General features: G+C 57.6%; 230 protein-coding genes, 1 tRNA gene and 9 pseudogenes (2 of these 240 only partly in view). 120 read left to right on the top strand and 120 right to left on the bottom strand.

Annotation, left to right across the window (positions count from 1 at the left end; translation table 11 throughout):
• A protein-coding gene (locus tag ACRQ1B_RS17955; protein WP_432295202.1) for a hydrolase crosses the window boundary here: on the bottom strand, positions 1 to 375 show its 5' portion. Its footprint begins 135 nt before the window's first position; 375 of the gene's 510 nt are visible here — the first part of the coding sequence; it begins with the start codon at positions 373 to 375; its stop codon lies off the left edge, out of view.
• A 5-nt stretch (positions 376 to 380) separates the two neighbouring features.
• Positions 381 to 782 carry a DUF2177 family protein gene (locus ACRQ1B_RS17950; RefSeq protein WP_432295201.1) on the bottom strand — a complete coding sequence of 134 codons (402 nt, stop codon included), beginning with the start codon at positions 780 to 782 and terminating at the stop codon, positions 381 to 383.
• A 256-nt stretch (positions 783 to 1,038) separates the two neighbouring features.
• Between ACRQ1B_RS17950 and ACRQ1B_RS17945 the strand changes: the two genes are divergently transcribed.
• The 3 genes from ACRQ1B_RS17945 (at position 1,039) to ACRQ1B_RS17935 (ending at position 2,374) form a co-directional block, all read left to right on the top strand.
• The gene (locus ACRQ1B_RS17945; protein ID WP_432295200.1) at positions 1,039 to 1,356 is read left to right on the top strand and encodes a PepSY domain-containing protein; all 318 of its coding nucleotides are present in this window, start codon (positions 1,039 to 1,041) and stop codon (positions 1,354 to 1,356) included.
• A gap of 42 nt (positions 1,357 to 1,398) precedes the next feature.
• Positions 1,399 to 2,010 carry a general stress protein gene (locus ACRQ1B_RS17940; protein WP_432295199.1) on the top strand — a complete coding sequence of 204 codons (612 nt, stop codon included), beginning with the start codon at positions 1,399 to 1,401 and terminating at the stop codon, positions 2,008 to 2,010.
• 163 nt (positions 2,011 to 2,173) lie between these two features.
• Positions 2,174 to 2,374, top strand: coding sequence for a hypothetical protein (locus tag ACRQ1B_RS17935; protein WP_432295198.1), 201 nt, complete (start codon positions 2,174 to 2,176; stop codon positions 2,372 to 2,374).
• Between the two features lie 596 nt (positions 2,375 to 2,970).
• Here the strand turns inward: ACRQ1B_RS17935 and ACRQ1B_RS17930 are convergent.
• A complete protein-coding gene (locus tag ACRQ1B_RS17930) occupies positions 2,971 to 3,159 on the bottom strand; it encodes a RodZ family helix-turn-helix domain-containing protein (RefSeq protein WP_432295197.1) in 189 nt (62 codons plus the stop codon).
• Positions 3,160 to 3,317: 158 nt separating this feature from the next.
• Positions 3,318 to 3,482 (bottom strand): hypothetical protein, encoded by a 165-nt coding sequence (locus ACRQ1B_RS17925; RefSeq protein WP_432295196.1) that lies wholly within the window; start codon positions 3,480 to 3,482, stop codon positions 3,318 to 3,320.
• 190 nt (positions 3,483 to 3,672) lie between these two features.
• Between ACRQ1B_RS17925 and ACRQ1B_RS17920 the strand changes: the two genes are divergently transcribed.
• The 3 genes from ACRQ1B_RS17920 to ACRQ1B_RS17910 all read left to right on the top strand — a co-directional run bounded on the left by ACRQ1B_RS17920 (position 3,673) and on the right by ACRQ1B_RS17910 (position 5,862).
• Positions 3,673 to 4,269, top strand: a complete 597-nt coding sequence (locus ACRQ1B_RS17920) for an alpha/beta hydrolase (RefSeq protein WP_432295195.1) — start codon at positions 3,673 to 3,675, stop codon at positions 4,267 to 4,269.
• A 35-nt stretch (positions 4,270 to 4,304) separates the two neighbouring features.
• Entirely contained in the window at positions 4,305 to 5,174 is an 870-nt protein-coding gene (locus ACRQ1B_RS17915) for a hypothetical protein (protein WP_432295310.1), read from the top strand.
• A 364-nt stretch (positions 5,175 to 5,538) separates the two neighbouring features.
• Positions 5,539 to 5,862: a hypothetical protein gene (locus tag ACRQ1B_RS17910; protein ID WP_432295193.1), complete on the top strand. Its 324-nt coding sequence runs from the start codon at positions 5,539 to 5,541 to the stop codon at positions 5,860 to 5,862.
• A gap of 1,005 nt (positions 5,863 to 6,867) precedes the next feature.
• On the opposite strand, the gene ACRQ1B_RS17905 is transcribed toward ACRQ1B_RS17910, so the two are convergent.
• Positions 6,868 to 7,212: a DUF2934 domain-containing protein gene (locus ACRQ1B_RS17905; RefSeq protein WP_432295191.1), complete on the bottom strand. Its 345-nt coding sequence runs from the start codon at positions 7,210 to 7,212 to the stop codon at positions 6,868 to 6,870.
• Positions 7,213 to 7,413: 201 nt separating this feature from the next.
• Between ACRQ1B_RS17905 and ACRQ1B_RS17900 the strand changes: the two genes are divergently transcribed.
• The 3 genes from ACRQ1B_RS17900 to ACRQ1B_RS17890 all read left to right on the top strand — a co-directional run bounded on the left by ACRQ1B_RS17900 (position 7,414) and on the right by ACRQ1B_RS17890 (position 9,556).
• The gene (locus ACRQ1B_RS17900) at positions 7,414 to 8,112 is read left to right on the top strand and encodes a TetR/AcrR family transcriptional regulator (RefSeq protein WP_432295190.1); all 699 of its coding nucleotides are present in this window, start codon (positions 7,414 to 7,416) and stop codon (positions 8,110 to 8,112) included.
• Positions 8,113 to 8,354: 242 nt separating this feature from the next.
• Complete coding sequence (locus ACRQ1B_RS17895; protein ID WP_432295188.1) at positions 8,355 to 9,101, top strand: outer membrane protein; 747 nt, start codon at positions 8,355 to 8,357, stop codon at positions 9,099 to 9,101.
• 230 nt (positions 9,102 to 9,331) lie between these two features.
• Positions 9,332 to 9,556: an RT0821/Lpp0805 family surface protein gene (locus ACRQ1B_RS17890; RefSeq protein WP_489753108.1), complete on the top strand. Its 225-nt coding sequence runs from the start codon at positions 9,332 to 9,334 to the stop codon at positions 9,554 to 9,556.
• A 29-nt stretch (positions 9,557 to 9,585) separates the two neighbouring features.
• Here the strand turns inward: ACRQ1B_RS17890 and ACRQ1B_RS17885 are convergent, their stop codons facing one another.
• Both ACRQ1B_RS17885 and ACRQ1B_RS17880 read right to left on the bottom strand, forming a co-directional pair.
• The gene (locus tag ACRQ1B_RS17885) at positions 9,586 to 10,311 is read right to left on the bottom strand and encodes a haloacid dehalogenase type II (RefSeq protein WP_432295186.1); all 726 of its coding nucleotides are present in this window, start codon (positions 10,309 to 10,311) and stop codon (positions 9,586 to 9,588) included.
• Between the two features lie 171 nt (positions 10,312 to 10,482).
• Entirely contained in the window at positions 10,483 to 10,680 is a 198-nt protein-coding gene (locus ACRQ1B_RS17880) for a hypothetical protein (RefSeq protein WP_432295184.1), read from the bottom strand.
• A 285-nt stretch (positions 10,681 to 10,965) separates the two neighbouring features.
• Between ACRQ1B_RS17880 and ACRQ1B_RS17875 the strand changes: the two genes are divergently transcribed.
• On the top strand, positions 10,966 to 11,151 hold the full coding sequence (locus ACRQ1B_RS17875) for a hypothetical protein (RefSeq protein ID WP_432295182.1): 186 nt from the start codon (positions 10,966 to 10,968) through the stop codon (positions 11,149 to 11,151).
• Positions 11,152 to 11,165: 14 nt separating this feature from the next.
• Here the strand turns inward: ACRQ1B_RS17875 and ACRQ1B_RS17870 are convergent, their stop codons facing one another.
• Positions 11,166 to 11,468, bottom strand: coding sequence for a hypothetical protein (locus ACRQ1B_RS17870; protein WP_432295180.1), 303 nt, complete (start codon positions 11,466 to 11,468; stop codon positions 11,166 to 11,168).
• Between ACRQ1B_RS17870 and ACRQ1B_RS17865 the strand changes: the two genes are divergently transcribed.
• Together ACRQ1B_RS17865 and ACRQ1B_RS17860 are read left to right on the top strand one after the other, a co-directional pair.
• On the top strand, positions 11,376 to 11,621 hold the full coding sequence (locus tag ACRQ1B_RS17865) for a PAS domain-containing protein (protein WP_432295308.1): 246 nt from the start codon (positions 11,376 to 11,378) through the stop codon (positions 11,619 to 11,621). The genes ACRQ1B_RS17870 and ACRQ1B_RS17865 overlap by 93 nt on opposite strands.
• A 78-nt stretch (positions 11,622 to 11,699) precedes the next feature.
• A complete protein-coding gene (locus ACRQ1B_RS17860; RefSeq protein WP_432295179.1) occupies positions 11,700 to 11,939 on the top strand; it encodes a DUF6894 family protein in 240 nt (79 codons plus the stop codon).
• Positions 11,940 to 12,441: 502 nt separating this feature from the next.
• On the opposite strand, the gene ACRQ1B_RS17855 is transcribed toward ACRQ1B_RS17860, so the two are convergent.
• Entirely contained in the window at positions 12,442 to 13,584 is a 1,143-nt protein-coding gene (locus ACRQ1B_RS17855) for a GGDEF domain-containing protein (protein WP_432295177.1), read from the bottom strand.
• 244 nt (positions 13,585 to 13,828) lie between these two features.
• On the bottom strand, positions 13,829 to 17,119 hold the full coding sequence (locus ACRQ1B_RS17850) for a DEAD/DEAH box helicase (RefSeq protein WP_432295175.1): 3,291 nt from the start codon (positions 17,117 to 17,119) through the stop codon (positions 13,829 to 13,831).
• A 201-nt stretch (positions 17,120 to 17,320) separates the two neighbouring features.
• On the opposite strand from ACRQ1B_RS17850, the gene ACRQ1B_RS17845 reads away from it, so the two are divergent.
• Positions 17,321 to 18,076: an EAL domain-containing protein gene (locus ACRQ1B_RS17845; RefSeq protein WP_432295174.1), complete on the top strand. Its 756-nt coding sequence runs from the start codon at positions 17,321 to 17,323 to the stop codon at positions 18,074 to 18,076.
• Between the two features lie 734 nt (positions 18,077 to 18,810).
• On the opposite strand, the gene ACRQ1B_RS17840 is transcribed toward ACRQ1B_RS17845, so the two are convergent.
• Complete coding sequence (locus tag ACRQ1B_RS17840; protein ID WP_432295173.1) at positions 18,811 to 19,020, bottom strand: hypothetical protein; 210 nt, start codon at positions 19,018 to 19,020, stop codon at positions 18,811 to 18,813.
• On the bottom strand, positions 19,013 to 19,222 hold the full coding sequence (locus ACRQ1B_RS17835; RefSeq protein WP_432295172.1) for a hypothetical protein: 210 nt from the start codon (positions 19,220 to 19,222) through the stop codon (positions 19,013 to 19,015). Before ACRQ1B_RS17835 ends, ACRQ1B_RS17840 begins: the two co-directional genes overlap by 8 nt.
• A 190-nt stretch (positions 19,223 to 19,412) precedes the next feature.
• Between ACRQ1B_RS17835 and ACRQ1B_RS17830 the strand changes: the two genes are divergently transcribed.
• Together ACRQ1B_RS17830 and ligD (ACRQ1B_RS17825) are read left to right on the top strand one after the other, a co-directional pair.
• Complete coding sequence (locus ACRQ1B_RS17830; RefSeq protein ID WP_432295171.1) at positions 19,413 to 19,724, top strand: hypothetical protein; 312 nt, start codon at positions 19,413 to 19,415, stop codon at positions 19,722 to 19,724.
• Between the two features lie 70 nt (positions 19,725 to 19,794).
• Positions 19,795 to 22,485 (top strand): DNA ligase D, encoded by a 2,691-nt coding sequence (gene ligD / locus ACRQ1B_RS17825; RefSeq protein ID WP_432295170.1) that lies wholly within the window; start codon positions 19,795 to 19,797, stop codon positions 22,483 to 22,485.
• A 27-nt stretch (positions 22,486 to 22,512) separates the two neighbouring features.
• On the opposite strand, the gene ACRQ1B_RS17820 is transcribed toward ligD (ACRQ1B_RS17825), so the two are convergent.
• The 4 genes from ACRQ1B_RS17820 to ku (ACRQ1B_RS17805) form a co-directional block, all read right to left on the bottom strand.
• Positions 22,513 to 23,091: a cyclodeaminase/cyclohydrolase family protein gene (locus ACRQ1B_RS17820; protein WP_432295169.1), complete on the bottom strand. Its 579-nt coding sequence runs from the start codon at positions 23,089 to 23,091 to the stop codon at positions 22,513 to 22,515.
• A 321-nt stretch (positions 23,092 to 23,412) separates the two neighbouring features.
• Complete coding sequence (locus ACRQ1B_RS17815; protein WP_432295168.1) at positions 23,413 to 23,748, bottom strand: hypothetical protein; 336 nt, start codon at positions 23,746 to 23,748, stop codon at positions 23,413 to 23,415.
• Complete coding sequence (ku, locus tag ACRQ1B_RS17810) at positions 23,745 to 24,557, bottom strand: non-homologous end joining protein Ku (RefSeq protein WP_432295307.1); 813 nt, start codon at positions 24,555 to 24,557, stop codon at positions 23,745 to 23,747. The genes ACRQ1B_RS17815 and ku (ACRQ1B_RS17810) overlap by 4 nt, the downstream gene beginning before the upstream one ends.
• An 11-nt stretch (positions 24,558 to 24,568) precedes the next feature.
• Positions 24,569 to 25,474: a non-homologous end joining protein Ku gene (gene ku, locus ACRQ1B_RS17805; RefSeq protein ID WP_432295167.1), complete on the bottom strand. Its 906-nt coding sequence runs from the start codon at positions 25,472 to 25,474 to the stop codon at positions 24,569 to 24,571.
• A 203-nt stretch (positions 25,475 to 25,677) separates the two neighbouring features.
• Between ku (ACRQ1B_RS17805) and ACRQ1B_RS17800 the strand changes: the two genes are divergently transcribed.
• The 5 genes from ACRQ1B_RS17800 (at position 25,678) to ACRQ1B_RS17780 (ending at position 27,734) form a co-directional block, all read left to right on the top strand.
• Positions 25,678 to 25,857 (top strand): hypothetical protein, encoded by a 180-nt coding sequence (locus ACRQ1B_RS17800; RefSeq protein ID WP_432295166.1) that lies wholly within the window; start codon positions 25,678 to 25,680, stop codon positions 25,855 to 25,857.
• Complete coding sequence (gene xth, locus ACRQ1B_RS17795; RefSeq protein WP_432295165.1) at positions 25,854 to 26,651, top strand: exodeoxyribonuclease III; 798 nt, start codon at positions 25,854 to 25,856, stop codon at positions 26,649 to 26,651. Before ACRQ1B_RS17800 ends, xth begins: the two co-directional genes overlap by 4 nt.
• Positions 26,648 to 26,857, top strand: a complete 210-nt coding sequence (locus ACRQ1B_RS17790) for a hypothetical protein (protein ID WP_432295164.1) — start codon at positions 26,648 to 26,650, stop codon at positions 26,855 to 26,857. Before xth ends, ACRQ1B_RS17790 begins: the two co-directional genes overlap by 4 nt.
• Positions 26,858 to 26,959: 102 nt before the next feature.
• Positions 26,960 to 27,355, top strand: coding sequence for a response regulator (locus ACRQ1B_RS17785; RefSeq protein WP_432295163.1), 396 nt, complete (start codon positions 26,960 to 26,962; stop codon positions 27,353 to 27,355).
• Between the two features lie 37 nt (positions 27,356 to 27,392).
• Entirely contained in the window at positions 27,393 to 27,734 is a 342-nt protein-coding gene (locus ACRQ1B_RS17780; RefSeq protein WP_432295162.1) for a hypothetical protein, read from the top strand.
• 359 nt (positions 27,735 to 28,093) lie between these two features.
• On the opposite strand, the gene ACRQ1B_RS17775 is transcribed toward ACRQ1B_RS17780, so the two are convergent.
• The 4 genes from ACRQ1B_RS17775 to ACRQ1B_RS17760 form a co-directional block, all read right to left on the bottom strand.
• Positions 28,094 to 28,726: a hypothetical protein gene (locus ACRQ1B_RS17775; RefSeq protein WP_432295161.1), complete on the bottom strand. Its 633-nt coding sequence runs from the start codon at positions 28,724 to 28,726 to the stop codon at positions 28,094 to 28,096.
• A 342-nt stretch (positions 28,727 to 29,068) separates the two neighbouring features.
• Entirely contained in the window at positions 29,069 to 29,518 is a 450-nt protein-coding gene (locus ACRQ1B_RS17770; RefSeq protein WP_432295160.1) for a ferritin-like domain-containing protein, read from the bottom strand.
• A gap of 241 nt (positions 29,519 to 29,759) precedes the next feature.
• Positions 29,760 to 30,137 carry a response regulator gene (locus ACRQ1B_RS17765; RefSeq protein ID WP_432295159.1) on the bottom strand — a complete coding sequence of 126 codons (378 nt, stop codon included), beginning with the start codon at positions 30,135 to 30,137 and terminating at the stop codon, positions 29,760 to 29,762.
• Between the two features lie 2 nt (positions 30,138 to 30,139).
• Positions 30,140 to 31,183, bottom strand: a complete 1,044-nt coding sequence (locus ACRQ1B_RS17760; protein WP_432295158.1) for an HWE histidine kinase domain-containing protein — start codon at positions 31,181 to 31,183, stop codon at positions 30,140 to 30,142.
• Between the two features lie 300 nt (positions 31,184 to 31,483).
• Between ACRQ1B_RS17760 and ACRQ1B_RS17755 the strand changes: the two genes are divergently transcribed.
• Entirely contained in the window at positions 31,484 to 31,678 is a 195-nt protein-coding gene (locus tag ACRQ1B_RS17755) for a hypothetical protein (RefSeq protein ID WP_432295157.1), read from the top strand.
• A 66-nt stretch (positions 31,679 to 31,744) separates the two neighbouring features.
• Positions 31,745 to 32,149 carry a PAS domain-containing protein gene (locus tag ACRQ1B_RS17750; protein WP_432295155.1) on the top strand — a complete coding sequence of 135 codons (405 nt, stop codon included), beginning with the start codon at positions 31,745 to 31,747 and terminating at the stop codon, positions 32,147 to 32,149.
• Between the two features lie 804 nt (positions 32,150 to 32,953).
• On the opposite strand, the gene ACRQ1B_RS17745 is transcribed toward ACRQ1B_RS17750, so the two are convergent.
• Positions 32,954 to 33,181, bottom strand: a complete 228-nt coding sequence (locus ACRQ1B_RS17745; protein WP_432295154.1) for a hypothetical protein — start codon at positions 33,179 to 33,181, stop codon at positions 32,954 to 32,956.
• 73 nt (positions 33,182 to 33,254) lie between these two features.
• Between ACRQ1B_RS17745 and ACRQ1B_RS17740 the strand changes: the two genes are divergently transcribed.
• The 3 genes from ACRQ1B_RS17740 (at position 33,255) to ku (ACRQ1B_RS17730) (ending at position 35,533) form a co-directional block, all read left to right on the top strand.
• Complete coding sequence (locus ACRQ1B_RS17740; protein ID WP_432295152.1) at positions 33,255 to 33,731, top strand: hypothetical protein; 477 nt, start codon at positions 33,255 to 33,257, stop codon at positions 33,729 to 33,731.
• Between the two features lie 98 nt (positions 33,732 to 33,829).
• Entirely contained in the window at positions 33,830 to 34,702 is an 873-nt protein-coding gene (gene ku / locus ACRQ1B_RS17735; RefSeq protein ID WP_432295151.1) for a non-homologous end joining protein Ku, read from the top strand.
• 15 nt (positions 34,703 to 34,717) lie between these two features.
• Positions 34,718 to 35,533 (top strand): non-homologous end joining protein Ku, encoded by an 816-nt coding sequence (gene ku / locus ACRQ1B_RS17730; RefSeq protein ID WP_432295150.1) that lies wholly within the window; start codon positions 34,718 to 34,720, stop codon positions 35,531 to 35,533.
• 20 nt (positions 35,534 to 35,553) lie between these two features.
• Here the strand turns inward: ku (ACRQ1B_RS17730) and ligD (ACRQ1B_RS17725) are convergent.
• The 5 genes and pseudogenes from ligD (ACRQ1B_RS17725) to ACRQ1B_RS17705 form a co-directional block, all read right to left on the bottom strand.
• Positions 35,554 to 37,137 (bottom strand): annotated as a pseudogene (ligD, locus tag ACRQ1B_RS17725) (DNA ligase D); the annotation flags it as partial.
• Between the two features lie 198 nt (positions 37,138 to 37,335).
• Positions 37,336 to 37,788 (bottom strand): PRC-barrel domain-containing protein, encoded by a 453-nt coding sequence (locus tag ACRQ1B_RS17720; protein ID WP_432295149.1) that lies wholly within the window; start codon positions 37,786 to 37,788, stop codon positions 37,336 to 37,338.
• Positions 37,789 to 37,916: 128 nt separating this feature from the next.
• Positions 37,917 to 38,165, bottom strand: coding sequence for a DUF982 domain-containing protein (locus ACRQ1B_RS17715; protein WP_432295148.1), 249 nt, complete (start codon positions 38,163 to 38,165; stop codon positions 37,917 to 37,919).
• A 101-nt stretch (positions 38,166 to 38,266) separates the two neighbouring features.
• Positions 38,267 to 38,470 carry a CsbD family protein gene (locus tag ACRQ1B_RS17710; protein WP_432295147.1) on the bottom strand — a complete coding sequence of 68 codons (204 nt, stop codon included), beginning with the start codon at positions 38,468 to 38,470 and terminating at the stop codon, positions 38,267 to 38,269.
• 39 nt (positions 38,471 to 38,509) lie between these two features.
• Positions 38,510 to 38,698, bottom strand: coding sequence for a hypothetical protein (locus ACRQ1B_RS17705; RefSeq protein ID WP_432295146.1), 189 nt, complete (start codon positions 38,696 to 38,698; stop codon positions 38,510 to 38,512).
• A gap of 94 nt (positions 38,699 to 38,792) precedes the next feature.
• On the opposite strand from ACRQ1B_RS17705, the gene ACRQ1B_RS17700 reads away from it, so the two are divergent.
• Complete coding sequence (locus ACRQ1B_RS17700; RefSeq protein WP_432295145.1) at positions 38,793 to 39,140, top strand: hypothetical protein; 348 nt, start codon at positions 38,793 to 38,795, stop codon at positions 39,138 to 39,140.
• 128 nt (positions 39,141 to 39,268) lie between these two features.
• Positions 39,269 to 39,460 (top strand): hypothetical protein, encoded by a 192-nt coding sequence (locus tag ACRQ1B_RS17695; RefSeq protein ID WP_432295144.1) that lies wholly within the window; start codon positions 39,269 to 39,271, stop codon positions 39,458 to 39,460.
• Positions 39,461 to 39,594: 134 nt separating this feature from the next.
• On the opposite strand, the gene ACRQ1B_RS17690 is transcribed toward ACRQ1B_RS17695, so the two are convergent.
• Together ACRQ1B_RS17690 and ACRQ1B_RS17685 are read right to left on the bottom strand one after the other, a co-directional pair.
• The gene (locus ACRQ1B_RS17690; protein ID WP_432295143.1) at positions 39,595 to 40,077 is read right to left on the bottom strand and encodes a pyridoxamine 5'-phosphate oxidase family protein; all 483 of its coding nucleotides are present in this window, start codon (positions 40,075 to 40,077) and stop codon (positions 39,595 to 39,597) included.
• Positions 40,078 to 40,169: 92 nt separating this feature from the next.
• Complete coding sequence (locus ACRQ1B_RS17685; protein ID WP_432295142.1) at positions 40,170 to 40,586, bottom strand: NUDIX hydrolase; 417 nt, start codon at positions 40,584 to 40,586, stop codon at positions 40,170 to 40,172.
• Between the two features lie 185 nt (positions 40,587 to 40,771).
• Between ACRQ1B_RS17685 and ACRQ1B_RS17680 the strand changes: the two genes are divergently transcribed.
• Positions 40,772 to 42,454, top strand: coding sequence for an FAD/NAD(P)-binding protein (locus ACRQ1B_RS17680; RefSeq protein WP_432295141.1), 1,683 nt, complete (start codon positions 40,772 to 40,774; stop codon positions 42,452 to 42,454).
• 43 nt (positions 42,455 to 42,497) lie between these two features.
• Positions 42,498 to 43,265 (top strand): MOSC domain-containing protein, encoded by a 768-nt coding sequence (locus ACRQ1B_RS17675; protein WP_432295140.1) that lies wholly within the window; start codon positions 42,498 to 42,500, stop codon positions 43,263 to 43,265.
• A gap of 357 nt (positions 43,266 to 43,622) precedes the next feature.
• On the opposite strand, the gene ACRQ1B_RS17670 is transcribed toward ACRQ1B_RS17675, so the two are convergent.
• The 3 genes from ACRQ1B_RS17670 to ACRQ1B_RS17660 all read right to left on the bottom strand — a co-directional run bounded on the left by ACRQ1B_RS17670 (position 43,623) and on the right by ACRQ1B_RS17660 (position 47,051).
• On the bottom strand, positions 43,623 to 44,048 hold the full coding sequence (locus ACRQ1B_RS17670; RefSeq protein WP_432295139.1) for a response regulator: 426 nt from the start codon (positions 44,046 to 44,048) through the stop codon (positions 43,623 to 43,625).
• Positions 44,045 to 45,172 carry a PAS domain-containing protein gene (locus ACRQ1B_RS17665; protein WP_432295305.1) on the bottom strand — a complete coding sequence of 376 codons (1,128 nt, stop codon included), beginning with the start codon at positions 45,170 to 45,172 and terminating at the stop codon, positions 44,045 to 44,047. The genes ACRQ1B_RS17670 and ACRQ1B_RS17665 overlap by 4 nt, the downstream gene beginning before the upstream one ends.
• 61 nt (positions 45,173 to 45,233) lie before the next feature.
• Complete coding sequence (locus ACRQ1B_RS17660) at positions 45,234 to 47,051, bottom strand: PAS domain S-box protein (RefSeq protein ID WP_432295138.1); 1,818 nt, start codon at positions 47,049 to 47,051, stop codon at positions 45,234 to 45,236.
• A 36-nt stretch (positions 47,052 to 47,087) separates the two neighbouring features.
• Here ACRQ1B_RS17660 and ACRQ1B_RS17655 point away from each other — a divergent pair, with 36 nt between their 5' ends.
• Complete coding sequence (locus tag ACRQ1B_RS17655) at positions 47,088 to 47,501, top strand: hypothetical protein (RefSeq protein ID WP_432295137.1); 414 nt, start codon at positions 47,088 to 47,090, stop codon at positions 47,499 to 47,501.
• A 576-nt stretch (positions 47,502 to 48,077) separates the two neighbouring features.
• On the opposite strand, the gene ACRQ1B_RS17650 is transcribed toward ACRQ1B_RS17655, so the two are convergent.
• Positions 48,078 to 48,374: a BON domain-containing protein gene (locus ACRQ1B_RS17650; protein WP_432295136.1), complete on the bottom strand. Its 297-nt coding sequence runs from the start codon at positions 48,372 to 48,374 to the stop codon at positions 48,078 to 48,080.
• A gap of 171 nt (positions 48,375 to 48,545) precedes the next feature.
• On the opposite strand from ACRQ1B_RS17650, the gene ACRQ1B_RS17645 reads away from it, so the two are divergent.
• Positions 48,546 to 48,749 carry a hypothetical protein gene (locus ACRQ1B_RS17645; protein WP_432295135.1) on the top strand — a complete coding sequence of 68 codons (204 nt, stop codon included), beginning with the start codon at positions 48,546 to 48,548 and terminating at the stop codon, positions 48,747 to 48,749.
• A gap of 611 nt (positions 48,750 to 49,360) precedes the next feature.
• Here ACRQ1B_RS17645 and ACRQ1B_RS17640 read toward each other — a convergent pair.
• Positions 49,361 to 50,422: an SDR family oxidoreductase gene (locus ACRQ1B_RS17640; RefSeq protein WP_432295134.1), complete on the bottom strand. Its 1,062-nt coding sequence runs from the start codon at positions 50,420 to 50,422 to the stop codon at positions 49,361 to 49,363.
• A 95-nt stretch (positions 50,423 to 50,517) separates the two neighbouring features.
• Here ACRQ1B_RS17640 and ACRQ1B_RS17635 point away from each other — a divergent pair, with 95 nt between their 5' ends.
• The 5 genes from ACRQ1B_RS17635 (at position 50,518) to ACRQ1B_RS17615 (ending at position 57,693) form a co-directional block, all read left to right on the top strand.
• Positions 50,518 to 50,898: a winged helix-turn-helix transcriptional regulator gene (locus tag ACRQ1B_RS17635; protein WP_432295133.1), complete on the top strand. Its 381-nt coding sequence runs from the start codon at positions 50,518 to 50,520 to the stop codon at positions 50,896 to 50,898.
• A 418-nt stretch (positions 50,899 to 51,316) separates the two neighbouring features.
• Positions 51,317 to 54,754: a response regulator gene (locus ACRQ1B_RS17630; protein ID WP_432295132.1), complete on the top strand. Its 3,438-nt coding sequence runs from the start codon at positions 51,317 to 51,319 to the stop codon at positions 54,752 to 54,754.
• Positions 54,751 to 55,584 (top strand): CheR family methyltransferase, encoded by an 834-nt coding sequence (locus ACRQ1B_RS17625; RefSeq protein ID WP_432295131.1) that lies wholly within the window; start codon positions 54,751 to 54,753, stop codon positions 55,582 to 55,584. The genes ACRQ1B_RS17630 and ACRQ1B_RS17625 overlap by 4 nt, the downstream gene beginning before the upstream one ends.
• Positions 55,581 to 56,150, top strand: a complete 570-nt coding sequence (locus tag ACRQ1B_RS17620; RefSeq protein WP_432295130.1) for a chemotaxis protein CheB — start codon at positions 55,581 to 55,583, stop codon at positions 56,148 to 56,150. Before ACRQ1B_RS17625 ends, ACRQ1B_RS17620 begins: the two co-directional genes overlap by 4 nt.
• A 1-nt stretch (position 56,151) precedes the next feature.
• Positions 56,152 to 57,693: a response regulator gene (locus ACRQ1B_RS17615; RefSeq protein ID WP_432295129.1), complete on the top strand. Its 1,542-nt coding sequence runs from the start codon at positions 56,152 to 56,154 to the stop codon at positions 57,691 to 57,693.
• Between the two features lie 223 nt (positions 57,694 to 57,916).
• On the opposite strand, the gene ACRQ1B_RS17610 is transcribed toward ACRQ1B_RS17615, so the two are convergent.
• Entirely contained in the window at positions 57,917 to 58,174 is a 258-nt protein-coding gene (locus ACRQ1B_RS17610; RefSeq protein ID WP_432295128.1) for a DUF6894 family protein, read from the bottom strand.
• Between the two features lie 132 nt (positions 58,175 to 58,306).
• Between ACRQ1B_RS17610 and ACRQ1B_RS17605 the strand changes: the two genes are divergently transcribed.
• Together ACRQ1B_RS17605 and ACRQ1B_RS17600 are read left to right on the top strand one after the other, a co-directional pair.
• The gene (locus ACRQ1B_RS17605; RefSeq protein ID WP_432295127.1) at positions 58,307 to 59,284 is read left to right on the top strand and encodes a L,D-transpeptidase family protein; all 978 of its coding nucleotides are present in this window, start codon (positions 58,307 to 58,309) and stop codon (positions 59,282 to 59,284) included.
• An 87-nt stretch (positions 59,285 to 59,371) separates the two neighbouring features.
• Positions 59,372 to 60,007 carry a glutathione S-transferase family protein gene (locus ACRQ1B_RS17600; protein ID WP_432295126.1) on the top strand — a complete coding sequence of 212 codons (636 nt, stop codon included), beginning with the start codon at positions 59,372 to 59,374 and terminating at the stop codon, positions 60,005 to 60,007.
• Positions 60,008 to 60,319: 312 nt separating this feature from the next.
• On the opposite strand, the pseudogene ACRQ1B_RS17595 reads toward ACRQ1B_RS17600, so the two are convergent.
• A pseudogene (locus tag ACRQ1B_RS17595) lies at positions 60,320 to 60,724 on the bottom strand (response regulator); the annotation flags it as partial.
• Between the two features lie 172 nt (positions 60,725 to 60,896).
• Positions 60,897 to 61,400 (bottom strand): SDR family NAD(P)-dependent oxidoreductase, encoded by a 504-nt coding sequence (locus ACRQ1B_RS17590; protein ID WP_432295125.1) that lies wholly within the window; start codon positions 61,398 to 61,400, stop codon positions 60,897 to 60,899.
• Between ACRQ1B_RS17590 and ACRQ1B_RS17585 the strand changes: the two genes are divergently transcribed.
• From ACRQ1B_RS17585 to ACRQ1B_RS17570, 4 genes and pseudogenes are all read left to right on the top strand, one after another.
• On the top strand, positions 61,384 to 61,599 hold the full coding sequence (locus tag ACRQ1B_RS17585) for a LysR substrate-binding domain-containing protein (protein ID WP_432295124.1): 216 nt from the start codon (positions 61,384 to 61,386) through the stop codon (positions 61,597 to 61,599). The genes ACRQ1B_RS17590 and ACRQ1B_RS17585 overlap by 17 nt on opposite strands.
• A gap of 60 nt (positions 61,600 to 61,659) precedes the next feature.
• A complete protein-coding gene (locus ACRQ1B_RS17580; protein WP_432295123.1) occupies positions 61,660 to 62,703 on the top strand; it encodes an SDR family oxidoreductase in 1,044 nt (347 codons plus the stop codon).
• Positions 62,704 to 62,938: 235 nt separating this feature from the next.
• Positions 62,939 to 63,237 (top strand): annotated as a pseudogene (locus ACRQ1B_RS17575) (hypothetical protein).
• Positions 63,237 to 63,668 (top strand): type II toxin-antitoxin system VapC family toxin, encoded by a 432-nt coding sequence (locus ACRQ1B_RS17570; RefSeq protein WP_432295122.1) that lies wholly within the window; start codon positions 63,237 to 63,239, stop codon positions 63,666 to 63,668. Before ACRQ1B_RS17575 ends, ACRQ1B_RS17570 begins: the two are co-directional and overlap by 1 nt.
• Before the next feature lie 156 nt (positions 63,669 to 63,824).
• On the opposite strand, the gene ACRQ1B_RS17565 is transcribed toward ACRQ1B_RS17570, so the two are convergent.
• Together ACRQ1B_RS17565 and ACRQ1B_RS17560 are read right to left on the bottom strand one after the other, a co-directional pair.
• Positions 63,825 to 66,911, bottom strand: coding sequence for a GAF domain-containing protein (locus tag ACRQ1B_RS17565; protein ID WP_432295121.1), 3,087 nt, complete (start codon positions 66,909 to 66,911; stop codon positions 63,825 to 63,827).
• A 778-nt stretch (positions 66,912 to 67,689) separates the two neighbouring features.
• Entirely contained in the window at positions 67,690 to 67,818 is a 129-nt protein-coding gene (locus ACRQ1B_RS17560) for an entericidin domain-containing protein (protein ID WP_432295303.1), read from the bottom strand.
• A 517-nt stretch (positions 67,819 to 68,335) separates the two neighbouring features.
• Here ACRQ1B_RS17560 and amyA point away from each other — a divergent pair.
• The 6 genes and pseudogenes from amyA to ACRQ1B_RS17530 all read left to right on the top strand — a co-directional run bounded on the left by amyA (position 68,336) and on the right by ACRQ1B_RS17530 (position 74,285).
• Positions 68,336 to 69,820: an alpha-amylase gene (gene amyA / locus ACRQ1B_RS17555; RefSeq protein WP_432295119.1), complete on the top strand. Its 1,485-nt coding sequence runs from the start codon at positions 68,336 to 68,338 to the stop codon at positions 69,818 to 69,820.
• A gap of 114 nt (positions 69,821 to 69,934) precedes the next feature.
• Complete coding sequence (gene malQ, locus ACRQ1B_RS17550) at positions 69,935 to 72,193, top strand: 4-alpha-glucanotransferase (RefSeq protein ID WP_432295118.1); 2,259 nt, start codon at positions 69,935 to 69,937, stop codon at positions 72,191 to 72,193.
• A gap of 195 nt (positions 72,194 to 72,388) precedes the next feature.
• Positions 72,389 to 73,081, top strand: coding sequence for an SDR family oxidoreductase (locus tag ACRQ1B_RS17545; RefSeq protein ID WP_432295302.1), 693 nt, complete (start codon positions 72,389 to 72,391; stop codon positions 73,079 to 73,081).
• A 19-nt stretch (positions 73,082 to 73,100) separates the two neighbouring features.
• Positions 73,101 to 73,400: a hypothetical protein gene (locus tag ACRQ1B_RS17540; RefSeq protein WP_432295117.1), complete on the top strand. Its 300-nt coding sequence runs from the start codon at positions 73,101 to 73,103 to the stop codon at positions 73,398 to 73,400.
• A gap of 259 nt (positions 73,401 to 73,659) precedes the next feature.
• Positions 73,660 to 73,875 carry a type II toxin-antitoxin system prevent-host-death family antitoxin gene (locus tag ACRQ1B_RS17535; RefSeq protein ID WP_432295301.1) on the top strand — a complete coding sequence of 72 codons (216 nt, stop codon included), beginning with the start codon at positions 73,660 to 73,662 and terminating at the stop codon, positions 73,873 to 73,875.
• Positions 73,850 to 74,285: pseudogene (locus ACRQ1B_RS17530) on the top strand (hypothetical protein). The gene ACRQ1B_RS17535 and the pseudogene ACRQ1B_RS17530 overlap by 26 nt, the downstream one beginning before the upstream one ends.
• A gap of 253 nt (positions 74,286 to 74,538) precedes the next feature.
• On the opposite strand, the gene ACRQ1B_RS17525 reads toward ACRQ1B_RS17530, so the two are convergent.
• From ACRQ1B_RS17525 to ACRQ1B_RS17460, 14 genes are all read right to left on the bottom strand, one after another.
• On the bottom strand, positions 74,539 to 75,162 hold the full coding sequence (locus tag ACRQ1B_RS17525) for a DUF1684 domain-containing protein (protein WP_432295116.1): 624 nt from the start codon (positions 75,160 to 75,162) through the stop codon (positions 74,539 to 74,541).
• A 61-nt stretch (positions 75,163 to 75,223) separates the two neighbouring features.
• Positions 75,224 to 76,726, bottom strand: coding sequence for an HAL/PAL/TAL family ammonia-lyase (locus tag ACRQ1B_RS17520; protein WP_432295115.1), 1,503 nt, complete (start codon positions 76,724 to 76,726; stop codon positions 75,224 to 75,226).
• Positions 76,723 to 77,724 (bottom strand): ornithine cyclodeaminase family protein, encoded by a 1,002-nt coding sequence (locus ACRQ1B_RS17515; protein WP_432295114.1) that lies wholly within the window; start codon positions 77,722 to 77,724, stop codon positions 76,723 to 76,725. The genes ACRQ1B_RS17520 and ACRQ1B_RS17515 overlap by 4 nt, the downstream gene beginning before the upstream one ends.
• Positions 77,725 to 77,736: 12 nt before the next feature.
• Positions 77,737 to 79,053, bottom strand: a complete 1,317-nt coding sequence (locus ACRQ1B_RS17510) for an LLM class flavin-dependent oxidoreductase (RefSeq protein WP_432295113.1) — start codon at positions 79,051 to 79,053, stop codon at positions 77,737 to 77,739.
• A complete protein-coding gene (locus ACRQ1B_RS17505; protein WP_432295111.1) occupies positions 79,050 to 80,132 on the bottom strand; it encodes an LLM class flavin-dependent oxidoreductase in 1,083 nt (360 codons plus the stop codon). The genes ACRQ1B_RS17510 and ACRQ1B_RS17505 overlap by 4 nt, the downstream gene beginning before the upstream one ends.
• Positions 80,132 to 80,875: a DUF427 domain-containing protein gene (locus ACRQ1B_RS17500; protein WP_432295110.1), complete on the bottom strand. Its 744-nt coding sequence runs from the start codon at positions 80,873 to 80,875 to the stop codon at positions 80,132 to 80,134. The genes ACRQ1B_RS17505 and ACRQ1B_RS17500 overlap by 1 nt, the downstream gene beginning before the upstream one ends.
• 13 nt (positions 80,876 to 80,888) lie before the next feature.
• Positions 80,889 to 81,821 carry an ABC transporter ATP-binding protein gene (locus ACRQ1B_RS17495; protein WP_432295109.1) on the bottom strand — a complete coding sequence of 311 codons (933 nt, stop codon included), beginning with the start codon at positions 81,819 to 81,821 and terminating at the stop codon, positions 80,889 to 80,891.
• Positions 81,818 to 82,459, bottom strand: coding sequence for an ABC transporter permease (locus ACRQ1B_RS17490; RefSeq protein ID WP_432295108.1), 642 nt, complete (start codon positions 82,457 to 82,459; stop codon positions 81,818 to 81,820). The genes ACRQ1B_RS17495 and ACRQ1B_RS17490 overlap by 4 nt, the downstream gene beginning before the upstream one ends.
• Positions 82,460 to 82,469: 10 nt before the next feature.
• Positions 82,470 to 83,087 (bottom strand): ABC transporter permease, encoded by a 618-nt coding sequence (locus ACRQ1B_RS17485; protein ID WP_183995190.1) that lies wholly within the window; start codon positions 83,085 to 83,087, stop codon positions 82,470 to 82,472.
• 115 nt (positions 83,088 to 83,202) lie between these two features.
• Entirely contained in the window at positions 83,203 to 84,075 is an 873-nt protein-coding gene (locus tag ACRQ1B_RS17480) for a glycine betaine ABC transporter substrate-binding protein (protein ID WP_432295107.1), read from the bottom strand.
• Positions 84,076 to 84,988: 913 nt separating this feature from the next.
• Positions 84,989 to 85,480: a CYTH domain-containing protein gene (locus tag ACRQ1B_RS17475; protein ID WP_432295106.1), complete on the bottom strand. Its 492-nt coding sequence runs from the start codon at positions 85,478 to 85,480 to the stop codon at positions 84,989 to 84,991.
• 16 nt (positions 85,481 to 85,496) lie between these two features.
• Positions 85,497 to 85,877, bottom strand: coding sequence for a hypothetical protein (locus ACRQ1B_RS17470; RefSeq protein ID WP_432295105.1), 381 nt, complete (start codon positions 85,875 to 85,877; stop codon positions 85,497 to 85,499).
• A gap of 69 nt (positions 85,878 to 85,946) precedes the next feature.
• Positions 85,947 to 86,852, bottom strand: coding sequence for an alpha/beta fold hydrolase (locus tag ACRQ1B_RS17465; RefSeq protein WP_432295104.1), 906 nt, complete (start codon positions 86,850 to 86,852; stop codon positions 85,947 to 85,949).
• Positions 86,853 to 87,118: 266 nt separating this feature from the next.
• On the bottom strand, positions 87,119 to 87,511 hold the full coding sequence (locus tag ACRQ1B_RS17460) for a GFA family protein (RefSeq protein ID WP_489753107.1): 393 nt from the start codon (positions 87,509 to 87,511) through the stop codon (positions 87,119 to 87,121).
• 295 nt (positions 87,512 to 87,806) lie between these two features.
• Between ACRQ1B_RS17460 and ACRQ1B_RS17455 the strand changes: the two genes are divergently transcribed.
• Positions 87,807 to 88,061 (top strand): hypothetical protein, encoded by a 255-nt coding sequence (locus ACRQ1B_RS17455; protein WP_432295103.1) that lies wholly within the window; start codon positions 87,807 to 87,809, stop codon positions 88,059 to 88,061.
• 535 nt (positions 88,062 to 88,596) lie between these two features.
• On the opposite strand, the gene ACRQ1B_RS17450 is transcribed toward ACRQ1B_RS17455, so the two are convergent.
• Both ACRQ1B_RS17450 and ACRQ1B_RS17445 read right to left on the bottom strand, forming a co-directional pair.
• Positions 88,597 to 88,995: a DoxX family protein gene (locus tag ACRQ1B_RS17450; RefSeq protein WP_432295102.1), complete on the bottom strand. Its 399-nt coding sequence runs from the start codon at positions 88,993 to 88,995 to the stop codon at positions 88,597 to 88,599.
• The gene (locus tag ACRQ1B_RS17445; protein WP_432295101.1) at positions 88,979 to 89,980 is read right to left on the bottom strand and encodes an alpha/beta fold hydrolase; all 1,002 of its coding nucleotides are present in this window, start codon (positions 89,978 to 89,980) and stop codon (positions 88,979 to 88,981) included. The genes ACRQ1B_RS17450 and ACRQ1B_RS17445 overlap by 17 nt, the downstream gene beginning before the upstream one ends.
• 224 nt (positions 89,981 to 90,204) lie before the next feature.
• Here ACRQ1B_RS17445 and ACRQ1B_RS17440 point away from each other — a divergent pair, with 224 nt between their 5' ends.
• The 10 genes from ACRQ1B_RS17440 to ACRQ1B_RS17395 all read left to right on the top strand — a co-directional run bounded on the left by ACRQ1B_RS17440 (position 90,205) and on the right by ACRQ1B_RS17395 (position 101,827).
• Positions 90,205 to 90,699 carry a response regulator gene (locus ACRQ1B_RS17440; RefSeq protein WP_432295100.1) on the top strand — a complete coding sequence of 165 codons (495 nt, stop codon included), beginning with the start codon at positions 90,205 to 90,207 and terminating at the stop codon, positions 90,697 to 90,699.
• Positions 90,700 to 90,784: 85 nt separating this feature from the next.
• A complete protein-coding gene (locus ACRQ1B_RS17435; protein ID WP_432295099.1) occupies positions 90,785 to 92,722 on the top strand; it encodes a methyl-accepting chemotaxis protein in 1,938 nt (645 codons plus the stop codon).
• A 4-nt stretch (positions 92,723 to 92,726) separates the two neighbouring features.
• On the top strand, positions 92,727 to 94,166 hold the full coding sequence (locus ACRQ1B_RS17430; RefSeq protein WP_432295098.1) for a chemotaxis protein CheW: 1,440 nt from the start codon (positions 92,727 to 92,729) through the stop codon (positions 94,164 to 94,166).
• Positions 94,163 to 95,248 (top strand): protein-glutamate methylesterase/protein-glutamine glutaminase, encoded by a 1,086-nt coding sequence (locus ACRQ1B_RS17425; RefSeq protein ID WP_432295097.1) that lies wholly within the window; start codon positions 94,163 to 94,165, stop codon positions 95,246 to 95,248. The genes ACRQ1B_RS17430 and ACRQ1B_RS17425 overlap by 4 nt, the downstream gene beginning before the upstream one ends.
• Positions 95,248 to 96,114 (top strand): CheR family methyltransferase, encoded by an 867-nt coding sequence (locus tag ACRQ1B_RS17420; RefSeq protein WP_432295096.1) that lies wholly within the window; start codon positions 95,248 to 95,250, stop codon positions 96,112 to 96,114. Before ACRQ1B_RS17425 ends, ACRQ1B_RS17420 begins: the two co-directional genes overlap by 1 nt.
• Positions 96,115 to 98,073, top strand: a complete 1,959-nt coding sequence (locus ACRQ1B_RS17415) for a chemotaxis protein CheA (protein WP_432295095.1) — start codon at positions 96,115 to 96,117, stop codon at positions 98,071 to 98,073.
• Entirely contained in the window at positions 98,070 to 98,330 is a 261-nt protein-coding gene (locus tag ACRQ1B_RS17410; RefSeq protein WP_432295094.1) for a hypothetical protein, read from the top strand. Before ACRQ1B_RS17415 ends, ACRQ1B_RS17410 begins: the two co-directional genes overlap by 4 nt.
• An 89-nt stretch (positions 98,331 to 98,419) precedes the next feature.
• Entirely contained in the window at positions 98,420 to 98,803 is a 384-nt protein-coding gene (locus ACRQ1B_RS17405; RefSeq protein ID WP_432295093.1) for a response regulator transcription factor, read from the top strand.
• Positions 98,800 to 99,438 (top strand): chemotaxis protein CheX, encoded by a 639-nt coding sequence (locus ACRQ1B_RS17400; RefSeq protein ID WP_432295092.1) that lies wholly within the window; start codon positions 98,800 to 98,802, stop codon positions 99,436 to 99,438. Before ACRQ1B_RS17405 ends, ACRQ1B_RS17400 begins: the two co-directional genes overlap by 4 nt.
• Positions 99,439 to 99,466: 28 nt before the next feature.
• Entirely contained in the window at positions 99,467 to 101,827 is a 2,361-nt protein-coding gene (locus tag ACRQ1B_RS17395; RefSeq protein ID WP_432295091.1) for a hybrid sensor histidine kinase/response regulator, read from the top strand.
• Positions 101,828 to 102,064: 237 nt separating this feature from the next.
• Here the strand turns inward: ACRQ1B_RS17395 and ACRQ1B_RS17390 are convergent, their stop codons facing one another.
• The 3 genes from ACRQ1B_RS17390 to ACRQ1B_RS17380 all read right to left on the bottom strand — a co-directional run bounded on the left by ACRQ1B_RS17390 (position 102,065) and on the right by ACRQ1B_RS17380 (position 104,210).
• Positions 102,065 to 102,310, bottom strand: coding sequence for a hypothetical protein (locus tag ACRQ1B_RS17390; protein ID WP_432295089.1), 246 nt, complete (start codon positions 102,308 to 102,310; stop codon positions 102,065 to 102,067).
• A gap of 225 nt (positions 102,311 to 102,535) precedes the next feature.
• Entirely contained in the window at positions 102,536 to 103,030 is a 495-nt protein-coding gene (locus tag ACRQ1B_RS17385; protein ID WP_432295088.1) for a GyrI-like domain-containing protein, read from the bottom strand.
• 280 nt (positions 103,031 to 103,310) lie between these two features.
• On the bottom strand, positions 103,311 to 104,210 hold the full coding sequence (locus ACRQ1B_RS17380; RefSeq protein ID WP_432295087.1) for an alpha/beta fold hydrolase: 900 nt from the start codon (positions 104,208 to 104,210) through the stop codon (positions 103,311 to 103,313).
• A gap of 157 nt (positions 104,211 to 104,367) precedes the next feature.
• On the opposite strand from ACRQ1B_RS17380, the gene ACRQ1B_RS17375 reads away from it, so the two are divergent.
• Positions 104,368 to 104,976: a TetR/AcrR family transcriptional regulator gene (locus ACRQ1B_RS17375; RefSeq protein WP_432295086.1), complete on the top strand. Its 609-nt coding sequence runs from the start codon at positions 104,368 to 104,370 to the stop codon at positions 104,974 to 104,976.
• A gap of 266 nt (positions 104,977 to 105,242) precedes the next feature.
• Here the strand turns inward: ACRQ1B_RS17375 and ACRQ1B_RS17370 are convergent, their stop codons facing one another.
• The gene (locus tag ACRQ1B_RS17370; RefSeq protein ID WP_432295085.1) at positions 105,243 to 106,358 is read right to left on the bottom strand and encodes an NADH:flavin oxidoreductase; all 1,116 of its coding nucleotides are present in this window, start codon (positions 106,356 to 106,358) and stop codon (positions 105,243 to 105,245) included.
• Between the two features lie 97 nt (positions 106,359 to 106,455).
• Here ACRQ1B_RS17370 and ACRQ1B_RS17365 point away from each other — a divergent pair, with 97 nt between their 5' ends.
• A complete protein-coding gene (locus tag ACRQ1B_RS17365) occupies positions 106,456 to 106,836 on the top strand; it encodes a winged helix-turn-helix transcriptional regulator (protein WP_432295084.1) in 381 nt (126 codons plus the stop codon).
• A gap of 121 nt (positions 106,837 to 106,957) precedes the next feature.
• Here ACRQ1B_RS17365 and ACRQ1B_RS17360 read toward each other — a convergent pair whose 3' ends face one another.
• Positions 106,958 to 107,425, bottom strand: a complete 468-nt coding sequence (locus ACRQ1B_RS17360; protein WP_432295083.1) for a DUF3597 domain-containing protein — start codon at positions 107,423 to 107,425, stop codon at positions 106,958 to 106,960.
• Between the two features lie 682 nt (positions 107,426 to 108,107).
• Here ACRQ1B_RS17360 and ACRQ1B_RS17355 point away from each other — a divergent pair.
• The 4 genes from ACRQ1B_RS17355 (at position 108,108) to ACRQ1B_RS17340 (ending at position 109,762) form a co-directional block, all read left to right on the top strand.
• A complete protein-coding gene (locus tag ACRQ1B_RS17355; protein ID WP_432295082.1) occupies positions 108,108 to 108,491 on the top strand; it encodes a hypothetical protein in 384 nt (127 codons plus the stop codon).
• Positions 108,492 to 108,932: 441 nt separating this feature from the next.
• Positions 108,933 to 109,175: a hypothetical protein gene (locus ACRQ1B_RS17350; RefSeq protein WP_432295080.1), complete on the top strand. Its 243-nt coding sequence runs from the start codon at positions 108,933 to 108,935 to the stop codon at positions 109,173 to 109,175.
• An 11-nt stretch (positions 109,176 to 109,186) separates the two neighbouring features.
• The gene (locus ACRQ1B_RS17345) at positions 109,187 to 109,354 is read left to right on the top strand and encodes a hypothetical protein (RefSeq protein WP_432295079.1); all 168 of its coding nucleotides are present in this window, start codon (positions 109,187 to 109,189) and stop codon (positions 109,352 to 109,354) included.
• Positions 109,355 to 109,414: 60 nt separating this feature from the next.
• Positions 109,415 to 109,762, top strand: coding sequence for a hypothetical protein (locus tag ACRQ1B_RS17340; protein ID WP_432295078.1), 348 nt, complete (start codon positions 109,415 to 109,417; stop codon positions 109,760 to 109,762).
• A gap of 436 nt (positions 109,763 to 110,198) precedes the next feature.
• On the opposite strand, the gene ACRQ1B_RS17335 is transcribed toward ACRQ1B_RS17340, so the two are convergent.
• Positions 110,199 to 110,534 (bottom strand): oxidoreductase, encoded by a 336-nt coding sequence (locus ACRQ1B_RS17335; RefSeq protein WP_432295077.1) that lies wholly within the window; start codon positions 110,532 to 110,534, stop codon positions 110,199 to 110,201.
• Positions 110,535 to 110,956: 422 nt separating this feature from the next.
• Positions 110,957 to 111,032, bottom strand: a tRNA-OTHER gene (locus ACRQ1B_RS17330).
• Positions 111,033 to 111,130: 98 nt separating this feature from the next.
• On the opposite strand from ACRQ1B_RS17330, the gene ACRQ1B_RS17325 reads away from it, so the two are divergent.
• Together ACRQ1B_RS17325 and ACRQ1B_RS17320 are read left to right on the top strand one after the other, a co-directional pair.
• On the top strand, positions 111,131 to 111,292 hold the full coding sequence (locus ACRQ1B_RS17325) for a hypothetical protein (RefSeq protein ID WP_432295075.1): 162 nt from the start codon (positions 111,131 to 111,133) through the stop codon (positions 111,290 to 111,292).
• A gap of 1,766 nt (positions 111,293 to 113,058) precedes the next feature.
• Entirely contained in the window at positions 113,059 to 113,241 is a 183-nt protein-coding gene (locus ACRQ1B_RS17320) for a hypothetical protein (protein ID WP_432295074.1), read from the top strand.
• On the opposite strand, the gene ACRQ1B_RS17315 is transcribed toward ACRQ1B_RS17320, so the two are convergent.
• Entirely contained in the window at positions 113,238 to 113,393 is a 156-nt protein-coding gene (locus ACRQ1B_RS17315; RefSeq protein ID WP_432295073.1) for a hypothetical protein, read from the bottom strand. The two genes, ACRQ1B_RS17320 and ACRQ1B_RS17315, sit on opposite strands and share 4 nt — an antisense overlap.
• Positions 113,394 to 113,593: 200 nt before the next feature.
• Between ACRQ1B_RS17315 and ACRQ1B_RS17310 the strand changes: the two genes are divergently transcribed.
• Positions 113,594 to 113,977: a response regulator gene (locus ACRQ1B_RS17310; RefSeq protein WP_432295072.1), complete on the top strand. Its 384-nt coding sequence runs from the start codon at positions 113,594 to 113,596 to the stop codon at positions 113,975 to 113,977.
• Here the strand turns inward: ACRQ1B_RS17310 and ACRQ1B_RS17305 are convergent.
• The 4 genes from ACRQ1B_RS17305 to ACRQ1B_RS17290 all read right to left on the bottom strand — a co-directional run bounded on the left by ACRQ1B_RS17305 (position 113,953) and on the right by ACRQ1B_RS17290 (position 116,106).
• Positions 113,953 to 114,189 carry a DUF6894 family protein gene (locus ACRQ1B_RS17305; RefSeq protein ID WP_432295071.1) on the bottom strand — a complete coding sequence of 79 codons (237 nt, stop codon included), beginning with the start codon at positions 114,187 to 114,189 and terminating at the stop codon, positions 113,953 to 113,955. The two genes, ACRQ1B_RS17310 and ACRQ1B_RS17305, sit on opposite strands and share 25 nt — an antisense overlap.
• 136 nt (positions 114,190 to 114,325) lie before the next feature.
• Positions 114,326 to 114,802, bottom strand: coding sequence for a PRC-barrel domain-containing protein (locus tag ACRQ1B_RS17300; protein ID WP_432295069.1), 477 nt, complete (start codon positions 114,800 to 114,802; stop codon positions 114,326 to 114,328).
• Positions 114,803 to 114,919: 117 nt separating this feature from the next.
• A complete protein-coding gene (locus tag ACRQ1B_RS17295) occupies positions 114,920 to 115,123 on the bottom strand; it encodes a DUF982 domain-containing protein (RefSeq protein ID WP_432295067.1) in 204 nt (67 codons plus the stop codon).
• 377 nt (positions 115,124 to 115,500) lie between these two features.
• Positions 115,501 to 116,106 (bottom strand): exopolysaccharide biosynthesis protein, encoded by a 606-nt coding sequence (locus ACRQ1B_RS17290; RefSeq protein ID WP_432295066.1) that lies wholly within the window; start codon positions 116,104 to 116,106, stop codon positions 115,501 to 115,503.
• Between the two features lie 222 nt (positions 116,107 to 116,328).
• On the opposite strand from ACRQ1B_RS17290, the gene ACRQ1B_RS17285 reads away from it, so the two are divergent.
• Complete coding sequence (locus tag ACRQ1B_RS17285; protein ID WP_432295065.1) at positions 116,329 to 116,796, top strand: CopD family protein; 468 nt, start codon at positions 116,329 to 116,331, stop codon at positions 116,794 to 116,796.
• Here the strand turns inward: ACRQ1B_RS17285 and ACRQ1B_RS17280 are convergent.
• The gene (locus ACRQ1B_RS17280; protein WP_432295063.1) at positions 116,774 to 117,274 is read right to left on the bottom strand and encodes a DUF2231 domain-containing protein; all 501 of its coding nucleotides are present in this window, start codon (positions 117,272 to 117,274) and stop codon (positions 116,774 to 116,776) included. The genes ACRQ1B_RS17285 and ACRQ1B_RS17280 overlap by 23 nt on opposite strands.
• On the opposite strand from ACRQ1B_RS17280, the gene coxB reads away from it, so the two are divergent.
• The 5 genes from coxB to ACRQ1B_RS17255 all read left to right on the top strand — a co-directional run bounded on the left by coxB (position 117,164) and on the right by ACRQ1B_RS17255 (position 124,183).
• Positions 117,164 to 118,003, top strand: coding sequence for a cytochrome c oxidase subunit II (gene coxB / locus ACRQ1B_RS17275; RefSeq protein ID WP_432295062.1), 840 nt, complete (start codon positions 117,164 to 117,166; stop codon positions 118,001 to 118,003). The genes ACRQ1B_RS17280 and coxB overlap by 111 nt on opposite strands.
• Positions 118,000 to 120,510 carry a cytochrome c oxidase subunit I gene (gene ctaD, locus ACRQ1B_RS17270; RefSeq protein ID WP_432295060.1) on the top strand — a complete coding sequence of 837 codons (2,511 nt, stop codon included), beginning with the start codon at positions 118,000 to 118,002 and terminating at the stop codon, positions 120,508 to 120,510. Before coxB ends, ctaD begins: the two co-directional genes overlap by 4 nt.
• Positions 120,507 to 120,854 carry a hypothetical protein gene (locus ACRQ1B_RS17265; RefSeq protein ID WP_432295059.1) on the top strand — a complete coding sequence of 116 codons (348 nt, stop codon included), beginning with the start codon at positions 120,507 to 120,509 and terminating at the stop codon, positions 120,852 to 120,854. The genes ctaD and ACRQ1B_RS17265 overlap by 4 nt, the downstream gene beginning before the upstream one ends.
• Before the next feature lie 174 nt (positions 120,855 to 121,028).
• Positions 121,029 to 121,838 (top strand): formate/nitrite transporter family protein, encoded by an 810-nt coding sequence (locus ACRQ1B_RS17260; protein ID WP_432295058.1) that lies wholly within the window; start codon positions 121,029 to 121,031, stop codon positions 121,836 to 121,838.
• Positions 121,839 to 121,909: 71 nt separating this feature from the next.
• Positions 121,910 to 124,183, top strand: coding sequence for an FdhF/YdeP family oxidoreductase (locus ACRQ1B_RS17255; protein ID WP_432295056.1), 2,274 nt, complete (start codon positions 121,910 to 121,912; stop codon positions 124,181 to 124,183).
• Between the two features lie 356 nt (positions 124,184 to 124,539).
• Here ACRQ1B_RS17255 and ACRQ1B_RS17250 read toward each other — a convergent pair.
• From ACRQ1B_RS17250 to ACRQ1B_RS17240, 3 genes and pseudogenes are all read right to left on the bottom strand, one after another.
• Positions 124,540 to 124,642, bottom strand: a pseudogene (locus tag ACRQ1B_RS17250) (LysR family transcriptional regulator); the annotation flags it as partial.
• Positions 124,643 to 124,784: 142 nt separating this feature from the next.
• Positions 124,785 to 125,159, bottom strand: a complete 375-nt coding sequence (locus tag ACRQ1B_RS17245) for a response regulator (protein ID WP_432295054.1) — start codon at positions 125,157 to 125,159, stop codon at positions 124,785 to 124,787.
• On the bottom strand, positions 125,159 to 126,544 hold the full coding sequence (locus ACRQ1B_RS17240) for a sensor histidine kinase (protein WP_432295052.1): 1,386 nt from the start codon (positions 126,542 to 126,544) through the stop codon (positions 125,159 to 125,161). The genes ACRQ1B_RS17245 and ACRQ1B_RS17240 overlap by 1 nt, the downstream gene beginning before the upstream one ends.
• A gap of 343 nt (positions 126,545 to 126,887) precedes the next feature.
• Between ACRQ1B_RS17240 and ACRQ1B_RS17235 the strand changes: the two genes are divergently transcribed.
• Complete coding sequence (locus ACRQ1B_RS17235; protein WP_432295051.1) at positions 126,888 to 129,437, top strand: HWE histidine kinase domain-containing protein; 2,550 nt, start codon at positions 126,888 to 126,890, stop codon at positions 129,435 to 129,437.
• A 146-nt stretch (positions 129,438 to 129,583) separates the two neighbouring features.
• Here ACRQ1B_RS17235 and ACRQ1B_RS17230 read toward each other — a convergent pair.
• Positions 129,584 to 130,224 (bottom strand): annotated as a pseudogene (locus ACRQ1B_RS17230) (DUF47 domain-containing protein).
• Positions 130,225 to 130,333: 109 nt separating this feature from the next.
• Here ACRQ1B_RS17230 and ACRQ1B_RS17225 point away from each other — a divergent pair.
• On the top strand, positions 130,334 to 130,870 hold the full coding sequence (locus ACRQ1B_RS17225; protein ID WP_432295299.1) for an NUDIX hydrolase: 537 nt from the start codon (positions 130,334 to 130,336) through the stop codon (positions 130,868 to 130,870).
• Between the two features lie 133 nt (positions 130,871 to 131,003).
• Here the strand turns inward: ACRQ1B_RS17225 and ACRQ1B_RS17220 are convergent, their stop codons facing one another.
• The gene (locus tag ACRQ1B_RS17220; protein WP_432295049.1) at positions 131,004 to 131,240 is read right to left on the bottom strand and encodes a hypothetical protein; all 237 of its coding nucleotides are present in this window, start codon (positions 131,238 to 131,240) and stop codon (positions 131,004 to 131,006) included.
• A gap of 330 nt (positions 131,241 to 131,570) precedes the next feature.
• On the opposite strand from ACRQ1B_RS17220, the gene ACRQ1B_RS17215 reads away from it, so the two are divergent.
• Positions 131,571 to 132,500, top strand: coding sequence for a nucleotidyltransferase and HEPN domain-containing protein (locus ACRQ1B_RS17215; protein ID WP_432295048.1), 930 nt, complete (start codon positions 131,571 to 131,573; stop codon positions 132,498 to 132,500).
• Between the two features lie 158 nt (positions 132,501 to 132,658).
• Here ACRQ1B_RS17215 and ACRQ1B_RS17210 read toward each other — a convergent pair whose 3' ends face one another.
• A complete protein-coding gene (locus tag ACRQ1B_RS17210) occupies positions 132,659 to 133,315 on the bottom strand; it encodes a hypothetical protein (RefSeq protein ID WP_432295046.1) in 657 nt (218 codons plus the stop codon).
• 145 nt (positions 133,316 to 133,460) lie between these two features.
• On the opposite strand from ACRQ1B_RS17210, the gene ACRQ1B_RS17205 reads away from it, so the two are divergent.
• Positions 133,461 to 133,877, top strand: coding sequence for a BA14K family protein (locus ACRQ1B_RS17205; RefSeq protein WP_432295045.1), 417 nt, complete (start codon positions 133,461 to 133,463; stop codon positions 133,875 to 133,877).
• A gap of 149 nt (positions 133,878 to 134,026) precedes the next feature.
• On the opposite strand, the gene ACRQ1B_RS17200 is transcribed toward ACRQ1B_RS17205, so the two are convergent.
• Positions 134,027 to 134,476, bottom strand: coding sequence for an RNase H family protein (locus tag ACRQ1B_RS17200; RefSeq protein ID WP_432295044.1), 450 nt, complete (start codon positions 134,474 to 134,476; stop codon positions 134,027 to 134,029).
• Positions 134,477 to 134,495: 19 nt separating this feature from the next.
• The gene (locus ACRQ1B_RS17195; protein WP_432295298.1) at positions 134,496 to 135,509 is read right to left on the bottom strand and encodes an alpha/beta hydrolase; all 1,014 of its coding nucleotides are present in this window, start codon (positions 135,507 to 135,509) and stop codon (positions 134,496 to 134,498) included.
• Between the two features lie 427 nt (positions 135,510 to 135,936).
• Between ACRQ1B_RS17195 and ACRQ1B_RS17190 the strand changes: the two genes are divergently transcribed.
• The gene (locus ACRQ1B_RS17190; RefSeq protein WP_432295043.1) at positions 135,937 to 136,644 is read left to right on the top strand and encodes a Crp/Fnr family transcriptional regulator; all 708 of its coding nucleotides are present in this window, start codon (positions 135,937 to 135,939) and stop codon (positions 136,642 to 136,644) included.
• Between the two features lie 9 nt (positions 136,645 to 136,653).
• Here ACRQ1B_RS17190 and ACRQ1B_RS17185 read toward each other — a convergent pair whose 3' ends face one another.
• A complete protein-coding gene (locus ACRQ1B_RS17185) occupies positions 136,654 to 136,890 on the bottom strand; it encodes a DUF6894 family protein (RefSeq protein WP_306833326.1) in 237 nt (78 codons plus the stop codon).
• 38 nt (positions 136,891 to 136,928) lie between these two features.
• The gene (locus ACRQ1B_RS17180; RefSeq protein WP_432295041.1) at positions 136,929 to 137,381 is read right to left on the bottom strand and encodes a hypothetical protein; all 453 of its coding nucleotides are present in this window, start codon (positions 137,379 to 137,381) and stop codon (positions 136,929 to 136,931) included.
• A 167-nt stretch (positions 137,382 to 137,548) separates the two neighbouring features.
• Here ACRQ1B_RS17180 and ACRQ1B_RS17175 point away from each other — a divergent pair, with 167 nt between their 5' ends.
• The 4 genes and pseudogenes from ACRQ1B_RS17175 (at position 137,549) to ACRQ1B_RS17160 (ending at position 140,260) form a co-directional block, all read left to right on the top strand.
• Entirely contained in the window at positions 137,549 to 137,794 is a 246-nt protein-coding gene (locus ACRQ1B_RS17175; RefSeq protein ID WP_432295296.1) for a DUF2188 domain-containing protein, read from the top strand.
• Between the two features lie 129 nt (positions 137,795 to 137,923).
• Positions 137,924 to 138,637 carry an SDR family NAD(P)-dependent oxidoreductase gene (locus ACRQ1B_RS17170; RefSeq protein ID WP_432295040.1) on the top strand — a complete coding sequence of 238 codons (714 nt, stop codon included), beginning with the start codon at positions 137,924 to 137,926 and terminating at the stop codon, positions 138,635 to 138,637.
• A 9-nt stretch (positions 138,638 to 138,646) separates the two neighbouring features.
• The gene (locus tag ACRQ1B_RS17165) at positions 138,647 to 138,865 is read left to right on the top strand and encodes a hypothetical protein (RefSeq protein ID WP_432295038.1); all 219 of its coding nucleotides are present in this window, start codon (positions 138,647 to 138,649) and stop codon (positions 138,863 to 138,865) included.
• A 47-nt stretch (positions 138,866 to 138,912) separates the two neighbouring features.
• Positions 138,913 to 140,260 (top strand): annotated as a pseudogene (locus ACRQ1B_RS17160) (IS3 family transposase).
• Positions 140,261 to 140,363: 103 nt separating this feature from the next.
• Here the strand turns inward: ACRQ1B_RS17160 and ACRQ1B_RS17155 are convergent.
• A pseudogene (locus ACRQ1B_RS17155) lies at positions 140,364 to 140,480 on the bottom strand (damage-inducible mutagenesis protein); the annotation flags it as partial.
• A 41-nt stretch (positions 140,481 to 140,521) separates the two neighbouring features.
• Between ACRQ1B_RS17155 and ACRQ1B_RS17150 the strand changes: the two are divergent.
• Complete coding sequence (locus ACRQ1B_RS17150; RefSeq protein ID WP_432295037.1) at positions 140,522 to 140,761, top strand: hypothetical protein; 240 nt, start codon at positions 140,522 to 140,524, stop codon at positions 140,759 to 140,761.
• Between the two features lie 29 nt (positions 140,762 to 140,790).
• Positions 140,791 to 141,090 (top strand): hypothetical protein, encoded by a 300-nt coding sequence (locus tag ACRQ1B_RS17145; protein ID WP_432295035.1) that lies wholly within the window; start codon positions 140,791 to 140,793, stop codon positions 141,088 to 141,090.
• Between the two features lie 99 nt (positions 141,091 to 141,189).
• Here the strand turns inward: ACRQ1B_RS17145 and ACRQ1B_RS17140 are convergent, their stop codons facing one another.
• The 3 genes from ACRQ1B_RS17140 to ACRQ1B_RS17130 all read right to left on the bottom strand — a co-directional run bounded on the left by ACRQ1B_RS17140 (position 141,190) and on the right by ACRQ1B_RS17130 (position 142,718).
• Positions 141,190 to 141,483 carry a DUF982 domain-containing protein gene (locus tag ACRQ1B_RS17140; protein ID WP_432295033.1) on the bottom strand — a complete coding sequence of 98 codons (294 nt, stop codon included), beginning with the start codon at positions 141,481 to 141,483 and terminating at the stop codon, positions 141,190 to 141,192.
• A gap of 130 nt (positions 141,484 to 141,613) precedes the next feature.
• Positions 141,614 to 142,084 (bottom strand): Hsp20 family protein, encoded by a 471-nt coding sequence (locus tag ACRQ1B_RS17135; RefSeq protein WP_432295031.1) that lies wholly within the window; start codon positions 142,082 to 142,084, stop codon positions 141,614 to 141,616.
• Positions 142,085 to 142,481: 397 nt separating this feature from the next.
• A complete protein-coding gene (locus ACRQ1B_RS17130) occupies positions 142,482 to 142,718 on the bottom strand; it encodes a hypothetical protein (RefSeq protein ID WP_432295029.1) in 237 nt (78 codons plus the stop codon).
• Positions 142,719 to 143,032: 314 nt separating this feature from the next.
• Between ACRQ1B_RS17130 and ACRQ1B_RS17125 the strand changes: the two genes are divergently transcribed.
• Positions 143,033 to 143,584, top strand: a complete 552-nt coding sequence (locus ACRQ1B_RS17125) for an NUDIX hydrolase (protein WP_432295027.1) — start codon at positions 143,033 to 143,035, stop codon at positions 143,582 to 143,584.
• Positions 143,585 to 143,865: 281 nt separating this feature from the next.
• The gene (locus ACRQ1B_RS17120) at positions 143,866 to 144,765 is read left to right on the top strand and encodes a LysR family transcriptional regulator (protein WP_432295025.1); all 900 of its coding nucleotides are present in this window, start codon (positions 143,866 to 143,868) and stop codon (positions 144,763 to 144,765) included.
• Between the two features lie 33 nt (positions 144,766 to 144,798).
• Here the strand turns inward: ACRQ1B_RS17120 and ACRQ1B_RS17115 are convergent, their stop codons facing one another.
• The 5 genes from ACRQ1B_RS17115 to ACRQ1B_RS17095 form a co-directional block, all read right to left on the bottom strand.
• On the bottom strand, positions 144,799 to 145,521 hold the full coding sequence (locus ACRQ1B_RS17115; RefSeq protein ID WP_432295023.1) for a gamma-glutamylcyclotransferase: 723 nt from the start codon (positions 145,519 to 145,521) through the stop codon (positions 144,799 to 144,801).
• Positions 145,522 to 145,601: 80 nt separating this feature from the next.
• Positions 145,602 to 146,051 (bottom strand): Rid family hydrolase, encoded by a 450-nt coding sequence (locus tag ACRQ1B_RS17110; RefSeq protein WP_432295021.1) that lies wholly within the window; start codon positions 146,049 to 146,051, stop codon positions 145,602 to 145,604.
• Positions 146,052 to 146,143: 92 nt separating this feature from the next.
• Positions 146,144 to 146,980, bottom strand: coding sequence for an alpha/beta fold hydrolase (locus tag ACRQ1B_RS17105; RefSeq protein WP_432295294.1), 837 nt, complete (start codon positions 146,978 to 146,980; stop codon positions 146,144 to 146,146).
• Between the two features lie 570 nt (positions 146,981 to 147,550).
• On the bottom strand, positions 147,551 to 148,078 hold the full coding sequence (locus tag ACRQ1B_RS17100) for a carboxymuconolactone decarboxylase family protein (protein ID WP_432295019.1): 528 nt from the start codon (positions 148,076 to 148,078) through the stop codon (positions 147,551 to 147,553).
• A 66-nt stretch (positions 148,079 to 148,144) separates the two neighbouring features.
• Positions 148,145 to 148,939, bottom strand: a complete 795-nt coding sequence (locus ACRQ1B_RS17095) for an SDR family NAD(P)-dependent oxidoreductase (RefSeq protein ID WP_432295017.1) — start codon at positions 148,937 to 148,939, stop codon at positions 148,145 to 148,147.
• 124 nt (positions 148,940 to 149,063) lie between these two features.
• On the opposite strand from ACRQ1B_RS17095, the gene ACRQ1B_RS17090 reads away from it, so the two are divergent.
• Positions 149,064 to 150,005, top strand: a complete 942-nt coding sequence (locus ACRQ1B_RS17090) for a GlxA family transcriptional regulator (protein ID WP_432295015.1) — start codon at positions 149,064 to 149,066, stop codon at positions 150,003 to 150,005.
• A gap of 173 nt (positions 150,006 to 150,178) precedes the next feature.
• Here the strand turns inward: ACRQ1B_RS17090 and ftrA are convergent, their stop codons facing one another.
• The gene (gene ftrA, locus ACRQ1B_RS17085; protein WP_432295013.1) at positions 150,179 to 151,159 is read right to left on the bottom strand and encodes a transcriptional regulator FtrA; all 981 of its coding nucleotides are present in this window, start codon (positions 151,157 to 151,159) and stop codon (positions 150,179 to 150,181) included.
• Positions 151,160 to 151,244: 85 nt separating this feature from the next.
• On the opposite strand from ftrA, the gene ACRQ1B_RS17080 reads away from it, so the two are divergent.
• Positions 151,245 to 151,646 (top strand): rhodanese-like domain-containing protein, encoded by a 402-nt coding sequence (locus ACRQ1B_RS17080; protein WP_432295011.1) that lies wholly within the window; start codon positions 151,245 to 151,247, stop codon positions 151,644 to 151,646.
• A complete protein-coding gene (locus ACRQ1B_RS17075) occupies positions 151,643 to 152,086 on the top strand; it encodes a GNAT family N-acetyltransferase (RefSeq protein ID WP_432295009.1) in 444 nt (147 codons plus the stop codon). The genes ACRQ1B_RS17080 and ACRQ1B_RS17075 overlap by 4 nt, the downstream gene beginning before the upstream one ends.
• A gap of 133 nt (positions 152,087 to 152,219) precedes the next feature.
• On the opposite strand, the gene ACRQ1B_RS17070 is transcribed toward ACRQ1B_RS17075, so the two are convergent.
• From ACRQ1B_RS17070 to ACRQ1B_RS17045, 6 genes are all read right to left on the bottom strand, one after another.
• Positions 152,220 to 153,167 (bottom strand): D-2-hydroxyacid dehydrogenase family protein, encoded by a 948-nt coding sequence (locus ACRQ1B_RS17070; protein WP_432295007.1) that lies wholly within the window; start codon positions 153,165 to 153,167, stop codon positions 152,220 to 152,222.
• A 27-nt stretch (positions 153,168 to 153,194) separates the two neighbouring features.
• Positions 153,195 to 154,211 (bottom strand): NADP-dependent oxidoreductase, encoded by a 1,017-nt coding sequence (locus ACRQ1B_RS17065; protein ID WP_432295005.1) that lies wholly within the window; start codon positions 154,209 to 154,211, stop codon positions 153,195 to 153,197.
• Positions 154,212 to 154,350: 139 nt separating this feature from the next.
• Positions 154,351 to 155,145 carry an ABC transporter ATP-binding protein gene (locus ACRQ1B_RS17060; RefSeq protein WP_432295003.1) on the bottom strand — a complete coding sequence of 265 codons (795 nt, stop codon included), beginning with the start codon at positions 155,143 to 155,145 and terminating at the stop codon, positions 154,351 to 154,353.
• Between the two features lie 12 nt (positions 155,146 to 155,157).
• Complete coding sequence (locus tag ACRQ1B_RS17055; RefSeq protein ID WP_432295001.1) at positions 155,158 to 155,901, bottom strand: ABC transporter permease; 744 nt, start codon at positions 155,899 to 155,901, stop codon at positions 155,158 to 155,160.
• Positions 155,902 to 155,920: 19 nt separating this feature from the next.
• Positions 155,921 to 156,946 (bottom strand): ABC transporter substrate-binding protein, encoded by a 1,026-nt coding sequence (locus ACRQ1B_RS17050; RefSeq protein ID WP_432294999.1) that lies wholly within the window; start codon positions 156,944 to 156,946, stop codon positions 155,921 to 155,923.
• A complete protein-coding gene (locus tag ACRQ1B_RS17045; protein ID WP_432294997.1) occupies positions 156,946 to 157,803 on the bottom strand; it encodes an ABC transporter substrate-binding protein in 858 nt (285 codons plus the stop codon). The genes ACRQ1B_RS17050 and ACRQ1B_RS17045 overlap by 1 nt, the downstream gene beginning before the upstream one ends.
• Before the next feature lie 278 nt (positions 157,804 to 158,081).
• Between ACRQ1B_RS17045 and ACRQ1B_RS17040 the strand changes: the two genes are divergently transcribed.
• The 5 genes from ACRQ1B_RS17040 to ACRQ1B_RS17020 all read left to right on the top strand — a co-directional run bounded on the left by ACRQ1B_RS17040 (position 158,082) and on the right by ACRQ1B_RS17020 (position 162,991).
• Positions 158,082 to 158,854, top strand: a protein-coding gene (locus ACRQ1B_RS17040) for an IS5 family transposase (protein WP_432292971.1) whose coding sequence is annotated in 2 segments (ribosomal slippage) — positions 158,082 to 158,402 and positions 158,405 to 158,854 — 771 coding nt in all. Because the reading frame shifts where the segments join, the coding sequence is not laid out codon by codon here.
• Between the two features lie 164 nt (positions 158,855 to 159,018).
• Complete coding sequence (locus tag ACRQ1B_RS17035; protein ID WP_432294995.1) at positions 159,019 to 160,365, top strand: LLM class flavin-dependent oxidoreductase; 1,347 nt, start codon at positions 159,019 to 159,021, stop codon at positions 160,363 to 160,365.
• Between the two features lie 12 nt (positions 160,366 to 160,377).
• The gene (locus ACRQ1B_RS17030; protein ID WP_432294993.1) at positions 160,378 to 161,223 is read left to right on the top strand and encodes an ABC transporter permease; all 846 of its coding nucleotides are present in this window, start codon (positions 160,378 to 160,380) and stop codon (positions 161,221 to 161,223) included.
• Positions 161,199 to 161,939: an ABC transporter ATP-binding protein gene (locus ACRQ1B_RS17025; RefSeq protein WP_432294991.1), complete on the top strand. Its 741-nt coding sequence runs from the start codon at positions 161,199 to 161,201 to the stop codon at positions 161,937 to 161,939. Before ACRQ1B_RS17030 ends, ACRQ1B_RS17025 begins: the two co-directional genes overlap by 25 nt.
• 8 nt (positions 161,940 to 161,947) lie before the next feature.
• Positions 161,948 to 162,991 carry an ABC transporter substrate-binding protein gene (locus tag ACRQ1B_RS17020; protein WP_432294989.1) on the top strand — a complete coding sequence of 348 codons (1,044 nt, stop codon included), beginning with the start codon at positions 161,948 to 161,950 and terminating at the stop codon, positions 162,989 to 162,991.
• Positions 162,992 to 163,134: 143 nt separating this feature from the next.
• Here ACRQ1B_RS17020 and ACRQ1B_RS17015 read toward each other — a convergent pair whose 3' ends face one another.
• The 6 genes from ACRQ1B_RS17015 to ACRQ1B_RS16990 are packed head-to-tail and all read right to left on the bottom strand — an operon-like array spanning position 163,135 to position 168,033.
• The gene (locus ACRQ1B_RS17015) at positions 163,135 to 163,653 is read right to left on the bottom strand and encodes a carboxymuconolactone decarboxylase family protein (protein ID WP_432294987.1); all 519 of its coding nucleotides are present in this window, start codon (positions 163,651 to 163,653) and stop codon (positions 163,135 to 163,137) included.
• The gene (locus tag ACRQ1B_RS17010) at positions 163,653 to 164,573 is read right to left on the bottom strand and encodes a branched-chain amino acid ABC transporter permease (RefSeq protein WP_432294985.1); all 921 of its coding nucleotides are present in this window, start codon (positions 164,571 to 164,573) and stop codon (positions 163,653 to 163,655) included. Before ACRQ1B_RS17010 ends, ACRQ1B_RS17015 begins: the two co-directional genes overlap by 1 nt.
• On the bottom strand, positions 164,570 to 165,430 hold the full coding sequence (locus tag ACRQ1B_RS17005) for a branched-chain amino acid ABC transporter permease (RefSeq protein WP_432294984.1): 861 nt from the start codon (positions 165,428 to 165,430) through the stop codon (positions 164,570 to 164,572). Before ACRQ1B_RS17005 ends, ACRQ1B_RS17010 begins: the two co-directional genes overlap by 4 nt.
• Entirely contained in the window at positions 165,430 to 166,161 is a 732-nt protein-coding gene (locus ACRQ1B_RS17000) for an ABC transporter ATP-binding protein (protein WP_432294983.1), read from the bottom strand. Before ACRQ1B_RS17000 ends, ACRQ1B_RS17005 begins: the two co-directional genes overlap by 1 nt.
• Positions 166,158 to 166,913, bottom strand: a complete 756-nt coding sequence (locus ACRQ1B_RS16995; protein ID WP_432294981.1) for an ABC transporter ATP-binding protein — start codon at positions 166,911 to 166,913, stop codon at positions 166,158 to 166,160. The genes ACRQ1B_RS17000 and ACRQ1B_RS16995 overlap by 4 nt, the downstream gene beginning before the upstream one ends.
• 1 nt (position 166,914) lies before the next feature.
• A complete protein-coding gene (locus ACRQ1B_RS16990) occupies positions 166,915 to 168,033 on the bottom strand; it encodes an ABC transporter substrate-binding protein (protein ID WP_432294980.1) in 1,119 nt (372 codons plus the stop codon).
• Positions 168,034 to 168,356: 323 nt separating this feature from the next.
• On the opposite strand from ACRQ1B_RS16990, the gene ACRQ1B_RS16985 reads away from it, so the two are divergent.
• The 3 genes from ACRQ1B_RS16985 to ACRQ1B_RS16975 all read left to right on the top strand — a co-directional run bounded on the left by ACRQ1B_RS16985 (position 168,357) and on the right by ACRQ1B_RS16975 (position 174,533).
• Entirely contained in the window at positions 168,357 to 169,718 is a 1,362-nt protein-coding gene (locus tag ACRQ1B_RS16985; protein ID WP_432294979.1) for an LLM class flavin-dependent oxidoreductase, read from the top strand.
• 949 nt (positions 169,719 to 170,667) lie between these two features.
• A complete protein-coding gene (locus ACRQ1B_RS16980) occupies positions 170,668 to 171,741 on the top strand; it encodes a FecR domain-containing protein (RefSeq protein WP_432294977.1) in 1,074 nt (357 codons plus the stop codon).
• A gap of 29 nt (positions 171,742 to 171,770) precedes the next feature.
• Positions 171,771 to 174,533, top strand: a complete 2,763-nt coding sequence (locus tag ACRQ1B_RS16975) for an EAL domain-containing protein (protein ID WP_432294975.1) — start codon at positions 171,771 to 171,773, stop codon at positions 174,531 to 174,533.
• Between the two features lie 20 nt (positions 174,534 to 174,553).
• Here the strand turns inward: ACRQ1B_RS16975 and ACRQ1B_RS16970 are convergent, their stop codons facing one another.
• The 3 genes from ACRQ1B_RS16970 to ACRQ1B_RS16960 form a co-directional block, all read right to left on the bottom strand.
• A complete protein-coding gene (locus tag ACRQ1B_RS16970) occupies positions 174,554 to 174,763 on the bottom strand; it encodes a hypothetical protein (protein WP_432294974.1) in 210 nt (69 codons plus the stop codon).
• 430 nt (positions 174,764 to 175,193) lie between these two features.
• Entirely contained in the window at positions 175,194 to 175,469 is a 276-nt protein-coding gene (locus ACRQ1B_RS16965; protein WP_432294973.1) for a DUF982 domain-containing protein, read from the bottom strand.
• A 165-nt stretch (positions 175,470 to 175,634) separates the two neighbouring features.
• On the bottom strand, positions 175,635 to 175,781 hold the full coding sequence (locus tag ACRQ1B_RS16960) for a hypothetical protein (protein ID WP_432294972.1): 147 nt from the start codon (positions 175,779 to 175,781) through the stop codon (positions 175,635 to 175,637).
• A gap of 279 nt (positions 175,782 to 176,060) precedes the next feature.
• Here ACRQ1B_RS16960 and ACRQ1B_RS16955 point away from each other — a divergent pair, with 279 nt between their 5' ends.
• Positions 176,061 to 176,276 carry a hypothetical protein gene (locus ACRQ1B_RS16955; protein WP_432294970.1) on the top strand — a complete coding sequence of 72 codons (216 nt, stop codon included), beginning with the start codon at positions 176,061 to 176,063 and terminating at the stop codon, positions 176,274 to 176,276.
• A gap of 66 nt (positions 176,277 to 176,342) precedes the next feature.
• Here ACRQ1B_RS16955 and ACRQ1B_RS16950 read toward each other — a convergent pair whose 3' ends face one another.
• The 9 genes from ACRQ1B_RS16950 to mog form a co-directional block, all read right to left on the bottom strand.
• The gene (locus ACRQ1B_RS16950) at positions 176,343 to 176,885 is read right to left on the bottom strand and encodes an NUDIX hydrolase (RefSeq protein WP_432294969.1); all 543 of its coding nucleotides are present in this window, start codon (positions 176,883 to 176,885) and stop codon (positions 176,343 to 176,345) included.
• A gap of 71 nt (positions 176,886 to 176,956) precedes the next feature.
• On the bottom strand, positions 176,957 to 177,193 hold the full coding sequence (locus tag ACRQ1B_RS16945; RefSeq protein WP_432294968.1) for a hypothetical protein: 237 nt from the start codon (positions 177,191 to 177,193) through the stop codon (positions 176,957 to 176,959).
• Positions 177,194 to 177,706: 513 nt separating this feature from the next.
• Positions 177,707 to 178,402, bottom strand: a complete 696-nt coding sequence (locus ACRQ1B_RS16940; protein ID WP_432294966.1) for a TetR/AcrR family transcriptional regulator — start codon at positions 178,400 to 178,402, stop codon at positions 177,707 to 177,709.
• Positions 178,403 to 178,650: 248 nt separating this feature from the next.
• Positions 178,651 to 179,361, bottom strand: a complete 711-nt coding sequence (gene arsH / locus ACRQ1B_RS16935; protein ID WP_432294964.1) for an arsenical resistance protein ArsH — start codon at positions 179,359 to 179,361, stop codon at positions 178,651 to 178,653.
• Positions 179,354 to 179,779: an arsenate reductase (glutaredoxin) gene (arsC, locus tag ACRQ1B_RS16930; RefSeq protein ID WP_432294962.1), complete on the bottom strand. Its 426-nt coding sequence runs from the start codon at positions 179,777 to 179,779 to the stop codon at positions 179,354 to 179,356. Before arsC ends, arsH begins: the two co-directional genes overlap by 8 nt.
• A 2-nt stretch (positions 179,780 to 179,781) precedes the next feature.
• Positions 179,782 to 180,840, bottom strand: a complete 1,059-nt coding sequence (gene arsB / locus ACRQ1B_RS16925; RefSeq protein WP_432294960.1) for an ACR3 family arsenite efflux transporter — start codon at positions 180,838 to 180,840, stop codon at positions 179,782 to 179,784.
• A 105-nt stretch (positions 180,841 to 180,945) separates the two neighbouring features.
• Entirely contained in the window at positions 180,946 to 181,410 is a 465-nt protein-coding gene (arsN2, locus tag ACRQ1B_RS16920; RefSeq protein ID WP_432294959.1) for an arsenic resistance N-acetyltransferase ArsN2, read from the bottom strand.
• Positions 181,380 to 181,733, bottom strand: a complete 354-nt coding sequence (locus tag ACRQ1B_RS16915; protein WP_432294957.1) for an ArsR/SmtB family transcription factor — start codon at positions 181,731 to 181,733, stop codon at positions 181,380 to 181,382. Before ACRQ1B_RS16915 ends, arsN2 begins: the two co-directional genes overlap by 31 nt.
• A gap of 218 nt (positions 181,734 to 181,951) precedes the next feature.
• Positions 181,952 to 182,482: a molybdopterin adenylyltransferase gene (gene mog / locus ACRQ1B_RS16910; RefSeq protein ID WP_432294956.1), complete on the bottom strand. Its 531-nt coding sequence runs from the start codon at positions 182,480 to 182,482 to the stop codon at positions 181,952 to 181,954.
• Positions 182,483 to 182,683: 201 nt separating this feature from the next.
• Here mog and napE point away from each other — a divergent pair, with 201 nt between their 5' ends.
• The 17 genes and pseudogenes from napE (at position 182,684) to ACRQ1B_RS16825 (ending at position 202,098) form a co-directional block, all read left to right on the top strand.
• On the top strand, positions 182,684 to 182,899 hold the full coding sequence (napE, locus tag ACRQ1B_RS16905) for a periplasmic nitrate reductase, NapE protein (RefSeq protein WP_432294955.1): 216 nt from the start codon (positions 182,684 to 182,686) through the stop codon (positions 182,897 to 182,899).
• A gap of 5 nt (positions 182,900 to 182,904) precedes the next feature.
• Entirely contained in the window at positions 182,905 to 183,405 is a 501-nt protein-coding gene (gene napF, locus ACRQ1B_RS16900) for a ferredoxin-type protein NapF (protein WP_432294954.1), read from the top strand.
• Entirely contained in the window at positions 183,398 to 183,679 is a 282-nt protein-coding gene (locus ACRQ1B_RS16895; protein ID WP_432294953.1) for a chaperone NapD, read from the top strand. The genes napF and ACRQ1B_RS16895 overlap by 8 nt, the downstream gene beginning before the upstream one ends.
• Positions 183,654 to 186,158 (top strand): annotated as a pseudogene (napA, locus tag ACRQ1B_RS16890) (periplasmic nitrate reductase subunit alpha). Before ACRQ1B_RS16895 ends, napA begins: the two are co-directional and overlap by 26 nt.
• On the top strand, positions 186,128 to 186,619 hold the full coding sequence (locus tag ACRQ1B_RS16885; RefSeq protein ID WP_432294951.1) for a nitrate reductase cytochrome c-type subunit: 492 nt from the start codon (positions 186,128 to 186,130) through the stop codon (positions 186,617 to 186,619). Before napA ends, ACRQ1B_RS16885 begins: the two are co-directional and overlap by 31 nt.
• On the top strand, positions 186,616 to 187,308 hold the full coding sequence (locus ACRQ1B_RS16880; protein ID WP_306832381.1) for a cytochrome c3 family protein: 693 nt from the start codon (positions 186,616 to 186,618) through the stop codon (positions 187,306 to 187,308). The genes ACRQ1B_RS16885 and ACRQ1B_RS16880 overlap by 4 nt, the downstream gene beginning before the upstream one ends.
• Positions 187,309 to 187,372: 64 nt before the next feature.
• A complete protein-coding gene (moaA, locus tag ACRQ1B_RS16875) occupies positions 187,373 to 188,359 on the top strand; it encodes a GTP 3',8-cyclase MoaA (protein WP_432294950.1) in 987 nt (328 codons plus the stop codon).
• A gap of 578 nt (positions 188,360 to 188,937) precedes the next feature.
• Positions 188,938 to 189,528, top strand: coding sequence for an ANTAR domain-containing response regulator (locus ACRQ1B_RS16870; protein WP_432295293.1), 591 nt, complete (start codon positions 188,938 to 188,940; stop codon positions 189,526 to 189,528).
• Positions 189,529 to 189,554: 26 nt separating this feature from the next.
• Positions 189,555 to 190,826 (top strand): CmpA/NrtA family ABC transporter substrate-binding protein, encoded by a 1,272-nt coding sequence (locus tag ACRQ1B_RS16865; RefSeq protein ID WP_432294948.1) that lies wholly within the window; start codon positions 189,555 to 189,557, stop codon positions 190,824 to 190,826.
• A gap of 349 nt (positions 190,827 to 191,175) precedes the next feature.
• A complete protein-coding gene (locus tag ACRQ1B_RS16860) occupies positions 191,176 to 192,474 on the top strand; it encodes a CmpA/NrtA family ABC transporter substrate-binding protein (protein WP_432294947.1) in 1,299 nt (432 codons plus the stop codon).
• Between the two features lie 74 nt (positions 192,475 to 192,548).
• Positions 192,549 to 193,460, top strand: a complete 912-nt coding sequence (gene ntrB / locus ACRQ1B_RS16855) for a nitrate ABC transporter permease (RefSeq protein WP_432294946.1) — start codon at positions 192,549 to 192,551, stop codon at positions 193,458 to 193,460.
• A gap of 12 nt (positions 193,461 to 193,472) precedes the next feature.
• Positions 193,473 to 194,270 (top strand): ABC transporter ATP-binding protein, encoded by a 798-nt coding sequence (locus ACRQ1B_RS16850; RefSeq protein WP_432294945.1) that lies wholly within the window; start codon positions 193,473 to 193,475, stop codon positions 194,268 to 194,270.
• Between the two features lie 6 nt (positions 194,271 to 194,276).
• Entirely contained in the window at positions 194,277 to 196,727 is a 2,451-nt protein-coding gene (gene nirB, locus ACRQ1B_RS16845) for a nitrite reductase large subunit NirB (protein ID WP_432294944.1), read from the top strand.
• Between the two features lie 10 nt (positions 196,728 to 196,737).
• Positions 196,738 to 197,070 carry a nitrite reductase small subunit NirD gene (nirD, locus tag ACRQ1B_RS16840; protein ID WP_432295291.1) on the top strand — a complete coding sequence of 111 codons (333 nt, stop codon included), beginning with the start codon at positions 196,738 to 196,740 and terminating at the stop codon, positions 197,068 to 197,070.
• A 232-nt stretch (positions 197,071 to 197,302) separates the two neighbouring features.
• On the top strand, positions 197,303 to 199,957 hold the full coding sequence (locus ACRQ1B_RS16835) for a nitrate reductase (RefSeq protein WP_432294943.1): 2,655 nt from the start codon (positions 197,303 to 197,305) through the stop codon (positions 199,955 to 199,957).
• Positions 199,929 to 201,425: a siroheme synthase CysG gene (cysG, locus tag ACRQ1B_RS16830; RefSeq protein ID WP_432294941.1), complete on the top strand. Its 1,497-nt coding sequence runs from the start codon at positions 199,929 to 199,931 to the stop codon at positions 201,423 to 201,425. Before ACRQ1B_RS16835 ends, cysG begins: the two co-directional genes overlap by 29 nt.
• A gap of 277 nt (positions 201,426 to 201,702) precedes the next feature.
• On the top strand, positions 201,703 to 202,098 hold the full coding sequence (locus ACRQ1B_RS16825) for a DUF1236 domain-containing protein (protein WP_432294939.1): 396 nt from the start codon (positions 201,703 to 201,705) through the stop codon (positions 202,096 to 202,098).
• A 391-nt stretch (positions 202,099 to 202,489) separates the two neighbouring features.
• On the opposite strand, the gene ACRQ1B_RS16820 is transcribed toward ACRQ1B_RS16825, so the two are convergent.
• The gene (locus ACRQ1B_RS16820; protein ID WP_432294937.1) at positions 202,490 to 202,702 is read right to left on the bottom strand and encodes a hypothetical protein; all 213 of its coding nucleotides are present in this window, start codon (positions 202,700 to 202,702) and stop codon (positions 202,490 to 202,492) included.
• 171 nt (positions 202,703 to 202,873) lie between these two features.
• Between ACRQ1B_RS16820 and ACRQ1B_RS16815 the strand changes: the two genes are divergently transcribed.
• The 3 genes from ACRQ1B_RS16815 to ACRQ1B_RS16805 all read left to right on the top strand — a co-directional run bounded on the left by ACRQ1B_RS16815 (position 202,874) and on the right by ACRQ1B_RS16805 (position 208,057).
• Positions 202,874 to 205,051 (top strand): putative bifunctional diguanylate cyclase/phosphodiesterase, encoded by a 2,178-nt coding sequence (locus ACRQ1B_RS16815; RefSeq protein WP_432294936.1) that lies wholly within the window; start codon positions 202,874 to 202,876, stop codon positions 205,049 to 205,051.
• A 226-nt stretch (positions 205,052 to 205,277) separates the two neighbouring features.
• Complete coding sequence (locus ACRQ1B_RS16810; protein WP_432294934.1) at positions 205,278 to 207,539, top strand: methyl-accepting chemotaxis protein; 2,262 nt, start codon at positions 205,278 to 205,280, stop codon at positions 207,537 to 207,539.
• A gap of 203 nt (positions 207,540 to 207,742) precedes the next feature.
• Positions 207,743 to 208,057, top strand: coding sequence for an ArsR/SmtB family transcription factor (locus tag ACRQ1B_RS16805; RefSeq protein ID WP_432294932.1), 315 nt, complete (start codon positions 207,743 to 207,745; stop codon positions 208,055 to 208,057).
• A 651-nt stretch (positions 208,058 to 208,708) separates the two neighbouring features.
• Here ACRQ1B_RS16805 and ACRQ1B_RS16800 read toward each other — a convergent pair.
• Together ACRQ1B_RS16800 and ACRQ1B_RS16795 are read right to left on the bottom strand one after the other, a co-directional pair.
• The gene (locus ACRQ1B_RS16800; RefSeq protein WP_432294930.1) at positions 208,709 to 210,067 is read right to left on the bottom strand and encodes a GGDEF domain-containing protein; all 1,359 of its coding nucleotides are present in this window, start codon (positions 210,065 to 210,067) and stop codon (positions 208,709 to 208,711) included.
• 8 nt (positions 210,068 to 210,075) lie between these two features.
• Entirely contained in the window at positions 210,076 to 210,840 is a 765-nt protein-coding gene (locus ACRQ1B_RS16795; protein ID WP_432294929.1) for a transporter substrate-binding domain-containing protein, read from the bottom strand.
• A gap of 565 nt (positions 210,841 to 211,405) precedes the next feature.
• Between ACRQ1B_RS16795 and ACRQ1B_RS16790 the strand changes: the two genes are divergently transcribed.
• Positions 211,406 to 213,400 (top strand): putative bifunctional diguanylate cyclase/phosphodiesterase, encoded by a 1,995-nt coding sequence (locus tag ACRQ1B_RS16790; RefSeq protein ID WP_432294927.1) that lies wholly within the window; start codon positions 211,406 to 211,408, stop codon positions 213,398 to 213,400.
• 138 nt (positions 213,401 to 213,538) lie between these two features.
• Here the strand turns inward: ACRQ1B_RS16790 and ACRQ1B_RS16785 are convergent, their stop codons facing one another.
• The 6 genes in view from ACRQ1B_RS16785 to ACRQ1B_RS16760 are tightly spaced (at most 40 nt apart) and all read right to left on the bottom strand, a layout consistent with a single transcriptional unit that may run on beyond the window.
• Positions 213,539 to 214,801 (bottom strand): glycerate kinase type-2 family protein, encoded by a 1,263-nt coding sequence (locus ACRQ1B_RS16785; RefSeq protein ID WP_432294926.1) that lies wholly within the window; start codon positions 214,799 to 214,801, stop codon positions 213,539 to 213,541.
• 40 nt (positions 214,802 to 214,841) lie between these two features.
• Positions 214,842 to 215,693, bottom strand: coding sequence for a 2-hydroxy-3-oxopropionate reductase (locus ACRQ1B_RS16780; RefSeq protein ID WP_432294925.1), 852 nt, complete (start codon positions 215,691 to 215,693; stop codon positions 214,842 to 214,844).
• Positions 215,694 to 215,696: 3 nt separating this feature from the next.
• Positions 215,697 to 216,482, bottom strand: a complete 786-nt coding sequence (gene otnI, locus ACRQ1B_RS16775; RefSeq protein WP_432294924.1) for a 2-oxo-tetronate isomerase — start codon at positions 216,480 to 216,482, stop codon at positions 215,697 to 215,699.
• A 10-nt stretch (positions 216,483 to 216,492) separates the two neighbouring features.
• Positions 216,493 to 218,202, bottom strand: coding sequence for an ABC transporter ATP-binding protein (locus ACRQ1B_RS16770; RefSeq protein ID WP_432294923.1), 1,710 nt, complete (start codon positions 218,200 to 218,202; stop codon positions 216,493 to 216,495).
• 14 nt (positions 218,203 to 218,216) lie between these two features.
• Positions 218,217 to 219,392 carry an ABC transporter permease gene (locus tag ACRQ1B_RS16765; RefSeq protein WP_432294922.1) on the bottom strand — a complete coding sequence of 392 codons (1,176 nt, stop codon included), beginning with the start codon at positions 219,390 to 219,392 and terminating at the stop codon, positions 218,217 to 218,219.
• A 9-nt stretch (positions 219,393 to 219,401) separates the two neighbouring features.
• Positions 219,402 to 219,785: the end of an ABC transporter permease gene (locus tag ACRQ1B_RS16760; RefSeq protein ID WP_432294921.1), read on the bottom strand. Its footprint extends 603 nt past the window's final position; only the last 384 of its 987 coding nucleotides appear in the window; the start codon falls outside the window, past its right edge; its stop codon occupies positions 219,402 to 219,404.

Below are 219,785 nucleotides of genomic sequence, written 5' to 3'. Positions count from 1 at the left end.
GTTGATCGACCCTTTGCCCATCTGGTTCCAAGTCCGGAATGCGTAATGACAAAGGATAAGATGGTGACCTTCGTCATGAAGTTCTGCGTAGTGCTGGACGCTGGCCCATCCGCTTGCGCAAGTGGTCGTTTGCGGATCGTTATTGCCGATGACAAGGTGTTTGCGGCCGTTGAGCTTACCCAGTAGTTCTTCACAGTCTCCCGCTCTGGCCGACCTGAAGTCGCCCAGGTGCCATACGTCATCATCGTGATCGACCGCCGCGTTCCAGTTCGCGATGAGTGCAGCATCGTGCTCGGATACGGTTCCAAAGGGTCGGCGGTCGATCCGAAGGACACGGGGATCTCCGAAATGTGTGTCGGCAGTATAGAAATTCATGCCGATTAGCCGAATTGACGCACCGCTGCATAACCGCAAGCACCCGCAGTGGCGGTGAGGACAGTCCCCCACACCATGTCAACAATGCTGAGGCCTGCTGGCCAGCCTTTGAGGGTCGACAAATTCGTCATGTCATACGTTCCGTAGGCGGCAAGTCCGAGAAGCGCGCCATATCCTACGGTCGTCCAGAGCGATTCCGCTCCCAGGCCTGGGCGCACCGCGAGAACAACGATTGCGGCTGCGAAGAACAGGTAGAATATAGCGGCGACCGCGAAATTTGGAGAAGGTAACATCAGGTCACCAAGTTGGTCTCGGTAGAAGCTCTTGGCGATCAAACCTAGCCAGATTGCGTCGATCAATAGAAATGAGAGCAGCGTTCCAGCGTAGGCGATACCAAATGTTTTCATAGGGGGAGCGATCCTCGTTGGGCTTTTGTCTGATGTCCGACTGAACACCGGAGTGTCTGCGTTGTTCCCAATTGCGGAGAATCGAGATTCTAAAGTGGCGCCGCGTTCTCAGTAGTAGGGGCGAAATAAACGGCGGCCCAATCAGTGGCCAGCTCGGTGGCGACGACCCCAAATGCATCTCGGGAGCGGAACAAAATCAATCATAGGAGGTTCTCCCTCCGCATTCGAACCGGGTGCAGGAATTTGGAGTAAGACCATGAAAAAGATTGCTTTTGGCGTTGCGGCCGCACTTCTTTCCGCAACTGCCGCCTTCGCTCAGAGCGAAGCCCCGAAGACCTCGCAGACGACACCTGCGGTATCGACTTCAGGCGAACAGAACCCGGGCGCACCCGTGGCTGGCAAGAACAGCTTCACCGAAGCCCAGGCGAAATCCCGCATCGAAGAAGCCGGCTACACCGATGTATCGGGTCTCAAGCTCGACGATCAGGGTGTCTGGCGCGGGATGGGCAGCAAGGATGGAAAGCACGGCAACGTCGCGCTCGACTTCCAGGGCAACATCACGATGGCTCAGTAAGCCAGCTTCGAACAACAAAAACAAAACGACGAGGAAATCCCCATGCGTACGATTACAGGTCTCTACGATTCCTACGACGATGCCCGTGATGCCGTGAAGGCTCTCGAAGATGCGGGCGTTCCGTCCGATCACATCAGCATCATCTCGAACAAGGATGGTAAGGAAGATATCGAAGGGCAGGGTAACGACGCTGCCGAAGGCGCCGGCACTGGCGCTGGTATCGGCGCGGTCGCTGGCGGCGCGGGCGGTCTCCTGACAGGCCTTGGCATCATGGCGATCCCCGGCGTAGGCCCTGTCGTGGCCGCAGGCTGGCTTGCCGCCACCGCTGTTGGCGCGGTTGCCGGCGCCGTTGCTGGCGGAGCTGTCGGCGGCATTGTCGGTGCGATGATCGAATCCGGTGTGAAGGAAGAAGACGCTCACGTTTATGCTGAAGGTGTTCGCCGCGGCGGCGCGGTTGTTGCCGCCAAGGTGGAGGAAGACAAGATTGCTGCTTCCGAGGCTATCCTTCGCAGCACCCGCTCGGTCGACCTGACTGCTCGTCGCCAGGCCTACACCACAGAAGGCTGGTCGCGTTTCGACGATGCCGCTGATCCTTACACAGCCGATCAGATCGCAGCCGAGCGTGGCCGCTACCGTAACGACCCGCGCGTTTAACACGGGCTGACGTCGCGAAGCTTGAGGGCCACTCGAAAGAGTGGCCTTTTTGCATCTAAGGTCTATGGAATTCATCGGCACGGCAGTTGATTGCTCGAAGAACCGGAACATTGTGAGTCCCGTTCTGTTTGCTTTTCAGTCGTCCCAGAAAGAGGAGTACCTGATGAAGCGCGCTATCGTCGAAGTTTTGGTCACCAGCGCCGACGGAGATCGTATTCCTGTTGGCCTCATGAACACTGAGCAGGCCCTGTCCCTTCCACCTGAAATCGACATCGAAGTCTCCCATCCCGCTCATCAGGCTGGCAGCACCGATATCTTCATGGACAGGGCAGCGCTTCAGGATCATGTCGACATCACACCTTGAAGGACGATCAGTCTAGGACCAGCCAACTCCGATTGAGACCGAGATCTGAAGAACAATGATCGGCCCCTTCGCCGCTGGGAAGTGCGCCCAGCGAATGCTCTTTCGACGGTTGGGCCTATGAACCAATTTCGACGTCGGCTGACCAAATCGATTAGCCCACATGCACCCATCGAGGGAACGTAGAGAATTGTCGCCAGATATCCCTTGAACATCCACGAGTTCTCGAACTCCTGCAAGGGTGGCGTTGCCAAAAATTCTAGTCGCCCAGGGTACCGATCTTGCGCTTACGCGGATGCTCACCATCTGAAGTGCATCCTCCATTGGAGCCCGAGATGGACGACCTGACCGACACGACCTATCCAGACGACTTGATCGAAATTCTTCCGCCTGAGCCGCGCGCCGACCGACTGGATCTGCGTGCCTGCCTCTGTTGCTGCCTACCGTGCAATGCTTCCGCCATAGATGAGGACGGATGCGGCATCTGCGACGAGTGCCTGGCGCCGTAGAACGGCATCACCTCTGAGACGGGCGCCACACACCGATTGCCTTTGATAGCGCGTCCCGGTCGCGGCACCAGCTTGTGCGGACCAGCCGGATTATTTGAGAACGCCCTCGATGCGCCCGACGTGATTTGCCGAGCCACGGCCTTCCTCGGTCGCAGTGATCTCTTCCACTGTCAGGCCTGTCGCGATCGCAAGGTCGTCGAGGCTGTAGCCCTTGGCGAGGCGGCGGGAGGTGATGCTGCCATGAGCGTCTGTATGTTTGGGATTGGAAATGTGATCCATATTGGAATCCTTGGTTGGTGGTCGTGAACTCGCAAGGAAAGGGCTGGTTCCGTACGATGCTGGACTAATCTGGCGAGCCCCGTGCCGGCTGCGAGCCGGAGTGCCCAAAGCTTGGCACTTTTCTCTTCGCGGTGACGGCGTCCCTCCTCGGCCGCCTCCTAGGCCACCTTGTTCGTATGCTCGAATGCTGCCGCGCGTTCTTCCACGGTCAGAGTCCTGCGGATCCTGCTTACCATGAGGCCATCTTCGTCGTTGTTGAGGGTTTTTTCATAAGTGGTTGGCGAGACGGTCGCTTTCAACGGCGACACCGCGATGGCAGACATCCTGCCCGTGCATGGCTACGCCCTTGTGTCCAGCGTATGCAAGCACCATCTAATCCATGCCGCCCCGCAATCAGCGCAGCCTCCGTAGCGACCTCTCCGTCGCGCGTCGATGTTCGTGCGCGGGGTTTGAGGGCGCTCCCGCAAACGGTCGAGCGCCCTCGGCTTGTCTTCCGTCAACCGCAGGATCGGCATGTCAGCTCGGGATAGTCTAATCATCTTCTTCCACGGAATAGGTGCTTCCGGGGCGCAGTTGATGCCGCTCGCCACTTCCTGGCGTACAGCACTCCCGAATAGTCGCTTTTCTGCCCCGGATGCTCCATTCACGCATTGGCGGGGACATCAGTGGTTCCGTATCGACGGCAATCCCCTCGCGACCGAGAACATCCAATCGGCGCGCCAGGGGTTCGACCGAACCGTCTCCGACATCATTCGTCGCGAAGGGTTCAGGGCCAGGCTTGATCGTGTGGCATTCGTTGGGGTCTCACAGGGTGCCATTGTCTCGCTCGATGGCGTCGCTTCCGGTCGCTGGCAGGTTGGCGCGCTCGTCTCGTTCGCGGGCCTTCTTCCGCCGATGGAAGTTTCATCGAAGAGCATCGAGACGCCTGTCCTTCTGGTGCATGGGAAGGACGATCGGACGATACCTTCCATGGCATCGACAATGGCCGCAAGCCAGCTAGAAGCGGCAGGCTTTAATGTCGAAATCGATATCCTCCCAGCAGTCGGGCACACGATCTCATCGGGCGGTGCGCAGAGAGCGCTTCACTTCCTGCAAAAGTCACTCTCATGATGGAAACCGCCGTGACTGCCGGGCGTTTCCTATTAATGCAGAAAGAAGCCGCCAAAGACGAGCGTTCCCGAGGGGAACCAGAAACGGTCTCATTCCAGTTCGACCGGATGACCGTGGCTCGTTTCCGCGAGACGTTTCCCCGCGCGCGCTGGAGCGATGCCCTTCAGGCTTGGACCGTGCCTGGAACCACTGCCCGTCGCCGCATTGATCGATGGCTGGAGACCGAAGCCGCGCGGAGGCGTCCCTTCGAGGAGGAGCGAGGTCGCGATGCCTACGAGTTCGAGCCCATTCTCAGCCCATATTTATCCGTCTACGACCGGGGTTTCAGGATCAGCACGCCTTATTCGAGGACTGTCGTTGACGAGTTGAGGCAGATCCCATTCGCGCGATGGAATGGCGATGAGAAGGTTTGGGAGGTTCCGTATGCTTCCTATGACGAGCTGCAGCAGCGATGGGAGACTATCGAAGAAGCCGCGAAACGAAACGAGCCGGAAGAGCGGCGCAAGCGCGCTGAGGCGCGGAAGGGGACTGCGGAGGAAGCGCAAGCGAAGCGTCGATCCCTGGAACGCCGCAAGAAACGGCTTCCCGTGCCGAGCAAGGACCTTCCGCCGCCTGATCGTCCTGTCGCAACCATTCAGTACGGGATCGTTGTCTTCTCCGAAGTGACGGGCGAACTCGTGGATATCGAGGAGATCGGCGAGTTTTATCGCCACGCGGACGAAGAGCATGTCTGGGCAAGCTGGCGTGCGCCAACCGTCGATGAGCTCATCCACACGTGGCCTGCTCGGGAGGAGCCGGGTGATCGCGAACTCGGCCGGGGCTGGTGGCGGCCAAGTCTTGAAGAACTTCGGGCGGCTCGACGAATAGCGAAAGGCCGTCGACGTGGTGTTGTCCGTGTCGAGTAAATCTCTGGCTCCAAGAGCGTTATGGGGGCAGCGTCGATTGCCTTGCGAAAGTGTAGCAGGATCCGCTGATTGTCACCCATCGTTTATATACGGTAGACGGCTTCGCTTCGACGTCAGATCAAATTTCCGGCGATGCCAAAAAGCTGCCATGAAAGGTTAAGCAATGTATCGGCGATGGCAGCATAAAGTACACGGTGCCGCGCAGGAAGCGACAGGTAACGTAAGGCAGCCAAGGGTGACCGCCTAAGGTGGACGAAGCTCGTGCCTCAAAAGTCAGGAATTGTTTCAATCTTAGCGTGAGCTGGCTATGGAACCAAGCCGCTAGCCGCTCGTTCAGGCGGCATGGGTCCAGAGGAAGATCTTCATGCGTATAAAATTTGTGGTGACTCTTATTACGGGTGTCGTAGCCGCAGCATCAGGGGCTGATGCCAAAACGACTTGGCATCTCTACGGGGCGGTACCAGTGAATGGCGACCGGGCCCTCGAGCTCGCCTACAGCGACGCGCTCGCATCCTGTAGGCTTGAAGGTTATCGTGACATGGAAGAGAGCCGGGTCTTTGCGATGGATTATGACGCGCCGGAAATGGCCAGCTGCTTGTCGCGAAAAGGATTCATCCGTCAAGGTGGCCAGCCGCACGCATACCCAATCCCAAAAGAGACGTACAAAGTCCGCGTCCAGGGAAGGTGATTGTGTACCGGTCGCGCGCACGAGAAGCAATGACTTGTGTCGAATGCCTTCATGGAACCCATCGAGATTGATGAGCGCGCTTTTGTAACTCTCGTGGACCAGGTCATCGACATTACCATCCTGTCTACAAAAACGGCGTGCGAAATTGCGCAGTGCAGGTATCGCCGTTCGGACACGGACGGTTTTGGCGTGCGTTATCTCGCGGGATCTCCATAGGCAAAATCGATCAATCATTTGATGCACACATCGTTGCGGCCGATCCGGTTTCAGGCGAGGGTACGCTTGCGGACGAACGTGGAGACAGGTTTCGCTCACGGCCCTTTTGCTCCTGAAAGGGTGGTCGGAGCCGCCCCCTCTGGAGCGGGTCGGAGTCGAAGGGAGTGATCAGAAGCCATGAGAGAAACAGCGTCAGGGTGACTGCCGTCAGCCCAACCGCCATCTTTGTCTTGGAAGATCCTGACTTCCCTCCCGGCTTTCCCTCGCGTTCGTACTCCGTGGTTACGTCGGTCGACCCGAAAGGGTCTTGCTCCTGATGTCGCACGTTCTTGGCTCCCCGTCAGACTGTTTTCTATTTCGTCTCGACTGTAGCCGCGCACAGCGCCAGCCTCCGCTGTCGGGCGCTGAGCATCGATCGAAGCCTCCGAAGTCTTCGGGCCGGGATCGCTCTCCTTGGCGAAAGCATCTTGCCGGTAACCCGAGTGGTAAGGTGCCGCGGATCGAAGCAGGCACGTCAATCGCGACCTTGTCCCATCGCCTTTAATTACGCTCAGAAACTCCGAATAGGCTGCGCCCAGGGCCGCATGATAAGCCGAATAAAGTGCTTCCGGCTGAATTTTTCACGTCATCTCCGTGCTGGACGAAGGGGTTGTACACTTTGCGTTGTCGACAAACCGGTTGGCGATGACGTCAAAGCTGCCGGGTTCCTCCAGTCTGTGCAGTGCCTCAATCAAGTCGTTCATCCGAGCCGCGGTGTTCCCTCAAATGAGCGTTCCTCAAAAGTGGCAATTACGATCGATCGGTATCGCCGTTGCCGAAAGTCCTTCGGTCAGCGTCTGGCGGATCGAACTTGTCTACGAGAGACGGGGCCGAATTTTCTTCCTCCGAAGGGGAAGAGGCGACGGGCCAGTCGTTAGAGGGCTCCTGCACCTGCTCATCTTCCGCCGAACCTGCGCTGGTTGGGGGAGAAACGCCACCGTGATGATCGCCTGACCAAGTCTGGGCATCACCAGTCGCATAACCGCCAATGTCCTTTTCGGCTTCGCTCCAGTGCCGATCGTGCTGCCCGTTCGGCCGGCCCTCCGCCTCCCATTTCGAGTAGGCCGCGTTGCGAATTGCGTCTTCGTTGCTCATGTCAACCTCCTGTGCTCTGCCGGACCGAACAAATGACGGTGACGCGAGTTCCAAAGAGAACGACAATGGGCCGGCAAGGTTGAGTGTCCATGAGAGCGACGCTGCTGAACCTTGATCACACACCGTTGCCTTGACTCTACCGCTGCACGGCCGAATAGGTCATTGGATATAGGCATCGCAACCGTCTACGTGGGATCCAGCATGAGCAGTCCTCGCCACCCTGGCAAGCCGCCGAAAACCGTCCTTCGACGCATACCGAAACAAGAGCGTAGCAAGGATCGGGTGTCAGACATTCTCAGGGTGTCAGCGGATCTCATCGGTGAAAAAGGCATCGACGCTGTCACGATGAAGGAGATCGGGTCACGAAGTGGCGGACCGATTGCGTCAGTGTATCAATATTTCCCGGACAAGGAGGCGATTGTCGCATCCCTCTACGAGCAGTATGTCGCCGAAACACGTTTCATTTTGAAAGGCGCTATAGGGAACATCCAGACTGCTGACGAAGCAGTGACGGCAGCCGAGCTTTTGGTCGACGCCTATTACGAAGTCATGCGGCAGGAAACGTCAGCCATCGACATCATGAACGCCATCAAAGCCAGCAAGGTACTGGGGCAGCAGGATGTTCTTGAGACGCGCCTTCAAGTCGGTGACTTTTACGAAGCGACCGCACGTTTCGTGCACGAGGGAAGGCGCGATCAATACAAGACCACCCTCATATTGCTTTTCAACATGGCGGACGCGAGCGTTCGCCTGGCTCTAATGCAGCCGCAACGGGCGGCGGGCAGCATCCTTGCGCAATTCAAGGAAATCGTCAGAGTTCAGGCAGCATATTTTCTTCTGGGGAGATTTCCAGAGAAGCTGTCCAGTTCCGTTGGCGAAGTTCACGGTCGCGCCCAGTAGAACTGGTAGTGCGACCGTCGATATGAACTGTCGCGCTTTGGATGAGTGTAGCCAGACAGGCTCGGAAACTTCCGCACATCGGTGGATTGATACCCGCGAGAACCATGGTGTAACCAATCTGTCACAAGTGACAGAGAAGCAGGTTACCGGAGCCATCTCGTTTGTATCGCGATGATGAAATCGAGGAGGTGTCACCTAATTCCGATTGAGGCGTATGTGGCCTCTCAACCAGGATACCTGACATGAATATTCTCAAAAGCGTTCTTTTGACCTGCGCGTTCTCGACCGCGATCGTCGGTGCGGTCAACGCCGCCGACATGGCCGTCGAACAGGCTCCGGTCGTGGTGCCCTCCGCGTCCGGATTTTATGTCGGCTCTCTGAGCTCCGTCAGTTTCCTGGACGATACGTCCTTTTCTGCTCTCGGGAACTCTATCTCCACGGATTATGACACGGGTTTCTACAGCTCGGTCCGCGCTGGTTACAATTTTGGCTCAATAGCGTTTGTATCCCCGCGCGTCGAACTGGAACTTGGTTACGGCAGCGCGTCGGTTGACGCTCACTCCGTCAATGGCGCTGGTGTTGCGGGGATCGATTCCTTCGGCGACGCGCGCTCGTTCCAGGGTTACATCAATGGTTACATCGACATTCCCCTTACGAACGATGGCTTCTTCAGCGCCGTTACGCCATTCGTCGGCGGCGGTGTCGGCTTCATGAACCTGGAACTGCGCAAGCAGGGTGTCGCGGGAACCGCGACCTACATCGACGATAGCGATACCCAGTTCGCGTACCACTTGGACGCGGGCGTCGGCATCAATCTGCAGGGTATCGGCCTTTTTTCCGACATGTCATTGTTCGATAACACCACTCTCGACATAGGCTACCGCTTCACCGCAGCGGATGACTTCGATTTCGTGGCACGCGATGGATCCGCATCGAGCACCGATTTCAGAAGCCATGCAGTAACTTTCGGCCTGCGCAAACAGTTTTGATGACTTGAGCGGGAGGGGCGATCTCGCAACCTCCCGCATCCACGCAGACAAGGAACATCCGGTTGCACAAATATCTGCGGCGAAACTGGCAAGTCGCACCGATCGTCATTTCTACACTGGTGCTCGCGTCCTGCGGCCACGACGACGATGTGCGCCAAGCAGCGGTACCTCCGCACGCGACACCGGGCGTCGGTGCGGTCGCCACGGACGCAGTTGCTATCGAGCGGGCGATGGCCTCGGCCCTGCAACCTCAAGCAAACAGTGTGGCATGGGCGAGCCCAACGACGGGGAGTGCAGGCGTTTTGAGCTATAGCGAAACCCGCGACACTAGCGGGAAAACATGCCGTGCCTTCATCAGCACCCGTCAATCATTGAGCGGGGGCGGCACCGTGAATGGTCAGGCTTGCACTGAAGGCGAAGGGCGTTGGCGGGTCAATTCGTTGAACGAACAATAGGCTTCGAGACGCACGCGCTGCAGTAGAATTCAAGTGGTGCGCGCAACAGACATCAAAAGCTCTGCAGCACCGCTCATGTCCCGGACTTCTGAATAAGGTTGCCACGCCGGGTTGCCGTGTTCGCTCCTGCGGTTTACCCATATGGCACGCAATCCAAGCTCATGGCATGCCTTCATGTCGGTGTACATGCCCATCGCGACGTGGACTGTTTCGTCCGGCATGACATTCATCTGGCTGTATGCGTAATCGAAGATTTCCCGCGAGGGTTTGTAGGATCGGGCCTGCTGCGCCGTGATGACGTGATCGAATGGCACGCCAATACGCTCCACTGTTGGTGCGATCAGGTCGTCATCCGAGTTCGTGAAGATCGCCAGCTTGTATCGAGTTTTAAGTAAGCGAAGAGCTTCAGGGACATCTCGGTGAGGCCCCATGTTTGCCGGTGCCTTCGCCATTCCATCGAGCTCGTTTGAATTTGCGGCTATCCCGATTTCGCCGAAAGCCTGCTCGAAACTGATCCGCAGGATCTCCTTGAACGCCCGGTAATGTCTCCCTGCGGTCAATTGCCTGCTGTGAAGCGAAAAACGCTCCACGACAGCGGCGGCAGATACGTCGTCTGCGCCGTGCGCTTCAAGGACCAGAGCCGCCGCACGCGTGAGTTCCTCGTACCATTCTACGAGTGTCCCGTAACAATCGAATGTAATGACCTTGGTCTGCAAACCAAAATCGATGGATGACGTTTGTAGTCGTTGTGACATTACGGCTTCCTGGCATTGCTGGCCCGTGCGGAACGGATGATATCCTTAATTTCCGAATGGTTGTCATCCGATCCTGCGATAAGCGCGACCGGAAGCGAACCGTACGGATTCATCATTCGACTTGTTGCGCTTCGCACACGGCGAAACCACCAGTCCAGCTTGCATGGCGGTTTACAGTGTCTGAGCGCCGTGATGAGGCGTCCATCCAAGTCCTCGGCATTGCTCTTCGGCGTCAGCGCGGGCCGCGTCGATATCGTCGTAGATGCCTGGTAGCGTGTAGGTCTGTTCGCGATAGACGTAGCTGGCAGTCCCGTCCTCGATGTTGAACTGCACGCTTGGCGCATCGGTTATCTGGTTGGGATCTTGCATGATCTGGCTCCTCGTTCCACTACCCTAGAAGCAGGTAGCGCTGGTTTTGTTCCTGCGCGTTAAATTTTCGCTAGCAGCCCCTATCTTGGTGCCATCATTGCATTGGTGAAGAGGGCAGACATGATCGTAAGACCACACGCAGCTTAGCTGGAAGCAAGCAAAGCATATGCACGTCCTGGTTCCGATGTTTTTCCCGGCTCCACGCTCATGTAAGCATGTTTCACAATTATCGAATATACATCCTACGTCGGAAGCGATAATTGTCGGTGAGGGACGGAGTTCATCATGCCAAAACCGATCGGTTTGAGAAATCTTGATGGTCAAAAGCGCGCGCAGCTCGTCGCGCATTTGAAGCACGTTAGCATCAGTCGCGAAAACTCGATGGCGAGGGACTCATTGGACGGACCGGCGATGAACGAAAACGTCCAAGCCGTGCTCAAAGTGCTCGACGATATTTATCTGAAGAAGTGACCATTGACGGCAAATTACGGCATCCTAATTTGTCCCTTAGGGTAGAATTGGGAGGTACCATGCGTTCGGTCGATGAGGTTTTGTTCTCGAGCCAGTGGTCCGCCGGCGATACGCCTGACGCTGGCTTCTTCACCTGGGATATCCCGGAAAATATCCTTTAAGCCGATGGCGCTCTTGCAGACCTTTTCGGCGTCGATCCGGAAGAAGCGGAGCGCGGTCTCCCAATCGAGACGTATCTGGATCGCGTCCATCCGGATGATCGGTCGCAACTTGCCAAGGCAATCAGTGACAGCATTATCACGCATATGAATCAGCACGAGACCTACCGAGCTCTTAATGCTCAAGGACGCTATGTGACGGTCGCATCGTTCGGCCGCGGCTTCCGCGACCGCGATGGCCTTCCGCGACGTTATGTCGGGATTGTGGTTCCCGTCGGTGAAGTTGATGCGCTGCCGGTTCGATTATCCTGAAGTCTCAATCCCAAGCCGCGTGTCCGGTGGAACCCAATCCGTGCTCTCGAATTGTCTTGCACAATCATAGGAGCTGCGATGCCCAGGTATTTCTTTAACTATCGGATCAACGGGGTTCTTGAGAAAGATCCGGAAGGCTCTGAGTTACCCTCCGATGAAGCAGCGCTCGAAGAAGCGCACAGTGCTGCCAGAGAACTGTTGGCGGCCAAGGTTCGTGCCGGTGAGCTCGTCGATGGCGACGAGTTCGAGGTCTCGACTGGTGACGGGATTGTCGTGCATACTCTGCCGCTGCGATCCGTATTGAAACTTGACGAGTAAAATGCCTTAAACCGCCGGGCGTCGGCGCCATCGAAAAGCTGTGGTCGCCATTCTCGTCTTTTGTGCTCTGCTTTGTGCCATTGTGTACATGGGTCAGTGGTGGATGACCGAGCCCTCAGGTGATGTCGATGCACAGTCAAGTATCACGGCCCCCCGCAATAGGTTCACATCTGTTGTCCGCGCCTGATGACCGGGCTGCTTGAGAGATATGCCGTGAGATTTGAGGCGTGGGCGAACTGATCTCCCATTCCGACCGGTAACCACGGATCGACAACCCCAGGCAGGCTTTGGACGACGCATGGATTCCAAGCGCCTCTGGTCTAGATCCTGATCGAGGAAATTTTTCAAGACGCCGGGTACACAACCTGCAGGAGACGCGTTACCGCGGGCACGGCATCTCTGCAAGCGAGCCGCAAGCTCCTGCCGGCAGGCCCTGCGAAGTCCGCTTGCTTCGCCAGCCTCATGTCGACATTGGCGGCACCACATCCTCGTTGCTCGGTTCCTACGCACGACCAGTTGCAAGTTTAACTCGGTCTCGACCTGCATTCTTGGCTTCATATAGTGCCATATCCGCACGTCGGAAAGCATCTTGCAAATCGGGGCCGGAAGCAAACGACGCAACTCCGAAGCTTGCAGTTGTTCTCACGGGAAGATCCTCCATGAGTGTTGCCGCCTGCCGAAAAGCCTGTGCAAGAGAAAGCGCGACATCCACGGGTGTGTTCGGCAGGAAGACAGCGAATTCCTCACCTCCGATGCGGCCGATGGCTGAGATAGCCGGCGCATATTTGCGAAGCACCATTCCAAACCCCTGGATGACCAAATCGCCGACGTGATGGCCATAGGTGTCGTTGACACTTTTGAAGTGGTCGAGGTCGCAAACAATCACGGCATGCGGTCCTTCCGGCAACCCGGCCATCAGGGTTTGGACACGCCGTTCAAAACCGCGTCGATTGGGGAGATCAGATAGTGCGTCCTGCTCGGATTCGTGTTGCTGATCCGCCATGATCTCCAGCACTAGAACGGCGAGAAGCGTCAGTCCGACCGCCACCATCAGGATAGCCGTAGAGCTCTGGGATATAAGCGCATAGTTCGTGCTGATATAGTCTTCTGCCGTGGATCCGGTCCCGACCAGCACTGTCAGCCCGGCTTTTGCAAAAAATTGGAGGCCAGTTACCAGCATGAGGCCGCCGAGGAACTTGTCGACTGCAAGTCGCCTGCGCGACGACAGGACGACAGATGCGCTCGAAAGGACGGCAATGGCAAAAGGTGTCTGATATAATATGGCGTGAAGTGCCGAGCTTCGCGGCAGATCATAGATGAGGTCGCTTCCGATCGCCGTAAAGAGAACGAATGCGATCCCGACCCTCTTGTCGAGCGGTTTTCCGTAGAGTTCACCCACACCGGCACGAAGCAGGGCCATCCCAGCAACCACTGACGCAAACGCTCCGAGCGCGGAAACTCTCGGGAAGTCCGTGTAAGCGATCAACAGTTCGAAAATGGCCGATAGCGATGCGATACCGAAGCCTGACGCTAGCCAAAGCGCGGCCTTGCGTGAACGTGAGCGGGTGGAAACGACTGCAAACAACGCACTGAAGCACAACCCAACAACACAATTCACCGCAAGGAAAAATAAGACGCCGTTCATCGAAAAGACCTGATATTTCTAGTTGTAATAATTATGGATTTGTTATCATTCGTTATTGAAGAAATGCTGAAAGCGGACGCATGAAGCGATGACGCAATGCATCTCGTTTCCGAAGACGAATTGATGTAATTCGGGCGGAATCGCCAGGACGCCGCACCGGGCAATCAGATTGAACTGACACGCTCTAAGACCAGCGCCTACGCGTCAGATAAGCCGTTGCTGGAACCCAACCAGGGCGCAACCATCACCGTCTCTTAGTTTTCCGGCTAAGGCTGGCAAAAATCCGCTCGAAAAACGATAGCTGCTCATCACCAGTCCGTGCCGTGACTTCAAAGATGATCCTGTCGTCGCGGCGAAAGCCTCCGCTGCTCTTGATCAACGTAGCGATCACACGTGCGGGTGTCGCGCTCGTGACCGTAATCGCAACTGCTTTCGGTCCTGCTTCAACTTTCGTGATACCGAGTTTACCTGCAGCCAGCTGCAAACGTTGCCGCCGCAGGAGACGCGTAACATCTTGCGGTGGATTGCCGAACCGATCTTCGAATTCTTCTTCCAGATCATTAATTTCCCGCAAAGCAGATGATCTTAACAGCTTGGCGTAAAGGTTGAGCCGTACAGAAGGGTCTGCGACATAATCTGCGGGTATCACGCCCGCTATACCAAGGTGCAAAACGGGACGATGGAAGGCCGTGGGAGACTGTTTGCGCATTTTTGCGACCGCGCGCGCAAGCATTGTCTGATATAATCCAGTGCCTATGACCCTCATATGACCAGCCTGGTCATCGCCAGTGAGGTCGCCTCCACCTCGCAAGTCGAAATCTCGAAGGCTAATGGCGAAACCGGCGCCTAGACGGTCGTTGTCAACGAGCGTCGCCAGCCGCCGCTGGGTGTCCTCAGCCTGTTCCTTGCTTTCTTCCGTAAGCAGATAAGCCATGCCCTGTGCGGCCGCGCGCCCGACCCGTCCGCGCAACTGGTGGAGCTGTGCCAGGCCGAACTGTTCCGCGTGCAATATGAATATCGAATTTGCACGCGGAACGTCGATGCCGGTCTCGATGATGTTCGTCGCCAGCAGAATGTCACCCTGGCCCTCCGCAAAGTCCACGATCGTTTCATCGATGACCGCGGACTGCATCTTGCCATGGGCTACCTTGATCGAGAGTTCCGGGACAATCTCGCGCAACATCGCCTCGATACTCTCGATATCTTCAATCCGAGGTACAACGACGAAGCTTTGTCCTCCACGTCGGTATTCGCGCATCAAGCCGGTGCGCATGGATACGTGGTCAACCATGGAAAGAGAGGTTCGAACGGGCCGGCGCTTGCGAGGCGGAGTGGCTAGAAGACTGACTTCTTGAATACCTACCATGGCCGACTGCAACGTTCTTGGGATAGGTGTCGCCGACATTGCCAGGGTATGAAGCGAGGGCGCGAGACTGGCCATTGCGCGTTTTTCCTTCAGGCCGAAGCGGTGCTCTTCGTCAACGACCAATAGTGAGAGACGGGAAAAGCGAACGTCCTTTGAGAGGATTGCCTGAGTAGCGATGATGATATTTATCTCACCCTCGGCCAACTTCGCCTTGACGCGTTTCGCCTCGCTCGGTTTGAGCAGGCGGGACAGCATTGCGACCTTGATACCCGTTCCTGCAAATCGACGCTCGAAGGTCGCAAAATGCTGCCGTGCCAGGACAGTCGTAGGGGCAACGACGGCGACCTGTCCGCCGGAGAGTGATACTGCCGCTGCGGCACGCAGCGCGATCTCGGTCTTCCCGAAGCCGACATCGCCGCAGATGAGCCGGTTCATGACCTTTCCCGACGCCAGATCGGCCAACACAGACACTATTGCTTCTGACTGATCAGCTGTTTCTGCGTATGGAAAGCGCCGAACGAATGCGGAGAAGTCGGCACGTGGGGGTATAAATTTCTCGGCTTGAGAGCTCTGCCTTTGCCGGGCAATTTTCAAAAGGTGACGCGCTGTCGAATGGATGTCTGAAGCGATCTGTTCACGCTTTTTTTGCCAGGCGTCGGTGTGTAGACGATCGAGTGTTACAGCCTCCGGTTCAGAGCCATAACGCCATAATTTAGCGAATTCTTCCATTGGTACGAGTACGGAGCTGTCATCGCGATACATCAAACGGGCCGCGTCATTGGGTATGCCGTCGACGACTATGGTCTCCAGATCTTTGAGAACGCCCACGCCGTAGTTCTCGTGGACAACGACATCGCCGATCCGGAGCTCCGGTTCGGCCAGGGGATTAATGGGCTCGCTACTTGCTCCCGTTCCGTCCGAGACAGCGATTAACGCGACCTTTGCCGGGTCATCGATAAAGCTTTCCTCCAGCTCGCAATGCAACCTCAGCAGAGATCCAGGGGCGAACTCCTTTCCCGCTTCCCACTTTTCGATCAAAACAGGCGTGATGCCGCTTGCCTTCACAACTCGCCGCGTTAGCGCTTCAGCTCTCTTACCGTCCCCGGATATGACCACCGTCAGGCCTTGCTGCAGTTCGTTGTGGATCACATCCACCAAAGCGTCTTGTCGGCGAACCTCCGTTATTTCAGACGGTAGATGACGACTACCTCGAAGATCGAGCGCATCGGCTGAACGTTTTCCGATGTATTGCTGCCACTCTTCGAGAGAGAGATAAAGTGACCGGGCGGACATGGAGTTGGTTTCGCTGTGTCCTTGGCGGAATTGGCGAGCATCATCCACGATTTCCAGATACCGCGTGACCCGCTCTTGCGCCCCAGCAGCCAGATGGAGGGCGGTATCGCCGGCAAAGTCGAACACGGTGGGCATGTCTGAATAAAGATTCTGAAGCAAGCGCTCCATGGTATCCGCTCCTGGCGCGGTATTCTCCGTCGCGACTTGCGTTGATACCGCTTCGGATGCCGGACCGAAAATCACGCGGTTGAGATAACTCTCCGTTCGCTGCGAAACCCGGTCAAAGCCTCTCAATTCTTCGATCAAACCCTCTTCCGAGATAACAATCCGCATCGGACCGGGTGCACCGGCCGGATAGATGTCTATAACGCCTTCGCGAATCGCAACCTCGCCTGGATCGTCAGCGACGGATTCCTCGAGATAACCAGTTCGCCGAACGAACTCGAAAAAAGCGGGTTGATCAAATTGCGTGCCTACCGCAAGTTCGAGCTGGCATTTCATGATGACCGACGGGGGTGGGATACGCTGCAGAGTAGCTTCGACTGAGGTCAGCAGCAGTTTTGCCGGGTTCCGGGTCGTGCACCAGATCCGCAATGCGTCCATTCGCCGGCCCATGCAGTGCGCAGAAGGTGGTACGCGATCATAGGGCAGACAATCCCAAGGCGGCAGAATGACGACTTCTATCTCTGGGAAAAGGGCAGGCATGGCCCCGGCAAGTTCATCCAGACGCCGTTCGCTAAGAGCAACATAGCAAAGCGGCTTGTTGGTTTTTTGCAGCTCGGCAACGAGCCTAGTTGCCACAAACCCAGCGGGTAAATCGATCTCTTCAGCGTTGCCATAGGACTTGAGAGGTTTGGCTTTTACGTCGATCCCCATGAGGCTTGTCTGCTCCTGTCGTCTCTCGTCCTATGACGATGGCATTGTGCCAGCGTCGAAACACATGAGGACAAAGCTCAGTTGCACCGCTGAGCCCTCAGTACGATAGCGGACGGACCTCTCTCATGGTCGAATTTTTCGTTTTCCTTAGCACTCCATTAGCTGAGCTTCCCACAGTTTGTGCAAAAGCGAGGTGTCGATATGCGTAATGGTTGTGAAGGTTGTCGGCAGGGCGAAGCGTTCAAACTGCCGTTTTCGATGGCATTTCAACCGATCGTCGATATTCGCAAGGGTCATGTCTTTGCCTTCGAGGCTTTGGTGCGAGGCGTTAACGGCGAGGGCGCCGCAAGCGTCCTGACCAAAGTTGATCCCGTGAACCGCTACGCGTTCGATCAGCAGTGCCGCGTCAGAGCAATCGAACTGGCAGCCTCGTTGCTCGAGCACGATGACACCGCGAAACTATCAATTAATTTTATGCCAAACGCAGTGTACGAGCCGCGAGCCTGTATCAGGCTCACTTTGGCCACGGCGGAACGCGTGGGCTTTCCCCTCGATCGCATCATTTTCGAGTTCACCGAGGACGAACAACTCGATACAAGGCATGTCTTGAAAATCCTTGAGACGTACCGGCAAATCGGTTTCAAGACAGCCATCGACGATTTTGGCGCGGGCCATGCCGGCTTGGGCCTGCTGACCAAGTTTCAGCCTGATCTGGTGAAGCTGGACATGGATCTTATCCGGCATATTGACACCGACCGGGTAAAGCGTGTGGTCGTGGAGCACACCCTGCGAATGCTCGCCGATCTTGATATAACGCCTCTGTGCGAAGGAGTTGAGACGGATGGGGAGCTTGCAGTGTTGAGGGATCTGGGCGTCGCACTTGTTCAGGGTTATCGCATTGCAAAACCAAGCTTCGAGGCTGCGACCACTCCCGAGGGGTACCGAAGAGCAGCATAATCATACGCAAGGTTTCACCCCTGGCAGCGTTAGAATACCCAATTGTAGGTTTTTCATCTAGCGAATTTCTGGGTTGTGCGGTCTTATGCGAGCTCCAAATTCACCTACAATCCGGCAAAGCCAAAGTCTGCGGTCTGCGATAATATCGGTAATGCGCTGATAAACCGCCGATCTCTGCACCACTTCAAAGAAGGTGTGTTCGAGGTTATGCCGATCATGTGCTTCCGTTGCGCGATATCGCTCAATCCTACGAATGCAATGTCCGTGACCGCCACTACTTTCCGGCCCCCAATTTCCGAGGATCTCGCTTCGATACCGATCCTCACGACCTCTGCGTCGATGCAGCCTCGCGTCTCGACTTCCTCCAGGATGTCTGTCGCGACTGTACGCTCACCCGAGTATGTCGAAATGCACGCGTTGGTGTGAAAGCCGAGCGCGACTGAGACGCAGTCACCAAAAGGAGTGTTCGAAGCTTGACAGTCAACTCGATCGTAAACATGACCAACGCCGGAGCCCTCGCCGCTTCGTATCATGCCGTAAAAATGGTACCAGTCCGTTCGACTAAGATACTCGAGCTTCCACACGACTTGGCTGAAATGCTCCGGCTTAGCCAACACTTCCGATAATCCTTGCACAGTTTCTTGAAAGTCGTCGCGATTACAAAATTGCATGGTCATCCTCGATCCAAGCGGCCTATGCGAGGCATGGCAAAGTCTTTCAGCAAGCGCATCGATTTAACCTCTGAATTTTTCTTCGTCCTGGTCCGAGGGATCGTAGTTAACGTCCCAGTCCTTGCCCGCTTTCTTACCAGGAGGATCACGGTTCACCGTCGCATCTTCGGAGCCCGTGATGACAGTTGGCTTCGCACTGTGAACCCCTGAGGCTTTGCGATCTGCCTGCGAAGGGGCGTATTGGCCTTTTGCGTCATCTTCAGGCTTAGACATCTCGGACCTCTTTGGTTTTCAAAGCGTCAGACAGGTTCTTCTTCTGTGGATTGGCGTTCGTTTCGCCAACCGCATCTTCGTCGCGGTCCGGATCATCTTTGGCTTTGAGATAACCGCGAGGCGTATTTTCCTGAGGCCCTTCCCATCTCGGGGATTGGTCAGTCGTGCCGGGAGCGCCAGCACTCGGAGCAGTGTTTCTCATTTCCATCATCCTCCATTGTCAAGGCCGTAACCCTGTGCGCGTGGTTCTGTTCCTCAAGTCGGTGCCCGGTTGCCATCGCCTTTTGGAACAATGGGTCGGCTGAGGATGTTGAGGGCAGAAGAAACGGGCACCAAAACTGCTCTGCTTTAGCAGCAGCGGTCCGTTGCCCACCACACGCGAAGGAGTTGTAATGTCCGATATGAGCACGAAGACCGTCACCGCAAAGTTTGCGACACGGGAGGCTGCGGACCTCGCTGTCGAACATCTCGTTCAAAAGCTCAATATCCATCGGACGGATATCTTTGTGCAGACAAGCGGTTCTGAGAACTCGTCCGGCGTGGATATCAGCGGTGGTGACGCAGCAACGGTCGATGAAGTTTCGCGAGGCGATGCGCCACTTGGATCGGAAATCGAGGTTTCTGCCGACATCGCCTCGGGTCATGAGGACGCTGTTCGCGCCGCATTCGGTGATCTCGGCGCCACCGATCTGTCCTCTCGCTGAAACCGACCATCCGAGGACCAGGGGGGTCGCTGTCGGCATATGGTCTCTCGAAAACAGTTGAGGTTCTGTCATGGCGGACAACCTGAGCAAATACCGCGCCAAACGCGACTTCAAAAAAACCGTAGAGCCGAGCGGAGAGATGGCCATAAAGTCATCGAACCGCCGTCGTTTCGTCATCCAGAAGCACGATGCGACCCGTCTCCATTATGACCTGCGTATCGAGATAGGCGGCGTGTTCAGATCGTGGGCCGTCACCAAGGGGCCATCGCTCGATCCCAAGGACAAACGTTTAGCGGTCGAAGTCGAGGATCATCCGTTGGATTACGGTGATTTCGAAGGCACGATTCCAAAGGGACAGTACGGCGGCGGCACGGTCATGCTGTGGGATCGTGGCTACTGGGAGCCTGAGGGAAACAGGACACCAGAGCAGGCACTGGAGAAGGGGGATTTCAAGTTCTCGCTCGATGGTGATCGCTTAAAGGGAAGCTTCGTGCTGGTGCGTATGCGCAACCGCGAGGGCGAAAAACGCACGAACTGGTTGTTGATCAAACACGACGATGATTATTCGGTCGAAGAGAACGGTGCAGCAGTCCTCGAAGCGAACGACACCTCCGTCGCGTCCGGCCGAACGATGGAAGCGATCGCTTTAGGGAAGGGCAGGAAGCCTAAGCCGTTCATGACAACCGGAGATCCGATTCAAGCCGATGCGGTTTGGAATAGCAGCGAAGGTCTGGCGGCGGAGGAACGCGCAGCAGAAAGCAAAAATCCCGGCGGCCAGAAGAAAAGAGGTGCTTCTGCCAAATCGAAACCATCTGGATCGACATCGTCGATGCCGGACTTCATCGCGCCCCAGCTATGCGAGACTTTGCAGCGGCCACCTTCAGCGAAAGGCTGGATCCACGAGATCAAGTTCGATGGTTATCGCATCCAGATGCGGGTCGAAGGCGGAAAAGTGACACTGAAGACGCGAAAGGGGTTGGACTGGACGGCAAAATATCCCGCGATCGCTGAGGCTGCATCAGGACTGCCGGACGTTATTGTCGACGGCGAAATATGCGCATTGGATGAGAACGGCGCCCCTGATTTTGCGGCTCTTCAGGCCGCATTGTCGGAAGGTAAAACCGATGATCTTGTGTTCTTTGCATTCGATTTGCTCTTTGAAGGCGAGGCGGATTTCAGGCATTTGCCCCTGACGGAACGCAAGGAACGGCTAGCGAGACTGCTGTCCGACTCCGAAGATGATGCTCGCTTGCGCTTCGTCGAGCATTTCGAAACGGGCGGCGATGCCGTCCTTAAATCGGCGTGTCGGTTGTCTCTGGAAGGTATCGTGTCAAAAAAGGGCGACGCCCCGTACCAGTCTGGCCGGAGTGATACCTGGGCGAAGTCGAAGTGCCGGGCAGGGCATGAAGTCGTGATAGGTGCATATGCGCTGACCAACGGTGCCTTTCGCTCGCTCCTGGTGGGGGTCTATCGCGGCAACCACTTTGTCTACGTGGGCAGAGTTGGAACCGGCTACGGGGCGAAGATCGTCAGTCAAATCCTGCCGAAGCTCAAGGCCCTGAAGTCTTCAGACTCGCCTTTCACTGGAATCGGAGCCCCAAAGAAGTCCGCCGATATTGTTTGGCTGAAGCCGGAACTCGTCGCCGAGATCGAATTCGCCGGATGGACTGCCGACGGTCAGGTGCGACAGGCAGCGTTCAAAGGTCTGCGTGAGGACAAGCCTGCAAAAGAGGTTGAGGCCGAAAAACCTGCAGAACCGGATGAAGTCGATATTCCAGAGCCTGAAAAGAGCGCGAAACCTGCCCCTGCTCGTAAAACGACCTCCCGTCTGCGAAAGGGCGCGAAGGTAGATGTTATGGGCGTACTGATCTCCAGCCCGGACAAGGAGCTCTGGCCTGGCGCGCTCGATGACAAGCCCGTTACCAAGGTGGACCTTGCTCGCTATTATGGAGCAGTCGGGTCTTGGCTGATCGATCACATCAAAGGGCGACCCTGCTCGATCATCCGGACACCTGACGGCATCGGCAGCGAGCAGTTCTTCCAACGCCATGCGATGCAGGGAACCTCTAACCTGATTGAACAAGTCAAGGTCTCCGGGGATAAGCAACCTTACCTGCAGATCGACCGCGTCGAGGGACTTGCAGCCGTTGCGCAGATCGGTGGAACCGAACTCCACCCCTGGAACTGCGAACCGTACCATCCAGAAGTCCCAGGCCGTCTTGTCTTCGATCTGGACCCGGGGCCAAATGTCGATTTCGACACAGTGATCGAAGGTGCACGCGAGATCCGAGACCGTCTGGAAGAACTCGGTCTGGTGAGCTTCTGCAAGACCACCGGTGGCAAGGGGCTCCATGTGGTTACGCCGCTTGCAATACCGAAGGGCAAGAAGCTGAACTGGGATCAAGGAAAGGCGTTCGCCCACGACGTTTGCCAGGCGATGGCGCGTGATAACCCGGACCTCTATCTCATCAAGATGTCCAAGGCGCAGCGGGATGGCCGCATATTCCTGGATTACCTGCGCAATGATCGCACGTCGACAGCGGTTGCTCCGCTTTCGCCTCGAGCACGACCGGGTGCGACCGTTTCGATGCCCCTTAGCTGGACACAGGTGAAAAAAGGCCTTGATCCGAAGCGATTTACGATCCGGACTGTGCCAGATCTCATGAAAGATAGCACAGTATGGCAGGATTATTGCGACAGCCAGCGTTCATTGGAGCAAGCGATAAAGAGGCTGGAAAAAATATCAAAGCAAGCGGCGTGAGAGCGGGGGCGGCCTCCTCGTATTGGTCTACTCTCTTGATAAGAGGCCCAGCTTCTCGGTTGCACGCTCGAATCTAGCCTGCAGTTCCGAGCGCGCGTGAGACGTCCGCTGTTTTATCTCTGCGAGCGAAGTCACCTCGAGATTCGCATTGGTCGCCATTACGACAGCTCGAAATGAAGCTGCTATCATAGCTGCCCCGCCGTAATAATCGCTGGTGACGGACTGATCCACTTTCCCACGAGCCGATACCAGGACCTCCATAGCATCGATCAGCAGGTGGGACGCGGCCAGCGGCTGGCGTGTTGCTTCGATCAGAGCCGAGCGTTTCACCTGTGGGGCAGCATCGTCCTTCAGTGAATTGATGAGTTGCTTGACACTCTTCTGATCCCTCTCAAGCGCCGAAGCGATGTCCATAGCAACAGCGTCCAGGCGAGCCACGATTAGATCGTTGTCGAAATGTTTCTTGACGGACGTCAAAAGCGCCATCTTAGACATTGCAATACCCAGCAACGAAGAGAGCAGCGCGGCAGTGCTACCGCCGAGCTCGGGCGGCGTTTTGGCGGTCATTGCCACCAGATCTTTGAAGGAACGATCTACCAAATGCATCTGGGCACTCCGGCTCAGTCAAAATTATTGAAAAACGGCGCAGCGAGGTCAGGTGGACGCGACGGTTCCCCTATTCCGTGCTGCGCATTGGCAATAGCTAGACGAGCGCACCTATTTGTCTATGGCCACGTGCGCGCTCAGATGCCGGATATGAACGATGATCGTGATCAATGGATCAGCGGACCGCGACATCTAAGCTTCTTGCTTTTCCGACAAAAGCTCGTGTTGTGGTATCCCGAGCAAGAGTCGCACCCGAGCGGTCGCCCTCATACGCACCAGGGCGCGTGCCATGAATGACGCGACTATCAGACCGCGCCAGATTCACGAGCGTAGTTGGGTATGATTTTCCTCCGAGCTTGCTTTTGAGGTTAGACCGGGCGGGGGAGACGACAGCACGTCAGCTTCGGTTATCCATACCTTCCCGTCGATGTCATCGCCTTTGCGCATAGAGGCCGCTGCCAGGTCGCGATAGTATTCCGCATACCGGACAAGGCGGCGTAGTGAGTTCTCTGGCGGATTTGCTGTTGCCTTCAATGCCTCGGATGTCACGATGACCAGCCAGACGGAAGTGCCATCCGTGACCGCGATCTGGCCGTTTTCGTAATAGAGAAACGGGACGGGTTCACAGAGTTCAAGTTCTCCATCACTTGTGATCATCCGGCTCTCCTCGTCTTGAGCTCGTTGGCAACCGACTTGCGGAGAGCATCCATGATGTTCACGACATTGGATGCCGGGGCGGCCACGTCTTTTAACTTGCCAGTCTTTTTCCGAGGCTTGAGCGTTTTCTTCTTCTCGGCGATCAGCGCCAGCAGACTTTCCTGGATCGGATCGCTAACCATGTCCGGCGACCACCGCTTGGTCTTGGCCTTGATCAGCTTCTGGACGAGCGGAATGAGATCCGGATCGGCTTTGTCATCGATTTCCTCGAAGTAGTTTTCCTCCGGACGGACCTCGTCACCGAACCGCAATGACCACAGGACGATTCCGTCGTCGCGCGGCTCGAGCACCACGGCCTTCTCGCGGCGGCCGATGACGAGCTTTGATATCCCAACCACCTTGTCCGCCTTCATCGCATCGCGGATGACGGCGAAGGCCTCGTGCCCGACAGCATTGTCCGGCATCAGGTAGTGCGGCTTCTCCAGGTAGACCCATTCGATGCTGTCAGCCGGAGCGAACTTCTCGATGTCGATCGTCTTCACGGTGTCAAGCGCCACGTTGTCGAGATCGTCGTCGGTCAGGATAACATAGTCGTTCTCGCCGCGAGCATATCCCTTGGCCTCGTTTTCATCACGGATGGGCTTCCGCGTCACGGAGTCGATGTACTGGGAAACGACCCGGTTGCCCGTCTCCTTGTTGAGGGTGTGGAAGCGGACCTTTTCAGATTCCGAGGTCGCCGGGGTCATGTTCACCGGACAGGTGACCAGCGACAGTTTGAGATATCCCTTCCAGTATGGACGAAGCGCCATCATTCATCTCCTCAAGCTGACTTGCGCTGCGGGGCAGCCTTCGAAGCGGCGGACCTCGATGCCGCCCCGCGCGCAGCGCCCTGCCTGCCTTTGCCAGCGTTGGCATTGGCTGCAGTGCGTTTCGGCTTGTCGTCCTTTTCAGTTGCCATTCCGGCGCTATCCCGAAGAGCAGCAAGCAGATCATTGGGCGTCGATACCTCGACCTTCTTCCGCTTCGGCACCGACTTGCCTTCAATCTTCGCCTTCACGAGTTCCTCGAGGGCTGCTTCGTATCGGTCGTCGAACGATGCCGGATCGAAGTCGCCCTTCTTGGTGCCAATAATGTGCTTCGCGAGATCAAGCATCTCGCCCTCGATCTTGATCTTCGGCATCTCCTCGAAGGCCTTCTTCGACGAACGCACCTCGTAGTCGTAGTTCAGGGTGGTCGCGATAAGACCCTTGCCGTGAGGGCGTATGAGGACTGTCCGCATGCGGCGGAACAAGACCGTGCGGGCGATGGCGGCAACCTTGGATTTGCGCATGCCGTCACGCAGAGCAGCAAAGGCATCCGATCCCATCTTGTCCGGGGTCAGGTAATAGGGTTTGTCGAAATAGACGTCGTCCACGTCGGAGCAGGGGATGAACGCTTCGACCTCGAGGGTTTTGTTGCTCTCCGGGATCGCCGCCGCAACCTCTTCAGGGTCGATGATAATGTAATGGCCGTTCTCGATCTCGAAGCCCTTGGTCTGATGTTCCTTCTCGACGAGCTCTTCAGTCTCGCTGTCGATGAATACGCGATTGACCCGGTGTCCCGTTGCCTTGTTGATTGTGTTGAACGCGATGCGATCGGAGGTCGATGCTGCCGTATAGAGCGCGACACCCGCTGTCACCTCACCGAATTTGATGAACCCTTTCCACTGTGCACGCTGTCCTGCCATCGAAACTCTCCACGCAACTAACGCAACTTTGGCGATTCAACCGAATCAGGAGGCAAATCGTTCCGGTACGAAAAGAGAGTCTTTTTCAATGGCTTGCTCTAGTTCGCCACTGCAACCTGAGGATTGGGATCAAGATGCTGGAATCGATGCATCTTTTCGCCAGCTCGTGAGTTGTGCCTTTGCTACAACCGAAAGAGAGCATTATGAGCAAGCGCGAACTGATCGATACTGGAACTGACAAGCGATACGTGCGCCGCGACGAGCAGGGCCAGTTCAAGGAGTCTGTCGATGTCGGCCGATCGCTGTCTGCCGACAAGCGTCATCAGGCCAAGCACGAGGCAAAGCCTGGTGAGGGCGACAAGGGCGACCACAAGCGCAAGTGAAGGTTGCTACCTACAACGTCAACGGCGTGAACGGTCGGCTCGCGGTGCTGCTCCGGTGGCTGGACGAGGCGCGGCCGGATATCGTCGTGCTTCAGGAACTGAAGGCTCCCGATCCCAGGTTTCCAATCGAAGAGGTCGAGAAGGCTGGGTACGGAGCAGTCTGGCACGGCCAGAAATCCTGGAATGGGGTGGCAATACTCGCTCGTGGCAAGGAGCCGCTTCTAACGCGGAAAGGCCTCCCCGGCGAGCTGGAGGATGAGCAGAGCCGCTACATCGAGGCGATCGTTGATGGCATCGTGGTCGGAGGGCTCTATCTCCCGAACGGAAATCCATATCCCAGCCCTAAGTTCGACTACAAGTTGCGGTGGTTGCACCGTCTGCAGGACTATGCCGCTGAGCTGATGGAGCTTGACGTGCCCGTGATACTCGCCGGCGACTATAACGTCGTGCCGACGGAACTCGACGTCTACAAACCGGAGCGATGGAAGGACGACGCACTGTTCCGCGTGGAGGTGCGAGACGCATACCGCGCCTTGGTCGAGCAAGGGTGGACCGATGCCGTTCGAGAGATTCATCCAGGCGAACCCATTTATACCTTCTGGGATTATTTCCGGAATGCCTACGGCCGCGATGCCGGGCTCAGGCTCGACCACTTTCTCCTCAGTCCCGATCTGGCCGAGCGGCTTGCCAAGGCTGAGGTCGACAAGCACGTCCGTGGTTGGGAGCACACGAGCGACCATGCCCCTGTATGGATCGAACTTTCTGAGAGAACAATCAAACGGAGGAAAAGATGACCAGTGAATGGCAAGCAGAACTCAAGCTCAAGGTGGAGGACCTCGTGGACAAATTCGTTGTCCAAGGTGTGGCGCACGAAGAGGTGCTTAAGGCTGTTAGGGAGCAGGTGGACCATCTTCGGACCGCGCGTGAGAAGGATCCCGACCCCGCGGATGATGCTGCTGTCATCGACGAGCCCGCAAATGACTGGCCCGCGACCAACTGATCATTCGCATTTTATTAAACTTGTTCGCAAAGAATGTCGGCGAGGGGACGATCTTGTTCTGGACAGCCGAGTTGTACTCGTGCTTGCAGCTAGGAGACGGCCATGTACCAGCGTACCGTACTTATCGTCGAAGACGAGCCATTGATCCGGATGATACTTGCCGACAGCCTTGAAGAAGAGGGCTATACGGTTGTCGAGGCCGCGACCGCGCTTGAAGCGATCGGGCTTCTGGGAACGCGCACCATCGATGTGGTGATAACCGATATAGACATGCCCGGTGGGCTTAACGGCCTCGATGTTGCTCGCTATGTCGCGTCGTGCAAAAAGGAAGTTCCCGTCATCGTGACATCCGGCGGACATGCGATCGATGATGGCGAACTGGTAGGGAACGCTCGTTTCATAGCGAAGCCGTATGATCTGAGAGGCGTTCTGAACATGATGGTTGAGATGGGATCCTATAGCCACCAAAACCCGCTGCGTGAAATTAGGGTGGCATAGTTCCAAACGCGCGAAATGATAAATTTTCAGGGATTCCATGCCTGCAAAGACCACCCCGGCCGACCTGATACTTGCAGCCAACTGGGTGAGCCGTCTCAGCGGCGGTGAGGTACGGGATCATCTTTACTCAAGCATCACCACTATCAGCGACATGCGCACCGCAGTCGGAATACCAGGCAGTGGCACCAAGAGCGACGCGATCATCGATCTCCTCAAAACGGCAAACAATGCGGAAAGCCTTTCGGAGGACGAAATTCGATCGGCTCTTCTTGAGGCTGCGGAGATGATAAGGACACTGCGCATCGTCGCAGATAGCGGGATCAAACTGCGGCTCCTCGATGCAGAGGCAATCAACCGGGCCGATCCGCTAAGTCTTTAAGGGACAGGGTCTTCACGACTATTTCGGATCTACTGGTATGTGACACAAGCACCATTAACGGCCTTGCTGAAGGTGGACGCAGAGGATCGACGACATTGGCGGATCATACTTAAAACTGTCGCCTGAACCCGCATATGTTTGGCGCTGGCGGCGTTCGGTCCTATTACATGTCACTTCCCGTTGTCTGCCGAGGTGAGCCTAATTAAAACTCGCTATGTCGTTGCTCTTGATGCAGCATAGTTCCATAATCGAGCTTATCCGATTTTATATAGCCGGCTAACTAAATATGTGCTGGTGTCCCGGGCCGGGTAGCGCTTCCAACCATACTTCGTTGCCACCCTCTCGTTGTTGAGACCAGCTTACAGTTGCTCGTTCAACTCCCTCAAGAGCTTTTTGCGTTCGTGCCTTCGGGTTATCTGGCGCGTCAATGCTTCCGAAGCCTTGATACTGCCGCCAGCTTCGGAGGTCGTCAGATGGAAGGTTCGCGCGGCGCCAATCAATAGATCCTCGGAACCGTAGATGCCAAGAATTGTGATCTCGATTGTGTCTGGCATCATGTCACCCCTGGGAACCGGATGCTCGTCGAAACCGAGCGCGGTCGCCTTCGCATACTCGATAATACAATCGAACGTGCCCATGTCGACCATTGTTCCAGGTTGTAAAGGGCCCTGGCGCGTCATGCGCTGCCAGCCAGTATCAATACCGGAGCGCCGAATGTCTTCGGCGTCGGTAATATAGGCCGTATAGGTTTGCGCTTCCGTTGTGACGCTCGCAACGACGCTTTGAATATGCACGGGATCCTTGCTCATGTTCGTCACAAGGCAATGAGCGTTGAGCGTGCGTCCCTCACCGTGATTGATGACGAGCATCGGCTTGATTTGCCTTCGATGCCCTCCGACAAAAATTTGCAGGTAGACTGCCCAGATACAGAGCGTTCCAAGGCTGGCCGCAGCAGAGATTATCGGTGCGTTAGCCTGTAGAAGCTCCAGCATCTATGTTCCTTGTGAGAAATTCGGGCTGGTGTGAATTCTGGAAACGCAAACCAAGTCGTGCCCCCATTGAGGTTATGTGAGTGCCATCTGGTTCAATGAGGTCCTACTTGCCTCCGGCTGCCTGCCGATGGGATGCCCTGTCAAAACTTGACTCCCGCGGTGCAGGTCGCTCTAAAGATCCATCAGATCCCCAATCTCCGTGGTGCCCAAAGTAACAATGCCTTGGAATGGGTTGATAGGAGCGCACTCGGTGCCTCGCAGGCTCCGCGGACGGATGGCAACCTGAAGGGCGCTTAACATCATGTAAGCGCCCACAGCACTTGGCCGGTTTCAGTCCGGGAATTATAGCTGATCAGCAGTGGTCTCAAACCACGCTCTGTGCCGAACTTCGTCCTGATGAGCTTTCATGAAGAATGTTTTAGACTCGGGAAGAGCGTCCTCGTGACGTGACGCTCGTTCATAGGCTGTCACCGTATCGTCTTCGTTGGTTTTCATCGCTTTAAGAATTGTCTTGTCGCCAAACAGATCGGCTAAAGCGATTTTCCCGGTTGTCAGCATCTGCTTCATATCGCCTTTGGTTGGGGCCTCAATACCAGCCTCGACGGCAATTTCGTTAAGGGTAGAAAGGTGCTGCAGGTGATCCTGGTGGAACTCGGCTACCTTCGCGCTAAGTGCCTTGTCGTCAAGACGCTCGATCGTGGATTCGTATGCCGCGATGGCATCGTGCTCCAGATAAATCAGGTCTCTGATCAGTTTGCCAAACTCACTCTCGTTGCCGACCATGGTAACCATTGAGATCTCCCTTTTATTTTCCAGTGGGAGTAAGGTATGGCATCGGCACTCGTTCCAACCTTCACGCGATCGGTACGTTACCGTACGATGCGCTGCCGTGAAGTAACCTTACATACCCTTTCGCTTGATCCCCGCCGGCGCCATTCTTGTCGGAGTCTGCAGATCCCATGCTGCGGCGTGGTGCAGCGGCTGCGGCAAGTGTATCAAGGTCTTTGTGGATCGGCGTGTCACCAACCGCGTGCTATCGCGTCATCTGTCGGATCTGCTGGAGTATTCGAGCTGGATCGAAGGGCTTGGCAATAAAGCTGGTGTTCAGCGGGAGTTGCTCTGGTCCCAGATGCGCCGTCCCTGATGTGACGATCAGGACTGTCGGAGGATACCTGTCTCGGACGTAATGAGCGAGTTTCAGGCCATCCATCGTGCCGGGGAGCTGGATATCGGTCAACACCACGCGGATCGAGGCTTCACGTTCCAGTATTGCGATTGCCTCATCCGCATCGCCCGCTTCGAAGACCTCGTAGCCTGCGTCGGAAAAAAAATCCGCAAGTTCGAAGCGAATAATCGCCTCGTCCTCAACGAGCAGGATGGTGTGTGTATTGATTGGTTTGCTCTGCCCCATGATCAGCCTTCCGCCATACCTGCTGCTTCAAGCTCGCAGTCGACCTCGAACCTTAGTCCTTCCAAACGGTATTCCAGTTTTGCCTCTCCTCGGAAATAGGATTTGAGGGACCGCTCGATCATCGTTGATCCAAAACCGCGCCGAGTCGGGGGTGTCACAGGGGGGCCGCCGATTTCCTCCCAGAGCAATCGCAGCCGTGGCTCGCTACCCTGGCGGTCAATATTCCATGTCAGCTCTACATGACCGGTCTCATTTGCCAGCGCGCCATACTTGGCCGCGTTCGTGGCGAGTTCATGAAGAGCCAGTGCAAAAGCTAGTGCCACCCGTGGATTGAGTGTCAATGGCGGACCACTGACTTTGATCCGGCTTCCGATTTCCGCATGCGGAGCGAGGACCTTGGTGATCATCGCCGTGATATCCGCCGATGCCCAGGAATTTGCCGTCAGAACGGTGGTGGCGTTGCCGAGAGCAACGAGGCGCGCGGACAGCGCCGTGTTCGCTGACGGCAGATCGTCCGCCTGCCTGAGCGTCTGCGAGACTACAGACTGAACAACCGCGAGGACATTCTTAAGACGGTGGCTGAGTTCCTCGTTCAACAGCAGCTGCTGGCCCTCGGCGGCCTTCAGTTCATCGTTCGTTCGGGCGTGCTGGGCGACAAGTTTGCGGTAGCGAGCGAAAGCCGATCGCAATTCCGCCGAGAGCCAGGCCAGACCAAGCGTGACGACAAGAAAGAGGAGACTACCGGCCCATTGAGGTCCCGATAACCAAAACGGTTCGGCGCGGCTCGATATCGTGAAGGCGGCGACGACCGTCGAGGCAAGACTGGCGTAAAGTCCCGCCCCCCGCCCGAAAACAAGAGCGACGAAAACGATCAACGGAATGAAGAACAGCCACGGCAGCAGTGAAGTGACGAACAAGGTCCTAAATATGCCGACAAGGATAACGGAAACCGTGACGAGGACGAAGCGATAGAGGGGTGGCACCGTATGCTCAAGCGACCACTCAAGGAAGCGGTCCATTGAAAGCGTCGATTTGCGATGCGGCATGTGGCTGGCAGCCTGGTTGATATTCATCCAAGCTGAACTAGGGTGGTCAGCGCTAACAGCAACACCCTTGAGAGACAACCCAACCAATCTGGTTCCGCAGGCCTCTCCTTGCCAGCGACATGCCGAGCGAAACATTTATTGCGGCAAAGATAATTGACCGATCAACACTCGTGCTTCCTGAATGGTCGAGGCCTGCTACCGTTCATGGGCAATATACAGTGTCGCTAAAATAGCTTATGGGTACCCATGCTGGCGCCGTCTCTCGGGGCCACAAACCCTCTTTCGCCGGACACCGCCACTATGGATAAGCCCCTCGTTGTCATCGAGACAAAACCGTTCGACCCCCAACTCGAGGATCTCTCGACGTATCTGGCCCGCATCCGGTCGGCAGCCATCCGCCCACCGCTGACGACTCGCGACTGCAACGAATTAGGCATAGGCGTGATGGCCGTCCTGCGAAAACTTGAGGAAATGTACGCCCCCGGACCTGTCTGACAGCCACGGCGCTTGAAAGTACATTCGTGAGCGCTAAAGTAGCAATAAAGTGCTACGGGAGTGGAAATGCGGACTGCAATCGACCTAACATTTGAATTGGCATTGATGTCCGATAGCGTTCCTGATGCGGGGTTTTACAGCTGGGATATCCCGGAAAACATTCTCTACGCTGACAACGCATTGGCGGAGCTCTTCGGCCTGGACCAGACCTTGGCGGAAACAGGACTCCCCATCGATATCTATTTGGAACGGGTGCATGCCGAAGATCGGCCGCGTTTGGCGAAGACCATTCGAGACAGTATTGTAGGACATCATCCCCAGCAAGAAGCCTACCGCGTTATGAGCGCCTCGGGCAGTTATGTGGCCGTCGCGTCATACGGTCGAGTGTTTCGGGATGCGACAGGCAACCCGGTCCGCTATGTCGGCATCGTTATTCCGGCAGAAAAGGGCGAGGCGGAAAAGCCGCACTAAGGCCTTGCGAATGGTCCTTGTAGCCGCAAGATTTCACTGACGCCGTGTCAGCCTCCCAAGACAGCAGTGCGGCTTTGCTCTGTGTCGCACTCGTCCCCTTCGCCGCCTTGGCACATATACGAGTTCGCCAGAGAGCAGGTGCTATCCTGTCAGCAAGAAAGGCCGCCAAAACCTCCTCCGATCATTACCATACGTTACGGCACAGGCCCCTCATCATTGTCCTCTATGAGCCGCGCTAATCTGAGCTGGGGTCATTAGTTCCACTCCGAAGGGAACTTTACCCTCCTGTGTCGGTTCGCTGGGCATTATCAGGGAGTGTCTCAGTGACGAAAGACAAAAGCACGCATACACCGACGGGTCTCACACCCTCGAATGATACACCGCAGGAGAAGAGACGGAAGGTCCTTCTGGGACGCGGCGCAATCGGCTTCTTGGCCGTGTTCGCGATCGCAGCCTTTGCTCTTTACATATTCATCGCCGTCTACGGCCTGATCGCCGGGACGTGACGCCATGCATCACTGGCAACCAGTCCCTCCTAGAGCACCTCCCGGCAGAACGGCTGGTGTGGCGGCGATAAGGGAAATCGTCAAGCCAAAGCGCAGGCACCCGACACGATGAGCATCAGCAGCCAACCTGCGATCTCGGGCTTCATGCCAAGTGAGGTCTCGGCCAGCCACATGATTTCAGATCACTCGTACGCTCATCACTTGACATCAAAGGGCTGCCTCCAACAACTCCCGTGCCTCGTCGCGACAGGCTCGGCCATCCTATATGATGCGATAGCGCAGTGCCACAGACCACCCGCTACTCCGCCGCCATCGGTGTGTCCGCACCTCGCGTCACCTGCATCAGGTAGGAGCAGATATCGCCGCCGCAGGCCTTGGCGAGGGCGTTCGGGTGATAGCCAGCCGCTTGCGCCTCGGCACGCAATGCGCCTGCTAGCATGCTGAACTCGCTGGCATCTTCGACATATCCCAGCACCATTTTTCGTGCTGAAAGCTTATCGTCAAGCCAGTCGTCGATCACCTTCATTGTGCCTGTCTCCTGCAATGCTGGCCGGTAATGCAGGATCGACAAAAAGGTTGCGTCGATATGGAAAATTTTGATGTCTCGACCCAAGCTACCGGTAATGCAGCAATTGCCGAAGGGAACTGATGCGGCCCAGCTGTGTTTGGTCAGACCTGGATACGAAGGTCATGGTGATGACATGGAGAATGCATCGGACTTTGTTGCGGAACTCGTGAAGGCAGCCAATCGCGTCGATCGGCTGCCGGAGACTACGCGGGCCTGTCTGCTCGACATATCCTACGAAACGATCCGGGATATGCGCGAGGATGTCGGTCTTCCTTCCCATGGCGAAGGCCAAGATGTCGCCATAGACATGATGACGATGGCCCGGGCGGTCCCGGTCTTCACCGACGCAGAGATTGCATCGGCGCTTCTGGAGGCTGCCGCGGAAATCAGATCCCTGCACATCGCCGCCCACGAACAGCAGTCTCAACGGGCATCGGAGAGATACCGCGTCCAACGCGCGGGGGTTCGATTGAGAATGTCCCCACGAACACCGACGCACTCGATCTAACACGCGCCGCCGTCGTTCCAACTGCACCAAGCCGACCCTGCGGAACGATTCCCTGCGCCAGTCGGTTTATGAGACGACTGTGTATGGAGTAGGCCGAGATGAGTGCACCGCGTGCAAACTGGAAAGGGCATATTACCTTCGGAGAGGCCTCCTGCCCTGTGGCGCTATACACAGCGGCCTCCTCATCTGAGCGGATCAGTTTCAACATCCTCAATCGCAAGACGGGCAATCGCGTGCGCCGCGAGTTCGTCGACAGCGAAACGGGTGATGCAGTCGAGCATGACGATCAGGTCAAGGGATACGAGACGGGCAATGGCCGTTATGTCGTGCTTGAGCCGGAGGAAATCGCGGCCGCCATTCCCGACAGCGACAAGACGCTTGCCATCGATGCTTTTATCCCCTGCGACGAGATCGATGATGTCTATTTCGACAAACCCTATTATCTTGCGCCGCAGACGGCCGGCGAGGAAGCATTTGCCCTGCTGCGTGACGGCATGAAGGAAGCCAAGGTTGTGGCCATTGCCAGCACCGTTCTGTTTCGCCGCTTGCGAACGGTCTTGATCCGCCCTTATGGCGACGGTCTTGTCGGCACGACGTTGAACTTCAATTACGAGGTCCGCTCAGCCGACGAAGCCTTTGAGGATATGCCGGATATAAAGATCGACAAGGAAATGCTCGATCTTGCATCGCATATCATCGGCACGAAAAAGGGCGGCTACGATCCATCCAAATTCGATGACCGCTACGAGGAGGCCTTGGCCGACATGGTCAAGGCCAAGATCGAGGGCAAGCCGTTCAAGAAGCCGAAGGCCGTCAAGGCCTCGAAACCAAGCGACCTGCTACAGGCCCTGAGGGACAGCGCCGGCGCGACCAAGAAATCCGCCAGCAAGCCAAAGTCTGCGAACACCAACAGTACACGCAAGAAAGCCACCAAGTCATCCGAAAACGCATCGCGCCGAAAAGCTGTATAGGCGGGGGATCATCACATGGCACTGCGTCCCTATTGGAAAGGCTATCTGAAGCTTTCGCTGGTCACCTGTTCGGTCGAAATGACGCCTGCGACGTCGGACAGCGACAAGGTCAAATTCCACACCCTCAATCGCGATACCGGCAACCGGGTACTCAGCCAGTATGTGGATTCGGTCACCGGCAAACCTGTCCGCGACAAGGACGAGGTGAAAGGATATCAGCGCAGCGAGGACGATTACGTCATGCTGGAAGACGACGACCTCGACCATGTGGCGCTGGAGAGTACGAAGACCATCGATATCTCGACATTTGCCCCACGCGACGAGATCGACTGGATTTGGCTCGATAAACCCTATTACCTGACGCCGAACGACAAGGTCAGCGATGAGGCGTTCGCAGTCATTCGTGCCGCGATGGACAAGCAGAAAATGGTCGGCATCTCCCGGCTGGTGCTGGGTCGCCGCGAGCGGGCGGTGATGCTGGAACCGCGCGGAAAAGGCATTGTGCTGTGGACCCTCAGATATGGCGATGAAGTCAGGGACGAGGCCAACTATTTCAAAGGGCTGGACAAGGAAAAGCCGGAAAAGGCAACCTTGCCGCTGATCCGCAAGCTCATCAAGAAACACACCCGGCACTGGGAACCAAAAATGGTCTCCGACCCCGTGCAGGACAATCTTCTCGACATCATCAAGTCGAAGAAGAAACATCGCCGAGCGCCTGCGCCGAAAAAGGCGAGCACATCCGAGAACGACAAACCGAGCAATGTCATCAACATCATGGATGCTCTGCGCAAATCGGTCGAGGCTGACAATCGCCGCTCGAAAAAGAAATAGCGACCGGACCTAGCGGAGGTTCAGCTCATCCTGTTGAGGCGCTTAATCGCCTCAGCGAGCGAGCGTTCGGATTGGCAATAATCCTTCCAGGCGTCGCTTTTCCCGATCAGAGCGGGCACAGTGCGGATCGTGAAACGGGTCGGATCGAGATCGGTTTTCACCTGAGCCCAGGTCAAAGGCATGGATACCGTGGCGCCCGGCCTTGCGCGCGGCGACAACGGTGCCACCGCCGTCGCCATCCGGTCATTGCGCAGATAATCGAGAAAGATGCGGCCGTTGCGCAGTTTCTTCGCCATCTTGGTCAGGTAGAGATCAGGCTGCTCCTCCGCCATCTGTTCGCACACACGGCGGGCAAAATCCTTGGCGTCGTCCCAGTTCGGCGCTGCCCCCTTTCCCGCCTTGAGCGGGGTCACCACATGCAGTCCCTTTCCGCCTGTCGTCTTGCAGAAGCTGAGAAGGCCCAGAGCGTCGAGGCGGTCACGCAGTGCCCGGGCTGTTTCGACCACGATCGAAAAAGGCACCTCGGGACCGGGATCGAGATCGAAGACAAGCCGACCGGGGATTTCCGGTTCGTTCGGCTGGCAGTTCCAGGGATGCAGCTCGAGAGCCGCCACCTGCGCCAGCGCCGCCAGTCCTTCGATACGATCGACCTGAAGATAAGGCTTGTTGTCGCCCGTGACCTTCACAAGCTCCAGAAGGTTCGATGTGCCCTGCATGGCATGGCGCTGGAAGAACTGCTCGTTGCCGATGCCATCCGGTGCGCGGATCACGGAACAGGGGCGCCCCCGAACATGCTCGATCAGCCAGTCGCCAACGGCCTCGTAATATTGCGCCAGCTCCTGCTTGGTAACCGGATCTTCGCTGTCCGGCCAAAGCGCCTTGTCGGGATGAGAGATCAGGACACCCATCACCTCAGTCCTGCTGCTGGACTGTCGCACCGATTTTGCAGACGCGGATTTGCGAGCAGAGGGCTTGCTTTCAGCCTGCGTTGGCGAAGCCGGTTCCTCGGTGGTCACGTCCTCGGCAGGTTTGTCTTCCCGCAGCCCCTTGAATGCCGCCTGGCGCACAAGTCCGTTGGCACCCCATCCGGCAAATTCGATTTCGGCAACTTTTTCCGGATTGACCCAATGGACCCCGGCTTCCTTTTTTGGTGCGCCGATGCCTGTGAAAGGGGAACGGGAGACGATCAACGGTTTCAGGGTATCCAGCAGCAGCCTTGAGCGGCCGGCTCCGAACCCCGTGCCGACACGACCGACATAGACGAAGTGCCTGTCTCGATAGACACCCACCAGCAGCGATCGGAACTGGCTGCCATTCGTGGCGTAACCGCCGATGACAACTTCATGCCCTGCCCTGCACTTGGATTTGATCCAGCTATCGCTCCGACCGGATTGGTAAACTGCATCCAGCTTTTTCGAAACGATGCCTTTAAGGGACAGTTTGCAGGCCGACCGCAGCACCGCATCGCCACCGGTTTCGAAATGATCGACATAGCGAAGCCGAGGCCCCGCTTTGCCATCGGCCAAAAGGCGCTGGAGGCGCTTTTTGCGGCCGCCCAATGGCTGCTCGCGCAAATCTTCGTCAGCGTCGAACAGAAGGTTAAAGGGTTTGTCCGATCTCTCGCGGTAGTCAACAAAATGTCAGGCGAGCGCCTTTACCTGCCCACTGCGACTTACCTTAAAAAATAACAGACGATCCTTGCCAACGGAGATGGGCCGTGACGATTTCTCGCCCGGCCCTCATTCACGTCTCAGCCTGCCCCAGTACATCCGTGGTAGCAACCGAGACGGTATCGATGACGCTTATTTCTTCAGCTTGTCGTAATCGAACTTAGGTGCGGCCGACAGGTCTTCCTTGTTCGTGTCCACATAGGCTTTCCAGGTACCATTATCCTCGGCAATCGCCAGCGAAGCCGGATCGATCACGACGTAGCTGCTGCCCATCCCGAGGAAACCGCCAACGCTTGCGACGACACCAATGACCGATTTGCCATTGCCGATAACGACGTCAGAAATCTCGCCGATTTCCTCATTGGCCTTGTTGTAGATGTTGATACCAACGAGCTTGGAGGCCACGAGATCGGTGTCTTTGATCTCGACATATTTGAGCGGCATGATAGCCGCCTTGCCCATCGTCATGCCCGGGCCGACGATCGTCGCGTCGGCGCCAGATGCTGCCGGAGCCGTAGCCTGCTGAGCGTAGGCGCTGGTGCCCATCACGGCGAATGCCATAGCGGCGGCGATAATCGTTTTCATGTGTGCTTTCTCGTATGCCATTGTAATCACGAATTTTTCGTGGCGGCATAGAACGAACGCATCCGCTTTTGGTTCCGAGGCAAAATGCAAACTTGGATAACTGTCTGCACAATTGAAGTGGCACGCCCTTAGCCTGCCAAAAGCATCTCGTTTTGGTGTTCGTCGCAGGTCTCGGCGATGACAGCTTCAAAAAATTCGCGCGCCTCATCAGGGGAGATACGCCCGTTCACCGCATCCTTCATCATTGTACATGCTAGCCTGTAGTGAAGGTCGGTGCGTCCAGACAATCCGGTTTCAAGAAATGCCAGAGCTTCGAGAGGACCAAAAAACAGGATCCCGTTGGCGCTAACCGGCTTATCCCATAAAATTACAGACATTCAGATTGCGATTCCTTCGGCATGATGGGCTCGCAGAACGATCGAACCAAGAATGCGTTCCAAATAAAAACCCCGCCGCAGCGGGGTTTGACGGACATGGTTTACCAAGTCTGACGACCATACCAGTCGTCGATATCCTTCTTGGTCTGGTCTTTCTGATAACCGTAGCGCTCCTGGATTTTTCCTTCGAGCTGGTCACGCTTACCATCGATGACATCAAGGTCGTCGTCAGTCAGTTTGCCCCACTGTTCCTTGACCTTGCCCTTCACCTGCTTCCAATTCCCTTCAACGCGATTCCAGTCCATGATGCTTCCTTCTTTTGTTGTTTTGATGATGAGAGAACATCAGGTTTGAGATTTTGTTCCTCCGCCTTTGCGGTTGCGACGCTGATCGCAGCGGCGCATGAACCGATCAATTTGATCTTTCTCCGATCCGAACTTTTCCATGACGTTGACGGCCTGCGGGATACTTAGCCCATATGCTTCCTGCAGCTTTTCGAGAGTGTATCTTGGGGCGGGATGCGACAGGCTCATAGGCTTCTCACGTCTGACGGGCGGTGCCTCCTGGATATGCACCTGGAAATGCGCGCTTCGGATCTGGCCCGATCTGCCACGTTTCTCAAACCAGATGCTGCGTTATCAGCGAATGCCGCAAGGCCTGATCCACGATATCGGCCTGCCCGCCCACAGAGCCATGCCGGACGCTTATGTTACGGCCCATCACTTACGTGACCTGTTGAACGCGTCATCCATCGAACAACTATTGAAGTGGAGCGACGAACCCGGCCTTCTTCCGCGCGTGCCTTCGGGGCCGGATCGAGGCAAGAGTTGGGATCGGCTCAGCCTGGCTGTCCTTCAGGAATTTCTTGGCGACCGGGATGCCGATATTCGCTTCAGTGCCCAAACCGAACTGACGAGACGTGGATACGGTCGCGACAGTGACGTCGTTGAACCCGCTCAACGCTCGTTGCTATGATGGCCGAACATGCTGACAGATACCCTGCCACACCCGACGGCAGATATTTTGTCGTGCGTGGCCGCCTTTGGCGCAAAAGCAATCCCGCCCTCAATGAACAAACCAGACAGCAACTGGTGAAAGACCTGATGTCTGCGAGGCGGGATGTACGAGCCGCAAAGGGCGACACTGCTGCATTGGCGCGGGCGCGCCGACGGGTGGACGATGCCAAGGTGGCGCTCGGTGAGCGTGGGCCCGTCTGGTGGAACGATGGCGAGCCCGACTTCAACCGACATCTCGTCAAAAAATCGCCCTATGCCGCGTGGTTTGCACGGTTTTGAAAGTTGGGCGATCTGCGACCAACCAAGGCTAGAAAGGTCAGTGCTCTACTTCGCTACGGAATGGTTTGCTAATACCTCTGACCAACCATGCCGAACGGCTCGTTATGGCCGTTCGGTTTTTCCTAGCCTGCGGCTTACATGACTACCTTGGCGTTGTCGCCAAGATCAGGCCGGGCACTACTGACCGCAGCCGCCGCCATCTTGATGTAGCTGAGGACAGTCCCGGGGCTGTCCCAGTATTCAGCAGAAGACGGGGTCACCTTGAGAACTCGGATGGATGGGTCCTCGGCACTCTCCCACCAAGCCTTGGCCGGTGTAGCCCAAAGGTCGCGGATTTTCTCGCGGTCGTTCTGGATTTCGGCCGTGCCGGAAATGGAAACATATTTCTGGCCCTTGGAGTCTGCGAAGGCCAGGCAGACATTCGGAGAACGAGCAATCTCCTCATCCTTGTGACTGGCTACGTCCGTCAGAAAATAGACGGCGTTCTCGCCGCGATCGGCGTAGGCGGACATTGGACGGGCACGCAGGATGCCGGCACCTTGTGTCGTCAGCATGCAAAAGCCGATCTTGTCGATCAGTTCCCAAACCCTCGCAGTATCGTCACTCGCTTCAGTCATAAAAATCTCCTTCGTTGCAAAGGACAAACGAGACAGATGCAGCGACGTTCCCGTCGAAACTCCGACGACAGCACTGTATGCTCATGCGGTCGTCATTGCCGGAGTGGCTCATCCTGACGCAGACTGTCGATCAGCACTTTTCGATAGTCCGGCATTGCCAGTTCAAGGCGGCCAATCTCGTCGACAGAAAACCAGCCAAGTTCCGAATGTTCATTGCCAAGCAATTGAGGGGATCCGCCGGTCCATTGCCTGACGACGTAGATGTGAAACGGTGACTTCTGTTTCTGATCGTCAGCCTCATACAGGATGGCGACCGGATTGAATGCAAGCGGTGTCAGGCCGACCTCCTCCTGGCATTCACGAACAAGGGCGACGTCCAGCCCCTCGCCTTTCTCCGCATGGCCACCCACCATATCCCATTTGTCTGGCGACCATTTTCGGTGGTGGGCGCGCTTCACGAGCAGGGCCCTGTCACCATCTATAAAAATTGCACATACAAGCCGTGCCATCGCGCCCTCTATAGCTGGATTGTTCCGTCTCCGACACCAGAACAACAGATCCCTCTTCATCCGGTTCCACCGCAGACTTTCCGAGGTCAGTCTGGAAACGTACGAATTCGGTCCTCACCGGAACAGCATGCGACCGCTGCCGTTAGATGAGGGTGCCGCGACGGGCGGCGCTGGAGTAGTGGCATATGCACAGCAGAATTTGCATTATCGGTTCAGGTCCCACCGGCATCTTCACGCTCAAAAACCTCATCAAATCCGCGATTCCTCTCAACATCAGCATATACGAGGCCGAGCAGAATGCGGGGAAAGGCACGCCTTACCTTCCCGACGCAAATGACCCGGTCATGCTTTCCAACATTCCAAGCATCGAGATCCCGATGCTTCCTGAAACGCTCGTTGATTGGCTGAGCCGTCAAGGCGATGACTATCTCGCCTCGTTCTCGATCGTGCGATCGAGGATCAACGGGCGAGAATTTTATCCTCGGCTGGTCCTTGGTGACTATTTCCAGGACCAGTTTACGGCGATCCTGGCGGACGGTCGCAACCGTGGACACGACATCCAGGTGCAAAGCGGCCACCGGGTCACTGACATTGCGCTCGGCACAGACGATATCCGTATCAGGGTCGGTTCATCTGACGCAGAATTCGACGCGGTATTCGACCATGTCGTGATGGCAACAGGCCATAGCTGGCCAGAAAAAACCGAGGTTCGGCCCGGCTACTTCTCATCCCCGTGGCCGGCGGCGGCTCTGAAATTGGCTGGCCATGGCCGGCTTGGAGTGCTGGGCACTTCGCTGAGCGGGATTGACGCGCTTTTGACGGTTGCATCGTCGCGCGGATCATTTGTCCTTGATGGGGCTGGCGATCTGCAATTCCAGCCAGCGGCCGGCTACAAAGATTTTTCGGCTGCCATGATGTCGCGCAAGGGACTGCTGCCTGAGGCCGATTTCTATTGTCCGCTTCCGTATCTGAACCCTGCCGTGTGCACACAAGAGGCAGTCGACAATGAGATAGCGTCCGGCCCAACGCGCTTGCTGGACAGGATCTTCGATCTCTTCCGCAAGGAGATCACCTTTGCAGACCCAGACTATGCTGCCGAGATTGGCTTGAGCCTTCTGACAGTCGATACCTTTGCGGACGCTTATTACGGTCGACGTTCGAACGTGGATCCCTTTGCCTGGGCCGCAGCCAACCTGGCGGAGGCCGAGCGCAATATCGAACGGCAGTTCACTATCACGTGGCGTTATGCGATCCTCATCACCCACGAGAACATTGCCCGGGCTATCCCGCATCTCGATACGGATGATTTGCAGCGCTTCAATCGCTCTTTCAAGAGCATCTTTGTCGATGAATATGCGACCGTGCCGCACCTGTCGATCAAACGGCTACTGGCACTTCGAAATTCCGGCCGGCTCGAGATTATCCGGCTGGAAGAAAACTATGAGATCGAGACGGACGACCTTGCGCGCGGCGCGCGTATCATCATGGGAAGAAAAGAGGAAGTGTTCGACACCTTCATCGACGCGACGGGTCAAAGCGCACTTTCGGCCCAGGATCTTCCCTTCCCGACATTGCTACAGCAAAGCGGTATCAAAGCTGCTGCTACGCCCGAGCCGGCGAACCTCATTTGTGACGACGAGCGTACGACATTCAAGCGAACTGGCGGGATCGACGTCGACGACTTTTATAGGCCTCTCAAAACCGCGCCTTTAACCAACCGGCTCTATTGTGTTGCCATCCCTTTCCTGTTGCACAAGCACCCATTCGTCCAGGGTATCACCAGCGCCGCCGAGCTTGGCGAAACCGCAGCACACGCCATCCTCGCGGATCTATCGAGGGCGGAAACGCCTGTGCTGCTGTCAGCCTGACATGGCGAAGGGAACAAAGCCGACGTCCTCGCATTGGCGGACCATGCAAGCGATCGGTACCATCAAGGAAATATGGCGTTACCCTGTTAGCTCACTGGGTGGCGAGATGTGCAGTGAGGCGATCATCGGCTCGAGTGGTGTTCAGGGCGACCGTCAATACGCTCTCTTCGATCAGACAACTGGGGCCGTGGCAGCGCCGGAAAAAGAGCCGCGATGGCGCCCGGCATTGTTCCTCAGCAGTGTCATTGATGCGGAAGGTCCCAAGATTGGTTTCCCGGACGGGTCTCGGCTCCATCTCGCAGATCCGGATCTGCGGAAGATGCTGGGTGGACATTTCGGGTTCGACGTTGCGGTCGGCCGTTATGGAGAGACGGACGAGCGAACCGCATCGCTCCCGCAGGTGAATAATCGCTACATCGTGGCTCCCATCCATCTGGTGACAACCGCCTCTTTGCAAGAGCTGGAAACGATCGTGCCGACATCTCAAATCGATCGACGTCGATTTCGACCGAACATCCTCGTTGAAGTGGAATCAAAGAGAGGTTTTGCGGAGACACAATGGATCGGTGGGACAGTTCATTTGGGCGACTTGGTGACCAAGATAACGGAGCCGGCAAAGCGCTGCGGCATGACGCTTGTTGCCCAGCCAGGATTGGACGAACAGGCTGAGATTCTCAGGTCAATCGTTCGGCATGCCAACAGATCCTTGGGTGTGTATTGCGAAGTCCTCGATCCGGCGCGCGTCCATGTTGGAACTTTGGTCGCGAAGCGCAGTACAGACACACGCGTGGGGAATAAAGACCAGCGGTAACGTGTCGAGCAAGTTATCGGGCGCGACGATCCCCGTGACCAGTGGCAAACCTATCATCTGATCAATGAAACCAATGGGGAGAGCAGGTGGACGAGCCGCAAGGTGATGCCAAGGGCCAGTACGAACCTTCAAAAACAAATCGCTGCGCGTCTGGCATCCATAGCGCCGAGCCGACAGTCGTGACGCATTCCCGGGATGCTACGGCCAACCGACACCGCCAGGCCAAAAGGCCGATAGGAATTTCGACCTGAACTACGATGCTAGGGACAGCGGAAAACGCGAGACATCCGATTGAGTGACCGTGATCTTTGGCTCTCTCGGCAGGAGAGGACCAAAGCCGGTCGCACTTTCGGTGGTTCAGGCAGGACGCTTGCCCGCATTCGCGTCCTCGGCCAGGACCAGGCTCGCTGGGGGCGAACCGCTTTCGTCCCCCTCAATGATCGCCGAGACATAGGCAAGGGCGTTCTTCATCCCGTTCATCGTGTAGGGTTTTTCGATAGCACCGAGAGCGCCTGCAAAATCCTCAGGAATTCTTTTGATGTTGCCACTGACGAAGACATATGGGATCCCTGCCGCAGCAAGCTCCCGGCCAACATCGATACCCGTTGGCCCATCCATGAGATGGATATCCACAAAAGCAAAATCGGGCTTGGAACTACCAATCTGCTGGCGTGCCTGAGCGCTGCTCATGGCAAGACCTGTCACCTGATGGCCTGCCATTTCCACTTCGCTCTCGAGCTCCATGGCAAGCAGCATTTCGTCTTCGACGATCATGACTTTCAATGCGCATTCTCCTGATGGTCGCCGACGAGCAGCACCACATCGACGACCGTCTTGCGGCCATCCTGTTTCCGTGCGATTTCGGCGTCGAGCTGCAGAGCCGACGCTTCAAGCAACATTTTTCCCAGCTGAGCGCTCTCACTATCTGGCTCGACCGGTTCCGACGTATCTTCTACACGGATCAGGAAATGACCGTTCAGACGCCGGACGACAACATGGATGTCACCGCCCCCGTCACTCAAACCACGGCGGACGGCATCCCCGACAAGCTCGTTGACGATCAGAGACAGCGGGGTCGCCTTCACGGCCGGCACAAGCAGCGGGGAAAGATCCAGAGAAAGACGGATGTCCTTGCGCCCCGTCGCATCCACGAGGTCGGTCACCAACTCGCGGGTGAATTCAGACATGTCGAATTTCGAGACATCGTCGAGCGTGAACAGCTTGCGCTGCACCGTGCTGAGCGCTTCGATCCGGTTGAGGACCGACATCAGCGTATATCTCTGCCGATCGTCTTTGGTGATCCGTGCCTGCATCTTGACGATCGAGGCCATCGTCAAGAGGTTGTTCTTGACCCGATGGTCGACCTCATGGACGAGCAGTGTGCGCGCATCCAGTGCTGTGCGAAGGTTGGCGGTGTGTTTTGCGACTTCCGCCTCGGCCTGATGACGCGCTGCAGCCAGATCCGCTTCCCGGCTCTTGACTGTCGTGAAGTCGAGCTGAGAGGCAAAGAAATAGATGATCTTGTTTGCTTCGTCCCGTACAGGGCTGATGAAGACGGCGTTCCAGAACGTGTTGCCATCCTTGCGGTAGTTCAGAATGTCGACAGCCACATCCTGTCCCGCCGCGATGCTGTCGCGGATTTTGGCGATGGTCTCCCGGTCCGTCTCGGCCCCCTGCAGAAAGCGACAGTTCCGGCCGATGATTTCCTCGTCGCTGTAACCGGTTAGCTTTCTGAATGCCTCGTTGCAGAAGATGATCGGATTATCGGGCTGACTGGGATCCGTGACGATCATTGGCATGCGGGTGGCTTTGAACGCCGCCGCAAACGGATCTTCGCTCACATGCCCGGCGACCAGGCGGTCTCCGGCTGTGCGTGCATCCCGCCGGTTTTGATCTTTTTCTTGCATCATGATCCTGATTGTGTTGCCCCAAGATAGAAGTCGTGGCGGATGGATTCGTTCCTGCCGGTCATTTCGTGCCGGGCGGTAGCAATACTGCCTCGATTTCACAAACGACACCGGCCGCGTCGTACATGATCTTAGATGTTCCATTCAGTTCAGCCGCGAGCAATCGCTCGACGAGACGCGATCCAAATCCCTTTTTGGTGGGGCTTCCGACGATCGGACCGCCACGTTCCTGCCAACGAAGGCTCAGAGCTGAGGCCTCTGGGTCAAAGTCCCAGATAATCGACACCCGTCCCGTTGAAACCGACAGCGCCCCGTATTTAGCGGCATTCGTTCCAAGTTCGTGCAGCGCAAGCGACAAGGTGGCAACGGCCTTTTGCGGCAACAGGACGGATGGCCCCGAGACATCAAAAACCTCCGGCGGGTAAGGCGCAACAGCCTGCTCGACCACCGCGATGAGATCCGCACTCTGCCAGTCGCCTTCTGCAAGCAGGTCGTGAGCATGCGCCATCGCCGAAAGGCGAGCTTCGAACGCAGCCACAGCGTCTTGAGTATCTGTTGCCTTGGCCAATGTCTGGCGCGCAATGGCGATGACCGTTGCAAAGACGTTTTTCACACGATGATGCAGCTCGCCGATCAGCACTGCCTGAAGCCGCTCCGCCTCTTTCTTTGCAGAGATATCATGCGCGATTTTTGAGGCGCCGATGATCCTTCCGGCCGCGTCATGGATTGGGGATACACTCAACAACACGTCGACCAGACGACCGTCCTTGCTCCGACGCTTCGTCTCGTAAGCATCAACCATGGAGCCGGCTTTGATCTGCTCAAGCAAGGCCGGTTCCTCGTCGATCCTGTCATCCGGCACCAGAACCATGACAGACTGCCCGACTATCTCTTCGGCCTTGTAGCCATACAGTCGTTCTGCGCCTCCGTTCCAGGACGTAATTGCCATGCCCAAGTCTATAGCGAGAATGGCATCGTTGGAGGATGCGATGATGGAGACCAATCGACGCTCTGCTTCCTGCGCCGTTTTTCGCTCGGTGATGTCGACCGAGATGACGGCAACCTGATGGATCCTCCCCTGTTCATCACGCAGGGCCGACACCGTATTGTTCACCCAGACTTGGCTACCGTCTTTCCGAACATAACGCTTCTCCATGTCGAAGCTTTCGCCGGTCGCGGCAAGTCGGCTGAACAGGCGGGTCTGTTCGGGCATGTCATCGGCATAGGTGATGTCGGCTATGTTTTTCCCGAGAAGTTCAACCTCGTTATAACCGACTATTTCACAGAAACGGCGATTGACGTGCAGGATCTTCCCTTCGAGGCTGCCCTGACCAATGCCGGCGGCCGACTGGGAGATAACCGCCCGAAACCGTTCCTCGCTTGCCTGCAGCGCTTGATCGGCGCGGACCCGAGCGGTTGTTTCGTTGACGATACAGAAGATCCCACGAACAATCCCGTCTTCATCGCGAATGGCCGAATAGGAGATATCGAAATAGACGGTTTCCGGGTAGCCATGCCGTTCGATATAGAAGGGACGATCCTTTGCCGCCACAGTCTCGCCAGTATCCATCACCCGGCGTAAGAGCGGCTCAAGATCATCCCACAACTCGGCCCAATTCTCCTGAGCGGGGCGGCCGAACGCCTTGGGGTGCCGTTGGCCAATCGTCGGAGCGTAGGGCTCGTTGTAGAGCGCAATCAGGTCAGGTCCCCAGAATATCACGATCTGCGCCATCGCCGGCAGCATGATCTCAACGGCGGATCTGAGACAGAGGGGCCATGTGGACGGCGGGCCGAGTATGGAATCGTCCCAGTTTCCGCTCCCGATAAGCCGAGAGATCTCGTCCGTCCCTATGGAAGTTTTGCTCATGTCGCTCCGCATTGGTACCCGCTGAACATATCCACTGCGATGCCGCGCATGTTTGCTGGTGTTTTATCGATGGCGAATTTATGGCGCGACGCAGCCGGAGCAAGACCTTTTAGCAATGAAATGAGTGTGAGCACGTCGACGAACTCTGCCGCCCCGCTTTTGCCCGATCACATGCGGCTTCCCTTGACCGTCGGCTCAGGCTTCCCCATATCGCGCCGCGATAAGGGGAAAATGATGCGCGCATTTCTGGAGACGACGTTAGGGCCAAGTGAGCTGGAGGCAATCAACGCGGTGTTCGAGAGTTGGCTCGTCGAACATGAAATCTCAAAACTTGCGCCGGAAGCTGAACTTGCCGCTGCAATCATCCTGAATCTCTACCGCGAGGGACACCACGCGCGCGCGTCACTGGAGTCCGCGATGTCCAGGCACCGTGGCCTTACCGATCTGAGTGATTTGGCGTAACCATTTTGATCACGATCGAATGGAGGCCTGGGCAATCCGAGGTCAGTCGGATGAAACCCGGCGACCGCGTTTAGCTTCCCGACGACATTCACCCTGTCGAATGCCGTTTGGTCATCTATCGAGATGTGGGACACCGATCCAAATACGCATTAGCCGCAATGACTTGAGCTGAGTAACGATCCATATCATCGTCGCCCGTGCCCCCAATGCTGCCGGTCAACCTGAAATCGGAGACCTCCCAGCACCATCGAGCAACCCGGTTTCCTTTAAAGCCATCGGCCCATACTTCAGCGCGCTTATCGCCCTTGTAAAAACCCAGCCAGCGGTCGGAGCCCGGCGGCTGCAACCATCTAAACGAATTGTGAGACAAAGCTTTCCCGCCATTGCATATGCATCACGCAGCATAGAGGCATTTTCAGATGCTGCATCAGCAGAACGGGGTTTGTACGATATTAGACAGTACTGGTTTTCGGTACCCTCACCATTCCCGGATAGCGTCGCGGACGACAAGAACGAAAACTGCACAGTTAAAAGGCCCGTTGCGAACGGGCCTTTTGTCATCGTTTTATAGCTGCGTCAGCCTAGCATGAAAGACACTTCGCTTTTGTCCTTGGGGACGACGATCAGCTGGCAGATGACGTTGTCACTCCCGGCAATCTCGGAAGCGAGACGGACGATTTTTGAAAGCTCCCGGCCCGATGGGACCGTACCGTCAAGGATAATGTGTTGACCGCTCTCCTCGACGCGAACATCGCTGCAATCCACGTCTTCCAGGTATCGCATCTCAGCTTCGATCGCCGGCTTGCCACAAGACGTTCCGGTCTCGCGGGAAAAACCAAACGCAGCACCGGCATTGAATGTATTGAGAAACATTGGAAACTCCGCTGAAACATGAACCTCAGATGAATAGAACATTCAAGTCTGGTTTAGGTTCCTCAGCCACTGAGAAATGGTCCAAATTACCCCTATCATTTTATGGGCATGCCGCTAATTTAGCGACAGGCGATAGCTGTTCTGCGTTCCCGCCATTCAGACGGAGGCATTATGAACCAGGACGATTTGGCGTCGCTGTCGATCAGCGAAATCGCGCAGCAACTCGCGGCTCTCGCCGCAACGCTCAGAGAGCTGGCCGAAACACCGATCTTTGACACGCCGGCAAACGACGATGAAGCTGGTGTGGTATACAGCAAAGGCATTTCGGCCCTCGCCGCTGGCGCGCCTCGACGCCATGCTGTTTCTGAGCATTGAGCTACGTTGCCACCGTCGCGAGTGATTTGGGAGAGTGGCCGAACGCCATGACCGATGCCTGCAAACACTCGGCCCCAATACTGCGCCGTGCCACACGCTTCCATCGCCACAACGGCCGAAGTCGAGCCAAAAATCTCGGATTGCGACCGCGATGTTTTTTTTGCGAAGCAAACCGCGGTCACCAGCAGCAGCGCAATGTATTTGAATAACTTGCTTTGCGAGGTCGACGCCGACGATACTAACTTCATTTGTAAATGCCTCCTCACCACCTTGGCACATGGCGATGCCGGTGGGAGGGACATCCAACCCATCAGTGGCAATCAACAATCGTCGTTTGGCGGCAGCAAGCAACAGGAGCGGTCCATCACGCAAGGTCTAGTTCGTCCGGAGTGCGTCACGGCGCTCAAGGTTGAAAGCCAGTCGATAGCCATCGGCCTCAGCCACCTGAAGCAGCGCCTTGGCCGGCACGTCCAGTCTGCGCCGGACGTCGTCGAAGCCCATGAATACGGTCTGTGCGGGCAGAGGCCACCCTCGTTGTGTCACGAACCGCAAGCGCCCCATCTGTCGAATACCGAGGTCTTTCGTGACCTCAACAGGCCTCTTCACGCCGCTTACGGTATGATTCGATCAGCCCGCAATCGCTCGAACAGATCAAAAAATGCATCGTCCGTAGCCTGGTAATCCAGAAATCCGAGTTTGCGGCTTTTCGACATATCCGTTACCACTTCGATCGGTCGTCCGAGATCTGCATCCGTATGCCAAGGGGATGCGAGGCGCTCGAGATCACTCTCCGCAAGATTGTGGCGGCCTGCAATTTTGCGCCATATGTCGGCATCGGCTACCATTTGGCCCTGCAGCGGTCTGACCTCGGCATCGAACCCTACGGCTTCGATGCCGAACCACTGTGCAATACGGCTCCACATCCAGCTCCAACGGAAAATATCGCCGTTGACGACGTTGAAATCTTCGTTCTGTGCCTGTGGAGTGGTTGACGCCCAAAGCATGTGTCGCGCTAGCAGACGTGCATCAGTCATGTCCGTGAGACTGTCCCACTGAGCGCCTACTCCCGGAAAGTGGAAAGGCCGGCCCGTCTCCTTGCAGATCGCCGCGTAAATGGCGAGCGTAGTGCCCATGTTCATGGCATTGCCTATCGCCTTGCCGATCACCGTGTGGGGGCGATGAATACTCCAGCTAAAGCCAGCCGTCTTTGCCGCTGCGAAGACTTCGTCTTCCTGCGCGTAGTAAAAATTATCCACCTGCAGCCTGCCTTGCTCTTCCCGGAACGGCGTTTGCGGGAGTGCGCCTTTTCCATAGGCTTCGAACGGACCAAGGTAATGCTTCAAGCCAGTGACCAGCGCGACATGCTGCACGGAACCGCTCGGACGCAAGGCATCGAGAAGGTTTCGCACCATCGCCGCGTTGACGCGGATGTTTTCCGCCTCTGTTGGCTGCCTCAGCCAGCTTGCGATAAACACGTGCGACGGATCGAGACCTGCGAGCGCTTTTGCCAGACCGGCGGGGTCCAGCAGATCTGCTGCGACGGGAATGGCACTGCCCTGCCGTGATGGCTTGCGCGCCAGCCCCCATACCTTCCAGCCTTCATCATGCAGCAGGTCGGCCGTCGCGCTGCCGATAATACCGCTTGCGCCAACGATCAGTGCTCTTTTCGTCATGTCTGCTCCTTTGCATCTGCGCCTGATCTAGTCTGCAGACGCAAGATGTGCCAGAAGGCACCCGAATGGGACATAGACACCATGAGGTAACCACCATGCGGGCAGGAACACCGGATAATGAATGGCGCGAGGACTGTGCCCCCCGTCGCGTACTGGAAATTTTTTCGAGCAAATGGACGAGCATGATCTTGCACGTGCTCCACACGCGACTTGAAGGCTGTGCACGCACCGGCGTGCTGCAACGAAGCCTACCCGGAATTTCGAAGAAGATGCTCACCCAAACTCTGCGCGATATGGAGGCAGACGGGCTCGTGACACGACGCGTCTACGGCACCGTCCCTCCGGCAGTTGATTACACTCTCACGCCGCTTGGGAAGCGCTTCGTTGAACCGCTAGAACTGCTTTATGGCTGGGGTCGGCAGAACTCGGACGTCCTGGACGCGCTCGCAGCCAACCGGGAGCGACAGCTTACTTGAATGGCAGTCAGCCACCTGATTGGCAGGCGTCAGGCCAGCATCAGAAGTCCGGAAAAACACTAACCTGACAGGCTTACCATTCCCCTAGGACTCAGCCACCCGTGAAAAAAGATACCGCGCGCCGGAACATTCTTCGTTGCAATGCGTTTGGCGGCTGGATGTGAGGCATTATCAAAAAATGTACTACTTTGGAATGATACAGAAATCCTCGGTCTGCGGGATGTGTTGCCGTGGAGCCGTTTCGGCTCACCCCGAGCGCCGCTATTTTCATGACCGAGCACATTCCGGTCAAACTGGCCAAGCGCCAGTTGCCAGAACCCTGATCCCGAAGCTGCCTATCAAGCTCGTCGTTGCGCCCACATCACATTCCCGCTAACGATAACGCCAAATCCATTGCCCCTCCTCTTTCGAGATTTTCATGAAAACGTCCAATGCTGTGGCGCCGTCCAGGCGGACCCTCGGACTCGACCCTTCGGTCTCCTTCAGCTTATTGACCGCGCTGGCGTTTTTCGTCATCAGCGCCGGGGTTTCCTGGTACAATGTGCAAACCCTGCGTGCGAACAATCAGCGTGTCGTTCACTCGCATGAGGTCATCGTCGGGCTATCGGACCTTCTGTCCTACATCCAGGACGCCGAAACGGGCCAACGAGGCTTTCTGCTGACAAACAGCGACCGTTACCTTGAGCCTTACAACACCGCGATCAATGCCATTCCAAGGCGCCTGGAGGCGCTCGCGGGCTTGATCAGCGACAATGCTTCGCAACAGCAGAGGTTGGTGACGCTCAAAGAGCATGTCGATGGCAAACTGTCCGAGTTGCGTGAGACCATTGAGCTTCGGCGCACGCAAGGCGCCGAGGCGGCGCTTGCGGTTGTCAATTCAGACCGCGGCAAGGTCGAGATGGATGCCGTGCGCGCGCAACTGACCGCGATGCGGCAGGAAGAGGCTCGCCTCCGAGGCAACCGGCTCAGCGAGATGGAGAGCGCCTACACGACAGCTTTCGCCAGCAGCGTTCTCGCTGGTCTGCTCGGCGTCCTACTGACGATCGCAATAGCAGTCCTGATGCGTCAAGCGACACTGTCCAGGCGACGGCAGAACTGGCTGCAGTCCGGTGAAGTCGCATTTAACACTGCCGTGACGGGCGATCGGCGAACCGAAGACCTTGGCGACAGCATTCTCGATTTCCTCACCCGCTATACCGGCGCTGTTGCCGGCGCCATCTTTGTCAAGGACGATGATAAATTCCAGCGCGTCTCGACCTGGGGCGTTCCCAATAGTGCAAGCATACCGGACCATTTCAAGGCAAAAGAAGGCCTGCTCGGCGAGGCGGTCACGGCAGGCAAGCCGATCATCATCGAACACCTGCCGGAAGGTTATCTTGCGTTCGGATCAGCGCTTGGCACCGACAAGCCACGTCATCTGATGATATCACCCGGCAGCATTGATGGCGCGGTAAACTCGGTCATCGAGCTTGGCTTCCTTCGTCCGGTCGACGACACCATCCTTACCCTGCTCGACCAGGCATCCGCCTCGATTGCGACGGCCGTACGATCGGCTAAATACCGCAGCGATCTTCAGAACCTCCTGCGCGAGACGCAGCGGCAGGCCGAGCAGTTGCAGGTGCAGGGCGAAGAGTTGCGGGTCTCCAACGAGGAGCTTGAAGAACAAGGCCGGGCACTGAAGGAATCACAGGCGCGACTGGAGCAGCAGCAGGTCGAGCTAGAGCAGACGAACTCGCAGCTCGAAGAACAGGCGCAGCAGCTCGAAGGCCAGCGCGATGACCTCGAGCGGGTTAACGCCTCCGTCCAGCTCAAGGCGCGCGAGCTTGAACAGGCAAGCCGGTACAAATCCGATTTTCTCGCCAACATGTCGCATGAGTTGCGCACACCGCTCAACTCGTCACTCATTCTGGCAAAACTTCTCGCCGACAACCCGGACGAAAATCTGACAGGCGAGCAGGTCAAATACGCCCAGACCATCCAGTCGTCGGGCAACGATCTCCTCAACCTGATCAACGACATTCTCGATCTTTCCAAGATCGAGGCAGGCCATGTCGATATCAGACCGGAACCGGTGTCGCTCGAAAGGCTGGTCGGAAGTTTGAGACAGCTGTTCGATCCGGTTGCGAAATCGAAGGGGCTTGGCTTCGAGATCGAGATCGCTCCCGAAGCACCGGCGGTTATCGAGACCGATCCACAACGCCTGGAGCAGGTCATAAAAAACCTGTTGTCGAACGCATTCAAATTCACAGAAAAGGGCAAGGTCGTCCTGTCGCTCCGCAGTGCCGCCAACGATCAGCTGGCACTGGCGGTCACGGATACCGGCATCGGCATCGCCGAGGATCAGCAACGCAATATCTTCGAAGCCTTCCACCAGGCCGATGGCACAATCAGTCGCAGGTTCGGTGGGACCGGGCTCGGCCTGTCGATCTCCAGGGAATTGGTCCGGTTGCTGGGCGGCGCCATCCATCTGACAAGTCGGCACAATCAAGGCAGCACCTTCACGGTGGTCATTCCTGTCTCTTATGACCCGTCACATGTGGTGTCGCGCGATAACCGCACCGCTGATCCGGTCGCCATGCATCAGCCGGAGGTTACGGAAGAGAAGCCGGCTCCATACGCACACAGCCATCAGATTGTCGAAGACGACAGGGCGGCCGCAAGCGACGGTCGGCGCACTCTGCTTGTCATCGAAGACGACGACACGTTTTCATCGATCCTGCGTGATCTCGCCCGCGAAATGGGGTTCCGGGCGCTTGTGGCAGGAACCGCGCATGAGGCGCTGGAGCTTGCCAAACAGCATATGCCGCACGCGATCGTGCTTGATGTCGGGTTGCCAGACCAATCCGGCCTGTCGGTCCTCGACCGCCTGAAGCGCGATGTCCGCACCCGGCATATTCCCATCCACATCGTTTCGGCAGACGACTATACGGAGACCGCGCTTTCGCTCGGTGCCGTCGGCTACATCATGAAGCCGGTCCAGCGCGAGCAACTGGTCGAGGTGTTGCAAAAGCTCGACGCAAAACTGTCGCAGGGCGTCCATCGGGTCCTGATCGTCGAAGACAACGAAGTCCAGCGCGAGGCCGTGGCCAAGCTCCTGACCTCCCATGAGGTGGAGACGGTAAGCGCCGGAACTGCGGCCGAATGCCTGACGCTTCTCAAGGAGCAGACATTCGACTGCATGGTGCTAGACCTGTCCCTGCCCGACGCATCCGGCTATTCCCTTCTGGAAACGATCAGCGGTGACAGCAGCCACTCCTTCCCGCCGGTCATCGTCTATACTGGGCGCGTTCTGTCTGCTGACGAGGAGCAGCGGCTGCGCCGTTATTCCAAGTCCATCATCATCAAGGGCGCAAAGTCGCCGGAACGCCTTCTCGACGAAGTGTCCCTGTTCCTGCATCAGGTCGTTTCCGAATTGCCCGACGAGCAGCAGAAAATGATCCGCAAGGCGCGTAACCGCGATGCGCTCATGGAAGGCAGACGAATCCTCATCGTCGAGGATGATGTCCGTAATGTCTACGCACTGACCAACATCTTGGAACCGCGCGGCGCTATCATCGAGATCGCCCGGAACGGTCAGGAGGCCCTCGACAAGCTTGAGCAGGCCCAAGGTGATCCAGAAAAGGCTGTCGACCTTGTGCTGATGGACGTGATGATGCCGGTCATGGATGGCCTGACGGCAACCCGCGCCATCCGCAGGAATCCTGAATGGAAAAAACTTCCGATCATCACCCTGACCGCCAAGGCCATGCCGGATGATCAGCAGCGCTGCATCGAGGCCGGCGCCAACGATTATATGGCAAAGCCGCTCGATGTGGAAAAGCTGCTCTCCCTCGTACGCGTGTGGATGCCCCGGTGATCGAGACATTCGAAAAAGTCGAGGACATTGAAATCCGGCTGCTGCTTGAAGCGCTTTACCTGCGCTATCATTACGACTTCCGGAATTACGCCACGGGATCGATCAAACGCCGTTTGCGCCAAGCGCGGGAGCAACTGGGATTTGCAACGATCTCGGCGATGCAGGAACGCGCCCTGCATGACGAAACCATGTTGCCGCGGCTGCTCGGCTATCTGACCGTCCAAGTCAGCGAAATGTTCCGGGATCCGGACTACTTCCGGGCTATCCGCGAGGTCGTCGTGCCGCATCTGAGGACCTATCCCTCCCTCAAAATCTGGATTGCCGGCTGCAGCGGCGGCGAGGAACTCTATTCCCTGGTCATCCTGTTTCGGGAGGAAGGGCTGGAAGATCGGACGATCTTTTACGCCACAGATATCAATCAGGATGCATTGCAGATCGCCGAAGCCGGCGTCTACGATGTCGATCGCATCCAGCTGTTTACCGAAAACCACCGTAAATCCGGAGGCAGGTCATCCCTGTCCGACTATTACAGCGCCGGTTATGGGCGGGTGTCGTTTGACCGGACATTGCGCGACCGCGTGGTGTTTTCCGATCATAGTCTTGTGACCGACGCGGTCTTTGGTGAAATGAACCTGATCTCATGCCGCAACGTCATGATCTATTTCGACAAGGCGTTGCAGGATCGCGCGGTCGGTCTGTTTCGCGATTCACTTGCCCGTAAGGGCTTTCTGGGCATCGGCGCCAAGGAAAGCCTTCGTTTTTCGGCACATGCAGACGACTTCAGCGAATTTGTCCGTCAGGAAAAAATATATCAGAGGATCGGCAAATGATGCCAGCCGATCCAAAAGCGGTGGTGATCGGAGCATCAGCCGGCGCGCTGGAAGCTCTGACGAGTATCCTGCCGACGCTGTCGGGGGATTTTCGCCTTCCCATCATGGTCGTCGTGCATATTCCGCCCGACAAGCGCAGTGTGCTTGCAGAGCTGTTTCGCGCCAAATCCAGCATCGAAGTCATCGAGGTTGAAGACAAGGAACCGATCCGGCCTGCGACGGCGTACTTCGCGCCGCCGGATTACCATCTTCTGGTCGAGGACGAAGAGACCCTGGGCCTGACCAATGAAGAGCCGGTCCTGTTCTCCAGACCTTCCATTGATGTGCTGTTTGAGAGCGCTGCAGATGTCTATGGAGCTTCGGTCGTGGCCGTGCTTCTGACGGGCGCAAATCACGATGGTGCCAAAGGCGTTTTTGCAATCGCCGAGGCTGGCGGCCATGTCATCATCCAGGATCCGCAGACTGCATTTGCCGCTGCAATGCCCGAAGCGGGCCTGGCGTTGTGCCCCGACGCGACAGTCCTGTCGCTCGATGGCATATCTGAATATTTGAGGAGGATCGGCTGATATGGGCCAGGTTTCGTTTCTTTTGGTGGACGATCTCGAGGAGAATCTGATCTCTCTCGAAGCCCTGCTTCGTCGTGACGGTCTCAACCTGCTCAAGGCCCGCTCCGGCGACCAGGCGCTGGAGCTTCTCCTGGAACATGACGTGGCGCTCGCCCTGATCGACGTTCAGATGCCCGGGCTCAATGGCTTCGAACTGGCCGAACTGATGCGCGGGAATGAACGCACGCGTCGGGTACCGATCATCTTCGTCACGGCTGGGAATACGACCGATAGCCGTTGGCGGTTTCAGGGCTACGAGGCGGGCGCCGTCGATTTCATTCAAAAACCGATCGAGCCGGATGTCCTGCGCAGCAAGGCGGAGGTTTTCTTCGAGCTTTATCGCCAACGCCAGCAGATCGCAGCGCAGCGTGACGAGTTGCAACAGCAAGCCGAGGCGCTGAAGGATGCCGATCGTCGCAAGGACGAGTTTCTGGCCACACTGGCGCACGAATTGCGCAACCCGCTGGCGCCGCTGCGGAATGGACTCGACATTCTGCAACGCAATCCCGGCGGCGCGAATGCCGCCGAGATCCGCAACATGATGGATCGACAGCTAGTCCATCTGGTCAGACTTATCGATGACCTTCTCGATGTATCACGTGTCAGCCAGGGTAAAATCGAACTTCGGAAAAACACGGTGCGCCTGGATGACATCATCAGGACCGCCGTCGAATCCAGTCGCCCCCTGATTGATGGTGCCGGTCACAAGCTGACAATCGCGATGCCAAGCGATGTCCTGTGGTTGGACGGTGATCAGGTGCGATTGTCGCAAGCGATCTCGAACCTTTTGAACAATGCAGCCAAATACACACCCGAAGATGGACTGATCGATCTCCATGTGAGCCATGACGGGCAGCAGGTGGCAATTCGGGTCACTGACAACGGCGTCGGCATTCCGTCAGACATGCAATCAAAGGTCTTTCATCTGTTCACGCAGATCGATGATCACCTGCAGCGATCGCAGGGCGGTTTGGGTATCGGTCTTGCACTGGTCCGGCAACTTGTCGAAATGCACGGCGGTTCGGTTGACGCCTACAGTTCCGGCCCCGGCAAGGGGAGCCGGTTTACGATCAGGCTTCCCATGGCGGCTGCGCCAGAACAGCCGGAGGTCGCGTTACCGCAGAACCAGGAAATGGCATCCTTCCGATCGCTTAAAGTGCTCGTGGTCGATGACAATCCGATTATCGCCGACACGCTGGGCATGATGCTGGAAGACATCGGTCACGAGTTCGAAGCAGTCCATGATGGCCGTGAGGCTCTGGATGCCGCACGGCACTATCGCCCGGATGTCATTCTGCTCGATATCGGTCTGCCGGGGATGAATGGTTACGAGGTCTGCAAGGCCTTTCGCGGCGAGCCCGAGTTCGAACATACACCGATCATCGCACAGACCGGCTGGGGTCAGGATCGGGACAAGGAGCTGGCGACGGAGGCCGGGTTTGATTTCCACCTGACAAAACCCGTCCCCCTGGAGCAACTCCAGAAGGTGTTTGCCGCGCTGTAGGCCGCTTCGACCTTCGCAGACGGTTCAGTGGCTTTCCGGGAATGCTCGACGTCTGCGTCATCGGCGCTTGCGCTGCGCACGCGTCCTTCTCGGCAGCCCGCATTGTCCGGAAGGTGCGGTAGCGTCTTTCCCTCTGATCGCTTCATTTGCGAGCATCGCTGCGTTGCCAGTCGGTGCTTGGGTGCTTGGGCTCGTTGACATGCTCGAGCCCCACACGCACCGCTCAGGAATCCTGGCCGATGTCATGATCAAGTTTAAGGACTGAACGTAATGGGAGAGTGTGGACCACGGTACCGTCTGCCAATGTCACCTCAAACGCATCGCCATCCACCCATTCGCCTTGACGAACCTTCGCAGCCAGAAGCTCCTGGGCTGCAAGCCGTGCTTCGTCCAGCGCTGCTTCATCCGAGGGCAGTTCTGTTCCCTCGGGATCCTTTTCCAGAATGCCGTTGATCCGATAGTTGAAAAAGTATCTCGGCATGGCAGCTCCTTTTGATGTCACACCATAATTCCGAGGCACTCGCATAGGTTCCTTTGCCTTAAGACCATTGCAGATTATCCGCGAAATAACATGATCGGCGGAACCGCATCGCGGCCAAGGAATTGATCATCCATGAAAAATCTGTTTGTCCTCACCCTCACCCTGACTGCTGCTCTTTCCAGCGCTGCCGCCGCACAGACGCTATCGGTCGAAACGATCAATGCTACGCCCATTGTCGGAATACCTGCTGACAGGCCTGCTCAGCCGCCGGAACTGCCAGACCCGGCCATGATCCGCCTGCAGGTGCTTCTTGATCGAGCCGGAGCATCCCCTGGCGTGATTGATGGCAAGTATGGTGCGAATGTCAGCAAGGCGATTGCCGCATTAGAAGCCATGAGCGGCCTGCCGATCGATGGCAAGTTGGATGATGGCGTCTTCGGTCAGCTGGAGGACGGTAGCCCGGTTGTCGGACATTACCAGATCTCAAACGAAGATACGCAAGGCCTAGTGGATGCCATCCCTAAGGACTATGCGGATCAGGCATCCATGGAGCACCTGGGCTTCACGAGTGTTGCCGAGCGTTTATCGGAGCGGTTTCACATGGATCCCAGATTGTTGAAGACCCTGAACCCGACAGCCAGCTTCGTCGCAGGTGAAACCGTCGTCGTCACGGCACCCGAAAAGCCAAAGACAGGCATCGTCACGCGCATCGAGGCACACCGACGCACCGGCCAAGTGGTGGCCTACGCGGAGGACGGAAAAATCCTGACGATCTATCCGGCGACCATCGGTAGCGACGATAATCCCACACCGTCCGGGTCCCACAAGGTCGAAGGCGTCGCACGCATGCCGGATTACACGTACAACCCGAATATCAACTTCCAACAGGGCGGCAACAAAAAGGTTTTGAAGCTCCCAAGCGGTCCGAACAATCCCGTTGGGACCGTCTGGATCGATCTTTCCGAGCCCACTTACGGAATTCATGGCACCCCGGAGCCGACGCTTATCGACAAGGCTGGATCACACGGATGTATTCGGCTGACGAACTGGGATGTGGAGGAACTGGCAGCCATGGTGAAGCCGGGTGTGATGGTTGATATCGTTGAATAACCTTCGACATCACGGCCAGCCCTCGACCACCGGACATTGGATGAGCGCGCAATAGTGTCGAGGTATGAGACCTCGTGGGGAGTGACAATGTTTATCCTGCACCATCTCAATAACAGCCGTTCGCAGCGTATCATCTGGATGCTGGAGGAACTGGGATTTCCCTATGAGATCCGCTTTTACAAACGCGGTCCCGAAACCATGCTCGCTCCACCAGAATTGCGGTCGGTCCATCCTCTCGGGAAGGCGCCGATACTGGAAGACCGGGATTCAACCCCGCCTGTCACTCTGGTGGAAACCGGGGCAATTTGCGAATATCTGGTGGAGAAGGCCGGTGGCCGGCTCGGACCTCCCGATCAGGCCGGTGGATTGCTTCGTTATCGACAGTTTCTCCATTATGCCGAGGGTTCGGTTATGCCGATGATGCTTGCAAAACTCGTCGTCAGCCGTGTGCCGCTACTGGGAAAAAAGGGTGCCAAACGCATTCAGCCGATGATCGATCGCCATCTTGATTACATCGAGCAGGAACTGAGCGATCGGCCCTGGTTTGCAGGAGACGTTATCACAGCCGCCGACATCATGATGAGCTTTCCGCTTGAAGTGGCGAAGGGTCGCGCCGGGCTTGACGCAACGAGGCCCGCGACGATGGCATGGCTCGACAGGATCCATTCTCGTCCGGCCTACCGTATGGCGCTCACGAAAGGCGGCGACTATGCTTACGCCTGATTGATAAGGGCCTATCGCGTGGTACTACCAGCGTGCCCGCCACGTAGCGCCTCAACCAAGGTTGACTGTTCAGTACCCGGACTGGGGCTTTCCTCAGGACCCAGAGACGATGACCGCCTTTCATCATACTGTCGCCGCCTCGCCCACGCCGCCCAGGGAGCGGATGTTGAGCCCGTCGTTACGGCCTTTGACAGCTGCAATCTCGAAATAGCCGCAGCAACACAAATCGGCGCTATCACCCTGTCGGCTACGAAGCGATGAAGAATAGACGGAGGCCGGAAAAACGCCGGCCTCCCTGCGTAAGATGGCCGGTCAGGCTGAAAACTCGACCAGACCTCGCGGTGCCTCAATCTGATTTCCACCTGCCCGGCGGTGGGCAGCATATTGAATGGCCGCAACCAGGCCCAAATCGAGAACCGGCTTCTGGATCACTCCGAGCGTTCCCGGGACACCACCGCGCAGCGCACCTGGATCGCTGGTCATGAACAGGACTGCCACGTCTGCTTCCGCGAGCGTGCGCCCAACGATCGGGCCAGTTGGACCGTCTTCAAGGTTGACATCTACCAGCGCCATGTCGACATTTCCTGCCATCATGAACGCTTGATACATGTTCTTTGCGATCCCGACCGCGTTGTGCCCCAACTCCTCAATCGCGTCTTGAAGGTTGAGCGCGATCAGTGGTTGGTCCTCAACGATGAGTACATTGTAGGACATTGTTGTTCTCCGTGTTGCCTACAGACATAGGATCAACCCGCAAGCATCACGTGTGTTCCAAAGCCGGCACCTCCCCATCGCGTCTTATTCTGGAGCGTTGCGAACTTATGGCATCCCCATAGACATCTTGAATGCGAAACTGCCACGCGGTCTTGAGCTAACTGGTGCATCCTGATCAGAAAGTTGCGCTAGCAACACGGTAAACAAGCGCCGTGCTTCCTTCAGCTTGCGGGCGTCTGCGGCGCTGCTCGGGCCATCCTATCGGCTGCTTTACGATGCACCGGTCCATGTCACGCGGGCGGAAGGTGTCTGGCTGTATGGCCCGGATGGCGAAGCCTATCTTGATGCCTATAACAACCCAGCCCGGATGCACTGACAGCACGGTCAGCCCCTTGTCGCGGTTTTCGGCGTAAATGCCGCACGCCAACATGTTCAATGCAGCTTTGCTTGCCCGATAGAGTTCCAGGTCGCCTTCGACATTGATGGAAATGCTGCCGCGGTGTGACGACATGAATGCCAATGTGCCACCCGGCATGACGAGCCTTTCCAGCAAACGACGGGCCAACCGCATCGGGCCGAATGTATTGGTGAGCATGATCTGCGCAAACTCGGCGTCCGTCGCTTCGAGGACACTCTGGTGCGATGCGCCCCAGATGCCCGCTTTGAGCGGCATCGGCATCGGCTTTGCGATCGAGGACACCGTGACACCTCATATCGCAGCCGGCCAATTGATTCCGCTGCTGACACTATGGTCGGCGCCCTTTCCGGGCCTGTTCATCTGCTATCCGCAGCAGCGTCAGATGGCGCCGGCACTGCGCGCCTTTATCGACGCGCTTCGGGCTGGATCTTCGGACATGGAACGCCAGCCACCTGCCTGATCAGCAACCGCCGCGAATGCCGAACAATCGGAACAAACCTCCACTGACGCGCTTTCTCCGATGCCCCGCAAACATTCCGTCGAAGAAAGGACATGCCTTATGACTACGGCTCCAGTACTGTTGATGGGTGGCTCTGGTTCGATTGGCAGACGAACCGCGGATGCTCTGCGCACCGCTCACAGTGAGCTTCCGTTACTGATCGGTGACCGTGATCTTGGCAAGGCCCGCAAGGCGGCAGATGAGATCGGAAACGCGGAAGGTGTCTGCCTCGATTCCGAAGCCCTGGATTTAGGTCTTGGAGATCGACCGGTTCGCGCTGTGGCCGTCTTCTATTCGGACGAACGGCTTGCGAGCCTCCGTTATGCGCACGCCCGCAACATACCGCATCTCGGCATATCGTCGGGTGTATTCGAGATCGCGCCCGAAGTCGCTGTCTACATGCACAGGCCCGAAGCATCGGCAATTGTGGCGGGTTACGAATGGCTTGTGGGTGCCACGACTGTCGCGACCTTGGAATGCGCCAAGGCATTTTCACGAATTGACACTATCGTCATCGGCGCACTCGTTGACGAAGAGGATGGCGGGGGGCCTGCCGTCGCGGAAGATCTCGAGCGCCTGAACAAGATGTTGCCATCCGCACTGTCCCGTCGCGACGGTGCCTGGATTTGGCGCAGCCCGGACGAAGCCAGAACCAGCTTTCGGGCGATCGACGGAACAGTGATCGAGGCGTCAGGATTCTCCTCGATCGATGTTGCCGGTCTGGCCGCGGAAACCGGTGCGAAAAACGTGGATTTCAATATCGCCACAGCGGTCAGTTCATCGCGCCGCCGCGGCGAAGCGAAATCGACGGAAATCATCCTCGAGTTAACAGGAGAAAGCCACGACGGACAAAGGCTGCAGAGCCGTCATGCGGTATTTCATCCTGGTGGTGCCGCAGCACTGACGACGCTTGGAACAAGCATGATCATCGAACGGCTTGCGGGTCTTGACGGATCACCTACGCCACCCGGACTGTGTTTTCCGTATCAGGTTCTCGACCGTTCTGCTTATTTAGCTCGGCTCAGAGAACAAGGTGGTAGTCTGGTCGCACTTGAGGTTGGGTGAGAGTTCGGGGCGAGTTTGTAAGTCGATGAAATCGGAGCTGGCGCTTGGTCGCTCCAGCGCATGACTTCTTCTCGCTCGGGCAGAAGCGCTACTTAAAGGTCTTGATGATATTGCGACCGCTGACCCACGATTGTCATGTATGCGGCTCATCAGCCAGGCCCAACCGTCCTCTCTCCAGACGACTTGCAGAGACCATTGCGTCCGGCTATATTACTGGAAATATCCAGAGGATGCGATGGGCAGCTCTCAGACACGCGCAATTCAGAATTACAGAGCCGCTTGGGCGATCGCGGCCTTGCTCGTTTTGAGGTCCTCGGGCGCGACAGTGATCGCGGTTTAATTAGATCACTCGCTCGCAGATTGGCAGAAGACGGCCCAGAAGCAGCCAATCTACGTGCCGTTGTCAGCGAAACGCTTGCCGGAGAGCCGCCTAAAAAAGGTGGCATTCTAGCGGCTCTGCGTCGATCACCGATGGTTGGAGCCGATCTCGACACAGCCCGTTCACGCGAAGAAGGTCGCGCGATAGATCTGTGATGCGCTATTTGCTCGACACCAACATTCTTAGCAATATCACCAAACCAGAGCCTTCTACGTCACTAATGGCATGGATGGCCGAGCAAGCCGACGAAGATCTATTCATCGCTTCGCTTACTGTCGCCGAGATACACCGAGGAATACTGGAGAAGCCGGCGGGAAAGAAGCGAGCCGCCCTCGAGGCCTGGTTTGTCGGCAATGAAGGGCCGCAATCGCTTTTTGCTGGTCGCGTGCTTCCATTCGACGAAAAGGCAGCTCTGATCTGGGGCGAGCTAATGGCACACGGAGAGGCGACGGGCCGCCCCCGGAGTGCCTTGGACACAATCGTTGCTGCCATTGCGCAATCCAATAGCTGCATCGTTGTCACCGATAATGAGCGAGATTTTCAGGGGATCGACATTATCAATCCCCTCCGTGCGACTGCAATCTGAGTCAATTGCCAAAGTTTAGCTCTTGAGCGGATGCGAACCCGCGACCCGTCGTTCAGGTGACTCGCTGTCAGCCTGACATCGCAGCGACTGTCATAAATACCGCTATGGCGGTGACGTCTTGGAGCCCAGACGCCCCAGCACTTTGTCGGACGGAGGTTAGATTGTGGTCGCCAGTTGCGCGAGGCTTGCAGCCAGTTCGTCTATGCGGAAAGGTTTCGTCAAGCGCGGAATGTCAGGATCGACGCCCTCGCTCTCGGCATAGCCAGAAACCAGAAGAACGGGTGTGTCAGGCTTTGCACTCCTTACTTCTCGAGCCAGATCGGTCCCGCTGATGCCAGGCATCAGATGGTCTGTCACGAGAAGATCGAAGTGCTCCCCGGACTTGATCAGACGGAGAGCTTCCTCGCCGGAAGCGACCTCGATGACTGCGTAGCCCAAATCGCCCAGCATATCTGCCGTGCTCATCCGAACCAGATCCTCGTCGTCGACAAGGAGTGCGGTCCCACAAGTCGATGGCACCTCAAGCAAATCGGCAGCTGTGTCGGCGGTTTCCAGAGCCGAAGCACTCAGTGGCAACCACAGTTCAACATTGGTTCCCAGTCCAAGGCGACTCTGGATGGTGAGCGCGCCGCCAAGCTGTGATGCAAGTCCATGAACCATCGAGAGACCAAGGCCCGTACCCTTCCCCACGCCCTTGGTCGAGAAAAACGGCTCAATTGCGCGAGCAAGCGTCGCCTTGTCCATGCCTGCTCCGGTATCTGCGACGGACAAGCAGATATACTCACCGGCCGACAGCTTTGTGCGATGATCCGTGGGGACACTTTCCATTGTGGTGGAAATTCGAAGCGTACCGCCGCATTCCGCCATTGCGTCGCGTGCATTTACCGCAAGATTCAAGAGCGCCATCTCGAGTTGATTCGGATCAGCCTTCGCAGGCGGAAGGTCCTCCGGCACTTCAACCACGACCCTAATCTGCGGACCTGTAGTGCTAGCGATGAGTTCACCCATTCCGGCGACGAGCTGAGCGACATCGACTGGTACCGACTGAAGCGGCTGACGGCGTGCGAAAGCGAGCAGTCGTTGAACCAAGGTCTTCGCGCGTTCGGCCGACTGCACTGCCCCCGCTATCAAACGCCGCTCTCGCTCACTCCCCACCCCTCTGCGCTGGAGCAGATCAAGGGTGCCAACTATAGGCGTAAGCAGATTGTTGAAGTCGTGCGCGACGCCGCCCGTCAACAACCCCATCGCCTCCATCTTCTGCGATTGTCGGAGGGCGTCTTGTGCGGCCTCTAGCTCGGCTTGGCGTGTTTTCTCGTCGGTAACGTCGCGCGTTATAGAATAAAGCTTGCCGCTTTCCGGCACGGCGACCCACGATAGCCAGCGCCATCCGCCATCCCGGGTCCGGTAGCGGTTTTCAAAGCGCGTGACCGAAACGCCGTTCCGCACAAGCTCAAAGGCGTGTGCGCTTGCCTCTGCATCCTCGGGGTGAGCAAATTGCGCAAATGGCCGACCCAAGACCTGGTCCGCCGTCCAACCGAGCGCCGCCGTCCAAGCGGGATTGACCGTGTCGAATGTTTCGTTGGCCAGGTCAATCACCGAGAGCAAGTCTAGGCTATGACGCCAGATCTGGTCGCGCTCTGCGCTGGTTTCGGCGACCCGCCGCTCCAACGTGTCGTTCAGCTCACGTAAGCGATCTTCGGCGTGGGCGCGCTCGGTTGCTGCTCTGACGCGCTCGGCGACTTCGCGAAAGAGGCCTTCCTCCGACGTTGTCCATGCACGAGACGTGTTGCTCTGCATCGCCAACAAGCTGACCCAATGCTCATCCTCGAACAGGACAACATCAAGGTAGGCGCCAACCTGCCTTGCCTGGAGCCCGGCCCGCGCGTCTTGGTTGAATCTCATATCTGTCTGAACATCGTCGACCTTGACGACCGGACATTCATGATAGGCGCGCAACAGTTCCGGTCCGAACGCCGCAAGATCGTGTTCGCCTACAATCGAATCGACACCGCGCGTATAGTCGCGCTCAATTTTCATGACGCTGCCAAAATACTCCGCATAGAACACGCGGCTGAGGTTAAACCGCTCACCGAGTCGCTCAGCCGCGACCGCGGCGATTTCCTTCGGCGTCTTGAGCAGCCGCATGTCGTCTGAGAGAGACAACAGGAATGCCTGCCGCGCTTCACTCTCGCGCAGGGCTTCCTCGGCATGTCCGCGCTCGATCGCAATCGCGAGCTGAGAGGCGATCGCGCTCAGCGCGTCGAGTTCTCCTGCCGAAAAAGCTTTACCGAGACGACCGAACGAGACAGTGCCAAGCAAGTCACCCCCGGCGAGCAGCGGCGCGCTAAAATAGGTATCGAGGCCCAACCGCCTAAGGAATACTGCATGCGCCACATGGGATGTCTGGATTTCTGTGACGTGCATCGCTGCCCGACTTGCCGCGACGATCCCGCAAACAGTTTGACCAAATTCAATCCGGGCAGCAGCTTGCTCCTGCTCCGGCGTCAGCCCTACTGCTGTGACTAGTTTGAGCGCACCGTCGCCGCACTGGTAGTGAAATGCTACGTCGAGACCAAATTCGTCTGCAACAAGCGAGAATAAGGCTCGCACAGCCTTAACCTGCTCATCCGCCCCAAGTAGGATCGTTGAAGCCTTAGCAACAAGAGAAAGGCGACGTGCATGCTTCTCGGCACGCGCTCGTTCGGCCCGCGCGGCGCTTTCCGATCGCCTGAGTTCGAGCCGCGCCATTGTTTGTTTGGCAAGCACCTCGAGCGCTCGCTTCTGCCGCTCGCTTATACCCTGCGGCCTGCTCTTCCGATCCAGGACGCAAACCGTGCCGAGCGGTATGCCGTCAGGCGTCTCCAGAACGGCGCCTGCGTAAAAGCGCAGACCTTCGGCGACATGGATCAGCGGATTTCCTCTAAAGCGATCATCTTGGGTAAGATCCGGCACAACAAGAACGCCCGGCTGCATGATTGCGTGCCGGCAGATGGACACATCGAGCGGGAGGCTGTCCGTGCCGATGCCAACCTCCGCCTTGAACCATTGGCGATCGGCGGCGATGAAATTGACCACGGCAATGGGTGCTTCAAGGATGTCCGCAGCCAACTCGGCCACATCGTCGAAGGCCTCTTCCCGGCCGCTATCGAGTATCGTGTAGCGCTCGATCGCGGCAAGACGATCGGACTCATTCCAAAGCGGCGCTACAGGTTTTTGATCCACGGCGGACGTCAACTCGAGCATAGTAAGAAGCTCTCCAGTATTATCATTCTGGAATGCGCTTCCGGTTAATGCTGAAGCAGACGGCAGAACGCATTTCAATTGTCGATAGCCGAAAGGCGTATTCGCAGCTATAATGTAGATGCTAGGGTGATTTTTACCAGAGGCGACAACGGCGATTACAGTCAGGTACTTTATCACTTTTGCGCTTGGGAGCGCTCACTTTCGTCCGCATTTCTTCGCCGCCAAGCGATGCCCGAATTGAGGACCTGCGCGCCGATGAATTCTCAGGATCCCAAATGCAGAAAAACCACTCTTCGGAGTGGCCTTGAATCTTCGCAGTATCAGTTAGAGTCAGACGCGGGGGTCTGAACGGTAGCGACCACTTTCCGCTGCGATTTGATCAGCCGTGCAGGGATCCGCGGCATCGTCAAAACGCGACCAACCTTCAGTGGTGTATCGTCGATACGCAACAGTTAGGCTGCGAGGCTGAAGACAGTGATGTCGCCTTAAGCCCTTGAACCAATGCAACAGCCTTCCGGATGTTCCTAGATTACGCCGGCCAGGATCAAACAAATGAATATCAGAGCGGAAAGCGCTGCGTTCAGGCCGAGATAATATGCAAGATCATGGGTGTTGTGCGGTGTGCGGTTCATGACTGTTTCCTCCTTCACCACAACCGGCATGATCTGTAGATGTTCCTGCATTGTTTCACGCAGAAGGGGAAAGTTTTGACATCCTCGATAATCGAGGCCGGTGCGATCTCTCGTCCGGCCTCTGGATGTCAAGTTACGTCTGACGGTTAATATCGCGCCGCCCGATCTACACGCTTGCCAGCGTTCTGGGTGGCATCGACGGTGTTTGCCGTGTCCTGCCCCATGCCGCGGATGGTGTTGCCACAGGACGCCAATGCGGCGGCAACGAATGTCATGGCGAGCAAGGTCGTTACGGTCTTTTTCATGAGATGTCCTCTCTCCGTTTGTCTACACGCGTCACATAGGTCAGATTTTCGTAGGGGCCATCCGCGCTTGCGCAGATCGCACGCAAACCGCGGCGCCTAACGGACCAAAGGATGCCTTCGGGCGAGCTACCGCGCTCTTGAACAACAGACCTTCCACATGCACGCTACGAACTTCCTAATTGTGATCAAGCATAGTGGATCTCCCCTCTCGGTGCAGAACAATGAGCCTGTGTTGGGTAGATCAATAGACTGATTAATTACGGTTTTTTCGATGCGGTTGGGGTCAACGGTCGGCGCACATGGCGGGATCAAACATAGGGCCGAAACACATCGGCGAATATTCCGCTGACGGACCCAAGCCAATGCTGGCTGACCACTAAGTCTGCGTGACAGGTGCGAGGCTGAAAAAAAGCAATTCTGTCGACTGCTATCGCGAAACCAAACGTCGTTACGGTCGTTTAGTGGCGCCATATCAACGAGGTTCCCGATGTCTCAACGTACTTTGTTTCAATTCTTCCACTGGTATACGCAAGACGGAGGCGGGTTGTGGAAGGAGGTGGCGGAAAAGGCGGAAAGCCTGGCGGCCATGGGTATCACGGATGTCTGGTTGCCTCCGTCCTACAAAGGGGCCGCCGGTGGGTTTTCCGTTGGATACGACACCTACGATCTGTTTGACCTCGGCGAATTCGAACAGAGGGGCTCCGTCGCGACAAAGTATGGTGACAAGGCCGCGCTCGAACATGCCTGCCGAGTGCTGAATGAGAACGGGATCGGCACAATCCACGATGTGGTATTCAATCACAAGATGGGGGCGGACGAAAAAGAAACGGTCCACGTTCGCCGGGTCAATGCCGACGACCGAAACCAGATCGAAGACGAGGCATTCGAGGCTCTCGCCTATACCCGCTTTACCTTCCCCGGTCGTGGCGGCACGCACTCGAAATTCATCTGGGACCAGAAATGCTTCAGCGGTGTCGACGTCATCGAGAACCCCGACGAAAACGGCGTGTTCAGGCTGGTCAACGAATATGGCGAAGGCGAATGGAACGAGGAGGTCGATGACGAACTCGGCAATTTCGATTACCTCATGGGCGCCGATGTCGAGTTTCGTAACAGGGCTGTCTACGAGGAGCTGAAATACTGGGGCCGCTGGCTCTCGGAACAGGTCCGCGTTGATGGTTTCCGCCTTGACGCCGCCAAGCACATACCTGCCTGGTTTTTACGCGACTGGGTCGAGCATATGCGCCAGTCGGTGAAGGAAGATCTCTTCGTCGTCGCAGAATACTGGCACCCCGACATGGGAACGCTGAAGAGCTATCTCGATCTGGTCGACCATCAGCTGACGGTGTTTGATGTAGCGCTCCATCATCGCTTCCATGAGGCGTCGAAAGCTGGCGGCGATTTCGACATGCGGACAATCTTCGACGGCTCGCTTGTTTCGGTACATCCCGACCATGCCGTGACGATCGTCGACAATCACGACACGCAGCCGCTTCAATCACTCGAAGCAGCCGTCGATCCCTGGTTCAAGCCACTTGCCTATGCGCTGATCCTTTTGCGCGAACAGGGCGTCCCATGTGTTTTCTACCCCGACCTCTATGGCGCAAGCTACACGGACGACAAGGACGGTGAACATCGCTCGGTGGATATGCCGACCATCGGATGCCTGCCGGCGCTCATCGACGCCAGGAAGCGCTTCGCCAACGGGCCGCAGACCGATCTATTCGACGATCCGCATTGCGTCGGCTTCATTCGCCACGGCACCAAGGACGCGCCCGGCTGCGTGGTCGTGATGTCGAATGGCGAAGGCGGCGAGAAACTTGCGGATCTTGGCAAGGAGCACGTCGGCAAGACATATGTCGATGTTCTTGGCCATCATCAGGCTCAGGTCATGGTCGGTGACAATGGCAAGGCGACGTTCCCGACAAATGGCGGCAGCGTCAGTGTCTGGGTTCAGAACGATGCGCTGTAACGGGCCGGGGCGGAAAAGGCGGGGCGGACCGACACCTTGGTCCGTTTCACCGTTCGCACAGGAAACGAAAGGCTCGGACGACCGTTAGGATGACGAAACGATTGGGCCATCGCCATGACGCAGACGGACAAAGTGCCAGACCCATCCTCGCCGGTTCTTGACCGGGCCGTCTTGGACCAACTGGCCGACGAGCACGGGATAGATCCGCTGCGCCCCTTGCCAGATGGTTCGGAGGTGAAAATCTCGCAGGAGACCGTGGCGAAACTTCTGCGTGCCTTGAATGTGGACATGTCCGCCGAGATCACATCAAAGCCGGAAGCTGAAGACGGGCGACCATCAGCCCGGCAGACGGCGAGCACGTGCTTCGTTCCGGACTTCCTGTCCAGCGAGCGTGTGTGGGGCGTAAGTCTCCAGCTTTATGAGCTGCGGTCGGAGAGGAACTGGGGTATCGGCGACTTCGAAGACCTGCGGGTCATGATCGACCTGGTGGCATCGCTCGGCGGTGACTTTATCGGGTTGAACCCGCTGCACGCACCTTTTCTTGCCGATGCAGGACGTTGCAGTCCGTACGAGCCTTCCAGCCGGCTGTTTCTCAACCCACTTTACATTGCGGTCGACAGGCTGCCGTTCTTCCAGCCGGATGCGGACCAGCATCAGGCGGTTGCTTCCCTGCGCGACACCGATCTGGTCGCATACGAGGCCGTTGCATCCGCAAAGCTTGCGGCCTTGCGTTCAATATGGATGCGCTCAGCGTGCGAAGACAGCGGCGATATGCATCTGGCCGAATTCCGATCCTTCATTGATGACGGTGGCGAGCCTCTTCGACGTCATGCACTATTCGAAGCCTTGTCGGCGCATATGGTGGATAGCGGGTATTCGGCAGGCTGGCATACATGGCCGAAAGCATTTCAGGATCCGATCTCTCCGGAAACCGTTTCCTTCGCTTCAAAGCATGACGACGAGGTTCGATTTCATCTGTGGCTGCAATGGATCACCCATCGCCAGCTTCAGGAGGCAGCCAACCACGCGCGCGCCGCCGGTTTACGGATCGGGCTTTATCTCGATCTCGCTGTTGGCGAGGCGCTCGACGGATCGGCCACATGGAGTGAGCGCGATATCTACCTTACGGATGCGACGATTGGCAGCCCGCCTGATCCGTTTGCTCCGAATGGGCAGGATTGGCATCTCGCGGGCTTTCAGCCGGGGCTAATCGCATCTGGCGAAAATCCGCCGTTTCAGCGGATGGTCACAGCAGCGATGCAATATGCAGGCGCAATCCGGATCGACCATGCGGCGGCGTTGCGCCGGCTGTTCCTCGTCCCTGTCGAAAGGACGCCATCCGACGGTGCCTATGTCCGCTATCCGCGAGAGGACTTGATGGGCGTTCTCGCAGATACGTCTAAAAAATATCGCTGTCTTGTCATCGGCGAAGATCTGGGATTGCTGCCCGATGGTCTCCAGGACGATCTGGCGGCAGCGAAAATTCTGTCCTATCGCATTCTTTCTTACGAGCACGATGACAACGGTTTCAAATCCGCCACCGACTATCCAGCTCTCGCACTCGCCTGTATCTCGACCCATGACCACCAGACGCTGGCGGGGTGGTGGCGCGGTGCCGATATTGCCCTGCGGGCCGAGCATGGCATCGTCTCGCCGGACCTGACAGGACAGCATGAGGCTGCGCGCAGGCAGGAGCGGCAGCAACTGGTTCAGGCGATCGGCGCTACGGACGCCGGCAATCTGGCCACGGCCCCTGAAGACCCGGCCCAGCACGACCTGACTATCCGGGCGCATCGTTTCGTGGCCGGGACACCGAGCATGCTGGTGGCTGTTCGTCTTGCGGACCTGACCGACGAGAAACAGCCGACGAACGTGCCGGGCACAAGCAATAGCTATCCCAACTGGCAGCCGAAACTCTCGGTGGCGATCGAGAAGCTCTCCGATCTGCCTCTGGTGGCTGCGATCGCTGACGCAGTGAATGAAGGGCGGCGGTCGAGCCCATCCGACCGGAGACAGGGTCTCGACAGCCCAGGAAATCGATACACTCCAGACATGCTCGAAACCTCCGATAACGGAGGCGAAGAAGCGCGCGAGACGGATGCCGGGAAGCTTGATGCGATTGTCGAGAAATATGCCGACAAGATACCGCGGCCCATCGGGCGCTTGATCCGTTGGATGCGAAAGCCGGATTTGCGATGGGTCCGCCTGATCGCGGGCATCCTGTTCGTCTTGTTAGGCTTGGTCGGTTTTTTGCCGATCCTCGGCTTTTGGATGGTGCCGTTCGGTTTGATCATCCTTGCGCAGGACAGCAAATGGCTGCAGCGTCCCACGTTGAAGGCCATCACCTGGCTCGAAAGGAAGTTCGGGTGCTAGAAAGTGAGCGTTACGGCGTATCTGTCGAGCACCAAGCAACCATGTCGGTATCAGGCTTCAATCCAAATCGGCGCGTCATCGGTAAACAACAGGGTGCCTGAAAACGCATGGTTCAGACAGCCTCATCTGTTCGATGAGCCAAAAGTGGATGTAGGAGCCGGCAACGTCGTGAAGCCAAGTGAACCCACAATTCTTATGTCCTCCCTCCGTGCCGGCTATCGTGCCCTGGTAATCGGCACGAGCGGCGGTATTGGGACTGCTTTCACCGAAATCCTGCGGCAGGACCCGTCCTGTGGCGAAATCGTGCCGCTTTCCCGAAGCCGCGATGGTCTCGACATCATCGACGAGGAGAGCATCGCGTTTCATGCGCGGCGTCTTGAGGAAAAACCGATCCACCTTCTGCTATGCGCGACCGGGATACTGACGGTTGACGGTAGTGCCCCTGAAAAGGCTTTGAAGCAGATAAATCCGGATATCATGCTCGCGCAGTTCCGCGTGAATGCCATCGGGCCTGCACTGGTCGCAAAGCATTTCCTGCCTCTCCTGCAGCGCGGCAACCGCTCGATTGCAGCCTTTCTTTCCGCCAGAGTTGGGTCGATCGGGGACAACCGCCTTGGCGGCTGGATATCATACCGGGCGTCGAAGGCCGCACTCAATCAAATAGTCAGAACTGCGTCTATTGAGTTGCGTAGGACGAACCCCGGCGCTGTCCTGGCAGCCGTTCATCCGGGAACGGTGGAAACTTCCCTTTCAGCGCCTTATTCTAAGGGCCACAAAACTGTTTCGCCCGAACTTGCCGCGACGAACATTCTGCAGACGTTAAACGACCTTCCAGCCGAGCGCAGCGGCGGCTTCGTCGCATACGACGGTCGAGACATTGTCTGGTAGCCAGACAAGACGTGTCGGCTTGATTTCTGCTGCCCTGCGCAAGATCGTCGGGGGCGTGCAGGACATCAGCCGCAATGTCAGCGCCATCGCAGAATGGTCGCGAGAGCAGGCAATCGGGCTCAACGAGGTAAATAACGCAGTGAACTCGATCGATCAGGGCACGCAGCAGAATGCCGCAATGGTAGAGCAATCGACGGCTGCCAGCCGCAGCCTTGCGAAGGACGCGCAATCGCTGACGGCTCTCTTGTCTTTCTTTGCCCTCGATACAGCATGTGTCCTTCCAGGAGCTTCTGATCGTCCTGTGCGACGGGCAGCGTAATGCCGACGCAAAGTTCCTGCCACAATGGGGGCCGGAACTGACGGTCTCCGGTATTCTAACAGGGATATGCCGGCTTTACCGCCGATATTCGGGCGATGGGCGGCTGTTCGCCTGGGAACAGCAGATTAACACACTCTACCGCCAGTCGCCGGCGCACAATATTTTGAAATCTGGAGAATCCTGATATTCTGGATATTCAGTTCGGAGATTGTCTATGCGCCATTATACGACGGGTGATCTTAATAAGTAGGTCGGCGATATCACAGATGCGGCAAGCCGCGAGCCGGTGGTTCTAGCCAAACACAGAAAACCCCGCTTCGTGTTGATGAGCTATGAGCATTATGAGCGAATGCGCACCGGAAGCGACCCCCGCATTCCACATCGTGCATCAGACATGCCAGATGATCATAGAGAGATGTCTGGCGCCGAAATAGATCGATTGGCGCGTGGTGAGGGCTACGGAGACGAGCCGTGAGTTCCTTCCCGGCCAGATAATCAGTTATCCATCTTTGGAACTGGCAGGATGAGCGTGGCGAGACCGAAGGACGAAAGTCCCGCCCGACCTGCGTCGTCGTTGCCGTTCGAAGTGCCAAGTAAGGCCCTACTCACCAGGCTCTTCTCGTAGTGACAACGCAACCGCCACAGACGGACCGCGCCGCCCTGGAAACTCCTGATACGGAGGCACGTCAAGCCGGCCTGGGCGATCTGAAGCGCTGTTGGGTTATGGTAGATGAATACAATTACGATGTGGCTGAGCGTACTCGGTATATCGAGCCAGAATAAAGGGTTTTCGGCCGTTTCAGCAAAGCGTTCATGATAAAGATTGCGGCCGCGTTCGGCGAAGCTTCCAGAAATTCAGGCCGCCGGACAAACCGCATGGACTGATCTGCTCGAATGGAGCCTTGCGAGGAGACTACTCGCCACTTTGTCCGTTAATAGGTGAGAGGATTTCTTGCGACAATAACAGCGATTTCGCTCTGGTTAGCGCTTGATGGGAGTCGCCCTTCCGTTACCCACGACAGGCAAAGCTAAGGCCAATTCCGCTCTTTCGGGAGCCGACATGCACCGGCGCCAAATCGAGGGTATCATAATCATCAATTACATTGGTCACGCCCTTTAATCCGGCAAGGCGCCCAGATTACCGTAGCTTGGGTAGATGCCGTTCCCCGGCGCGCACTTCTCTAGTCAGCCGATTACCCGAAGGCGCTAATGGGCACACATATCGTGAAGAGTAGGCGCAGGACGGAAAGTAGGAGAAATTGAAATCCAGCGTCAGCGATCCGTCGGGCTGGATGTTTCCAAGATCCGCCCCCTTTATCGTATCGAGAAGATATCGGCCCCCACCATAAGTCTCTGTCCCCGAGGTAGCATCGGTAAAGGGTAAGAAAACGCCACCGCCGTACCCCTCGATCCAGTAGAGGGTCAGCTCGCCTCCCAAACGCCCCTCAAGCCCCTCAGTGCGGGCGAACGCTCTCATGGACACCTCGCCATCCGCACCGGTTGCGATGGTGAGACGTTCGGGCTTCACTGAAGCCAGCCGTGTCGTAATTCGAAATGCAGGATCATACGCAAACATTGGCGGTTCTGCATAGTTCTCGCGATCCTCCAGTTCGATAGGTGATTGAGGATGGGTGCGAAACAGCTTAGCGCGCGTGTCGCACCAGATCCGCCACGCCTCGCGGGCGTCCGCATGGGCACGCACTTCATGATAAAGGTCGGTTATCTTCTGGCGCCATTGCCACAATTGCTCAACTTCGCCCATGCTACTTTCTTCCTTCAAAGATTGGCTTTACGGTCAGCGTCAGCAGCCGTCTCAACGATGTTCAACGGTAATTGCCGGACGCCCCCGACGAACCGCTACTCAGTAGATGATTTGCGAGGGCCGAGACATCCTCACCGAGCGAGCGATCTTCCTGCAAGGCAGGCACAGTGCTTCGGATCATCTCATAGGTTCTGCGCGTGCCCGCCCCGCAGCGGTGCCCCTTCCGCAGATCAACGGCCTGAGCCGCCGCCACCATTTCGCAGGCGATCAGCAGCCGCCAGGAGGTCAGCATCTCGCCGAGCTTGCGGACGGTGAGAAGTGATTGTGTCGCGTGATCCTCGACGCCTTCGGAGACGGCGAGAAAATCCAGCATGACCGGGTTTGCCTTGTGACGGATCGAAGCCATCAAGGCCGTTACCGTCTTCTGCATCGGCACGAAGCCGGCAGAAGGTCCGCCGGCTGGCGAAAGATAACGCGGCAGACCATTACGACCGGAACCGGTCAGCTGGATGAACCGCGCGGCGGATGCCGACGCCGCTTGCGCTACCGCCAGTCCGAGGGTCTCGAAGGCAAGCGAAAGCTCCGGCGTGTGGAAGTTGCCCGTCGAGAGCACGCGGCCCTCGTCAATGATCACCAGCGGATTGTCCGCCGCAGAGTTGAGCTCGAGTTCGACCGCTTGCTCGGCCCGTCCGAGCGTGTCGGCAAGCGCCCCGTGGATCGGTGCGATGCAGCGCAGGCTCAACGGGTCCTGGATCGATGCGCCGCCATCGAAGAGCGACGAACCGCGCAGAGCCTCTTCCAGCGCGCGGGCCTCGTCGATCTGGCCGGGTGCCGGCCGCGCCGTCTGGATGGCCGGAGCGAGGATTGCCGGATTGCCTGCCAGACCTTCGAAGCTGAGCGCTGCCGCTCCCCTCTGCCACCCAAGGAGACGCCGTAGGTCGTGCAGGACCAGAGCGCCTTCGCCCACCGATACCGCCGAGGCGTTGAGAAGGGCAATTCCGTCCTTCGGCTGGAGTGTTGCAGGGGCCAAGCCTGCACGGCCCAGTGCCTCGGAGGCAGCAACGATATCGCCCCGATATTCCGCCTCCCCCTCTCCAACCAGCGCGCGGGCCAGGGCCGACAGGAGAACGAGGTCGCCGGCCCCGATCGATCCGACCGAGCGCATCACCGGGTGCACGCCGGCATTCAGCAGAGCGACCAGTGCCTCGAACACGCCGGGCGATATGCCCGATCCGCCGACGGCCAGCATGGCAAGGCGTGTCGCGACGACCGCGCGGGTCTCGTCGCGGGAAAGCGGTTCCCCGACCGCCATGCCCCTGCCCCGGATCAGTTGGAGCTGGAAGGCGGCGAAATCCTCGGTGACGGCAGTCTTCAGGTTGGCACCCAGGCCGGTGTTCATGCCGTAGATCGGCTGGCCGGAGGCGGCCGCGCTTTCGAGAACGAGCCGCGCCTCCACGAGCCGGGCAATCACCCGCTCGTCGGCAGAGACCTGCGCATGCTGCCTGGCGATGGCGGCGATATCCGCAATCGAGACACCGGATCCCGCCAGCCGGATGGTCGTCATGCGAAACGCAGTCTCTGACCGATATTGGCGCCCTTGGCCTTTTCCAGAAGTGCCGAGCCGAGCGCGATGTCGCTCAGCGACAGTCCGCGATGCCACAGAAGAATGGTCTCGTCGTCGCTCTGGCGACCGGGTTTCAGGCCGGCGACGATCTGGCCGAGTTCCGCATGAAGGGTCTGCTCGGACAGCTTTCCGGCCTCCACATGGGCGCGCAGCGAACCCAGCTTGCCGCCCTTGCACTGCCCCCAGTCGTCCACCACCAGCTTGTCCATGATGTCGGTCAACGACATCTCGACCGCGCTCATCGTGCCATATGGCACGACGAAGGCACCCTTCTTGATCCACTCCGTCTTCAGCATCGGCTCCGGCGCATCGAGCCGCGATGCCTCGACGACGATGTCGGCACCTTCGACGCAATCCTTCCAGTTATCGGTCACCGTGATCTTCTTGCCGAGGTCCTTCTCAAGCTTGGCACCAAAGGCATCCCGGCTCTCCGAGCGGCGCGAATGAACGCGGATCTCGTCGAAGTCGAAGAAGTGGTCGAGCAGGCGCACGTTCCAGTAGGCGGTGCCCCGTGCGCCGATATGGCCGAGCACTTTCGAGCCCTTGCGGGCGAGATGTTTTGCGCCCATCGCGGTGACCGCACCGGTGCGCATGTCGGTGATGACGGTGGCATCCAGAATGGCCTTCGGCACGCCGGTGCGCGGATCGAAGAGGTTGAGCACCCCGAACTCCGACGGATAGCCGAGCTTGTAGTTGTCCACGTAGTCTCCGACGATCTTGATTCCCGCGAAGCCCAGAGGCGCCACATAGCCGCGCAGCACGTTGAAATGACCGCGGAAGCTTGCATCGGGTTCGAGATGCACGCGCGGCTCGATCACCGTCTCGCCTTTGCCCTGAGCGCCCAGCGACGTCTCGATCGCCTTCAGGATCTCGTCGTTTCTGAGATCGAGCGCGTCGATATCGAAGGCATTCAGATAATCGATGTAAATCGGATCCATTCTTGTCTCACTTCATCGGTTGGCGGTCGGTGCGACGCCGAGATTTTCCCTGAGCGTGCGGCCTTCGTATTCGGTTCGGAAAAGCCCACGGCGTCTGAGTTCCGGCACGACCAGCGTGACGAAGTCCTCGAGGCCGGACGGAAAGAGCGGCGCCATGACGTTGAAACCGTCGGCCGCGCCGTCGAGGAAGCGTTCTTCCATGGCGTCGGCGATCTGGCTCGGCGTGCCGGCCACCTGCCAATGTCCTCGTGCGCCGGCGAAATGCCGCGCCAGCTCACGGATCGACAGACCTTCGCGTTTGCCGAGGTCGACGATCAGCTGCTGCCGGCTTTGGATCAGGTTGGTCGGAGGCATTTCCGGCAATGGACCGTCGAGCGGATAGGCCGAAAGATCCTGAATGCTCAGATAGCTTGCCAGAAGTGCCACGCCGACCGCATCGGGGATGAGTTCCTGCAGGGCGCGGTACTTGGCCTTGGCCTCTTCCTCTGTCGCGCCGACGATCGGCGAAATTCCGGGCATGACCTTGAGGTCATCGGGGCCGCGACCGTATTTTCTAAGCCTCGTCTTTACGTCACCGTAATAGGCCTGGGCCTCCGCCTTGGTCTGCGAAGCGGCAAAGACGACATCGGCGGTGCGCGCGGCCAGCTCCTTGCCGACGTCCGATGCACCGGCCTGGACCATGATCGGCCGCCCCTGCGGTGAAGGCCGGCTTTCCAGAATGCCGTCGACCGCAAAATGCTTGCCATGTCGATGCACCGGATGGAGCTTCAAGCGATCGGCGAAGGTCTCAGCCCCGGCCGGAAGATAGGCATTCTCCCCCACGCCGTCCCACAGGGCCAGCGCCGCATCGGCAAATTCCTCGGCGCGTTCGTAGCGCTCGGAATGCGGACGAAGGCCGCTCGATGCGAAATTCTCCGCCTCCAGTTCGCTTGCCGAAGTGACGAGGTTCCAGCCGGCCCGGCCGCCGCTCAGGCTGTCCAGCGCCGCAAAGCTGCGGGCAAGGCCATAGGGTTCGGTGTAGCTGGTCGATGCGGTGGCCACGAGCCCGACATGGGATGTGTTGACGGCAATCGCCGCAAGCAGGCTCAGCGGCTCGAAGGCCGTCGATCGGGCGGCTTGGCTCGCCAGATCCGGATTGCGCTCGCGAATGGCCGCCGCATCCTCGATGAAGATCATGTCGAACTTGCCACGTTCGGCGATCCGGGCGAGCTCTATGAAATGGTCGATATCGCTGCCCGCCTGCGCATGCGCGTCCGGGTGACGCCAGGCGGCGATATGGTGGCCACCCGCCATCAGAAAGGCACCGAGCTTCATGTGACGTTGGCTCATCGGGACACCTCCGGGTGGCGGGACGCCGGATGCACGGGCCGGCGAAGGCCGAGCCGGTCGCGCAGAGTTCCTGCAAACTTTGCATCGACCACGCCGCGTCGCCGGAGTTCGGGCACGACTTCCGCAAGAAAGCGCTGCCCCATCTCGAGTGTCGGCGGCAGGATCGTGAACCCGTCGAGCGATGCAGCGGAGGAAAGCTCCTGCAATCGATCCGCGACGACCGAGGCCGTTCCAACGATCGGCAGGGCGGAAAGCGGTTGTGCCGCCCCGCTCTGTTCAGTCAACTTCAACGTCGCACTCGCTTCATTGGCCGCGTTCTTGCTTGTCGCGACGACCGGCACGAGATTGGCAAGCAGCTTGATCTCGCCTTTCCCCTTGCCCGCAGCCTCGATCTCCCTTGTCGCTTTTCTTGCGATCTCGATCAGACCCTCTGGGGATTTCGCGTGCAGAAGGAAAAGCTCGCCGGTCTGAACCGCGAGCGGGCCGTCGCCCTCGCTCACAATTTGCGCCAGAACCGGCCGTCCCTGGGGCGAGCGGTTGACGTTGAGCGGGCCTCGCACGGACAGATGAGCGCCCTTGTGATGTACGACATGCATCTTTCCCGGATCGAAGAAACGGCCCGAAGCCTTGTCGTAAAGAAAGGCATCGTCCTCGAAACTGTCCCAGAGCGCCGTGACGACATCCAGGTACTCGTGTTCGCGAGCCGGATCCGTGCCGCCGTTCAGGGCCAGCCATCCGGAGCGCCCCTCGCTGATCAGGTCCAGCGATGCAAAACGGCGGGCGAGATTGTAGGGCTCGTGCTGGGCGGTGGACGCGGCGGCCAGGATGCCGATACCGCCGGCTCTGGTGACAAGCGCCGATGCGAGCAGGGTCGGCTCGAAGGGTACCGCAACCGGGGAAAGATTGTCGGTCGGGCGGATACCCAGCCGGTCGTTGAGCAGGACAAAATCGAAGCCTGCGGCCTCGGCAACCGAGACCTGCTCCAGCAACGCGTCGAAACCGAGAAGGCTTCCGTCCTGTGCCTGCCGCCAGGCATCCGGATGATGGCCGAAGGGCGTGAGCGAATAGCCGAGCAGCATCAGGACGCGGCCTCGATACTGACGCGGACTTCATCGGCCATTTCATCGTAGAAGGAGATCAGCCCGCCAACCTTGATGCTCTCGTCGAGCGGCTCCGGGTATGTCCATACGATGTTGTCGTGCCGTTTTCCTTCGAGCTCAAAATGGAAATAGGAGGCAGTGCCCTTGTAGGGGCAGTAGGTCGTCAGCTCGCTCCCGACGAGCCGACCGGCGATGATGTCCTCGCCAGGGAAATAGTAACGGGGCATGAGGCCGGTCTCGAACAGGAAGACGGCGCGGGTACTGCGCGCGACGAGCTGCCCATCGACGAAGACCTCGACCAGACGCGAACTGCGGATCGTATCGATGCGCTTGTAGACGTTGCGGGCGTGCCGGAAGATTTCCTCGTCTTCCTCGAACCAGCGCACGGCCGACCATTCCACCGTGACGAAATCGGCAAGTTCCTTGCACCCGATGGCGGAGCCATCGAAGGACCATGCCTTGGACGTCCCGACACCTGCGAGATCGAACAGCTGCTTCTCGCCAAGAAGCGGTGAGGCCTCGCTTCTGCCAGCAGGTGACAGGACACCGGCGACGAAATCCTGCTTCGGCAGGAAATAGACCGGGTGCCCGCCGTGTTCGTAGATCACGAGCGCCCCGGTCGTATCTGCGATCACTCTCTCGCCTACCTTGAGCCGGATGCGCCGGCGAGTGGGCTCGATCAGCACCGCAGGCACTTCGGAAGAACGATAGGAAAGAGACATCGGCTTTCTCCGGTCAGATCGAGAAGATCGCTTCGCGCGTCAGGTGACCGGTCACGGCCCCGTCTTCGCCGGTGACGGCCAGCACGTCGGTATTGCCCGCTACCATCAGCGACAATGCATCGCGCAGGTTGAGCGATGCCGCGACGCCGGACCTGGCATCAGCCCGCGGCCCGGAACGGGCGGCATCGGCCACAGAAAACAGGCTGAGCCGTTTGATGGCCCGGTCGACGCCGACGAAATTGGAAACGAAATCGTCCGCAGGCCGCGAAAGAATAGCGTCTGGCGTATCATATTGCACGATCCGGCCTTCCCGCATGATGGCGATGCGATCACCCAGCCGGATCGCTTCGTCGAGATCATGGGTGACGAGGACCACCGTCTTGCGCACCCGGCTGAGGATCTGGCGGAACTCGTCCTGCAGGCGTGCGCGGGCGATCGGATCGATCGCGCCGAAAGGTTCGTCCATCAGGAGTACCGCCGGATCTGCCGCAAGCGCGCGGGCAACGCCGATGCGCTGCCTCTGCCCACCGGAAAGCTGGCGCGGATAACGTGTCAGCATTTCGCCCGGATCGAGGCCCACGAGATCGAGCAGTTCCGCCGTGCGCTTTTCGATGCGCGGCTGGTCCCAGCCGAGCAGGTTCGGCACAGCTGCGATGTTGTCGGCAATTGTCATGTGCGGAAAGAGGCCGACATTCTGGATCACGTAACCGATGTGACGGCGCAACTGCACCGGATCGGCGCGGGTCACGTCCTCGCCGTTGACGAAGATGCGCCCCTCGGTCGTTTCGATCAGGCGGTTGATCATCCGCATCGTCGTGGTCTTGCCGCAGCCGGACGGGCCGATCAGCGCGACGGTCGATCCTTCCGGGACTTCCAACGTCAGATTGTCGACGGACGGTGTCGCTCCCTCGACATAACGCTTGGTGACGTTCTCCATGCGGATCATGCGGTCGTTCTTTCTGCAAAAAGCCTCTTCTCGGTAAAGCCGAGGATGAATTCCGTGCCGAGCGCGAGAATGGCGATCGGTACCGCGCCAACGAGGAGACGCGACATGTCCATCATGCTGATCCCGCCGGCGATGAAATCTCCCAGGCCCCCGCCGCCGATGAACGGTGCAAGCGTCGCACCGGCCAGAACCTGCACTGCGGCGGTGCGCGCCCCGGCAAACATCGCGGGCGCGGCGAGCGGAATGCGGATCTTCCACAACATCTGGCTTCGGCTCATGCCCATGCCGATTGCCGCCTCCACGGCGTCTGGATCGACATCCCTCAGGCCGACATAGGCGTTGAGCAGGATCGGCGGCAGGGCAAGCACGGTCAGCGCCATGATCGACGGCATCAGGCCGATACCGAGCAGCGGCATCATGATGGCAAGAATCGCAAGGCTCGGAATAGTGCGCAGACCATTGATCGTATTAATGACGCCGAAGGCGAAACGGCCGTAATTGACGATCGCCACCGACAGAGGCAGCGCAATGGCAAGCGCGATCGCCAGCGACACGCCGGACATGACCAGATGCTGGCCGAGCGCGCGCATGAAAACGTCGGGATTGTTGGCGACCCAGGAAACGGCGTTGTTCAGCATGACGATCCCCTCACTGCCACCGGACCAGCAGCCGTTCGGCCCGGGTCAGGATGAGATCGAAGGAGATCGCCAGCAGCGCCGTCAGAATACCGCCAACCAGGATTTTTTCCGGATATTCCTGGTCGATGCCGATGAGGATGATCGTGCCGAGCCCGCCGCCATCGATGAAGGCCGCGACCGTGGCAATACCGATCGTCGTCACGAGCGCGATGCGGGCACCCGAAAGGATCAGTGGCGCGGCGAGCGGCAGTTCGATGCGGAACAGTCTCTGCCATCGCCCATATCCCATGCCGTCTGCTGCATCGAGCACGTCGGCAGGCACTCCGCGCAAGCCGGTGACAATGTTGCGCAGCAGGATCAGCAGACAATAGGACGACAAGCCGATCAGTGCCGGCTTCATGCCGAGCCCGACCAGCGGAATGAGCAGCGCAAAGAGCGCAAGGCTCGGGATGACGAAAATGACGTTGGCGATGGTCAATGCGACGGCATAGAGCCTCTGACGGCGCGCGCAGAAGATACCGATGACGAGCGCGATGACCAGGCCGATCAGAACCGCGGAGATCGACAGGACCAGATGCTGCCAGACGGCGAGCGCGATCTCGGGAATATGTCTGGGAGCCCACTTCAACGATTGTAAACTTTCTCTACGGCGATCAGAACCATGAAAGCAGTCGATGCGGCAGGGCGAAGGCCCGCCGCATCGTCACGTCAAATTGCGCGTTGCGCCATTATATCAAGAGCTTTCAGATGCCCTGCGCCTTCAGGAATTCTTCGGCGACGTCAGCCGGTTCTTCCTTGTCGCGATCGACCTTGGCGTTCAGCTCGCGCATGTTCTCGTTGTTGAGAAGCGGGCTGATCTTGTTCAGGACCTCGGCGATCTTCGGGTTCTTGGCAAGCGTGTCCTGGCTGACGACCGGCACCAGATAGTAGGGCGGGAACAGGTTCTTGTCGTCGGCAAGAACGACGAGCTTGTTCTCGGAAATCTGCCAGTCCGTCGCGAAACCGTAGGAGACGTCGAGATCCTTGGCTGTCAGCGCGCTGTAGCGGATGCCGAGCTTTGCAAAGATCTTGAATTCCTTGAACTCGATGCCGTAGACCTGCTTCAGGCCCGGCAGGCCGTCCTTGCGCTCGCCGAAACCGGCTTCCGCGCCGAAGGTCAGATCCTTGGAGACCGGGCCGAGATCGGTCAGCGTCTTCAGCTTGAACTTTTCGGCCGTTTCCGGAAGGGTAATGATCGCATAGCCATTGTTGATCTTGGTCGGCTCGAGAAGCGTTAACTTCAGGTTCTTCTCGTAATATCCCTTGACCTCGCCATAGATCTTGTCAGCGCTGCCCGACAGGTCGCCCTTCACAACGGCCGCGAGCGCGGTGCCGGTATATTCGGGATAGAGGTCGATTTCGCCGTTCGTGAGCGCGGTATGGGCGACGAGCGTGGCACCGAGGTTGAGCCGGCGCTCGACTTCCACGCCGGCCTTTTCCAGCGCCTGGGCGTAGATCTCGGCAACAACGAACTGTTCAGTGAAGTTTTTGCTGCCGATTTTAACGGCCTCAGCATAGGCCGGGAAGGAAAGACCGATCAAGGTCGCGGTTGCAACGGCAAGAGACTTCATGCTCATAGTTCCCCTGTAGCGGATAAAAACATCACGACGTTTCTACGCGATGAATGTTCCATGGGATCAGGACACTATGCTAATTTGAACCCTGACCGTGAAACAAACATCCTATCCTGGCGGAGATGCAATAGTTTGCCACATTCCTTTCCTAGGATGTCCCGCGCCTGCGCACAGTCATTAAAGTCATTCGGTCATTGGCTTTTCCGATGAGGCGCGAGCGGCAAACGATTGTGTTCAATCGCGCGCTCTTGACCCCATACGAACCTCTGATCCGCTGGCGAGATATCCAGTGAACGGCATGATCAGCTCGGACGGGATCGTCAGGAAGACATTCCGTGAACTTAATTTCGCAGCGGATAACTTAGGTGCCAGGATGTTTCGGTGATTGCGTCGCTTGTGCTGGGCCACAAAAGGTCACGTGCTTGGTTCGGAAGGCCAATCGTTGGCGGGTCGGGGTAGCTCTGGCTCGTTTCCTACAGCGATCGCCGACAGACGTGCACTTGCAGACTCGATGATGGCAGCCAAGAACTCCTCCCGCTGCCATCCGACCAAGTGGACCTCCTCCACAAGTAACTGGACAGCGTAGTCGGCAACCTCTTCTGCCTCATCGTTGCGTCCAAGCTGCCTGGAACCAATGGTCGGCGCCTCAATCATAGCCATCCTCCGTGGCATGAAAGGTCGCCGCGAACAGGTAAAGGTGCTCGCCTGGCATTTCGTTGCCCGCAGCGAGAAATCGGGAAAACCGCTGCGTTCACCGTCTCCGTCACGCCCGATTGGCACGCGGCGACCTCATCTGACAACCGTTAAGTATGCATCCGGTTCCCTATGGTGCATTCACGCCTTCCAGTGTTCGATTGATCTTCGCGACTAAACCTAACTTTGTGTAGTCTCATCAATGTTTGCTCACGTTTTTACCCTACGCATCTCCCGCAGTGTGGTCTCGGATAGAAAGCTCTCCGGCGAGCGTGCTTGAACTATAGCGGACGTCGCCGGTTATTTCCTTCCCTGCCCACTGTGGCTTCTCAAGGGGGTAGTCCTCGGATGGAAGCTCGACTTCGCATGTGACAAGCCCTTCCAGGGCGCCGCTGTATTCATCGACTTGCCATACAAGGCCAGCATGTTCGATGTCGTGTCTGGTCTTCATCAGAGCAGGCTCCGAGGCAAACTCTGCTACCATCGACTGAGCGTCTGCCTCATTCAGGTCAACGTGGAATTCGTTGCGCGAGTAACCTCGACGAGGTCCTTTGATTGTCAGCATCGCCGCGCCGTCACATATCCGGATACGCGCCTTACCGTTCTCATTTTCGAACCGCGCTATCAGGTGGTCCGAGATGCTGCGACGCTTGAGGCTCCGGGATCGCCAGGTCTCGTTTACGACCAAGAATTTACGTTCGATTTCTACCGCCATCCTGCGACTGTGCCGATTAGTGGACTTGGCCGCGCGCAGGCAGTTCCTCGGCGACGCCGTCGGCAATCGCCGCAACGGAGGCCGAATTTTGGAGCCTGGATTTCAGCTCGTTTGATACCGATGGTGCTTTTCCATCGTCCTCGTCGTCTTCGAGAGTGTCGTCTTCGATACCCAGCGACGAGAGGCGGTATTTGATCGCTAGATCATAGATCGCTTCGAGCACATATCGCTCCCTAACGTCGGGATCAGTCAAAGCCATAAGTGAGGCCTTAACGAGACGCTTGCTCGAGGTCTTGGGGCACTTTTCGGTCACGAAGTCGTGGAGACCGGCCCCGGTACGGCCATCAGCGGCACCTTCGATCAAAGCGTTGTAAACGCGGTTAAGCTTCTTGCCCATCTTGTTCTCCCATTCACGACGGTCGAACGCATCGTCGCATGAAATGGTTGCACCAGGTCGCGCTGCGCCCTAAGCGGTTTCTTCGAACAGGCCAGGTTCGGGTCGGTCGAGCTCGTGATCCTCTTTCAGAAAACGAATGATGTGGGCGTTTGTCCACTCTGGCTCCTCGAGGTGAACCCAATGCGTCGCGCTCCGATGGACGCACATCCGGCCGTTGGCACATTGGACAAGGCTTTCCTTGGCGAGCCTGAAATCAAGGGCGCGATCCTTGCAACCCCACAAGACGAGCACCGGCGGAACGATCCGGCCGAGCGTCGGGCGGGGTTCCCTTACGAGGGCGCGGTAGTAATTCAGCATCGCCTTCAGGCGCCCCTCGCGCTGCCACTGCAACCGATACAGTTCCAGCTCGTCAGCCGCAAAAACGCCCGGCCGTGCCGTCTTCGTCAGAGCGTCGGACAGCAACTTGAAGCGCCCCGCTCGCAGGATCGTTTCTGGAAGGGACGGCAACTGGAAGAACGCGATATAAGCGCTACGGATCATTTGCGACGGCATCTTGCGCATCACGTCCGCCATAACATCGAGATGGGGCGCATTGAGCACGACCAGTCGTTTCACGCGCATTGGATGGAAGGAAGCGACGGCCCACGCAACTATGCCGCCCCAGTCGTGGCCGATGATATTGAAACTCTGCCACCCGAGATGTGACGCAAGTTTCTCCACGTCATCGACGAGATTGGCGATGCGGTAGTCGGAAACATCAGGCGGTGCGCTGCTGTGGCCATAGCCGCGCATGTCGATCATCACAACCCGAAACCCGGCCTCGGAAAGAACTGACGACTGGTTTCTCCAAGCCCACCAATATTCGGGAAAACCATGGAGCAGAAGGACTGGCTCTCCATCGGGAGGCCCCTCCTCGACGATGTGGAGAGAAATATTTTCGAGATCGACGATGCGTGAAGTCTGCGAATTTCCCATGTCGTGGCCTCGGAGCGCTGGAGAGCGATCCCTTACGAACAGCCCTTACATAGTGATGTTCCGTCGATAGGCGCCTGAAACGGATAGAATGTCAGAGTGTTGCAGCTACGCAACAAACAGGGTCGCAAAGCCTGGCGAAGTTGGCGTTATTGGAGGCCCGCAGCTTTTCGAGCCGGGGGTCCGGGCCTCCGCCATGCGGCGGCGGATTGATACCGCATGCATCAGAGAATGCGAATATAGGGATGGATTGCTCCACAAGTTGTGGTTCAGGGACGACGGTCGATTCTATCCCCGGCGATGATTACCCATTCATGCCTGCGCTTTTCGAATATTGATCGTGTAGGAGGTGGGAAGCCGGGATCGGCGAAGCTACCCACCGGAATTGCGAACGCCTCAGGCACGTCCTCGTTCTCATAGAAAACCGTTGACCCGCAGTCAGGACAAAAGTGATACTTTGCCGTCAGTCCGCCCTCTCCTACCCGTTCAAAGGTTTTGTAAGGTCCCTCAACTGTCACGTTCGCTCTTGGGAAACGAGCCTGGACACCGAATGCGCTTCCGGTGCGACGCTGGCACTCCAGACAGTGGCACACTGAAACCTGCATCGGTTCCCCATCGCAGGCAACGGTTAAGCGAGCGCATCTGCATTCTGCCAGTCGCATGGCGATGTCTCCTTTTGCGATCCAGCTAGAATTGGCACTTGTATCGGACCAAACAAGTTTGGACTTGTTTAAACTCTTGAGAAGATCAGGATCGAAGCTACCCCGACGCCAAGGTCGCTATCTCGCATAGCTGCCGGAACGTCAGAGGCGAACCTGAGGACAATAGCGGCCGCGTTGCGATATGCATTACGCGCATACCAAATCGCTAATATACGCCATTTCCTAAAGTAACTCTATGTCCCATAAGCGTGGATCCCACGACCTCGCAATTTAGGACGAATCCTTGCTCCCAGGAATGTCAGCAACCGAAAGTGCTCGCCTTTTCGAACGCATCAGCGCCACAGCAATTGCGAACCAGGCCATATTGAAATGCTCGCTCGCAGGTGCGCCTCTGACGGTTGATAACGTCATCCTATTCGTTGGCGATTTTGTCCAGCCCGATGAACCAGCTGTCATGGGTCTGATGGATAGGATCACGAATGCCATTCATGAAGTAATCGATTGCAAGGCTTTGGTAAAGCACATCGCTGCCGCAAACGATGCGGATTAAACTCATTTACTCAGGAAGCGCTGATGTTCGGCGCATCCCATTAAGCTCCTTCATCCAATTGGCTTGCCGGCAGACGTTCCTGGAATATGTGGCCCGCGGGTCTCGGATCCATCTTAAATCGCCGGCAAGGGCGACGACCCGAGCCGGCGCTTCTTATTCTCTCAAGAAGCGGTAGTCATAAGACAAGCGGGTGCACCCGAACGATCGTCCACGCCTCGCAAAGACCATACGTGACAGCATCAGCCATTATCTCCAACAAGAGACCGGGTTCTGAGCGCAGAAGGGGATTACATTCCGGTCGCGTCATACGGCAGAGTATTGCGATGGCGATGGGCAATCCAACATGATATGTCGGAATTGTCACCCCGCAGAGGCCGGTCAGGCTAATCTGCCGGATTAGGCCTCGATTTCGAGGATACAAATTTAAGCCGCAAAATAATCAAGCCACGAGTGTTCGTTTATCTGTTGCACCCGCGACAGGATAGGTAAGAGACCATTTATTTCGGTTTGGAAAATGTATGCGCCTCTTTCAGCATCAACGCGGAAAGCGCCGCCGGCCCGCGAAAATTGCAAGCCAGACGAGCAGCGGCTGCAAAGGCAGACGGATGACATGATAGGCCCATTGCCAGGGTGACACTGTCGCAGCAGTCAGGCTATCCACCGCATGTTTGAGGTTTGCCGGAAACACAAGGACTGCATAGAACGCCAGAGCCATACCGGCATATCTTCTTGTTCTCGGGACGAGGAGACCGATCGCTCCAGCAATCTCGCATAGACCCGTCAGCAGGATGACATCAGGCGCATCAGGCACCCAGTTCGGGGTAATGCTGAGAAAAGGGGAAGGAAAGGCGATATGCAGAACGCCGGCGACGCCATAAAAGACGAACAGGCCGAGCCGACAGCGCTGACGCCAGACCTCAGCGCTTGCCATCATCTGCGATCCGCTGCTCCGTTATCTTACGGACCGTTTCCAGTCCGTTTTTCCGGCCGGCAACCTTCCTGATGGCTTCGATGGCAAGATCGCTGGCAACATAGTCAGACTTGTGTCCAAGATTGCGCACCACGACCAGTTTCGAGCCTGCAATGTCGCGCGCCAGATGCCGTGCATGGACGGTGGGCGAAACGATTTTATCTGCATCACCGGTGATGATGACAGTTGCAGCCTTGATCCTGCGATAGTTGACGCTGGCCGTTTTTGCCCAATCACTGAGCGCTGCAACCTCCATGGCATTGTGGCGGAAGGCCGCCGGACGCAATGCCTGCAATGCTCTGGTTTCGCGGATGTAATTGGCCGGCGGCTGGTTGGGCCAAAACACCGCTCTTGTGGCACGATCGATTGCTGCAAGCCCGATCGGAGGCGCAATGAAGGTACTGAAGAGCGGGCCTGTCACAGGAACCGCCGCCGCATCATAATACCACGCGACACCTCCCTCCCAGGGGTAAACGGCGGGTGAGAGGAAAACGAGCCCTGCAACCTTGTCCGGATGGCGGATTGCAAGGGCTGCAGCGATAGCGCCACCGAACGAGTGTCCGACAATGACCGCCTTGCCGATACCGCGCGCTTGCATCAACAGCGCTATGGCATCGGCCTGACCGTCAGGCAGGATGTTGCGTGGGCTTCCTGCATCGGACGATCCGTGTCCGGGGCGGTCAACGAAAAGCAGATCCGCCCTGCCCTGCAGCTTTCGGCGAAAGGACAACACCGGATCGTAAAGACTGGCGCTGGCACCGTGAATAAAAACGATCGGCGGCAGATCGGGGTTTTTATTTCCCTTGACCAGAATGCTGTTGAGTTCGGTTCCACCCACATCGATCCGTACCGGATGTGGTTCGTCTGCCTGCGCAAGGCTGCATCCGGCAGCAAGCGCAAAAATGGCGAGGAACAATGTGCGGATAGAACGGAAAAAGATATTCGGCATGAAACCTCGAAACAGCATAGCTCTGAACGCTAATACGTGCGGTCGTGCCAAATGGTTTCACGCGTAGCCGACCTTGCTTGCACGCTATGCCACCCGACCAAGCTCAAAAGCGGACGATCGGAGCTGCAGCGCGGCACCTGCTTGAAGCCCCGCGCTGTATTTGCAGCGTTTCGATAATTACATCGGCGGCACGACACGATTGGTGCCCACTGAGCAGCGTTATCGTGACAGATATTCCTCAGGAACTTTGCGTGCCATTCGGCGTTTTTTTGTTGAATTTCGTATGTTTCCCTACAATTGGTTTTTGTTCGAATGCAATGTCGCGCCCACCAGGTCTTGGTCGTCGAAGACGAGGACCTTATCCAGATGCCCCTGTCACGGATCTGGAAGACGCCGGATTTCAAGTCTACGAAACCGGAACCGCCGATGCGGCACTGGAAAGGCAGGAAACACATCCAGAAATCGTGGCGATCGTCACCGACACAGACATGCCGGGTTCGATGGACGGGCTGAAGCACATCGAAGTGGTGCATCAATCGCGGCTGAATATGGCGATCATGCTGACCTGCGGCTTTTTGAAGGTTCACAAAAGCAGCCTGCCGCGCGAAATACCCTTCGTCTGGAAACCTTATGACATCCGCCACGTCATAAACCATATCCGCGAACTGATCAGTCACCTGCATGGGAAAGATTGCTTTGCCCAGCCCTTTAAGTCATAAAAATCAGATGAGTTAGCCGCCTTTTGCGGGCTCGGCGCCTTTCCGCGCGAGCATGCATTTCGGGCCTATAAACAACGGACATCCTATGGCACTGGTAAAGACCTCCCAACTGGGCGCAAAGTCGGCGGCAGGTAAAGTGATGACGTCCGGCCCGACGGGCAATGCAGGTTCGGACAAGTCGGCAGCTTCCCGCCGGTCACAGGATCGCTCTCGCGTCCGTCAGCAGAAGGCGGCCGAGCGGATCGGAGCCGCAACGGAAGAACTCTCGACCGGCGTCGCCGAAGCGGCTTCGGCCGCCGAAGAGCTTCGTCGCGCACTCGAGCAGATCGCCAGCGGCGCGGAAGAAGCAGCAGGCGCGGCGCACGAATCCCTGTCCGCCACCACGCACCTTTCCGCGCGGTTCAGCGAGGCCCGATCCGAGGCCGAGGCTGCGCGCACACGCGCCGAGGAACTGCAGGGCTCGGTGCTGGAGGCGGCCGCACAAATCGAAACGTCGGTCATCGCCATCGATACCAACGCCTCGCGCCAAAGCGCCTCGGTTGCCGTCATCGAGAAGCTGCAGTCGCAGGCCGAGACGATCGGCGCGACCACGGTCGCCGTTGCCGATATTTCCGATCGAACAAACCTGCTTGCTCTGAACGCCGCAATCGAGGCCGCACGCGCTGGTGATGACGGTCGAGGGTTTGCCGTGGTCGCCGACGAAGTCCGCTCATTGGCCGAAGTCGCCGAGCGCAGCTCGCGTGACGTCAACCAGCATGCACAGACGATTGTCGACGGCGTCCGGCTGATTGCCGCCCGGATGAACTCCGCTGCGACGAAGGCACGCGAACAGACGGTCTCCGGACGGGCCGTCGGTGAAGAACTGCACGCCATCCGTTCGGGCCTGACCGCGCTGTCGCAGAATAGCCAGACCATCCTCATTGCGGCCGTCGAGGCGGAAGTGGCGACCCGCGAGGCGCAAAAGGGTGCCGAAACGGTTGCGGCGGCAGCAGAAGAACAGTCGGCGGCGGCGACCGAGGCACAGCGCGCCGTGCTGCAGCAGAGTTCGGCGCTGGAGGAAAGTCACCTGACCGCCCAATCGCTGGCAACCCTTGCGGACGAACTGATGAACGAAGGAGGCCGGTCCTCTCGGGCGGAGGAACTGAGTTCGGCCGCCGAGGAACTATCAGCGACCGTTCAGGAGCTTTCCGGCGCCGCCGACGAGATCCTGATCGCCGTGGAGCAAATCAGCCGGGGCGCTGAAGCTCAAGCAGCCGCCACGCAGCAGGCGAATGCAGCGATGGTCCAGATCGAAAAAAGTGCTTCACAGGCTCAGACCGGTGCCGAACACGCAGCAGGGCGGGCCCAGGAAATCAGGAGTTTGCTGGCAACGACCAAGGCAGGCCTGATGGGCATAACATCCGGCATTTCCGACGCACTGACGGACACCCGCAATGCCTTGGCAGACCTCAACGCGCTCGGCGAAATAGGATTCCAGATCGAGCGCGCCGTCGACCGGATCGTACTTGTCGCCGTCCAGACAAACATGCTGGCCGTCAGCGGCTCTGTGGAAGCGGCAAGAGCCGGCGACGCCGGCCGTGGGTTTGCCGTCGTGTCGACCGATATCCGCAAGCTCGCCCAGGACGCGGCGGAAAACATTGACGGCGTGAAGGACGTCGTTCGGTCGATCCAGATCCAGATCCTCGCCGTCCAGCGCGAGCTTGAAGCGACCATGGCTGCTTGCGAGGCTGAGATCGCCAAGAGCAGCCTGATCCTCGATCTTCTATCCGTTGCGGAAGCCGATATCGAGACGATGGTGCGCGGAAATGCGTCCATCCTGGAAGCCGCACAATCGATTCTCATCGCTGCTACGCAGGTTCAGACCGGCACGCAGCAGATCGCCTCCGTCGCCCAGGAAGCAAGTGCTGCCTCGGAACAGGCTGCCACCGCGGCGAGACAACAGTCCCGCGGTGCCGAAGACCTGGCGGCAGCCGTCGAGGAAATCGCGTCGCTTGCAGACGAACTCCAGATGTCGGGAAACTGACAGGATGGAAAACTTCTCCTGGGAGGCGGACCGACGACGCCGGCTCGTGTTCAGGGTCGGACAGCTCAGCCACGAGATCGAAGCCGACAGGGTTCTGGGGGTGGTCAGGACCGGCCACCTCACCCGGGTGCCAAATGGTCCCTTTGCCCTCGCGGGCATTTCCAATCTACGCGGCCGGCCGATGCCGGTCCTGTCGATGGCGCGAATCCTAAGCGGCGGGGATGGCGCATCCCCTCAGAATGGCAAGATCATCGTCTATGATCACGGCGGACCGGTCGGCCTGCTCGTCGACGACGTGCTAACGCTATCGGACAAATCCGCAGCAGCGCCCCTCGAGGGTTTGAGCGATCTTCTGGACGCCGCGTTCAAGACAACGAGACGTGCGCCTGTCGGGCGAACAGGTTTCGTCGAGCGCGACAGAAGCAGCCAAGCAAGTGTGACGCTGACACCGATTTTGTCGTTCCGCGTAGCCGGCCAGCTTTACGGACTGCCGCTCGAACATGTCCGAGAGGTCTTTATCAGGCCTGGCGATGTCGCAGCCGTTGCCAACGGGCAAGAAGCGGTGACGGAGCTTATGTCCCTGCGCGACAGCGTTCTGCCTTTGGTGTCGCTCGTGTCGCTGATGGGCCTGGAAACTGCCCGATCAGCGGCCGAAAATGCACGGATCGTGGTTATCGAGCATGAGGGTGACCTGATCGGTCTGGTCGTTGATGCGATTGACGTCATTTATCGTCTGCCCGAGCAAGCCATGGATATGGTTCCCGCGGTCCTGCAGCGTGGCCGCGGCAATGCGCAGATCGCGGCGATCGGCCGGATTGAGGATAGTGGACGATTGATCTCTATCCTGTCGCCGGAAAAGCTGTTCGGCGACGATGAGGTCGCAAGGGCCGTTGGCCAGAAAACGGGAGCCGCATCAATGCAAACAGCGTCAGAAGCGGACGGTGCGGTCGAGCAATTCCTGATCTTCCAGCTGGGAGAGGAGAACTACGGCCTTCCGATCGCCTCGGTGGACGAAGTCATCAGGGTGCCAGCCGAGGTCACCCGCATGCCCGGTGCGCCTGCCTTCGTCATCGGCGTCATCAACCTGCGCGGCAGGGCCGTACCGCTGATCGATCAGCGAAGCCGCTTCGACAGCCCTCAAGCGGTACAGACAGCCGCTGCCCGCGCCATCGTGTTGACGATCGGCAGGCTCCAGGCGGGCTTCGTCGTTGACGCGGTGTCCGAGGTGAAGGCATTACCGGCCGCCGCCCTCTCCGTAGCGCCCGATTTTTCGTCCGAGCAGACGGAAGTTTTCGATCGCGTCGCCCATATCGAGGCGGATGGCAGGATGGTGCTGCTGGTCGATCCGAAGGAGCTTCTGACGAAAGCGGAGCGAGACGTGGTTTCCGCCATCACCGAGGGCAAGGCCGCAACAGGGACAGAGACTGGCGGCATCGGATCATGATCCGCCTTCTGATTGTGGAAGATTCCGCCTTGATGCGGAAGTTGCTCGGCCAGATTTTCGGCACTGAGCCCGATTTCGAGATCGGGTTCGCCCGTGATGGCGATGAGGCGCTGAAGATCATTCCGGACTTTCGCCCAGACGTGGTGACGCTCGACATCCACATGCCGCGGATGAATGGCCTGGAATGTCTCGACCGCATTATGCTCCAACATCCCTGCCCCGTTGTAATGGTCTCCTCGCTCACGCAAGCAGGAGCGCAAGAAACCTTAGCGGCGCTCGAAATGGGCGCTGTCGACTTCATCGCAAAACCGAGTGGCGCCATCTCTCTGGGAATCGACGAACTGGCGCCACGCCTGGTAGAAAAGGTTCGCATCGCGGCCTCCGTGCGCATCCGGCACAGCCGCCGGCTCACAGAGCGCGTCCGCCTCGCGAAGCGTTTGCCGTATGCAACGGCACCCTCTGCCATGCCTCGCCCCACCCCGTTTCGCCCCATGTTCAACGGCGGGGCAGGCCACGGGCTGGTGCTGATCGGCACGTCTACAGGTGGCCCACCGGCACTGGATGCGGTACTTGCCCAATTGCCGTCCGGGTTCAAATGGCCGGTCGTTGTCGCGCAACATATGCCAGCGTCCTTCACCGGCGCCCTCGCAAAGCGCCTCGACAAGATATGCGCGCTGACCGTCATGGAAGTCACCCGGCCGACAAGGCTCGAACCGGGTAATATCTACATCGCCCGGGGCGATTCCGATATCGTGATTTCTTCCCGCGCTGGAGATCTGGTGGCGATGGCGGCACCCAGCGATCACGAGTTCCGGTGGCACCCCAGCGTCGATCGGATGGTGCGCTCGGCGATGAAGCATGTGCCGGCGGAAGCCTTGATCGGCGTCCTGATGACAGGCATGGGAAATGACGGAGCAGCGGCGATGACCGACCTCAGATCGGCAGGCGGTCATACCGTTGCCGAGGCAGAAGAAACTGCCGTCGTCTGGGGAATGCCGGGTGAGCTGGTGCAGCGCGGCGGAGCGACCGAGGTGAAGCGGCTGGACCAGATCGGGCAACATCTTCTGGATAGGATCTGCTGATGGCCACGCCACCGATCGCTGAGCAAAAACACCGGGTCGAGCCTCTGTCTCCAGGTGAACTAGAGGAAATATGCGCTCTCATCTACAAGCGCAGCGGCATGGTGTTCGGCGAAACGAAGCGCTACTATATCGAGCGTCGCATCACCGATCTGGTGCGCCAGCGGCGGGCGCACTCGGTCAGGGATTACATCTCGATCCTGCGCGGCGATCTCAGTGAATCCGAATTGCTGATCAACAGCTTCACAGTCAACGAGACCTATTTCTATCGCGAACTGCACCAGCTCGCATGCCTGAGCAATTCCATCCTTCCCGACCTCGTCCGGTCGAAGCGACCGGGCGACCGGATCCGCATCTGGTCAATGCCCTGCTCCAGCGGCGAGGAGCCCTATTCCGTCGCGATCTGGCTGCTCGAGAACTGGCCGCTTGTTGATGCCTACAACATCGAAATCGTCGGCTCCGATATCGATACCGACATCCTTCGCCGCGCCGTCGATGGTAATTTTGGCCAACGGTCGCTCTCGAAGCTTCCCCATGAGCTTATCGACCGCTATTTCGAAGCCGGGCAGGATCAGCAGCATCGGCTAATCGGTGATCTCAGGGAATCCGTCGCTTTCGCCAAGGGCAATATCGTCGATCGCCAGAGCCTTGCAGCACTCGGTCGTTTTGACGTAATCTTCTGCCGCAACCTGCTTATTTATTTCGACGAGGCGGCTCGCGAGACTGCAGCGCGCAACATTCATGAAATGCTCTATCCCGGCGGCTATGTTTGCCTTGGCCATACCGAGTCCATGTCCAGGATATCGGAAACTTTCGAAACCGTGCGCTTTCCCGATGCCATCGTATACCGCGAGACGAGAGACAAATAGATGGATGAATTGATCGAACAATTCGCCATCGAGGCACGCGAGCTCGTCCAGCAGTCCTCGGACGATCTCATGGCGCTGGAAGCGGACGCCGGCAATCGTGACCACCTGGAAAGCGCCTTCCGGGCAATCCATACGCTCAAGGGCTCTGTCGGCCTGTTCGACCTCGGCCGGATGCAGGACGTGCTGCACCACGCCGAAGATCTCTTGTCCCGAGCGCGGACGGGCACCATCGCGGTGGATGCGACACTCATCGATCCGCTTCTGTCAGTGGTCGAATGGGTTGAAGACAGCATTGATGCGATCGTCGAGACCGGACATCTGTCCGACGCGCAGGACAAGCAGGCCTCCCGGCTTCTCGGGCTTTTGACGAGCGAGATGACCGGGCGCGAAACCGTCGAGCAAACTGTCACTTCGACGACACTGCCGGACTGGGCGCTCTTGCTCGCCGAGCGCCTGCCCTCTTCCGATAGACCCGGAACCGCGATCGCCATTCGCTACGACCCGCACCCGGAATGTTTTTTCAATGGCGACGATCCTCTGGCGACCATCTCTCGTCTGCCGGACCTTCTCCATATTTCACTCTCGCTCAAAGAGCCGCCTCCATCGCCGAAAGACTATGATCCTTTCCGCTGCAATTTGATGATCGAGGCCATTTCCGGTGGGCCGCTGTCGACCCTGGAAGCCGCGTTCCGGCTCATCCCCGACCAGGTGACGCTGGTGGAGCTGCCGCCACCGGGCGATCACCGGACATCCGCCGAAACCGATGCCCCGCCGGAACGTCTCGCCGATCGCCAGACGACGATGCGGGTGGATCCGGCGCGGATCGACATGCTGGTTGAGATCGCCGGCGAACTGGTCACGGCAAAGAACGGCCTCGTGCCGCTGGCCGAGGAAGCGCGAAGCCTTGGTGACGGCGCGCTTGCCAGACGCATCGGCTCCAGCCACGAGGAGATCGAGAGGCTGGTGGCTTCGCTCTACAGCGCCGTCACGCAGGCCCGGATGATCCCGCTGGAGCAGACGTTCCGCCGTTTTCCGCGACTGGTCCGCGAAACGTCAACGAAGCTCGGCAAGGCGCTCGATCTGGTAATCGAAGGCGAAACCGTCGAAGCAGACCGTGAAATCGTCGAGAACCTGTTCGAGCCGCTGCTTCATCTCATTCGCAACGGGCTTGACCACGGTATCGAATCCGAAGGCGAACGTTTACAATCGTCGAAGCCGGCGAGAGGGCGCATTCTTCTGCGTGCGCGGCAGCGAGGCGACCAGATCGAGATCGAGGTGAGTGACGATGGCCGGGGCATGGACGCGGAGCGCATCCGCAAGACCGCATTGGATCGCGGCCTGCTGACCGCAACCCGTGCGGCCGCCCTGCCTGACGCCGATGCTTTGCAGCTCGTATTCGCACCGGGCTTCTCGACCATGTCAGCGGTATCCGACCTCTCGGGTCGCGGCGTCGGCCTCGACGTGGTCCAGCGCTCCATCCAGCGTCTTGGCGGAACACTCGACATGCAAAGCACGTTCGGGACGGGAACGTCGTTCATGCTCAGGCTCCCGATCAGCTTCTCGATGACGCAACTGATGGTCGTCAAAGTGGGCGGCGAACGTTACGGAATCCCGATTTCCGACATCCTTGAAACCCGGAAACTGCCAGTGCAGGCCGTTCAGTCGATCAGGGCGGGCCGCGCATTCATCCTGCGTGATCGTACAATTCCCCTGCTTGATCTCGCCGACCTGTTGCAGATCCGTCGCGCCATCGCCGCGTCCGCTGACCTGAAGGTCCTGATCGTTCGGACCGGGGAAGATCGGATCGGAGTGGTTGTCGATGACATTGCCGAGCGAGCCGAAACCCTGACACGGCCTCTATCCGGCCTCCTGCAGGGTGTGACAGGTATAGCCGGCACAACGCTGCTGGGCGACGGTAAGGTCCTGCTCGTCCTTGATCTCGAGGAGCTGATCCGATGACTGTGACCGTCGACGACAATGCAATCCGATTGACAGGTCCATGCGGCGTCGAGGAAGTCGAAACACTTGTGAGCTACATGGATCGCCATCCTGACCTACATATAGATCTGAGCGCCGCGACAACGATCCATACTGCCATATGGCAGGCACTGATGGTTTTCCGGCCACAGCTTGCAGCCAACCCTGTATCATCCTTGATATCAGATAAGGTGCTCGAAGAAATAAACGCTTATTTCAGGCAAACCAGCCCGCAATAGGCTAACCAGCTTGCGAATGCCCCGGCACACACATAAGTGTTGCGGCATATGAGCGATGTATAGGTCGCAACAATGTTTCGAGGAAAGAAATGACGGTCACAGTTCTGGTCGTGGATGATAGCAAACTGGCTCGTATCGTCGCGGGCAAGGCAATTGCCGCCCTGCAGCCCGATTGGGTCCGTGTCGAGGCCGGCAGTGCTGCCGATGCACTGACCCTTGTCAATTCGCAGCAGATCGACGTCGCCATTCTGGACTTCAACATGCCGGAAAAGGACGGCCTCGAGCTCGCTGCGGAACTGCGTTCCGCTCATCCTCACATGCCGATCGCCGTCATTACCGCCAATGTTCAGGACGAGGTCGTTGCCAGAGTACGTGCCCTCAACGCCACTTTCGTCGCCAAGCCTGTCACGCAAGACGGGCTTGGCCCGTTTATCGCAGGGGCCGCTCTCCGGCTCAAGAAGGCGGGCGCATGACCGCCGATAAAATCGATCTTGACGAACTCGAGCGCGATGCGCTGACCGAACTTGTTAACATCGGTGTTAGCCGCGCGGCGGCGAGCCTCCGCAAGATGGTCAACAAGGAAGTCATCCTGTCTGTACCGTCGGTCGAGATCGTTACACGCAAGTCGGCGGCGTCCCTGATCGGGCAACGGGAGAGCGAATCCCTCATCGCCGTCCAACAGCATTTTGAAGGACCTTTTTCCGGCCGCGCGCTGCTGATCTTTCCTAAGAGCAACGGACTATCGCTTGTACGCGCCATTGTCGGCGACGAGATGGAAGAGACCGAGCTTGTCGACATGGAAGACGAGGCGCTTGCCGAGACGGGAAACGTGATCCTGAATGGCTGTCTCGGCTCAATGGCGAATATGCTCCAGCACTCCTTGAAAATGTCGCTGCCAGATGTCCGTCGCGGCGACAGCTCCCGTTTGTTTGAGGCGTACGACACCAGCGGGCAAGGAAGTTTCGTCCTCTTCCTTTATATCAATTTTTCCGTACGCGAACGTGACATACGCGGTTATATCGCCATGATCATGGACCTTCCTTCCATGGAGAAGCTGAAACAACTCATTGCCGACTTCATCGACCGCGTGATGACGGAAACCGAATAGCCTAACCCGATCAGTGATTGCGACGTTCATGACGAAATCTGCCGATGGCCCGTTGACCAATCAAGAGCTTCCGGAAATGGACGCGGCTCAACGGCGTCTGCAACTCGTTCTGGATGCCGCCGGCGCGACCTGCGGCTGGGAATGGGACATTGCCAAAAAGCGCCTTGTTGCCGACGCCCGCTTTGCCGGTATCACCAACCAGGATCCTGTCGAGCTCGCAGACGGTGTCCCAAGCGATCGTTTCTTCACGTCCATCCATCCGGACGACCTGAAGCGCGTCAAAGTCGCCGTCGCCGGAATTCTCGCTGGCTCGGAGGTCTTCTCCAAGGAATACAGACTGCTACGCAACGACGGCGGCTACCGCTGGGTTCGTTCCAGCGGCAGGGCAATCCGCAACGCAGACGATAAGCCGGTCAAGTTCATAGGCACGCTTGTCGATATCACCGAACAAAAGCGGGTTGACGAACAGCTTCGCATCGCCCAGTCCGCAGGCGGCATCGGTACATTCGAATATATCGTCGGCTACGGCACGATCAGCGTCTCCGAGCAGTTCTGTCGCCTGTTTGGTCTTCATCCGACAAAAATTCTGCCGGTCAGGAACCTCAACGACCTCATCCACCCAGACGACAAGCCGGTCATTGATCTGAGTGATCCAAATGACCTGCAGAGCGAGCATGATATTGAATTTCGGGTCAAGCGCGCAGACGACGGCCAGGAGCGCTGGCTCGCTCGCCGGGGCGAATATGTCGAAAGCATCCAGTCGAGCGGCCGTCGCTACGTCGGCGTGATCTTTGACATCACCGACGCAAAGCAGACACAGGAAAGCCTTCGAGAGGCGAACGAGGCTCTGGCCGAGATCGCTCGCGATAGCATCCGTGAGCGTGACCGCGTCTGGATGAATTCCAGAGACCTACTCGTCGTGATCGACACGGACGGTGTGTTCAAGGATGTCAGCCCATCCTGGCATGACATACTTGGTCACGCACCAGGTGATGTCATTGGCAAAAGAGTGCTGGATTTCGTCTGGGAGGAAGATCGTGACCAGACAAGACCGGACCTGAAGCGCGCAGCCGAAAACACCCATACCGCTTTGGACGTGCGGCTCACCCATCTCGACGGTTCGCCGCGTATCATCTCCTGGATGACCTCCCGCGAAGACGACCGTGTTTACGCCTACGGCCGCGACGTGACGGTCGAGAAGCAGCAGAAAGCTGTTCTCGAGGACACGGAAGCCCAATTGCGCCAGGCCCAGAAGATGGAGGCGGTTGGCCAGCTCACCGGTGGCATTGCGCATGATTTCAACAATATGTTGACCGGCGTGATCGGAGCTCTCTCCGTTATCAAGCGACGGATCGCGGCCAAAAAAACCGACGATCTGGACAAATTTATCGACGCGGCGACATCGTCCGCGCATCGGGCGGCGTCACTCACCCACCGTCTCCTCGCCTTTTCCCGCCGCCAGTCTCTCGATCGGCAACCCGTGGACGTAAAGAACCTGATCGTCTCGATGGAGGAATTGTTTCGTCGCACGCTGGGAGAACAGGTGGAGTTGCAGATCGTGTCGGCGCCAGAAACCTGGAAGGCGATTACCGACGCCAACCAGCTTGAAAGTGCTGTTCTCAATCTGGTCATCAATGCTCGCGATGCCATGCCCGACGGCGGTCAGCTGACAATCGAAACTACCAATGTTTCGTTTACCGAGGCCGACCTCGCTCACAGCGACACTCTAGAGCCCGGAAATTACGTCATGCTCGCCGTGAGCGACACCGGTACCGGCATGTCTCAGGCGACCATCGACAAAGCCTTCGATCCCTTTTTCACGACGAAGCCGATCGGCCAGGGCACCGGTCTTGGTCTCTCGATGATTTACGGCTTCGCGCAGCAATCGGGAGGCCACGCCCGCATTTACAGTGAGATCGGTATCGGCACCACGATTAAACTCTACCTTCCTGGAGGCACGGCGGCCGAAACAGGGGCCACCTCCCAGAAGGACCCTGCAATAACCCTGCCTCGCGGAGATGGTGAGACCGTCCTCGTCGTCGAAGATGACGATTCGGTTCGCATGCTGGTCGTGGACGTCCTCAAGGACCTCGGTTATCGCGTTATTGAAACGATCGATGGCAACCAGGCGCTACCTGTGATCGAGGGCCGTGAACGCATAGATCTGCTCGTGTCCGACGTCGGGCTTCCGGGAATGAACGGGCGTCAAATTGCCGAAATCGCTATCGCAGCACGTCCCGATCTGAAAGTTCTGTTCATTACAGGCTACGCTGCAGCCGCAGCCGCAAGAGCTGAGTTTCTGGCGCCCGGTATGGAGATGATCACCAAGCCCTTCGCAATCGATGATCTTGCCCAGAAAATAAAAATGATGCTGACGGGCAAGGTCTGATATGTCTGCGATCTGGACGACGATCGTCCGCGAGCATTTGATTGGATCTCGGGGTGCCTTGGTTGAATGTCTTGAAGGCAATAGGACCATCGACCCGTGATTGTTATTTGTCATTGCGGTGAAAATCGGCGATGTCTTACGTTTCTAAACTCTTCTAGGGCGACAAATGGATTGGTCAGGCACCAGAGAGCCGCCCAGTCTGTTGTCGAATTCAGACGCGAGAGGGCAAGGGACGCATCATTTGCGCCTAACGTCGTCGAAGCCTTCCATCCACGCTGCGTACTTCGCAGCATTTTCTAAGTCATCAAGGTACGGACAGCTGAAAGCATGGGCCCCGCTCAGAGCAGCATCGGCTCCTTCGCGATAGGCAGAAATGATCTTCTCCTCAGAAACTGATAACTGGGGAATATCAACCGTGGCATCTGGTCGTATTTTCACAACATGCGCTGTCGTGCCGCCGCCCATTCGCTCGCCATTTTCCATAGCTCGATGCCGTCAGTTTTCTCTAAAGTTCTTGGACCGGCGGCATATTAGAGCGGAACTGTTCAAACGTCCATCTCACTAGAGTTTTTGATTTGGCGAAAGAAATGTCCTCGGCATATTGAGAGCATTCAAATAGCATCGCGGCCGATGCTCAGTCGCATCGGCGGCTGGGAATGAGCGGCTGCTTTAACCGCTGCTTACCAAATCATTCCAGCCCAACAACCGTTAAACATCCGCCAGCTTGAACAGCAGCGTGGTTATAAGCTTGCTTGGATCAGGCTCAATGGAGGGATTGTTGTCGTGTACCTCGAGCCGGCAAGCAAATACCTCGCCTGCCTCTGTGCTAGACATGTCCCATTTCAATCCCTTCTCCTTTGCCCATCCGACAAGCATAGCGGTGGCATCGTAAAGTCCGTCATATGGGCCCGTGTAAATCATTCGGATATATCGCCCTGCCGGTAGCTCGCCTTCAACAAGACGACCTGACAGAAAAATGGACGCGTCCGTGGTCATACCCGCTTCGATCTCGAGACGCGGCATATCGATGAGGTTGAACTTGATGAACTCGACGCCGTCTGGCTTAACATCAGCTCGCACAAATGCGTCAAACAGCTCATCGAAAGCCGGATCGACCTCTTCGGCGAACGGGATCACAACTGGCAGACGGACAGCAACATAGCGCTGTGCTTCGCGTTCGACCATTTCCGGCATCGTGAGCATATGTTTCTCCCGCTCTCCCTCTCCAAGACGCATGGGCCATGGCCACTCCGACACCGGTTACAAGATTTTTGACAGACCATGATCGTCAGCGCACAAACGTCTGCTTCGTGCCGGAGGCAGCCGTAGTGGGTTAGCGCTTGATGGGACTGGAGCCTTTGCCCCCGTCTTTCGCTCTTCGTGGAGAGGACCCGACCACTTTGTCGGTCGTTCGTGTTTCGTCCCGTTAGGAGATGGCGTGCCGCGGCAAGCTAACTCGCCCCGAAGTCAATCACTCTGCTTCCTATATTGCATCTCGAAATTCCGAGAGATCTCTATTGAAGCGACTTGGTTCCTCCAGAAAAGGTGCATGACCAGAATCCGGATAGATCTTCGACTGAACGCTTGGATTAAGATCCTTTGCCCGCGCGATACTTGCGCCGGTGATGACCAGATCGTCTTTACCGCCATACAGCAACAAGACGGGCACTTCAGCTTTCGGCAGGCCATCAGCCACATCGACCGTCATTGAAGGAACGGCTTTTGTCATAACCCAAGACGCCATCGCGGCGTTCGACAGAAGTCGTTCGAACGTCGCGGCATCGGGTTGCGTTTCGAAGCACAGAGCAAGAAATGTTCGAACAGCGTTGAGGTGCGTCTTCAGATCGTCAGATGCAAGCCCGGCATAGACCTCAGGATGCGGTGTGATGAGAGCGGAATTGAGTTCGATAACGCCATCGACATAGACCACGCCCCCTAGCTTGTCGTCGCCGTATGCAGCCAGGTAGTTCGATATAACGACACCGCCAAGGGACCACCCTACCACAACCGGCTTTTCGACGTCGCTGGCCTGCAGCACGGCGGCAAGATCATCCGCCCATCGGCGTCCGTCCCGATATGCTTCCGCGTCATCCGGCTTATCCGATTGCCCATGGCCGCGCAGGTCATAGGTGATCATCCGGTACTTCTGCAATCCTGGACTGCCTGTCTGCTCTGCCCAGTTGAGGCGGCTCCCGAGCAGACCATGGATGAAAACGATCGGCTTTCCGTCAGGACTTCCGGTCTCCTGAACAGCGATCTCGACGCCATCCGGCGAGTGTACGGTATAGTTCCTATCAGCCGCATCTACTGCTGACGCCGAAAACACCATTAGGACTGCCACGCTCAGCGAGCGTGCCAGTCCGGTGAACTTATTGAATTTCATTCAGAGCAATCCTTGGTTGTCTGAGGAGACTTGGCCTCGAAGCTGGAACGAGAGCCAAGACTGATGAAGGTGGGTGCGACGGCCATCACGTTATTTGTATCGATCGCTAAACACTAACGACTTGCTTTTTGATGTCAACCAATCTTTAGTGATCACTATGGATAAGATCATTCGGAAGCGGCGCGGTGGTCCTCGCACCTTTGACAGAAACGAGGCGGTCGATACCGCGATGCGCCTGTTCTGGCGCCACGGCTACGAGGGGGTGTCGCTGAGCGACCTGACATCTGCAATCGGCATTGCTCCGCCGAGTCTCTACGCCGCGTTCGGCAGCAAGGCAGGACTGTACCGTGAGGCGCTGGACCACTATTTCGGGATGCAGGGCGCATTGACCGATCTCGGCGTCGCGACAGATGTGCCACAATCTATTGAAACCATGCTGCGCAACGCAGTCGACGCGGTGACATCGACTGAGGGGGAACGAGGTTGTATGGTGTCGAGTGGAATGCTGCAAAGTGCGCCAGAACATTCCGAGCTAGCGGGGGAACTGACCGCGCGGCGGGATGATATGCGGCACTCAATCTCGCAAGCCCTACTTCGCTGGATCGATACAGCTCGCGCTGAGACTCTCGCCCGTTATCTCGTGACCGTCCTGCAGGGCCTTTCCGTGCAGGCTCGAGACGGTGCGACGCGTGACGAATTGGAGCGGGTCGTCGATCAGGTCATAGCAGGGATTCGCGCGACGTTGCCACTCAAACCGGCTGTTTGAAGCGCCATCGGTTGTCCGTGATGCGCTTCGCAAGCAAGGCCTGCTCCAGTCGATCATATCACTCAGGACCCTAAACGCGTTGGCCGCCCAATCTCTTCGCGCTTGAGTAATCGTCTAAACGCACAATAGTTTTACCGAAAACAGAGTGCGGCCAGCCCATATTGACTAACCGCGATTACTCTAGACGCTATCCTTCGCTACGGCGGCAAGGACCTTTACGTCGACCAAATCTGGTCAATCTGCCACAGTAGAAAGACAACTATAGCTCACACCAGTTCAGCTAGTGAGGCAGCGTCGAAGCCCTTAAGCCCTTCCCAATTACCCGACCGTATCTTCTCGACCCAGGCGGGATCAGTAATGAGTGCGCGGCCAACAGCGATAAGGTCAAACTCATCACGCTCCATCCGCTTAAGAAGCCTGTCCAGTCCCACGCTGGTCGAGCCCTCGCCACTGAACGCGCCCATGACGTCGCCTGACAAGCCGACCGAGCCAACGCTGATTGTGGCGGCGCCGGTCAACTTCTTGGCCCATCCGGCAAAATTGAGCCCTTCTGCCCCGTCGATCTCAGGGAACTCCGGCTCCCAGAAGCGCCGTTGCGAGCAGTGCAGCACGTCGACACCCGCATCGACCAGAGGCTGCAGCCAGTCGGCCATTGAGTCGGGCGTTTCGGCAATTCGCGCGGCATAGTCCTGCGGCTTCCACTGGCTCACGCGCAAAATGATCGGGAAGTCCCGTCCAACAGCAGCGCGGACTGCCATGACGAGCTCGGCGGCGAAGCGAGACCGCTCACGGATCGTGGCGCCGCCGTAGCTGTCGCTGCGCAGGTTGGTGCCACTCCAGAAGAATTGGTCGATCAGATAACCATGGGCGCCATGGAGCTCGATTGTGTCGAAGCCAAGCCGCTTTGCCTCAGCGCCCGCTTTGGCAAAGGCGGCAATCGTATCGGCAATGTCCGCTTCACTCATGATCTTGCCACGCGGAAGGCCGGGCGCGTCAAGCCCGGAGGGGCTCTCCACCTCCACCTCGGGCACCCAGTCCGTCAGAAAACTCTTGACCCCGCCGGTGTGCCACAGCTGCGGCCCCATTTTGGCCCCGCCATCATGGACCGCATCGATCACGCCCTTCCAACCCGAAAGGGCCTCATCGCCGTGGAAGAACGGTATGCCTGGGTCGTTGCGTGATGCTGGCCGATCGATCACCGTACCCTCCGAGAGAATGAGGCCGGCACCACCTTCGGCCCGGCGTCGATAATAGGCGGAATGCACGGGACCGGGGATGCCAGCAGGAGCGAAACTGCGCGTCATCGGGGCCATGACGACGCGGTTCGCTAGTTCCATCGAGCCGATGCTGAATGGCCGGAAGAGGACGTCTGTTGGTTTCATAGGAGAGCCTTTCGCGTTGATTTGCGCGAAAGGTATACATCTGCTACTTAGGCGCAAGAACGCACTTGAAGTCGCCTAGGTATCGCCGAGGAAACCCATGCCCGTCTGCCAACACTTCGATGAGAACTGCCCCAGTCGCTCTCTCTTCGACAATATCGCTGACAAGTGGTCGATGATGGTGATCAGTGTGTTGGAAACAGGGCCCATGCGGTTCAACGGGATCAAGCGTCACCTGGGGGGCGTTACACAGAAGGCGCTGACGCAATGCCTGCGGCGGTTGGAACGCAACGGATTGATTTCCCGCCGCGTGATAACCGGGTCTCCGATCGGAGTTGAATATGCGATCACTCCGCTCGGCCGCTCGCTGCTGGGTCCATTTCAGGCACTCCATGCCTGGACCCTGGAGCATCTGGATGAGGTGGGAACGGCGCGCCAGGCGTTCGACAGTCGCTTGCCGCGTGAACTGAAGATTAGGTAAACTCATCCCATCATCGGGCTTCAGATGGAGGCGGCACGACACCAATGGACTCGCGCTGCTGCCCAACCGTAAGGCTGCCGCAGAGTGCCGCAGCCTTCGACGCTTGTACACCGTATACCATTTAATCCAGGAGATCGGCAGGCACCTTACCGCCGTTCTCGGACAGCTTCTTGAGAAGCGCTTTGTGCAGCCAAGTGTTCATAGCCGCGGAGCCATCCTTTTCTCCGGTGTAACCAAGCTCGTCCGCTAGTTCCTTGCGTTCAGCAAGGCTCGCATCCATTCCGAGCGCCTTCATCAAATCGACGATCGAGTGCTTCCAGTCGAGCTTCTGACCACTGCTCTTCACGGCCGCATCGAGGATTGGCGCGATCTCAATGGGCTGAGCTTGCGGGGGGGCCGATTGCGCCGGAGCGGGCGATGCGCCAGACGTTGCCGGCGTCACCGGCGCTGTCCCTCCGACAGGCGATGCGGTGCTGGCGGCTGGCTCGACTTGAGCGCCGGCGGACGGCGACGATTGCGCCACCGCCGATTCAGCCGCGGCGGCTGGATGTCCAAAAATAGCGTCTTTGATTTTGCTGAAAATGCCCATTTGGGTTTCTCCCTCTAGCTTCAGGTTGTTTCGCAATCATCAACTAGCTGTGAACAAATGAGTTCCGTCCACTTCTCGGTCCTCATGCTCCGTCCCCTGGGCCACCTGGCTACTGATCACCTTCCGCCCCCCGCCCGGTCAGAGGGTCGATATCGCCGCCCTGCGGGCAGACGCTGGCGGATACATCAGACAGTGTAAACGACGGAACCACACGCCCCTAGAAGGGTTGTAGCAATGCCCCAGCCGATTATGACGATGCGTCGGCTTGGCAGCGCCATCGCCCCGCTGACAGCCCTCAGTGGGGCTTTGTGCGTTTAGGAGGATTGACTCATGAAAGAATGAGAACATAATAGGAACGCAAGCCTATTGTAAGACCATGATCGACCGCTCAATCATTGCCGACCTGCAGCAATGCATAGACCAAGTAGCAGGCGGTTCGGCGCAAGCTCACCTTCGCTGGCGTTTAGCGTGGCTGAGATCGACGGCCGTCTTCCGGGGGGTGGCCTTGCGCTCGGTAAGACGCACGAGAATGCGGGTGGCGGTAGCGATGTGACCACCGGTACGGTTTCTGCGCTATTCACGGCAGGGACAGCTGTCCGGATCCCCGGCCCGATCATCTGGTGCTTGTCCCGACCTGAATTTTTCGCACCGGCCGTAGTTCAGATCGGCCTCGGAGGAAGGCGTGATCGAAAATGCCGAAGAAGGCCTACGATATCACGGTGTTGCAGTTGTTGTCGCTGAGTTGGTCTGGCTGCCCATGGTGGCCAGCCGATGGTTCCAACTCGCAGCGGAACAATCTGGAGACCGGCCTTATCATTTGTCGCTGGCGACGGCACCCGTAGCGACAGATTTCGGCAATCCCACTGCATCGGCTTCGAGATGGCGCGTGTCAGCCCTTCCCTTTGAGCCTCTTCCCGTACAGGGTGTCGGCCGGCAGCGGTGGCATCTCGAGGTTATGCGCATCCGTGCTGCAGAGAGTTTTGAGGTTGAGGTAAACGCGTGCGACGCAACAGGCGACAAGACATCTATCGAAGAGCGACGAGATTCGTGGAGCGCCGCGATATGAGCCTACCAACCCTTTGCGACTTCCGCGGTGAAACGATCGACATGGTCTGCAACCGGTGCGATAGGCATGGGTTATACGATCGAAATTCGCTGGTGAAAAAGTTTGGTGCCGCAACCCAGTTTGTCGAGCTCCGGCGTATCATGGCGATCGGTTGCGACCGTCGTGGAACGGACACGTGCGAAGCGGGTTTCCCCTGTTTGCTGGCAGCAGACATCCTCATAGAGGCGGCGAAATGAGCGACGAGGGACGCACAGCGCAGCTAAATGGTGCAGGCCCGTACATTCACCATTGCAGCGTCGAAGGCTGCGGAAAGTGGGGCGGTTGGGGATTTCGGGTCGGTGCTGGCGAGCCGCGATGGTGGTGCTATGAGCATTATCCGCACAAGCGAGCGTCGGCGCGTGACGAGGCGGCAAATATCGCTGACGAGATAGGAAGATTACAATGAGCACCAAAGGGAAGCTGATCGTATTGGCTGCGTTCCAGAAAAACGAGGAGGGCGAACTTTTGCCAGCCTTCGATCCGCGCCAAGTGGACACGGAAGAACGCGCAAGGCGCGACGCCCGACTGATGGCCGATCAATTTGCCGGTGTCGTTGCGTGGAGCCGTGAGGCAGATCCATCAATCGGTGAGTATGGTCCGCCCGTTGTTATCTTTCAGGCTTGGGAGGTGCCGGAACTAGAATGAGGGACTGTGCAATGATTGACCAGGATAATAAGCTCGTTGAGCTCGGACCTATTGCTCTTGAGCTGATGAAGCTATCCGAAGACCTCCGCGTCTTTGCTGAGACACCACTTTTCGAACCGCATAACGTCGCTAATGACGATGCGCCTCCAGCGCAAGAGCAGGCTGCAGACGCCACGTGATCAATCGCCGCTCACAAATTTGCGTCTTGATGGACTCCGTCACCGCGATTAGAGCGCATCATGGAAAAATTGCAAAGAGCAGAGAGAGACTATCATGTAGCCCTCCTGAAATTGGCGGGCGAGCCCATCGACTTCACCGCTGCGCGGTTCGGAGTGTCTGTTGCTAACGCGAGAAACATCGCGAAGAGCAACGCATGGATGGTTGAAAAGAGGGCTGGGAGAGGAGTTCCTCCTAGGCTTACCACTCGTGCAGCAATCGCCATCGAAGAAGCTCTTGGTATATGGCCGACGGACGCAGACAAGCAACTCGTCGAGAGCAATGCAATGACCATGCTTAGGTCTGAGAACGGCCGTCGCGTCGTCATGAGTGATATAGGTACATGGCTTGGCCTCAAGCCGCCCATCTAAACAACTGGCAGACGAACTGGACTTAAACAGACATTTCGTTTAGGTTGGTACGAACATCGATCGGATTATGGGGAAGAAAGTTGGCCGCCACGTCTCATGGGGATTCGTTGGCTGGGTCCTGTCCCGAAACCCTTCGCTGGATGACGACCCCTCAACGTCCAGCCGCCCCGATTCGTCCGTCGCATAATTTGACCGAGCTTGATCCCGTGCGAGTGCGTCCATAGAGGCGCGTCGCGATGACAGAAATCGGTGACTGAGGAATTACTGGAACCCCATTCCCGACATAATGGTTAGTCCTGTGCAGCTTTGATCATTGACTACTTTGCTCTGAAGACCCGTTGGCCGAACAGCCAGCGGGTCTTTTTGCTGGGAGCATCAAAATGCTAGAACGCCCCCTGCCGGCGGGCAGGAGACGCTTTGTCAAGCTGCAGTTTTATCAGCAGGATGTGCCGACGGTGCCTGCACCCGGATTGGAGGTGCCACCCGTGGTTTCAGGCTTACCAGCCTGAGCTGCACCCTGCGTGCCGCCCGGGGCACCACAATTCGACTGCGAGCTGCCAGCGCTATTGCTGTTCGAGCCGCTGGAAGCTCCGCCCGATGCGCCGCCATTGTTGTCGCCGCCCGTGCCAGTGGATCCGGTGTTGCTGCTCGCACCGCTGTTGCTGCCACCGTTGTTGTCGCCGCCTGTGCCACTGGAGCCGCCAGCACCCTGCGCCATTGCGGACGTTGCCAGACCGAGTGAAAGCGCTGCGACTGTGAGAATTTTAATCATCGGGTGTTCCTCTTTGGCTTCTTTTGACCCTGATAGAACAGGCCCACCTCGCAATGGTTCCCTTGCGAGCTTAGAACAAAAAAGTCCTCCACCGCGAGGGAGAGGGGCTCGCGCATCGTTCGTTAGATATCAGCAGGAGGTTCTTCCGGAACCGGTGCCCGTCGAACCGATGATGGCGACCTTTTTCCCGCGCTCCATCATCCGCTTGGCACTGTCGTGATAATGCCTTCACAATGACTGCGGATCTCTTGGATCATGGAATAGATCAAGGTCGCCCTTGTGTGGCTTACGGTGGTCAACGACCTCGGCGGCCGTCACATCCTCTGTGATTAGGGGGAACTCGCAGAGCGGCTGCAGTACAAGCTAGTGCTCGCGCAGGCGCTTCCATGCGGCTGCGTCGTAAAGGTGGCGCTAGGTGGACTTGGTTGCGGAGGCTGGACTTAAACCAGCGACGTCTTGTTATGAGCTAAGCGAGCTACCATGCTGCTCTACCCCGCGAGATTTGGAAAAAGCGCCCTTGATCCCCATATGATGGACATGAGCGGCAGCCGCTGTGTGCGGCGATGCCATTGCCGCCTCATCTCAAGGAGACAATCATGACAGAACGAGAAGGCGCCTCGGCGCCGACGCCAGCCTATGAACCGAAGGTTCTAGCCAAGAAGTTCAGGATCACCGTTGAGGAAGCAGCCAAGATCATCGATCAACACGGTACAGACCGTAAGTCCATCGACAAGGCTGCACGCCGCATCGCGGCATAAGAAAACAAAAGCGCCGAGCTCAGCCAACCACGGGAGCCCGGCGCGGGCGTGCCACGTTGCTGAGAGGAGGCAGCGCTTTGCCAATGTAATCGGCAGCAGAGTGCGGAGCCTCCACGTTTAAGTGTCTTACCGTTGACCACGTCGCGACCGTGTTACGTTGCTGCAAATAAGTGCATCCAGCAACTGCTCGTCAGCAGCGCCCTCACGTTAATTTGTGACGTTAGGCTTATCGGCCGCCTCTACCACGGTGCGAAACCCGGTGCAGACAAAGCGACAGAGGATTAGGATGCTCAAAGGTACCGCCTCAGTCCGCTGAGCGGCTCGAAATGGCACACTTGAGCGCGATGACCAGCATCACGCCCACGACCAGCAAAGCGATGATCCAGTCTTCCACCGGAAATCCTCCTGATGACCGAACCAATCAAGGAAGACGCAGTTCCTATGGAACTCACGGGACCGTGAGGCATTGTGATCCGTCACAAGCTCATATCCAAAGAGGAATTTTCAATGAACAGCATCGTTTGGCTCGTAGGCGCAGTCGTCATCATTCTCGCCGTACTCAGCTTCTTCGGCTTCCGCTGATCGGCATGTAGTCACCCGCTGCGTTCAGCGGCTGCAACGAATGCAGCATGACGGCGGGCCGGTCGTAACCGCAATGGGGCGAGAGTGTCTTGCGACACCCTCTTACCCCGGTGCGATGGATGCGTGTGGCATACGGTCCTATGCTGCGCGGCTACGGAATCGTCGCAATGCCTCCGCTTCGCCGCCTTCTCTCGCCGATCGATTTCCTGCCATTTCACACTGACGGTTCCGCACGCCATTCCGATTATGGCCCTACCTGCCACTGCGGGCTGCGTGTACTCGCCGTTTGTAGCAAACATGTCCTCTCGCCCTTCGCGGCGGAGTACGCAAGACGCCACCCTTCGTCCTCGTGGATGTATTCCGGACCGCCTACCAACCCCGAAAAGTATGCGAGGATCTCCTCCTGCCACCGCCTGAACCCTGTCGCGTTGCCAGCTCGTTTGCAGCCAAGCGAAAACGGGGGCGATGAGGCGCTTAAAGGTTTCCTGGGAACGTGGCCTGTACTCTGCGGGGCAGGCACAATAGGTGAAAGCGTATAAGTTTGGGCATTTGGATCCTCGGACACGATTTCGTTGTACGGCTTTATCCGTGTGGTGACCACGTGACGGGTGTCCGCCCGCTAACCTGTGGCGTAGAGCCATAAGAGATCAGTTGCGTGGTACTGGATTCAGTCAATCGTGATAATCGGTTGGCCTTTACGATCTTTCGATCCAGCGTTTCTGCCTACCCACTGCTCACTGAATTTTCCCCCCGCGTCAGCGCAGGGAAGCCAAATGAAACTTGCAGCGTTCGCATCAAATCTCAGCCGTTGTTTCAACCGTGCTTGAGTAATCAATCGCTGCTCCTCTGGTATCGACGGTGATTTATCCGGAAGCGATCGCCGACGGATAAGCTTAACTGTGTGCAAAGACGTCGCGTTAACTTTGCGTTAAATGCCGCGGAGCATTGCTAGCGCCGACGCAGGCATTTGTTCGGAGTTGGTTCATGCGCGTGCCAGGATCTATCGTCCTATTCGCAATCCCCATTATCGCGATTTTGATGTTCGGCGCCTCGTTGGCCGTGGAGAGGCTGGATGGTGTTGACCAGACCATGACGGGCTCTATCCAGCGCGTACGTTAGCAAGCACTAGGGAACCTCAGAGATCATGAGCAGTTATTATGGACTGACATGTTCAGGAGGATGGTATGGTTGCGTCGTTTCTCATGAGCGGCTTTGTGGTTGTCGTCCTTGCCGGCTTAGGTATCTGGTTCGCCAAGGGCTGGAACGACGATGGTCCTGTTTGCCGAGATCGAGAGGCAAAACGCGAGCAGTGGCGCAACCGGCAGGCGGAGCGCGCTGAGTGGCGCGACGCTTCAAGCAACAGCTAAACAGCCTTGGACAAACGCAACTGCCTGGCTGGCAGCATCGGAAGGGTGGTAAAAGAAACAACCACCACGCAATGCCCGAGCCGGGCCAGAGCTGCATGGCGATCTTTCTGCGCAGTGAACAACCATCCTTTGTCGACCTTGTTTTCGATCATTCGGATTCGGCCGCCCGCGAGACAAATTCGGAGGTCGGCCTCACCTGGCGTGGGCGGCATCAGGGATTGTGTTGGGGATAGGAATTTTGTTGTGCTCCGACAGATTGCGAGATGGTCGATCGTAAAGAGCCTTCAGCGCGCACTATGAAAGGATATAACATTTTATATAGCCGCTAGAAGCTGGCATGATAAAGAGAGCCATGAAAGAACATAACAAGACCGCGCTCGTGCTCGATGACGAAATGCTGATCGCACTGGACGTGGAAGCGATGCTCTTCGATCTCGGGTACGCTCGAGTGACGGTTGTCCCGAGCATCGACGAGGCCTTGGATTATCTAAAAAGCGACAAGCCAGACGTGGCAGTTATCGACTACCACGTGCGCGGCAGAAACTGTGAGCCGGTCGCAGGTGCGCTTCGGAGCTTGGACGTGCCTACGATAATTCATTCTGGAACGAACTTCGATCCCGATTATCACAGCCCGTTCCTAGCTGACTTCCCTTGGTTGGCAAAACCTGCCTTGCGGGAACATCTGGCCAGTGCGCTTGCCGTAGCGGTCGATCAGTCGAAATTGACCACTGACTGAAACGGCACGGCTTCAATAATCTCACCATTTTCAGAGACAATTTCAAATGTCTCGTTGGCAAGAGGTTGTCCGTGCCATAGCCCGTCGGACACCATTTCTCTAGCAGCTCGCACGGCTTCTGATCTTGCCTCTGCAGATGACTGAAAGTCCGCCTCGAAGGTTTCGCCCAACGAGCCGTCCGAGTTTCGAATCTGAAAGTGAAATTTGGTCATTTCGCACCGGTATCATTAGAGCATTCTAACGAAGTCATGTGAAAAAGGGCCGCGACGCTTTAACGCCCGGCCCTTGGAGGTCGCTTCCGTCCGCTCCAGTACATCCGTGGTAGCCGACGGAAGCGACACATGAAGCTTACTTCTTCATCTTGTCGTAATCGAACTTCGGCGCCGCGGTCAGGGCTTCCTTATTCGTGTCAACGTACGCCTTCCACGTGCCGTTGTCGTCCGCAATGGCCATGGATGCCGGATCGATTACAACGTAGCTGCTGCCAAGGCCGAGGAAGCCGCCGACGCTTGCGATTACGCCGATGACCGACTTGCCGTCACCGATCACGACGTCAGAGATCTCGCCGACCTCTTCGTTTTCCTTGTTGTAGATGTTCATGCCGACGAGCTTTGAAGTAACGAGGTCAGCATCCTTGATCTCGACGAACTTGAGCGGCATGTTTGCTGCCTTGCCCATAGTGAGACCCGGGCCAACCATCGTCGCATCGGCGCCGGAGGCGGCTGGCTGCTCAGCTGCGGGCGCTGCCGGGGCAGCGGGCTGCTGCGCGTAAGCTGCAGTGCCCATCATCGCTACAGTCACGGCGGCGGCAATCATCTTTTTCATGAGTTTATCCTCGTATGCATCTGTTATCACGTCGCTTCGTGACCGCCAGATAACGAGCTTATCGGATAAACGTTCCCACACCAGCAATGCTCATTGTTGAATTTCTCGCGAGAGAGTTCAGCCGTTGTGCGGGCCTTCGGCTTCATCCACTACCGCCTCGAAATATTCTCTCGCCTCCGCGGAGGAAAGTCTGCCAGCTATCGCCTCCGTGAGCATCCGACATGCCAACTTATAGTGAAGATCGGTTCTTCCAGCCATCTCTATCTCCAGCAGCTGAAGCGCTTCGGCGGGAGCGGAGATTGTGCGGCCGCGAACCACCATCGGGATTTCCCACGAAACGCGCCTGGTCAAATGACGCCTGCGATCAGTAGGCAAACAAAGATCAACGAGAACAATGCCGCGTTCAAACCGAGGTAATATGCGATGTCGTGGGTGTTTCGCGGGGTGCGGTTCATAAGCAATTCCTCCTGCACAACAACCGGCTAAAGCCCTCAATGTTCCCGCAATGTTTCACGCTGAATCACCGTCCAGCGCTCGCTTAAAAATCAAAAAGGCCGGCGCGATCGCTCGCCCGGCCTCCCGTCACATAACACTATCAATTTCGGCTTAATAGCGAGCCGCGCGATCAACGCGCTTCCCTGCGTTCTGGGCCGCGGCGATCTTCGCTAGTTCTTGAAGCATCTGCTACGCTCCAATTGCTAGGCGGAAAGTGCGGAATGGACGAGATATCCACTGGCAGCAGCCATAACAGCGGCGACGACGGCAGCAAGACCGTCACGCACGAGCAACGAAATTCCGATCATTATGATAGCCAGCATTGGAACGGTGCTTGCGAAAGGAATTAGCTCAAGGGGCGGAACGCAAGCGCAGAGCAGTAAGACTGCCAGAGATAGAAACTGGAGATACGGGGGCTCTGTTGCCCACTTCATTCGCGGCCGGAAAATGCTTTCGGAGTAACGTGCAAATGACGTGATCTTCCCCAACCCCTTCTTCAGTTTGTGACCGTTGAGGGTGCGCTTCTCTATAATTTGGGGCAACCAAAGATGTTTGCGCCCAAACAATATTTGCACGGCAAAAAGGCTGATGATGATGGCAATGGCCGTAGGAACACCCGGTATGCCACCGATCGGACTTATCTCGATGATCGCTGGGATGATTAGGAAAGGCCCGAAACTTCGCTCTCCAATTTCCTCGCGAATTTCGTGAACCGTGATCTTTTCGGATGAACCTGAGAGCGCGACCAATCGTTCAATGAGATCCGATAAGCCATTCTCGTCGCGCGTTTTTCCCAACTTTTCAACCAATGCATGTTTTTTAAGGTCCGTCTTTGGACTTGGACAACGGCGGCAGGTGCCCTCGGTTCCGGACCTGGTTCGCACCTTTAAAGATATGAAGCCGGTACCCGCTTCACGCTTTCGTGCTCTAGACACATGCGGTCGAAACTCCATTTACCGGAACTCCTGATTTTTCCCCATCATTACAGGCAAAGTTTGCTCATAGCGCTTCTGAAATTCGTCCACATCACCATGATCGCGATTTGGACCGCCGGTCTAGTCAGTCTGCCTGGGCTATATGTTCAGCGCGCACATGTAAAAAACAAGGATGCGCTTTATCGCCTGCAGATGATGGTGCGCTATGCCTATGTGACAATCATTTCGCCAGCCGCATTCATCGCGGTGGCAAGCGGCACGGTCCTCATCTTTGGCCAGCAAACTTATGCCCCATGGTTTTCAGTCAAACTGCTTTTCGTTGGCGTGCTTGTTATCCTGCATGTCCTGACAGGCCTGATCATCATCAGACTGTTCAACGAGGGTGAGACCTATCCCGCCTGGCGCTTCGTCATGGCGACAGCAATCACCGTGGTCGTCGTGGCGATGATCGTGTTCCTGGCGCTTGCCAAGCCCGTCATCGAAACGGAATTTGCGGATGGACTGATGCGACCCGGAGGCTTGCGAACTCTCGTCGAGCGTTTCAGTCCTTGGCCGATACCATGAGGCCGACACCATGATCGAAAATCAGTTTGCCACCATGCCACCCGGCCATTCCCGTCAGGACGCAGGTCAGCAAAGAGACAAGAATCCCATGTGGCAGTACATCGCCTGCCCCGGTTACCCGCAGACCCCAGTTGAGGCCAGCACATGCAATAAGCGTGACCGCGGCGATCGCGTGCGCCCAGCTCGCCACCCGTTCGCGGATGCCGGGCACGGACAGCAACTCAATCGTACCGACCAGACCGGCAGCCACACCAAAAAAGAAGACACCGCCCGAACTCCACACGCCAACGCGTGTCCAGAACGGATCGGCGGACCACCAGAACAACACATCGACGGCAAGCGTCAGGAATGCGAGAGCGATGGGAAAATGCACGCTCATGGCATGAAGCGGGTGGCCGGCCACCGCGATCATGGAACTGGCATCCTTCTCTGTAACCTTTGCAGTGACAGGATTGGCCGCTTCGGTTTTTTCTTCCATCAGAGTTCTCCGCTTTCTGGGCAAAGTCATGGAGAGTGGAGTTGGTTCCGCAGTGTCAGTGCGATCGGCCTAGTCTTGCTTCTCGGCGGGTGCAGCGGCGAGCTTTCGGCGCTTGATCCTGCCGGGCCATCAGCGGCATCCATAGCGGATCTCTGGTGGGTGATGCTTTGGGGATCATGCGCCCTGTTCGCGCTTGTCCTCGGTCTGTTTCTGGCGACATGGTTCGTTCCAACTTTCGGACGCCGCCTCCCGCCGGATCGATGGATTTTATGGGGCGGTCTCGCCCTTCCCTTGCCTGTTCTGATCGCGCTTACCCTTTACGCCTTCACACAAGGTGAATTCCTCCTCAAGGGCGCCACTAAGGACGCCGAAGACGTCCTCGAAGTTCGCGCGATGGGACGGATGTGGCAGTGGCACTTTTCCTATCCGACACTGCCCGGCAGCGTGGCCGAACCAGGGGTCTTGCATATACCGGCCGGCAGAACCATCGAGATCGTCGCCGAAAGCAAGGATGTCATTCACAGTTTCTGGGTGCCCCGCCTCGGCGGAAAGATCGACGCTGTTCCGGGACATGCGAACCGGCTCCGCATCCGCGCCGATGAGCCCGGCCGATATGGCGGCATCTGTTCGGAATACTGCGGTACCGGGCATGCCGGCATGCGTTTCGAGGTCCGTGCTCATGACACCGACGGTTTCATGAATGCGGTCACCGGGGGACCTAACCTATGAACGAAAAAATGACGTCAGGCCAGAATCCGATCGCATTGCATCGCGCGCTCGAACGCATATGGGGTACCAAGCCCGGCTGGGGACGGCTCGCCGCCGTCAACCACAATGTCATCGGCATCCGCTTCATGCTCACCGCACTGGTGTTTTTTACGATCGGTGGCATTCTTGCTATGCTGATCCGCACACAGCTGGCGTCAGCCGAAAGCGTGTTCATGGATGCCGAAACCTATGCGCAGGTGTTCACCATGCATGGGTCCATCATGATGTTCCTGTTCGCCATACCTTTCTTCGAGGGCATGGCGATCTATCTCCTGCCGAAACTGCTGGGCAGCCGCGATCTCGCCTTTCCCCGCCTGGGGGCCTATGGTTATTGGTGCTATCTTTTCGGCGGGCTGATCCTGATCGGAGCGCTGATCGGCGGCGTCGCGCCTGACAGCGGCTGGTTCATGTACACGCCGCTGTCATCGTCGGTCTATGCGCCCGGCATCAATTCCGATGTCTGGCTCTTGGGGATCACCTTTGTCGAGATCTCGGCGCTTTCCGCTGCAGTCGAGATTATCGTAACGATCATGAAGATCCGTGCCGCCGGCATGTCGATCGATCGTATTCCGATCTTCGCATGGTACATGCTCGTGGTCGCGACCATGATGCTCGTCGGTTTTCCGCCCCTCATTCTCGGCTCCATCCTGCTTGAGGTCGAGCGCGCATTCGACCTGCCGTTCTTCGACCCCACGCGAGGCGGCGATCCATTATTGTGGCAACATCTTTTCTGGCTGTTTGGGCACCCCGAGGTCTACATCATCTTCCTGCCAGCGGCCGGCGCGATTTCCACTATTCTGCCTGTCCTCGCCGGCACGCCGCTTGCCGGCTACCGCATGATCGTTGCAGCCATCGTCTCCATGGCATTTCTGTCGTTCGGATTGTGGGTGCATCACATGTACACGGTGGGCATTCCGCATGTGGCGCTGTCCTTTTTTTCAGCGGCAAGCGCTCTCGTCGCCGTGCCGACGGCAATCCAGATCTTTGCCTGGCTCGCAACGATTGCGCATGGGCGACCGCGCTTTTCCATTCCCATGCTGCATATTTTCGGGTTCTTTTTCGTGTTCGTTATCGGAGGTCTGACCGGCGTCATGCTCGCCATGGTGCCGTTCGACTGGCAGGCCCACGACACACATTTCGTCGTCGCTCACCTGCACTATGTCCTGGTTGGCGGCTTCGTTTTTCCCATGCTGGCAATGGCTTATTACTGGGTTCCGCACCTTAGCGGAAAACAACCCGTACAGCATCTATCGCATGCGGCGTTCTGGATGGTGTTTATCGGCTTCAACGTCACGTTCTTTTTCATGCACCTGACCGGATTGCTCGGCATGCCGCGGCGCATATTCGAATATCCCGCTGAGTTTGGCTGGGAAACTCTGAACTTCATTTCCTCCATGGGAAGCTTTCTGATGGCAATGGGTTTCGCCCTGGTTGCCCTCGATTTCATCCTGTTGTTCAAGTTCGGCCGACCATTTAGGCGAAACCCCTGGCGCGCCGGCACGCTGGAATGGGCCATGCCGACACCGCCGCCCTCCTACAACTTCGCCTCCATCGCCCGCGTCGATAACCGTGCGGACCTCCTCGATCCCGACAAGATCGGGCCGCGCCTTGCTGCCGGCGACGGCTATCTCGGCATGCCGCGGCACGATCGGATGGAAGTGCTGGGCGTGGATCCCATAAGCGGAGAGCCGGACCAGGTCGTGGAGCTTCCCCGTCAGACCTATCTGCCGCTCTGGACTGCGCTGGCGACGGGTGCCTTCTTCCTGCTCATGCTCTTCAAGCTCTACTGGCTTATTCCCTTGGCGCTTGCCGCCGTGATCGGATGCTTCTGGCTATGGACCGTTCGTGATGGTTCTCCAATCGACAGGGAGCCGGTCTCGATTGGACACGGCCTGAAGGTACCGGTGCATATCAGGGCACAGATCCCGCCATCCCATCTCGCCATGGTGCTGACGCTGGTCGCCAACGCAACGCTTTACATCTCGCTGCTTTTCGGCTGTCTTTTTCTGTGGGTCTCCGCGCCCAACTGGCCACCAAAACATGTCTCGCTCGACATGCCACTTCTGGCCATCGCTGCCGCCGCTTCAGTTCTGACTGGCGTTGGCAACCGTCTGGCAGGCGGCAGGACGAACCTGGCTCCGGTCGGAAATGCTCTGTCGCTCTGCGCGCATCTTCTATCGGCATCGCTGTTTCTTTGGGTCGCCTTTCTGACGTTGCCTGCGCCTTCCGGTCATGCCGCAATCGCCTCCCTGTTTGTGGTTCTCATCTATGCCTCGCTTCATGGCATGATCGGCGCCATCTTCGCCGCCCATGCCATATGGAGAGCCTTGTGCGGTCATGATGAATCGGTGCGATCGCTTGATTTGAGAATCGGACGGCTTTGGCATGATTATTCGGCGGCAGCAGCCATATGCGCTGCCGGCTTTTGCTGGAACCTGCAAATCCTGATCGCAGGAAGTGCGCCATGATGCGCCATCCTGTCCTGCTCATGGTTTTGGGTTTTGTCGTATGGAGCGGCGCCTTCCTCGGGATCTACTTCACCCAGGCAACCGCCTGCAGCCTTGCCATGCAGAGCCAATTCCTCCACGCTTCTGCAGGGGCACTCCGGCTTGTCTTGATCGGGATCGTCCTGGCGGCCATTGTGGCGGTGATTGCCGTCTACCGGTTTCAGCGACAGTCACCGGACCTATCGGGCGACACCAGAACCGCCGATTTTCTGAAAGGCCTCACGACACGCGTGTCGGTCGCGGCTCTCTTTTCGACGGCTTTTTGTTTCATTGGCGTCTTCTGGCTCACTCTGTGCGCGGCCTGAACCCCGCCAATACGCTCAAGCCAATGTCGCGCCATATGGCGCGGGCTGACCGCTGGCTAAGTGGTACTCACATAAACGTGTTCAATTGCTATTGAGCCTTCTGCCCGCCGGATCGTTGCGAACCATGTGTCATTGACGGCACGGGGGAGCAGTTGCATCCAAAAGGGAGAGCCCATGACCGGCACAGCATCGTTGCCACAACCGGATGAATTGTATGGCAACATCTTCGATGCCTGTCAGGACAAGGCAAACCTTCCATTCTCAAAGATGGTGGTGCTGGGTACACTCGCCGGCATCTACATAGGCCTGGGTGGGCTTTTCTCCACGGTCGCGCTCGCAGGTGCCGGGGAGATCGCCTTCGGCGCAGGTCAGGTTTTGTCGGGGTTGGTCTTTTCGCTCGGTCTAGCGCTCGTGCTGATCGCAGGTGCGGAGCTGTTTACCGGCAATACACTGATGCTGGGGCCGGTCGCTGCGAAGCGGATACCGTTGACGCGAGCGATCACCGCACTTTCCGTTGTCTATGTCGCAAACTTTGCGGGCGCGATCCTGCTTGCCGGCATTGCGGCGGTCTCCGGGCTCCACGAAGCTGGTGACGGCGCCGTCGGGCGCGCTGCACTGGAACTTGCCGAAACAAAAACGGCAAAAAATTTTGCAACAACCGTCGCAAGCGGCGTACTTGCCAATCTGCTGGTCTGCCTCGCGGTATGGCTTGCCTACGCGGCTCAGAGCGCGGCCGCCAAGATCATCGGGCTCGTACTTCCGGTGACGGCGTTCGTGGCGGCCGGGTTGGAGCATTCGATCGCAAACATGTACCTTCTTTCCTATGCCTATCTGGCACAGGGACTGATCGACCAGGGAACCACCTTGGTGTCGCTTAGCGCGATTGCAGCCAACCTTTTGCCCGCAACAATCGGAAACATTCTAGGGGGCGCCTTTATCGCCCTCGCCTATCACGCTGCCTACGGCAATAGCGCCAAGGCTTGACCCCATCCGGCATCGGTGCATGCGCGGCTGGCTGCGCAGCCCGATATGGAAGTCAAACAGGAGAAATTTTCATGGCGGATCATATCGCAAATCCGGAATCGGAAGGCCCTGCCGGCGGATGGGGTTCGCTGAAATCACTCGTCCGCATCTATGGCGAAACTTGGCCGACGCCCGCAGCGATTGAATCGCTTGCCCGACAGAACAAGCCGCATGGCTTCATGTGCGTTTCCTGCGCCTGGCCGAAACCTGTCAACTATCATCCCTTCGAATTTTGCGAGAATGGCGCAAAGGCGACGATGTGGGATCTTACCAACGCCCGCTGCACGCCGGATTTCTGGAATGACCATACGGTCTCCGAACTGCAGGCCTGGAAGGACCACGACCTCGAAATGACCGGCCGGTTGACGCATCCGATGCGCTACGATGGAGAAACAGACCGTTATGTCGAGGTGACTTGGGAAGAGGCCTTTACCCGGATCGGAGCAACCCTGAAACAACTGCATCCCGATGCCGCAGTCTTCTATTCCTCAGGTCACGCCGGTCTGGAGGCGGCCTATCTCTACGCGATACTCGCGAGGGTTCATGGAACAAACAATCTGCCCCAAAGCTCGAATATGTGCCACGAAACAACTTCAGTGGGACTGAATAAGGTTATCGGCTCGCCAGTTGGCACGGTGGTTTGGGAAGATCTGGAGAAAGCCGACGCCTTCTTTTTCTTCGGTCAAAACCCAGGCTCTAACAGTCCGCGTTTTCTGCATCCTTTGCAGGACGCCAAGAAGCGTGGAGCAAAAATCGTCACGTTCAATCCGGTGATCGAGCAGGGTCTGGTTTCGTTCGTGAACCCGCAAAACCCTTTCGATATGCTGACCGGCAACGAAACGGCGATATCCGACCATTATCTCCAGGTCAAGGCAGGTGGCGATATCGCCGCAATCCTCGGCCTTTGCAAGGTTGTGATCGAGGCGGACGACGAAGCTGTGGCGTCGGGCACAGACCGGGTTATCGATGTCGAGTTTATCGATACCCATACAACGGGCTTCTCAAGTTTCATCGATTGCGTACGCCAAAGTGCGTGGAATGATATCGAACGTGAAAGCGGGCTGACTGAAACAGCGATCCGCGATGCGGCGGAAGTGTATATTCGAGCCGAACGTGTGATCGGCGTCTACGGCATGGGCCTGACACAACATGCCCAGGGCGCCCTCAACGTTGCCATGCTCGTCAACCTACTTCTCTTGCGCGGCAATATCGGTCGCGAAGGCGCCGGCTGCTGTCCGGTGCGCGGCCATTCGAACGTTCAGGGCCAAAGAACCGTCGGCGTTGCCGAAAAAACCGAATTGATCCCGATGGACAAGCTCGAGGAGCTCTTCAGTTTCAATCCGCCGACGGAAGACGGCCTGACCATCGTGGATGCAGTCAAGGGAATGATTGCCGGAGACATCAAGGCGACCATCTGTCTTGGCGGAAATCTGTTGCGCGCGGTTCCCGAGCAGGGCGAGATGGAAACCGGTTGGGCAAGCCAGGATCTCACGGTGATGGTCTCGACCAAACTCAATCGCAGCCATCTTTTCCCCGGCAGACACGCCTATATTCTCCCTTGCCTGTCACGGCTCGAGATCGATGAGCAGGCAACAGGTCCGCAAGCGGTAACGACCGAAGACAGTTTTTCGCATATCTCCGGATCGCTGGGAAAACGCACTCCGGCTTCGAAATATCTGAAGAGCGAGCTCGCGATTGTCGCCGGCATTGCAAAGGCGACGCTTGCAGACAATCCAAGCCTGCGATGGGATGACTGGACGGGCGACTACGGCCTCGTGCGTGACCTGATCGAGGCAACGTATCCCGATGATTTCAAAGACTACAATCGCCGCATGTTCGAGCCTGGCGGCTTTTATCGTGGCAACGATGCCCACCAACGCGTCTGGAATACCGAGGAGGGAAAAGCAGTGTTTACGACGCCTGATCGGTTGAACGCGCTGTCCTTCGATGATGCAGAAGGACGTTTCAGGCTGGTGACGATGCGCTCTAACGACCAGTTCAATACCACAATTTACGGCTATTCCGACCGGTTTCGAGGAATTGAGGGCACGCGGGATGTCGTCTTGATGAGCGAAGCAGATATCGCAGGCGCAGGGTTGTCTGAGGGACAATTGGTTTGCCTCGTCAGCGATTTCGGCGACGGCAAACGCCGTGAATTGTCTGGCCTCAAAGTTGTCGCTCACAATTTGCCGCGCGGAACGATTAGCGCTTACTACCCCGAATGCAATGTCCTTAACGCGATCGATCATCACGACGAATTGTCAAAAACGCCTGCCTCAAAAGCGATCCCAGTACGGATCGAATGATGAGGGCGTGAGTATTGTAATTGAACTATTGTGCCGGACCGAGCGGTATTTGCGCGTCAAGGTCATTCATAGTGCTGCCGGCCTATCACAAACACAGGACACCCTGGATCCCGCTATGCGCTCAGAAGACAAACCAACACCACATATCCTTGCAATAATTTTCGTGGCTATAATGGTCGTGACAATAATCAGTGCAGGCGTATTTTTGATACTGTGAGTGGTCTTGTACGGACTCAAACCCACGACCCTGAGCGAGATAAGCTATAAATTTCCGGCTGATGTCAGTTTCCGAGAAGCGAACTTGCTGCCTCTCAAGCTGAATTTTCAACCCGGCAGTCTACTGCAGCGGCTCTGCGTCAGACCTTCAATGCGTCCACAATGACCTTGAACGCTGGCGAGTTCTGCCGCCGGCTTGGATAGTAGGAGATAGTATCCCGAAAACATCGGAGACCATTCGTCATCGGCAAACAGGTAGCTCTTGGTTGATAAGCCGAAGCCACGCTTTGTTGGGATCTGATCCACTGGCATGTCTTAAACGCCGATTTCTGATAGCGAAACTTATGTGACTGGAAATTCCGAGGGGTCACACGGTTACCAGATCTCAGTCACAGACCGCGAACTGTCCCAAGGAGGTGAGCACCTCTCTCTCAGAGTACGGCTTCCCCACGAAGCCGAGCGGTCCGAGTGGCAGGGCTGCTTCCCGCGTCCGCTCATCCAAGTTCCCGCTGACGAACAGCGACGGGATGTTCCAGCGCTCCCTTAGGGCAGCCGCAGTCTCGACACCATTCGTTCCCCGAGCGAGATTGATGTCCATGATGGCGACGTCGATCGCGCCCACGTTCTGCTCGGCAAGCGTGATGGCCTGTTGCATATGGGAGGCTTGGCCCACAACTTCGTAGCCCGCATCGAGAAGCATGTCCTCAAGATCCATCGCGAGCAGCATCTCGTCCTCGACGATCAACACACGAAGGGGCATCAGTCGCGCTCCTTCGGAAACATCACCGTCGCCTTGTAGATCGCTCCCTCCGACTGCCGGAACGTACCGTCGATCTGAGAGGCCATGCTGTTGACGAGCTTGAGTGACAGATCGGAAAGCGTTCCTTGCGCGGCATCGCTCACTTCCAGCTCCATCAGACCACCTGCGATTTCCCGGAGGGATACGTGGACGGCCGCGCTTTCCTTCAGCGCGTTCCGCATCGGCGAGCTCAGTAACTCGTTAAGAATGACGGATATCGGGATCGCACGTTCGGTCGGGAGAGATATTCCGTCGGCCGTGACCTCGATCCTGCGTGCCTTTGTCGATCCGGCAATATCAAGGCAAAGCTTGGTGATGTGATCAGACATGTCGACGGTCAGCGAATTCTGGGTCCTGTAAAGACGCTCATGAACCGAGATTATCGCCCTTACGCGAGATATCGACTCGTCGAATGCCTGCAGAACGACTGGGTTTTCCAGCCGTCGGGCCTGCAGACGAAGAGTGCTGACCACGAGCTGGAGGCTGTTCTTGACGCGATGGTTCACTTCGGAAAGGAGCTGCTCCTGTGCTTTCAAAGCCATCGACAGTTCCGCCTCGCGGGCGCGCTCGGCCGTCATGTCCATCATCACACCGATCATTCGAACCTTGCCGCTTGAAGTTCGGAGCACCTCGCCGCGCGAATTGATGTGGCGGACTTTCCCATCCGGCAGCATGATGCGGTAGTCGAAGTTCATTGCCGTCTGGTCAGGCGAGTCCAGAACGCTGGCAACAACTTCCTGAACGCGACCGAGATCATCTGGATGCATTCGCGCAAAATAAGGCTTGGCGACAGGACCGCCCTCTCCGGGATTAAAACCGAACATCACGTCGACCGCATGGCTCCTGCGCCACATGTCGGTTTCCGGTTCGTATTCCCAAGAAGCCAGATCGGCGGCATGGAGCGCAACACGCAGCCGTGCGTCCGCCTCGCGCCGCTTGACGACGCTCTCGGTCACGTCCATCGGGTTCTGGATGATGTATCGGATAGTGCCATCTTGCCCTGCGACAGGAGTATGGATCGGAGTCCAGAACTTCTGAGCAAAGCCGCCACCCGGCTGTGGAATATCGTATTGGATAACCGCCATCTCATGCGGCTTTCCCGTCGCCAGTGCGTGACGGAGTGAGACTTCGAGCGGCCCCTGCTCCACTGTGCCGACCGCGTCAGGGTTTTCCGGGAACGCCTCGAGGATGCTCCGTCCGACGATATCGTCGCGCGTGCGCTCGGTCAGGCTAAGGTAGGCATCGGAAGCCCCGACAATGAACAGATCTGTGTCGAGGACAAGATAGGGCTGCGGCATCCCCATCAGGATGGCGGCGAAATCCGTCGGTCTGGCAAGCTTATTCAAGTGATCATAATCTCCGGCCGTCCGACACCATGTGCGTATTTGATTACGTCAGGATTAAGCGGCCTGCAGCCACGTCCCCATTCCCCCGCACTTGAAACTTGAAACTTTGGAAAAGGTTTCATCCGCCAATGCGAAACTATGCAGATAGCGCGTCCTGTCATGGAACGAAATCCCGCAACCCGCCGTTTGCATGCGATTTTTCACCGAGCCGACCCCCGAAAATCTAACAAGGATTCCCTTTGACTGATCTGGAGCCCCCTCTGTTTCGTAGATGTTGCGGCATGGGCTTGCCTGTGGCAAATGTCGGCGATCCACGCCCTTCCAGGAAAGCGAGTACCGGACGTTGAGCTATGACAGAACCAAGGTCGACCTGACGAACTGCGACCGGGAACCCATACACATTCCCGGCTCCATCCAGCCGCATGGTGCAATGGTCGTCGTAGACGATGAGACGGGCCTCGTTTCCTTTGTATCGGCCAACGTCAACGAATTCCTCGGCGACACCAACCGCGACTATCATGGAACGGAACTCGCCGACGTCGTCGGAGCGAGCGTTGCGCATAACGTCGCCAACGCCGTAGCCAAGGCAGGTTCAGGGCAGATCGCTGCCGTCGTTCTCAAAGCCGATATGGGTGACAGCGGTGTCACCGCAGACATCACCGTTCACCGTTATGAAGGTCGAACATTCCTCGAGTTCGAACGCCCGGCTTCACTGGAAGACACCGAGGTGGCTCTCCACCTGACCCAGTCGCTGATGAAACGCGTCGACGCGCAGAAGGACTTCGACGGCCTGTTCCGGACGACAGCTCGCCTGATCAGGGCCATGCTCGGATACGACCGCGTGATGGTTTACCGCTTCCTGCACAACGGAGCCGGTCGCGTCGTGGCGGAGGCGAAAGAGGGGGCGCTCGAAAGCTTCATGGGGCAGCATTTCCCGGTTTCCGACATTCCTGTTCAGGCCCGTAAGCTCTATGTCCGTAACTGGGTCAGGGTGATCGGCGACGCATCCTTCGTCCCCGTGCCGCTGCAGCCGAGCATCTCCGATGAAGAGGCTCCTGTCGACCTCTCGTTCGCCCACCTGCGAAGCGTGTCGCCGATCCATTGCGAGTATCTTCAGAACATGGGTGTGGCAGCCTCGATGTCGATCTCGATCGTCGTTGACGGCGAGCTTTGGGGACTGATCGCTTGTCATCACAACACACCCAAGCATCTTTCTATCCCGTTGCGGGTCGCCACCGAGATGTTCGCTCAGTACTTCTCGCTCCACGTCGCGACCATCGAGAATCGGGCGCAGAAGGCCGCGGCTTTAGGAACACGCGCCCGACTCGACGCGATCATCGCCGGCGTCGACCCGGCCGATCCAGTGGAACTGACGCTGCGGACCAGATTGCGCGAATTTTCCTCGCTCATCGCGAGCGATGGCGCAGGCCTCTGGACGCAGGGAGAATGGGCATCATTCGGTGTCGCACCGCCTGAGGACGTGGTTCCGTCTCTCATGCAACTGATCTCGCATAAGGCGGGCCGCAACATCTGGGATACGCAGGATCTCAGAGCAGAGACCGGAAACGAAAACGCCTACGGCTCCCGCGTCGCTGGGATGCTCGCCATCCCGATTTCGGTTTCCGCTCCGGACTTCCTCGTTTTCTTCCGAAGTGAAGAGGCGCACCAGATAGAATGGGCCGGTGAACCCCGAAAGAACATCGAGCTAACCGAGTCGGGCGAGCGCCTGACACCACGCGGCAGCTTCGAGACCTGGAGGGAAGATGTCCGGCACAAGTCGGTTCCATGGACCGATGCGGATCTGGTCGTCGCCGATGCCATCCGCGGCTACGTTCGGGATGTCATGCTCTCTCACAACGACGCAACCGAGGAGCAGCGTGAGAAAACTGAAGACCAGAGGAAGCTGCTGAACTCGGAGCTGAACCATCGCGTCAAGAACATTCTGGCGCTGGTGAAGTCGATCGCAACACAAACTGGAGCGAACTCTCTTTCGGTTGATGATTACGCGAAGTCGTTCGAGGGACGGCTGCGGGCTCTCTCCTACGCACACGACCAGTCGTTTGCCGGAACCGATGGCGGCGAGTTGCGCGGCCTCATCGAAGCCGAGGCTGGCATGCACCGCTTCGCCCAGATGCCCGACAGGATCACGATCGGCGGAGATCCAGTCGGGCTCACCGAGCGCGCTTTTGGGGTTATTGCCCTCCTGCTTCACGAGATGATGACGAACGCCGCCAAGTACGGCAGCCTATCGGTTCCCTCGGGCAAGCTCGACATTTCCTGGTCAATAAATGCTGAAGGAAACTGCGAGCTCTCGTGGGTTGAGAGCGGGGGCCCGGAAGTGGTGCCGCCCACCCGGCGGGGTTTCGGATCGAACCTGATCGAGAAGACCATCTCGCACGACCTTGGCGGCACCGTCGATATCAACTTCGCGCCTGCAGGCCTCCGGGCAAGGATCATGGTCCCTGGCAAACATCTGCATGCGGTCGCCGAACGCGACGCTGGTCAGCAGTCGGACATCACCGTGGCTGACGAACTGCTTGTAGGCCTCCGAGTCTTGTTGGTGGAAGATCAAGCGCTTATCGCCATGGATACAGAGGAGCTTCTCCGGACCATGGGGGCATCGGAGGTTGTCGTTGCGGCCGATGTGGAGACTGCGCTCGACAAAATCGCCGAGACAGTTCCAGCCTGCGCTGTGCTTGATCTCAACCTCGGGTCGACATCCTCAGAGGAAGTCGCTGTTGAGCTTGAACGACGCAACGTCCCCTACGTCTTCGCCACTGGCTACCGCGACAGCATCAGCATCCCGGATCGCTTCTCCAGCGTGCCGGTCGTGCGCAAGCCTGTCGCGATGAGCGCTTTGGCCATCGCCCTTCAACAGGTCATTCCTGTCTGATGTGGACTGAAGTCAGGTGACGCTGTGAGGTCGCGCTGGCGATGGATAGAAGATGTCTTCGAGCGTCTTGGGGACGGCGGCGACACCCAGGCTTACGGTGACGGGGTCTGCTGGGACACCCAGCGGAAAGGCGAGCGAGGCGTCCATCAGACGTTCTCGATCACGATGCCGCTGATCTCATTGGCGACGTCCTCGAAACGGTCGACGACCTTTTCGAGTTCGCCGTAGATGTCGCTGCCGATCATTTAGGCCATGGCGTTGCCGGATTAGCCGTGGCGCAGGAACAAGTCCTTCAGGCCCTGATCGTGCAGGTCGTCGGAACGGCCTTCGACGCGGGTGACTTCCTCGGCGATGGTCGAAAGGCGCTGGGCATTGGTGCCGACCTTGTCGAGCAGCGGAATCGCTTCGGCGATCAGGTTGGCGGCCTTGACGATCTCGGCGCCCATTTCGCGTATCAGCGGATCGAATTCAGTCTTTCAAAGAGGCGGATGGTTTTGACAGTCTTGTGCATCATGTCGATCGCATCATCCATCGACCGGATCAGATCCTTGAAGTCGCCACGGTCGAACGGGGTGATGAAGCTGCGGCGCACGGCCAAGAGAACGTCGCGGGTAATATTGTTGGCCTGATCCTCAAACGTCACGATACGCTCGCAGTTCGCGTCGACATCAATGCCATTCAGAAGCTTGCCCAGCGCTCCGGCGGCTTCCACCACCGTCTTGGAATGTGCTCAAAACATGTCGAAGAACTTGTCGTCGCGTGGCATCAGTTTCCTGAAAACGCTCATCCTTGGCTTGATCCCTGCAGACTTTGCGACAGCATCTTAACTGTCATAAAACTGTCATAAACGCAGCTTGGCCATTGAAGCAACGATGAAAATCAGTAATGCCTCTCGGATGAAAGCTGAGAAAAAGCGGCGTAAGCAGCCACCGGCTGAAAGAAATTCGTTGCTACAGGAACTGGCAGCGATGCCCGATAGGCTGTTCAGCGGTGCGTTTCGAACCCAATGTGGCGCACTGTGCTATCGGATAGGAGCGGAGAACGGCAAGGTAGAGATCTTGCTCATCACCTCCAGAGGCACCGGTCGTTGGATCATCCCGAAAGGATGGCCCATGAAAAAGAAGAGGCCTCATGAAGCAGCCGAGATCGAGGCATGGGAAGAAGCTGGTGTGCGTGGGCGCGTAAAAAAGGCGCCGATCGGTCGATACACCTATCTTAAATGGCTTGAGAACGGTGATGTCTCGCCCTGCGTCGTTGATGTGTTTCAGGTCCAGGTGGAAAGCGTCGCGGCGGACTATAAAGAACGTGGTCAACGTCAGATGGCCTGGGTTTCTCCCGACGAGGCAGCAAGGCGTGTGCGGGAAGTCGAGCTCAAGTCACTGCTTGTTGACTTCGATCCCAAATCGAAATCCGGGAAACCTTCCTCTCGTTGACCACCCCCGCCCAAAAGAATGGTTGTCTCGGCAATTGCGCGCTTTTTCTCCGCTTTTTTCGTCTGCACAACGTGACGAAACATGACGACTTCTCGAACCTTCGCACCGGAACCGCGAAAACGGCCCGCTGCGTTCACAGCTCTCTGGAAGGAGCGGTCAGATCACATAGACCCTTGTGCTTGCCTGCGGCATCGAGAAGATCAGGCAATGATCTGTAACCCTCTCGAAACAGGGTGATCATGATCGCTGCCGCAAGTTCGCTCTCGGGGTCATCCTTGCTGACGCAATGCGTCTGCCGCCATTGCGTCAGGGCACTTTCCAGAACCTCCAGTTCGTTCGGCCCGAACGTCGTTTCAAAGAAAGCACGCATTGTCAGTCTCGCAATCCACCTATGCCCGCAATGGTTTGGATCGCCCCCGGCTTCAACACAGCGGAGCCGGCTGCCAGCGGTGGCCATTCACACGTTCGATCATTGCCACCCACTCCTTGAAAGAGGCCACCGGGCCCAAGCGATTTCAATCCGTTGGCCCTGCACTATCAAATTTACCGGTTGCAAGACAGTCGCCAATCGATTCCAATAACGTCTGGATACCGCCGGTATCGCAACGATCCCGGACCGACCAGCAACCGTCCATTCAGAACGAAGCGATATCAACCCGAACGTTGATGATGAGCATACCTTGCAGGACCATTCCGACCGATGATGAAATCCTCGCTCGACCACATGCCACCGCAGAAACAGCGCGAGCTTTCGCGTGCGTTGGAGATCCTGCATGAGGAGTTCGAAGACGCATTGAAGGATGGTACGGCCGAGTTCAAGAAGCGCGGGCGTATCCTGAAGATCATCCTGTTCGGCTCCTATGCCAAAGGCGGCTGGGTCGACGAACCCTTCACGATGAAAGGCTACAGGTCGGATTTCGATCTGCTCGTCATAGTCAACAATCGCAAGCTCTGCGACTTTGCAGAATACTGGTACAAGGCGGCCGACCGGCTGATCCGGGACCCGGCCATCCAGACGCCGATCAGCTTCATCGTGCATTCGCGCCGTGAGGTGAATGCCTACCTGAAGGAAGGACAGTATTTCTTCTCCGACATCCGCAAGGAGGGCATCGTACTTTACGAGCTTGACGACGAGGAACTCCCTGAGCCCAAACCGCTGACCGCCGAGGACCGACTGCGCCTCGCAAGAGGACATTTCGAGCAGAGGTTCTCTGAGGCGGAAACAGTATTGGAGACAGCAAGATTCCAAATCGGCAAGTCTAACGGAACACCTGATGCATGGCGGAATTGGGCAGCTTTCAGCCTCCACCAATCACTCGAGCAGGCCTACTCCTGCGTGCTTCTCACACTCACCAATTACGGCCCACCGTCCCACAACATTAAATTTCTCCGGTCGCTGGCCGAGGAACAGGACCGACGGTTGGCCGACGCGTTTCCCCGTGACCAGCACCGGGATCGGGCCTGGTTCAACACGCTCAACGAAGCCTATGTGAAAGCGCGGTACTCAAAGCATTACGAGATCAGCGAAGAAGCACTCCTATGGCTTCAGGAGCGGACCGGCATCCTGCTCGAGCTGGTAAAGACGACTTGCACCAAGCATCTGTCTTCACTGGAAAGCCAGTTGAGTTGACGGGACCCGCTCCCGGTGACAGCACGCTTCATCGAAGTCGAGTTCAAAGGACGTCACTCGCCTTTGCCCCATCCCTGCCGCTTGAGGACATGGCCACAACTCAGTTCTGACGGAGACTGGAAGGCGGCACCTGCAGTGCGTTACGGTAGCGCTGGACTTTAGAGACTGCTTTGGCCGTCGAGATCGGCCATGATAAACAACAGCCCGGCAATCATTGCAGCGTAGGCACCAAGTTCGGCGATTTCCTCGATGAGCTGCGCGACACCGCCTTCAAGAATACGGTCGAGAGGCACGAGCGGCAGGTGACCCTCGGCAGCTGTCGATACCAGCATCGCCGTCAGGGTGATCAAGAGCGACCAGATCGGTACCTGGCAGTGCCTGAGAAGGCTGATACCTGCTTTTGCCGTGGGCGTGAACGCGATCACTGCGATGCAGAGAATAATCAGACCGGTTACGACTGGAGCCACCATCGGCTTGTACCAGAGACCTCGTGACGCATAGAGAGGGCCATGCTCCCCCATGCTGGTTGGTTCAAGGAGAACGGCGCCCCAGCTCAGCTCCCGCCCGATGACGATGAGAAAGATCGGTGCGGCCGCAAGACCAAACCATCGCCCCCCGGATCTCGACCGATACGAAAACCACACGGAAGCGACCAACCCGGCGAAGAGAAGCACGACTTGAGTATTCTCGACCGGTTGGTTTTCTTGCCCCCACCAAGTCGGAAGTGAGGTCGCAAGCGGGTATGCTGAAATCAGAACCAGGATAGCGAAAATGAGGAGCGCCGAAGCTATTGAGCGGAGTACATGCGTATTCATGATGGTCCGCCTACGCTCTTTACGAGAGCGCCACAAGCTTCAGTTCGCCAAATGCATTGCTTAGCAGTCAAGCTTGTTTTGTAACCACGACAAGGAACTTATCGGCAAAATTCCCGTTTCCCGAACCTGATTTCAGGAGACCTCCATGAGAACCATCACAAAGATTGTCAGCGCGATTTCCTTGTCCACTTTGATGACCTTCACGTCGCTTGGAGCAGCGTCTGCGATGCCTGTTCCTGCCGTGTCTGCGCCGCAGATCCAAAACGTTGAACACGTGCAGTATCGCCACCATCGCCGTCACCACCGCGAGTGGCGTCATCATCGTGGCGATCGCGGCTACTACCGACATCGCCGTCACCACCGCGGCCCGAGTGCCGGCGCCGTGATCGGAGGACTCGCAGCAGGCGCGATCATCGGCGGAGCGCTTGCGGCCCCACGCCAGTCATATGGTAGCAGCCACGCCCAGTGGTGCTCGAACCGTTATCGCACCTATCGCGCATCGGATAATACCTATGTGCCGCGCGCCGGCGTTCGCGCCTACTGCAATTCGCCGTATAACTGACAATCCCACAATTCCGCACGGAACCGACAGCCTGCCATCTGGCGGGCTGTCCTCTTTTATCCGTCACCAGCATTGCCCTTGGTCGTTGCGGGATTATAGGCGTTGTCTGGATCACACAGATTGCCCGGCAGTGCCAGTGGCGCGATCAGTCAGGTAAACTGCCTTGCAAGCGTGTCAGCCCTGATATTGCCCGGCGTTTCCGCATGCCCCTTGCACCATTGGATTTCGACGCTCGCATGACGCATGAGAAGCGTGTCGAGCTCTAGCCATAGGAGAGCATTTGGAATGCTCCTGCGCCTCGCATGGGCGTTGGCCGTTATCCGGTGCCACCCGTTGTTTCGCCAGATTTTGCGCCAGCGATAGCAGCCTTCGACGACGTGGAATGAATCCGTCCAGAGCCAGACCTCCCTGCCTTTGGCGTTTTCCTCGATCCACTTCATAGCTTTCGTAACCGCGAGCAACTCGAAGCGATTGTTGTCCATTCCCTGCTCGCATCCGTTCGCCTCATGGAGCTGATCCCCGTCTTCGAATACAATGAATGCCCACCCTCCGATCCGCGATGCTGCGTTAAACGAGCCATCGCAATAAATCTGAAGCATCTTTGATGGGTCACGAGCATCACTGTGCAAGGATCGCACCGCCCAGCCGGAAAGGCGCCGAGATCGCTCCGCCAACACCGTTGAGCACCAGCGCCCCAGTCCCGGCAACCGGATTGCTGAAGCCCTGACGCAACTGCGGATAGATCGCAGCGAGCGATGCAAATCGGTCGTGGTTGGTGCCGTTGAGTGATGGGATGCTCGAGATATCGACCACCTCGATGTTCTCCTTGACCGCGAGCTCACGCGTACGGGGATCGTCAATATCGAGAGATCCGGCAGTGGCGGCTGAGCCGGCAAGGTGTTTTGAAAGTGCCAGCGCAAGATCGTCCTTGGATGCCAGCACGACAATCGGTTTCGAAAGTTTTTCGGTGACGGACAACTGCTTGCGCAGCAGGTCTATGTCGATGTCCGGAGCAGCAAGGACCATCTGATCAATAGACCGCACTGCATTCGTATTTCCAGTCAGTGACAGCTGGCGAACAGCCTCCACCGCAAGCCAAGCCCCCATACTGTGGGCGAGGATTGTTGACTTCACCCCACCCATGGAGAGGTTCGACAGAACCGCAGCCAGGTCATCCCGGGCAAAGGCAGCCGAATCCTTGTCGGCGACGTAGCCGGTCACTTCTGCCTGCGAAGGCCAATCGAACAGGATCGCGCGCTCTCCTACCTTGGAGTCCGCCGTCATCTGTGCAAGCCTGAACAGAGCCTCTTGATGGCTGTAATTATAGCCATGAACGAATATGCCGGCGTGACCGTAAGCGGGAGACCTTGCGGAACCGCGAGCCAGGACTGCAAACTCCGGCGCCGTCAGTTCCCGTCTTGCAACAACAGCGAAAGTGGTCCGCGGATCTGGCTTGGATGTCGGCCACTCGATCTTGGAGGGGCGGTGGCCTGGAGGGATCGAAACTGTGACTTCCGCATAGCGTAATGTGTCGCCCCTGCCCGCCGTGTACGCACCCGGCCTGCTCTGATCAGGGACGCGATCGGTTGCGACAAGGATCGAGACGGCTGCGGCCTGCGCGACAGGTGTCACAATGGTCAATGTCTCGGGACCCGGACGGGCGCAAGAAGTCAGCGTGAAAATTGTGATGGAAAGCGTGACTAGGCGGCGCAACGGAAACGAGCTCGTGATTCTGACGTCAGCAATCTAATGGGAACCAGTTTTCGGGGAAGTGGCAAGTTCGCCAAAATGCCGCTATCTCCACCGCTTTTGCGCCCCCCCCCGCAACCGCTCACCAGTCCCACCCGGTCATCATTTACGAGAAACGGGGGCTGCCAAACCTCTCATAACTGCGCATTCAGCTCTCTCAGTAGCCCTTTAGGCTCATGCCTGCCGCTATCTGGCGGGTCAAGACCTCGGACTGGCGTTGACCCGATAGCAAGCAGTTATCCGTATTTCATCGCATTCGGTGGAACCGCAATGCCGACAGTGGGTTGACCGGGCAATGGAGACCTACACGATGTCTATTCGCTCTCGCAACAACAAGCTGCTGAATGCGCTGCCAAGCGGCGACCTCAGTTCGATTGCGTCACAACTTGAGCCTATCGCCCTACCTCGTGGGGAGATGCTCGCCTCTACGGGAAATCCTATCGAGCACATCTATTTCCTGTCTGATGGGATTGGGTCCGTATTTGCCCGCACGCCAGAGGGGCATACTGCCGAGGTGGGCATCTTCGGCTATGAGGGCTATATCCCGAGCTCCGCCGCCGTCGGCTCCGAACTCAGCTCATACGACATCGTGGTTCAGGTCGACGCTGAAGGGCATCGTATAGGCTACGAAAGCTTCCGATCAGCGATGCAGAACAATCGGCATTTCGCGCTCGTCATGGTTCGTGCGATCGAGACGTTTGCCGTCCAGGTCGCTTATACTGCCGTGTCGAATGCAGTTCATGACGTGAATGAGCGGCTGGCCCGCTGGCTTCTCATGTGCGACGATCGCGTGGTCGGCGACGAGATCGCCATAACACATGACTTTCTCGCTCGCATGTTGGCTGTGAGACGACCCAGTGTCACAACCGCTCTCCATATTCTGGAGGGAAATGGTTTCATAAAATCGGAACGTGGCCTCATCACGATGCGCAATCGTGTGGGGCTCGAAGAGTTCGCTCACGACGCTTATGGCCGCCCGGAGGCGGAGTACCGCCGCCTCATGGCCGACCTGTTTTAGGCAACTCCGTCATTCAAGCCGCAGGACCGACTTTAAGGGCAGGCTGTGAACAACCTCGCCGTCTGCCGTGGTGATCTTGAAAGCGTCACCGTCAACGATATCGCCGTGCCTGACTTTCTCCGCAAGCAGTTCTCTCGCTGCCAGGACCGCTTCGTGAATCGCTTGCTGCAAAGTTTCGAACTCCGCACCGTCGGGATCTTCCTCCAGAACGTCATGTCTTTGAATATTGAAAAAGTATCTTGTCATTCCAGGCCATCTTACCGGAGTTTCGGGGCACTCGCCGATCAAAGCTGTGTCGGCTTGATCAGGTCAACGACAGTCTCCCCGTCGAGGACGCCTCGTGTCAGATCAACCCGTCCGTTCTCCAACTCGATCACGGTGTAGAGTTTCTCATCCCTGAAGGCGCTGGCACTTCTCGTCGTGACATCGTCGGCCGGAGCAGCGTCGATTTCTTGAAAATCCAGCTCCAATCCAGTTGCAACGATCCTGGCATCGCCTGCGGTACGCGCCGCGACCGTGACGACGCCCATTGAAGGGGAATTGTCCCAGCGCGGATCGGAAGGAGCCGCTGTCGGTTCGAGGCGGTAGACGTTGAGAACCTCGCTAGCCTTTCCTTGAGCTTCCAGACGTGCGACGTCTTCCCGCTGTGCTCGACTTTCGACCGAACCGCCGAAATTTGTCGCGGTCGTACCAGTGTTGGCGTGGGACACGCCGCCGCTTTGCGTCGCATTAGACATCGCAGTCTCCTCTCAATGACGTTTGTCATGTGGCAGAACCGACCGCGGCAAAAGGTGTTCCCACCGACCTATCGACCGGGCAACAATCTTTTTCAGAACCGCTTGTTGCAGCGTCAACGGAACCGGCGACGCGCGGCAACGTTTGTCAAAACAACACGGCGATTATTATGGCAAATGTGACATATCACGTGGCAGAACACGATGGAGGCTTTGCGTACAGGGTTGATGACGTCTGGTCCGAACCGTTCCCGTCCCATGGAGATGCGCTCGCAGCCGCGAACGACGCAGCACAGCGCCAGCAGATCGGCGGCGACAGTGTTGAAATCCAGTTTCAACTGGCTGACGGTCGTTGGCAGACACAGCATGTCGAAGGCGGTGATCGACCGGAAACGGATGTCGTTGACGACGCCTAAGGCCGTCCGTCGCAACGGACGAACCCTATGCTAAGGGCCACCACTCTTCTCGGCATCAAGCTACCGCCCACAAGACGTCGACCGGCCGGCCTATCACAACGGCAGATTTGCCTGTAATCTGGGGACCTTATGAGCATTGATTTTGCAACACCCATCCCGCAGTCATTGCCCAATGGCTTCAACGCCGTCGTGATCGGTGCAAGCGGAGGGATCGGATCGGCAATCTTCGATCGTCTCAAAACTCATCCCAACATTGGCGACCTCAATGGCCTGTCTCGAAGCCAAAACGGTTTCGATCTTCTGGATGAGACGAGCATCTCGGTGTCGGCCAAACGCCTATCAGGCAAACCCATACATCTCTTGGTTTGCGCAACCGGTGTCCTGACTGTGGGTGATCGTGGACCAGAAAAGGCCCTTCGGGAAATAGATCCCGAAATCATGCTCGAGCAATTTCGGGTGAATGCAGTCGGAGCTGCACTCGTCGCGAAACACTTCCTGCCCCTGCTGGACAAGCAAGCGCGGTCAATCGCATTCTTTCTTTCAGCGCGCGTTGGATCGATCGGTGATAACCGCCTGGGCGGCTGGATTTCATATCGGTCATCCAAGGCTGCGCTCAATCAAGTGGTGAAGACGGCATCCATCGAGATTTCACGCACGCATCCTCACACAGTCATCGCTGCGGTGCATCCCGGCACCGTCCGCACATCGTTATCAAACCCATATTCGGGGAGACATGCGACGGTCAGTGCAGACGAAGCAGCCGCATCAATCCTGAAAGCAGTTGACGGATTGACCGAGACCGGACGTTACATTGCCTATGATGGAAGCGAGATCGAATGGTAGGCAGCCGACATGACATTAGGTGAACTCATTGAAAGCTATCGCCCTCACCTTCTCGACGAAACCGTCTCGATGCAACGCAGTTGGGAAGACACTTTCAAATACGCATTAAAGGTCTTCCCTGCAAACACGCCACTGGACAGCTTCGACCTGCGAGTGCTCGAAGCTCAGATGTCGGCATCCGGGATTTGTCCCGGATCAGCGCCCATGAGACAAAACTGGCTTAATTGAGAAGAGAGGATTTTCGGCTCATCGTAGCTCCATCGAAGGAAGCAAAGATGAGACAGAAAACCGGGCCACAGACATCGGCGGCCGAGAAGACGATCAAGGACATCCGCCGCGCGACGCGCAAGCACCATTCGGCCGAGGACAAAATCCGCATTGTGCTGGAAGGCTTGCGCGGCGAAGACAGCATCGCCGCGATTTGCCGTCGCGAAGGGATCGCCGAGAGCCTGTATTATAGCTGGTCGAAGGAATTTCTCGAAGCAGGCAAGAAACGGCTTGCCGGTGATACCGCTCGCTCGGCGACCAGTGACGAGGTGAAGGTGCTGCGCCGTGAAAGCCGCGACCTGAAGGAGGCGCTGGCCGACCTCACCCTGGAAAACCGCCTGCTCAAAAAAAGCATGATCGGGGATGGGGGCGACGAAGAATGAGATACCCCGCCACGGAAAAGCTCGAGATCATTCGGCTGGTGGACGAATCCCATCTGCCTGCCAAGCAAACCCTCGATAAGCTCGGCATCCCAAGACCGACATTCTATCGTTGGTATGATCGCTTCCAGACCCACGGCGTCGAGGGGCTGGAAGACCGGACGTCCGCGCCGTCGCGGGTCTGGAACCGTATTCCCGACGATGTCCGCGACCGCATCGTTACCATGGCGCTCGATCACGCCGACCTGTCGCCGCGCGAGCTGGCGGTGAAGTTCACCGACACGGAAAGCTATTTCGTGTCAGAGGCTTCGGTCTACCGCCTGCTCAAGGCCCATGACCTGATCACCTCGCCAGCCTACATCGTCATCAAGGCCAATGACGAGTTCAAGGACAAGACAACGCGGCCGAACGAGATGTGGCAGACCGACTTCACCTACCTGAAGGTCATCGGCTGGGGATGGTTTTACCTGTCCACCATCCTCGACGATTATTCCCGCTACATCATCGCCTGGAAGCTGTGCACCAGCATGAAAGTGGACGACGTCACCGATACGCTCGACCTGGCGCTGGCTGCCTCAGGCTGCGATAAGGTCAAAGTGGAGCACCGACCGCGCCTTCTGTCCGACAACGGCCCGTGTTACGTCGCATCCGATCTCGGTGAATGGCTGGAGAAATACAAGATCGATCAGGTCCACGGCGCTCCCGGCCATCCGCAAACGCAGGGCAAGATCGAACGCTGGCACCAGACGTTGAAGAACCGCATCCTGCTGGAGAACTACTTCTTCCAGGAGGACCTCGAAGCTCAGATCGCGGCATTCGTCGAGCACTACAACGCCGATACCACGAGAGCATCGACAATCTCACGCCCGCCGATGTCTACTTCGGACGCGGCCAGACCATCCTGCTCGAACGCGAAAGGATCAAACGAGACACCATTAGACAGCGCCGCTTGAACCACCACGCCAAAGCGGCTTAAATCAACCCGCTAACCGAGCCGGAAGCTCCAATCTTCCAAAGCCAAAAAAGTCTCAAATCATTCGACGACGGACACCGTATAACAGCGCCTCCTCCATGCTCGCAGCGACATCCTCCTCCATGCTCGCAGCGACATCCTCCTCCTTGTCGCTTTCGACGAAGATCACCCGCTTGGGATGAAGCCCAGCCTGAGCCAGTGCCGGGAAGAACAGATCGGGCCTTTGGTGCGTGCAGCGATTCCGGCTGCAAACAGCAGGCTCCTATGGACTCGATAGACCGACACTCGCGTAAACGTTCACAGCTCTCCGGCCGCTACACCGACAACGGCATTACCGTCATCGTGGAAATCTTCAGACCCTCAGACAGCGCCGCTTGGCGTATGGAAGTAACGAGCCTAGGGGAGCAGGCCACAGACTGGAATGAAGCATTCGCTTCCGATCAGGAGGCTTGGGACGAGTTCATCTATGTCGTGAACACCGAGGGCATCACGGTTTTTCTGTAGCCTCACCGACATCTTTGGGAATTGCTGAGTTGACGATCGACGGTGAAAAACGACGGATGATCTTCGAGCGCGCCCGCCAGAAAGGGTTGGCGAGAGGAATGCCGATCGACGAGGATCCCGAGTTTCTGACGTCGGTGGAACTGTGGGTACTTGGCGAGATCGAGATGTCAGAGCTCCGATGCCGCTACAACAGCCTAGTCACGCAGCGGGCAAGATGGTATAGATCCCTGCGGCAGGCTCATAGCGCGCAGGTTGATGCGACCGGCCCACAGGATGGTCTCTTGACCGAGACACAGGGCGGGGACGTAATCCTGAGAGATGACGACTGATATCGCCATCTCTGCCAACGGGCTTCATCGTACTCGGCAGCAGGCGACAAAACAGATCCAGCGGTGCGGATCCGACAATGCTTTCAGCATTGGAAGCCGTTACATTCCACCGATTTTAGCGCTCGTGTCACGGCGAAGGTGCGGCGGCACATCGGCGAGTTCGGCGAGCTTGCCGTTCTGTTTCAAAAACACTCGAAAGTTCTCGCGAACGGCATCGATCGGCCAATGGCTTCCTGCCGCCTCGCGGCAGTATCGAAGAAGAGTGTCGTAGGCGAGATTTCGCTTCTCTCGCGGCCACTCATCGAGGAAATCGAAGACATCATCCAGGCCGGTAATCTCTTGCACGAAATACCGGCGCTGCGCGTAAAGCGGTTTGTCAAACAGAGCAAGCATCTTTCTACCTCTTTCTGTGCCCTGCATTGCTAAGCCGGCCCGGGAAGGGCCGGCCGTTCGGGGGCGGCATCAGCCACTGTCCCGAAGGCTTCGAGCAATGGGCGTGACGTCGGCACGACCGAGAGTTTGATCAAGCGACCTGACGGTCGGTCTCCAACCGTAGCGGTTCACTCGTGGCTGAAGCAACGCCAATCTCGATCTTCCGCGGCTTCATCGCCTCTGGCACTTCGCGTTTGAGACTGATGGTCAGCAGACCGTTTTTCAGGTCAGCACCCTCCACCCTCACATGGTCGGCAAGCTCAAACTTGCGCTCAAAGGAACGACCAGCGATGCCGCGATGAAGATATTCACCCTGCAGCTCTTCTGCTTTCCCGCCTTTGATCACAAGGACGTTGCGTTCCTGTGTGATGTCTAGGTCACCGTCGCCAAATCCGGCCACCGCCATCGTGATGCGATAGTCGTCCTCACTGGTCTTGACGATGTCGTAGGCGGGCCAGGTCTCGGTTGCGTTGAGACGCTGCGTATTGCTGAGCAGATTGAGGACTCGGTCGAAGCCGATGCTCGAGCGATAGAGGGGTGCAAAGTCAAGTTCAGTTCTCATAACCATATCCTCCGTAAAGCAACATGGAAGGAGCGGAATCCACCGCTTCCCACATCAGCCGACCCCGCACTGGGCGGCCGGCGCCGAACGATTTGGTTTTTAGAATTTCGCTGTTCAAGACCCTTTTGAAATTTCTTTGTCGATAAGATCGACGTCTTGCAGGGCAACTTTCTCCGCCTATCTCGAAGCCCGTACCACTCTCGGGAGCACAAGGATGAACGAACTAGGACTCAGCGACAACTTTGATGCCGCAATTGAATTTTTACCACCTCATCACGCCGATGAAGACGAGAGCATCTCGTGCGCCTGCTGTCGTCGTCTACAGCCGCGCGTATTAATGGACGAGGATGGATGCGGGATTTGCGATGATTGTCTTGCACCGTAGTCCACGCTACGCTTACGAACGCTCCTCGCGATCTGCGGGGGGCACCTGCGCAAGATGATTTGCCAGGCCAGGGTCGTCAGATAGGTATTTCTGGAATTCCAGTTCTGTCATCCGGCCTGCGCGATAGGCCGCAATGATTTCCTGCTGCTCGACAGTCATGGTTTCCTCGCTACTCCCGTCTGGAGAAATGACACCGAGTTCTGCTAGAATGCTGCTCATCACGCCGCTATTTTCTTTGCCATCCTGCATAAACGCGTCTCCCATTTGCTGACATAACCGACAGTGTGACGCACAGTTCCCAAGTGCATGTCGGTCGCGAGCCTCACGCCTGATGATTGAGGAGACGCGCCATCCGAGTGATCACCTTGCGCGTTTCACGGCCGAACGGCTGAGGAGTGGCACTTACGGCCGGACCAAAGCTTGCATTGTGAGTGAGGCAAAGTCCGCCAAGGCGGTTTCGGTGCTTTGTCAATTCGCGGCTTCGCAGCCAGCATAAAACTTCAACTCGATCATTACCAAGTCAATTCAGCGCTCTATTTCACAATCGAACGGGAGAAGACTGAATGGGTGTGCGCAAAAAAGTCACCAAGCTTCTGGCGAAGCTTCCAAAAACGGGACGCCGATCGACCGAACAAGCCGGGGCCATTTGTTGGAGGGTGTGCAGCGACCAGATCGAGGTCTTGCTGATCACGAGCAAGGATACGGGTCGCTGGGTTATACCGAAAGGCAATATCCGACGGCGTGAAGCGTCTTTTAGAGCCGCACAACGCGAGGCACTCGAAGAGAGCGGCGTGTCCGGAAAGATCAGAAAAACGACCGTCGGCCACTATCGTTACCCGAAAGACGGAGAGATGGCGCTGATGGTAGCCGTGCATTTGCTTAAATGCTCGGAAGAAACCGATGCCTTTGCCGAACAGGGACAGCGCAGCAAGATATGGGTATCGCCGGCAGCCGCAGCCGTCATGGTCGAAGAACCTGAGCTGCGCGAGATTTTTTCGACTATAGATCGACGGACGGTCTTGGCGTCACAAGATCGGAACGCGAGTGGTGTAAAGGAACGCTCGGTCTCCATGTCCGAGAAAACACTAGGGCCACAGAGCATTCTCGTTGCCTGAACTTGAAACCGGCCACAGACGCTGTGACGATCGCCGTGGCAATCAACACGCCATCCTTCTAGTCCGAGATTGCTATCAGGCCTCGCAATCCAACTACCGGACAACAAGCTCAGTACGTGCACTCTCGAACGCCGATCTTCCCGTGCCATCCAAGTCATGATGTGGGCGAGTGGCTCTCCGTGGACAGAACTTAGAAAATAGGCTTTGAGGACGGACTAGCTACGCCCAATGACTAAACAGTAAGAAGTACCGATTCCAAACTCCTCGAAGTGAAACATTCCATGAATGACTACAAGGCGCTCCGCACCTTCCTGCTTGCCGCGGAAAAGAGAAATTTTGCTCAGGTTGCCCGCGAACTGGACATGACACCCGCCGCCGTCACTCGCGCAATCGCCGCGCTGGAGGCGGAGCTGGGCGTGCAACTGTTCGTACGCACCACAAGACAGGTTTCACTGACGACCGATGGTGCAATCTTCGCCGCCCAGATCCAGCCCGCGGTGAAGACGCTCGAAGACGCGCGACGCGATGTGATGAATGCACATAAGGCGGACGAAGGACGCTTGCGGATCAGTGCGCCAACATGGTTTGGCAAGACGGTGCTTCCGCCAATCCTGTCGGGCTTCAAAGAACGCTATCCGAAGATGAGCTTCGAGATCTCGCTGTCTGATGGTCTGGTGAACATCGTCGATGACGACTACGATCTCGCGATCCGCATCTCGTCCCAGCCCTCGGACAAGTTCACGATCTGGCGTAAGATCCGAAAGGTCCCGCGCATCCTCGTGGCCGCACCGGGCAGTCGTTTCGCGGACATGCAGCATCCCAACGAGCTGAAGCCCGACGATTGCCTTGCCTACAGCGGGGAAAGCCGACGCGAAAACTGGGTCTTGTCCGACGGCGGATCAAGTATTAGCGTTTCTGCGGGCCGTGCGTTCAGCGCCAATAGCGGTGAGGTTCTTGCCGACATGGCCGCCGACGGAGCAGGCGTGGCCCTTCTGCCAGGTTTCAATATCGCGGACCATATTCGAGCTGGCCGCCTCGTTCATGTTTTCAAAGGGTGGTCGCCGCCTGATCTTTGGCTGACGTTGTTCTATCCGCCCTATCAGGCTCTACCACCCCGCATTGCTTCGTTCTCGAAATTCTTCGAGGAGCAGGTAGCTGCGCACATGGTGATGTTGGACTGATAGGGTGCGGGGTTGGTCGGCCCTTACGTCGGATCAGGTCCGCGACGGAAGAGCATCCAGCCTCTCCGCAACGAGTTCCTGTAACTTCCAGAGGTTCCGGTCAAAGATCCTACGTTCCGCCAGATCGAGAACCGTCCGATGCAAATATTCCGCGCAGGATCCAGCGGGGCCACATGCCTGGGCAATCAATCTCGCGGCCTCATCAAGGGGCACCTTCTCCGTCAACCGGCACCGTTTTGGACTAGCCCAGAATGTCAACGCTCGACGTGTACCTGTCGGTGTCCTCACATTAACCCAGCACACCATATCGCAAACCTCGGCATAGCGGATTTCGCGGGCGAGCAGTGTACGCAGATCTTCTTTCTTGGTCGCGCAGGGAAGCTTGAGGATTAGACCGGAGCAGCTTCCTCCTGGCTGAAGCGCCAGCATGAGACCTGGCGCATTGGAGGTGGCACGGAGACGCTCGATCCTGAGCGAAAACGCCCGGTGCCAGCCGAATGCCACAGCCTTATTGCTTGCCGCCACATCGAACCCGGGATTCCACATCAGGGAACCATAAACGAATACCCAGATTTCTTCATCGCCAGCTTCGTCCCCGACTCGCCGGACGAGTTCGTCGAGCTGATCGGACGAGATAGGTGTCCAATTTGGCTCCGGCCCTTCTTCTTCAACAACTCTCAACGTCCTGGCAACGAGATCGGGAGTCAGGCGCAAAGTGCCAGGCAGGCGGATTTTGCTGGAAGATGTTTTCGACATCTGCAAACTCACTTAACAATCCCACAGCCGCCGAAGCGTTCTCGCCTCGGCGGTTTCTTCGCAGCTATTTTACGAGGTGGCTACGCGTCGACGACTGCGCGAAAGGTGATCTCAACGATCTGTTCCGGGAAGGCTAATGCGGTCACGCCGATCAGGTTGCTGGCAACGGGCGGGGTTTCCGTTCCGTACATTTCCTTGCGGACCTTGGATCCGGCTACGAATGCGCTCGGAACGTCCAGGACAAAAAGTGTTTCTTCAACGACATCGTCGAGCGTGGCGCCGAACTCGGCAAGCAGCTTCTTGGCATTGACGTACGTCTGACGAATCTGGTCTTCCATCTGCGTGAAGTCGATAGGTCTGCCTTCTGCATTAAGAACGGCCGGCGCGACGAGCTTACCGTCGCCGTCATGGCTCAACTGCCCCGAGATATAGATCGTGTCCTTAACTTGCAGGGCCTGCACATATCCGAAAGCCTGTTCCCAGGCGACGCCGTGATTTGCGATTTTCTTGGTAATCCGGGTAATCGTCATGTTCGTTTCCAGTTCTAGGTAGCGATAAATCCGCGGAGGAGTGCTGTAAGACGGCGGATACGTGGGAGGCCGCACCCGCCGACCAGTGACGATCAAGCCTGTACGAAAGCCAAAAGATCGGCGTTCAGCACATCTGCATTCACCGTCAGCATGCCGTGCGAGAAGCCGGGGTAGGTCTTCAGCGTGCCGTTCTTCAGAAGCTTGGCAGACTTCAGAGCGGAATCCGCGATCGGAACAATCTGGTCGTCTTCGCCGTGAAGGACCAGCGTCGGCACGGTGATCGCCTTCAGGTCTTCCGTCTGGTCTGTTTCGGAGAAGGCCTTGATGCCGTCATAATGGGCATTTGCGCCGCCCATCATGCCCTGACGCCACCAATTCTGGATCACGCCTTCCTGCACCTTGGCGCCGTCACGGTTGAAGCCGTAGAACGGACCGGCCGGAACATCGCGGAAGAACTGCGCGCGGTTGGCAGAGAGCGCCGAGCGGAAACCGTCGAACACTTCGATCGGCAGGCCTTCCGGGTTGGATTCGGTCTTCAGCATCACCGGCGGAACGGCGGAGACGAGAACGGCCTTGGCGACGCGGCCGGTCTTCTGGCCGTGCTTGGCGACATAGCGAGCAACTTCGCCGCCGCCGGTGGAGTGGCCGATATGGACTGCATTCTTCAGATCCAGATGTTCGACGACGGCGAATGCGTCGGCTGCGTAATGGTCCATGTCGTGACCGTCAGCAACCTGGGCTGAGCGGCCATGGCCACGGCGGTCATGGGCGACAACGCGATACCCCTTGGAGAGGAAGAACAGCATCTGCGCATCCCAATCGTCGGACGACAGCGGCCAGCCGTGGTGGAAAACGATCGGCTGAGCGTCCTTCGGACCCCAGTCCTTGTAGAAGATTTCAACGCCGTCCTTGGTGGTTACATAAGCCATGGTCTTGTTTCCTTCGGTGGGGTGTTTGGTGGATGCAGCATTGGCTGCGAAGCCGAGAGCGGGAGACAACGTCACCGCGGCTGCAGCTGCACCTGCGGTCAGCAACGCGTTCCGGCGTGTCATAGAAGTGAAGGTCGTGGTCATCGCGCGTCCTGCAATTTCGTTAGTGAAAACTTCAGGCGACGCTGTGTTCGTCTGACAGGGGCGATATTGCCGTCAGCAGGGCACATCCACAATTGAGAGAATGATATCGAATTCATTGCGGCTAGCGAAACAATGAGGAGCGGACGTGCAGTTGAACACAAGCGTCCGCCGCTTAGCTGGTGCGGATAGCTCGCTCTATTCCGATGTCCCGAAACAGTCCCACAGCAAATAGCCTCTTGTGGTGAGGAGCGTGGTAGGAAGTGGACCGCTTATTGGCACAAGGCGATCTTTGCGATCGTACTATCATCCGGGTGTCGGAGGCGACGCGGTCATGAGAGCCGGACCGGCAAGGTTCATTAGAATGCCGTGCGGAAAAGCATCCGCAGGGCATTCCCTCGATGACCAATGCCCAGCGCACCGGTACACTTAGATTTCTGGGAAATCGACATCGGTGCCAGCGACGTTGTTCATCAAATTGGTGAAGAAGTTTTCCGCCACAACTGCCACGATCTCAACAATCTGACTGTCGGTGATGCCTGCATCGCGAACAGCATCCAGATCCGCTTGAGAAACCTTGCCGCGTGTTTCAGCGACTCGGCGGGCGAAGGCTAGTGTCGCGTCAGCCTTGGGATCCTCTGAATGTCCAAGCCTTGCAAGTTCAATCTCCTCCTTGCTCAGTTTTGAAAAGGTGAAGCCGGTGAAGGTGTGCGCAGCGTTGCAGTATTCACAGCCGTTAACCGCAGCGACGGTCAGAGCGATGCGCTCGCGTGTCTTGACGTCCAGCGCCTTGCTAAGCCCCTGGTTCAGGGCCACATGAGAATTGATCACGGTTGGGCTGTTGGAAAGGACACGGAAGAAGTTTGGTACCCGGCCGAGCTTTGCATTGATGGTACCAAGTGCCGCCTGCGCTCCTTCCGGTGCGGATTGGGGATCTGGGATGACGATGCGAGACATGGTCTCAACCTTTCTGTTTCGGGTTTTGCTAATAGAGATCTGCGGCTGAAGCCTTTTGGCGGTTTCTCAGGCCGTCACTTTGAAGCGCGGGGCAGAATGGGTAGCGGAAAGCTGTGGACCGAGTGCCAGGCGGGCCGCTTCGAAGGCGTTCCACAATCCGACATCCTTCAGCGCCGGGATCGTGCTGGTCTCTCCCTGGTCGAACCCGGCGAGAGCGGCGTCGACCATGTCCTCGGCCTGCATGACGATCTCGGTGGGAAGGTGCTCAACCGGCAGGCCACCGAGTGCCCAGAAATCGGTACGGGTCGCGCCGGGCAGGACTGCTTGGGCGCGGATGCCGCTGTCCGCCAGTTCATGGTTCAGTGATGTGGTGAACGCCTGGACGAAAGCCTTGGTCCCGCCATAGACACCATTCAGCAGTTCGGGTGCAACCGCGACGATCGAGGCGATATTGATCACCGTGCCGCCCCCGCGCGCTACAAAACCAGGCACGGCTGCATAGGTCAGGCGCATCAGTGCGGTCACGTTGAGACGCACCATTGCCTCCATGCGCTCGACATCGCTTTCCAGCAGCTTGGTGTGAGTGCCGACGCCAGCATTGTTGATCAACGCTGTGATGCTTGCATCCTCGCGCAGAACCTTTTCGACAATGGAGAGATCAGCAGCATCCCCAAGGTCGGCGGCTAGCACTTCGACGGCACGCCCGGTCTGGTCGGAAATCGAAGAGGCAAGTGACTGGAGCTTATCCTTGTTGCGGGCGACGAGGATAAGATCGTATCCGCGTTTGGCGAGGCGGTCGGCATAGATCGCGCCAATCCCTGTGGAGGCGCCGGTGATAAGTGCAGTACCCTTGACGGTCATTGGTCTGGTCCTTGTTCGAGGTTGAGAGCGTCATCGCTCTCGACAAGGACGTTATGGACCAAATGACATTTGTCCGATATGACGTATAAATTACGTTTTTCGGCCATCCCTTTGGGAGGGATAGATGCCTCACGTTTCCATGGTGCTCACACCGGGCTTCCAGTTTCTCGCACTCGGCGCCCAGGCTGCTTTTGAACTCGCAAACGTGTTGAAGGATGAAGCCTATTACACCCTCTCAATCTCGTCGGTGGAAGGCGGTCCTCTCACATCATCAAGCGGCTTCGCCGTCCCGACAGTGAAGCTTAGCGAGGTCGGCCCCACGGACACACTGCTTCTTTTGGCCGGGCTCACGCCACCTCCGCAGCAGGATGAAGTGACACTGGAAACCTTGCGGACTATGGCCAAAGTGTCCCGCCGGGTCGCGGGTCTCTGCACTGGCTCGTTTCTGCTAGGGCAAATGGGATTACTGGACGGACGTCGTGCCACCACGCACTGGTCCTACGCCCAGGACATGCGAAAGGCGTTCCCCAATGTACGCGTTGAAGACGACCGCATCTTCATAAACGAGGGGCCAGTCTGGACGTCAGCAGGCCTCACTGCAGGATTAGATCTCGCCGTCGCGCTGATCGAGAAAGATCTCGGGCGCGATATCGCAAGCGCTGTTGCCCGGCGACTGGTGATGCATCACCGCCGTGCCGGCGGACAGTCGCAACATTCAGAACTGCTGGAACTCGCACCCAGCACTGACCGCATCCAGAAAGCGCTGATCCATGCCAAGGCTCATCTTTCCAACCCGCTGACCGTCGATGAGCTGGCTGAGGTTGCGGCTCTGTCGCCGCGACAGTTCAGCCGGGCATTTCGATCTGAAACAGGCAAGACACCTGCTAAAGCAGTTGAGCAGATCCGTATCGAAGCAGCGCGCCTGATGATCGAGGAGACTCGCCATCCGATGGATCAAGTTGCGCGTGAGACCGGCTTTGTCGATCTCCGCCGAATGCGTGAGGCCTTCTTGCGCCAGTATGGCCAGCCGCCGCAGACGATCCGTCGGGTGGCGAGGACCGACTGAACCTAGCAAAGCATTTACATAGGGCCTCGCCGGGAGGTTCTCTTTGTCCAGAAACTGTCGTTCGACAACTCATCCAGGATGCAGCGTGATATGGCGTACTTTTCTCCTCGCCAGGTCACGTACAGGTCGCTCAACCGCCGAGATCCCTCGCGAAGAGACTGCAAAGCGTTCCGTTACTTGCTTTTCTGAACGTCTGACCGACTGAATTGATCCTGATACGCTTTTGGATTGAGACCGACACGCTTCTTAAAATGATGCCGAAGCGTATCGGCGGATCCGATCCCAACTGCCGCCGCTATTTCATCAATGCTCTGTCGTCGCTCCGTCAGAAAACATTTAGCCGCCTCAATGCGTTCGCCAACGAGCCATTCCCCTGGTGAGACGCCGGTCGCTTCGGTAAAGCGGCGGACAAACGTCCGAAGGCTCATACCGCATTCTGATGCCATCCGTTCCAACGTCCAAGATGCTTTGAGGTCAGAGCGCATCCTGTCGAGAAGTGGCGCGACGGCTGATTGGTGTGAGGCCGGAACGGGGCGCTCCAGAAACTGAGCCTGTCCGCCGCTACGATGTGCAGGCATCACAAGACGGCGCGCCACCGAATTCGCGGCCTCTGTTCCGAAGTCTTGACGGATGATTTCGATCAATAGATCTATTCCAGCCGCGCTCCCGGCCGACGTATAGATGCGCTCGTGAGCATGATAGAGAGAAGCATCGTCTACAAAAATGTTGGCATGACGCGACCGCAGTGCCTCGGCATATCGCCAATGTGTCGTCGCGGTGGTGCCATCCAAAAGGCCTGTGGCTGCGAGCACGAATGCACCAGAGCAAATCGATGCCAATCGTGTTCCGCGTCTATGGGCGCTACAGAGCAGATCGACAAGGCTCTGGGGAACCGGCTCATCGATGCCTCTCCATCCAGGCACAATGATGATGTCGGCTTCATCGATCAGCTCAGGCCCAAAATCAGGTGTCACCACGAACCCGCCGTGGGCGCGAAGCGGTCCTTCCTCGATCGCGCAGCTTGCAAACCTATACCAGGTCTCTCCCATCTCAGGTCTGGGGAGACCGAATATTTCGGCGACGACCCCGAATTCGAAGGTGCAGAGACCATCGTAGAGGAGAGCGACAACAAGTGGTCCGGTCAAGTTTGGCATAATATGCCCGTACTATGTCATGCATGCCAATTGCAAGCACAGATACCGTCAGGCGAAAAGGGGGCTCAATTTTAAGGAAACGAAAATGTCTAACGCCGTCATCTCCATCCCTGCCGCCCCGAGCGACATCGCTCGCGAGCACTTCGCCGCTGAATTCACATTCGAGACAGATTGCTGGGACGTGCATTCTGCACTCGCAGGCGAGCCAGGGTTCGTCCTTCTGGACGTTCGTGGACCGGCAATGTTTGCCGAGGGTCATGTGCCGGGAGCGGTCCATCTGCCTCATGGCAAAATGACACGTTCCAAGATGGATCGGTGGCCCGCCGACACTCTGTTCGTGACATACTGCGCAGGCCCTCACTGCAATGGAGCGGCGCGTGGGGCACTGCGCCTTGCTGAGCTGGGACGACCAGTGAAAATCATGGCTGGCGGCATCACCGGCTGGATCGACGAGGGATTTGAACTCGCCAAGGGTATCGAGGCGTGAGCTACGTGATCCGCAGGCCCGAGCTATCCGACAGTTCGGGCCTTTACCAGCTGATCCACGAGCATGCGGCGTTCGAAAAGAGCGTCGCGCCTCTGACGGAGATCGATCTCGCTTCATTGCTAAACAATGAAGCGGCTCGTTTTCTCGTCGCTGCCGAGGGGCAAACGCTCCTCGGTTATGCAGCGATTACCTTCGATTGGTCGATCTGGCGTGCGAAACGCTATGCTCACCTGGATTGTTTGTTTGTCTCTGCGGACCATCGCGGGGGAGGAATCGGCAAGCAACTGTTAGCGGAAGCAAAGATAGTCGCTGGGCTGGAAGGGGTCGATCGGATGGAGTGGCAAACTCCAGTCTGGAACGAGCAAGCCACTCGTTTCTATCGTCGTGAGGGGGCAGATTGCCAAGACAAGTCTCGTTTTGTCATGCCACTCGTCAGATAATCTAGGTGGAGGCACGTTCGACGGCGCAGTGTGGTACGGTTAGCTCTTGAATAGGTTCGAACCGGTGACCCGTTATTGTGATCCATTGGCTTCAAGAAAATCCCCGCTCCTCATATTCGGCGGCTCGATCGTCCTAGAGGGTTCTGATCGGAGCACCGTCGAGCCACGCCAGTATGTTCTCGACAGTCTCCCGATAGAAAATCCGGAACGATCGCTCGGTGACAAACCCGATGTGGGGTGTCGCAATCACATTGGGGAGCGATATCAGGCGGTGCCCACGTTGAACAGGTTCGTCGTTGAATACATCGATGGTAGCACCCGCGATCTTGTTGTCGGCGAGAGCTGCAACGAGCGCGTCCTCATCGACGAGCGGTCCGCGCGACGTGTTAACGAGCCATGCAGACGGCTTCATAAGGTCCAGCTCGTCACGACCGATGATGCCCCTCGAGCGATCGGAGAGGACAAGATGGAGAGTGACCCAATCTGATTTGCGAAGCAGCTCCTCCTTGTTTACACGGGTGATACCTGCGGCTCGGGCCGTTTCTTCCGTCAGGTTCTGGCTCCATGCAATGACGTTCATGCCGAACGCCGTCCCGACGCGCGCTACCTGCGAGCCGATCCGGCCAAGGCCAATAATGCCAAGCGTGCTGCCATTGAGGTCACGACCGACGGTCGTCTGCCATCCTCCGGACCGAAGAGACTCCACCTCGGCAGGGATCTGCCTTGCGGCAGCCAGAATTAGCGCCCAGGTCAGCTCAGGCGCGCCGCTGCCATTGGCTCCGGTGCTCGACACCGTGATGTTGAGATCGCCAGCGGCCTCAAGATCGATCGACGCGTTCCGCGCGCCTGTGGATGCTATGAAGCGGAGATTGGGCAAGCGCGCAAGCACTGATCGAGGCAGCGGGGTCCGCTCGCGCATCACGCATATAGCGTCGAACGCCGCCAGCCGGGCGACAAGTGTGTCCACATCGGCCACGTGATCATTAAAGACAATGACATCAGCTCGTGCCTGGACGGCAGACCAATCCGCAGTCTGCAGGGCAACATTCTGGAAATCGTCCAAAATCGCGATCTTCGTCATTCAGTCCCCTCGCCCTCTTCGACCAGCTTACTCGGCGATCTTGACGATCAGCTTGCCGAAATTTCCACCAGACAGCATGCCAATAAAGGCTTCTGGCGCATTCTCGAGACCGTCGACGATATCCTCCCTGTATCTGATTTTCCCTGAAGCCAGCTGCGGCCCGACCTCATCCAAGAACTCGTCAAAATGATCAGCTGCGAACTCGGTCTGAATGAAGCCGCGAAGGAGGAGGCTCCGCCTGAGGATCGTCGACATCGTCGCCGGGAGCTGGTCGGTATCGGCGGAACCTGAACCATTGTAGTGCGCGACGAGGCCGCAGACCGGAACGCGGGCAAACTGGTTGAGAAGCGGCAAGACGCCATTCCAGACGTGCCCGCCAACGTTTTCGAAATATACGTCGATGCCATCCGGACATGCAGCCTGCAGATCCGAAGCGAAGTTGTCCGAGCGGTGATCGACCACAGCATCGAAGCCAAGTTCGTCCTTCACGAATGCGCATTTCTCGGGCCCGCCCGCGATGCCGACGGCTCGGGCTCCCGCAAGTCTTGCAAGCTGACCGACCATCGATCCGACGGGGCCAGAAGCGGCTGCCACTGCAACCGTCTCTCCCTGCCTGGGTTTTCCGATGAATTTCAATCCGCTCCAGGCCGTGAAGCCAGGCATGCCAAGCGAACCGAGCGACGTCGTGATCTGCGCACCATGGGTCTCGACGCGCCGAAGCTGGTCGCCGTTGATCACAGCACCACTGCTCCACCCGGTGCGACCACGGACGATATCGCCAGGCGCAAAGTTATTGTGCCGAGATTTGACCACCTCGGAGATGGCCTCACCTTCCATCACGCCACCAACGGGCACTGGCGCCGCATACGACTTGGCATCGCTCATGCGGCCGCGCATGTAGGGATCGAGGGAGAGATAGAGCGATCTGACAGTGACGTCGCCTTCGTCAGCCTCCGGAAGATCGAACTCCTCCAGACGAAAGTTATCCTGCCCTGGCTGACCAGTTGGCCTGCTTTCTAGGACGATGTGGCGAGCTAACGTCATGGGCTACTCCTTGATGATCCAGGCGAATGTCTGATCTAGGGAAAATAGTGGGATTTCCAAGGCGAGCAGATCGTTTCCTGACAGAGAGATGTTGCGGGCTGCGAACGGCAGAGCACCGCGACTGCTACGTTCGGTTTGACTAAAAAAGCCCGAGATCCGACATAAGACGCGAACGTATTGCGTCAGCAGCCGCGCCAATCCGCGGCCTGGGGCGCGCAATTTCCACGGCGGTGACGGACTTGATTTCTCCAGGACGTGGGGACATCACGATGACGCGGTCACAGAGATGGATCGCCTCGTCGATGTCGTGCGTGATCAGGACGATCGACATCTTCCGGCTTTGCCAGATCCGGATGACCTCATCCTGCAACTGCATTTTCGTCAGAGCGTCCAGGGCAGCAAAGGGTTCATCGAGCAGAAGGAGTGACGGTTGGGAAGTCAAGGCGCGAGCCAGAGCCGCACGTTGGGCCATCCCACCAGAGATCTGGTGGGGAAACTTCGTCTCGAACCCAGCCAGTCCAACCAAGGCAAGATTGCTCGCGACGAGTTCTTGCTTTTCACCTGCGTGCATTTGGGTTTCATGGATGGAGATCGCGACGTTTTGTTCGACCGTCAGCCAAGGGAAAAGGCGCGGCTCCTGAAATACCACCCCTCGTTCGAGTCCCGGGCCAATAACCTCCCGGCCATCCAGCGTGATGCGTCCAACGAAATCACGATCCAGTCCAGCTATCAGCTTGAGCAATGTGGACTTGCCGCACCCGCTCCTGCCAACGATGCCAAGGATTTCCCCCTCACCCACACTGAACGAGATATCCCGCAGAACCTCCGTCGTGTCTCCTTTGGCCTCATAGGACTTGGAGACGCCCTCCACGGTCAGACCGCCGTCCTTCAGGTCGATAGGAGGAATTATTGCACGGTTAGTGATCTGATCCATCGTTAGCGCTCCTTAAACCGTCGCCACCCGCCGCCAGCGGGTTACGTATCGTTCGATCCCTCCGATAACCCCGTACTCGAGGAGTGCCATGACCCCGGCGAAGCCGATTGTCCATGCGAGGACACCAGCCACGTTCATGGAACTGTATTCGCTGTTCAGGCGGTAGCCGACACCGCTCGACAGACCGAAAATCTCGACGAGTACGATCACCTTCCAACCCATCGACAAGCCAATGCGAATTCCATTCAGGAGGAACGGCGTGAGCGTAGGAAGGAAGAGGAACCGCAGGCGGGACCAGATGGAGAGGCGATAGACAGCCGTTATCTCCTGGAGATCGGCGTTCACTGTCTTGATGCCCTGAGCGATGCTCAATGCTAATGGCGGAGACAGGCTCAGCGCCACTGCGAGAGTGGATGTAGTTAAAGAGATGCCGAACCAGATGACGCAGAGAAGCGCCCAGACCAGACCGGGAACGGTCAGCCCGATCAGGATCGCTGGCTCGAAGAACTGACGGGCATATCGGTTGCGCCCCATGAGAATACCGAGCGCAAGAGAAACGGCGAACGCAACCAGGAACCCAAGCGCCACCCTTCCAAGCGTGATCGTCATGTGGTCGAAGAAGATGCCGCTGACGAGGATATTGACCAGTTCCGTCGCCACCTCAGCCACATCCGGAACGAGCGGATTGGCCAGACGGCGCGCCATCACTTCCCAGCCCAGCGTCAGCAAGGCAAGGAAGGCGACGGGCAGGCCCAATGCTGCGAATGCGGAAAGGCTAGAGAACCCGGGTGTACGTGTAGTTCGGGCGGCTCTCGACGATCTTGAGATCGATCGCGATGTCGAGCTGTCGATTGAAGTCATTGATAACAGCCTCGTTCCATTCCGTTGCGTAGACCCTTGGGAGACGTTCCTCGAGAAGCGCCAGAAGCTCCTCTGACGGGTTCTTTAATCCCATTCCGGCCTGTATCGCGGGATCCCGGATGAGCGACGGCTCTGATGCGAACCGTTTGTTCACCCCAAGCGTCATCTGAGCGACGCGACGAGCCGTCTCTTGGTTCTCGTCGACCCACTTGGCCGTCGCCGACACCCCGACAAGTGAAAGTGTGGCGCTGTCGCCTGTCGCGTCACGCCACTGATCCGCCACCCGGGCGATCTCACGATGGCCCTGCGCAATCAACTGCGTGGACACAGGCTCAATCGAAATCACGGCGTCCACGTCGCCTCTATTGAAGAGGGCGACATTGGAAACCGACGGACCGAACGAGACCTGGAAGTCCTTCTCCAAATCGAGTTTGTGAAGCGCGGCCGCCATGCGGGCATGACGGTAGGTATCGCTCGTCGGCAACTGCGTCGCGATTCGTTTGCCCTTGAGATCCGACGGATGCTGGTATGGGCTGTCGCCCTTGACGATCCAGGATCCGTGGTTGTTGAGGCGTGATCCGAAAATGACAAGTTCCGCGCCTTTTTTAGCGGCTTCAGCAATGCCTAGCGCGCCGAAGGGACCGCAATCCAACGCCCCGCTGATGAGCAGCATCTGGAACTGTCCCGGAGATCCATCGATCCAGTCGATGTCGAGACCGGGATCAAGTTCGGGGAATTTCGTGACGAGATCGTCCTGGATCGTACCCGCGGTGCCAGGCCCAGCCTTGCTCATGCGGACAGGCAAGCGGTCCGTCGCCGCTCTGAGGATCGCTGGTGAAAACAGGCATGATGCGGCGGCCGTCGCGGCCAGCCCCATCATCAACTGTCGACGGCCCAGTGTGGGGCCGCCGATGTTTCCCTTCTTGGGGTCCAGCGTCATCAGGCGACAAGCCTTTTGTATTCGCTCGTCCCCTTCGTGAGGTTCCAAGTCTTCATCCATTCGTAGGTGTAATCGAACCGCTTTTCATCGAGCGGCCGAGAATGGGCATAGTGCACGAAATGAGACGCCAGTTCCTCGGGCGAAAGCCGTCCGTTGAGCTCTGCAACGACGTGATGCTTGAAGCGGCCGAAATCGGAACGGATCAGATCGGCAGCCTCGTTGACCGATGCGACATACGCTTCTCGCTTATCGGCTGGCACGTCCGGTGAGATCACCTCGGCTCCACGATAGAAGTTCACCGCGACGATATGAGCGCCTTCCTTCAGGGCCAGGCTGATGAACGGTTCCATGATCGCGATTGCCTTGAGCTTGCCGCCCTTGAGGGACTGGTAGCGCTCGTGTGGCGGGCCTGCGTGCTCGACGATGATCGTGTTTCGCGGGATGGCGCCCTCCAAAAGCTGAAGCGTCGTATAGTGAGATCCCGTCAATTCATTGATCCCTACGGCGACATTCTCCAGGTCACGCGGCTCCTGGATCTCTTCGTCGAATGTAATGATCGCCTGCGCTGCTACCGCAGGGCGCAGTCCGAAGACCTGGCTCCCACGGCCACTTTTTTCGGAACGGTCGAGACCCGCCCATTCACAAAGATTGTAGGCAGATGCCGCGCCAGCTTCATAGAGCGCCTCCTTCTGACGCTTGAACGGATCCTGCGACGAGCTAGCCGGATCGTACTTGTCGACGAACTCGACCTTCAGCCCGTTTTTCTCGAAGATGCCTTCCTCGAGGGCGACATAGATCGGAAGATCGAAGACTGGGCCGTTGGGTGATAGCGTGAAGCGGTAAAGCGTGTCGGACATCGTAGGCTCCTCTGATTTGACCGCGAAACCGTATCCTTTAGGCTACTATCTCTATAGGTATAGTCGTCTAAATTTCTGTCATCGGAGAGGTTTGTTTTTTGTCAAATCAAGAGGTGGCTACACGATGCGCCCTCTGACAGCCTGATCGATGATGATGCGTATTTACTCGCGGCTACAACTACCGTCATGCGAGTTGATCCACTCCTAGGCAGTGTCCTCATAAACGGGGTTCATCTTATTGGCGGTGTGTGATTCAATCTCCTTGAAAGGAGTTTGCCATGCGCCGTCACGAATTGAGCGACGAAGAATGGGCTGTCATCGCACCTCTCTTGCCGACCAATAGCCGTGGAATTGAACGCGTCGACGACCGCCGGGTAATCAACGGCATTCTGTGGCGTTTCAGGACTGGTTCGTCCTGGCGAGATGTGCCGGAGCGTTATGGTCCACGCACGACGCTTTACAATCGGTTCTCCCGCTGGCGCAAGGCGGGCGTATGGGATCGTCTTCTGGACGCCGTTTCAAAGCGTTACGATGGAGACATCGTGATGATCGACAGTTCTTGTGTTCGCGTTCACCAGCATGGTGCCAACGCTAAAAAGGGGGCTCTGCCGATCCTTGCATGGGACGTTCTCGCGGCGGCCTAACGACAAAAATCCATGCTCTTGTCGATGCAGATGGCAGACCGGTTCGGCTGGAACTCACCGCCGGCCAATCCGCCGATGCACCGATGGCTGAGAAGCTGTTGAGCGACCTGCAGCCCGGCGCGACGATCCTTGCCGACAAGGCATATGACACCGACGCAATTCGAAACTTTGCCAAACAACGTAAATGCTGGGCGAATATCCCTGCAAAGGCCAATCGAAAGCAGACATTCAGCTTCAGCCGCTGGGTCTACCGTCAGCGCAATCTTGTGGAACGGTTCTTCAACCGTATCAAGCAGATGCGTGGCCTTGCAACGAGATACGACCGGCGTGCCGACAACTATCTCGCCGCCCTCAAGCTTGCCGCGACGAGGATATGGATTGCGTCAGCTAATGAGTCCGCGTCCTAGTCTGTTGGATCCGACTATCGCCTGCGGAAACACATACCCTATTCAGCTCTATGACGGGATGATTTTGGAGACATTTACCCCAGATCGATGCCTTCAAAGAAATTTCCTGCCTCGTCAACTCTACTAAGTCTATCGACTATTAGCAGATTAGATTGGAGGAATTCATGTCCAGCACCCGCAAGCTTCACCTTAATGCCTTCCTACGCAACGTCGGCCAGCACGAGGCCGCATGGCGTCTTCCAGAAACCCGTGTCGCTTCCGTCACCGACATTGAGCACTACCGCAACCTCGCCAGGACTGCGGAACGCGGCAAGCTTGATGCAATCTTCTTCGCCGACCATCCCGTCCTCAAGGATCGGGCGCAGGATCGGCCTTGGGACTCACTCGATCCCTTCACCCTTATCACCGCCTTGTCGGGCGTAACCGACCGGATCGGCTTGGTAGCCACCGCGTCGACCACCTACAATGATCCCTACGGTCTTGCCCGACGGTTTGCCACACTCGACCACGTCAGCAAGGGACGCGCAGCCTGGAATGCGGTCACGACTGCAAACGCTGCGGCGGCGGCTAACTTCAGTCTTGGATACCATCCGGATCCAGACGCGCGATACGACCGCGCTGCGGAATTCCTCGACGTTGTCAACCGTCTCTGGGATAGCTGGGACGACGACGCAATCTTGGGCGATAAGGAAGGCGGCACCTTTGTCGACCCGGACGGCATTCACCGCCTTGATCACCACGGTAAGCATTTCGACGTCGCCGGTCCATTGGAAGTGCCGCGTTCGCCACAAGGTCGTCCGGTTGTCTTCCAGGCGGGTTCGTCAGAGCCAGGTAAGGACCTCGCAGCGCGCTTCGCGGAAGCAATCTTCACAGCGCAACCGGTCCTCGACGAGGCGCAGGCTTTCTACGCGGACGTGAAATCCCGGGTACGCGCCTATGGCCGCGATCCAGATAAGGTTCACATCCTTCCTGGGCTGTCCTTCTTCATCGGCGGAACCGAGGAAGAGGCGAAGCGACTGCAGGATAAGTTCGAAGACCTGACGCTACCGACCTACGGCCTCGCCCAGCTCAATCGGGTCACGGGTATCGATTACTCGAACCATGGTCTCGATGAAGTGATCCATGTTCCCGCCCGAGGAGAGGTCGCTAGCGACCAGAAGAGCCGACACGATCTCGTGCATCATTTAACCTCCACGGAGAAGGTCACCTTGCGGCAGCTTCTACGCCGCTTAAGTGCAGGACGCGGACACCGCATCGCGACGGGTACCCCGGATCAGATAGCGGACACCATCCAGCACTGGTTCGAGAACGGCGCCGCCGACGGTTTCAATCTCATCCCACCTGCCCTACCCACGTCGCTGGAAGCCTTCGTGGATAACGTGGTACCGATCCTGCAGACGCGTGGTCTGTTCCGGACAGAGTACGAGGGCACCACGCTGCGCGATCACCTTGGTCTCGATCGCCCGGATGTGACGCGGGCGTCTCGCGCCTTCGTCGCTGCTGCAGAATAAGCGAGGCGGAACATGACGCTCGTATCCTTTTCTCCAGCGGGCGAGCGCGCCGACCGCGAGGTCGAACGCAACGCGCCAACAGGCATTCGACTGCTACCGAAACCCTCAATCCCCGGCCAGCGCATTCTTGGGCCCGTCCTCGTGCTCCTACTGTGGTATGTTGCTACGGCCCAGCAATGGATCTCACCTGCCAAACTGCCGGGGCCAGCAGCAGTCATCACGGCCTTCAACGAGACTGTCGCAACCGGCGTGCTGGCAGACGATCTCCTGATGTCTCTCCAGCGGGCGGCGATCGGTCTAGTTGCTGGGGTGTCGCTCGGCTTCGTCCTTGCCGTGCTCGCTGGTCTGAGCAGGTTCGGCGACTCCGTCATCGACGGCAATGTCCAAGTGAAGCGGGCCATCCCCAATCTCGCGCTGATACCGCTCTTCATCATCTGGCTTGGTATCGGGGAGACGATGAAGGTTGCGGTGATCGCACTCGGTGTGATGGTGCCCATTTACATCAACACCCATGCCGCGCTCCGCAGCATCGATCGTCGATTTGTAGAACTCGGCCAGACCGTTGCGCTGACCAGAAAGCGTTTCATTCGAGACATCGTCATTCCCGCATCCCTCCCCGGCTTTTTCACTGGACTGAGGCTCGGCGTGACGGGTGCGTGGACGGCTCTGGTCGTTGTCGAGACGATCAATGCGACCAGCGGCATCGGCTACATGATCAGCCAGGCGCGCACCTACGGCCAGACAGAACTCGTGCTGCTCGGTCTCATCATCTACGGCGTGCTTGGGTTCTCTTCCGATGCTGCCGTCCGCATCATAGAAAGGAGGGTCCTGTCATGGCGTCAGTCGCTCGAGCAGTAACCGAAGGGCTGCCGCGGCGCGATGTTGCCGTGCGCGTTGAAGGACTTGTTCGCAGGTTTAACGGAAATACCGTCCTGCATGGCGTGAATCTGCAGATCGTGCAGGGCGAGTTTGTCGCACTCCTTGGAAAGAGTGGTTCCGGCAAAAGCACCATCCTGCGCGCGCTCGCCGGATTGGATGAAGGCGTCGATGGATCCGGGACGATTGAGGTGCCGGCGCGCCGCTCGGTGCTCTTCCAGGATTCCCGGCTCCTGCCTTGGAAAAAGGTCGTCGACAATGTGACCCTCGGGCTCGATGGCCCGCAGGCTCGAATGGAAGCACTCAAGGCGCTTGAGGAGGTCGAGCTTCAGCACCGCACTGATGTCTGGCCAAAGACGCTGTCTGGCGGCGAACAGCAAAGGGTGGCCCTCGCCCGATCCCTCGTCCGTAGGCCAGAGCTCATCCTCGCGGACGAACCGTTCAGCGCTCTTGATGCGCTGACGAGGATCAGGATGCAGCGATTGCTCCTCGACCTTTGTAGTCGGCACCAGCCCGCCGTGCTCTTCGTCACGCATGACGTGGAAGAGTCGTTGCGACTAGCAGACCGGGTTCTTGTCATCACCGACGGTGTCATTTCCTACGACAAGAAGATTGAGGACGCCCGAACATCGCCGACCCGATTCGAAGCATACAGAACGGAAATTCTTGAACATCTGGGCGTTCCCCAGCAGCACTGAGAGGCACTATGCGCAATTCATCCAGGAATACCCTACGGGCGGGCATCGCCCTCGTCTTCTCCGCCATCGTCGCAACAGCTGCCTTCGCGGACGACACGGCTTTGCCGACGAGCGTCCAGAAGGGCACCAAAATTGTCCTCGCCGACGACGCCAACAATGCGGCCAGTCTGCTGAAGCTGTCGGGCGAGTACGACAAGCTCTCTGCCGATGTGTCCTTCGCCAACTTCACCAGCGGCCCCCTTCGGCTGGAAGCGATCCGCGCCGGAGCTGCACAGGTTGGTGCGGTCGGCGACGTGCCACCAATCCTCGCTCACTTCTCAGGTGCGGAGGTCGTCATCGTCGGCGTAGTGGTCACCGAGGGGCCGACGACGATCATCGCCACCGCGCCGGACGCGGGGATCAACTCACTGAAAGACCTCAAAGGCAAGAAGGTCGGCATCAATCCCGGGACCGCACAGCAGGCAATCGTGTTCAGGAACCTAAAGGCGAGTGGCCTCAAACCGGAAGACATCCAGCCCATCAATTTGGGTCTCGCCGAATTCGCCGATGCATTGAGATCGGGCCAGATCGATGCAGCAGTCCTGAAGCAACCCGACCGCGCCCGCTACCTTAAGTCCGTCGCCGGGACCGGAGCCCGCGAGATTGAAGATGCAGAGGGTGGAAACAAGAACCTGAAGATCCTCTATGCCGCGAAGTCTGCGCTCGCCGATCCGGCTCAGGCCGCCGCGATCCGCGATCTCGTTGTACACTGGTATCGCGCGCACCTCTGGAAGAACGACAACGCCGAAACCTGGGCTCGAGACTACCTCGTGAAGGACCAGCGCCTGAGTGCGGAAGACGCTCAGGCTGTCATCGAGGCCGAGAGCGGCAAAAGTTATATCCCGGACTGGAAGTCGGAGATCATCCCTCGCCAGCAGGACACGATCAACCTTCTCCAGGCGGCAGGGAACTTCAAGGGCAAGGATCTGAAGGCGGAGGACGAGTTCGACCACCGTTTCGACGGCCTGAATGACAAAAGCGAATCCGCGGCTGAACTCCACAACGACGGCTAATTCGTCTCTCTCCGAACGCAGTTAGATCAGGGTGCAGCGGCACCCTGATCGAAACAATATCTAGTCTCTTGTAGCTTGGCGAGCACCACTGCATCCTTGCTGTCACGTGCTTGCAATGCGATTCCAATCGCGAATGGCAGGGACTAGGCGTCGACTTGCAAAACGTCGTTGAACCGATTGAACGCCCCGCAAAGTGCAATCCGCCACGTCAATTCAACAAGTTGCGCATCGCTAAAATGAACCTTGAGATCCTCAATGATATGGTCCCGAATACGATGCCAATCACTTGAAACAGCGATTGCGTATTCCACCACCTTGCGATCCAAATCCGTCAGGCCGGCGAATGTCCTCAGGTCTTCCAGTGTTTCGACACCATCGATGTTCAATCCGGCCACCGCGAGCTTGGGGGCGTGCTGGTCAACGCAAAATTCGCATTTGTTGACCAATGAGACGGCGATGATCCCAAGCTCCAGATAGCGCTTATCCAGAACGGCTTCGTCAGAAAGGTGGGTGAGAAGCCTCCACATATGTTCAAAGACGGGCAAGCGGTTCGCCATGACGCCTGCCTGTCCTTCGAACGGCCCGTATGACGTCATCTTGTCCCATAGCGGCTTGAGATCTTCGGGAAGGGCGTCGCGTTGAAGAGCGGGTACTCTGGGCATCAGTTTGCTCCTGATTTGAGGGCGGTAGCCGCGACCACCGTCGTTTTTTCACGGCCGAGACCTTGCGGCTTAAAAACAAGGATCGCGACGAGTGCGACCCCGACAAAAATCAATCTCAGCGAGGCAAGGTTTGCACCATCAAGCCCCGGCACGAAATCGACCAGAAAACGGCTGCCTTCCAAAAGCGAAATCAAAACGATCGCTGCTGCGAGGACGCCAATATTGCTCCCTCGTCCTCCGACCACTACTGCCATGAACGCATAGGCCGTTATGATTGCAGAAAATTGGGTAGGGTCGACATAGGAGTAGTAGAAGCTGTGAAGCGAACCGGCCAAGCCCAGGATGACGCCACCGAGCGCAAAGGTTCTGACCCGGATCGATAGCACCGAATGCCCCAGCGACGACACGATATATGGATCATCGCGCGTCGCTCTCATCAGTCTACCGAAAGGTGACTTCGCCAGAAGGGTCAAGACAAGATAAACTGCAGCCAGCGCCAGGCCTGAGAAGGCTAGGAACGTGATGTCGGCCCAAGCCTGTGGAACGATGGATGCGAATGGCCGTGAAATACCGGATATACCGAGCGTCCCCATCGTCAGCCAATCCTCGTAGCTGATGAGTAGCCTTACACATTCTGCAAAGCCAAGCGTTACGATCGCAAGATAGTCCTCACTCAGCCGGATCGAGATGAGGCTCACGAGAGCGGAAATCACAGCAGTGCCAATCATGGCAATCGCCATCGAAACGACAGGCGGCGTTCCCGAGACGGTCAGCAGCGCTGCGATATATGCGCCGAGCATGTAAAACCCGAACAGGCCAAAATTGACCAATCCGCCCATGCCCCATTGAAGATTGAGGGCCAGTCCAGCCATAGTGGCCATAACAACGACGCAGAGTGTTGCGATCAGATAAGCAGTCATCGCTGCACCCACTTCGTTCCGAAAATGCCCCAGGGGCGGACAATCAGCAAAAGCGTCATTATTCCAAAAGCGACGATCAAGCGGTAGTGCGGAGCCATGAAGAGTGTCGCAAACTCCTCAGCCAATCCCAACACGACCGCGCCGGCGACTGCTGCCATCGGGCTGGCAATGCCTCCAAGAATTGCAGCGGTGAAAACTTGCAGTACATAATTCCAACCCATTTGCGGTTCGATGTTCGTATCGATCCCGATCAAGACACCGGCCAATGCGGCAAGCGCTCCAGATATTGCCCAGACGGCCGCAACGACCTTTCCGCGTTCTATGCCACGGGATGCCGCCAGGGATGGGTTGTCTGCTACCGCTCTCATGGCTCGACCTAGTTTAGAGAACCGAAACACAAGCCAAACAGCCAGCAGGGATGCGAGCACCGTTGCGACTATAATCAATTGCTCTTGGTTTACTCGAAGCCCCCAAAACCGAAAGGGTCGCGCCACCGCCAGGTCGAAACTCCGTGGCGAATTTCCAGCAAGAAGTCGGACGATATTCTCGAGCGCGATTGCAATTCCCATGGATGCCACGAGAAGGATGAGGCCCGAGCGGTCACGCAGATGGCGATACGAAACATAATCGATGGCTATTGCTATCAATCCTGTCGCGATCGCGCCACTAGAGGCGGCAATCCAAAGCGGCAAAAGCAATACGATATTGGCGTACCACGTGACGAAAGCCCCGACCGTGACATAGGATCCGATCGCGTAGTTCGGGAACCGAAGAACGCTGAACGTGAGCGAAAGCGCAAGCGCAGGAAGCGCCAGGATGAGACCCGTCGTGAGGCCGTTGATTATCATTTGGCCCATCAGTGACCTCCAAGGTAAAGGCGTCTGATATCAGGATCGTTGAGCACCACATCTGACGCCCCCTGCAGCCGCACTTGCCCGTTGACGAGCACAAGGCCATGGTCGGAGGCGCCAAGTCCAAGCCGAGTGTTCTGCTCGATCAGGAACAAGGTTACTCCGGACCTGGAGATGCGGCCGATGATCTCGAACAGCAGCTCTGCGTTTCGTGGAGATAGTCCCGCGGATGGCTCATCGAGCGCCAAGATGCGAGGATTGGGAACGAGAGCTGACGCCATCGCCACCATCTGTCGCTGGCCGCCACTCAGAACACCTGCACGCTCGTGAAGCTTGCTTCCGATTTCCGGGAAAAGCTCAAGCAGATCGCGCAGCCTTGCGGAAAAGGGAGTGTCCCTGGATGCTCGCACAAAGTCATAGGCAACACGAAGATTGTCGATCACCGACATGTTCGGAAAGACGTTTGCTTCCTGCGGAACATAACCCAATCCAGCCTCGGCCCGTTCAGCAGTAGACCAGCCGGTAATGTCCTGTCCGCCGAGATAGATCTTCCCCGCGCTTGGCCGAACAAGGCCGAGCACCGTTTTCATGAGTGTGGATTTGCCGGATCCATTTGGTCCGACAACGGTCAGGATCTTGCCCGCCTCGGCGTTGAAGCTGACGTCCTGAAGTACCGGTTGCGCGCCATATCCGGCAACAAGGCCATTCACGACCAGACTTTTCGAGGCCACCGTCATGCGCTGTAGCCGAGATACGCATTTGCGACTTCGTCGTTGCTGACGACCTCGTCGAAGCTACCTTGCGCAATCACCTTGCCCTCTGCGAGCGCATAGACGCGATCACACAGTGTTCTGATCATCGTCATGTTATGTTCGACCATACCGAAAGTAATTCCTTCGCCGCGGAGTGCTTGAATAAACTCCGTGATCTCACCGACCCGTGTAGGATTGACACCTGCACTTGGCTCGTCGAGCAAGATCAGCTTCGGCTCCCTCATCAAGACCCTGCACAGATCGAGCAACTTTTTCTGCCCTCCGGACAATGCGTTAGAGGCCGCATCCGCGTGCCGCCACAGATCCACTCGTTGAAGGAGCACACGAGCTTTCTCGACGTTTCTTTCCTGCTCACGTCGGAAAGCCGCACGACGAAAAAGCGCAGACGTCACAGTATCGTGCCTGCTGCCCGAAGACGCTATCAGCAGGTTTTCCAAGACGGTGAGGCCGGCAAGATCGCGTGATAGCTGGAAAGAACGCCCGATACCCAGACGTGCCCTTGCTACGGGAAGGAGCCGTGTGACTGTTTGACCTTCGAAGACAATGTCACCGTGTTTGGGGCGCACTGCACCCGCGAGCACGGAAAACAATGTCGATTTCCCGGCGCCATTCGGACCAATCAAGCCCGTCACGGTACCGGGCTCGAGATTGACGGAAACGCGATCAAGCGCTTTGAAGCCTCCATAGGAGACTTCAAGATTTCGACCTTCGAGCATTTTAACGGATGACTTCGGTCAGCTTGCTCTCGCCATTCTCGATCAAGAAATGACCATAGGCGAGATTCGACTGGTCGCCATTCGGCTCGAAGCGAAAATCAGAGGCAGCGCCGGAATATCTGAATGGCTTGCCGGATTTTGCGGCTTCAAGTGCCTTGGCGGGATCACCAATCGACGGGGCATCGGCGTTAACGAGTTGCGGAAACTGGGATCCGATTGCGGCTCCCTCAGTCGATTTCGCCTTTTCAATAGCCAATGCGGTGAGGACAATCTGGTCAAATACCTGGGCACCAAAGCTCATCACAGTACCTTCGTTGCGGCCAATTCGCTTCAGGTAAATGTCATAAGCTTCCGATTTATCGACCGGGACATGCTGCGTGTGATGCACGCCCTCAGCAACTTCTTTTCCGACATTCGCCACGAACTGACCATTCGAGCCAGCGGCATTGCCGTAAGCGTAAATCTTTCCCTCATATCCGTTTCGATACAATTCCTTGGCGACAGCAGACAGCTCGTTGACGTAGGCCGCGACGAATATTGCCTCTGGATCGCCTTCGAGGATTTTGTCTACTTCGACACGGTATGATGGCTGGTTAGGATTGAAGGGAACCTCTTGGAGGACTTTACCGCCCCCAGCAGTGAACTCTTGCCTGAACGGCTCGATCGTCGAGAGGGTAAACGGCGCCTGGAGTACGAGAACCGATGCAGTCTTGACCTTGTCATTCAGCATCGCTTTGCCGAACGCCTTGCCCCAGTCTTTGCCATTTGTCTGGAAACGCCAGACCAGTCCCTTGTTGTCTCCTTGGGTGATTTCGTCAGCAGATCCGTTGACGGTAAGGAGAACACCCTTTTCAACGGCGATAGGTTTGATCGCCAAGGCTACCGCACTCGACCATACGCCCGCAATCGACGCCACTTTATCGACGTCAATGAGCTTTCGTGCTGCAGAGACGCCGACAGTCGGTTGAGTTTCGTCATCGGCCACGACCAGCTCAAGCTTACGGCCGAGGACCCCTCCAGCATCGTTAATGATATCGACCGCCGCTCGAGCCGCGTCTTCTTCTTCTTTTCCGTACGGGCCACCCGAGCCACTAAACGGGGCAAGCAGACCGAGTTTCACCGGTCCATCCTGAGCAAAAGACGGCAGGCTAGTGCCCGCTATAGCAGCCGACGAAAGCAATGCTCCCAACATGAGGCGGCGGGAAATTATTCTAACCAATGACATTTGATGCGGCTCCAGGGGAGAAAGGCTGAGTGCAAAAGAGAAAGCTTGAACTCTCTTAATACGTTGTTTAACAAACTAAATTCAACGCATTTTACTGTCAATTGTCATGTCTGTCGTCTTAAGTAAAAGAGACACCCACGTCGATTGTCTACTTATATGTAGAATAAAATACCAATCCCCGCGGCTTTGCAGCGCTGCCGTTCTTCAGGAGCAATCGAATGGAAAAGCAGTTACGCATCAATTCGTTTCAGATGTGCGCCCCTGTCCACAACTGGGCCGGGCTTTGGAGGATGCCGGGCGACATTGCGGTGGACTACAACAAGCTCTCATATTGGACGGAAATGGCTAAGACCGCCGAACGCGGCTTTCTCGATGCGATCTTCATCGCAGACGTGTTCGGCGTTTATGATGTCTATGGTGGCTCGCCAGATGCTGCACTTCGCGCAGGAACCCAGCTTCCGTCGATGGATCCCACGATCCCGATCTCAGCGATGGCACACGTCACGGAGCATATCGGCTTCGGTGTAACCGCGAACCTTAGCTATGAGCATCCCTATCAATTCGCTCGCCGTTTCTCGACCCTGGACCATCTGACGAATGGTCGTATTGGCTGGAATATCGTCACCGGGTATCTGGAAAGTGGAGCCAGGGGTATGGGGCGCGCGTTGCAGATTGAGCATGATGCCCGCTACGATGTGGCGGAGGACTTCATGGCGGCTTGCTTTAAGCTGTGGGAGCACTCCTGGGAAGAGAATGCGGTCCAACGCGACAGGAACACTGGAGTGTTCACGGACCCGAGTAAAGTGCACAGGATTGTGCACGATGGTCCTCATTTCAAAGTCGATGGCGTACATTTGTCCGAGCCTTCACCGCAGCGAACACCTCTTCTGTTTCAGGCAGGATCGTCGGAGCGCGGCCGCGTATTTGCAGCTCGACATGCTGAATGCATTTTCATTAACGGTCCGAGCAAAGCCTCGGCCACCAAGACGGTTAATGCATTGAGACAAGCGACACAGGACGCAGGCCGTCATCCAGACGACATCACCATTTTTCTAGCTGCAAACGTGATTGTAGCGCCAACGGCAAAAGAGGCTGCAGAATTGCACGCAGAATATTCCCGCTACATGGATGCGGTTGGGCAATTGACGCTCGTATCTGGCTGGACTGGAATCGATCTCTCTGGGTTGGAGCCGGACGACGTGGTTCCGTTTGCAAACTCCAACGCAATTCGGTCGACGGCCGAGAACCTGACAGTCAAAGCACCAAGACCCGTACATGTTAGAGATCTGACTACGCTTTCATCAACTGGCGCCCGCGCACCGTTTCTTGTCGGCTCGGCGTCTGATGTGGCGGATGCATTGATCGAGTGGGCTGAAGAAACAGGTGTGAATGGTTTCAATGTCCCTCGGCTATCCGTCCCCTCAACTCTTCTCTCTGTCGCAGATCAGCTCGTGCCGGAACTTCAAAACCGTGGACGTTTTAAGACGAGCTACACCGAGGGAACGTTGCGCGAGAAGTTCAACGGCGGTCAAAGCGCTTACCTGAATGAAAGCCACAAGGGATGCCGCTCTCATTCATGAAATCAGACACCCAATTCAAGGAAGTAATTAAGGTCTTGAACGGATCAGGACCTCAAACCCGCTTCTCAACGATGCAATGACATCAGGTTTCCCAATGGAAGCCGCACCTTACCGGCTTTGAGCGATATTAACGGATGTCTCGGCGGACTCCGGTAAGAAGGCATGCTTTCAAGGGGACGTGAACAATTCGTCAATATCGGAAGCTGATTTGGTGACATCGTGTCAGTGAACCAAGATCGAAAGCGCTCATGGGACAAGTGATGTGCGAGCAGATTTTGCGCGCAATAAGACACATATTCTCTGCGAACCTTCGTTTGTACGCGATAATGTATTATCGGATCATTCAAATATGCGGAGACGGCAAATCGCCCGCCTGCATAATCAACACATGAGGTTTGCCGGGCCGGTGCACCTACTTTAAGAATGCTTCTAAATCCACTTCGTTGCCGCTTTAACCACCCCCCCGTGTCTTAATCTAGGAACAACAAATGATTGGAGAGGCGCCACGAGATCGAGTGCAGCAGGCCCTGGACAGTGCGGCTGAGAAAAAACTCGACAGGCTCCGGAGGCGGGGAACGCGACTCGCGACCAAGGAGGAAAAGAAATACGACAGAAACAAGAACGACGACCCAAATACCAAGCAGGCAAAAATTGTAATTTCCGATGATCCCTAGAATAAGAAAAGTCGTGAGACGTCTTTCATCTTCACGCTGAACAGAGGCAATGGAGCGCAATTAGTAGATTGGAATGACTTCACCACCTTCTTGCACTTCGCCAATCGGTCTCTTCGTCATAACCACAGAGTGACACCAGAGCGCGAGCATTTTAGACGCACTCTGCGGACTTCGAGTTCCTAGTATTCTGTTAAGGCTAGCGAGCCTTCAAAAGAGCTAATTCAACACCTGTTAATCTAACTGTGGCTCCCTCATCCGACCGTGAGGGACAATACATGCAACGCTTATTCATTCTTCTCACCATGCTTTTGGCCATGGGACAATCCGTACGTGCCGCTCCTACGGAGTGGGAGGTCACAATGACCACGAGGCAGGTTAATTACACAACGGACCTGAAGACCTGGCTTGCAGTGAAAGTCGGTGACGTGATCCCAAACAAAGCTTGGGTCTCGACAGGCCCAAAGGGAAGAGTGCAGCTTTCCCGAGGCGTGGAGTCAGTGTCATTTCAGCCGAACACGCTGGCAAGCATCACGACATCCGGCTTCTTTGAGAAAACAACCGAAGTCCGCCAACAGATAGGTACGCTCGATCTCGAAATCGAGAAGCGACGCAAGCCCCACACGACGGTTCAGACCCCCTACCTAGCGGCCGTCGTGAAAGGCACAGCGTTCCGTGTGTCTGTCACGAAAACAACGGCGAGCGTCTCGGTAACACGTGGCCTCGTCCAAGTAAGTTCGTTTGCAAGCGGGCAACGGTCCTCTCTGGGTCCGGGTCAGCGCGCCGCGGTAGATGGCGTCAAAGGAATGACAGTTGCCGGAACTGTTTCAAAGCCATCAATCAGTGCTGTAGCACCCTCGGTGGCTGGGGTACGCGCAGTTGGTGCGACATCGCTCAACGGACAAGCGCAATCAGCGGCATCAGGAATGGGCGCCCCATCGTCGAGTTCGTCGAACGGCAGCGGCACTGTAGGTGGACACTCGAACGGTAAGAGTGACGGCAACGGAGCCGGGAATGGCAACGGAAACGGGAACGGGAACGGGAACGGAAACGGAAACGGAAACGGAAACGGAAACGGAAACGGAAACGGGAACGGAAACGGAAACGGAAACGGAAACGGAAACGGAAACGGAAACGGAAACGGGAACGGCAACGGGAACGGGAACGGAAACGGCAACGGGAACGGCAACGGCAACGGCAACGGAAACGGAAACGGGAACGGCAACGGCAACGGGAACGGAAACGGCAACGGCAACGGCAACGGCAACGGGAACGGCAACGGGAACGGGAACGGGAACGGGAACGGGAACGGGAACGGGAACGGGAACGGGAACGGGAACGGGAATAACTAACACCGTTATTCCATATCTAGGGGGACGAGATGAGTTTTTGGGGAAAGGTGAAAACGTCACTCGCCGTTCGCGCCGCGTTGGTCGCTCTGATGTGCGCTTTACCAGTTTGGTCAGCAGTAAAGCCATTCACTGACTACATCGACAACGTGGTTGCCAGCCTTCGCTTCAAAGCTTTGCAGCGGCCGGCGAGCGGAGACGTTGTCTTTGTGGCAATCGATAAAAAGAGTATCGACGCTATAGGCGTCTGGCCTTGGCCGCGCGGCATTCATTCCGAGATTATCGACCGATTGACAGCAGCAGGGGCTCGTGACGTTTTTCTCGACATCGACTTCAGCAGCCCCTCATCCGGACCTGAGGACGAAAAGCTTAGGCAAGCGCTTGTAGCTGCTGGTGGAGGCACAGTTTTACCAGTGTTCCGGCAACACGAAAGCGCCGCAGTAGGGTCGCCCACAAGCGTAACAAGGCCGATCCCGAACCTTGCGTCAAATGCCTGGCTCGCTTTCGCTAACGTCAAACTTGCGGAAGACGGGCTGATTAAAACCTTCAACATGGCCGACGAATTGGACGGAAGGCTCACGCAAACTGTACCTGCTGTCCTGGCACAGGTTGACGATACTACCGGCACCTATCTCGTAGATTATTCCATCGACCCCTCAACCATCCCAACTTTTTCTGTATCCGAACTGATCGCCGGAACACTTCCAGCAAGCGCCTTCGCGGATAAAGCGGTGGTTGTCGGCGCATACGCCACCGAATTGAAAGATGTCTACCCCGTGCCGCTGTACGGACCTTTGGCTGGACCGCTGATCCACATTCTGGCGACCGAGACAATATTGCATGACCGATTGGCGCCCGAGATCGATCAAACGATTGCGGGTTTAATACTCGCGGCCATACTTATTGGGCTGGCCGTCAAGCTCAGACGATACAACCCCATCGCGTTTATGGCGATCGCGCTCACGCTGATCCTAGCGTTGGAAACAGTTGCATTCGTTATCCAGTCAAGTGACGGATATGTCATTCGCACGGGAAGCGCCTGGATTCTTATCGGGATTTCTCTCCTGCTCGCCCTCAGCGAACGGAGCAATTTCGCACATGTCCGTGGCCGGATCGCAGTCGCTGATCATCACGCTTCCAGAAATACACTTCAGTCGATAATCGCTAATAGCAATGACGCAGTCATTATATTTGATGAAAATCTCGTGGTCCTCGACCGAAGTGCATCCGCCGACCTACTTCATTCAAGTGACGAGGATGGCGAAGAGCACAGACACAAGCTCCCAGAAGCGCTAAAGCGGCATGTCGAGAATGCTGTGACAATCTTCAAGGCCGGCCGCAGTTCCGTCTATTCAGTTTCTGTTGAACTTGAAATGAAACGCAAAGGTGTTGAAGCTAAGTATGAAGCTTCAATCACGATTTCTCATGCCGAGCGCGTCATCAATAGTGGCGCCCAAGTTGATGCGTTCATAGGCAGCATCATCGCCAGAGACGTGACGGTCCGACGGAAATACGAAGCAGACCTCCTTCGTTTCTCGCAGTACGACGAATTGACTGGACTGCTTAACCGTCGAGAGTTCACCAATCGGCTTCAGTCAGCAATTGCACCGCAGCTTGTCGTTGCTATTGGGCTACATCGATTTTCGGAGCTCAGCACAACTCTTGGTCGCAATGCTTGCGACCAACTTCTAATAGCGATCGCCGACCGATTGTCGGGCCTCTCGCGCGTATCACACCTCAGTCGCGTCGATGGTGACTGCTTTGTAATGGCTTTGAGGCTACCAATTGCTGACTTCAACCCCATCCAAGCAGAAGCAATCCTCAGACAGTTCGCAACTCCTTTCGAGTCTAGTGGCTCTGAGATCTTTGTCGATGCGCGATTGGGGATCGCCATATTCGACGACAACAGGCTTCCGGCTGCGTCTGTTGTTGAAAATGCGGAAGCGGCACTCCTCGACGCCAGGTCAAACGCAACGGCGAACTGGGTGGTCTATAGCCAAAAACGTGCCCAGGATCAGCTTCGAGCGCGAAAACTCGAACAGGCAATGCGCGCAAGCCTCGAGCGGAACGATTTCTTTTTAGCTTATCAGCCGCAAGTCGATCTTGCCTCAGGGCAGATGGTTGGCGCGGAAGCGCTGATGCGGTGGAGACATCCGGATTTCGGGCTGGTATCTCCTGGAGAGTTCATCCCCGTAGCCGAGAGCAGCGGTGTCATATGCGATCTGGGCATTTGGGCCCTCAAGAAAGCATGTGAGACTGCGACGTCTTGGCCAACCAATATGACCGTGGCTGTCAACGTGTCACCCATTCAGTTCGCCAAGACGGATCTCGTAGCAGAGGTAAAAGGAGCTCTGGCGAATAGCGGGCTGGCGGCCCATCGCCTACATTTGGAGATAACCGAATCCGCGTTTTTGGATGGGACGGAACGTTTGCTCGGCATTATTTCAGAGTTGAGGAACCTCGGCGTCCGCATTGCTCTTGATGACTTTGGTACCGGCTATTCATCCCTCAGTTATATGGCCGGTTTCCCGTTGGATAAACTGAAGATCGACCAATCATTTGTCCGCAAGCTAACCACCGATCATCAATCTCTCCTGATTGTAAAGGCAGTGATCTCACTTGCGCAGGGCCTTGGACTGAAGCTCGTCGCGGAAGGCATCGAGCGTGAGGAAGAACGACAGATCCTCGCTGAACTTCATTGTGAGGAAGGGCAAGGCTACCTGTTCGGCAAGCCGCAAAGTGCACAAGAGCTTCTTGATCAAACGGCCATAACGGATGCCGAAAAAGCGGCCTAGCAGATCAATCGAATATTTGATTAATTTTTTGGCGATTGACAGTTTACCCGCTGCGTCATTGCAAGGCGGTCCAGATAAGCGTTGGCTGCAATGACCTGCGCCGAATAACGATCCATGTCATCGTTACCGGTGCCGCCGATTTCACCTGTCAGCTTAAAATCCGGAACTTCCCAACGCCATCGAGCAATACGGTTTCCTCTTACTCCATCAGGCCACACCTCGGCACGCATGTTCGACTGGTAAAACCCACACCAGCGATCTGAGCCCGGCGGCTGCAACCATCGAAACGAGTCAAAGCTATTCCACCCACGCACCTGCTCTCCAGTACCATGGAGCCGTTACTGCAGGATACCCTAAGCAAGCAGGAAATGAGGGAAATCCTAATATGCTTGGTCGATTGGAAATCTTCGCCATCCCCATCAGGAGAGACGAACCAACGATAACCGCGGTATTCCGGGCTTCTTCAACTTGAAACAAGCTTGAAACAGAACCAGACGCAGCTGGCGCGGGTAGATGCGTCCAAGTCAAATGGGCCTGATGAAGTCGCGAGCCTTCTAAGTTTTCTTGAAACCGTCAGGTCTCGCCATGATATCACAGCTGCAGGCACGTTATCGCTGTCGCGTCAGTGGCTGGCCGGGGGAAGCTGTATAAAATCGATGCTTAAATGCTATGAGGGATTTTTACAGCCTGCGATCTCGGCTCTTCGACCGCCGTCAGAAACAGTGCCCGCGCTAGGGATGGGTGGATTTCGCCACGCATGCTCAATCGACATGCCTGCAAAGCCTGGCGGTAATAAGCTTGCGTGCAGGCGTTCCGGATAAGGAATTGGACCACTTCGGCTGGACCGCGCACAAGGGTTTCTTCACCATCCTGTCCGACCGCGACGATCGCAGTAAGCCATTGCACGGTGAAATTTGAATAGATGATGGTTGCCATTGTCGCCTGCGGCCTGGATGATCGGATTGTCAGTAATCAGTCCGGCGCTTTTACCGACAGGGAGTAGCAGTTGTGTACCAAATTTGGATCGCACGATTGCCGGCGTTTTTTCAGGAGACATGGCAGTTGCCGAACTCGACGGTCTCGGTCCGATCGTTACCAAATTCAGACAAGAGTTTGCTTCTCGTTTAACGCCTGCTTGATCGTCACACCGCTCGCAGCCTGAATTACGATGTTGCCCTTTGTCAGAACTTTCAGCAAACGGAGATGCTGCATCAACGCTGACCGTTCCGCTTCGCTTTGATGCAGCATTATCGCATCTCCGACATTGGATCCGAGAACTCCCGAGTGCCGATCAGCGCTCATTGTTGCATCCCTTGAACTGAAAACGCGAACCGAAATCTACGCTGGTGCTGATGAATTGCAATACCGTCCTTTCCTGGTCCAATGTGCTGCAAGCGACCGCTTGCAATGGATATTTGACGCATTGCTGTTAAAATCCGGCCTCGCAGAGCCAGCAAATTATAACAAAGACGCGGATCTGCATCTCAAAAGGGGGGATCTATCGTGGTCGATCCGCGGAGTGCCAGTATGCCCGAAGCAGAGATTGACGCACTCCGTGCCAAGCTTATGCAGTATGCTTCCCGCTATCACATATCGGGACCAGAGAAAGATCGACTTGTCGAGCGGACCTTGCGGGCACTTGCTGATGATCCCGACATTCTTTTCCAGAAGCCCATCGAACAGGTGATTGCGGAAACAATGCACCATCTCTTTATGCATCGACGTGATCCGAGCAAGGTATGATCATCCATTCCTCCGCTGCCGCGACAACCGATTACCCCCGACAAGGGCTGCGCCTGGCATTCGGCCCTAATCCTTGCTGCGCGACCGGTCTGCATATTTTTCGCCGCGTGGCCTGAAATCAGCCAACAGAGATTTCAGTTCAATCTCCCTGACACGCCGAGTAGCTTCGTCCGGCGTCACCCATGCATAGTCGCGTTGATCACGTTCTTTGAAATCCTGCGAGATTTTCGTCGCTTCCAACTGAAAGACGTCGACGATACAGGGTGCCACATCACCGTCATCTAGCCACTTCAGATAGGTGTAGCGGCCAATAGGTTTCTTGCGCACGATACCGCGCACACCTGCCTCCTGATAAGCCTCGACTGCGGCCGCCTCACAGGGACTTTTCTTTTTCATCGGCCAGCCTTTGGGGATGACCCACCGTCCACTATCGCGCGACGTGATCACCAGCACCAGAAGCTGATCGTTCTCGTTGAAGCGGAAGCACAAAGCGGCGTATTGTTGCCGGAACTTGCCATCGAAAAGTTTCTCGGGCAGGCGCGCCAGCTGGCCAAGGATCGTTTTTGGCCGACCTGCCGGATGCAAATCTTTTTTCCGCTTGTTTTTCATCAGGTCGAGGTGACCGAAAAACCCGCGTTTCGCAAACCTTATGGGGAAAATGTGAAAGCGTTCAGCTGTGCTTACGACTGGCGGGCGGGGCCTGCCAGATCGCAAAGTCCCTTGTGTCGCGATGCCGCGTAAAGAAGGTCTGGCAATGTCCGTTGACCTTCTCGAAACAACGTAATCATGATGGCACCCGCCAGCTCGCTCACCGGGTCATCCCTATCGACGCAATGAGCTTCCCGCCAATGCGCCAGAGCATCTTCAAGAACCTCCAGTTCGTCGGGTCCAAATGTTGTTTCGAAAAAAGCACGCATTTTGAGGCCTATAGCTTATTGAGCGCAGCGGTATATGGTCAGGGCGTATCTTCTCTTCAACACAACGGCGCCCCGCGCGCTCGCGATTCCCGGCAACCTCCAGATTTGGCAGTAGTCTCCCACAGCTTGGCGCATTGGCAACCAGTCCGTCCCAGAGCACCTCTCGGCAGAAAAGCTGGTGCCGCGTGCCTGTACTCGTCGCTCGTGATCCCGGTCGACCGTGCCAATACGATCAACCACGATGCCGACTGAGACATAGGGGAGTTCTGTTTCCATCCAATCAAACATTCACACATTGGACGGATCAAAACGAGCGCAAGGTCGAAAGCCCGAGGGCGAAATTGATGGGTCTCTTTCTCCCCTGCGCCCGCTGGAAATACTAGGGCAAGGTGTTAAAAATCAAGGGGTAAATGCCCCACCTTATGCCCCTGCAACCGTCGGCTGGAATGGCTGCGTCATAAGCATCTGTTTGATATGCAATCGATTTATCGCGCAAAATCAGCGTTTTCGATTTCAGTTTGGTCTAGCAGGGTGGCTGCTTCCGACTTCTACGCCGAATTCTGGAAACTTTCCCTGGATGAAATAGATGGCCTGTGCTTTCGCGATCAATTTGAACTGCTCAAGAACGTCGGCCGCGTCCTGACGTGGCAGCATAAGAGCAAGACGCACACTCGCGTCAGCCATGTTGAAAAGAATGAACAAGGTGCGTTTGTATTCTTCTTGCCTGTCCTCGCGAACAAATATCGAGGTCGCGTCGTAAAAATCCTGGACCTGGCGCCGTGTTTCCGCGATGTCGTACTGAGCGAGCAACTTACTCGCCTTGATCGCGCTCATAATATCGATCGCCGATGGCTCCTGCCGCATGACCTCAAAATATGCGTCGATCAAAAGTTCCGGTGCGAAAATCGCATCCGCCGCACTACGAATGTTTTGCAAAGCGCCCTTGAGTATGAACCGCGTCTCACTGACATATCGTTCGTATAGGGATGCGAGGATTGCCTCCTTGTCAGGAAAATACTGATACACCGAGGCAATCGGTCCGCCAGACCGAGAGCCGATTTCCTTCATGGTGACAGCATCGATTCCCTTCTCGCCGATAAGATCGGCGGAAACCTTAAGAATCTCCGAGACTCGCTCCTTACTTCGCGACTGCCTTGGTACTCGCCGCATAATGGGTTTCGTTTTATCGGGCCGGCGCTGTCTGCTCATTCTACTTCTCTACAAGGCGATATTCGAGCCAATCAAAAAGAATCTATTCGGTTACCCGAGCTTCGAGTCAAGGCGGTCGGTGCTGCTGCAAATTTTCAGCACAGTAGGTTTGACCAATTGCGATTTACTGCAGACCTCAGTCTCGAATTTCCGGGATCGACCACTCCACCTTTCAGTGCCAGTGACGAAGGCTTTCATCGCAATGGCAGCGTCGGTTTGGCAAACTGCCACCGCGACGGTTTGATCCGTCAGATCGAGTTCAGCGAAACCAGCTTCTCCAGCTCGGCGGCCTCTTCCTTCCGCTCGCTATACCGGTCTGTTAGGTAGGGTGAGGCGTCGCGCGTGAGGATGGTGAACTTCACCAGTTCCTCGCAGACGTCGACAACGCGGTCATAGTAGGAAGATGGCTTCATTCGACCATCGGTGTCGAATTCCTGAAACGCCTTCGCGACGCTGCTCTGGTTGGGGATGGTGATCATCCGCATCCAGCGGCCGAGAATGCGCAACTGGTTCACAGCGTTGAAGGACTGACTGCCGCCGGAAACCTCCATCACCGCCAGCGTCTTGCCTTGGGTGGGGCGGACGGAGCCGAGCGACAGCGGGATCCAGTCGACCTGCGACTTCATGATGCCGGTCATGGCCCCGTGCCTTTCCGGACTGATCCATACCTGTCCTTCCGACCATTGGGAGAGGTCGCGGAGTTCCTGCACCTTGGGATGAGTAACCGGCGCCTCGTCCGGGAGCGGCAATCCGGCCGGATCGAATATCCGCACCTCGCATCCGAGGCGCTCGAGCAACCGACGGACTTCGAAGGCAAGCAGCCGGCTATAAGACACTTCGCGGAGCGATCCATAGAGGATCAGGATTCTCGGCTTGTGCGTCGAGAATGCTGACCGTAGGGATTCTGGAGCGATCGGCTGAAGATGGTCATCCTGCAGTGCGGGAAATGTCTCAGACAATGCGCTTTCCTTCCTGGTCGAGGACCTGTTCGCCGTCTTCCTTGGTGAACGGCCCTTTGAGGGCGTCTACCGGCAGAATGTCGAGCACGACTTCCGAGGGGCGGGCAAGCCTGGTGCCAAGCGGCGTAACAACGAGCGGCCGGTTGATCAGGATCGGGGTGGCGATCATCGCGTCCAGCAACTGGTCATCGGTCAGCTCCGGATTGTTGAGGCCTAGTTCCGCGTAGGGCGTGCCCTTCCCACGGATCGCTTCCCGGACCGTCAGGCCGGCATCTGCGATCATCGTGGAGAGCTGCTCGCGCGATGGCGGGTTCTGCAGATACTCGATGACGGTGGGTTCGATCCCGGCGGCGCGGATCAGTGCCAGCGTATTGCGAGACGTGCCGCAGGCCGGGTTATGATAGATGGTGGCGTCCATGGTCAGGGCCTTTCGGTGATGGTGTTGCGGGAGACGCCCGGTGATGCCTCATACCAACCCTTCGAGCGGTTCACGATCCAGACGACCGAAAGCATCACGGGCACCTCAATCAGGACGCCGACGACGGTGGCGAGTGCTGCGCCTGACTGAAACCCAAACAGACTGATGGCGGCGGCGACTGCGAGTTCGAAGAAATTGCTGGCACCGATGAGGGCGGACGGCCCCGCGACGCAGTGGCGCTCACCTGCCAAACGGTTCAAGAGATAGGCAAGCCCCGAGTTCAGGTAGACCTGGAGCAGGATCGGCACGGCCAGCAAGGCGATGATGGCCGGCTGGGCGATGATCTGCTCGCCCTGGAAGGCGAAGAGAAGCACAAGCGTGGCGAGCAGCGCGACGAGCGATACCGGCTGCAGCTTCGCAAGCAAGCGACCGAGCGCACCTGTTGTGCCGCAGGCCGTCAAGTAGCTCCGCAGCATATGGGCGATGATGACAGGCACGACGATATAGAGCGCGACCGACAGAGCAAGTGTCGCCCAAGGAACGGTGATGGCCGAGAGGCCCAGCAGCAGGCCTACGATCGGCGCGAAGGCGACAACCATGATCGCGTCGTTCAGGGCCACTTGCGACAGGGTGAACAGTGGCTCGCCCCGTGTCAGGTTCGACCAGACGAAGACCATCGCTGTGCAGGGGGCTGCAGCAAGAATGATCAGGCCCGCGATATAGGAGTCGATCTGGTCCGCCGGCAGATAGGGCCGAAACAGCCAGCCGACGAACAGCCATCCCAGCAATGCCATGGAGAACGGCTTGATCGCCCAGTTGATGATCAGAGTGACCCCGATCCCGCGCCAATAGGAACCGACCTGTGCCAGCGACCGGAAATCGATCTTCAGCAACATCGGAATGATCATCAGCCAGATCAGGATCGCGACGGGGATGTTGACCTTGGCGATCTCGGCGCCGCCGATGAGCTGGAAGACGCCGGGCATCAGGTGGCCGAGGGCAATGCCGACCGCGATGCAGAGGAAGACCCAGATGGTCAGGTATCGTTCGAACGTGGACATCAGGTGGTGGTTCCCATGAGAGGGGTAGCAAGAATAGACAAGCGGAACTGCTCGCGCCGAGGAACAGCACGTTGCAGGCCTTTTCAGTCATGGTTGTTGTCCGTGTTAGGTCGGAGGCCTGGTGAGCTTCATGATGGTCGCCGACGATGGGCAGATGGAGGAAAGCTGGCGGGTCGCAAGCACCGCGGCCGGCACTTGGGCCCGTGGCACCTCCAAAAACCCCACGGTCAAGAAGAACTGTGCGGCGCTTGTCGTCGCGAGGTAGACCTCTCCGCTGCCAACTTGTTGCAAGGTCGCCTCGACGATCGCCCGTCCCAGGCCTTGACCCCGGTGCGCCGGAAGCACGACGACCGATCGCAGCAGGTAATCGGCGGCGCAGTGCTCGATACCGGCATATCCGATCGTTTGGCCGTCGCCAGATACGGCCTCGAAGAAGGCGCGGCCTTCGTCTTCGATATCATCGGTCGGAAGATCCGCGGCACGGAGCGCCTCGCGGAGGCGGGCGTTGCTGCCGGCAACTTCGCGCATTGCAATCTCGCTCAACATGGCTTCGCCCCCGGCGCGCAGCATGGCGTCAATTCCGCAATCAACGGCGCGCAAAGTTCCGTCGATCCACCGCAGCAGTCCTTGAGCAAAAATAGTGTCAGGTCGCGAAAACCGTCGAGATCAGCCCGGTAGATTATCGACCGGCTCTGGCGCTCGCTCTTGACCAATCCGGCGCGAGATAAGGTCGCGAGATGCGCCGACATCGTGTTTTGTGGGACGTCGAGCAGCCGCGCGAGTTCGCCGGCCGGAACGCCGTCTGGTTCGTGGCGTACGAGGAGCCGAAATGTCTCAAGGCGGGTGTTCTGTGCCAACGCCGCAAGGGCCGTGATTGCGTTACTGTTTTCCATATATCCAGATTAATGGATTTGTTGACCTTGTCAAGGCCATGGCCGTTTTAAGCTCTTGATGGGATTCGAACCGGCGACCATGCTCTTTGTTATTTGTTTCACTTCCAAACATTATCTTCGAGGGCCCCTCCGTTCTAATTTGTGATCGTTTGGAACGAGCCATGCCTTCCGGAATTCGGTCGGCTCTATTGCTCAAAGCGGGACCTGCGTCAGCACCATCATGATGGCCTGAAACTCTTCACCACCAAGGGATCCGTTTTCAAACGCCCGGCACCGATCAGATCAAGGCAATAGGGAATTGTCGGAAACACGACGTCCAGCGACATATCGATTGCTGCCGGCTTGCCAGGCAGATTGAGAAAGAAGGTCTTGCCGCGTGTGCCGGCCGTCTGTCGTGAGAGGATCGCCGTCGGCGTCTGCTTTAATCCTTCGCGGCGCAGCAACTCGCCAAACCCCGGCAGTTCCTTTTCGAGAACCTGCTGCATGGCCCCCGGCGTCTGGTCGCGCGGAGATGGCCCGGTTCCACCGGTGGTCAGCACCAGTTCCGCCCCCTGGTTGTCGCTCAGATCGATCAGCGTATTGCGAACGGAAACCTCCCCATCGGCAATAACCACGCGCGTCAATTCATAGGGGCTCGTGATCGCCCGCCGCAACCAGCTTTCGATCGCCGGGCCGCTGATATCCTCGTATTCGCCTCGGCTGGCACGGTCGGATATCGTCACCACAAAGATCTTTACTTGAACTTCCATCCATTCAGCATCAGCGGCCTTTCAATTGCTCAAAACATGAGCCATTATTATGTTAACTATAGATAATAGTGACCGTACAGACGTCACAACGCCTATAAAATCGGCAATTTATCATTCCTCATTGCTCTACATCAAAGAAGCCAGAATGACGTTTGCATAAAGTCTGAGCAAATTCGACCGTTCAAAAAAGCGGATTCAGGCATGACAGACGCAAAAACCATAACGAAACAGATTTCGTTCCGCCAGAAACGCCGCCGCGAACTTATTACCTTCGTGGTACTCGCTTTTGGAATCTGGCCCGTCGTGGCCGTTGGCACGGTTGCCAGTTATGGGTTCATGGTCTGGGCCTATCAGATCGTCCACGGCCCTCCCGGTCCGCACGACATCACGCCAGCGCGCCCGAATTCTGCCGAGTGATGGCGATGACTCACATCGCCACCACTCGTCGTGCCTTTTTGAGAGGTAGCGCACTACGGATCAGCCAAGGATATTACCCGCCGGGCGTAACGGAGGAATCCGTTCGCAACTGTTCGGGCTGCGGAGAATGCGAGAAGGCCTGCCCGACGAAAATCATCGCAATAAGCGACGGCGTGCCGACCGTTGATTTCAACGCCGGCGAATGCACCTTCTGTGGCAAATGTTCGGAACGATGTCCCGAGCGGGTGTTCCCGCCTGACCCCGCCACATCGTTTGCCCATCACGCCGTCATCGTAGACAGCTGTCTTGCGCTCAACTTCGTTGATTGCCAGGCCTGTCGCGACGCCTGCCCAACGACGGCGATCCGTTTCAAGCCAAGGCTGGGCGGGCCATTCGTGCCCGTACTCGATACCGATCCCTGCACCGGATGCGGCGCCTGTGTTTCAGTGTGCCCCACCGGGTCCATCAGCATGACTGCAAACACAACGGAGGTGGCGCATGCGTGACCCGCAGCATCACATATCGAGCGCGGTCGTTGTCGTGCGGCCGGAAGCGGTCGAGCGCATATCCGCGGCACTTGCCGAGATCGAAGGCGTCGAAGTGCACGCTACCGGCGGCGGCAAGATCGTCATCGTCATCGAAGGCCCGAGCTCCGGCTTTCTTGGCGAAACATTGATCGGAATTTCGGCGATGAACGACGTCATCGCCGCACACATGGTTTTCGAACAGACAATTGCAGAGAAGGAGATGTCGGATGACGGCAGAACTCACGCGGCGTGATGTGCTGAAGGCGCAGGCGGCTGCGATCGCAGCCTCGACGGCCGGCATCGCCATGCCGGCCGAGGCCCAATCCGTCCCCGGCGGTGTAGCGGCGCTGGAAATCAAGTGGTCCAAGGCCCCCTGTCGCTTCTGTGGCACCGGTTGCGGTGTCATGGTCGGCGTCAAGGAAAACCACGTCGTCGCCACCCATGGCGACATGGAGGCAGAGGTCAATCGCGGCCTCAACTGCGTCAAGGGCTATTTCCTCTCGAAAATCATGTACGGCAAGGATCGCCTGACGACGCCACTTTTGCGCAAGCGCAACGGCGTGTTCGACAAGGAAGGCGAATTCGAACCCGTCACCTGGGAAGAAGCTTTCGACATCATGGCCGAAAAGGCCAAGAAGACCCTGAAGGAAAAGGGGCCGACGGCGATTGGCATGTTCGGTTCCGGCCAGTGGACGATTTTCGAAGGATATGCCGCCACCAAGCTGATGCGCGCCGGCTTCCGCTCCAACAACCTCGACCCCAATGCCCGCCACTGCATGGCATCGGCCGCCTTCGGCTTCATGCGCACCTTCGGCATGGATGAGCCGATGGGCTGTTATGACGATTTCGAGCATGCCGACGCCTTCGTGCTTTGGGGCTCGAACATGGCGGAGATGCACCCGATCCTGTGGACGCGTCTTGCCGACCGTCGCCTCGGCCATGAGCATGTGAAGGTCGCGGTGCTTTCGACCTTCACTCATCGCAGCATGGATCTGGCCGACATTCCGCTGGTCTTCAAGCCCGGCACCGATCTGGCGATCCTCAATTACATCGCCAACCACATCATCCAGACCGGGCGCGTCAACCAGGCCTTCATCGACAAGAACACCAAGTTCATGCAGGCGATGACCGATATCGGTTATGGCCTGCGCGCCGAACATCCGCTGGAAGTCAAGGCAACCGGCGCGGCCAAGGCCGCCGAGATGACACCGATCGATTTCGAAACGTTCAAGAAGCACGTCTCGGAATACACGCTCGAAAAAATTGCCGAATTGGCCGGTGTCGACAAGGGTTTTCTGGAACAGCTGGCCGAACTGTACGCCGATCCCAAGGTCAAGGTCATGTCGCTCTGGACTATGGGCTTCAACTAGCACGTCCGTGGTGTGTGGGCCAACCAGATGGTCTACAACATCCATCTCCTGACCGGCAAAATCTCCGAGCCGGGCAACAGCCCCTTCTCGCTGACCGGCCAACCTTCGGCCTGCGGCACCGCACGCGAGGTCGGCACCTTTTCGCATCGCCTGCCGGCCGACATGCTCGTCGCCAATCCGGAACACCGCAAGCATGCCGAGGAATTGTGGAATATCCCGCACGGCATCATCCCGGAAAAGCCGGGTTATCATGCCGTCCAGCAGGATCGCATGCTGCATGACGGCAAGCTGAACTTCTATTGGGTTCAGGTGAACAACAACATGCAGGCCGCTGCCAACAACAGCAACGAGGCCTATATCGGCTATCGCAACCCGGACAACTTCATCGTCGTCTCGGATGCCTACCCGACCGTCACCGCCATGACCGCCGACCTCATTCTGCCGGCCGCCATGTGGGTGGAGAAGGAAGGCGCCTACGGCAATGCCGAACGCCGCACCCATGTCTGGCATCAACTCGTCAACGCGCCGGGCGAAGCCCGTTCTGACCTCTGGCAGCTGGTGGAATTCTCCAAGCGCTTCACGACCGAAGAAGTCTGGCCAAAGGACATTCTTGAGCAGAACCCGGAGTACAAGGGCAAGACCCTTTATCAGGTCCTGTTCCAGAATGGGCAGGTCGACCAGTTCCCGGTCACCGAAATCTCTCCTGACTACGAGAACCGCGAAGCCAAAGCTTTTGGCTTTTACCTGCAGAAAGGCCTGTTCGAGGAATATGCCAGCTTCGGGCGCGGTCACGGCCACGACCTTGGACCGTACGACCTCTACCATCAGGTCCGCGGTCTGCGCTGGCCGGTCGTCAACAACCAGGAGACCAAGTGGCGTTACCGTGAGGGTTACGATCCCTATGTCAAGCAAGGTGAAGGCGTCAAATTTTATGGTCAGAAGGATGGCCGCGCCGTCATCCTGGCCGCACCTTACGAGCCACCGGCGGAATCCCCGGATGATGAATTCGGCTTCTGGCTGGTGACCGGCCGTGTTCTCGAACATTGGCATTCCGGCTCCATGACCATGCGCGTGCCAGAACTTTACAAGGCATTTCCCGGTGCCCGCTGCTTCATGAACGGCGACGACGCACGTCGCCTCGGCATCAATCAGGGCGGACAGGTGAAAATCCAGTCCCGCCGTGGCGAGATCATCAGCCGGGTGGATATCCGCGGCCGCAACCGCATGCCGCATGGCGTGATCTTCGTGCCGTGGTTCGACGCCAGCCAGCTGATCAACAAGGTCACGCTCGACGCCACCGACCCCATTTCCAAACAGACGGATTTCAAAAAATGCGCAGTCAAGATCCTTCCCGTCGCCTGAGCAGGCGTCTCTGGACGCTTTTCGCGCTCGCTCTGTGCCTGATCACGGGCACGGTGGCGATCGCGCAGACGGTGCCGCAACTGTCAGGCCGCCCAAGCCCGATGGAAAATACCGGTGCGGAGCCACTGCCGCGCTGGATCGTCGATGACATACAGCGGATGCGCAACTATCCGGATCAGCCGCCGGTCATCCCGCATTCGATCGAAGGTTACCAGCTTTCGGTCAACACCAACCGCTGCATGTCCTGCCACCGGCGTGAAATGACCGAAGGTTCGGGCGCTCCGATGATCAGTGTTACCCATTACATGAACCGCGAGGGCCAGATGCTGGCCGACGTTTCGCCCCGCCGCTATTTCTGCACCGCGTGCCATGTTCCGCAGGCCGATACCCGTCCGCTCGTTCCCAACATGTTCAAGGACATGAGTGAACTTGGGTTCAAACCGACGGGATCTGGCCAATGATCGGAAAATGCAAAGCAATTCTTCTGTGGGTCTGGCGAGTTCTTTCCACGCCCGCAGGAACCCTGAGCCTTGGCTTCCTGACACTCGGCGGTTTCGTCGGCGGCATTATCTTCTGGGGCGCATTCAACACTGCACTGGAAGTGACCAACACTGAAGCCTTCTGTGTCGGCTGTCACGAGATGAAGGATAATGTCTATGAGGAGATGACACGCACGGTGCATTTCTCGAACCGTTCCGGCGTGCGCGCATCCTGCCCGGATTGCCATGTGCCGCACCAATGGACCAACAAGATTGCCCGCAAAATGCAGGCATCGAAGGAGGTTTGGGGCAAGATCTTTGGCACGATCAACACGCGTGAAAAATTCCTGGACCATCGGCTGGAGCTTGCCCAGCACGAATGGGCACGTCTGAAGGCGAATGACAGCCTTGAATGCCGCAATTGCCACTCGTCCATTGCCATGGACTTTACCAAGCAGACCAAGCGCGCGGCCGAAATTCACACTCGGTATCTTCTGACCGGCAAGGCGACATGTATCGACTGCCACAAGGGTATCGCCCATGAACTGCCGAACATGGAAGGTGTCGATCCGGGTTGGAAAGTGCCTGCCGAACTGATGGGCAAGGCAGGAACTCACGGCCTGCAGGATACCGACCAGCTTGCAGCGTTTCTTGAGGGCGTGGAAGGCTGACAATATCAAAGTGATTATAGATCTAAACAGCCACAGAAAACCGTGTGCAGCAAAAGCTGGCCCGATGATCGACAAGTTCGGCCGGGCGGTCACTTACCTGCGCGTATCCGTCACCGATCGCTGCGATTTCCGCTGCACCTATTGCATGGCGGAAAACATGACCTTTCTGCCGAAGAAGGACCTGCTGACGCTGGAGGAGCTTGATCGCCTCTGTTCTGCCTTCATCGCCAAGGGCGTGAAAAAACTGCGCCTGACCGGCGGTGAGCCATTGGTTCGCAAGAACATCATGCATCTGGTGCGTTCGATCGGCCGTCATATCGAAACCGGCCAGCTTGAAGAACTGATGCTCACCACCAACGGCTCGCAGCTCGCGCGTTTTGCGCAGGAGCTTCATGATGCCGGCGTGCGTCGTATCAACGTTTCGCTCGATACGCTCGATCCGAAAAAATTCAGGGAAATCACCCGCTGGGGCGACTTCTCCAAGGTCATGGAAGGCATCGACGCCGCCCTGAAAGCCGGACTGAAGATCAAGCTCAATGCGGTGGCGCTGAAGGGTTTCAATGAACACGAGATCCCCGACATGCTGCGTTTTGCCCATGGCCGCGGCATGGACCTGACCGTCATCGAGACCATGCCGATGGGCGAGATCGAGGAAGATCGCACCGATCGCTATCTGCCGCTCTCGGAGCTGCGCGAAAATCTCGAGAAGGAATTCACCTTCAAGGACATCCCGTTCAAGACCGGCGGCCCGGCGCGTTATGTGGAAGTCACGGAGACCGGCGGCCGCATGGGCTTCATCACGCCGATGACCCATAATTTCTGTGAGGGCTGCAATCGCGTGCGCCTCACCTGCACCGGCACGCTCTACATGTGTCTCGGCCAGAACGACGCCGCCGACCTGCGCGAAGTGCTTCGCGAAAATGACGATCCGGCCCATCTGGCCGCCGCCATCGATGAGGCGATCGCCCGCAAGCCAAAAGGCCACGATTTCATCATCGACCACAACAACCGTCCGTCCGTGTCAAGGCATATGAGCGTGACGGGCGGATAGCTTTGAAAGTCGCGAACGATAGTACAACGCCCCTGCTGTATGCGGCTAACATATTGTTTCTCGTGCTGAAAACGACCTCCGACCCGTAATCTGCTGATGCAGCGGTCTTAGCTCTGGATGATTAGGGGCAGCCGCTATCACCGAAGATTTTGAAACTACCCAAAGGGACGAACCGGTTCCAGAAGGCAGAGCTCCTGCGCACCTTTTGGTCTGTCGCTTGTCGTCTGGCACACAGATTGCTTCGTCTCGCCTGCTAGACAGGAGGATATATTGGGGCAACTGCTATTTGTCTGCGTGGCAATCGGAATGAGCTGGGCAGGTTTTGTCTCGATGTTTGCATACAGATCGGACATGACGAAATACCATCTAGCGCTATTGACTGCAGCAGCGAGTATCTTTCTCGGCTCGCTCGGTCTCGCGCTATCGAAACATGGTTTTCTCCTGAGCCTTATGTTGGTCGCTGGCGGCGTTACGATTGCCACTTTTTTTGGCAAACGGCTGTCCTTACCCTGGTCGCTTGCAATTGCAGCATGCAGTTTCGCTGCGTATCTTCATCAGGCTGGCACTTGATGATGACAATATCGCACTCCGACCTAACAATATTTGTTATTGATGAAAACGCGATCCGCGCCTCGATCATCGAGGAGGGCTTGCGGGAGGCAGGGCATTCGAATGTCACGGTGATCAACAAGGTCAACGGCGTCGCCAGAATCATCGAAACGACCAAACCGGATGTCATCGTCATCGATATCGAAAACCCCAACAGGGACATGATGGAGCACCTCTTCCAGCTGACGCGCACGGTCAGCCGGCCGATCGCCATGTTCGTCGATCGCTCGGATACGGCGCAGATCGAGGCTGCCATGGAGGCTGGCGTTTCTGCCTATGTTGTCGATGGCCTGAAAAAGGAACGGGTAAAATCCATCCTCGACATGGCCGTCAGCCGATTCAATGCTTTCAGCCGCCTGCAACGGGAACTGGCCGAGGCAAAGTCAGCGCTAGAAGAACGCAAGGTCATCGAGCGCGCAAAGGGCATATTGATGAAAATGCGCGGGCTTTCGGAGGAGGATGCGTTCGCGCTCCTCCGCCAGACCGCGATGAACGAAAAGAAGAAGATGTCGGAAATCGCACAGAGCGTCGTCACCGCCGCCGGGCTTCTGATGTCGTGAAAAGGTCCGGAGACGCCGGAGTGACCATGATGAGCAAGATCGGCCAGCCGAATAGCAAGCTTCCAACGCCTTCGATCATTGCCGGAGAAGGCCTCAAACGCGTGCGCGCAGGCTTTATCCCGCTCGTCGATGCCTCCGTCCTGATCGTCGCCGCCGAATTCGGTTTTGCCGCCAGGGAAGGGTTGACCCTCGACCTCGTCAAGGATGTCTCGTGGGCAAATGTCCGCGATCGCCTGGCCTTCAGGCAGTTCGACATCGCCCACATGCTATCTCCCATGCCTGTCGCTTCAATGCTGGGCCTCGGATCAAACCCGTCGCCCACCATCACGCCCTTTTCTCTTGGTCGCGGCGGCAATGCGATCACGCTTTCGGCACGGCTTTTCGAGCGCATGCGCGACATCGACGGGATTTCCGAAAACGCCGGCGCGCTGGAAAATGCCCAGGCGCTGGCAAAGGTACTGCGGGACATGAAAGCGCGCGGCGAAGCGCTGCCGATGTTCGGTGTAACCTACCCCTTTTCCTCGCACAATTACGAATTTCGCTATTGGCTCGCCGCCGGTGGCATCAATCCCGACCGGGATGTCAAGCTGGTCGTCGTTCCCCCACCGTTGACATCCGATGCGCTCGCCGCCGGAGCTATCGACGGTTTCTGCGTCGGCGCGCCCTGGAACATGATCGCGTCGGAACGCGGTGTCGGACGCATCGTCGCGGCCAAGCAGGATATCTGGCCATCGGCACCGGAAAAGGTCATTGCGATGCGCCCGGAATGGGCTGACAGCCATGCCGACACGGTGTCGCGCCTGATCGTGGCGCTGGATGCGGCCGCCAGATGGTGTGACCGGGCCGAAAACCACGACGCCCTGGCCGAGGCCCTGGCGGACCCGCGTTTCATCGCGGCTCCGGTCGACATCATCCGCCATGTGCTCGCCGGCGAATTCAGTCTCGATGCCAAGGGGCATCGCAGGATCATACCCGACTATTTCAAGTTTCACCGGGAATTCGCCAACTACCCCAAGCCTGGCCATGCCTTGTGGATCTACAGCCAGATGATCCGCTGGGGACAGGCTGAATTCAGCAAGCATGGCGTCAACAGCGCCGCAAGCGCCTACAGACCTGATCTTTATCGCGCCGCACTCGGCGCGGGGCCTGATCTCGCAGACTTTGGCATTGAAGGCCTGGACGGGGCGGACCGCTTCATGGATGGGCATGTTTTCGACCCAGCCGACATTTCCGGCTATGTCGCCAATTTTTCCGTCAACACATCCCTGCCCGAGAGCCGCGACAGCCATGAGGCCTGACTTTCCGGACTGATCTGCCTAACCCTTGCTCGCGCATATTTTGGCAATCGCCCAAAATTATTGCAGGCAAACGATATGGCGTTCAGGTGCTCGCCGGCAATCGGGAGAAATTTCCTGCAAGAAATTTCGTGACTTAACTCATGCCTGAGCAAATGGCACACCGCTTGCATCGCTAGTTGTGCCCCGGTCAACGGCGACCGGCGCTCATGAACGCGCGATAAGCGTTCTTCAAAGACATCGACGTCGCAAGGTTTTGCTGCCCAGGATTCCTCTTGTCCTGATGGCGCGATTTCCGAGCGGCGTTTTTTTATGTCCAAAATTTCAAGCCACCAGCAGAGGGAACCTGCGCATGACCAAGTTTTCGACAACCGGCATTTCACGCCGCAGCATGCTCAAGACCACGGCGACCGCGGCCCTTGTCGGCGCGATCAAGACAGCCTTTCCCTCCGGCGCCTTTGCCGCAGCACCTGGGCCGGAAGTGAAGGGCGTCAAGCTCGGCTTTATCGCGCTGACCGACGCGGCGCCGCTGATCGTCGCCAAGGAGATGGGGCTCTTCGACAAATACGGCCTGACCGAAGTCGACGTAGCCAAGCAAGCCTCCTGGGGCGCAACGCGCGACAACCTTGTGCTGGGCGGTGCATCGAACGGCATCGACGGCGCTCATATCCTCTCGCCGCTTCCCTACCTCATGCATACCGGCAAGGTGACCCAGAACAGCAAGCCCGTGCCGATGGCGATCCTTGCCCGCCTCAACCTCGACAGCCAGGGGCTCTCGGTCGCCAAGGAATATGCCTCGACCGGCGTGCAGCTCGACGCCTCGAAGCTGAAGGAAGCCTTCGCCAAAAAGAAGGCAGCAGGCAGCGAGATCAAGGCCGCCATGACCTTCCCCGGCGGCACCCATGATCTCTGGATCCGCTACTGGCTGGCAGCCGGCGGCATCGACCCCAACAAGGACGTCTCGACCATCGTCGTGCCGCCGCCGCAGATGGTGGCGAACATGAAGGTCGGCAACATGGATGTCTTCTGTGTCGGCGAGCCGTGGAACGAGCAGCTTGTCAATCAGGGCATCGGTTTCACGGCAGCCACGACCGGCGAACTCTGGAAAGGACACCCCGAGAAGGCACTGGGGCTGCGCGCAGACTGGGTGGAGAAGAACCCCAACGCAGCCAAGGCTTTGCTGATGGCCGTCATGGAGGCACAGCAGTGGTGCGAAAGCATGGATAACAAGGCCGAAATGGCTGACATCCTCGGCAAGCGCCAGTGGTTCAACGTCCCCCCGAAGGATGTGCTCGGCCGCCTCAAGGGCGACATCAACTACGGCAACGGCCGCGACGTGAAGGGCACGGACCTCTTCATGAAATTCTGGAGGGACCATGCGTCCTATCCGTTCAAGAGCCATGACAGCTGGTTCGTCACCGAGAACATCCGCTGGGGCACGTTCGCACCGGGCACCGACATCAAGGCACTTGTCGACCAGGTGAACCGCGAGGACCTGTGGCGCGAGGCCGCCAAGGAACTCGGCGTTGCCGCTTCCGACATCCCGACATCGCCGTCACGCGGCACGGAAACCTTCTTCGACGGCAAGGTCTTCGATCCGGAAAATCCTTCGGCCTATCTCGACAGCCTTTCGATCAAGGCCGTGTCCTGATCCCGTTTTCGGCGCGTGGAGCCACGCGCTGTCCCGTCTCTTCAAACCCGTCTTTTCACTTAAGGAGCGCGCGAATGTCCGCCCTGGCACAACAAGACAAGCTTTCCGCGGTCACCACCGCAAAGCCGAAAGCACCGGATACAGTCGAGACCAAGGTCCTGCCATTCTCCGGCAGGCAGGCGCCAAAATTGAACCTCTCCCGGACAGTGATGGCGGCGATCCGCAATGTCGTGCCGCCGCTCGTGGTCCTCGCCCTGATCATGTTCGTCTGGCAGGTTCTCTGTTCGGCGCCGGATGCCTCTCTCCCCTCACCCTTGCGCGTATGGGAGGAGAGTTATGACCTGATCGTCGATCCGTTCTTCAATTTCGGCTCCCAGGACATCGGCCTTGGTTGGCGCGTGCTCGTCTCGCTGCAGCGGGTGGCCTACGGTTTCGGCCTTGCCGCGATTGCCGGTGTCATCGTCGGCGCGATCATCGGCCAGTCTGTCTGGGCGATGCGCGGCCTCGATCCGATCTTCCAGGTGCTGCGCACCGTGCCGCCGCTCGCCTGGCTGCCGCTATCGCTCGCGGCATTCCAGGATTCCAACCCCTCGGCCATTTTCGTGATCTTCATCACCTCGATCTGGCCGGTCATCATCAACACGGCGGTCGGCGTGCGCAACATCCCGCAGGATTATCGCAACGTCGCCCAGGTGCTGCGGCTCAACCAGCTGGAATTCTTCTTCAAGATCATGCTGCCCTCGGCCGCACCTTACATCTTCACCGGGCTTCGCATCGGGGTCGGCCTGTCTTGGCTGGCCATCGTTGCCGCCGAAATGCTGACCGGCGGCGTCGGCATCGGCTTCTTCATCTGGGATGCGTGGAACTCGTCCCGCCTGCCCGACATCATCGTAGCGCTTGTCTATATCGGCGTCGTCGGCTTCGCGCTCGACAAGCTGGTGGCGGCAGCCGGCAAACTGATCACCCGCGGCGCATCGGCAAGCTGAGGAGACATGTTCATGAACGCCTATCTCAAGCTCGATCATATCGACAAGCATTTCGACCGGGGCGGCGTGCGCGCCGAGGTTCTGAAAGATATCAACCTGACGATCTCCAAGGGCGAATTCGTGTCGATCATCGGCCATTCCGGCTGCGGCAAGTCCACGCTTCTCAACCTGATTGCCGGATTGACGCCTGTCTCCGCCGGAGCCGTGCTTCTGGAGAACCGGGAGGTCAATGCACCGGGGCCGGAACGGGCCGTCGTGTTCCAGAATCATTCGCTGCTGCCCTGGCTTTCGGTCTACGAAAACGTCAACCTCGCCGTCGCCAAGGTCTTCGGCTCGACAAAGACCAGGTCGGAACGCCACGACTGGGTCATGGCCAATCTCGATCTCGTGCAGATGGCGCATGCAAAGGACAAACGTCCGGCGGAAATCTCGGGCGGCATGAAACAGCGCGTCGGCATCGCCCGGGCGCTGGCCATGGAGCCGAAGATCCTCCTGCTCGACGAGCCCTTCGGTGCGCTCGATGCGCTCACCCGTGCGCATCTGCAGGACGCCGTCATGGAAATCCACGCCCGGCTCGGCAACACGATGGTGATGATCACCCACGATGTCGACGAGGCGGTGCTGCTGTCCGACCGCATCGTGATGATGACCAATGGCCCTGCCGCCCGTATCGGCGAAGTGCTGGACGTGGCGATGCCGCGTCCCCGCGATCGCATCGCGCTTGCCTCCGACCGGACCTACCTGAAGTGCCGCGAGGCTGTCCTCAAATTCCTCTACGAGCGTCACCGCTTCGTCGAAGCTGCGGAGTAACCATCCATGACCGAAAAACTCGTCATCGTCGGCAATGGCATGGCGCCCGGCCGCATGCTGGAACACCTGTTTGAACAGGCGCCCGGTCGCTACAGCGTCACGATCTTCAACGCCGAGCCACGGGTCAATTACGACCGTATCATGCTGTCGCCGGTGCTTTCAGGCGAAAAGACATACGAGCAGATCGTCATCCATGGCCACGGCTGGTACGTCGATCACGGCATCACGCTCTACAAGGGCCACCGGGTCGTTGCGATCGATCGGGCGACCAAGACCGTCACCTCCGACCACGGCGTGACCGAAAGCTACGACAAGCTGGTGATCGCCACGGGCTCCGTCCCCTTCATCATTCCGGTCCCCGGCAATAATCTGCCCGGTGTTGTCAGCTACCGCGACCTCGACGACGTGGACGCCATGCTGCTTGCGGCCCAGTCGCGCGAAAAGGCCGTCGTCATCGGCGGCGGACTTCTCGGGCTCGAAGCCGCGGCGGGCCTTGCCTTGCGCGGCATGGATGTCACCGTCTTGCACGTCAATCCGACCCTGATGGAACGTCAGCTCGACCCGGCAGCCGGTTACCTGCTGCAGACCGAACTCGAGCGGCGCGGCATCAGGATCATCTGCAAGGCCAATACGAAGGCCATTATCGGCGACGGCAAGGTCGAGGGCGTGGAACTCGACAACGGCACGATCATTCCCGCCACGCTCGTCGTGATGGCGGTCGGCATTCGTCCGAGTGCGAGCCTTGGCCGGGAGGCGGGCCTTGCCGTCAATCGCGGCATCGTTGTCGATGCCGGCATGCAGACATCCGATGGTGACATCTATTCCATCGGCGAATGCGCCGAAGTCGATGGCATGGTCTATGGCCTCGTCGCCCCGCTCTATGAAATGGCCCGCGTCGCGGCGGCGCATCTTGCGGGCGACGCCGCGCCCGCCTTCGTGCATTCCGACACACCGACCAAGCTGAAGGTCACGGGTATCGACCTCTATTCGCTCGGGGATTTTGCCGATGGCGACGACAGGCAGGAAATCGTCCTGCGCGATGCCACCGCCGGCGTCTACAAGCGGCTGGTGCTGAAGGACAATCGCATCATCGGCACGGTTCTTTATGGCGAAACCTCCGATGGCGCATGGTTCAACGACCTCAAGAAGAAGGCCGTCGACATCTCCGAGATGCGCGAGACGCTGATCTTCGGCCAGGCCTATCAGGGAGGGTCGCCACTGGACCCTATGGCGGCCGTTGCAGCCTTGCCGGATGATGCGGAAATCTGCGGCTGCAACGGCGTCTGCAAGGGCAAGATCACCTCGACGATCACGTCTAAGGGCCTGACCTCTCTCGATGAGGTTCGTGCCCACACCAAGGCTTCCGCCTCCTGCGGCACCTGTACCGGGCTCGTCGAGCAGTTGATGAGCCTGACGCTGGGCGATGCCTATAACCCCAAGGCGGTGCAGCCGATGTGCCCCTGCACCGAGCTTGGCCATGACGACGTGCGCCGCCTGATCAAGGCCAAGGGGCTGAAGACCATCCCGGCCGTCATGCAGGAACTCGAATGGAAGACCTCCTGCGGCTGCGCCAAGTGTCGTCCGGCGCTCAACTACTACCTCGTCTGCGACTGGCCGGACGAATATGCCGACGACTATCAGTCGCGCTTCATCAACGAGCGTGTTCACGCTAACATCCAGAAGGACGGCACCTATTCCGTCGTGCCGCGCATGTGGGGTGGTGTCACCAACGCGCAGGAACTGCGGGCGATTGCCGATGTCGTCGACAAGTTCGAGATCCCGATGGTGAAGGTGACCGGCGGCCAGCGCATCGACCTTCTCGGCATAGAGAAGGAAGACTTGCCGGCCGTGTGGGCCGATCTCGGCAAGGCCGGTTTCATCTCCGGTCAGGCCTATGCCAAGGGCCTGCGTACGGTGAAGACCTGCGTCGGTTCCGACTGGTGCCGCTTCGGCACACAGGATTCGACCGGGCTCGGCATCCGCATCGAAAAGTTCATGTGGGGGTCGTGGACGCCGGCGAAACTGAAGCTCGCCGTGTCCGGATGTCCTCGCAACTGCGCCGAGGCGACCTGCAAGGATATCGGCGTCATCTGCGTCGACAGCGGTTTCGAGATCCACTTCGCAGGCGCAGCCGGCCTCGACATCAAGGGGACGGAAGTGCTTGGCCTCGTCAGGACGGAGGATGAAGCGCTCGAGCATATCGTCGCACTGACCCAGATGTACCGCGAACAGGGTCGCTATCTGGAGCGCATCTACAAATGGGCCAAACGCGTCGGCCTCAACGAGATCCGCCACCAGATCGTCGAGGATCACGACAAGCGCAAGGCCTATTACGAACGCTTCGTCTTCTCGCAGAAATTTGCCCAAGTCGATCCCTGGTCGGAGCGCGTCTCCGGCAAGGACAAGCACGAGTTCCGGCCGATGGCTTCGGTCGGGTTTTCCCAGGCAGCGGAGTGAGGTGATGGAAATGAACTGGCACCCGATCGGCGACATCACCGACATCCCGCTTCTCGGCGCGCGTTGCGTCAAGACGCCCTACCTGAAGATCGCCGTCTTCCGCACCGATGAACACGCGGTCTACGCAATCGAGAACCGTTGCCCCCACAAGGGCGGGCCGCTTTCGGAAGGTATCGTTCACGGCACCTCGGTCACCTGCCCGCTGCACAACTGGGTCATCTCGCTTGAAACCGGCAAGGCACTCGGGGCGGACGACGGCGAGGTGCGCACCATTCCGGTGAAGATCGAGGACGGCAAGCTTTTCATCGCGCTGGAAAGCCTGATGCTCGCGGCTGCGGAATAGGCTGTCATGGCGGCTCTGGCACCCCCCTCTGCCCTGCCGGGCATCTCCCCCTCAAGGGGGGAGATCGGCAAGTGGCGCGCTCTGCGTTTCCGATTTACGGTACTGATAACAGGCCGCGACCTCCATTGGGACGGGCGGCTTGTGCCTCATCCGATCTCCCCCCCTGAGGGGGAGATGTCCGGCAGGACAGAGGGGGGTAACGCCACCCGCAGTTCTCTGAGGGGGCATGCCGATGCCCGTTGAAACCCGCACCACCTGCCCCTATTGCGGCGTCGGCTGCGGCGTCATTGCCACGGTGACGCATGACGGCGCCGTCACGGTAAAGGGTGATCCCGAGCACCCGGCCAATTTCGGCCGGCTCTGTTCCAAGGGATCGGCTCTCGCCGAGACCATCGATCTCGATGGACGTGTGCTGTTTCCGGAAATAGGTGGACAACGGGCGACGTGGGACAAGGCGCTCGATCTCGTGGCACGAAAATTCTCCGAAACGATTGCCGAGCACGGGCCGGATCCCGTCGCCTTCTATGTATCCGGGCAATTGCTGACCGAGGACTATTACATTGCCAACAAGCTGATGAAGGGTTTCATCGGTTCCGGCAATATCGACACCAATTCGCGGCTCTGCATGTCATCCTCCGTCGCGGGACATCGTCGCGCCTTCGGTTCCGACACCGTGCCGGGCACATATGAAGATCTGGAACTGGCGGACCTCGTCATCCTGACCGGCTCCAATCTCGCCTGGTGCCACCCCGTCATCTACCAGCGTCTCGCCGCAGCGAAGGCCGCAAGGCCCGCAATGAAGATCGTCGTCATCGATCCACGGCGCACCATGACCTGCGATATCGCCGACCTTCATCTCGCCATCCGGCCCGACGGCGACGTGGCTCTGTTCATGGGCCTGCTGGCGCATCTGGCAAAAGGCCCGGCGATCGACCAGACCTATATCGGCGCCCACACGAACGGTTTCGCCGAGGCATTTGCCGCTGCATCAGCCGTCACTTTCGAGGACCTTCTCGATCGTACCGGACTGCCGGCCATGCAGATCCGCGAATTCTTCCGGCTGTTCGAAACGACGGAAAAAACGGTCACCTGCTACAGCCAGGGGGTCAACCAGTCGTCTTCCGGCACAGACAAGGTCAACGCGATCATTAACTGCCATCTGGCGACCGACCGCATCGGCCGCCCGGGAATGGGACCGTTTTCATTGACCGGCCAGCCGAATGCCATGGGCGGGCGCGAAGTCGGCGGGCTTGCCAACATGCTGGCCGCCCATATGGCAATCGAAAGTGCCGAGGATCGCGATCGGGTCCAGCGTTTCTGGTCCTCTCCGACGATTGCCGCCAAACCCGGGCTCAAGGCCGTCGACATGTTCAAGGCGGTGGGCGACGGGCGCATCAAGGCGCTTTGGATCATGGCAACCAATCCGGTCGTGTCCATGCCGGATGCGGATGTCGTCGAGGCTGCGATCAGGGACTGCCCCTTCGTCGTGGTCTCGGACATCCTGCAGGAGACAGATACGACGCGTCACGCCGACGTTCTCCTTCCCTCGCTCGGCTGGGGTGAAAAGGACGGAACGGTGACCAATTCCGAACGCCGGATCTCCCGTCAGCGCCGGTTCCTCGCCGCTCCCGGCGATGCACGGCCAGACTGGTGGCAGTTAGCGCAGGTCGCCAGGCGCATGGGGCATTCCGGTTTCGACCATCTGTCCCCCGCAGACATCTTCGCGGAACATGCAGCACTGTCATCCTTCGAGAATGAAGGCACTCGTGATTTCGACATCGGCGCCCACGCCGCCGTCGACCAGCATGGTTATGACACGCTTGCACCCTTCCAATGGCCGCAGCCTGTTGGAGACGGCAATCGCGAGACACGCTTTTTCGCGAATGGCGGCTTTTACCATCCCGACCGCAGGGCGCGGTTCGTTGCCGTCGAACTGCCGGCGACAGACCGCACCGACACAGCCTATCCCCTCACACTCAATACCGGCCGCATTCGCGACCACTGGCACACGATGACCCGTACCGGCAAAAGCGCACGGCTTTCCGGCCACATCGCCGAGCCCTTCGCCGAAATCCATCCGCGTGACGCGATGGAACTCGGCATTCGTGGTGCCGCTCTGGTGGAGCTGCAAAGCCCGCATGGCACCGCGATCGTCCGTGCACTCGTCACCGAACGTCAGGCCCGCGGCAATGTCTTCGTGCCCATGCACTGGAACGACCAATATGCCGCAAAGGCGCGCATCGATGCGCTGATCCCGCCGTTGGTCGATCCGGTCTCCGGCCAGCCCGCTTCCAAGAATGTCGCCATTGCCGCCCGCCCCTTCCCGGCCGCCCTTTATGGCTTCGCTGTCTCGGTGGAAAAACCATCGGTCACGGGCGCCGATTATTGGGCTCTGGCCAAGGCCGAAGGCGGCTGGCGGGTTGAACTCGGCTTTACCGAGGCAACGGAGAATTGGCATGACTGGTGTCGCGCCACGTTCGGCCTTGGCGCCGACATCGAGCCGCTTGGTTATTCCGACGGACAATCGGGCGATCTGCGACTGGCATTCTTTCGCGACAGCCGGCTTCTCGCAGCACTCTTCATCGCCAGACAGCCGGTCGCCGTGGCCCGCAACTGGGCGATCGCGCAGCTATCGGCGGACCATGGCGACATTCGTCGCCGGTTTTCGATCGTGGCCGGCCGACCGGGTGCGGACCAGCCCGATCTCGGCGCAACCGTCTGCTCCTGCTTCTCGGTCGGAACGAACCAGATCATCGCGGCCGTTCGCGGCGGTTGCCACAGCGTCCAGGCCGTTGGCGCACATACGAATGCCGGCACCAATTGCGGCTCATGCCGCGCGGAAATCAGGGGGATCATCGATGGATGTCTTGCAGCAGCAGCGGAGTGACAGGACCGCGCGAATGGCGCCACTCTCCAAGCTTCCGGTTTTCTGGGCGCTAGAAGGAAAGTCCGTGATCGTGGCAGGCGGCTCGGATGCCGCCGCCTGGAAGGCGGAACTGCTGGCCGCCTGTGGCGCGACGGTCCATGTCCACGCCGAGCACCTCTCCGAGACGTTCGAAAGACTGATTGCCCACGGCGCCGAACATCCTCAGGGCGGATTTGTCCATCATGCCCATCTCTGGAATGATGGCATTTTTTCCGGCGCCACCATCGCCATCGCGGATTGCGAGGATGAAGAGGAGGCAAAAGCCTTTTTCGATGCGGCACGCGCTGCTGGTGTTCCGGTCAACGTCATCGACAAGCCGGCATTCTGCCAGTTCCAGTTCGGCTCGATCGTCAACCGCTCGCCGGTCGTCGTATCCATCTCCACCGATGGCGCGGCGCCGATCCTGGCGCAGGCGGTCCGACGCCGGATCGAGACGCTTCTACCGCTCTCACTCAAAAGCTGGGCGAGCCTTGCCCAGTCCATGCGCGAGACGATCAACGAAAGGCTTCAACCCGGCGGCCAGCGTCGCGCCTTCTGGGAAGGCTTCGTCGACCGCGCCTTTCGTGACAAGGCGGATGCAATATCGGAAGCCGAACTTCTCAGTGACGCACGCAGGATCGCGTCTGCTCCGGCGGGCATCGGTCATGTCACCCTTGTCGGCGCGGGTCCCGGAGATTCCGGACTGCTGACCCTCAAGGCCGTGCGCGCCCTTCAGGCCGCCGATGTCATCCTCTTCGACGATCTCGTTTCCGACGAGGTACTGGAACTCGCGCGCCGCGAAGCCAAACGCATGCTGGTCGGAAAACGCGGTGGCCGGCAGAGCTGCCGGCAGGAAGACATCAACGACATGATGGTGAGATTTGCCAGGGCAGGCAAACGGGTCGTGCGGCTGAAATCGGGAGATCCGATGGTCTTCGGTCGGGCCGGCGAAGAAATAGCAAGCCTGCAGGAACAGGGCATTGCCGTCGATGTGGTGCCGGGCATTACCGCGGCAAGCGCCATGGCATCGCGCCTGGGCGTCTCGCTTACCCACCGCGACCATGCCCAAGGCGTGCGTTTCGTCACAGGTCACTCGCGTAAGGGCCGCCTGCCGGAGAACCTTGATTGGACTTCACTTGCCGACAGAAACATGACCACGATATATTACATGGCGGGACGTACCGCCGGCAAGATTGCGGAGAGACTGGTCAACGCTGGCATGACGTCGGACATGCCTGTCGCGATCGTCAGCAGCTTGACGAGGCCTAATGAGCAGCACTGGCACGGAGCGCTTCGCGATCTTGAGCGGGCAGTGAACGTGATTGGGTTGGACGAGCCGATATTGATCGGCGTCGGTGCGGTTTTCGGCAATCAAGCTGTAGTCGCCCGAAGATGTCATTCCACTTTCAGAGTTGCCGGGAGATCACAAGTGGCTTCCGAGCATATATGACAATCCCGACCGTCAGTTTAGGTCTTGATGAGGTTCGAACCATTGACCCATTGAAATAACGCTGCGAGATCAATGGAGCGTCCGCACCAAGAAAGCTAAACTGTTTAAGCCGTCCGCAGGTGAGCATGTATGGCGTCACACAAATTTTGCTATGCGGTAAATAATGCCCACTTACCCTTTTGACGTGCCAACTGCAGTCTTCCTGAAAATTGGTAGGGGAACCAACTATCTGGTTTAACGTTCTCAGACGCGCAAATAGCGCAAGGAGGAGAACGCAATGTTTAAGAGACACGTTATTTTGGTCGGCGCCACCCTTCTGGTCGCAGGATCAGTCTTTGCACAGGAGTCCACGGTGAACGGTGCCGCGGGCGGAGCGGTCACCGGCGCTATCGTGGGCGGTCCAGTCGGTGCCGCTGTGGGCGGTGTTGCTGGCGCGATCGTCGGGACAGCGATTGACCCGCCGCCTCAGCGCGTGGTCACTTATGTACGCGAGGCTCCTGCCCCCACCGAGCGGGTTGTCGTCGAAGAGCGAGTTGTTGTCGGAGAACCGCTCCCTCAAACCATCGTCGTACAGCAGATCCCGGATAATCCGAACTATGGCTACGCGGTCGTCAATGATCGCCGTGTGATCATCGAACCTTCGACCCGCCGGGTGGTGCAAGTTATTGAGTGATGCCGGACTGGCCGGTTAATCTGACAGTGCCAGCTACATGAGCTGGCACTGTCGAAAATATCTCACCTGTAAACCTGTAATTGTAATGGCAGCGAGCAGACGAATGTTTGTGGAGGCCTATCCCACTCGGCATCACTGGTGCACGCCGGACAAGGGATACTCACACTCCTACAAAGGCAGGGCCGCCTGCCAGTCCGCGCCCGATGGGGGTGAGCTTCGCACACGAAGCGGGTGTCCTTACAAGCTTTGCAGGGTGTAGCCGACAGTATCACGGGGTATCCTGAGAATTCGAGCTCAACGCTCCCGAACGAGAGCCTTCTTGCTTCAGGTAGACAAGAAAGTGATTTGCAGCAACGGCGCGTATTGAATTCGGAGCAGGCGCCGAACAAGTTTAGGCGTGATGCATTAACCCACTCCCCAAGGCTGCGAGTTCGCGCTCATCCTTAACGCCATTTTGCAGTTGTCTGACGAGTATGAGCGCGAGAGCTTCGGCGTCTGGACCCAGCTTGGGGAGATGATGCTCGGCGCAGATGTTGTCAAACACGCGCTGCAAGATCTTCAGCTCAGCTGGCTGCACGGGCGTCATAATCCTCGAAAATGGCATGCTGCACTCCGAATCGACGAAAGCGTCAATTAGAAACATGACATGTTGACGCATTAAAGTCGTGTGTCCGCCACCGTACGATTCCCCTGAGTGCAGCCATTTAACCATAGATGTTCTTCACGTATTAAAGACTGCTGTTTTATCGTCTCCGAAACAATGGGGCGGTCAGCAGTGCATACCAGTATTCAATCAAAATGGGTCTTGACGTTCGCCTTACCTATAGCCGCCGCTGCTGTGATCTGTCTTTCCTTACTTGCGGCATTGACGTTGGCAGCGCACGCAATCGATGACGTTGCCGCCCAACGGCAGCGCGCCCTTGTGACGCTGACAGTCGCAAAGCTGGAAGCCTCCGTTGCACATGACCAGGAAAGCGCAACAGTCTGGGACGATGCGGTGCGCAACGGTTGGGAAAGGAATTTGGAGTGGCTGGATACCAACCTCGGCGCATGGATGCACAGCTACTTCGATCACGATGCGGCAGTGGTGCTTGGCCAAGACTTAAAGCCGATCTACCAATTCATCGCTAATCGGCCGAATGCGCCCAGAACAAACCAGCTGGAGAAGGCCTACCGACCACTTGCCGAGAAGCTGCGAAGCCGCCTAAGCTCCGGAGATCGCGATGGCATCAACAACAGAACGCTGTCGATTGGGGAAGCGGATCTTGCGTTTGTCGGCTTTCGTCCAGCTATCGTCAGCGTAAAGCCAATCGTGTCAGACACCGGTGATATCGAGCAGGCGCCCGGCTCGGAAAATCTGCACGTCGCTGTGCGTTTTCTGGACGGTGATCTACCGACCGTAATTTCTAAAGACTATGACGTTGAGAGCCTTTTGTTCAGCGTCTCTAAACCTAAAGACGACCAGCTTTCTTATGTTGCTCTCACGGCACGCTCGGGCGGGACTGTGGGCTATTTTCATTGGATGCCCTTCCGGCCTGGCCAGAGCGTGTTGCAAGCGACGAGGCCAACGCTGGGTCTTGTGTTCGTGGCGATTTTTGCGGCAGCCAGTCTTACGGGAGGGATGCTTTGGAGACGGTCTGCGCGGCTTGAGGAAAGTCAAGCTGAACTTCGACATCAGGCGACTCATGACGCACTTACAGGTCTCGCCAACCGCGCGTACTTCACCCAGCATCTCGACACAGATCTCAAAAATGCGCGTGAACACGAGACCCACAGCGTTCTGTTCATCGATCTGGACAAGTTCAAGGAAGTCAATGACACGCTAGGTCATCCAGTGGGCGACAGGCTGATTGCTGATTCCGCTCAACGACTTCGTGAACTTCTCCCGACCGCACTGATCGCCCGGATCGGCGGTGATGAGTTCACGATTCATCTGGCGCATCAGGAATCCGGCAAGGCCGAGGAAACTGCTGAAGCTGTGGTCGCAGCTCTGCGAACTCCCTTCCTGATCGACGGGGTGTTCGTGAGCGTTGGGGCCAGTGTTGGGTTAGCGACCTCTGTCGGCCCCGCCAATGGTGACGAGCTAACAAGACATGCGGATATAGCTCTGTATCATGCTAAGGCGGCCGGCAGAAACACCTACGCGCTTTTCGGCGCCCATATGGGCGAACTGTTGAAGAAGCGGCGCGCCCTGGAGCACGATCTTCGCGAGGCAGTCGAGAACAAGATCGGCATTGAAGTTCACTATCAGCCGGTCTTTTCAGCAGATACAAATGCCGTTGTTTCCCTTGAAGCATTGGTTCGCTGGCAGCACCCAGAACTCGGGTTCATAAGCCCAGACGTATTTATACCTGTTGCTGAAGATTGCGGCGCAATCAATCAGATCGGCGCGATAGTCCTTGAGGATGCATGCACCTTGATGGGTGACTTTCCAGACATCGATGTTGCGATCAACGCTTCGCCGAGCGAACTTGCCGCGCCGGGCTACCCCCTGCGAGTTCTCTCCGCGCTAGCCAAGTCGGGGATCAAACCATCCAGACTGGAAATCGAACTGACAGAGAGTGCTGCTGCAGATGAGAACGGCCTCGTGGCACAGGCTGTATCAACGCTGCGCAATGCCGGGATTCGGTTCGCAATCGACGATTTTGGAACGGGTTACTCGTCATTCTCTCGAATCCAGAAAATCGAGGCGGACAGAATTAAAATCGACCGCTCTTTTATCAACGAGATGCATAAGGGTGACAGCCGCGCGCTTGTGATCGCGATGATCAACATGGCGCAGGCTAAAGGGTTGATGATTACGGCAGAGGGTGTCGAGACGCACGAGCAGCGAGACCAACTTATGAAACTCGGCTGCAATCACCTACAAGGGTTCCTGCTCTCCCGTCCGCTTAGTCCCGATGCTGCAAGACGGCTCCTTGCTGATCAGACATATCACTTTGAAATTGCCTGAACGCTAGACCAATGTCCGAGCCTGTAATGATCACGATTATGGTAGTCCCCGCGCGACCGCTGAGCGTAGCGGGACCCCCTATCGTCATCGTTTATCGAAAAAGCGCGCGGATGTTGACCCGAGGATCGATGGTTCGATAACAGCGCAAACGGCACCGATCGCATTTAGCTAAAATTCAGCATTCTCATTTAACGGTCACTGCCAAAGCAATGTGAGCGTATGAATTATGACTGCGACCTCGACCGTCACCAAACCTCTTTCGCGCAAGATCACCCTCTATGGCTGTGCCGCGGTCCTATTCACCAGCGCTGCCATTGGCGGTCTCGCCTGGTATGAACAGCGAACGATGAACGATAAGGCGCTCTACAGCAAGGCAGCGAGCGACCTGCAAGTCATCCAGACGGACATGGACGCTATCCAGAGATCCGCATCGGCATTGGCCCTCGTCATTGCTGGCGAGCCTGATACCCCAGCGCTGATTGCAAGCAATGATCGCCAAGGGTTGATCAACAAACTGTCGCAAAATCTTACTGCCATGGCCCAAGCCGGTGGGTTGCAACTCGTCACGATCGCCGATGGTAAAGGCAACGTTGTCGCTCGCATGCACGCCCCTGACAAATTCGGTGACAACTATATGGGTCGCCGCAAGACGGTCGCATCGGCCATCACGTCCGGCAAGCTTGCAGCTGGTATCGAACCCGGCAGAACCGGGATCGGCATCTATGCTGTCGCCCCAGTCGTTGTTGCCGGCCAAGTGGTTGGCGTGATCGATATCGGAACAGAGCTCTCGAATCCCTATTTCACACCGCTGGCGGAACGACTCGGCGCCGAAATTTCGGTCAACGTCCTGTCTGAGGGCAAGCTTGTAAACCAATCCTCGACCGACGGTAACCAAGCATTCCTAGACAACTCATCCCTTCAAGACGCACTCGAGGGTAAGCCGGTCTTTGAACAGGACGTCCTCGAAGGCCGTGACATGTTCATCAAAGCCGTTCCATTCAGCTCATTCGCCGGCGAGAGGATCGGCGTCATCGAAGTGGGGACGGACGCGACTGAGATCCTTGCAGGTGCCCGAGCCTCCCTCTGGACTATGCTCGGCGTCACGCTTGTCATTTCGCTGATCGCCCTGACCGCGTTCTTCCTGTTCGCTAAGTCGCTCGGTAATATCATCGGTCGCCTGACCTCGACCATGGGGCGCCTTGCCGCCGGCGACCTGAATGCCACGGTCGAAGGTGAAGGCCGCCCGGACGAGACCGGCGCGATGGCGCGTGCCGTCCAGGTATTCAAGGACAATGCGCTGAAGACGAAGGAACTGGAGCGCCAGGCCGACGAACAGCGCAACATGACCGAGGAACAACGCCGCCGGAATGCCGAGGAAGCGCGCGTGCGCGCCGAACAGATGGCGGAAGCCACCAACGGTCTTGCCACCGGCCTGCAGCATCTGTCTTCCGGCAACCTGACCTTCCAGCTCGACCGCCCGTTCGCACCGGACTTCGAAAGCCTGCGCGCCGATTTCAACGCCGCTGTCGGCCAGCTGCGCGGCACGCTCGGCTCGGTCGCCCAGTCCACCAGCTCCATCGACAGCGGTTCGCGCGAAGTCAGCCAGAGCGCCGACGATCTTTCCAAACGCACCGAACAGCAGGCCGCTTCGCTGGAAGAAACGGCAGCCGCCCTCGACCAGATCACCGTCAACGTCTCCAATTCCTCCAAACGTGCCGAAGAGGCCCGCACCGTGGCAATCCAGGCCAATGAAAGCGCCCGCCAGTCGGGTGCCGTCGTTGCCAATGCCGTGCAGGCCATGGGCCGGATCGAGGAATCCTCGGGCCAGATTTCCAACATTATCGGCGTCATCGACGACATCGCTTTCCAGACCAATCTTCTGGCACTCAATGCCGGTGTCGAGGCAGCGCGTGCAGGCGAGGCCGGCAAGGGTTTTGCCGTTGTCGCTCAGGAAGTGCGCGAACTGGCCCAGCGTTCGGCCAATGCCGCAAAGGAAATCAAGGACCTGATCGGCAAGTCCTCGATCGAGGTCGGCACCGGCGTCAAGCTGGTGCGGGAGACCGGTGAGGCATTGCGCACCATCGAAGCCCATATCGTCACCATCAACCAGCATATGGACTCGATCGCCACATCCTCGCGCGAACAGTCGGTCGGCCTGTCGGAAGTCAACACGGCCGTCAACCAGATGGATCAGGTGACCCAGCAGAACGCCGCCATGGTGGAAGAAGCCAATGCCGCAGGCGCGACGCTTGCTACCGAAGCCGGCCGCCTGCGTGAACTGATCAGCCAGTTCCAGCTCGGTCAGAATGCCGCCTCGGCAAATCCTGCATCGGCACTGCGCCAGACTGCCGCCGTCATGGCCGCATCGCCACGCTCGACGCCGGCCGCATCCCCTGCCCGAAGCATGGTCGGCAAGATTGCCAGAGCTTTCACTGGCAGAGGCGGTTCGGCGACCGCGGCGGCGATAGATAACTGGGAAGAATTCTGAACACCGACGGAGCCTGTGAAGGTCGACTGCTAGCGCGGCCTCCATACCAACACACGACCGGCGCACACCAATAGTATCACGCCCCTAATGAGCTGCCTCGCGTTTCTCCTTGTCAAAGTTCTTAGGATGCCGGGGACGACGATTGCGAATCGCCTACCGTCATTGTAGTTATCTCTAATAAAGATAAGGTCAAATCAAATCAAATGCGCGATGATCCCGGGTCAATGTTCAATGAGCCCGCACTTTTTCTGCAGGCCTTCGCAAATGGTCGCCGGCTCCATGTACTGACGTTGCTCATTGAGGCTGAGTGGGACGTAACGTCACTCGCCGCCGCTGTCGGTTTGTCTCAATCTGCGTTATCGCAACATTTGGCAAAGCTAAAAGCCGCAGGTCTTGTCACCATCCGGAGTGAAGCTCAAACGATTTGGTATCGTTGCAATTCCAAAGCCGTCGGCGATATTCTCATGCTGCTCGCATCGAGCTTCCACGTTCCAGCTGACGTGCCTGAGGTCGCGTGAAAGGGCTGTGGTATATCACCGAGTCGTATGGCAGGCCGCTCTTCCCAGGCTAGTCATAGCGTTCCCCTCGCGCAGTTATTCCCGCAACGTTAGCCGCCGTGCCGGTCAATCAATACCGAGGGCTGATGACTGGTCGCGATATCTTTAGGGTCGGCGCCACTTGACCAAATTTAGCCGAATCGAATATGCGCAACTTGTGCAGGACGCTTGCATCATGCCCCTCGTCTCGCTCGTTGAGAAAGGCTGCAATCATGATAGTTGCCGCCTTTCTCCTAACCTTCCCTTCGCCCAATGATCCGTTTCAGAAACACCTACAACCAGCTGGTATATGTGAATCCGGGACACGTATTATACGTCACCTCCTTTGAGGAAGATGTATCGGTCGTCGCACTTGCAGTCGGTGGAGCCGGAGAACAACCACACGCTATTCATATTCGTGGGAGCGTGGAAATAATCCGGGCTAGGCTTTTGGCTCACAGAGCAAACAAATAGTCACGCTGCCGATCCGCCACATCGCTTACGCCCACGCCTATTGGGGCAAGCCGCAGCTCGTCTAGCCGGCGTGCTGTCATCCACGTTGGCTACGGCCAGTCACCGGCAACTTCGATACGGGGGGCCAGGTCCATCACTGTATAGTCTGCGTCCAGTTTCTCAAGCAAGAAGATCTCTTGTGGCACTAAACAGGACGACATTGCTCTGACCTCTCAAAACAACTCTGTTTCGGCCGGTATGCTTAGCTTCGTAGAGCGCGGCATCTGCTTCCTTCAACAAGACGCCGGCTCGCTCAATCTCACGTTCTTCTAGGCACGAAACGCCGATGCTTGCGGTGAGACGGATCTTTCTTCCAGATCCGACATCAACCGACAGCATTTCAATAGCCTGTCTCAATGCCGACGCTACGCCGCTGACGCTATTGATATCGACGCCTTCGACGAAACCGCAAAACTCCTCGCCTCCATAACGCCCAACCACAAGACCATGACTTTCGAAAAAGCTGGACGAAGTCATGGCGACTTCTCGTAGACATGCATCGCCGGCCTCGTGGCCATATGTATCGTTGATAGACTTGAAATGATCGAGATCGATCATTAGGACGCACAGCTCAGAGCGCGCAGCCATCGCACGATTGAATGCATTGTCGAGTTTCTGCTCAAAGGCGCGTCTGTTCAGCAATCCGGTCAGGCCGTCCTGATCGGACAAAACAAGCAGCATCGCGTTGGTGCGTTTGAGATCAAGCGAGAGCGCGCCGTAAGCCTCGACGGCATCCGTGACCGTTCGCAATTCTTCAAAGACCGGTCGCGCTACCGTATCCTCGCGGGCCTCCAGCCTTGAGACTGCCAACGAGATCGGCCGCAGAATGTGGCGGCTGACAACCCATAAAACCAGCACCAGGAACACCGCCGGCAAAATCAATATAAAGAGCCACCCGAAACGGACGTCCCGAGCCGCTTTTTCGATCGTCGAGGCCAGGCCATCCGCGAGCTTGACAGCGTCGTTGGACAGGTTGTCGCCCAAAGCCTCCGTCGTTCGAATAGCCCGCTGGTAGGCCTCGGCCGCCGCCAATTCGGCCTGCTCGACCTTTCTGTCATCCGCCGGACCAGAAGCGTCTGATCGCAAAGCCCGCGCCACTTCCCGCTGCGCGGTGATCACCTTCACATCCGACGCGATGTTGCGGCCGCCATCAATCAACAACTGATTGTCATCAAGGGTGAAACTCTGCGTGAGCGTCTGTAACTGCAACTGTATCTGTCTTTCGACGCGGCGATCATGGGCCAGATACACGGAGCGAATGAGCGAGGCGGCACGCTCGATTTTCAGGGCGTTTCTGTTTTGTGAAAGGATAAGCGGGATCTGCTGCTTTCTGGCTATGCCTGCTCCTTTTTCAACACGGTTGAGGAACTGGACAGAGTAGAGCGATGCAGCAAAGACATACATTCCGACCACGACGAGCGCAAAGCGGCCCGTCAATCGCAAGGACAACCCATTCCGGAAAAACCGCGGCATGATCATCACGCAGGTCAGAAAATACTGAAAGGGAAATACGTGTCATTCACCCTGTCATAGACACCGTTGAGGCGGATCCGTTTCAGTGCCGCGTTGACATTTTCGAGCAATGCGGTGTCGCCTTTGCGGGCGGTAATATGAGATGTGCTTTGCAGCAGATCGTTGGTGACCGGGTCTCCGATGAAATCGAAGCGGGCTTCCTGGTTGGAGTCGAGGAAACTCATCAGCTCAATTGCATCGGCAAGGATCAGGTCGACCTTTCCTTCCTGCAGCGCCGTCTGGGCTTCAGGCTGGTCCTTAGTGATAAGGATCGTATTTTTCGCCGCATAGATTTTCTGCAGGTAATCAGCCTGCATAGTGCCAGCTCCTGCCGCGATCCTCGCGCCAGCGAGGGTCTCCGGACGAATGTCGAGAAATTTCTTGGCGTCACCCACGAAGACTGCATGGGAACGGTAGTAAGGATCAGAAAATGCGATGCGCTGCGCCCGTTCTGACGTATAGGCCATACTGGCGACCATCAGGTCGAATTTTCCAGATTCTAGATCGTCGATGATCGTCACCCAAGGGACAGCGACAAACTGGCACTCAACCGCCATCTCCTTGCAAAGAGCTTTGGCAATATCGACATCGAAGCCCGACAGTTGCCCCTTTTCATCGACGAAATTGAATGGGGGATATGCACCCTCGGTACCTATCCGCAGGATACTGTCGTCAGCGGCCACCGGCCCGCCGACGAGCAATGGCAACAACAAGTAGGTAGTAGCAAGCAGGACACGCATATGACACCCCCTTATATTTCATGTCAGAATATCAGCCATTCCTTAATATCTGCTGCCGCTTTACGCTAAACCAGTTGTTAAATTGATGGATTGCTAGGGTTGGCACGCGCTGTATTGGCCTGAATGCCCATCTACAGGACTCCCTTTGTTGCCGTCACGATTCAGAGTTTATCTAAGTCGCCACGCCACTTCGGCAGCCCAGAAGGCTCGGCAAGATGATAGTCCTTGGAAGACGTCGCACCGGATCTCGACGTGGCAAGTCAGCTGCTGGGAAGTTCTATCTCCACTGCCACGGCTTTCACGCCAAGAGTCCTTCGTAGTTGCTGCTGGTTCCTTTGCTACGCAGTAGCTCGCCTACGGCTATGCAACGCCCGGTCTAAACACAATATGGCGCATTTGGCGATAAGAGTGCATTTCTTCCAGATGCTTCAATGATTTCACGAACCATTAAGCATCGGGAGTTCCGGGAAATTAAGCTGCCCATGAAATAATGCCTTCACTCGGAGGGGTATGAAATCGTTCCGCGCATGAACATGAAAAACTCTCCAATTTTGCGTGCGTCGTAATGATCTACTCAATCAAGAAGCTTTTCAGCGTAAGGGATGACGACCCCACTTTGGCTATCGCGCAACAGTCGGCGCTTTCCAAACAGATACCGCTGATGTACTTCATCCTTTTGGTGAACACATGGGGTGTCGCCATAACGCACCTGCCCGTTGCCCCATTTTTTCTGACCGTCATCGTCCCATCGGCAATGACTGCGGCCTGCGCCGTACGCATGCTGCAATGGGGGCGTCGTGTCCGAAGACCCGCGGCTAACGCAGATCAAGCGATTGCTGAATTACGCCGGACGAACAGTATCGCTTGGGTGCTTGCAGGCATATTTGCAGGCTGGGGAATAGGCCTTACACCTTACGGTGACAGTTTCATGCAAAGCCATGTCGCGTTTTACATGGGCATTACCGTCATCGGCTGCATATTCTGCCTCACCCATCTTCTACCTGCCGCAATGGCCGTCACATTCGTCGTCAACATCGCATTCGTCGCCTATTTCGGACTGACCGGAAACGCCATTTTCATGGCAATGGCGGTCGATGTCGGTCTCGTTTCAGCCGCGATGCTCATGGTACTTTGGGTACAATATAGAGACTTCACCCACCTCGTTGTTTCCCGCAGAGAACTCGAAAACAAAAAGAATGCGCTCGAGAAACGCGAGTTGGAGCTGGTCGACGAGCAAAAGCAGACCAAAGCCTTAAGCGAGGAAAACAGAACACTCGCCAACATGGACAGCCTGACTGGCCTTGCCAACAGACGGTTTTTCTTTAGCAGTCTCGACGAAAGGATCGGCCAAGTGACGCCTCATAGCGATCCGATCCATGTCGGCCTGATCGACCTCGACGGTTTCAAGGCTGTCAATGATGTTCATGGGCACAAAGCTGGAGACGAACTTCTTTCGCAACTGGCGTTGCGCCTCGCGCGGACCAGCAATGGCAGGGCTCTCGTAGCACGTATCGGTGGCGACGAATTCGCCTTCCTGTTGCAGACAGCCGATCTCGCTGCCCCGAAAAAGCTTGCGGAGGAAATCTGCAGCGTGTGCCGGGAGCCGTATGCCATTCGCGACGCAATGATCGAGGTTGGTGCATCCGTTGGATTTTCAAGCAGCGTACTGGGCCATGAAGAAATGACACGCCTATATGATCAGGCCGATTTCGCTCTCTATCAGGCAAAAAGAAATGCACCCGGCACGGCCGTCGCATTTTCGCCGGAGCATTATCACAGCCTGTCTCGGCTAACGGTGATCGAAGAGGCCTTCCGGGACGGCAGCATCAACCAGCACATCTCACTTGCCTTTCAGCCGATATTCGATGTCGCGGACAACACGGTCACGGCATTCGAGGCTCTGGCGAGGTGGCATCATCCGATTCTCGGGCAGGTTTCTCCCGCCGAATTTATTCCGGTTGCCGAACGGCTGGGACTCATCAACCATCTCACGCGCACGCTTCTGAGCATGGCCTTGCAGGAAGCGCGGTTCTGGCCGCGTCACATTCGGCTTTCGTTTAACCTTTCAGCGCGAGACTTATCGTCGAGCGATCACGCGATGCGTCTTTTAGCGCTGATTGCTAACAGCGACATCGGATCCTCTCGTATCGATCTCGAAATCACCGAAACCGCAATACTGACCGACCTCGAGCGAGCTCGGGCAATTGCCGAAACCTTCCGGTCTGCAGGTATAGGAATATCCTTGGACGATTTTGGCACGGGCTATTCGAGCCTGACGCATCTCCATTCGATGCCGCTCACTAAGATCAAGATCGACAGGAGTTTCGTGACGAAAATCCAGGATGATGCAGCAAGTGCAAAAATCGTCAAGTCATTGATCAGGATGGCCGATGACATGGGTCTCGACTGCATAGTCGAAGGGATCGAAACGCAAGCGGAGATGGCAACGATTTGTGACCTCGGAGGTCGTTTCATTCAGGGCTATCACATTTCTCGTCCACTCACGGCAGCAGATGCGAGAGCGTTTGCCGGAGGCGCACGGGCTTCGCTGGCATCTTAGCGACCATTCGGAGGAAATGGGGCCGCGACTTTGATGCCCACTCGGCGTCGTCAAAGCATGCTTTGCGCTGAAAACGCCACTGAGGTTGTCCGATTGTCTCGAAAGGATAAGGACCTACGACCCGCAATAACTCTGATCTTATCGAACCAGTATAGCCCTGAAATCATTGACGTTGACGCCGGTCGGGCCGGAGACAAAAAGATCGCCGACGGCCGAAAAAGCGGTATAGCTGTCGTTCATCGCCAACCTGGCATGGCCGTTTACATGCTTCGCGATGAAGCGGGCAACGCTGGTGCCATCAGCAAATGCCCCAGCGTTGTCCCCCGAGCCATCTATACCATCGGTATCCGCAGCCAGTGCAAACAAATCGAGACCATCGATGGCAAGCGCGAGAGAGAGTGCGAACTCTCCGTTCCGTCCGCCCTTGCCGCCCTTTGATCGAAGTGTAACCGTCGTCTCGCCACCCGACAGCAGTACGCAGGGTCGGATGAACGGGCTGTTATGCAGTGCGACTTCGTGTGCGATGGCCGCGTGCACACGGCCGACATCTTTCGCTTCGCCCTCGATGCGATCCGACAGCACTACGGGCGTTACTCCTGAGGCGCGGGCAGATGCTGCCGCCGCTTCGAGCGAAATGCGGGCGGAGGATACGAGGTGGTGACTGTGCCTGGCAAAGTGTGCATCCGCCGGGTTCGGTGCGAGAGCGGCGTTCGATCCAATAAATTCGAGCATTCGTTGCGGGAGCTTCAGCCGATACCGTGCAATAATCTCTGCGGCATCATGAAAACTACCGAGATTTGGGATTGTCGGGCCAGACGACACCAGTGACGGGTCGTCTCCAGGAATGTCTGAAACCACGAAGCTCACCACCCGCGCCTTTGTCAGCGCCGCCAGCCTTCCTCCCTTGATTGTCGAGAAATGCTTGCGAACGACGTTCATCGCCGAGATCGGAGCACCTGACGCCAGCAGTTCCTCGTTCAGGGCAATCTCGTCGGCCAGAGCAAAACCGTCTGGCGGCGCTGGTAGCAGTGCCGAACCTCCGCCGCAGATCAGTGCAATCACGAGATCCTGGCTCGAGAGGTTCGATACTGCTGCCTTCAATCGCTCGGCAGCATCAAGACCCGCATGGTCCGGGACTGGATGGGCCGCACCAATAACCTCAATGCACTGCGTTTCGCATTCGTAGCCATAGGGCGTGACCACCACACCTGTCAGAGGGCCGTCCCAAAGGCTCTCCAGGGAGCGGGCCATCTGCGCTGCGCCCTTTCCGGCGCCGACAGCGACAACACGCCCGCCGACAGGCGCAGGCGGCAGAAGTTCCCTGATCCTACTTAAAGGATCGGCGGCTTCTACCGCCGCGTCATACAGCGACGTCAAGAACAGTCGGGGGTCTGCAATCATCGTGCCTTGCTCCTGTCCGTCGGACTTCGCGGTAATAACGTCATAGTGCCTTAATGAGGGCCGCGTGGTCCTTGTCGCCGAGACCTTTTTCCAGGGCACCGTTCATCAATTGGTGGACCATAGCGGTGTTGGGCAGCATAAGCTCCAGGAGACGTGCTGATTCAAGCGCCAGCGACAGATCCTTATGATGCAAGCGCATGCGGAAGCCGGGCTCGAAGGCTTCGTTGATCATCCGCTCTCCGTGAACTTCGAGGACCCGCGACGCTGCAAAACCGCCCAACAGAGCTTTGCGAACGACGGTCGGATCGGCGCCCGCCTTTCGGGAAAACCTGAGAGCTTCCGATACGGCCTGAATGTTGAGGGCGACGATGATCTGATTGGCGACCTTGGCGATCTGACCATCGCCGACACCGCCGATCAACGTGATGTTCTTGCCCATCTTTTCAAACAGCGGCTTTGCGCGATCAAACGCCTGCGGCTTTCCGCCGGCCATGATGGTGAGCGAGGCGGCTTTGGCGCCCACCTCTCCGCCCGAGACCGGCGCATCGACATAGTCACATCCGCGCGCCTCGATACGCGCAGCAAAATCCTTGGTCGCCAACGGGGAGATGGAGCTCATGTCGATGATAAGCTTGCCAGGCTCGACGCCGTCCATGACGCCGTTTTCGCCGAACAGCACGGTTTCCACATCAGGCGTGTCGGGCAGCATGAGGATAATAATTTCGGCCGACCTCGCTACCTCCGTGGCTGATCCACAAGCAGTCGCACCACTATGTATGAGATGGGCCGACTGCGGCTTCACCCGGTGAAGATACAGCTCATGACCCGCCTCGATCAGGTGCTGCGCCATCGGGCGCCCCATGACGCCCAATCCGACAAATCCGATTTTCAATGGTCAATTCCTCTGTTGAAGCAGTTTAAGCCAGCCGAGACCGGCGCTGGTGCTGGCTGCCGGCTTGTATTCGCACCCGACCCAGCCGTCGTAGCCGAGTTCATCCAGCCGCCTGAAGATGAAGTCGTGATTGATCTCCCCGGTCCCCGGCTCGTGGCGTCCGGGATTGTCGGCGATCTGAACATGACCGATCTTGCTCTGGAGCCTTTCGAACGTCGGGAGAAGATCGCCCTGCATGATCTGCATGTGATAGAAATCGTACTGGATCAGCAGGTTGGAATGGCCGACCCGAGCCATGATCCGCTCTGCCTGATCCGTCGTCGTCAAAAAGTAGCCGGGGATGTCGCGTGTATTGATCGGCTCAAAGATTAGGGAGATTTCGGCATCGGCCAGCCGCTCGGCGGCATAGCGCAGATTATCTACGAACGTCGCCTCGGCCACGTCCGGCTCAATGCCGAAGGGCACGATGCCTGCAAGGCAGTTGACCTTGCGGCAGCCGAGTACCTTTGCGTACTCGATCGCTCTGGTCACAGATGTCTGGAATGCCGCGACCCTGTCCGGTAGGCAGGCTATGCCGCGTTCGCCGGCTGCCCAGTTGCCGGCGGGCAGATTGAACAGGGCTTGCTGCAGATCATGGCGTGCCAGCTGGGCGGCGATCGCCTCAGGGGCTTCTTCATAGGGGCTGACATATTCTACCGCCCTAAAGCCATCCGCAGCGGCGGCGGCAAAGCGGTCGATGAAGGAATGCTCGGTGTAGAGCATGGAGAGGTTGGCTGCGAACTTAGGCATGCTGGACGGCTCAGACTTGATCTGCGCGCAGGCGGTGAAGCATGCGCTTGTTGCGGGGATCCGGATTGGGGACGGAGGAAATCAGCCGCTTGGTGTAAGGCTGCGACGGGTTGGTGCAAATCGTCTCCGCATCACCGACTTCAACGATCTTGCCCTTGTGCATCACCGCCACGCGGTCGCAGAAGTACCGCACGACCGAGATATCGTGAGAGATGAAGACGAAGCTGAGGTGCAACTGCTTCTGAATGTCGAGCAACAGATCGAGGATCTGGCTGCGGATCGAGACGTCAAGGGCAGACGTCGCCTCGTCCGCGACGATTACCTTAGGGTTGAGCGCGAGCGCCCGGGCGATACCGATCCGCTGGCGCTGACCGCCTGAAAACGCGTGGGGGTAACGTTCCATGGCAAGCGGATCAAGGCCCACCTTGCCCAGCAACTCGGCGACGCGCGCCTCCACGGCCCTGCCCGACATGCCCTTGGAGATGACGAGCGGATCGCCTATGATCTGCTTGACTGTCATGCGCGGATTGAGCGAGGCGAACGGATCCTGGAAAATCAGCCGTACATCCTGATGATAGCGCCGGAGATCGGCCTTGCCGAGCGTCGTGACATCGACCGGTGAGGCCGCCTCGTCGGCACGGTATGTGACGCTACCCGACGTAGGCTCGACGATGCGCAGGATCATCCTGCCGAGCGTCGTCTTGCCCGAGCCGCTCTCCCCAACGATGCCGAGGTTTTCGCCGCGGAAGAGATCAAGATTGGCGTCATCGACGGCGACCAGGCCGCGACTGCCGCTGCGGGAAAACATGCGTGACGGCGCGCCGTAGACCTTGGTGAGGTTTCTGACCGAGAGAACCGGCGCGACGCTCGGAGCAAGCGATGCCGGCAACCCGCGCCCTGCCACGCCACTTTCCAGCTTGACGGTCGCATCGAGAAGCTGTCGGGTATACGGATGCCGGCTTGCGTGGAAGATGTCGTCGACCGGCCCCTGCTCTACGATTTTGCCGAAGCGCATGACGGCGACCTCATCCGCAACTTCGGCGACGACCCCCATGTCGTGGGTGATGAGCAGCATTGCCATGCCGCGCTCGTCCTGAAGCCGCTTGATGAGGTCCAGGATTTCGGCCTGTGTCGTGACGTCGAGCGCCGTTGTCGGCTCGTCGGCAATCAGCACTTCCGGATCACAGGCGAGCGCCATGGCGATCATGGCTCTCTGCCGCATGCCGCCGGAAAACTCGAACGTGTAGCGGTCGGCCATCAGTTCTGGCTGCGGGATTTCGACCTGGCGCAGCAGCTCAACGCAACGCATGCGCGCGTCTTTCTTCGAGACCCGCCTGTGCAGGCGAACCGCCTCGACGATCTGCGAACCGATCGTATGGACCGGTGACAACGAGCTCATCGGCTCCTGAAAGATCAGCCCGATCCGCCCACCGCGAATGGCAAGCACCTCCCGGCTCCCCTCCTTGAACCCGGCGATATCCACAGGCCCGTCCGGACCGTCGAGTAGGATCTGGCCACCGATCATTCGGCCGGGTTTGTCGATAATCCGCATCAGAGCGCGGGCCGTCACCGATTTGCCTGAGCCGCTTTCACCGACCAGCGCCAGGGTCTTGCCGCGCTTCAGGTCGAAGGTGACGTCGCGCACGGCGTGGAGCACATGCGTCCGCAGGCGAAAATCGATGGAAAGGTTTCGGACCGAGAGCAGTCTTTCGGGCTTCATCAACCACGTCCTTCTTAATTATCGTAGGGATCGGCAGCATCGCGCAATCCATCGCCAAAGAAATTGAACGACAGAACGGCAAGGACCACGGCGAGGCTTGGCCAGATCAGCAGCCAGGGCGCGGTTGCGACCGTGCGGACGTTCTGGGCATCCTGAAGCAACACACCCCAGCTGACGACCGGGGGCTTCAGGCCTACGCCGAGGAATGAAAGCGAGGTTTCCGCGACGATCATCGTCGGGATGGCGAGTGTCACGACTGCGAGAATATGGCTGGTGAGCGACGGCAGGATGTGGCGAAAGATGATCCTGCGCTCACCCGCCCCATCCAGTCTCGCAGCAGTGACGAAATCATCGCCGCGCAGCGAGAAAAACCGTCCCCTGACCTCTCGCGCCAGCCCCGTCCAACTCAGAAGCGATACGATCAGCGTCACCATGAAGTAGACAGAGAGCGGCGACCAGCTAAGCGGGATCGCGGCCGCCAGCCCGAGCCAGAGCGGAATGGTCGGCATGGCGCTGACGATCTCGATGATCCTTTGAATGAGGGTGTCTACCCAACCGCCATAGTAACCGGACACTGCTCCCATGATCACGCCAAGCGACAGCGAAATCGCCACGCCCACGAGCCCGATCGACATGGATACCCGCGTTCCGTAGATCAGGCGGCTCATCAGGTCTCGACCGAGGCGGTCGGAACCAAGCAGATACATTGGTTCGCGCGCATCTAATGGACCGACTAGATGGGTTTCCATCGGGATGACGCCCCAGAGCTTGTACGGAGCTCCCTTTACGAAGAAGCCGACCGGTATGATCTTCGTCTCGTCGACGACGAAACTTCGGCGTAGCGCCTTGGGCTCGATCTCGACCTTGTAGCCTTTTACATGCGGCAAGAACCCGGTCCCGCCATCAGCATTTGGCGCAAACAGTGCGATCCTCTGGGGTGGTGCAAAGGTGTACTGGGGCCGGGACGTGTTGGGCAGGCCGGGCGCCAGGAATTCCGCGAAGGCGCCGATCAGGTAGAGCACGACAATAATACCGCCTGCGAAGGCCGCGACCTTGTGGCGGAAGAAGCGCTGGCGGATGAGGGTCCACTGTCCGGCGGCTTCCAGAGTTTTGACCTTCCCTCCCAACTTCAGCGGGCTGATGGCGGGACCGGTCTCGAGTGCGGCGGTAGAATTTCTGTCGATCAACATGGCGCCCCCTCAGTTGAACCGAATTCGCGGATCAAGCACCGCCAGGAGAATGTCGGAGATCAGCATCCCGACCAGCGTCAGCACACCCATCAGGAGAATGAAGCTCCCCGCCAGATACATGTCCTGGCCAACCAGCGCGCGCAGGAGCAAGGGACCTGCGGTCGGCAGGTTCAGAACGATCGCCGTGATGGTGACGCCGGAGACCAGGTCGGGCAATACCCAGCCGATAGAGCTGACGAACGGGTTGAGCGCGATGCGCACGGGATACTTCAGTATCACCTTCCGCTCGGGCAGTCCCTTGGCGCGAGCGGTGATCACGTAGGGCTTGCTCAGTTCGTCGGAGAGGTTTGCGCGAAGGATGCGTATCATGGCGGCGGTGCCCGACATGGCGAT

This window comes from Endobacterium panacihumi (genome assembly GCF_050847465.1).
GTDB lineage: Bacteria > Pseudomonadota > Alphaproteobacteria > Rhizobiales > Rhizobiaceae > Neorhizobium > Neorhizobium panacihumi.
Note: the sequence above shows the minus strand (reverse complement) of the source record. Positions and strands in the feature narration are given on the sequence as shown.

Excerpts from the sequence above, each read along its gene's own strand:
- ACRQ1B_RS17950 (WP_432295201.1), bottom strand. The coding sequence starts at position 782 with ATGAAAACATTTGGTATCGCCTACGCTGGAACGCTGCTCTCATTTCTA.
- ACRQ1B_RS17945 (WP_432295200.1), top strand. The coding sequence starts at position 1,039 with ATGAAAAAGATTGCTTTTGGCGTTGCGGCCGCACTTCTTTCCGCAACT.
- ACRQ1B_RS17940 (WP_432295199.1), top strand. The coding sequence starts at position 1,399 with ATGCGTACGATTACAGGTCTCTACGATTCCTACGACGATGCCCGTGAT.
- ACRQ1B_RS17935 (WP_432295198.1), top strand. The coding sequence starts at position 2,174 with ATGAAGCGCGCTATCGTCGAAGTTTTGGTCACCAGCGCCGACGGAGAT.
- ACRQ1B_RS17930 (WP_432295197.1), bottom strand. The coding sequence starts at position 3,159 with ATGGATCACATTTCCAATCCCAAACATACAGACGCTCATGGCAGCATC.
- ACRQ1B_RS17925 (WP_432295196.1), bottom strand. The coding sequence starts at position 3,482 with ATGTCTGCCATCGCGGTGTCGCCGTTGAAAGCGACCGTCTCGCCAACC.
- ACRQ1B_RS17920 (WP_432295195.1), top strand. The coding sequence starts at position 3,673 with ATGTCAGCTCGGGATAGTCTAATCATCTTCTTCCACGGAATAGGTGCT.
- ACRQ1B_RS17915 (WP_432295310.1), top strand. The coding sequence starts at position 4,305 with ATGCAGAAAGAAGCCGCCAAAGACGAGCGTTCCCGAGGGGAACCAGAA.
- ACRQ1B_RS17910 (WP_432295193.1), top strand. The coding sequence starts at position 5,539 with ATGCGTATAAAATTTGTGGTGACTCTTATTACGGGTGTCGTAGCCGCA.
- ACRQ1B_RS17905 (WP_432295191.1), bottom strand. The coding sequence starts at position 7,212 with ATGAGCAACGAAGACGCAATTCGCAACGCGGCCTACTCGAAATGGGAG.
- ACRQ1B_RS17900 (WP_432295190.1), top strand. The coding sequence starts at position 7,414 with ATGAGCAGTCCTCGCCACCCTGGCAAGCCGCCGAAAACCGTCCTTCGA.
- ACRQ1B_RS17895 (WP_432295188.1), top strand. The coding sequence starts at position 8,355 with ATGAATATTCTCAAAAGCGTTCTTTTGACCTGCGCGTTCTCGACCGCG.
- ACRQ1B_RS17890 (WP_489753108.1), top strand. The coding sequence starts at position 9,332 with ATGGCCTCGGCCCTGCAACCTCAAGCAAACAGTGTGGCATGGGCGAGC.
- ACRQ1B_RS17885 (WP_432295186.1), bottom strand. The coding sequence starts at position 10,311 with ATGTCACAACGACTACAAACGTCATCCATCGATTTTGGTTTGCAGACC.
- ACRQ1B_RS17880 (WP_432295184.1), bottom strand. The coding sequence starts at position 10,680 with ATGCAAGATCCCAACCAGATAACCGATGCGCCAAGCGTGCAGTTCAAC.
- ACRQ1B_RS17875 (WP_432295182.1), top strand. The coding sequence starts at position 10,966 with ATGCCAAAACCGATCGGTTTGAGAAATCTTGATGGTCAAAAGCGCGCG.
- ACRQ1B_RS17860 (WP_432295179.1), top strand. The coding sequence starts at position 11,700 with ATGCCCAGGTATTTCTTTAACTATCGGATCAACGGGGTTCTTGAGAAA.
- ACRQ1B_RS17855 (WP_432295177.1), bottom strand. The coding sequence starts at position 13,584 with ATGAACGGCGTCTTATTTTTCCTTGCGGTGAATTGTGTTGTTGGGTTG.
- ACRQ1B_RS17850 (WP_432295175.1), bottom strand. The coding sequence starts at position 17,119 with ATGGGGATCGACGTAAAAGCCAAACCTCTCAAGTCCTATGGCAACGCT.
- ACRQ1B_RS17845 (WP_432295174.1), top strand. The coding sequence starts at position 17,321 with ATGCGTAATGGTTGTGAAGGTTGTCGGCAGGGCGAAGCGTTCAAACTG.
- ACRQ1B_RS17840 (WP_432295173.1), bottom strand. The coding sequence starts at position 19,020 with ATGTCTAAGCCTGAAGATGACGCAAAAGGCCAATACGCCCCTTCGCAG.
- ACRQ1B_RS17835 (WP_432295172.1), bottom strand. The coding sequence starts at position 19,222 with ATGAGAAACACTGCTCCGAGTGCTGGCGCTCCCGGCACGACTGACCAA.
- ACRQ1B_RS17830 (WP_432295171.1), top strand. The coding sequence starts at position 19,413 with ATGTCCGATATGAGCACGAAGACCGTCACCGCAAAGTTTGCGACACGG.
- ligD (WP_432295170.1), top strand. The coding sequence starts at position 19,795 with ATGGCGGACAACCTGAGCAAATACCGCGCCAAACGCGACTTCAAAAAA.
- ACRQ1B_RS17820 (WP_432295169.1), bottom strand. The coding sequence starts at position 23,091 with ATGCATTTGGTAGATCGTTCCTTCAAAGATCTGGTGGCAATGACCGCC.
- ACRQ1B_RS17815 (WP_432295168.1), bottom strand. The coding sequence starts at position 23,748 with ATGATCACAAGTGATGGAGAACTTGAACTCTGTGAACCCGTCCCGTTT.
- ku (WP_432295307.1), bottom strand. The coding sequence starts at position 24,557 with ATGGCGCTTCGTCCATACTGGAAGGGATATCTCAAACTGTCGCTGGTC.
- ku (WP_432295167.1), bottom strand. The coding sequence starts at position 25,474 with ATGGCAGGACAGCGTGCACAGTGGAAAGGGTTCATCAAATTCGGTGAG.
- ACRQ1B_RS17800 (WP_432295166.1), top strand. The coding sequence starts at position 25,678 with ATGAGCAAGCGCGAACTGATCGATACTGGAACTGACAAGCGATACGTG.
- ACRQ1B_RS17790 (WP_432295164.1), top strand. The coding sequence starts at position 26,648 with ATGACCAGTGAATGGCAAGCAGAACTCAAGCTCAAGGTGGAGGACCTC.
- ACRQ1B_RS17785 (WP_432295163.1), top strand. The coding sequence starts at position 26,960 with ATGTACCAGCGTACCGTACTTATCGTCGAAGACGAGCCATTGATCCGG.
- ACRQ1B_RS17780 (WP_432295162.1), top strand. The coding sequence starts at position 27,393 with ATGCCTGCAAAGACCACCCCGGCCGACCTGATACTTGCAGCCAACTGG.
- ACRQ1B_RS17775 (WP_432295161.1), bottom strand. The coding sequence starts at position 28,726 with ATGCTGGAGCTTCTACAGGCTAACGCACCGATAATCTCTGCTGCGGCC.
- ACRQ1B_RS17770 (WP_432295160.1), bottom strand. The coding sequence starts at position 29,518 with ATGGTTACCATGGTCGGCAACGAGAGTGAGTTTGGCAAACTGATCAGA.
- ACRQ1B_RS17765 (WP_432295159.1), bottom strand. The coding sequence starts at position 30,137 with ATGGGGCAGAGCAAACCAATCAATACACACACCATCCTGCTCGTTGAG.
- ACRQ1B_RS17760 (WP_432295158.1), bottom strand. The coding sequence starts at position 31,183 with ATGCCGCATCGCAAATCGACGCTTTCAATGGACCGCTTCCTTGAGTGG.
- ACRQ1B_RS17755 (WP_432295157.1), top strand. The coding sequence starts at position 31,484 with ATGGATAAGCCCCTCGTTGTCATCGAGACAAAACCGTTCGACCCCCAA.
- ACRQ1B_RS17750 (WP_432295155.1), top strand. The coding sequence starts at position 31,745 with ATGCGGACTGCAATCGACCTAACATTTGAATTGGCATTGATGTCCGAT.
- ACRQ1B_RS17745 (WP_432295154.1), bottom strand. The coding sequence starts at position 33,181 with ATGAAGGTGATCGACGACTGGCTTGACGATAAGCTTTCAGCACGAAAA.
- ACRQ1B_RS17740 (WP_432295152.1), top strand. The coding sequence starts at position 33,255 with ATGTCTCGACCCAAGCTACCGGTAATGCAGCAATTGCCGAAGGGAACT.
- ku (WP_432295151.1), top strand. The coding sequence starts at position 33,830 with ATGAGTGCACCGCGTGCAAACTGGAAAGGGCATATTACCTTCGGAGAG.
- ku (WP_432295150.1), top strand. The coding sequence starts at position 34,718 with ATGGCACTGCGTCCCTATTGGAAAGGCTATCTGAAGCTTTCGCTGGTC.
- ACRQ1B_RS17720 (WP_432295149.1), bottom strand. The coding sequence starts at position 37,788 with ATGAAAACGATTATCGCCGCCGCTATGGCATTCGCCGTGATGGGCACC.
- ACRQ1B_RS17715 (WP_432295148.1), bottom strand. The coding sequence starts at position 38,165 with ATGTCTGTAATTTTATGGGATAAGCCGGTTAGCGCCAACGGGATCCTG.
- ACRQ1B_RS17710 (WP_432295147.1), bottom strand. The coding sequence starts at position 38,470 with ATGGACTGGAATCGCGTTGAAGGGAATTGGAAGCAGGTGAAGGGCAAG.
- ACRQ1B_RS17705 (WP_432295146.1), bottom strand. The coding sequence starts at position 38,698 with ATGAGCCTGTCGCATCCCGCCCCAAGATACACTCTCGAAAAGCTGCAG.
- ACRQ1B_RS17700 (WP_432295145.1), top strand. The coding sequence starts at position 38,793 with ATGCTGCGTTATCAGCGAATGCCGCAAGGCCTGATCCACGATATCGGC.
- ACRQ1B_RS17695 (WP_432295144.1), top strand. The coding sequence starts at position 39,269 with ATGTCTGCGAGGCGGGATGTACGAGCCGCAAAGGGCGACACTGCTGCA.
- ACRQ1B_RS17690 (WP_432295143.1), bottom strand. The coding sequence starts at position 40,077 with ATGACTGAAGCGAGTGACGATACTGCGAGGGTTTGGGAACTGATCGAC.
- ACRQ1B_RS17685 (WP_432295142.1), bottom strand. The coding sequence starts at position 40,586 with ATGGCACGGCTTGTATGTGCAATTTTTATAGATGGTGACAGGGCCCTG.
- ACRQ1B_RS17680 (WP_432295141.1), top strand. The coding sequence starts at position 40,772 with ATGCACAGCAGAATTTGCATTATCGGTTCAGGTCCCACCGGCATCTTC.
- ACRQ1B_RS17675 (WP_432295140.1), top strand. The coding sequence starts at position 42,498 with ATGCAAGCGATCGGTACCATCAAGGAAATATGGCGTTACCCTGTTAGC.
- ACRQ1B_RS17665 (WP_432295305.1), bottom strand. The coding sequence starts at position 45,172 with ATGCAAGAAAAAGATCAAAACCGGCGGGATGCACGCACAGCCGGAGAC.
- ACRQ1B_RS17660 (WP_432295138.1), bottom strand. The coding sequence starts at position 47,051 with ATGCGGAGCGACATGAGCAAAACTTCCATAGGGACGGACGAGATCTCT.
- ACRQ1B_RS17655 (WP_432295137.1), top strand. The coding sequence starts at position 47,088 with ATGTTTGCTGGTGTTTTATCGATGGCGAATTTATGGCGCGACGCAGCC.
- ACRQ1B_RS17650 (WP_432295136.1), bottom strand. The coding sequence starts at position 48,374 with ATGTTTCTCAATACATTCAATGCCGGTGCTGCGTTTGGTTTTTCCCGC.
- ACRQ1B_RS17645 (WP_432295135.1), top strand. The coding sequence starts at position 48,546 with ATGAACCAGGACGATTTGGCGTCGCTGTCGATCAGCGAAATCGCGCAG.
- ACRQ1B_RS17640 (WP_432295134.1), bottom strand. The coding sequence starts at position 50,422 with ATGACGAAAAGAGCACTGATCGTTGGCGCAAGCGGTATTATCGGCAGC.
- ACRQ1B_RS17635 (WP_432295133.1), top strand. The coding sequence starts at position 50,518 with ATGCGGGCAGGAACACCGGATAATGAATGGCGCGAGGACTGTGCCCCC.
- ACRQ1B_RS17630 (WP_432295132.1), top strand. The coding sequence starts at position 51,317 with ATGAAAACGTCCAATGCTGTGGCGCCGTCCAGGCGGACCCTCGGACTC.
- ACRQ1B_RS17620 (WP_432295130.1), top strand. The coding sequence starts at position 55,581 with ATGATGCCAGCCGATCCAAAAGCGGTGGTGATCGGAGCATCAGCCGGC.
- ACRQ1B_RS17615 (WP_432295129.1), top strand. The coding sequence starts at position 56,152 with ATGGGCCAGGTTTCGTTTCTTTTGGTGGACGATCTCGAGGAGAATCTG.
- ACRQ1B_RS17610 (WP_432295128.1), bottom strand. The coding sequence starts at position 58,174 with ATGCCGAGATACTTTTTCAACTATCGGATCAACGGCATTCTGGAAAAG.
- ACRQ1B_RS17605 (WP_432295127.1), top strand. The coding sequence starts at position 58,307 with ATGAAAAATCTGTTTGTCCTCACCCTCACCCTGACTGCTGCTCTTTCC.
- ACRQ1B_RS17600 (WP_432295126.1), top strand. The coding sequence starts at position 59,372 with ATGTTTATCCTGCACCATCTCAATAACAGCCGTTCGCAGCGTATCATC.
- ACRQ1B_RS17590 (WP_432295125.1), bottom strand. The coding sequence starts at position 61,400 with ATGCCGATGCCGCTCAAAGCGGGCATCTGGGGCGCATCGCACCAGAGT.
- ACRQ1B_RS17580 (WP_432295123.1), top strand. The coding sequence starts at position 61,660 with ATGCCCCGCAAACATTCCGTCGAAGAAAGGACATGCCTTATGACTACG.
- ACRQ1B_RS17570 (WP_432295122.1), top strand. The coding sequence starts at position 63,237 with ATGCGCTATTTGCTCGACACCAACATTCTTAGCAATATCACCAAACCA.
- ACRQ1B_RS17565 (WP_432295121.1), bottom strand. The coding sequence starts at position 66,911 with ATGCTCGAGTTGACGTCCGCCGTGGATCAAAAACCTGTAGCGCCGCTT.
- ACRQ1B_RS17560 (WP_432295303.1), bottom strand. The coding sequence starts at position 67,818 with ATGACATTCGTTGCCGCCGCATTGGCGTCCTGTGGCAACACCATCCGC.
- amyA (WP_432295119.1), top strand. The coding sequence starts at position 68,336 with ATGTCTCAACGTACTTTGTTTCAATTCTTCCACTGGTATACGCAAGAC.
- malQ (WP_432295118.1), top strand. The coding sequence starts at position 69,935 with ATGACGCAGACGGACAAAGTGCCAGACCCATCCTCGCCGGTTCTTGAC.
- ACRQ1B_RS17545 (WP_432295302.1), top strand. The coding sequence starts at position 72,389 with ATGTCCTCCCTCCGTGCCGGCTATCGTGCCCTGGTAATCGGCACGAGC.
- ACRQ1B_RS17525 (WP_432295116.1), bottom strand. The coding sequence starts at position 75,162 with ATGGGCGAAGTTGAGCAATTGTGGCAATGGCGCCAGAAGATAACCGAC.
- ACRQ1B_RS17520 (WP_432295115.1), bottom strand. The coding sequence starts at position 76,726 with ATGACGACCATCCGGCTGGCGGGATCCGGTGTCTCGATTGCGGATATC.
- ACRQ1B_RS17515 (WP_432295114.1), bottom strand. The coding sequence starts at position 77,724 with ATGGATCCGATTTACATCGATTATCTGAATGCCTTCGATATCGACGCG.
- ACRQ1B_RS17510 (WP_432295113.1), bottom strand. The coding sequence starts at position 79,053 with ATGAGCCAACGTCACATGAAGCTCGGTGCCTTTCTGATGGCGGGTGGC.
- ACRQ1B_RS17505 (WP_432295111.1), bottom strand. The coding sequence starts at position 80,132 with ATGCTGCTCGGCTATTCGCTCACGCCCTTCGGCCATCATCCGGATGCC.
- ACRQ1B_RS17500 (WP_432295110.1), bottom strand. The coding sequence starts at position 80,875 with ATGTCTCTTTCCTATCGTTCTTCCGAAGTGCCTGCGGTGCTGATCGAG.
- ACRQ1B_RS17495 (WP_432295109.1), bottom strand. The coding sequence starts at position 81,821 with ATGATCCGCATGGAGAACGTCACCAAGCGTTATGTCGAGGGAGCGACA.
- ACRQ1B_RS17490 (WP_432295108.1), bottom strand. The coding sequence starts at position 82,459 with ATGCTGAACAACGCCGTTTCCTGGGTCGCCAACAATCCCGACGTTTTC.
- ACRQ1B_RS17480 (WP_432295107.1), bottom strand. The coding sequence starts at position 84,075 with ATGAGCATGAAGTCTCTTGCCGTTGCAACCGCGACCTTGATCGGTCTT.
- ACRQ1B_RS17475 (WP_432295106.1), bottom strand. The coding sequence starts at position 85,480 with ATGGCGGTAGAAATCGAACGTAAATTCTTGGTCGTAAACGAGACCTGG.
- ACRQ1B_RS17470 (WP_432295105.1), bottom strand. The coding sequence starts at position 85,877 with ATGGGCAAGAAGCTTAACCGCGTTTACAACGCTTTGATCGAAGGTGCC.
- ACRQ1B_RS17465 (WP_432295104.1), bottom strand. The coding sequence starts at position 86,852 with ATGGGAAATTCGCAGACTTCACGCATCGTCGATCTCGAAAATATTTCT.
- ACRQ1B_RS17460 (WP_489753107.1), bottom strand. The coding sequence starts at position 87,511 with ATGCGACTGGCAGAATGCAGATGCGCTCGCTTAACCGTTGCCTGCGAT.
- ACRQ1B_RS17455 (WP_432295103.1), top strand. The coding sequence starts at position 87,807 with ATGTCAGCAACCGAAAGTGCTCGCCTTTTCGAACGCATCAGCGCCACA.
- ACRQ1B_RS17450 (WP_432295102.1), bottom strand. The coding sequence starts at position 88,995 with ATGATGGCAAGCGCTGAGGTCTGGCGTCAGCGCTGTCGGCTCGGCCTG.
- ACRQ1B_RS17445 (WP_432295101.1), bottom strand. The coding sequence starts at position 89,980 with ATGCCGAATATCTTTTTCCGTTCTATCCGCACATTGTTCCTCGCCATT.
- ACRQ1B_RS17435 (WP_432295099.1), top strand. The coding sequence starts at position 90,785 with ATGGCACTGGTAAAGACCTCCCAACTGGGCGCAAAGTCGGCGGCAGGT.
- ACRQ1B_RS17430 (WP_432295098.1), top strand. The coding sequence starts at position 92,727 with ATGGAAAACTTCTCCTGGGAGGCGGACCGACGACGCCGGCTCGTGTTC.
- ACRQ1B_RS17425 (WP_432295097.1), top strand. The coding sequence starts at position 94,163 with ATGATCCGCCTTCTGATTGTGGAAGATTCCGCCTTGATGCGGAAGTTG.
- ACRQ1B_RS17420 (WP_432295096.1), top strand. The coding sequence starts at position 95,248 with ATGGCCACGCCACCGATCGCTGAGCAAAAACACCGGGTCGAGCCTCTG.
- ACRQ1B_RS17415 (WP_432295095.1), top strand. The coding sequence starts at position 96,115 with ATGGATGAATTGATCGAACAATTCGCCATCGAGGCACGCGAGCTCGTC.
- ACRQ1B_RS17410 (WP_432295094.1), top strand. The coding sequence starts at position 98,070 with ATGACTGTGACCGTCGACGACAATGCAATCCGATTGACAGGTCCATGC.
- ACRQ1B_RS17405 (WP_432295093.1), top strand. The coding sequence starts at position 98,420 with ATGACGGTCACAGTTCTGGTCGTGGATGATAGCAAACTGGCTCGTATC.
- ACRQ1B_RS17400 (WP_432295092.1), top strand. The coding sequence starts at position 98,800 with ATGACCGCCGATAAAATCGATCTTGACGAACTCGAGCGCGATGCGCTG.
- ACRQ1B_RS17395 (WP_432295091.1), top strand. The coding sequence starts at position 99,467 with ATGACGAAATCTGCCGATGGCCCGTTGACCAATCAAGAGCTTCCGGAA.
- ACRQ1B_RS17390 (WP_432295089.1), bottom strand. The coding sequence starts at position 102,310 with ATGGAAAATGGCGAGCGAATGGGCGGCGGCACGACAGCGCATGTTGTG.
- ACRQ1B_RS17385 (WP_432295088.1), bottom strand. The coding sequence starts at position 103,030 with ATGCTCACGATGCCGGAAATGGTCGAACGCGAAGCACAGCGCTATGTT.
- ACRQ1B_RS17380 (WP_432295087.1), bottom strand. The coding sequence starts at position 104,210 with ATGAAATTCAATAAGTTCACCGGACTGGCACGCTCGCTGAGCGTGGCA.
- ACRQ1B_RS17375 (WP_432295086.1), top strand. The coding sequence starts at position 104,368 with ATGGATAAGATCATTCGGAAGCGGCGCGGTGGTCCTCGCACCTTTGAC.
- ACRQ1B_RS17370 (WP_432295085.1), bottom strand. The coding sequence starts at position 106,358 with ATGAAACCAACAGACGTCCTCTTCCGGCCATTCAGCATCGGCTCGATG.
- ACRQ1B_RS17365 (WP_432295084.1), top strand. The coding sequence starts at position 106,456 with ATGCCCGTCTGCCAACACTTCGATGAGAACTGCCCCAGTCGCTCTCTC.
- ACRQ1B_RS17360 (WP_432295083.1), bottom strand. The coding sequence starts at position 107,425 with ATGGGCATTTTCAGCAAAATCAAAGACGCTATTTTTGGACATCCAGCC.
- ACRQ1B_RS17350 (WP_432295080.1), top strand. The coding sequence starts at position 108,933 with ATGAGCACCAAAGGGAAGCTGATCGTATTGGCTGCGTTCCAGAAAAAC.
- ACRQ1B_RS17345 (WP_432295079.1), top strand. The coding sequence starts at position 109,187 with ATGATTGACCAGGATAATAAGCTCGTTGAGCTCGGACCTATTGCTCTT.
- ACRQ1B_RS17340 (WP_432295078.1), top strand. The coding sequence starts at position 109,415 with ATGGAAAAATTGCAAAGAGCAGAGAGAGACTATCATGTAGCCCTCCTG.
- ACRQ1B_RS17335 (WP_432295077.1), bottom strand. The coding sequence starts at position 110,534 with ATGATTAAAATTCTCACAGTCGCAGCGCTTTCACTCGGTCTGGCAACG.
- ACRQ1B_RS17325 (WP_432295075.1), top strand. The coding sequence starts at position 111,131 with ATGACAGAACGAGAAGGCGCCTCGGCGCCGACGCCAGCCTATGAACCG.
- ACRQ1B_RS17320 (WP_432295074.1), top strand. The coding sequence starts at position 113,059 with ATGGTTGCGTCGTTTCTCATGAGCGGCTTTGTGGTTGTCGTCCTTGCC.
- ACRQ1B_RS17315 (WP_432295073.1), bottom strand. The coding sequence starts at position 113,393 with ATGATCGAAAACAAGGTCGACAAAGGATGGTTGTTCACTGCGCAGAAA.
- ACRQ1B_RS17310 (WP_432295072.1), top strand. The coding sequence starts at position 113,594 with ATGAAAGAACATAACAAGACCGCGCTCGTGCTCGATGACGAAATGCTG.
- ACRQ1B_RS17305 (WP_432295071.1), bottom strand. The coding sequence starts at position 114,189 with ATGACCAAATTTCACTTTCAGATTCGAAACTCGGACGGCTCGTTGGGC.
- ACRQ1B_RS17300 (WP_432295069.1), bottom strand. The coding sequence starts at position 114,802 with ATGAAAAAGATGATTGCCGCCGCCGTGACTGTAGCGATGATGGGCACT.
- ACRQ1B_RS17295 (WP_432295067.1), bottom strand. The coding sequence starts at position 115,123 with ATGGTGGTTCGCGGCCGCACAATCTCCGCTCCCGCCGAAGCGCTTCAG.
- ACRQ1B_RS17285 (WP_432295065.1), top strand. The coding sequence starts at position 116,329 with ATGATCGCGATTTGGACCGCCGGTCTAGTCAGTCTGCCTGGGCTATAT.
- coxB (WP_432295062.1), top strand. The coding sequence starts at position 117,164 with ATGCACGCTCATGGCATGAAGCGGGTGGCCGGCCACCGCGATCATGGA.
- ACRQ1B_RS17280 (WP_432295063.1), bottom strand. The coding sequence starts at position 117,274 with ATGGAAGAAAAAACCGAAGCGGCCAATCCTGTCACTGCAAAGGTTACA.
- ctaD (WP_432295060.1), top strand. The coding sequence starts at position 118,000 with ATGAACGAAAAAATGACGTCAGGCCAGAATCCGATCGCATTGCATCGC.
- ACRQ1B_RS17265 (WP_432295059.1), top strand. The coding sequence starts at position 120,507 with ATGATGCGCCATCCTGTCCTGCTCATGGTTTTGGGTTTTGTCGTATGG.
- ACRQ1B_RS17260 (WP_432295058.1), top strand. The coding sequence starts at position 121,029 with ATGACCGGCACAGCATCGTTGCCACAACCGGATGAATTGTATGGCAAC.
- ACRQ1B_RS17255 (WP_432295056.1), top strand. The coding sequence starts at position 121,910 with ATGGCGGATCATATCGCAAATCCGGAATCGGAAGGCCCTGCCGGCGGA.
- ACRQ1B_RS17245 (WP_432295054.1), bottom strand. The coding sequence starts at position 125,159 with ATGCCCCTTCGTGTGTTGATCGTCGAGGACGAGATGCTGCTCGCGATG.
- ACRQ1B_RS17225 (WP_432295299.1), top strand. The coding sequence starts at position 130,334 with ATGAAAGCTGAGAAAAAGCGGCGTAAGCAGCCACCGGCTGAAAGAAAT.
- ACRQ1B_RS17220 (WP_432295049.1), bottom strand. The coding sequence starts at position 131,240 with ATGCGTGCTTTCTTTGAAACGACGTTCGGGCCGAACGAACTGGAGGTT.
- ACRQ1B_RS17215 (WP_432295048.1), top strand. The coding sequence starts at position 131,571 with ATGATGAAATCCTCGCTCGACCACATGCCACCGCAGAAACAGCGCGAG.
- ACRQ1B_RS17210 (WP_432295046.1), bottom strand. The coding sequence starts at position 133,315 with ATGAATACGCATGTACTCCGCTCAATAGCTTCGGCGCTCCTCATTTTC.
- ACRQ1B_RS17205 (WP_432295045.1), top strand. The coding sequence starts at position 133,461 with ATGAGAACCATCACAAAGATTGTCAGCGCGATTTCCTTGTCCACTTTG.
- ACRQ1B_RS17200 (WP_432295044.1), bottom strand. The coding sequence starts at position 134,476 with ATGCTTCAGATTTATTGCGATGGCTCGTTTAACGCAGCATCGCGGATC.
- ACRQ1B_RS17190 (WP_432295043.1), top strand. The coding sequence starts at position 135,937 with ATGTCTATTCGCTCTCGCAACAACAAGCTGCTGAATGCGCTGCCAAGC.
- ACRQ1B_RS17185 (WP_306833326.1), bottom strand. The coding sequence starts at position 136,890 with ATGACAAGATACTTTTTCAATATTCAAAGACATGACGTTCTGGAGGAA.
- ACRQ1B_RS17180 (WP_432295041.1), bottom strand. The coding sequence starts at position 137,381 with ATGTCTAATGCGACGCAAAGCGGCGGCGTGTCCCACGCCAACACTGGT.
- ACRQ1B_RS17175 (WP_432295296.1), top strand. The coding sequence starts at position 137,549 with ATGGCAAATGTGACATATCACGTGGCAGAACACGATGGAGGCTTTGCG.
- ACRQ1B_RS17170 (WP_432295040.1), top strand. The coding sequence starts at position 137,924 with ATGAGCATTGATTTTGCAACACCCATCCCGCAGTCATTGCCCAATGGC.
- ACRQ1B_RS17165 (WP_432295038.1), top strand. The coding sequence starts at position 138,647 with ATGACATTAGGTGAACTCATTGAAAGCTATCGCCCTCACCTTCTCGAC.
- ACRQ1B_RS17150 (WP_432295037.1), top strand. The coding sequence starts at position 140,522 with ATGGACTCGATAGACCGACACTCGCGTAAACGTTCACAGCTCTCCGGC.
- ACRQ1B_RS17140 (WP_432295033.1), bottom strand. The coding sequence starts at position 141,483 with ATGCTTGCTCTGTTTGACAAACCGCTTTACGCGCAGCGCCGGTATTTC.
- ACRQ1B_RS17135 (WP_432295031.1), bottom strand. The coding sequence starts at position 142,084 with ATGAGAACTGAACTTGACTTTGCACCCCTCTATCGCTCGAGCATCGGC.
- ACRQ1B_RS17130 (WP_432295029.1), bottom strand. The coding sequence starts at position 142,718 with ATGCAGGATGGCAAAGAAAATAGCGGCGTGATGAGCAGCATTCTAGCA.
- ACRQ1B_RS17125 (WP_432295027.1), top strand. The coding sequence starts at position 143,033 with ATGGGTGTGCGCAAAAAAGTCACCAAGCTTCTGGCGAAGCTTCCAAAA.
- ACRQ1B_RS17120 (WP_432295025.1), top strand. The coding sequence starts at position 143,866 with ATGAATGACTACAAGGCGCTCCGCACCTTCCTGCTTGCCGCGGAAAAG.
- ACRQ1B_RS17115 (WP_432295023.1), bottom strand. The coding sequence starts at position 145,521 with ATGTCGAAAACATCTTCCAGCAAAATCCGCCTGCCTGGCACTTTGCGC.
- ACRQ1B_RS17110 (WP_432295021.1), bottom strand. The coding sequence starts at position 146,051 with ATGACGATTACCCGGATTACCAAGAAAATCGCAAATCACGGCGTCGCC.
- ACRQ1B_RS17105 (WP_432295294.1), bottom strand. The coding sequence starts at position 146,980 with ATGGCTTATGTAACCACCAAGGACGGCGTTGAAATCTTCTACAAGGAC.
- ACRQ1B_RS17100 (WP_432295019.1), bottom strand. The coding sequence starts at position 148,078 with ATGTCTCGCATCGTCATCCCAGATCCCCAATCCGCACCGGAAGGAGCG.
- ACRQ1B_RS17095 (WP_432295017.1), bottom strand. The coding sequence starts at position 148,939 with ATGACCGTCAAGGGTACTGCACTTATCACCGGCGCCTCCACAGGGATT.
- ACRQ1B_RS17090 (WP_432295015.1), top strand. The coding sequence starts at position 149,064 with ATGCCTCACGTTTCCATGGTGCTCACACCGGGCTTCCAGTTTCTCGCA.
- ftrA (WP_432295013.1), bottom strand. The coding sequence starts at position 151,159 with ATGCCAAACTTGACCGGACCACTTGTTGTCGCTCTCCTCTACGATGGT.
- ACRQ1B_RS17080 (WP_432295011.1), top strand. The coding sequence starts at position 151,245 with ATGTCTAACGCCGTCATCTCCATCCCTGCCGCCCCGAGCGACATCGCT.
- ACRQ1B_RS17070 (WP_432295007.1), bottom strand. The coding sequence starts at position 153,167 with ATGACGAAGATCGCGATTTTGGACGATTTCCAGAATGTTGCCCTGCAG.
- ACRQ1B_RS17065 (WP_432295005.1), bottom strand. The coding sequence starts at position 154,211 with ATGACGTTAGCTCGCCACATCGTCCTAGAAAGCAGGCCAACTGGTCAG.
- ACRQ1B_RS17060 (WP_432295003.1), bottom strand. The coding sequence starts at position 155,145 with ATGGATCAGATCACTAACCGTGCAATAATTCCTCCTATCGACCTGAAG.
- ACRQ1B_RS17050 (WP_432294999.1), bottom strand. The coding sequence starts at position 156,946 with ATGACGCTGGACCCCAAGAAGGGAAACATCGGCGGCCCCACACTGGGC.
- ACRQ1B_RS17045 (WP_432294997.1), bottom strand. The coding sequence starts at position 157,803 with ATGTCCGACACGCTTTACCGCTTCACGCTATCACCCAACGGCCCAGTC.
- ACRQ1B_RS17035 (WP_432294995.1), top strand. The coding sequence starts at position 159,019 with ATGTCCAGCACCCGCAAGCTTCACCTTAATGCCTTCCTACGCAACGTC.
- ACRQ1B_RS17030 (WP_432294993.1), top strand. The coding sequence starts at position 160,378 with ATGACGCTCGTATCCTTTTCTCCAGCGGGCGAGCGCGCCGACCGCGAG.
- ACRQ1B_RS17025 (WP_432294991.1), top strand. The coding sequence starts at position 161,199 with ATGGCGTCAGTCGCTCGAGCAGTAACCGAAGGGCTGCCGCGGCGCGAT.
- ACRQ1B_RS17020 (WP_432294989.1), top strand. The coding sequence starts at position 161,948 with ATGCGCAATTCATCCAGGAATACCCTACGGGCGGGCATCGCCCTCGTC.
- ACRQ1B_RS17015 (WP_432294987.1), bottom strand. The coding sequence starts at position 163,653 with ATGCCCAGAGTACCCGCTCTTCAACGCGACGCCCTTCCCGAAGATCTC.
- ACRQ1B_RS17010 (WP_432294985.1), bottom strand. The coding sequence starts at position 164,573 with ATGACTGCTTATCTGATCGCAACACTCTGCGTCGTTGTTATGGCCACT.
- ACRQ1B_RS17005 (WP_432294984.1), bottom strand. The coding sequence starts at position 165,430 with ATGGGCCAAATGATAATCAACGGCCTCACGACGGGTCTCATCCTGGCG.
- ACRQ1B_RS17000 (WP_432294983.1), bottom strand. The coding sequence starts at position 166,161 with ATGACGGTGGCCTCGAAAAGTCTGGTCGTGAATGGCCTTGTTGCCGGA.
- ACRQ1B_RS16995 (WP_432294981.1), bottom strand. The coding sequence starts at position 166,913 with ATGCTCGAAGGTCGAAATCTTGAAGTCTCCTATGGAGGCTTCAAAGCG.
- ACRQ1B_RS16985 (WP_432294979.1), top strand. The coding sequence starts at position 168,357 with ATGGAAAAGCAGTTACGCATCAATTCGTTTCAGATGTGCGCCCCTGTC.
- ACRQ1B_RS16980 (WP_432294977.1), top strand. The coding sequence starts at position 170,668 with ATGCAACGCTTATTCATTCTTCTCACCATGCTTTTGGCCATGGGACAA.
- ACRQ1B_RS16975 (WP_432294975.1), top strand. The coding sequence starts at position 171,771 with ATGAGTTTTTGGGGAAAGGTGAAAACGTCACTCGCCGTTCGCGCCGCG.
- ACRQ1B_RS16970 (WP_432294974.1), bottom strand. The coding sequence starts at position 174,763 with ATGCGTGCCGAGGTGTGGCCTGATGGAGTAAGAGGAAACCGTATTGCT.
- ACRQ1B_RS16965 (WP_432294973.1), bottom strand. The coding sequence starts at position 175,469 with ATGGCAACCATCATCTATTCAAATTTCACCGTGCAATGGCTTACTGCG.
- ACRQ1B_RS16960 (WP_432294972.1), bottom strand. The coding sequence starts at position 175,781 with ATGCTGCATCAAAGCGAAGCGGAACGGTCAGCGTTGATGCAGCATCTC.
- ACRQ1B_RS16955 (WP_432294970.1), top strand. The coding sequence starts at position 176,061 with ATGCCCGAAGCAGAGATTGACGCACTCCGTGCCAAGCTTATGCAGTAT.
- ACRQ1B_RS16950 (WP_432294969.1), bottom strand. The coding sequence starts at position 176,885 with ATGAAAAACAAGCGGAAAAAAGATTTGCATCCGGCAGGTCGGCCAAAA.
- ACRQ1B_RS16945 (WP_432294968.1), bottom strand. The coding sequence starts at position 177,193 with ATGCGTGCTTTTTTCGAAACAACATTTGGACCCGACGAACTGGAGGTT.
- ACRQ1B_RS16940 (WP_432294966.1), bottom strand. The coding sequence starts at position 178,402 with ATGAGCAGACAGCGCCGGCCCGATAAAACGAAACCCATTATGCGGCGA.
- arsC (WP_432294962.1), bottom strand. The coding sequence starts at position 179,779 with ATGGACGCCACCATCTATCATAACCCGGCCTGCGGCACGTCTCGCAAT.
- arsB (WP_432294960.1), bottom strand. The coding sequence starts at position 180,840 with ATGTCCACGTTCGAACGATACCTGACCATCTGGGTCTTCCTCTGCATC.
- arsN2 (WP_432294959.1), bottom strand. The coding sequence starts at position 181,410 with ATGCTGCGCGCCGGGGGCGAAGCCATGTTGAGCGAGATTGCAATGCGC.
- ACRQ1B_RS16915 (WP_432294957.1), bottom strand. The coding sequence starts at position 181,733 with ATGGAAAACAGTAACGCAATCACGGCCCTTGCGGCGTTGGCACAGAAC.
- mog (WP_432294956.1), bottom strand. The coding sequence starts at position 182,482 with ATGGAAGTTCAAGTAAAGATCTTTGTGGTGACGATATCCGACCGTGCC.
- napE (WP_432294955.1), top strand. The coding sequence starts at position 182,684 with ATGACAGACGCAAAAACCATAACGAAACAGATTTCGTTCCGCCAGAAA.
- napF (WP_432294954.1), top strand. The coding sequence starts at position 182,905 with ATGACTCACATCGCCACCACTCGTCGTGCCTTTTTGAGAGGTAGCGCA.
- ACRQ1B_RS16895 (WP_432294953.1), top strand. The coding sequence starts at position 183,398 with ATGCGTGACCCGCAGCATCACATATCGAGCGCGGTCGTTGTCGTGCGG.
- ACRQ1B_RS16885 (WP_432294951.1), top strand. The coding sequence starts at position 186,128 with ATGCGCAGTCAAGATCCTTCCCGTCGCCTGAGCAGGCGTCTCTGGACG.
- ACRQ1B_RS16880 (WP_306832381.1), top strand. The coding sequence starts at position 186,616 with ATGATCGGAAAATGCAAAGCAATTCTTCTGTGGGTCTGGCGAGTTCTT.
- moaA (WP_432294950.1), top strand. The coding sequence starts at position 187,373 with ATGATCGACAAGTTCGGCCGGGCGGTCACTTACCTGCGCGTATCCGTC.
- ACRQ1B_RS16865 (WP_432294948.1), top strand. The coding sequence starts at position 189,555 with ATGATGAGCAAGATCGGCCAGCCGAATAGCAAGCTTCCAACGCCTTCG.
- ACRQ1B_RS16860 (WP_432294947.1), top strand. The coding sequence starts at position 191,176 with ATGACCAAGTTTTCGACAACCGGCATTTCACGCCGCAGCATGCTCAAG.
- ntrB (WP_432294946.1), top strand. The coding sequence starts at position 192,549 with ATGTCCGCCCTGGCACAACAAGACAAGCTTTCCGCGGTCACCACCGCA.
- ACRQ1B_RS16850 (WP_432294945.1), top strand. The coding sequence starts at position 193,473 with ATGAACGCCTATCTCAAGCTCGATCATATCGACAAGCATTTCGACCGG.
- nirB (WP_432294944.1), top strand. The coding sequence starts at position 194,277 with ATGACCGAAAAACTCGTCATCGTCGGCAATGGCATGGCGCCCGGCCGC.
- nirD (WP_432295291.1), top strand. The coding sequence starts at position 196,738 with ATGAACTGGCACCCGATCGGCGACATCACCGACATCCCGCTTCTCGGC.
- ACRQ1B_RS16835 (WP_432294943.1), top strand. The coding sequence starts at position 197,303 with ATGCCCGTTGAAACCCGCACCACCTGCCCCTATTGCGGCGTCGGCTGC.
- cysG (WP_432294941.1), top strand. The coding sequence starts at position 199,929 with ATGGATGTCTTGCAGCAGCAGCGGAGTGACAGGACCGCGCGAATGGCG.
- ACRQ1B_RS16825 (WP_432294939.1), top strand. The coding sequence starts at position 201,703 with ATGTTTAAGAGACACGTTATTTTGGTCGGCGCCACCCTTCTGGTCGCA.
- ACRQ1B_RS16820 (WP_432294937.1), bottom strand. The coding sequence starts at position 202,702 with ATGCCATTTTCGAGGATTATGACGCCCGTGCAGCCAGCTGAGCTGAAG.
- ACRQ1B_RS16810 (WP_432294934.1), top strand. The coding sequence starts at position 205,278 with ATGACTGCGACCTCGACCGTCACCAAACCTCTTTCGCGCAAGATCACC.
- ACRQ1B_RS16805 (WP_432294932.1), top strand. The coding sequence starts at position 207,743 with ATGCGCGATGATCCCGGGTCAATGTTCAATGAGCCCGCACTTTTTCTG.
- ACRQ1B_RS16800 (WP_432294930.1), bottom strand. The coding sequence starts at position 210,067 with ATGATCATGCCGCGGTTTTTCCGGAATGGGTTGTCCTTGCGATTGACG.
- ACRQ1B_RS16795 (WP_432294929.1), bottom strand. The coding sequence starts at position 210,840 with ATGCGTGTCCTGCTTGCTACTACCTACTTGTTGTTGCCATTGCTCGTC.
- ACRQ1B_RS16790 (WP_432294927.1), top strand. The coding sequence starts at position 211,406 with ATGATCTACTCAATCAAGAAGCTTTTCAGCGTAAGGGATGACGACCCC.
- ACRQ1B_RS16785 (WP_432294926.1), bottom strand. The coding sequence starts at position 214,801 with ATGATTGCAGACCCCCGACTGTTCTTGACGTCGCTGTATGACGCGGCG.
- otnI (WP_432294924.1), bottom strand. The coding sequence starts at position 216,482 with ATGCCTAAGTTCGCAGCCAACCTCTCCATGCTCTACACCGAGCATTCC.
- ACRQ1B_RS16770 (WP_432294923.1), bottom strand. The coding sequence starts at position 218,202 with ATGAAGCCCGAAAGACTGCTCTCGGTCCGAAACCTTTCCATCGATTTT.
- ACRQ1B_RS16765 (WP_432294922.1), bottom strand. The coding sequence starts at position 219,392 with ATGTTGATCGACAGAAATTCTACCGCCGCACTCGAGACCGGTCCCGCC.